The following is a 190,884-nucleotide window of genomic DNA, read 5'->3' as shown; positions in this document are numbered from 1 at the left end:
GATAACGCATTTTACATCTTGGGATGGTTTACAAAGTGATGAGTTTAATAGACCTGGAATTCTGTCGTCGAATGGTTATCTATACTTTGGCGGGACAAATGGACTCGATCGGTTTTACCCTAATATCATAGAAAAATCGTTGTTTGTTAGACCGCCTAGAGTTGTAGGATTAAATGTTGCAAACAAAAAGATTAGCATTGAAGAAGGTGGAATTCTAGAAAAGTCAATGCTCGCAACTAGTAAAGTGGAACTAGGATACGATCAAACCCCATTTTCTTTTGAGTTTACTAGCCCTCAATATGTTAAACCAAGTGAAATAGAATTCAGGTATCGACTTTTGGGACTCGATGATAAATGGATTACAGCTGTACCGTCAGTTCGACAAGCTACCTATACCAACATAAACAGCGGTACTTATAAATTTGAACTTCAAGTAAGGGATATTCGCGGTAGTTGGAACGGGAAAGTAACAAATATAGAAGTCTTTATTGCGCCTGCTTGGTGGGCGACGCCCCTAGCAAAAAGTATGTATAGCATTTTTGTAATTTTAATGTTGGCTTTAGTGTCACTCTTTTATTGGAAAAAACAACAAAAAGAAAAAAAGGTACAGCAGGCAATTAAAGAAAATGAAGAGCGCTTGAAGTTGAGTTTATGGGGAAGCGGTTACGAGTTTTGGGATTGGAATATCAACTCTGGGGAAGTTTCACGCTCAGACGAATTTAGAAAAATACAAATTGACTGTAGTAAAATGTCTAAAAGTCTTAATGAGCTAGCAAGTTATATTCATCCTGATGATTTAGAGTTTGTGAGAGAAAAATTAACTAATCATATCGCTGGAAATACTAAACATTTTGATACTTGCTATCGAATAGTTGATGCTAAAAGAGGATGGCGGTGGATTCAAGATAGAGGCAAGGTTGTAGCGTTTAATAATGATGGTTCGGCGCTTAGAATGTCGGGTACTCAACGAGACATCACAAATATTCGAGAGAGGGATGCACAATTCGAGATGCTAGGGCAGGCATTTAAAAGCACGTCAGACGGTGTATGGATTAGAGATCATGAGTGGCGTTTGGTTGAGTGTAATCCTGCGTATGAAAGAATTACAGGTTTTTCACTTAGCGAAAAAAGAAATGAAGTTCTTTGGTTTCCTGAAATTCAGGAGCAACCAGAAAATTTATTACAACGTATTAGAATGAGCATTGATGAGAAAGGTAATTGGCAAGGTGAGGCTTGGTCTGAAAGGAAGAATAACGATCCTTTCCCACAAAAGCTAAGCATTGACACGTTACATGATGAGAAGGGAAATATCAGGTACTATGTTGGTGTTTTCTCCGACATCACTTTCCACAAAAGAACAGAGGAAGAATTTAGAAAGTTAGCGAATTATGACTCCTTAACTGGCTTACCAAACAGGGCTTGTCTATATGATCGACTGAATCAAACGATAGAAAAAACTAAGCGGGATCAAGGCAGGTTCGCATTATTTCTAATTGACGTAGACAACTTCAAACGTATTAACGATTCTTTAGGCCACAGTGTTGGAGATATTCTGATCCGCCAGGTCGCCTCTCGGCTAGTTAACTGTAACAAAGAAGGAGATACTGTTGCGAGAATTGGCGGCGATGAATTTGTCATCGTTATGGAAAATGTTCGGACTTCAACTTCAATTGCTGCGTTCTCTGAACTATTACTGAAAGAATTAAACCAACCTATATTTGTTCGAGGGCAAAAGTTAAAACTGAACTTTTCTGTAGGAGTAACATTAGCTCCCGATGATGCAATTATTGCAGAGCGTTTAATTCGCAATGCAGACACTGCGATGTATGAAGCAAAAAAATCAGTTGAAAATTCTTACAGGTTTTATTCTGTGGAATTTAACGAAAGAGCCAGGAAACGTCTGATACTTGAAAATGCGCTGAGAAAATCCATTGATGATGAAACGATAGAGTTATTTTACCAGCCTAAAGTCGATTTAAATAGTGGGCGAGTTGACGGTGTCGAAGCGTTAGCCCGGTGGACGCACAAAGAGCTAGGATTTATTAGTCCGGCTGAGTTTATTCCGCTTGCTGAAGAAACTGGTTTAATAATTCCTCTGGGAGCTCAAATATTAAAGCAAGCTATTAAGCAGACAAAAAAGTGGGTGGATGAAAATGTTATGAGAGGGAGGACCTCTATTAATTTGTCTGCACACCAATTCTGGAATCGTAATCTTGCCTCCGAAATTTCTCGTTTACTACAAGAAGAGAACTTAGATGCAAAGTACATAGAACTTGAAATTACGGAAAGTGCATGTATGCAAGATATGGAAGAAACTAAATCACAAATGACTGTGCTGAGAGAATTAGGAATGAGTTTAGCTCTTGATGATTTTGGCACTGGTTACTCTTCGTTAGCACAATTAAAAGCTTTGCCTTTTGATACTTTAAAGGTTGATAAGAGCTTCGTCGATAATATTGAGTTAGATCACCAAGACGCGAAAGTCGTAAAAGCGATAATAGATATCGCTAAGACAATGGAAATGAATGTCGTTATTGAAGGCGTAGAGTCAAAGTTACAATGTGAATACTTATGGAAAAACCGAGCTTATATAGTACAAGGATTCTATTTTAGTCGCCCAGTAAAAGCTAATTTAATGCCCGAACTCTTTCGGAAAACTTGGCATAAGGAAGAATATATTGGAAAACTAATTTCTAATGTCACTCCTCTAGCATGATTATTAAACGTAAGAGATAAGTATCCTCTATTTATTGGTTGTGCGTCGCAACATTTAAATTCTCATCAATATATATTACACAACTTGTACGTTTATCGAACCGTTGTGAGTATGAAAACTCGAGTCGCAAGTGTGTGTATGCTCGCATTATTAATGAGTATCATTGTTCGCTGGCCGAGATTTTGCATATATACGCTAGATCTAAGTAATCCTAAATTTTTATTGTTTAAATACAATCGGATTTAATGCGAGTGTTGTTCTGGTATCTGTCTCGGGTTGCTTCTAGAAGTGGTTACATGATGATTTTTAATCAATAATTCGTAAACACAAAAAATAATAGATTGCGATAATCAGATTTCAAAAACGCGAACTTTATCTCAACTTTGTTCGCAAGAAATCTCTTAGTAATGAAACTGAATTAGTTTATTAGTGTTGTTTAATTAATATTTATTTTGAAGGTAGGTAATACATGTCTAAATCCTTAGTAATTTTATTTGTTATGAGTATCTTTTTTTCTGTTGTTGCAAAAGGAATTACAAATTCACAGGGATTAAACGGATTGAATTTAACTGAAAATGATTCAATGGTGATGACGAACCATTTAGATCTAGAAAAGAAATCGAAAATTTATAAAAGCTCAACTATAGGAGTATATTTGAGTTTTAGTCCGCGTCAGTTGAGTGTTTTAAACGAAGTGTTGGATGGTGGGCGATTGGAGGTTGTTAATTGGAATAGCCAAAGAAAATTAACCCAACAGCTTGGATTAGGTTCTCGTCAAATGGCACGAAATAACGGTGTTGACCCACAGCAGTTGATAGCGAGAAATAACGGTGTTGACCCGCAGCAGTTGATAGCGAGAAATAACGGCGTTGACCCACAGCAGTTGATAGCGAGAAATAACGGTGTTGACCCGCAGCAGTTGATAGCGAGAAATAACGGTGTTGACCCGCAGCAGTTGATAGCGAGAAATAACGGCGTTGACCCACAGCAGTTGATAGCACGAAATAACGGCGTTGACCCGCAGCAGTTGATAGCGAGAAATAATGGCGTTGACCCGCAGCAGTTGATAGCACGAAACAACGGTGTTGACCCGCAGCAGTTGATAGCGAGAAATAATGGCGTTGACCCGCAGCAGTTGATAGCACGAAACAACGGTGTTGACCCGCAGCAGTTGATAGCGAGAAATAACGGCGTTGACCCGCAGCAGTTGATAGCACGAAATAACGGCGTTGACCCGCAGCAGTTGATAGCACGAAATAGCGGCGTTGACCCGCAGCAGTTGATAGCACGAAATAACGGCGTTGACCCGCAGCAGTTGATAGCACGAAATAGCGGCGTTGACCCGCAGCAGTTGATAGCACGAAATAGCGGCGTTGACCCACAGCAGTTGATAGCGAGAAATAGCGGCGTTGACCCGCAATTGATAGCCTTCGTTAGTGAAATTTTGGATATTGTTAAAAACTATGGTTTAGATCAACAAAATAGTGAATTTGAAAAAGCTGCTCGCTTAGGCAAAGGTAACGATCCAGCCGCCAAAATAGCTCGTCTAGGCAATGGAAACGATCCAGCCGCCAAAATAGCTCGTCTAGGCAATGGAAACGATCCAGCCGCCAAAATAGCTCGTCTAGGCAATGGAAACGATCCAGCCGCCAAAATCGCTCGCCTGGGTAATGGAAACGATCCAGCTGCCAAAATAGCTCGCCTAGGAAAAGGTAACGATCCAGCTGCCAAAATAGCCCGTCTAGGAAAAGGTAACGATCCAGCTGCCAAAATAGCCCGTCTAGGAAAAGGTAACGATCCAGCTGCCAAAATCGCTCGCCTAGGAAACGGAAACGATCCGACCGCCAAAATCGCTCGCCTAGGCAACGGAAACGACCCAAAATCAATCGCAGCATAAAACCGATCTATTTCCACTTCGCAAAGTTAACCACTTTTTAGCAATAACCTTCACTTTTCAACACTCCCTCAGTTTACAGTATCTACTATCTCATTGAATTTAAAGAGCTTATTTTCTGGCTTGTTTCTTGTATAGGTTTAAATTAGCGCGTCTATTCGCATCAACCTGAGGGGAACAAATGTCGATTATTTTTAATATTCTATGGATTATATTGGGTGGCTTCTTTGTTTTTTGTGGCTACTTTTTTGGAGGAATTGTTCTTTGTATGACTGTTGTTGGAATTCCTTGGGGTATCCAGTGTTTTAAATTGGCCATTCTCGCCTTATTTCCATTCGGCTCAGAAGTGACAAGTCGTTTTCCGGAAAGCTACCCAACTAGCGGATTGAATATCATACTCAATATAATCTGGTTGATTTTTGGTGGCCTCTGGGTTGTGTTCAATCATTTGATTTGGGGAATTTTACTTTGTTTATCGATTATCGGTATTCCATTCGGTATTCAGCACTTCAAGCTAATGAAATTAGGCTTTACACCTTTTGGGCGTCATATCGTTGATTATTAGTCCACAAAGCCCTTGTTAATTGTTAAGCCAACCGGTGGTTTTACCTTTATTCATCGTGTTGGCTTTCTTCCCTTCTAATGCTGTAGAATTGCTCTCTAATTAATCTGACCATTATCCAATTCTCAAACTTATTAAAGAGCAAATTCCATGAGTAAACCGTTTTTACTGCACTTGCAAGATCAAATTAACGAATTGCACGAAGCTGGCTTGTACAAAGATGAAAGGGTAATTGATTCTCAGCAACAGGCTGATATTCATGTGACCAGCGGCGAAGATGTAATTAACTTTTGCGCCAACAATTATCTTGGGTTAGCGAATAGCGAAGCGCTCATTGAAGCCGGTCAAAAAGCCCTTGAGCAATGGGGATATGGTCTTGCTTCCGTACGTTTTATCTGCGGAACTCAGGCAGTTCACAAGCAACTAGAAAGCCGCATCAGCCAGTTCCTGGGAATGGAAGACACTATTCTCTATTCATCTTGTTTTGATGCCAATGGTGGTTTATTCGAAACTATTCTGGCGAATGAAGATGCCATTATCTCTGACTCGCTTAACCACGCTTCTATTATCGATGGCGTTCGCTTGTCCAAAGCGAAGCGATTCCGTTACGCAAACAACGACATGGCTGATCTGGAAAAACAGTTAATTGCAGCTAACGAAGCCGGGGCAAGATACAAATTGATTGCCACTGATGGCGTTTTCTCAATGGACGGTTACCTGGCCAATCTTGAGGCTATTTGTGATCTCGCTGATAAATACGATGCGATGGTAATGGTGGATGATTCTCATGCGGTTGGTTTCATCGGCGAAAACGGCCGCGGTACTCATGAACACTGTGGTGTAATGGATCGGGTCGACATCATAACTGGAACATTAGGAAAAGCACTAGGCGGTGCTTCCGGTGGATATACTTCCGGTAAGAAAGAAATTGTTGAGTGGTTACGTCAGCGCTCACGTCCTTATTTATTCTCCAATACACTTGCACCTGTGATCGCTGCTGCATCAATCAAAGTTCTTGATTTGCTAGAAAGTGGCAATGAGCTGCGAGCCAAATTGGTTGCCAATGCGAATTATTTTAGAGAAAAAATGACAGCTCTTGGCTTTGATTTGCTACCTGGTGAACACCCGATTATTCCTGTGATGTTAGGTGATGCCGGATTAGCCAAAAAATTCGCTGATGAAATGCTCGCCGAAGGGATCTATGTTGTCGGTTTCTCATTCCCTGTTGTACCTAAAGGTCAGGCGAGAATTCGCACGCAAATGTCCGCAGCACATAACTTTGAGCATATCGACAAGGCTGTAGACGCTTTCGAAAAAGTTGGTAAAAAATTAGGCGTTATTTAATTGAATTGCACTGTCGTCAATGGCGGCAGTTACTTAGTATTAAGAGAATTTTTCAATGAAAACATTAGCAAAAAGTTACCCAAAAGAAGGTATCTGGATGGAGCAGGCCGAACGGCCTCAGGTTGGTCACAATGATGTGCTAATCAAAATTAAAAAAACAGCTATTTGTGGAACCGATGTCCATATCTATAATTGGGACGAGTGGTCTCAAAATACGATTCCGGTACCCATGACTGTTGGTCATGAGTTTGTTGGCGTCATTGAAGAAGTCGGCCAGGAAGTACAGGGATTTAACATTGGTGACAGGGTTTCCGGAGAAGGTCATATTACTTGTGGCTATTGTCGTAATTGCCGTGCCGGCCGTCGCCATTTATGTCGTAACACCTATGGCGTTGGTGTAGATCGCCCCGGAGCGTTCGCCGAATACTTGTCTATTCCGGCGGTTAATGCTTTTAAATTGCCCGATGACATTTCCGATGATATGGCGTCAATTTTTGATCCTTTTGGGAACGCTGTTCACACTGCACTTTCTTTTGACCTGGTTGGCGAAGATGTTTTGATCACTGGTGCCGGTCCAATCGGCATTATGGCGGCAGCCGTTTGCCGTCATGTTGGGGCCCGTCATGTTGTCATTACAGATGTGAATGAATATCGGTTGGATCTGGCTAAACAATTGGGTGCAACCAAAGCGGTTAATGTGGTTGATGAAGACTTAGAACAAGTCATGTCTGAACTTGGAATGACCGAAGGTTTTGACGTTGGCCTGGAAATGTCTGGCGTGCCTTCGGCTGTCAAATCGATGCTCAAAGTGATGAACAATGGCGGTAAAATAGCCATGCTGGGCATTCCCCCATCGGATATGGCTGTTGACTGGAACCAGGTAATTTTTAAAGGCCTACACATCAAAGGAATCTACGGTCGTGAGATGTTCGAAACCTGGTACAAAATGGTCTCGTTACTTCAGTCAGGGCTTGATATCTCACCCATTATTACGCACCAGTTTAAAGTTGACGAATTTCAGAAAGGCTTTGATATTATGCGGTCGGGTCAGTCTGGTAAGGTCATTTTAGAATGGTAGATTTGGATTTATCCAGAGAAAATATTGTCGTTAGCAGTCGATAATCATAGTGAGCCAAAAATTGGCGCGCCAGCCAACATCAGCCGGATATATTAACTACTGGAAAACGTATTGTGTAAATAACACGTTTTCTACAATATTCCGGCCAACTTCATCTTGAATAACTTCCGCTATTCGCTGTGTCGCTTGTTGCCGTAAACTTTCTCTCTGGGTGAGATCCTCAATCGTTTTCTTATCCTGTCGGTTAAAAAAATCAATCAAGGCATCTTGCATTAAAGGCAGGTGAAGGTCGATCAGATCAAAATCGTCTTGACCACGCACCACTATCTGAACCTGAACAACAATGTATCCAATTTTTCTTCCAGTTGATTGATAAAAAGTCAAAATGTTTGGGGCTATTTGATAATACATGAGGGGAAGTTTGTTTTCTTCCGGCTCTTCGGTGGCGGTTTCTTCGGCGGATTTTGCTGTCATTGAAAACAGCAGAGAGCATAGTAAAATCAGTGATCTCAGTTTTCTTATCATAATGTTAATAAAATGTCGTCAGTTTAAAATATTCAATCTGCCAATATTTGGGGGCCACTTAGAATTGTCCATCCCAATTTATCGGTGGTACTTAACTAATATAGCACAGTCATCAACTGACAGAGTTTTTTGAAACTGGTTGAATGAAAGGTGAGCAAAACTCCAGTAAAGTTGAATAAATATCCTACTGTAGCAAAAGGTTATTACAGTAAGGGATTATTACAGTAAAGGCGGGGTTGACGGCTTGTTTTGTGAGTAGTTGTTAATTCTGATGGTCGAGTTAAATCTCAACCATCTCAAAATCTTCCTTGCCTACACCGCAATCCGGGCACAGCCAGTCTTCTGGCACATCTTCCCAGCGAGTCCCAGGTTGGATGCCATCTTCCGGCCAGCCTTTTTCTTCGTCGTAAATCCAGCCACAAACAATACATTCCCACTTTTTCATAAAATCGCTCAATATTCGAAGGGTAAAAATAAACCAAGGCGCATTTATAAAGATTTTTTAACCAAACTGCAAGAAAGTCATTTTTTTGACGAATTTGGAGTGGAAATGCGCCAAAATGGTGGCGGTTTTTCAGAACTGGCGTAAATCAGCTACTTTGGTTCGCCGTTAAAATATAAATTTGTCTGGAGTAATTAACGCCACTAGTAGTGAAAAAATGTCATTATCGAGTCGCTATTTGGTATAATCTCAAGCAATTTACTTATTGTTCAGCAGCGCATTTGAATCCAGAAATTTTCGAATTATTGTCAGACCGAGGTAGCCTTACTGATCGGTTTAAGCAAGTGATGGGGGTAACCCCCCGCTTAACCCGGCTCAACCAGGGGCGCCAGCTCGCGTCATGGAAAGAGCGACAGATGCTTGACATTCGGCCTCGCGAATGGGCGCTGGTCAGAGAGATTAAAATGGGAAAGGGAGAGCAAAACTGGTTGTTCGCCCGCACTATTGTTCCTATGCAAACCTTGGCAGGGCCTGCTCGCAGAATTGCTTTTCTGAACCACGCGCCAATCGGGAAAATTTTATTTGGTCGAAACGGTGCCGCCAGAACGAGCCTGGAAGTACAGCTAACAACACAGATACCTCAAACTGTGGCTGAAATGGGGATTGTTACTCATTTTCCGCTTTGGCAACGATGTTCTATTTTTCGTTTTTCTTCCGGTCCTTTAATGGTTACCGAGTTATTTTTGCCGGATTGTCCTATCTACTCTGGTGACAATCAGCAACACTGTGATTTTAAGAAGGATAAAATCGATTTAATATCTCGTTCTATGAATGTCGCCTCCGCTGATAGCGAGCAGGCAAAACGCGACGGACTAGAAAATAAAACGGTGATAAATAACGCCTCGGAAAATACCCTTTCAAAAAATAGTTCATCAACTCAAAATACTCTCCATCGAAACCGCACAGGCCCTGATTATGCAGCCTAACAAGCAACCACCCAAAATTACCTTTTGGGGTACTTTTGCCGATATGTTGAGAGACTTTTGGCAAGTGCTTGCGAAGCTTAAACCGTCACCATATTGGCAAAAACGTTTCATTCAATATAGTTTGCTGATGCGGGTGGACAGACCCATTGGGACTTTATTGTTGTTGTGGCCAACCTTGTGGGCTCTCTGGTTAGCCAGTGATGGTGTTCCCAGCTTATCTTTAATTGTGATTTTTTCTGTGGGTGTCTTTTTGACGCGTTCAGCCGGTTGCGTCATCAATGACTATGCTGATCGAAATTTTGATGGCAAAGTTGAGCGAACTAAAACGCGCCCGTTAGCGACCGGACTTGTGTCAGAAAAAGAAGCACTGATTTTATTTACAGTATTATCTTTATTTGCGTTTAGCCTGGTATTACTACTGAATGCTTACTCAATTTTTCTTTCGATAATTGCCATTGTAATCGCGACTATTTACCCTTTCATGAAACGAATCACCTATTTTCCACAAGTGGTTTTAGGTGCAGCTTTTTCCATGTCGATTCCAATGGCTTTTGCGGCTACTAACAACGAAGTGACACAAAGCGCGTGGTTACTCTATGTGGCTAATTTATTGTGGGTATTAGCTTATGATACGCTTTATGGAATGGTTGATAAGAAGGATGATTTGAAAGTTGGCATTAAATCGACTGCGATATTATTTGGAGAAGCTGACTTACAGATTATCGCAATTATTCAGGGCTTTTTTCTGTTCGGAATGATTTTGGTCGGTGCCAAGTTTGAACTTAACTTCTGGTATTATTTGAGTGTTATCGGCGCTGCTGGTTTTATCGCATGGCAGTTATATATTTGTAAAAAACGTGAAAGAGAAAAATGTTTTATCGCGTTTTTAAATAATAATTGGGTCGGCGCCTGTATTTTTTGTGGTATTCTGTTGTCTAAGTCTTTTTAAAGACGTTACCAAAAATAATAAACTACGTTGAAAAAATATTGAATGGTAAGTAATTTTAATTCGTTTTACTGACAGTCGATTAGAATCGATATAATTAAATAACAAGAAATCATTCCCAAAAAAGTTTATAGAGATTGAATAAGTTCAGTAATCCATGAGAAGGTTTTCTTGATGTCGATGAAAATACTTGTAGCAGAAGATGATTTTGCAAACCAGAAAGTTGCTTCGCTATTTTTGAAGAAGCTTGGTTATGAAGTCGATATCGCCGAGAACGGTCGTCAAGCATTTGAGCTTGCAACCGGCAATCCCTATGCATTGGTTTTTATGGATTGTCAGATGCCTGTTATGGATGGATTTGAAGCCACTCGAAAAATTCGTCACCAGCAAGGCCCCAATCAAAAAATACCAATCATTGCGCTGACGGCAAATGTTGTTTGCGGTGTCAACGGTGATTGTATCGACGCAGGTATGAATGATATTTTAAATAAGCCCGTTCAATTGGAAAATATGAAGCAAATCATCGAGCAGTGGATTGATGTTGATGCTGCCGATTAACTGATTTAACCATCCTTTCGCTTTCCATTTAATGAGCTATTTTATCTCATCTCTTTTAAACAGGCTGATGTCTGATGATATTTCTATTGGCAGTCCGATGGTAAATAAAGCTGGCTCATATTTTCACTTTCACATTCCCATTCATATTTACCGCCAGTAGTAATATCAGGTGTCAAAATTAACTGATTACCTGTGACTGGTTCTGGGTTATTAAAAGTAATCGACAAAACGCCATTGGCTTCAAGTTGAATAAAATAGTACTCACCTTTCATCTTTGAACTTGAAATTTTTGCCTGTTCGAAATTAGCCGGCCAATAGCCCGTTTCCACTGCATATTCAACGATTGCTTCTTTCGTTGTTGAGGCGTGTTGGTATGCGTCAACAACTTGCGCCTTGACGTTGTACATGTGATAAGCCGGGATTGCGACGGCTGCAATAATACCGCCTACCGGAATGGCCAATACTAATACCACGACGCCAAAAATAGCACCGATTGACATGCCTGGTGGCGGCGAATCGTTGACCAGAGTAATTTGATTGGGGCCAAAATTACTATTAACAACAACAGTTCCTGCAACCATGTCGTGGAGCGCCTGTTTTCGACGACTAAATGCCGCCATCAGATAGCCAATAGTAAAAGTGAAACTCGAAATCACACCCGATAGCTGTCTGCCGGCTGCATGACCAAAACTAAGTCCGTGGCCATTAAGATCGGTTACCTTGATGCCGAGCATTCGTTTTCCGAAAGTTGCCTGAGCTGAAGAACTTTCACAGAGTGAAAAGTACATCCACCAACCTAAATAGTAGAGCGCGTTGATCATCAGGGCGAATTCTAAATTTTCAGGGATAGTAACATTCATACCGAAAACAAAAATCAGCAAGACGAAAATAATAAAGCCATAAATGATCGCATCAAGAATGTACGCGAAAAAACGCTTCCAGAATCCGGCGTAAAGAAATTCGCCGGCCATAGGGGGGGCTGTTTTTTGTGTTGCCGGCGGTTCATAAGGTGTTTCCTGAGGTTGGGCGTTCAGTGCTGAGCCGCAGTTTAGACAGAACCGTGCATTCATCTGGTTCGGTGTTTTACAGGATGGGCAAGGTAAATTAGCTGAGTTGATCGAGTTCATATTTGTATCGATTATCTGGTCCTGGTAAAAAACTAGGCTTTAACGGCATCTCTGTCAAGTGTTAAGCGTTTTTCGGACACCTATACTATTTAAAGCGCAGTGCAGAAAAGAAGTGAAATTAAAATGCCATTATTCACCACAAGTTTGCCACATTCTGTTTTCTTTTATAACTCATCTATCATTTAGATTAAAAGGCTTCGATTTTAGGAGCGGAAAAATGAAGACATTATTCTCGAATAAGTATATCTGGTTGTTCATTATTATTGTCGGGCTACAGATACCACTTTCAATGATTGAATTACAAATAGAAGACAGAACGATCCAACGAGACATTGCAAAACAGTCAGTGAGGCAAAGCTGGACTGGCGAACAAGAGATTTTGGCGAGCTTACTGGTGATCCCTTACCAGGAAAAGGTTGAAATCGATCAACTGAATAGTCAGTCTGAAAGCAAAAAAAGGCGGTATCAATGGGTTAATCGAAGATTGTACATTACACCTGATAAGTTGATTGTTGAATCGAAGCTTGATAATCAAACTCTCGCAAGAGGGATTTACAAAGTGCCAGTTTATACTGCAAGTTTAAAGGTACAAGCCGATTATCAGCTCACGAAATTTCACCAGTTAAAAAAGCGAGACACGGTCAGGTTACAACAGGCTTCATTTATGAGTATTGGCGTTAAAGATAGTCGAGGCTTAATCGGGGTACCAGAAATGATGCTTTCAGGTAAAAAGCTACAGGTTGAGCCGGGGACGCAATTACCATTTTACGACAGCGGTTTTAATGCCGTTATTCCGTTGGATAAATTGCAATCTAAGACACTTTCTTTTGATAGCAGCATTAAGCTTAACGGAATGGAACAATTGTCGTTTTTGACCGCTGGACGCGTCAATAGTGTAAACGTAAAGTCTGACTGGCCCCATCCTAATTTCGATGGCGCTTTTTTACCGGTATCACGCCAAGTTTCAGCAACTGGTTACTCGGCAAAATGGGAAACGGGCGTTTTCTCTACCAATATTGATTCTGCATTGCAAAGTTGTTACCAGAATAATTGTAACTCACTACACAGTAGCGCGTATGGCGTAAGACATATTCAATCGGTTGATATTTATCTACAGAGTTTGCGCTCAGTCAAGTATGGTTTGTTAGTAATACTGGCAACTTTTTGTATATTTGCTTTGTATGAAATAATTTCCCAAAAAATTTCCATTCACCCCATTTCTTATTTTTTAACTGGGACCGCGTTAGCAATTTTCTTTTTGTTGTTGATTGCGTTGTCTGAACATATGGTGTTTGCTCTAGCTTATTGGATATCTTGTCTGGCTTGTTCGGGGTTGATTGCTTTTTATGTAACACATCAAAGTCAATCATGGCGTCAGGGAGTTTCGCTAATGGCAATTCTCAATGGTTTATACCTGATATTATTTTTTATTATTCGTTCCGAAGATCACGCACTATTATCAGGCAGCTTGTTGCTATTTTTCTTGTTAGCGGCGGTGATGCATGTGACACGAAAGTTGGACTGGTATCAAGTATTAAAAGTTACCTAAGGTGATAACTATAGCTGAGTTAATATAGAGCGCTGTAAATAGCGCTCTAATTGTAATCTTAACTGGTTAACTTAAGGATTTAGTGTGACTTGTGATAGCTTTTCTGTAATCAAGGATTCGGCTTTTGAAAAATCGATATCGGATATATCTGAAACACTTTCCGTTAGCTGGCAAAGAATTTGTTCCTGGATTTCTCCTCTTTGTTGAGCCTCAGCGTAAGGTAAACGATGGAACATTACCAACGAGTAGCGGGGACAAAAATATTCGGGATATCGTTTTTCTAACTCAAATGCTAGCGCGCTGCGTAATAAAAATTTCTCGTCTCTGACTGAGTCTCTCATGGTGATGTAATTTTCAATGGCCATGTCAGCAATTGCATCTCCATTGGGTTTTCTTAAACGGTCTGTTTCGCTGAATACGTTTTGCCAATCTGAACCCCACTTTTCAATTTGTGCGTCAAATTCAGAAACATCTTCAAAGCCGCAGTTCATGCCCTGGCCATGAAAAGGCACTACAGCGTGCGCTGCGTCGCCGATAAGTAAGGCTTTGTCCTGATAATGCCAGGGAGTGCATCTCACTGTTGCAAGATTACCAGTTGGATTATCGAAGTAATCTTGGGTGATGTTGGGGAGTAGAGGAACGGCATCGGGAAAGTGGCTATTAAAAAACTTGAGAAGTTTTTCTTCAGTATTGATTTCTTTGAAGCTAATATCGCCTTCGTTAGGCATAAATAATGTCACAGTAAAACTACAATCCATATTGGGTAATGCAATGAGCATGTAGCCGCCGCGAGGCCATACGTGTAAGGCGTTAGGATCCATTTGGAAATCGCCATTCAATGCTGGAATGCAAAGCTCCTTATAACTGTGCCCTAAGGGCTCTACACGGTTGCTTGTGGAATTGACCTTGTGAATGGCGTCACGTACGGCAGATGCACTCCCGTCGGTGCCGATAACCCGCTCAAAAGGATGTTGATATTCTTCGCCGGTTAACTCGTTCTTAATCAAAAGTAAGTTCTTTTCGAAGTCGACATCGAGACAGCGATGGTTAAAGTGAATGGTGACATTACCTTTCTCTTCCGCTGCATCCATGCAGAGCTTATTTAAATCTGCCCTGGATACAGAATAAATCACTTCTTCAGCGCGTTGACCGTAGGGCTGTAAGTTTTGTTCGCCATTCAGACTGTGAATCATACGGCCTTTCATTGGAGTGACCATCTTATTGACCTGGTTCATCAAACCTACTTGCTGGAGCGGATAAATTCCGCGGTTGGCAAGCGCCAGGTTAATTGAACGACCTGCGGAAATATTATCCTTACGCATGTCCGGCCGTCGCTCGAAAACCTCGACCTGATAGCCTCGCTTCGCCAAAAATACGGCGCATAAACTACCGACAAGACCTGCGCCGATCAAAGTGATTTTTTGTTGTTGAGACATTGTGGTTCTCCGTAAAGCAAATTTTTACTTCAGCTCCAAAAACTATCGTCGAGTAGCGTTTTGAAGATCTGTTCGACTATTGTTTATTGTTGTAGGCTTTGTTTCAGAATATGCACAAAACGATAACAATCTTCAAAAGTGTTATATAGTGGAACCGGCGCGATTCGAATAACATTTGGATATCGCCAGTCTCCGGTAACTCCGGCGGCTTCGATTCTTTCGAAAACAGTTTTGCCGTCAAGACCATGAGTATCGACTGTTAAACTCAGCTGGCAGCCATACGCACCATCTTCAGTCGGGGTTAATATTTTGATGTCGTCGCCTAGTTCTTCAGTTAACAAAAAGCGCAAATAATCAGTCAGAGTTTTCGACTTCTTTGCGAGTTCAGAAATGCCGCCTGCTTGTTCAATAGTATCGAGTGATGCGCGAATGGCGGCCAGTGATAATATCGGTGGATTTGACAACTGCCAAGCTTCGGTACTTTCCATTGGGTCGAAAGTGTTTTCCATTTTAAAACGCGTAGACTGGTTGTGTCCCCACCAACCGGCAAAACGAGGTAGATCTTTATTCTTATGGTGTTTTTGATGAACAAAGCACCCTGCCACTGAGCCTGGTCCTGAGTTTAGATATTTGTAACTGCACCAGCAGGCAAAGTCGACATTCCAGTCATGTAGTTTCATTGGGATGTTGCCTGCAGCATGAGCAAGATCAAACCCCACGTAACAGCCTTTGTCTTGACCTGCTTGAGTGATTGCTGCCATATCGAATACCTGGCCGGTATAGTATTGAACGCCCGGTAACATGATCAGAGCAATTGATTCGCCTTCTTGTTCAATCAGCTTAAGAATATCTTCTGGCCGAATGGCTTCTTCCCCTTCTCGCGGTTTAATGAGTAACATTGATTCTTGTGGATCGAATCCATGGTATTTTATTTGAGACTCAACCGCATAATGGTCAGAAGGGAAGGCGTGATCTTCAATGAGTATTTTATGGCGGGTTGGAGTGGGGCGATAAAAACTCACCATCATAAAATGCAAATTAGCGGTTAACGAATTCATCGCGACCACTTCTTTGGTATTTGCGCCAACCAGGTTTGCGAAACCTTGTGAGAGAAATTCGTGATACGGCATCCACGGAAAATCTCCTGAAAAATGGCCTTTTACTGCATATTTTTGCCATTGTGATAGTTCGTAGTTTAAATATTTTTCTGTTCTTTTCGGTTGTAATCCTAAGGAGTTACCGCAAAGATAAATTTCATCATTTCCATCAGACTGCTGAGGAATATGAAACTCATTGCGCATCTGATGTAGCGGATCTTTTTGATCGAGCTTTTGCGCAAATTCTAGGTTGTTTTCAAATTGCATGAGTGTCTCTTTGTATTTGTCTTCAGTTATTTTTAACGAGCTTAAATAAAACTGGCCTTGAAGGTACTGCGTCGGTTTCTATTTGCGGAATCTGTAAGCTACACAGATAACAACCATCGGCAACTTCATCATTGACAAAAATCATCTCGGTGATTGTTTTACTGAGCAGTGATTCGGAAGATAGATTTTTATCGTCGAGCGCTACATTCCAGAAAATTCTGTGATTGCTGAGTTTTCCATCGTCATACATTTTATCTACTGATGGAAAGTCAACCATCAGGTGTTGTACTTTTCTTTCAACAATATATTGCATCGCGTCGTTAGTTAGATAAACGGGGTAGCGATCAATATTGTAGACAGCGGTTTCTTTATCGGCGCTATTGGGTAAAGTTCTGATCGCTAATCCGGTTAACTGTTCTGTGTGGTAATTATCGAGTTTCGCGGCGAGTTGTTCGCGAGTGATGACGAGGTTATTCTCATCAAAATTCGGAATATAGTTATCACTCACGGTCTTTGCGGTTTGTGGTTCGATGGAAACCAAAATCGCTGGAAAAATACTATTTTCAAGCGCTCGATAAACTGGTACAGGTTGATTGACAATATGCGCTACAGACTCAGTATGGGTGCCATTGCAGTGGGGAATAATCGTTAGTTGATTCACATTACAACTACCGCCGCGCGAAGTATCACCGATAAAGCCATCGCCTTCTAAAACCTTGCTCGTGCACCCCGGCGCGCCAAAGTGGCTAGGCTGCTCACCATTGGGTAACAAAGTTATCGCGATACTTTTGGGTTGGCTTAGGTCAGCCTGATAATTTCGCTGGTTAATTGAGAGCTGTATTTTCATTGAATTACTAATAGCCTTTTATTTCTGTTTACTTTATTACCTGCCAGTTACTCATCTTTTTCGACGCGCTTTTTTACAGGCCAAACCTTGCCGCTTCCAGTCCTAACCATTCGATGGCGGTTCCATGCAACAGTCGTTTGCGAACTGTTTCGTCAGCGATGGTTTCGTTTATCAACTTGCCTGGAGAAAGCTCGCCTAGTGGAAAAGGATAGTCGGTTCCAAGGGCGAGTCGTTCCGGCCCCATTAGATCAATCAGATAGTTCAGCATTTTCGGATCATGGACCAGTGTATCCAGGTAAAAGCGATCGAGATATTCTCGAGGGTTTACATTATTATCGACCGCGACCAGGTCGGGGCGGCAATTAAAACCGTGCTCAATCCTGCCGATGGTTGAGGGAAAAGAACCACCACCGTGAGCAAAAGCAACTTTCAGTTTTGGTAATTTTTCGAATACACCACCGAAAATCATTGAGCACATCGCAAGCGAAGTTTCGGCTGGCATACCGACTAACCAGGGAAGCCAATAGTCTTTCATTTGTTCTTTGCCCATCATGTCCCAGGGATGAACAAAAATCGCCGCGTCGAGATCTTGGGCAGCGGCAAAAACGTCGAAAAGTTCGGGCGCGTTCAAATTCCATTGGTTAACATGAGAACCAATTTGAACACCGCTTAAACCGAGATCATTGACACAGCGCTCCAGTTCTTTGATGGCTAAATCTGGAGACTGTAGCGGAATAGTGCCAAGACCTGCGAAGCGACTAGGATGTTCGTCACAAATTCCGGCGATATGATCGTTTAGTAACTTGGAGATATCGAGGGCATCGAGTGGTTTTGCCCAGTAGCTGAACATGACCGGAACCGTTGACAAAACTTGAACATGGACACCATGCTGTTCACATTCAGTCATGCGGACTTTCGGGTCCCAGCAATTGGATTCTATTTCTCGAAAAAAATGAGAATCTTTCATCATGCGCGCACAACCGCATCGATGATGGTCCAGATGAATCCATCCACCATAGCCATACTTTTCTTTTAAGTCAGGCCATTTTTCAGGCAATATGTGAGTGTGAATATCAATGGTTAACATAGCGGTTCCTTATGTTTATTCTTTTCCTGACTGTTGCTTGTCGAAGTCATATTTATTGTGAGGCATAACATCGCCGCATTTATCACATGTGCGTAGCTCTTCGCTGGATAAAAAACGATTGAAAGCGCCGCCGAAATCTTTCTCAATGTCAGTGAGCGGAAAATACTCTTCATAAAGTTTGTGATTGCATTGTTCACAAAACCACATCAATCCGTCGGTTTCCTCTGGACGGCGAACTTGTTCGACAACTAATCCTATCGAGTTTTCAAAACGCACAGGAGAGTGGGGAACTTTAGGCGGTAGCAAAAAGACTTCGCCTGCTTTTATCGGGTAATCGACAACTTGATTATTTTGCTGAGTTCTTAGCAGCATTTCGCCTTCGAGTTGATAGAAAAACTCTGGGCCTTCGTTGTAGTGAAAGTCTTTGCGACCATTAGGTCCTCCGACAACCATAATAATCATATCGCCTTCTCGGTAAACTTCTTTATTACAAACTGGCGGCAGCAGTTTGTCGCGGTTTTCGTCAATCCACTTCTGGAAATTAATGACTTGCATTGGGGCACTCATTGTTTAGTTTCCTTTAGTTTGTGTGTGATAACCTATTGCCGTTCTCATTGGTCAATAGTGGCGATACACTTGAGCTCGATTGCAATCGGTGTTGGTAGACAATTAATTTCCACCGTTGTACGACAGGGTTGATTATCTGCAAAGTATTCTGCGTAAATCTTGTTGTAAGTCTTAAAGTCATCAGCCATGTTGGTCAGAAAAACGGTGACATCTACCAGGTTCATCCAGCTGGAGCCCGATTCTTCGAGAATTGTTTTTACGTTGTTAAATACGCTGCGGCACTGGGTTTCAATGTCGTAGTCTTTGATTGAACCGTCTGGGTTTAGAGTCACCCCTGGAATATCTAAAGTTCCCGCTTGTCTAGGACCAACACCGGAAAGAAACAATAAATCGTTAACTTTTCTGGCGTGAGGGTATAAACCAACAGGTTTGGGGGCTTTTTCAGTACTAAATTTCGATTGTTCATTAACCATCATGGGTTCCCTTTTTCTTTGATGTAGCATCTCAGGCGGCATAACATGTATTTCGATGCTACAGCTAACTGATTGTATTAACTAAGTTTCTGGTTGTTGTTTGGTTTGTTCTCAGACGATATTTTCAAATTGCCCAACAGGCTGAGGTCATAAAGCTGAGAAAAGGGTATTTGCTGTTTGAAATCGGGTCTATTCCTATAAACTACCTGATTGAGAATAGCATAAATGTCAGCAATGGGCTGAATGCCCCACCGGTGGTGGTGTTAGTTTAAGATAAACTTGCAGCCGCGCTGGCTAGCGAAGATATTGAGAGAGGTTTTTTGTGTTCTGTCAAAGGTCATATTATTTATTAAAGGCCATCTGTCAAAAGGTCAAAAATGATAAATGCTTCAAATATTAGTCAGACGCCAGCTATTCTATGTTGGAATGAGTGGTTTTGTAAAGCCGAAGAAAGTGGCTTGTTAGAAATCAGCTGGGAAACTGGTCGGTAGTTAATAAATTTCGTTGTTTTGAGGGAATATACCAGGCTAGTGCACGTTGACCCTCTACGGGTAATGAATAAGCCTGGAACCGATATCTATCAGTCTGTTAAGCATTTATGTCACCAGGCTGGTAATAATTTGTCTGACACTATTTGTGTCATTTTTCGGATACCACTTAGTTGAGATATAGCGTACTATTTGATGGTTTTAACAAAAATGTCAGAGATAAGGGAATACACCATGCAGGTGTCCTCAGAATTTGAAGAGTGCCGCAAACAAGCTTTTGCGTTAGCCTATCGATTACTTAACAATCGCGATGATGCGCTTGAAGTTGTACAGTCGTCGATAGAAAAAGGTATTAATCATCCCGGCGCGCCGGCACTTGACCACCAGGAGTTCAAACCCTGGCTATTTACCGTTGTTCGTAATAAGTCAATTGATATACTGCGACATCAAAAACGTGTTCGTAAAGTTGAGCATGAAGAATATCACTCAAGCGCGCCGACTTGCACTGAGCCGGATAAATCTTTACAACAAATGCAGTTGAAAGAATCACTGGAAGAAGCTATTAATGAGTTGAATATGCAGCAAAAGGAAATTATTTTGTTGCGTGATTATCATAATTTTAGTTACGCTGATATCGCCAAAATTCTCGGAATTGCTAATGGTTCCGTGATGTCTCGTTTACATCGAGCGAGAATGGCATTAAGGGAAATACTCATCAAAAAAGGTTTTTCCCTGGGAGGTGCTCAATGAGTATTCAACAATCAGACATCAACGAAGAAAAATTTGAAAAACTATCGGGTTATCTTGATGGGGAATTAACTCAACAAGAAGCTCAGAAGGTTTCACTGTTAATTGAAACTGACTCAGAGTATCAGCAACTTTATCAAGAATTGTCGCTGATGCGGCATGAAATCCAGTCGTTGAGTTTGCAGGAGCAGGAACTGGAGCATCTAGAAAAGCTGTTTCAGGAGCCTATTGCTAAAACCACTCGAATGTTTGGTTTGGCGCTGATAGCGGTGGCTTCAGTCGCCATTGTTGGTTTTACTTTTTTTAAAATTTTTACCAATCCTGATTTAGGACTACTTGAAAAATTGTTAGTCGGCGCACTGGGAAGCGGGTCGTTATTATTACTATTTAGTGTCCTCAGACAGCGTTTGATGAATGCAAAAAAAGATAAATACGGGAAAGTAAAAATATGAGTTACGTCATACTGTCAACCACGGAATTTATTTACGGAAAGCAAATTGTTAAACATCTGGGATTGGTCAGAGGAACCAGTATTCGAGCACGTCACGTTGGTCATGATATTCTGGCGAAAATACGCAATCTTGTCGGTGGAGAGATACACGAATATACCAAGTTATTAGCAGAAAGCCGCGAGCAGGTGCTTGATCGAATTATGCAGGATGCGCGAGAACTTGGTGGTAATGCCATTGTCGGGTTGCACTTTTCAACTTCTCAAATTACCCATGGAGCAGCTGAGTTAATGGTTTATGGGACGGCTGTGCTGGTTGAAGATGCAGATGACTTGATTGATGATCGACCTGCGTGAGCTTGAGGAGTATGTCAAAACTGGTCGACTTGAGCCACACCATCGAAGACGGCATAGTGACCTACAAGGGACTACCCGCGCCAATTATTTGTGATTATCTCAGTCGAGAAGCTTCCGAAAAACATTATGAAGATGCAAGTTTCCACATTGGTAAAATTGAAATGGTCGCGAATACGGGCACTTACATTGATGCGCCATTTCATCGCTACGCAGCAGGAAAAGATATAGCAGAATTGTCCTTGTCGTCGGTTTCCAGCTTGCCTGGTGTTAAAGTCACCGTTCCTGATAATGTTAAGGCTGTAGGTCGAGAGTTTTTTGAAAGTCTTGAGTTAGCGGGAAAGGCGGTATTGGTTGAGACCGGTTGGTCGAGGCACTGGAAAAGTGACTCTTACTATGAGAACAATCCTTACCTGACAGAGGATGCTGCTGTTTTGCTAAAGGAACGAGGGGTTGCGCTGGTTGGTATCGATTCATTAAACATTGACGACACATCAACCGGCAAAAGACCGGTTCATTCAATATTACTGGGTGCCGAAATTCTGATTGTTGAGCACTTGTGTAATCTTAAGTCCATTCCTAAAGGCGAATTTAAATTTTATGCAGTGCCCGTTAAGGTTAAAGGCTTCGGAACCTTTCCAGTGAGGGCTTTCGCCGAAATTGACTGATACGAATTGAATAATAAAAATTTGAACGATAATAAGTCGAATAATAATAGGTCGAATAATAATAACTAGCCTGTTTTCAGTAGCTAACTTTTCTTTCAATAAAACCCATTCCGTCTGGGGTTAGTCCACCGGTTAGTAATTTGGTTCGCTCTAGTCTAGCCAGATCTATGACTGATATTTTGTCACCGCCTGCATGAGCGACATAAGCGTTTTGGCTTTTGTTATCGATTAAAATACCAATTGGAAACTGTAGCGGAACCTTGCTGTCGTCTGAGGCCAGTGACATTTCTTTCACCTTTTCAAGGCTGCTGGCATTAAAAATTGTTAAGGTATTCATTTTCGCGTTAGATACGAGCGCATATTTCTGGTTGGGAGAAATCTTGACTCTGATCGGAAAACCTTTTGATGGCAATGTTTTTATCACTTTTCGAGTGGCTACTTCAACGATACTCACAGTGTCATCATCGCGATTGGTCACCCAGATTTTTGAGCCATCCGATGAAATATCAATGCCTTCGGCTCCACCACCGGTCTGTATTTCTTTAATGAGTTTAAATGTTTTCAAATCAACTAAAGATAAACTGCCTGAGACAATATTTGATACAGCCGCAAAACTTTCGTCAGGCGATATGACCAACATATGTGAAACTTCTGCATTGGTTTTAGCTACGCCGGTGATTTTTCCATTGAAAGGGTTAAGTTTAACGATAGCTTTATTTCTTTCAGCAGTTACCAGGATGTGTTTATTGTCTTTAAACCATTGAATACCGTGGGGCGAAAGTAACTTGTCGTGTGTGACGGTATTAATCACTTCACCTTTGTCAATATCGATCAAACTAACACTATTCCCTTTCACGGAGTGATCGCCATAGTTAACAACTGCTGCGTACTTTTGATTGGGGCTAATGGCGACTTCGTGGGGACCAATACCGGTTCTAATTACGCGTTTAATCGAGTTGCTGGAAATATCTATGACACTTAATGTAGCCTGGCTTTTGTTACCCACCAGCAGAGTGTCGGCTTGGGTTGAGGTAGGAGCAATATTTAACATGATACTAAAAATAAGTACCTGAAGGAGTGATGGTGATTGTAGAGGTTTCATATGAGGCTGTGTTCCCCCGAAGATTCGTTTGGCTTAGTGCAAGTCAAAATAATAATAGCAATAGAATTTCAAGTGAAGAAAAATAGAAAGTAACAAATGGTGAATCAGCCAGCTTAAATCGAAGTAGGGATAATGAATTGCGTGACAGGAAAGGCGTACAAACGCCTTCCTATTATGTACAAGAATGAAGTTGAGAGAACTTCAGATCTATTTCAAGCTGTGCTCTTTTAACATGAAGCTATCGGAAAAGTGCATTTATTCGGTGCTTGAAGAGGTGTGGGTATTTAGATTTCTGGCTTTTACAACGCCGGCTCGTTTCTCGATTTCCATCTGCACTTCTTTGCGGAGTCCGAGTAAAAACATTGCTTCGGCAACAACGAAAAGAGGCCCGATTACTAGTCCCATAATATCATCGACAAAAGCGGGCTTCTTACCTTCGTAATAATGACCAATAAACTGAATTATCCAACCGACAACAAATAAGCCAATTCCCCAACCTAACCAGCTTTCAGTGGTGCCTGCAGCAAGCGATTGGCCGGCCCAGATAGAAAGGAACATCACAATAGTCATTAAAAAACCAAAGAATAAATCGAGCATCAGGTAGTAAACCACGCTAATTAAAGCGACCGCTACTGCAGGGGAAACAATTATCCCGAACAGTTCGAAACTGGGGCGAGAGAGCAGCACTGCGATGGAAACAACGATTAGCGGAATACCAACAAAATGAGTCGCAATATTGCGTGGGTCACGGTGATATTCTGCATATTTTGATAGTTGATCAATGAGCGTTTTCATTCTGTTCGCCCTCGTTTGAGTTGAAGAAATTATCCTATCTGGCTCAATTTATCAGGATATCAGGGCCAAGTCTGTCAGATAGTTGACAAAAGTTAATGTGATGATTGGTGTCACGCAGTTTATGGCAATTGCGCTTGATGTTTGAGTTGGTCCAGATCAAGGATTTCAATTTCTCCATAGGTGATCTTAATCATGCCTTTGGCTTGAAGCTCTTTGAGTATTTGATTTGTAGTTTGGCGGGATATTGATAACATCAAGCCAAGTTGTTCTTGAGAAACACTAATGACTCGTTGCGGATTTATTCCACTTTTATGTCTACCACTTATCCCGCCGTAGCCTTGTGCAATGATCACTAGACGCCGACACAATCGAGTAGCGGCGGGAAGCAATGATAAATCTTCAATTGCCTGAAAAGTTAACCGTAGTTTATGCGCAAGCAGTATGCCAAACTCCTTCCAATATTCTGGATGGCGTTCGAGCATGTCGTCCAGTTTTTCCTGGGGAATGTGAAGTACTGTCACAGCTGTTTCTGCTATAGCGTGGTGTGTACGGTTATCTCCGTCGAATAATGCTACTTCGCCAATCCAGCTGGGTGGTTCGATAAATGTGAGAATGGCTTCTTTGCCATCTTCATTTAAACCAGTAATTCGGATTGAACCGTCAACAACTGCAAATAAGCCGTTGCGTGCATCGCCCCGGGAAAATAATGTTTCTCCTGGCTCTATAGATTTCAAAACGGAAAACTGCAGCAAGTCGTGCTTCATTTGAGCCGGGATGTTATTAAACCAGCGCCCCGAATTTAACACCGCAAGATGATATTCTGAAACAGGTTGAGTGCTCACACTATCTCCAAAGTCAACGTCATTAATTGATTCTAAACAGCGCTTATAATAATACAACAGGTTATTTTGTTTGAATGGCAGTAATTGAACGTTTTATTTTTCATTTCCCTGGCTTTGGAGAGACTTATCTCATCAACATTATTCGATATAAAAGCGTTTTTCTTAAGAACAAAAAATGCTTGAGATAGATTTATTTATTGAATCGAGAGATTGAACGGACTGTCTTTATAAAGCTGTTCTATAATATTTAGAGATATTCAATTGCGGTGTTGAATTAAGAAGAATAGCCATGATTTACCGGTTAATATTCGTTTGTTGTGTTATTTTCGCTGACTTTGTTCATTCTACCGAAAAGGTTCAGGTAGTTACCGAGTTATTTCCACCGTATCAGGTGATTAATGAAAACAAAGGCGTTGATGGTTGGTCCACTGAACTGGTAAAAGCTATTTTAGCGGAAGCTAAAGTTAACTATAAAATTGATATTTTCCCCTGGCCAAGGGCTTATCGGAAAGCGACTAATAATTCATCCACGCTCATATATTCATTGTTAAGAAATAAGCAACGAGAAAATCAGTTTCTGTGGATTGCTCCACTGTGTAATATAGAAGTTTCCTTTTATAAAAATAAATATCGTCAAGATATTGAAGTTGATAGTCTGGAAGATGCGCGAAACTACGTTGTGGGCATTGGTAGAGACCAGGCTGAGTTTGAATTTTTAACTGACAACGGTTTTATTCTTGATAAAAATCTGATCGTGGCATCAAATTATAGTCAGTCGCGAAAAATGATTGAAAGAAATCGAATTGATCTGATTATTGCATCAGATAATTTTGTTGATATTTTAAGAAGCGAGACGATCAGAAGTTCCAATGAGTTGGAACTCGTTTATGCGATTAAAGAGTTGCAACAAGAGCTCTACCTGGCCGCTAACATTAATACACCTTTATCTCTGGTTTCCGAATTGCGCGGTGCCTATGAAAGAATAAAACACCGGTTTGTTAATCGTTGTGGTGGTCGACAGGGGGAAGCCCAGTAAACTAAAACCACAGAAGTTTTGAATAATTTTAGCTCACAAAAAAAGGCGAACAAGTTCGCCTTTAGTGTTTAGAGACAGTTATTTTGGTTATTCTCTATGCGCTTCCTTTAGCTTCAATTTTTGCCCAGCTGTCTCGCAAAGTAACACAGCGGTTAAAGACGAGTTGCCCGTCTTTATGCTCATAGCGATCGGCACAAAAATAACCTTCTCTTTCAAATTGAAATACATCTTCCGGTTTGGCATCTGCGAGGCTCATTTCTACGCGCGCATCTTCAAGGATTTCTAAAGAATCAGGGTTGATGGTAGTTAAAAAATCTTCTGCTGCACCAGGATTCGGCGTGTTGAACAGACGGTCGTACAAACGAACCTTAGCCTTTTTCGATTGCGCCGCCGAGACCCAGTGAATGACGCCTTTGGGTTTATATCCTTCAGGATTTTTCCCTAAAGTATCGGGGTCATAACTGCAATGTAATTCGATGATATTACCCTCAGCATCTTTGATGGCTTCATCGCAGGTGATGACGTAGGCGTTCCTTAACCGAACGCTTTTACCGGTTACCAGGCGCTTGTATTTTTTGTTCGCACTTTCGCGGAAATCAGCCTGATCGATATAAATTTCTTTAGTGAAATAAATGCTGCGGCTTCCCATTGATTCATCCTGTGGATGATTTGGGGCATTGAGTTCTTCGACTTTATCACCAGGGTAATTGGTAATCGTTATTTTGAGCGGTCGCAGTACCGCCATTGCGCGTGGTGCATTTTCACCAAGGTTTTCCCGTACCGAATTTTCCAGCAAACTCATTTCTACCGTGTGGACTTTTTTGGTAACACCGGTTCGCAACACGAAGTCTCGAATGGCTGCTGCAGGAAAGCCACGTCTACGCATGCCCGAAATGGTTGGCATTCTGGGATCATCCCACCCCTCGACATAATTACCGACAACCAACTGGTTAAGCTTACGCTTACTGGTAATCGTGTGTTCCAGATTTAAACGTGAGAACTCAATCTGTTGTGGATGGCATTCAATCGAAATATTGTCCAGTACCCAGTCGTAAAGCGGACGATGGTCTTCAAACTCTAACGTACATAATGAGTGAGTGACGCCTTCTATCGCGTCCGAAATACAGTGGGTAAAATCGTAGGTTGGGTAAATACACCACTTATCACCGGTACGAATGTGGTGTTGACGTTTAATTCGGTAAATGACCGGATCACGCATATTCATATTTGGAGAAGCCATGTCTATTTTGGCCCTTAATGCCATCGCGCCATCTTCAAAATCACCGGCCTTCATTTGTCTGAATAACGACAGGTTTTCCTCGACTGGACGGTCTCTAAATGGACTATTTTTACCCGGCTCTACTAATGTACCTCGGTAAGCGCGCATTTCGTCGGCGCTTAATTGGTCAACATAAGCCAGTCCTTTTTGAATGAGTTCTTCTGCAAAATGATATAACTGATCAAAATAATCTGCTGCATGGCGTATTTCGCCAGACCATTCAAAACCCAACCATTCTACATCGGCCGCAATTGCTTTTGCGTAGGCGGTTTCTTCTTTTGCAGGGTTAGTATCGTCAAAGCGCAAATTACACTGTCCCTGGTAATCTTGAGCAAAACCAAAATTAATACAAATTGATTTAGCGTGACCTACGTGCAAAAAGCCGTTAGGTTCAGGCGGAAAGCGGGTTTGTACCGACTGATGTTTTCCTGAGGCGAGGTCTGCATCAATAATATTACGAATAAAATTAGCCGGTTTAGTCACTTCTGTGCTCATGCGATTGAACTTCTCTTCAACTAGTCAAATAGAAAATCCCGCCGTTGTCGGCGAGCTTAAGATAGCGAAGATTCTACCTTAGATTGTGCAAAGGGCGTAGCCCAAAATAGACAAAAACGCTAATTTATCCCGAACTCAGGTTAACTTGCCCATGAATTACGATGAGGGCTCCATAAGCGATCATGATTTGAGCTGAATAATATAAAGGAAGTCCAATTAATCGGTTAACGAATCCGGCGGAAACAAATCGGTTGCGCGCTACATAAATATCAGAGACTGCAAAAATAATCGCACCCGAAGCTATCCAGTAATTATTGCTAGAAACGCCCGCGGCTGTGCCGATAATCACCATCAGAGAAATCAGTCCGAGATAAATGGAAACCAACACTCGAAACCGGCCTGTTAAGTGAGGGCTTAGCCAATGATAGGTTATCGCGGCGGCGGGTAGCGTTAACAGCGTGCTTATCAGGATTACATCTGGCTCAACCAAAAGCTTCAGAAACGCAAACCCATAAGCGATATGCGCCAGTGCGAAGGCGCCAATACCTGCCAGAAAAAATCGGCTGTTTCCCCGGGGCAACAGTAATAAGTCGCCGGCGAATGAAAACGCTAAACCAAGCAAAATCAGTGTACCGAAACTCGAGGACGAAGATAGGGAAATTGAAAATAGATTACTCGCCGCCGTGTTAGCCCAGAAAAAATAGACAAAAAGGAGAGAAGCCATCAGTTTGCTCAATCCGGAAATGAGCTGCAGCACTTTCGTGTCTGGCGTCTGCTTGTCTGAAATTTTCTTTTCTGCAAAGAGCAGCATCGTGAGGCTAATCGCCAACAACCCAAGATTAGTTGCCATTTTTATCATTCTGATTCTAATAATGAATTGAATTTAAAGGTTTTCTGTTATTTCGGCAATGAAAACTCGTTACTCATTCAAGCGACTAGAATATTTCTACGTTGAAGCCGGATAGTATTGTCTATTGGGGTCAGCTATAATTGCTGGTAGTTGTTGTAATAACCCTGAGGGGCGGTCTTTAAAGACCTGAGATGTCAGTAAGTCTTGGCTTGATTGATGAGAGCCAGATAACAGACAGACCCTTTGAACCTGATCCGGACAATACCGGCGTAGGGACAGGCAAATAGTCGTAATTCTGCAGTTGTGCTTTACCCACTATCTTTCCTTTGTACCTCGCTATCTAGATCTTCATTACAACGAATAAAGAATTCCAACTGGAAATGAATCATTATTTAGCATTTTAAGCATCAATTTTTTGCTGTAAAAATGCATCTGGAGATTTTGTGTATATGAAACAGTTTTCTTTTTCTGCAACCAGTCTGGTTGTCGCTGCAGTAACTGGAGCCGTTTTGACCACTGCTCAGCCAGCCTATGCAGATGACGTTGCAGATGATGCTAAAGACTACAATCGAATTGTTGTTACGGCAGAATTAACCGACACTAACGTCCTTGATTTGCCGGCTAGCGTGACCGTTATTGATGAAGAAACCATCGAACAAAATAACGCGCAGCACCTTGCTGACTTACTCAATTTAGCACCGAATGTTAATTTTGCCACTGGTGCATCGAGAGGACGTTTCGTGCAAATCCGGGGAATTGGTGAACGAAGCGAATTTGTTGAGCCGGTTAATTATTCTGTGGGAGTCGTTGTCGACGGTATTGATTTAACCGGCATCGCGACGGCTGCAACCACTCTGGATATTCAACAGGTTGAAATTTTGCGTGGTCCGCAGGGAACGTTATACGGTGCGAATGGATTGGCTGGCCTGATTAACCTGGTTTCAAACTCGCCGACAGATACTTTCTACAGTAAGTTAACTGCTGGTGTTGAAGAGTTTGGCGGGCGCAATTTGTCAGCGGTGGTTAGTGGCCCTGTGTCAGATAAACTGGGTTATCGATTGGCGATAGGTCATTATCAAAGCGATGGATTTATGAATAACCAATTTCTCAATCGAGATGATACCAACAATATCGATGAATCTAGTTTACGCGCTAAATTTGTTTATGAGGCCAATCAAGCGCTAACGGTAACCAGTTCAATTTTATTGGTTGATGTTGATAACGGTTATGACGCTTTTAGCCTGGATTCTAATCGAACAACATATTCCGACCAGCCAGGGAATGATCGTCAAGAAACTTCGGCTGCTTCTTTTCATTTTGACTGGCAACTGAATGAGAAATATCGCCTGGAATCCTTGATTAGTTTTGCTGATTCTGACTTAGAGTATGGCTTTGATGAAGACTGGAGTCACCCCGGCATTTGTGACAATACGCCTTGTGACTCAGCGTTATTCGGATTCGACTGGTGGTACGCCTCATTCGATAATTACACCAGAGAAAATCAGAATAACAGTATCGACTTGCGGCTTCATTCTGGCGGTGGAGAAAATGTACAACAAGGAGATGAAGTTAACTGGGTTCTTGGATTGTACTATCGCGACCAAAGCAATGATTTAAACCGAATTTATACTTTTAATCCAGCAAATTTCTCCAGCCAGTTCGACACCACAAATGTGGCGGTTTATGGTCAAGTCTCAACACCGTTTTCGCCAAAATTAACTTTGGTTTCCGGGCTCAGGTTTGAAAATCGTCAGGCTGACTATAGCGATAGCGATTTGATTTCATTTAAGCCCGACGAAGATTTATGGGGCGGTAAAGTGTCGCTGGAATATCGTTACGAATCTGGAAAAATGATATATGGTTTAATTTCCAGGGGGTATAAAGCGGGCGGTTTTAACGCTGATGGAACGATTAGCGTAGAAGAACGCGAATTTGATACCGAGTTTATGTGGAATTATGAAGCGGGGATCAAAGGAAACTGGCTGGAAGATCAACTGACTCTGCAGGCTTCCATTTTCTATCAAGATAGAGATGACATTCAAATTAAACAATCGATAGTACGTTCGCTCGCAGATGGCACAACTATTCAAGAAGGGGGGGCTTGTCCCTGTAGCTTTACGGATTTTACTGATAACGCAGCCCAGGCTGCCAGCTATGGGCTGGAAGTGGAAGCACAATGGCGTGGCTGGGATGAGTTTCAACTTTACACCACACTGGGATTATTAAAATCTGAATTTAAAAACTTCCAAAGCTTTTCACATGTTCTTGCTGATCAACAGGCGATTCCGCCGGTACCTTTTAACCTGGATGGCCGGGCTGTTGCCCATGCACCTGAACACCAACTGGTTGTCGGCCTTAATTATTTTATCAATGACAACTGGACGTTTAATTCTGAGATTCAGTCAAAAGGGGATTTTTATTTTTCTGACCGTCACGAAGAAAAGTCGGATGGATATGAAATATTAAATCTTGGTCTGGTTTACAGTCAGGATAATTGGCGCATTAATTTATTCGCTCGCAACTTAGCTGACAAAGATATTCAGACCAGAGGTTTCGGAAGTTTTGGAAACGATCCTCGAAATTTCTATGAGACCGAAGCCTATTACCAATTTGCTGCACCTCGTGTGGTTGGAGTGAGTGCTTCGTTGGAATTTGAGTAAACTGATAACGAAAAAAAACTCGAATTAATTTAAACCACCCCTAAAATGAAAGGATAAAACGATGAAAATTTCGCTTGAACTCAGTCTTTATCCACTGGATGATAATTTTCTGAATATCATCAAAGATATCGTTGAGCGGTTAAACGCGAATGAAAGCGTCACCTGTATAACGAATTCGATGAGCACTCAGATATTCGGCGAGTATGATGACGTCATGACGTTGCTTAACCAAACTGTACGCTATTCATTTGAAACTTATGGCAAACAGGTTTTTGTCGCTAAGTTTTTAAATAGCGATGTTGCTCCATGAGTCGTTAATGACTGAATTTTTTTCATTATTTTTCGAGCAGATTATCGCGACCTCCATTTGGGAATGGTGCGCAGTTATTTTGGCAATTGCTTATATATTGTTAGCAGTCAAAGAAAGTTTATGGTGCTGGCCCGCTGCATTTGTTAGCACTGCAATCTACGCGATTTTATTTTTTGATGTTAATTTGTACATGGAGTCATTACTCAACTTATATTACTTAGTGATGGCGATTTATGGCTGGTACATGTGGCGATTCAAGACTCAAGGAGAGTCGGTTAAGCCGGTTGTGAAATGGTCGTTAAAAGTTCACCTGCTGCTGATTGCAGGGATTTCTCTATTAGTTTTTGTTTCGGGTTTTTTCCTTAGCGAGTACACCAATCAGGACTTTGCATATCTTGATTCTTTTACCACCTGGTTTGCAGTGGTAACCACCTATATGGTTGCGCAAAAAGTGTTGGAAAATTGGTTGTATTGGATTGTGATTGATTCAATTTCAATATACTTGTACGTACAAAAAGGGTTTGCGCTGACCGCGGTTTTATTCTTCGGATACCTGGTTATTGCAATATTTGGCTGGTTGAAGTGGAAGCAACATTATTTGAGCTACACTGAGAGGTAAGCCTGCTAATGGTGACTTACTTATTTTGGAGACGCTCTTTTATGAATTTATTTCTTGATGAAAACAGAAGCGCCTGATTGGTGGCATTATTCAAGTTCAGCTTGGCAAAAGTTGGTGCATACGCTGTATCAAAGCAGCCAAGCTGGACCACGTAAAACAAAAACTAGTCAGACAGGTTCAGACCACTTTACTCAAGGCTCGATTAGTCCAAGCCCGTCACAACTTTACAATAAAAGAAGCTGGACACCATTAGGCGGCGGAGTTACCAATTTTAGTTATCGAGTTAAGTTTGGCGCTGATTTCTTTTTCATTCAGCTCCTTGATCAGGATAAGTTTATCCACTTGCCCAACCAATCCTTTGTTCCAGTTTGTAAGGTGATTTCTGATAATCAGAATTTGATGCCATGGTTAGCTACTTGTCTTCTGGACACTGATGAGATACGTATTTTTGAGTGGGTTGAGGCTGAGGCGACCAACGTTCGATATTTTGATGACAGAAGTTTTTGTGAACAGCTGTGTTCATTCTTGGCGAGTTTGCACAATAGTATTGATACTTTGCCAATGTTGGACATTCGCAGCCACCTGGATAACTACTACCAACTTGCTAATCAAAAGTCCCCTGAACGGCGATTTCTCCATAAAAAACTTTATTTACATGCTTTAGATAATCTGAAAAGTTTTTCGCCTTCGAACACTTGTCACAATGATTTGTCGCCCGGCAATATTCTTTGCTCGAAAACTGCTAGTTCAAATCAATTGTATGTGGTTGATTGGGAATATGCCTGCCTGAGCGATCCCTTGTTTGACCTTGCGGGAGTGAGCGTTAATTTTGAATTAGAACCGCACCAGGAAGCTAATCTTATCAAGGCGTATACCAAAAACAGACAAACCTATTTCAATTCGGAAAAGTTCTATGAAATGAAAGTTTTATACGGTCTTATTTGCGAACTTTGGTCGGTTTGAAAAAATACTTCAATATTGAAAAATTAAAGTTGTAAAAATTCGCACTTTTTTAGGCTAAACCCCCCAAATATGGACTATATTTAAAGGGTGTATCGTGGTCTGACGAGTGTGACATATGAGAAGTTCAAATTATTTACGCCAAGCAAAAAGGCGACAAAATCGCTCGGAAATTAGTGATCATCCTGGTTTTTCGCCAAATGATAAAGTTGCCGGTAAAGATTCCCTCGCTAACATTATGGATGTATCAGTAACGACTGTTGAAAGATGGATCAGAGCTGGAATGCCAGTTGAGCAAAGGGGTGACAATTTGCACGACTGGGTGTTTGATTTATCCGAAGTTAAAAATTGGCATCTTACATACAAGCACCACGAATAACTCACCTGATGAGTTTGGGATAACTTGTTTTCGCTAGCGCTATAAGTAATCCGAGTTCAAGTAACCTGAGCTCTTATCCCGAATTCAGGTTAAATCAGTATTGTTGTTAATGCAAAATATCGATTTGTAGATTGTCGATTTTGCAGACGATCAGCCGTTAAATTTTAGATAAGTATAGCCAGTGATTTAACCAATTAATTGTTGAGACTAAGAGCCGACAGCAAACTATTCTCCGGTTGGTGATTCCAGACCAACTCCAACGACTTCTCCCTCTGGTTGCTCGCCTTTCACAATGATGATTTCTACCCGGCGATTCGTCGCGCGTCCTTCAGAGGTCTGATTATCGGCAATTGGTTTGGTGTCGGCATAACCAGTGATAACAAAGCGAGTTTTTTCCAACAAACCACTCTTAAGTAGCTCGCGAGTAACTGAACCGGCGCGAGCACCAGAGAGTTCCCAGTTGGAGCGGAAATATTCATTATTAATTGGCAAGTTATCTGTATGTCCGGCAACTCGAATTTCACCTTCTGTTTCGCTGAGAATTGTCTCAATTTTATTTAAGACCGGGACAAATTGTTCCTCGATAGTATCAGAAGCTGAGGCGAAGGAGCCTTTCTCTCTGATGCGGATAACGACATAGGCGCCTTTTGCTAACAACTCAACCTGGCCGTCGATAATTTCCCGCTGCAACTCGCTGGCGATTGATTGTGCTAGTGCTTCGGCTTCGGCCTGGGCTTTGGCTAAACGAGCGGCTCTCTCTTCTTCTGTTTCACTACTCAACTGTTCACCGGTGCCCTGGTCAGATTGATCGCCTTCTCCTTTGTTAGATTGTTCTCCTTCGCCTTCATCGGGATCATCTTCGTCCGGTTCGTCAAACTCTAAAGTCTCTTTGGTCACATCAATGGTTTGCTGCATGATGGCTTCGATCACAGTAGGTTTGGGTTTGCCCGGAGAGAATTCTTGCGCGATGATGCTGGTGCCTTTCGGAATGTCTTTGACATCTACCTTGTTCTGGACACCAAACGCAAATTGCATAGAGCCGGCAATCTGCTTAAATTTGAGCACGTCCATTTCTGAAAATGAAAGTAACAATACGAAAAAGCACATCAACAGCGCCATCAAATCAGCGAAAGTTCCCATATACTGAGGGAGTCCTTCGGGAGGGCAGTCACATTCTTCTTGGTTACTCATTAATTTAATTGCTCGTTAAACGGGGTCATTGAATCGGCTCTATTGATAAAGTCGTAGGCTATGAGAACATTCTTGCATGATATTAAACTATTCTTCCGCTGAGGGGCGTTTGCTTTCTGCGAGGTAGCCATGAAGGACTTGTTCAATAACTCTCGGATTTTGGCCGGCCTGAATACCTAATAGACCATCAATCACCAGTTTTTTGGAGATTTTTTCTTCGTTATCTCGAAGATTTAGTTTATCTGCGATTGGAATGCCGACCATGTTAGCCATAATCGCTCCGTAAAGCGTGGTTAATAGAGCGACGGCCATCGCCGGGCCGATTGATTTTGGATCGTCCATATTGGAAAGCATTGCTACCAATCCGATCAAAGTGCCTATCATTCCCATGGCTGGTGCAATATCAGCCATTGATTTAAATACGCCAGCGCCATTGGCGTGCCTTTGCGACGCCATTTGAACATCCTTTTCCAAAATCGCTTGAACAACATCTCCGTCATGGCCGTCCACCAATAATCCAATGCCTTTTTTCATGAAAGGGTCACTAATGTCGGCGCCTTCCAATGCTAACAAACCACTTTTGCGAGCCATATCGGCCAATTCGACAATTTTTTCAATCAGCTCATCACAATCTGGAGACTTAAAAGTCAGTACTTTCATTCCTGACGAGGCCGCGCCCAAAAAGTCGCCCAGAGAATATTTCATCATAATGACAAAGTGAGTGCCCACCACAACGATTAATATTGAAGGAACATCGATAAAGGTCAGGACGCTGCCGCCGATGACCATTGCCATAACGACCATGGCTATTGCGCCAAGTAACCCTACCAGCGTTGCTATATCCAAATTAAAAAGCCTCTTTTATTTCAGTTGGTTGCGTTACTGTTTCAAGTCGCAACTCATCATTTTATTGTTACTTACTCAAAGGTTAGCCAAGATTTTCAACAATTCCAGTACCGTGTGTTTATTTATACGACTAATACCTTTATTCCACCAGAATTTGTTGGCCGCCATTTTAGCGTAAAGCAAGTCCCATGTTTATCAACAACTGCAGATTTCGAGAGAAGTCCGGTTTTTCTCAAAACTGTCACGCTGATAACCAATGATTGCGTGACAAAAAACGCTTAAACCGAAGCCCTGGCAGTCACTTAAACAGTCAGATAATGTTGGCTTGCCGCTCATTGACTCAATTTTGCATGTTTAATATTCCTTTCAACAGTGAAATGCGAGACAATAACGCCCCATTTTTAAACACGAGTGTATTCTGATGAGCGAACAGGCCAATGTCGCTGACAATAGCCCCGAAGCTAAAAAGAAAAGCAAAGCGGGTAAAGGCACTAAAAATGAGACTTTTGAAGACCAATTAAAGAAATTGGAAATGATTGTTGAAAACCTGGAAAAAGGGGAATTGCCGCTGGAAGAGTCTCTTTCTCAATTTGAGAAGGGAGTAAAACTCACGCGCGAATGCCAGCAATTGCTGAATCAAGCTCAACAGAAGGTTGCGATACTGACACAGGGTGATGAAGGTGAGCAGCTGCAAGAGTTTTCAAAAGATTAAGCCTTAAAACCGATATAAACGATTATCAGAAGAATTATTAAATATGCCGCATCGCCCTTTTCTTAAACTCACTCAGCAACGTGTACAAGGGCTCTTAAATGAGTTTCTTCCTAAGGAAACTCAAGCACCTCAAAGGTTACACCAGGCAATGCGCCATTCCGCTTTAAACCCGGGTAAAAGGCTGAGGCCTGCGCTTGTGTATGCGACGGGCGAAATGCTAGGTGTTGAACGCTCGCTGTTGGACATCCCTGCGCTGGCTGTTGAACTGATCCATGCTTATTCGTTAATTCATGATGATCTTCCCTGCATGGATGATGATGATTTAAGGCGAGGCATACCAACTTGTCATATTGCATTTGATGAAGCGACAGCGGTTTTGGCTGGGGATGCATTGCAAACATTAGCTTTTGAAATACTTTCCAGTGAGCCGCGTTTAAATATATCTGCGGAATCTCGTTTGCAAATGCTGACTGAGCTCACCAGGGCTAGTGGTTCTCTCGGAATGGGCGGCGGTCAGGCGATTGATCTGGAAATGACCGACAGGGAAATTGACCTTAAGACACTTGAGTCGATGCATCGTATGAAAACCGGGGCATTGATTGATGTTTCAGTTAAAATGGGATATCTCGCCAGTGATCTGCGTGACGAAGAGCTAATGGGCTTGTTAGGCGTTTACAGCCAGAGCTTAGGGTTAGCCTTTCAGATTAGAGACGACATTCTTGATATTGAAGCGGATACAGAGACTTTAGGTAAACCCCAAGGGTCTGATCAAGAAAAAAATAAGTCGACTTTCCCGGCACTGCTTGGCTTAGAAGGCGCCAAGCTTCATGCTAGCAAGTTGGTCGACAGGGCATTAGATGCCTTGCATCAGATACCCTATAACAGTGATAATCTAGCCGCGTTTGCGCAGTACATTATTCAGCGCGAGTATTAGATTAAGAAATTAAAAAAAGCTTAGTGTTGAAAGCCAAAGCTTATGAATCTGTAGATTAAGATAAAATATGTTATGTACCCCAGATAAATACCCAAATTTAGCTCATATCAATTTGCCGGAAGATCTTCGCGAACAAGCGCGAAGTGACTTACAGACAATTGTTGATGAGTTAAGAGCATTTCTAATTGAGTCTACCAGCCAATGTGGTGGACATTTTGCTGCTGGCTTGGGAACTGTCGAATTAACGGTTGCCTTACATTACTTATTCGACACTCCAATCGATAAGATTATCTGGGATGTCGGCCATCAAGCATACCCCCACAAAGTATTAACCGGACGAAAGGAAGAACTTATTTCGATCAGGCAAACCGACGGTCTTCACCCTTTCCCCAGTCGATTTGAAAGTGAGTATGACTGTTTTGGCGTTGGTCATTCCAGTACCTCGATTAGCGCGGCGTTGGGCATGGCGGTCGCTGCCAAGGCGAGTGGAGACGAAAGACGATTCGTTGCTGTCATCGGCGATGGTGCCATGACAGCGGGAATGGCCTTTGAAGCACTCAACCATGCTGCCGATTTAGATGCCAACCTGACCGTTATTCTAAACGACAACGATATGTCGATTTCAGAAAACGTAGGGGGGTTAAATAATTATCTGGCGAAGGTGCTATCCGGTAAATTTTATAGTAGCGTCAAAGAAGGCGGTAAAAAAGTTTTACAAAACATGCCGACCATTTCCGAGTGGGCCCATCGTGTCGAAGAACATATGAAAGGTATGGTATTACCTGGAACGCTTTTCGAAGAACTGGGTTTTAACTATATTGGACCTATCGATGGTCACAGCCTGCCAACATTACTGACCACAATCGGTAACATAAAAGCGTTGAAGGGGCCGCAGTTGCTTCATGTGGTGACCCGCAAAGGCAAGGGTTTTGAGCCTGCCGAAAAAGACCCGATTAAATATCATGCAGTCCCGGTTTTTAATCCTCAAGATAAAGAACTTCCACAAACCAAGAAGAAACTCACTTATTCGAATGTGTTCGGTCATTGGCTGTGTGATATGGCTGCTCAGGATGAAATGCTGATGGGGATTACACCGGCAATGCGAGAAGGTTCTGATCTCATTGCCTTTTCCAGACAATATCCTGAGCGTTATTTTGATGTGGGAATTGCTGAGCAGCATGCCGTGACATTAGCCGCAGGCATGGCGTGCGAAAATGCGAAACCCGTATGTGCTATTTACGGTTCTTTTTTACAACGGGCTTATGATCAGTTAATTCACGATGTTGCGCTACAAGATCTCGATGTTTTATTTGCGATAGATCGAGGCGGAATTGTCGGCGGTGACGGAGCAACTCATCACGGTGCGTTCGACTTAAGCTATTTACGTTGTATTCCAAACATGGTTGTCATGACGCCAAGTGATGAAAGAGAGTGTCGTTTAATGTTGTCAACCGGTTATTATCATCAGGGGCCGGCAGCTGTGCGTTATCCTCGTGGTGCAGGCGTTGGTGTTGAAGCGGGCGATGATCTGGAAACTATCGAAATTGGCAAAGCGGTCATTAGAAGAGAGGGGCGTGATACGGTGTTGCTCGCTTTTGGTAGTTTACTCCAGGTAGCGCTAGAAGTGGCCGAAGAAATTGACGCGACAGTCGTTGACATGCGTTTTGTAAAACCGCTAGATGCAGCGATGATTACCCAGATGGCTGATATGCACCAGCGCATGGTGACCCTTGAAGAGAATGTGATAGCAGGTGGAGCTGGCAGTGCGGTGGGCGAGTTTTTGAATGCCAACGGAATTAATATTTCGGTGTTGAACCTGGGGCTTCCTGATCGTTTTGTCGAACATGGTGAGCCGGTCGATCTGTTAGCCCGCTGCGGACTGGATAAGGCAGGCGTCTTAAAAGCGATTAAAGGTTAGCTATCATCCCGTCCCAGGTTAACTAATAAACCTGAATTCGGGATAAGACCAACCATCCAGCACAAGTCTTTTAGCGGCTCTCTGCGTTGAATTTGCTACTAATAGCTGGCTATTACCACGCAAACTCGCCTTGATATCCGCTAAAAGACTTGCACTGGCCGATTTTCCGCCTCGCCTTTTACTGCCTGTCTTTAACGATAGGTTAGTAATGTCTTAAAATCTAAACGTTTTCTGGCTGTTCTTATCCCGAGTTCAGGTTAATAAGCTATTCAGGGCTTTTCTTGGCCTGAATAGCTGAATCTTCAGAATTTTCACCTACTTTATCAATAGATCTTTATTGTTCTCTCTGGACGCTACGGTATTCCGGGACGTTAAGGAGAGAACACAATCCTTGTTTTGGTCAAGAACTAAGCAAATACAACGCCGCCCTCGGCTGGTGGGAGCGACGATCTCATTGATGCAGCTGGATCAAGAATGCTGACTATTGATACCTAAGTCTGCCTGCTATAAAGTGACCTCTATCTTTTTCTCACCATGGTGCGATTGACGGCTGAAACTGATTGAGAATTGGTCGAAACTAAACACTCTTGGTCGTAGAAAAACTCAAATCAAATAATAGAATGCATGATTAAATGGGCGAAATTATGAACTTAGATTTACAAAATAAAAACGCACTTGTTTGCGGTAGTTCCCAAGGTATGGGTAAAGCCATTGCTGTTCAACTGGCAAAAATGGGGGCTAATGTGACTTTGTTTGCACGTAATCTCGAAAAGCTCAATGAGGTTAAAGCTGAACTCGCCAATAATGGAACGCAGCAACATAGCGCTATTTGCGCGGATTTTAGCGACACTGCTGCGGTTGCCGGGGCGGTAGACGAGCAATTGAAAGTCGTTTCTGAATACCATATTTTAATTAATAATACCGGCGGCCCCGCGCCTGGCCCGGCGAACTCCGCCGAAAACGAACAGTTCCTGGCGGCTTTTAATCAACACTTGATTAACAATCATCAAATTTCACAGAAACTAATCTCAGGAATGAAAGCGGCTGGATTTGGTAGAATTATTAACGTGATCTCTACCAGCGTAAAGCAACCGTTGCCGAATCTTGGTGTTTCAAACACCGTGCGCGGAGCCGTTGCCAGTTGGGCTAAGACGATGGCTAACGAGCTGGGCCAATTCAATATTACAGTGAACAATGTCCTGCCGGGTGCGACAAATACGGTTCGTCTTGAAGCGATAATTAAAAACAAGGCGGCCAAAAAAGGTGTCAGTATTGAAGCCATGGAAGAGGAAGAAAAATCGATTATTCCAATGCGTCGATTTGGTGAAGCTGAAGAGTTTGCTAATGCGGTCGCGTTCTTAGCGTCACCAGCTGCGGGTTATATAACCGGCGTTAGCTTACCAGTTGATGGTGGCAGAACCAGCTGTCTTTAATTCTGCGCGAAAGATAAAGCACTTATGCGTGCTCGAGTCTGTCATCATCAATATTGTTTATTTCAGAAATAACATTTCGGGTATTAACGATGCAAAAAATCGAAAACTATATTAACGGTGAACTGGTAGCGCCGCAAAGTGGTGAGTATCTTGATAATTATGAAGCCGCCACAGGAAAAATTTATTCTCTTATTCCTCAGTCCAATCAGCAAGATCTCGAGCTAGCAGTCGAAGCAGCACAGGCCGCGCAAAAGGAATGGGCAGAAATGCCCGCTGAGCAACGCTCCAATTTACTTTTAAAACTGGCTGACGCGATTGATAGCGCGAGTGATGATTTGGCTAGAGCAGAGGCAATCGACAATGGTAAGCCGATTACTTTTGCCAAAGCGGTTGATAGTTATCGTAGTGCAGCTAACATTCGCTTTTTTGCGAATGCTGCCACCCAGTTTGCCAGTGAGTCGCACAGTATGGGAAGCGTCGGCGTTAACTACACACTGCGCGAACCAATTGGGATTGTTGGTTGCATTTCTCCGTGGAATTTACCGTTGTATTTATTTACCTGGAAAATTGCCCCGGCACTGGCGACTGGAAATTGTGTTATTGCTAAACCCTCTGAAGTAACTCCGATGACCGCATATTTATTTTCAAAACTTTGTATTGATGTTGGTATCCCGAAAGGAGTTATCAATATTTTACATGGTACCGGACCTTCGATTGGTGGGCCGATTGTTGAACATCAAAAAATTAAAGCTATCAGTTTTACTGGCGGTAGTGCAACCGGTAAACACATTGCTTCAATTGCGGCTCCGATGTTGAAAAAAACTTCGCTGGAGTTAGGCGGAAAAAATCCGACTTTAGTTTTTGCCGATTGTGATTTTGAAAGTACGGTAAGCGAAGTGGCACGCGCGGCTTTTTCAAACCAGGGACAAATCTGCTTATGTGGTTCGCGAATTTATATCGAACGGCCTATTTACGAAAAATTTAAACAGGCATTGGTAGCCAAAGTTGAGAAGCTTCGTATTGGTGATCCTTTGGATGAATCAACCCAGCACGGCGCGCTAGTTTCCAGATCGCACATGGAAAAGGTGCTGTCGTATATTGAATTGGCGCAGCAGGAAGGCGGTGATATTTTATGTGGTGGAAAACAGGTTTCTGTTCCCGGCCGATGTGAGGAAGGATATTTTGTAGCGCCGACAGTGATTGAAAATTTGCCATTGGCGTGTCGTACCAATCAGGAAGAAATTTTTGGGCCGGTTTGTACACTGCAGCCTTTTGATAGCGATGATGAAGCGATTAGTCTGGCCAATGGAACAGAGTATGGTCTGGCAACGTCTGTTTGGAGCAATAATATTAAGCGCTGTCATCGACTTTCTCGCGAGTTAGACTTTGGCATTGTCTGGCTTAATACCTGGTTGCTACGCGATTTGCGGACGCCATTTGGTGGCGTAAAATCTTCAGGCGTTGGACGCGAAGGCGGTCTGGAGGCAATGCGTTTTTTCACCGAAGCAAAAAATGTCTGCGTAAAATATTAATTTTTTCGATTGATTACCGAATTTTGAATGCCACTTATTACTAAGTGGCTTTACTTTTTTACTTCGAAAATTTTTCTGGCTTTTCTTATCCCCAACTCAGGTTAAGTAAAATTAATTTAACTGGAAAAATAAGAAAATAATTTATCTCTGTAACAAACTTTGCACTTCACGCCTCTAGATAGGTGAGGTGAGAGAAGGTTAATAAAACTCAATGCTCAACGAATTTATTTTGCTCAGTATTGCTCACATCATTGCAGTTGCTAGTCCTGGAGCTGATTTTGCTGTTGTTCTAAAAAATACGCTACGAACAGGCAAGTCGGCAGGTATGCTTACTGCAATAGGAGTCGGTTGCGGAATTTCAGTACATCTGATTTACACTTTGTTAGGGATAGCAATTATCCTGCAGCAATCAGAAACATTATTTACAATAATTAAGGCCGTTGGCGCATTCTATTTATTGTGGTTAGCGTGGCAAGCATTTCATTCTCGCGCCAAACAATCGACAACTGAGTTTGAGTTTCAACCCGTTGAAATTGGTTCATTTCAGGCATTTAGACAAGGATTTTTAACCAATGTTTTTAATCCTAAAGTCACGGTATTTTTTTTGGTTTTGTTTACCAATATTGTCAGTCCGACTACGCCGATGTTATTTCAAGGGCTCTATGGTCTTTGGCTGGTTTTGTACACCATACTCTGGTTTGTATTAGTGGCCTGGATATTCTCACGAAAAGTTGTACTAAACTGGTACGATACCCACGGTCATTATATTGATTGGGGAATGGGAATTTTTCTCACCTTTATCGCAGTAAAGCTGCTTTTTTAAAGAGGTTTTTATCAAAAGAATGCTATTTTTAATTAGTTGTTTTTAAAAAGGACTTCCTTTTATAAAAATAACAAAATCGGGAGGAATTCAGATGCTTTCACAGGAAACTCAAACGGCGCTGGCAGTTTTTTTTCAATGGGCTGCACTTTTATTTGTCATTGCCGTCGGGATCGGAGTGGCGACTATTTTAGTCGTTTATGTATTCGACCGATTACAAACAACTCATGCGGTAAAACGTAATTATCCGGTAATAGGACGATTTCGTTATTGGTTTGAGCACCTTGGTGAATTTTTCAGACAATATTTTTTCGCCATGGATCGAGAAGAGTTACCATTCAATCGGGCACAACGGAGTTGGGTTTACAGGGCTGCAAAAAACATTGATAACACAATAGCATTTGGTTCCACCCGTGATACCAGGAAGGTCGGTAATGTTCTCTTTGTTAACTGTCCTTATCCAACAATGAAAAAAGATGCGGTCTCGCCCAGGCCGGTCACTATTGGTGAAAACACTCGTCATCCATGGACAACCAGTTCGTTCTTCGGGGTCTCTGCAATGAGTTTCGGCGCTATTTCTGAGCCTGCAGTAAAAGCACTTTCTTATGGCGCGGCGAAAGCCGGAACTTGGTTGAATACTGGCGAAGGTGGCTTATCCCCTTATCACCTGAAAGGTGGTGCTGATATTGTTTTCCAAATTGGTACTGCTAAATATGGTGTCCGCGATGAGGAAGGTAATTTGAATGATGACAAGCTCAGGGAAGTGGCGGGGCACGAACAAGTCAGATTATTTGAAATTAAACTTTCTCAAGGTGCAAAACCCGGCAAAGGTGGAATATTACCGGGAGAAAAAGTGACCGAAGAAATTGCTAAAATTCGAGGTATTAGAGTAGGTGAAGATTCGATCAGTCCAAATAGACACCCTGATATTAACAGTAATGAAGATTTGATTAATATGGTGAATCATGTTCGAGAGGTCACTGGCAAACCTGTCGGGTTTAAGGCGGTGGTCGGTTCACCAGAATGGCTTGATGACTTAATGTTGTACATTAACGAGAGAGGTGCGGAATGCGCCCCGGATTTTATTACGTTAGATAGCGCTGATGGCGGCACCGGCGCAGCGCCAATGACGTTGATGGATGATATGGGGCTCACCATTCGAGAGACTTTGCCAATGTTAATCGATGCATTACATCGACATGGGCTTAGAGAGAGAATCAAAGTGTTTACTTCCGGCAAAATGGTCAATCCGGCTGATGTCGCATGGGCTTTGTGTGTCGGCGCTGACTTTTGTAATTCGGCTCGTGGTTTTATGTTTGCACTTGGCTGTATTCAGTCACTGCAATGTAATAAGAACACCTGTCCAACCGGAATTGCGACTCACGATAAAAAGCTTCAAAGAGGTTTGGTACCAAGAAACAAATCGGAAAGAGTCGCTCATTATGCCAAAAATATGATGTATGCGGTTGGCATTATCGCGCATTCTTGTGGCGTCAAAGAGCCGCGAGAATTGGGTCGGCAGCATGCGCGAGTCATCTGTGATAATGGCCTTTCCGTGGGGTTAAATGACCTGTATAAGGGAAGTTGAAGGTGTTAAGAGAAGGCCTGTTCCCTGGTTAACCTTTAAGTCTAACAACACTCGCACAATCAGAAATGGGTTATTAAAAATGCCGTTTTAGTGCGAGTTCTTTGTATCTTCAAAGTTGTCATAATCAGTTCAAAAAACAAGCGTATTTTAACCGACAATTCAGATCCGATATTTGTTTTGGTTAGGAGTACGCTTTATGAAAACGAGATTAGAATGGCTTAGCAAGCGCTTTTATGATTCGAAAAAATTCCCTTATGGCTTTTCTCGAAGTGGTGTTTTTTCAGTCACTCAAAGTGAAATATTAGAGTCTAAGGGGAACCTCCTTCAGGCATTAATTAACAACCAGGTGATCGATCCCGACGAAAAAGATTTGGCGTTTGTTAATGCGATACGACACGGTAATATTAATTTTAATTTGGAAACCCTTGTCTGGTTTAAGTACCTAAACTACCAGCGTAAAATTTTATCTGTCACCGATACATCTTTAGAAACCAGGATTACTATTGGTTCAGACCAATTATCTGAAATCGGCAACATTGAACTTCCTGTGGTGGAATGGAATGAAAATGAGTTAGCAGACAGTGAGCTTTTAGAAGCGAGTTAACTGGCTGTTAACTCATAGCGCTGAATCAATATAATTCAATCTATTATTCAACTTTTTTGCGCATATTTAATCTCACGTTGAGAATTTTATGTTGATTTCACGTCAATATCACCTTGTTTCTATTGGGCATTGAGTTTTTTTTCTATACAATAAAATCTTTAAGGTAAAGATTTCCGTCATTCTATGTATGTTCAATAAGGATAATAATCGAACTGAATAAGGAAATTCAGGAGACAATATGCGCAAACTTTCACGACTTAATGTTAAAAAGTCTTCCAAAGTAAATCAAGCTGTTCGCGCCATTCGCGGATTCAACAACATCATCCAACATCAACAAGCTACATTTTCAAACGTCATTTTTAATATCGTCGGTGATCATAATTTGATTTTAATTCACCCTGGCGCGTATTTGAATAATGTCAGCTTTAATATATATGGTGATCATCACAAAATAATTATCGGGCCTAATTGCCGTTTTAATGAACGAGGCAGTATTTGGGCAGAAGATAACAATTGCTTGATCTCTATTGGACAAAACTCGACTTTTGAAGGTGTGCATTTTTCCGCAACAGAGCCAGGGTCGAAGCTAATCATTGGTGAAGACTGTATGTTCTCATACGATATTGATGTGCGTACTGGAGATTCTCATTCCGTATTATGTAAGGCTACCGGGGCGAGAACCAATTTTGCCAAAAACATTGTATTCGGTGATCATGTGTGGGTTGCTTCCCATTGCATTTTTACCCGTGGCGCAAGTGTTTCCAGCAACTCGATTGTTGGTACAGGATCTTTGGTGAATAAAGCATTCGATGAAGAAAATGCTTTAGTTGCAGGTCGACCGGCAAAGATACTCAAACGAAACGTTGAGTGGCTAAGAGAAAGAGTTTACGATAAACAAGTAATCACTGAACTGCCATCGCAAAGGATAACCGGAGAGCAGTTAATTCGGCAGCATACTGTAAAGAAAAAGGATTTCAAACGAAAGGAATTTGTACCTGAGCAATTTATCGCTGATAACCAGATAAACAAAAAAACTGGATAAACAGGTCCTGAAAAATTATGCATAGAAAATTTGATTGTATCGTGACGCTTATTATTTGTGTCGCGACTGGTTTTTTAGGCGCTACAACGATAAGTCTTGATGCAAATGCTGAAAGTAGCAATTACGATCCTGTCACAATGGATTTAGTTGACATTGACTCTGTATATCCACCAGCATTTTTTGAACTTTTTATTCCGGTTGATAAAGATAAACTAACTGGTTTCATGCTATCGGCTAATGGCAAAGGGCCACATCCAACCATTGTGTTACTTCATGGTTTACCTGGAAACGAAAAGAACCTCGATCTAGCTCAATCGTTACGCAGAGCAGGTTTTAATATTTTATTTTTTCACTATCGAGGTTCTTGGGGGAGTGAGGGAAAATACTCATTTACTACACTGCATGAAGATGCCCTGGCTGCCTTTAAATTTCTAAAAGAAAATGCTCAGCGCTACCGAGTCGACGCGGAAAAAATTTCAGTTGTTGGACATTCTTTTGGTGGTTACGCTGCATTAAGAAGTGCAACTAACGAAAAATCATTAGCCTGTGTGACCGCTCTTTCTGCAGCAAATCCAGCAGTAATCGCGAAAAGTGAGCGGGTCAATCCAGACTCAAGACGTTATATTGGAAACTATATTGATCAATTGATTATGTTAGATAGTTTCTCAGGTGAATCTGCGGCAATGGAATTGGTCAAACACCAAAACAAGATGGACACTCGAAATTATGGTGAGAAACTTCGCGGAAAGAATGTGCTCCTCATTGTGGGGGAAGAAGATACCGTCACCCCGCCAAAGTTGCAAAAAGAAAACTACGCGCGTTACTCAAAAATAAATGGGTTGAATGTTACCGCCAAATTTATCCCCGGTGATCATGCTTTTTCAACATCACGTATTCAAATGCAACGACTTGTCGTTAACTGGATGTCAAATCACTGCCGTTAACCAATGAGTTTGAACTCATGGCATCGTTTATGCATTGAATTATTTTTACTGACCTTTTAAGTCGCTCTGCAAGTTCTCATTATCTCGATAATCTATGATTTAGAATAAAAATGTGATTTTGGTGTTTTTATCCAGAGCTTGAGCCTCACAAAATTTCATTGATAGTGCTAATGCCTCTTGCCCATTGTATTTTAAGGAAAAAATAGTCTTTTCTAAAATTTTCGGGTTTTATTTGTCCGCGTTTTCCTAATGATAAATTGTCTATTTAATGAACATTATGCTATGTTAAAAGTTGTAGTTGGTATTTTAAAAAGGAGCCTAAGAAGCCCATGTAGTTAAAATAATTAGTCATAATAGTTTCTCAATTATGGAGAAAAATGATGAAGTGTTTTTATTATCTTTCACCTACTCTAGACATTAGTAAACGTGTATCAGACGACCTACACGAAGCAGGACTTTTAGATTGGTACTTACATGTCGTCAGCAAAGATGAAGCCGGTCTAAATCAGAAGCATATCCATTCAAGTAATTATCTTGAAACATTAGACTTGTTTCGAGGAACCACAATCGGCGGAATAATTGGTTTTGTTTTGTCTTTGATTCTTATCGGTCTAGCCGTCAAATTTGAGCCATTTGGTTTTCCTCTCTCTAATACTATTTATTTTGTCATCGTCCTTTTCTTTACCTTGTTCGGTATTTGGGAAGGGGGATTGTATGGCATTGATAGTGAGAACAAGAAAATAAAACCTTTTCACGATGATATTGAAGCAGGAAAGTACCTGGTTTTAGTTTATGCGGCTAAAGAGCAGGAAGAAGCTATCAAGAAAATGATGGCGGAAAAGCATCCTGAATCAAAGTTAGTTGCAACAGATAGACATTTTGTTAATCCGTTTTCAAAGTTAAAAGTCGTGTAGTTTTGTTATTAATACGTATTTAAGTTTTAGCAACTGCGATTACTTAAAAATAAATGTTTCGAGCTTGACCCAACTCGTTTGATATCAGTGGCAGCACCATTGTTGTTTTTCTTGTCGGTGCCCCCAAGTTATTGTTCGAAATTGATTTAAATACTGGATAAAAATACTGGTCATTGTTGAGTGTCTTACCCTGTTGTTATCACACCGCGACCAATGGCTGACCAAAAAATTAAAAATCGCAGTTAGAATAACAAAGGAATGCATCGCCTATGAAGATTGCAATTGTTCTTATCATTCTGGTAGTGGGATCGGTTATTTTTCACTTTGTTAGTCCCTGGTATTTTACGCCTATTGCGTCAAACTGGGGAACAATCGACGATACCATTAACATCACTTTCTGGGTGACCGGGATCGTATTTGTCGCGGTAAATTTATTTTTAGCTTACGCCGTTATTCGCTATCAAAAAAAGAAAAATACTAAAGCGCATTACGAACCTGAAAATAAAAAACTAGAGCTTGGACTCACTGTTTTTACGACAGTGGGCGTTGCCATTATGCTGGCACCTGGTCTATTTGTATGGGCTAAGTTTATAGAGGTTCCTGAAGACGCTCATGTGGTTGAGGCTGTTGGCCAACAATGGCAGTGGACTTTTCGCTTTCCCGGTAAAGATGGTGTTTTAGGAAAAACAGAAGTTGCCCATATCACACCTGCAAATCCTTTTGGTATTAATCCGAAAGATCCCGCAGGGCGAGATGATATTTTAATTAACAGCAATGAGGTTCATCTACCGAAAGATAAACCTGTGAAAGTTGTGCTCCGTTCTAAAGATGTTTTGCACAACTTCGCCGTGCCGCAATTTAGAGTCAAAATGGACTTGGTTCCTGGGATGGTAACTTATGTCTGGTTTACGCCCATCAAGGAAGGTTCCTTCGAAATTTTATGTGAAGAATTGTGCGGGCTAGCCCATCACACCATGCGTGGCAGGGTAGTCGTTGATAGTGTTGAAGATTATCAAGCCTGGCTTAATCGCCAGCCTACTTTTGCGCAGACTTTAAAAGTCGCCGAGGGAAATCCCGAACAGGGAAAAGCTTTGTATGCTGTATGTGGTGCTTGCCACGGTCAAAATGGAGAGGGAAATCTGGCAATGAATTCACCCAATTTGACCAGCTTGCCAGAGTGGTATCTGGTCAGACAGTTAGAGTATTACAAAAAAGGGATCCGCGGTGCACATAAAGATGATCCGCTCGGTCAGCAGATGGCAGCTATGGCTGGAACCTTAGCGAACACTAAGTCAATCAGAGATGTTGCTGCGTACATTAGCACGTTTAGCGATTCTCCTGCAGACAAGACTGTTGAAGGCGATCCTTCAAGTGGTTATTCCTACTATGTTACTTGTGGAACGTGCCACGGGAAAGAAGGAGAGGGGAACTTTGGATTAAGTGCACCTCAATTAGTTGGCCAACACGATTGGTATATAAAGCGACAGCTTGAAAACTTTAAACAAGGGATTAGAGGAAAACATCCAGATGATCAATTTGGATTTCAGATGGTGTTGATGGCTAGAGTTTTACAAGACGAACAAGCTGTCGATGATTTGATTGCCTACTTGAACAGTTTGAATGATAAATAAGTTTGGATGTTCAATATCTAGCTGTTCTATAGAAGTATTGAGTTAAACATAGGAATTAAGAGTTTTAGTTGAAAGTAGAGGTAAACCGAGTGGAGTTGTCAGGTTAAATACGATTGATATCAAACGTCGATTGAATTGAAAAATAATTGGTATCAATAAATCACATAAAGACCAGAAGTTTTTATAGAAAGGGGATTATTGATGACACACATAGCAATAGCTGATCAGCCCGAGGAAGAACTTCACGAGCCGAGCAGCTTTGTGACGAAATATATCTGGAGTCAGGATCACAAAGTCATAGCCATTCAATATAGTATCACCGCAATTTTTGTTGGCTTGGTGGCATTGGTTTTATCAGGTTTGATGAGACTACAACTTGGGTTTCCAGACAGCTTTTCATTTATTGATCCAAGTGCTTATCTACAGTTTGTCACCATGCACGGAATGATCATGGTGATTTATCTGTTAACGGCCCTGTTTCTTGGTGGGTTTGGTAATTACCTGATTCCCTTGATGATAGGCGCCAGAGACATGGTATTTCCATATCTCAATATGCTGAGTTATTGGGTTTATCTACTCGCTGTGATTGTACTAATGGCAAGTTTTTTTGTGCCAGGTGGCCCCACGGGAGCAGGGTGGACGCTTTATCCTCCGCAAGCCATTCTGGAAGGAACGCCCGGCGCCGGTGGTGGAATATTATTGATGCTGATTTCTCTCGCGATTTTTATCGTGGCATTTACCATGGGCGGCCTTAACTACGTTACTACCGTATTACAAGCTAGAACAAAAGGTATGACTTTAATGAGAATGCCTTTGTCGGTTTGGGGAATTTTTATTGCGACTATCTTAGGGCTGTTGGCGTTTCCGGCTTTGTTAGTTAGCGCCATAATGATGTTGCTAGATATGACTGTCGGCACCAGCTTTTTTATGCCCGCTATTGTTTCGCTAGGTGAGCAACTGGATTACTCTGGCGGTAGCCCGATCTTATTTCAACACCTATTCTGGTTTTTCGGACACCCTGAAGTTTATATTGTGGCTTTGCCCGCATTCGGTATTGTTTCCGATGTATTGAGCGTTCACGCGAGGAAAAATATTTTTGGCTATCGAATGATGGTGTGGGCCATTGTTATTATCGGCGGCCTGAGTTTTATTGTTTGGGCCCATCACATGTATGTGAGTGGCATGAATCCTTATTTCGGATTTTTCTTTGCAACCACGACCTTGATCATTGCCGTTCCCACGGCGTTAAAAGTTTACAACTGGGTGCTCACTTTGTGGCGCGGCAATATTCACCTGACAACAGCGATGCTATTTGCAATCGGTTTTATTTTTACATTTACCCACGGCGGGTTAACCGGGTTGTTTTTAGGTAATGTGGTCATCGATTTACCTCTATCTGATACTTATTTTGTGGTGGCTCACTTTCATATGGTCATGGGGGTTTCACCGATAATGGTATTGTTTGCTGCAATCTACCACTGGTTCCCAAAAATTACCGGCAAGCATCTCCATACTGGTTTAGGGAAGGCGCACTTTTGGGTGACTTTTTTAGGTACCTATGCCATTTATCTGCCGATGCACTACCTCGGATTTTTGGGTGTTCCTCGACGCTATTACGCGATGGGAAGTACCGAATTTGTTCCTGACTCTGCACAAGATCTTAATGCGAGTATTACCGTTTCTGCATTGATTGTCGGCGTGGCGCAATTGATCTTTATTTATAATGTGATTCGGAGTTTGAGAAAAGGTGAAAAGGCAGAAAGCAATCCCTGGGGAGCAGCATCACTTGAATGGCAAACACCCGACACGCCACCTAAGCATGGTAACTGGGGACCAGCGCTGCCGGTAGTTTATCGATGGGCTTACGATTACAGTGTACCCACGGCTAAGCAAGATTTTATTCCTCAGAATATGTCCGAAGAAGAGGTTGAGAGGGTTGATGATAGCGAAACAAGCTCGACTGAAGGTGGTGAAGATGTCAAAAATATTGGTGATGAACCAGTGGGAGATAATCCATGAAGATCTTCCGCACACTTTCGGAAAAACCCTGGATACCACATCCAGCTGGCTCAGAATTTTTAGCGAAAAATTATCAAAAAGAAATTTTTATTGGTCGAACGGCGTTACGATTTTTTATTTCCGTTGTGTCGGTTATCTTCTTTTTATTTACCATTACTTTTTTAACCCGATCACAATTTCCTGATTTCCAGGCGCTAGCTGGTGAGCCCTGGCAACCGCTTTCTGATGCCAGTCACTTATGGTTGAACACTGGGGCCTTGTTAATTAGTAGTATTGCGCTCCACTGGGCACATGTTTCTGCCCGGAAAAATCAACTTAATGGTGCGATTGCGAGCGTGATGATCGGCGCTTTTTTTGCTTTGCTATTTTTGCTGGGGCAAATCCTGGTGTGGAAGCAATTAATTGAGCTGGGATATTACGTGGCATCGAATCCTGCGAATAGTTATTTTTATTTATATACCAGCGTTCATGGATTACACCTGCTAGGCGGTTTATTTGCGCTTGCTTATGTGACTTTGCAGTTAATGAAAAAAAATTCACTTGTAACTTTTAGTTCCAGTGTAAGGCTTTGCGCGGTCTATTGGCATTTTCTACTGATTTTGTGGCTATTTCTTTTTGCACTGTTAACGAGTAGCACAGATACCATTAACATCATTGCACAACTGTGCGGTTTTTAAGGAGCCGACACGATGACTAATTCGACTGAACAAGCTCCGGGCTGGAAAGGCGTTGTAAACGACTGGGCCGCTGATAAGGAGACATTCAATGTCCCCTGGGGCAAATTAATGATGTGGATTTTTTTGCTGAGCGACACTTTTATTTTCAGCATCTTTTTGACCAGTTATATGACGGTCAGAATGTCTGCGACAGCAGAGTGGCCGATGACTAGCGAAGTTTTTGCATTGACCATTGCTGGACAGCATGTTCCGCTGCTGTTGATAGCTATTATGACTTTTATATTGATTACAAGTAGCGGAACCATGGCAATGGCTGTCAATTACGCTTATCGTGGTGACCGTAAAAAAACGTTTATTTTGATGTTGGCGACTGCTGCTTTAGGCGCAACTTTTGTTGGAATGCAGGCTTTTGAGTGGAGTAAGTTAATTGAAGACGGTGTCAGACCATGGGAGAACCCGATGGGGGCCGAACAATTTGGCGCTAGCTTTTTCATGATTACAGGGTTTCATGGAATGCATGTAACTGCAGGAGTGATTTATCTGATTGTTATTGCTAACCGAGTCCGCAATGGATTTTATGAGAAAAAAGGTTATGACATTGTAGAGATTACTGGTCTGTATTGGCATTTTGTCGATTTAGTATGGGTATTTATTTTCGCATTCTTCTATCTTTGGTGAGGAGGCACTATGACAGCTACAACTGCTGAACAACAGCACCCAATTAGTGTTTATCTTAAAGTCTGGCTACTACTTTTTGTGTTGAGTGGTTTTTCATACATGGTCGACTTCTATCAGGTTCAGGGGTATTTAAGATGGACTCTGATTTTGATTTTTATGTTTTTAAAAGCAGGATTAATTATTGCTATATTTATGCATTTAGCCTGGGAAAAGCTGGCGTTGATTTATACTATTTTGCTGCCGACCATCGCAATTCTAGTGCTAATCGCGCTGATGGCTATTGAAGCAGATTATACTTTCCTGACGCGGCTTATTTATTTTAGATTTGTATAGAAAAATTTAATTATTTTTATTTGTCAGGAGTGAACTCATTTGAATATAACAAAAAAAGTGACCTTAAGTTTTCTGGTTATGGCGCTAGTTTTGTTTTCAATTAGTGCCGTCCTGTTACAAAGTCCCGAAAAAAAAGCGCCGGTGATTAATGGCGTTGTGATTCCTAAAGCAAAATCGCTTAATCAATTTTCAATGATTGATCATCGCAACAACATTTTTAACAATCAGCAACTAGAAGGTCGTTGGCACCTGGTTTCTTATGGTTATACTCACTGTCCCGATATTTGCCCCAATACCCTGAATATTCTGGCTGGCGTGGTTGAAAAGTTAGAAAGTGAAAATAAGGCAGATGATTTGAAAGTCCTTTTTTATTCCATCGATCCAAAACGGGATACCGTTTCACACCTGGCAGAATATATCCCTTTTTTTCATAAAGATTTTATTGGCTTAACCTATGTTGATGAAATGCAAGAAAGTGCGCAGGCTTTTGAGCAAAGTTTAGGGATGATTTCGGTGCTGACACCGATTGAAAACTCAGACGTCAACCCAGTTTATGAAAGTTATACCGTCAGTCACGGAGTGATGTTGTACCTGTTAAATCCCCAAGGAAACCTCCAAGCTGTATTCAAACCTGAAAAGGGTGAAGGAGGAGTTCAACACTTTACCGTGCAAAAAATTTATGCCGATTATTTGGCTGTTAGAAATTATTTTGGATGAGTCTTGATTGGAAAATAATTCTGTTCGAAATTGTCACTTCTCAAAATCGCTGTCAATTATGAATTCTGCTCATCATAAGTTATGCGGTTAATATAGTAGATTTTTTCTCCCCCTGGTAATTTCACCGATACCTCATCGTCTTGCTGCTTTTTTAATAAAGCTCTTGCTAATGGTGAATCAATAGAAATATATTCAGGTTTGTAATCAAATTCATCTGAGCCAACAAGTCGATGGTTAAACAGATTTCCTTCTTCATCTTCCAACTCCACCCAGGCGCCAAAAAATACCTGTGTCTGATTTGGTGGTAAGTGCTCGACCACCTGCATTTCCGCTGTCCGTTTTTGTAAATAGCGAATTCTGCGGTCCATTTCTCGAAGTTGTTTTTTACGGTAGATATATTCGGCGTTTTCCGATCGATCTCCTTCCGCAGCAGCGGCAGTGATAGCACGAGTGACTTCTGGCCGTTTATTTTTCCACAAATCTGCCAGTTCATTTCTTAATCGGGTTGCACCGGCTTCAGTGATCAGGTTGGAGCGTTTCATTACAAGTATAATGTCTAATATGAGTTTAGCTGTCACAGATTATAATCGAGAATTAGCCAAACTGAATAGTTCGTCAAAATATCTTGGTGGTAAAATGACATTTGTTGATACGAGAGTAGGGAAGAAAGTGTGTTAAATTATTAGTCGGTTTCGATAGAGTATCGCTATTAGTTTCGCTAGTAACTGATAATATTGTTCATTATTTGCTCGGTTCTTGGTGAGTTATCCGGGTAACTTTCTCTCAAGCAGCTGATTTTATCAAGTGATAAATACCAGAGTAACAGTATTAAAAATTATAGCTATCTCGAATTCAAACTGAGGTATGATGGCCTTTTATTTTTAGATGACTTTAGAAGAAGTGCATCCTTAACACTAAAGTCAGATTAACAATTAAATTTAGAGTATTACCGTGCAATTGAATAATCTTGATTTATGGAAAACTTCCTCATTTGTTAATGGCGAATGGGAGCAAGCTCACTCCTCATTTAAGGTAGAAAACCCCGCAAATCGACAAATCATTGCGGAAATTGATGAAGTGACGCCGGAGCAACTCGAATTAGCCGTTAATTCAGCCTATCAGGCATTAGCTAAGTGGCAGCAAAAAACTGTCGACGAGCGCGCAACACTGCTACGCCGTTGGTTTGAATTGATTATTGCTAACCAGGCAGATCTTGCCGCGATTATGACAGCAGAACAGGGAAAACCGATGCCGGAAGCTTCTGGAGAAGTTGTGTATGGTGCTAACTATATCCGCTGGTACGCGGAGGAAGCCCGTCGAATTAATGGCGATGTACTTCCCGTAAACCAGGCGGGACGGCGTGCGCTTGTACTGAAACGCCCGATCGGTGTCGTCACCGCTATTACGCCGTGGAACTTTCCCAGTTCGATGATACTAAGAAAAGCTGCTGCAGCTCTTGCCGCAGGTTGTACATTTGTGGTTAAGCCTTCAGAGTTGACGCCACTATCAGCGCTTGCTCTTGCGCAACTATCGAGTGATGCAGGTATTCCTGCTGGTGTTTTTAACGTGGTTGTTGGTAGTAATGCACAACCAATTGGCGAGATTCTTACCACTCATCCTAAAGTGGCCAAGTTTAGTTTCACCGGCTCAACCTTCGTCGGTAAAAAACTCCTTCATCAGTGTGCTTCGACGGTGAAAAAAACATCAATGGAGCTAGGTGGTAACGCACCTTATATTGCGTTTGATGATGCCGATCTTGAGGTTGCTGTTAAGGGCGCGATGGGGAGCAAGTTTCGCAATTCTGGGCAAACCTGTGTTTCCGCGAATCGTATCTTTGTGCATAAAACAATTCACGATGAATTCGTTGCCAGATTACAAGATAAAGTCGCAGAATTGAAAATCGGAGAAGGAACAAATGAAGGTATCAACATTGGCCCATTAATAGAACCCAAAGCGGTGGAGAAAGTTGAGCAACTGGTTAATCAAGCCGTGGAATCTGGCGCCGAAATCGTCTGCGGCGGCACTCGTGTGCAAGGGGAAGGTAATTTTTATCAACCTACAATTTTGACCGGCGTGTCTGCAGACATGGATATTTTTAATTGTGAGATCTTTGGCCCTGTTGCATCAATCATTCCGTTTGAAAGTGAGGAAGAAGTTGTTCGCCTTGCTAACCAGACAAATTATGGTCTTTGCTCATATGTTTTTACGCAAAACTTAAATCGAATCTGGCGCCTATCAGAGAAGCTTGAATTTGGTATGGTTGGCATTAATGAAGGTGTTTTATCGAACCCTGCTGCGCCATTTGGCGGTATTAAGGAATCTGGTATGGGACGAGAAGGCGGCCGTTGGGGAATTGAAGATTACCTTGAAACTCGGTATGTGTGCATGGGGAACATTAGTTAACCAAGACTAATTAGAAGCTGGATATAAAAGTGAGCAAAGGTATGCCTGAAACCATAGACTATTCAACATATACTTTAAGCGATCTTAGAGACGTTTTGCAGCATATTGACAAGGATGCTTACCCGGAAAGAGTTGCTGAGATAGAGGCACTTATTGCCGAGAGAAGCGATGTTAATGCTGCGATTGAAACATCAGAGTATGAAGACGAGTTTGCAAAGTATTCAACCTTTGCACCCAGGTTTGTCGCTTCTATTATCGATGGAATTATCACCAGTGTACTTTCTGCTATGCTCATGTATGTAGGCACATTGCTGACTCCTGTTATCGCAAATGAAGAAACTCTGGAAACTGTCATCAGTTATGCCGATGCAGTGCAATTTACGATTTATTCTGTTTTACTACATGGATTATTCGGGCAGACTCTCGGCAAAATGGTTGTTCGAGTGAAAGTCGTAGATGCGGTTACCGAGAAGGAAATTAATTTTCAACAGGCGATTTTAAGAGATTGTGTCCCCATTTTTACACTGGTTTTCATGTTGGTCAGTGCACTTTTTGTGACTGAAGATATGTTTATTTCTGAACAAAGCCCTCAATGGTTTGCCTACGTCCTACTCGGTTTCGGGATTAGCTATTTTATTTGGCATCTGTTGGAAATTATCACCATGTTATTTAATAAAAAGCGCAGAGCTTTGCATGATTTTATTGCAGGAACTGTCGTTGTAAATATTTAAAAGTGATTAATGTTAGTTGAGTTTCTCTCATTAAGATCTTAAAAAGATTTTCGATGTGGTATAGCTAAAAATACTGGGCGTTAATCGCCCAGCGTGACCTTAGATTAGGTTATCTTTTTAAGTAAAACCTCTTTGTTTTATGCTTCAAATTGAATCCGTGGTTTGGCGTTCTCGTCCTGATCAATTTGTGGCTGACATAACAACAGTCTTGATGATTCAATTTGTCCCTGCTCGACCACCCAGGCTTTAAATGCTTCTCCTCTTTTAGTGCTTACTTGTTTGAGTTGCTCAACGTAGTTGGGATCTTCCATATCAGGTTTAATGCCTGGTAGATCTGCCGGTATAGCAATTGCGCAGGCTTTGATTTGGGTTTCCGGTTTATCTTTTAGTAGCGCCACAAACTCTTGCATAAACTGCATATGATCCGATTGAATTTCAACTGATTGTTCAGTAAAGACCAAATCTTCAAAACGAACTTTAAGAATAAAGTCTCCTGCTATGCTGGCCACAGATAATACGTTGGCGTAAGGGATAAAAGTTTTTATCAGATATGATTCAGCAGCAGACATGATCGCTTTTTTGGTGACTTGAGCAATTAACCCGGTAACGCCGAATTCTGGTGAACTCACATCGCCCGTCAGTGGAATTTCGAGCTCCAGATTTCCCTGATCATCTTTGAGCATACCGAGTGCTGAATTCAATGGAAGTGCGGTTTGATCGGCCAGCGAATCAGGTTGCACGTCGTCAGCCGAGGATAGCTCCAGGCCACGCATTGCTAACTGAGAGTCACCTTTGATGATATCGTTGTTCACCTTCAATTTAACATCGATATCAAATTGACCGCTTAGCATTTCAAAGCCCATAGCATCTTTCATATAAGGGGAAACCTGCGGTAAAGAAAATTCTTTAATATCCGAATTAACTTCCAAGTTCATTTTTTCGGTAAAAGGTAAAATAAAACCTGAAACTGAGCCACCGGCATAAGCATCCGTTTTGAATTGGATATTAAACTTTGCCTGTTTTTCATGGTCACGACTATCAATGTCGATAACTTCAACTTTTTCAAACTTTACGTTTTGAGAAAATGCAGGCTGAATGCTTGCGTCACTAAAAGTGAATTGACTATCGGCTGATATTGCCAGTTGATTTAAACTGAAAGTGAAAGGCGGTTCTTGTCCTTCTTTGTCGACTGCAATATCTTCAGCTGGGCTATTTTCACTTGCTTCTTTAGCAACCTCTTCAGTTGATTGATTATCTGATGGCGAGTTGGGAATTACCAGGTTGGCAAGCTGCTTGTTTGCGGTGAGTGCTAGGGTGCTTACAAGTTGTTGAATATCGATAGTGTTTAACGATAAATGCTGTTCAGCCAGTTTTAAATCAGTTAGTTTAAGCTGTTTAATTGTTGCCAACGCAGGGCTCGTTGAAATGGTCTCGCTCGCTTCTGGTGATTGCGAACTTTGTTGATCGTTTTGCTCTGCTTGTTCAGCTATTTTTTGTGCCATTTTTTGTGATGCGGTGATACCGTTTAACACAATATTTTCAATAGCGACGGTTGGTTGCAAGGCACGGTCGAGTGACAGGTTCGCGGGTTTTAACTGAAATTGCTCAAAACCAAATATCAAATCTTGAGTATCAGCAGTCTTAAGTTGAGTGCCTTCGCTTTCCAGTGCGAAATCAAGCTGCACTTCCGGCTGACCTGTTTGATCGAGATTGATTTGAGCATCGGATAATGATGCTTGATACATTTCGCTGTTTAGAGAGACACCGGACACGAGCAAATCGAGCGAGTCGAATTGCAATGCCAGCTCTGGTATTTGAACGTCAGTTGTTTCACTGCTAAAACTAACTTTTTGATTAAATGAAAGATTTAACTGCCCGGAAATTGATTCTATCTGCTGTTTGATCAGGTAGGCGATTTTATTTAATTCGAAATCTTTCAACTCGAATTCAACCTGGGCGTTTCCTGTTCCTTGTTCATGCTCCAGAGCGACACTCAGATTGAGTAAAGCCGAGTCTATTTCCGCTTTCAGGTCAAGTATGGCCTTTTGGTTAAGTTCGTTTAATTTTACCTGGGTTAGTTTCAATGATTTGATTACCACCTGGTGCTTATTTCCCAGGTTATCGATGAGCAATTTAATATTTGTTAGATGAAGTTTGTCTGCAATAACGAGCCATGGAGCCGATTGAGAATCTTCTGGAGGGGAAGTTGCATCAACTTCATCTTGACTATCAGAGCTATCATTATCAGAACTCTCAACCGCTTCACCAGATTGTGGGAGACTAAACCCTGCGACGTTGAGTGCAGTATCGGTAATCGTGGTATTAATTTCGACACCATCAATTGTAAACTCCTCTATCAATAGCTCTTTCGAGATGAGAGAAAAAGTGTTGATATCTAACTCCACTGACTCGATGCTTGCCTGCACGGCTTGTAATTCAGATTGAATCAATGCGACATCTGAGACCGATACTCGCAGAAGAAAAGGGTTGAGCCGTATTGTAGAGTCATCGGTTAGTTGCAATCCAAAGCTCTGCAGTTGGTCATTAACTTGCCAGCGTGCCAATGCTGGGCTAAAGGCCCAGATAGCAAGATAGAGAGTTACAAAAATAAATGCCAGCCAAATTAAAATGCGTTTGGAAACCCTGAAAACTTGCGATTTAACTGATGATTTTTCTGTATTCATTTAACATATTGATGGTTTTTTAGTCTGGCGCCTAGTCTACCTAATTCACTCGAATTTGACTATTAAAGTTAAACAGTTTATTAATGACAAGCGGTTTTAATCGTGTCCTTAAAAAATACTAGTAGCTGGGTTAGTCACTATGAAAAAAACATTAACTTTTCTCGCAATAGCAAGCTTGATGCTGACAGCTTGTGATCAAAATAAGCCGACAGAATCGGTACAAGCTGAATCATCAGCAGCGAAGAATGAGCCGGTCAGTACAAAAGCAACTGATTCGCCTGCGCCGGAATTGACTGAGTCAGACAAAGCAAATCAGTTATTTGATGCTATTTATAAGGAAGGCGTGAACCGAAGCCCGATAACCCAAACTTACCTGGGGATTAAAACGGACTATGACAAATGGGATGATATTTCTGAAGAAAACGCGCTGAAAGAATTGCAAATAACCAAGGAAAACCTCCAGCGAATTCAAGAGATTGATACTGGAAAACTCGACCAACAAACACTGCTAAGTTATCAACTGTTCAGAAAAAACCTTGAAGAAGAAATCGATGACTTTAAATGGCGGCATCACAACTACCCGGTTAATCAAATGTATGGGATGCACTCTCAGATACCTGCTTTTTTAATTAACCAACATGCTATCAAAGATGTTAAAGAAGCAAATGATTATGTTGCTCGTCTGAATGGTGCGAACAAGCTGATAAAACAACTTATTGAGCAACTGAAAATAAGAGAGAAGAAAGGAATCATTGCGCCTAAGTTTGTATTTGAACACGTGATTCGAGATTCAAAAAATATCCTGGTTGGAGCGCCTTTTGAGCCAGGAGAAGATAGTACCTTGTGGGCTGATTTTAAGAGTAAGCTTAATCAACTTGAGCTAGATAGTAAGAAAAAAGATGAACTATTAAGTCAGGCTAAAAATGCACTATTAACTTCTATCCAGCCTGGATATAACGATTTGGTCAATTATTTAGCTAGCCTGGAAGACAAGGCAGACACGCGTGATGGTGCCTGGAAGTTTCCTGATGGAGAAGCATTTTTTAACAATGCACTAAAACGAACTACCACCACCGAGCTAACGGCAGATCAAATCCATGAGATGGGTTTAAGTGAAGTGAAACGTATTCATAATGAAATGCAGGCGATTATGAAACAGGTTAAGTTTGACGGTAGCCTGGCAGAATTTTTTAAATTTATGCGTCACGATCCACGTTTTTATTATCCAGATACCGAAGAGGGTAGAAAGCGTTACCTGAATGAAGCAATTGTGCTTATTGATGATATGAAATCACGGCTGGATGAATTATTTATTACCAAACCAAAGGCTGACCTAGAAGTTAAGCGCGTTGAAGCATTCAGAGAAAAGTCTGCGGGAAAAGCTTTTTATCAGCAGCCGGCGCCAGATGGATCGCGTCCCGGTCGCTATTACGCCAACTTATACAAAATGGAAGGAATGCCTATCTATCAAATGGCAGCCCTGGCTTATCACGAAGGGATCCCTGGTCATCATATGCAGTTTGCAATCATGCAAGAATTAGAAGATATGCCTATGTTTCGTAAGTTTGGCGGTTATACGGCATACAGCGAAGGTTGGGGACTGTATTCAGAAATGATTCCTAAGGAAATTGGTTTATATGCCGACCCTTATTCAGATTTTGGCCGTTTAGCGATGGAGTTATGGCGAGCTTGTCGTCTGGTGGTTGACACAGGAATTCACACCAAAAAGTGGACGCGGGAGCAAGGCATTGAATATTACGTTAAAAATACGCCAAATGCTGAGTCTGAAGCGGTAAAAATGGTTGAAAGACATATTGTTATGCCGTCTCAGGCAACCGCTTATAAAGTCGGTATGCTGAAAATACTGTCCTTGCGTGAAAAAGCCAAAAAAGCGATGAGCGAACAATTCGATATTAGAGAGTTTCACGATGTCGTACTTAAAAACGGCGCAGTTCCCTTGAGTGTTTTGGAAAGCCTGGTTGATGAGTACATTGCTAGTAAACCAACAGCGGGACAATCGGAGGTAAGCAAAGCTAACCAGTAGATTTAGGATAGTGAAGGTATCCTTTTTTCTCCACTGGACATATTGTTCAAACAGAATAACTTCGCGCTAGCATGTTTCGATAAGCTGTTTGTTAAGAATGAAATATTAAATGTAAACATTAGGTAAATTTATCTTGCTTAATGTTTACGTTTCTATGCCTCAAACCTTTTCCTGATTAAGCGTAATCTTAACCCTAAGCCATCAATTCATTTAAGGATTAGGAGTTAATCATGTTTACGTTACAGGCAAAATCAAGCAATTCGAAGTTTACCTATAGCCCAGTGGCTTGTGCACTTGTTGGTGTATTACTCGCTCCAGTCTCGTTGACCGTGCATGCTACACAAGAGCAGCCGGTCGAAGTTCAGCATCGAGTCAAAATACAGCCCTCTCAAAGCCTTCAGCCAGCTCAAAGTCTTCAAGCTGTGCAAGACCGAACTGTACAGAAAACTCAACTCGCCCCCAGTAACCAACCGGTTCCAGTGACTAAGCCGGCGATTCTTCCTCAAAATGATGTTATACGCCCTTCCGGACGTCCTAGAATTCAGGTCGCAATCTTGCTCGATACCAGTAGTAGTATGGATGGACTGATTGATCAAACCCGAAACCAGCTATGGCAAGTAGTGAATGAATTTTCGGCAGCCAGGCAAAATGGTATCGCACCAATTTTAGAGGTGGCTCTATTCGAATATGGCAATGATGGGCTGCCGGAAAGTAGTGGATACGTTCGAAAACTCAACCAATTCACTCAAGAGCTTGATCGCGTGTCCGAGGGATTATTTTCATTGACGACAAATGGCGGTAGCGAATATTGCGGACTTGCGATTAAAACTGCGGTCAATGGATTGCAGTGGAGTCAATCAAGCAATGATATCAAAACCATTTTTATTGCCGGTAACGAGCCTTTCACCCAAGGTCCTGTTCATTACCAGGAGGCGGTAAAACAAGCTTATCAAATGGGAATTACCGTGAATACAATCTTCGCCGGTGGACACCAACAGGGAGTAGGAATAGGTTGGCAATCAGGCGCATTGTTGGCCGGTGGTGATTACATGAGCATTGATGCTAACAGGCGTGTTGTTCATATCACTGCACCACAAGACAAGAAGATTGCCGAGCTCAACGCTAAGCTTAATCAAACCTATATTCCCTATGGAGCGAAAGGACAGGAAAGTGCTAAACGCCAAATGGAGCAGGATGCAATGAGTAGCAATATTTCAACGGGTTTACTGGCGAAAAGAGCTAAATCAAAATCCTCTTCTTTTTATAAGAATAGCAGTTGGGATCTGGTTGATGCCATAGAAGAAGGCGAGGTGCAAGAAGATGAGTTAGCCGCCATGGAAGAGGCATCCTTACCGGAACCAATGAGAGAAATGTCTGCGTCGGAGCGAAAAGAATATGTTCTTGAGCAAGCGGAGGAGCGTAAAAAAATCAAAATGGATATTGCCGAACTTGGTCGTGCGCGCGACGCTTTTGTTGCGAAGAAAAAGAGTGAGCAAGCAAACGTTGCCCCAAGCGTGAGTGACGCATTAACACAATCGATTCGTAAACAGGCAAAACAGAAAAACTTTAAATTGGAAAACGACAAACTGGCTGATAAAGCAAGCCAGAAAAGCAACTAAGCAATTGAACCTGAGCCGGTTAGAGATTGAAATTCTATTCCGGCTTGGGCGCGCGTAGTCTTGAAGTAGCTAGTGAAATCAGGGAGTAAAATCTTAGCAAGCAAGGCTACGAACTCTTCAACTTTCGTTCAAGGCGACCGCTTTGAATGGTTATTCTTATTCTAAGCTCAGGTTAAATATTAGTGGTAATTCTAAGTATCTTCTGAGATATTAAACATGCTGAATTTCTGCTTTGGAAATGCTGTTTAGAGTATCATCAGAAAATGAGATTGACGTGTGATTAAGAGTGCTGATCTTGAAATCGACCCGCGTTCCCGCCGAGTAACACGAAACGGAGAACCTGTTGAGCTTTCCTCCCTCACCTATGATTTGTTAAATGAGTTGGTTAATTGTTCTCCAGAAATTGCGAAACCGGAGCATTTGCTTTCAACGGTGTGGAAAAACAAAGTGGTTGGTGTTGAAACCTTAACTCAAAGAGTAGCGATACTGCGTAAGGCTTTAGATGAAGAAAGTCAGCAGCAAAAATATATTGAATCGGTTCGCGGCCAGGGATATCGCTGGTTGCCTCAGTTGATATACGGTGAAAACAATAAAGTACAGGAAAAAACTACAAATAATTTTTTCTCGCCAAAAGTAATGGTAGCTTTATTTATTTTGGCAACTATTTCACTGGTGGCTTACTGGTTCGCTCACTCGAAAAAAATAGAGAAAGAGCAAATACAAACACCGTCATATTCATTACAAAGCTCGTTGCAAGAAAGGCTAAGAGAAGCATGGCGCTATTATCGAAAATTTGATGCTGAGAGCAATGCTATCGGAATCAAATTGTTTCAGTCTGTGCTGAAAGAAAAGCCTGAGAATGTTTCTGCTTTAGTAGGGTTGAGTGCGGCTTATTCACAAGAATCTACCAAGTTTAATGGCCCACCCGCTGACCTGGTTAAAGGCTTAGAACTCGCGAAAAAAGCGACGCGATTGTCTCCTCAAAATGCTGAGGCCTGGTGGGCACTTGGTTTTAATTTTGATGCGAGAGGACATATTGAAGAAGCTGTAATCTATTACCAGAAAGCGTTAAAACTTGACCCGGATGATAAAGGGGTCAAGTCAAGTCTTGCCTATTTGTTGGCGATACAAGGCGACTTGGTTGGTGCGCTAAAAATGAATATAGAAGCATTTTCCAGTAATACCCATTATCGCCATCTACAAATAGCGCAGATATTGAGGCTTTTGCAGTTTAATGAGCTTGCTGAGCAATGGTATAAACGAGCAGATGAATTAAATCCCGACAGTGTCTTCGCCGCTTTCGGCCGGGCCGAACACCTTTTTACAATGGGACGCCTGGTTGAGGCAAAACAGGTCGTTGAAGCCGCAATTAATCGGGGAGTTCATCGGCCAGAGCTACCTATTTTGCTCGCGCAGATCGAGGCTCGACACCAGGACTTTAACTCGATGAAAAGCGCTTTTGAATCTGCAATTGAAATAAGTCAGCATTCATTAACGGCGCAAAGTTGGTTGTTATGGGGAGAGGGAATTAGTGGTGCTGAAACCGACTTAGATGTTGTCACCGCATTAATTTCTAAATACGAAAACATTGTTCAACAAGGGGATACCTGGCCAAACAATTTTGTAGAGCTCGCCTTGTTAGAAACTGTCAGAAAAAGACAGCAAGAAGCAATAGAGTATTTACGGCAGGCCTTTTCATCAGGCTATCTTGATATTGGAATGCTGAGACAATCTCCGGTTTTTCAGTCGCTGCATCAAAATGAAGAATTTATGCAACTGGTAGAAGCGATGCAACAGAAAATATTGGCACAGCGTGAACAAGTACTATCGGCCGAGTGGGCGCCTGAAAATTTTTTCAACCCAAAGATGAATCGCTGAGCTCAATTAAGATCGCGCTGATTTATTTTAAATAATCCTGTTATGTTGATTTTTGGCCGTCCCTGGCCAATGAGCTGATTTAGTTTAGGATGCTCGGTAAAATTGAATCCTTGAAGATTGACTGGCTTTGTTGGTGCATATAAGAGGTGTTGTAAGCTTGGCTGGTGACCAGGGCTGTCAGGTGCAGCTCGGGGACGATGAATAAATAATTTCCACCATTACCCGATGCGGCATAGGCAGTAATTTTTTTATTCTGAACTTCAAAATCAAAAATCCACCAAAGATATCCATATTCAATATTTCTGTCAGCCACAGCAACATTACGCCGGCGTAACATTTCATCGACCCAGTTTTCTTTCACTAACTGTTTCTTGTTAAATTGACCATTGTTTAACATCAACTGACCAATTTTGATCAGGTCGCGAGAACGAAATTGGACTCCACCGCCCCCCTGGATAATTCCCATCGGTGATACAGGCCATTTGACTTGTTTTATCCCCATTGGGTTAAAGAGTTTTTCTTGGGCATATTGGTCCAGCTTTTTTCCTGTTGTTCGCTCAATCGCTGAACCGATCAGGAACACACCACCTGTACAATAAGAATAGGAACGCCCATATTTTCTTTGTTCAAGTTTTGGCTGCCAGGGCGGAATACCACGTTCCGGCAAGTCTAATACAAACTGTTCCCAATCTTTCCGTAAGTACATTCTTTCTTCATTGCCCGCAGAGTATTGCTCCCAATCATTGCATTCCAGTGACGAGCTCATAGTGAGCAAATCTTTAAAGGAAATTGCCGACTTAGCAGGGAATGGGTGAGCGAAGGGTTTTTTATCTTGAAAATAGGGAAGGATTGCAGAGTCGACTGATGGTATTGCTTTATCGGCCAAAGCGATTCCAAATAAGATGGCAGTTAAAGATTTTCCTGCCGAACGAATGTCGTTGAGCGTGTCGGCACCGCCACTGTTGAAATACTTCTCGTATACTAATTGGCCTTTGTGCTGAACGAGTACGCTGGTAATTTTTTTAAATTCCTTCTTATTGATTTTTTCTTCCATTGCGACCAACTTGATTTCTCTATCGCTTTCTGAGTTGTTGTGGGGAGTCGATAGAGTGAGCTGGCTTTTGGCCGCATAACATAATAGAACGCCAAGCAAGCAATACTTGATTTGAGTTGCGAATCTAAAAGTCGTTTTCATTCAGTTGTATCTCCAGTTTAATTGATTAACCCGATTAAGCTAACAAAAGGACATCAAATTAATACTAAAGACTACAAAACGAATTCTAAAGATAAATGAAGTTGCTTAAAAATCAAATGCTTAGGCTTGTTGAGAGAACGAAAGCTAAACCTGTACTCACAACAACATTGGCGGAAAATCAACGCGCCGATTTAAAAATAGATAGTCAATGGGATTGGGGGTTAACCTAGTGAATTGGCGTGAAACTGTCATAGACAAACGGAGCTTGAGTTGATTTACAAACTTGATCCAACTAATCTGAAATAGTCGATTATCACTGGCAATGCAACTTACTTGTCGGTTACCAATTCAGTTAACAGTGGAGGTTTTATGAAATATTTTGCTTATGGCTCGAACATGTCACTTTCAAGGTTAAGACAACGGGTTCCCAGCGCTAAGCTACTCGGTGCTTATAAGTTGGCAAAACATGATCTTCGTTTTCACAAAGTCAGTAAGGATGGCTCTGGCAAATGTGATGCCTTTGACACAGGTAGTAAGGACGATTTTATTATCGGTGTTTTATTTGATATTGATGCCGGTGAAAAGCCTCAGCTGGATAAAGCCGAAGGACTAGGATACGGATATAACGAAAAAGAAGTCACAGTTGTTGATGATGGCCAAAATGTAGAAACGGCAGTGACCTACTATGCAACCAAAATTAACGACGAACTTACGCCGTACACCTGGTATAAGCACCACGTATTGGTAGGAGCCCGCGATGCTAAACTACCTGCAGATTACGTGCAAAAAATCGAAAGCATTCCGGCCATAGAAGATCCTGATACTGCCAGAGAGTCTAAGCAGATGGCTATTTATGATTAGCTGATAAGCATAGTCTGGATAACTGGCGATAACTAATTATCCAGACTGATTCGCATTTCAACCAGGTTTCTTTTAAAGCCAGCTTTTTCATAAGCTTTGATAGCGCCGGCATTCTCGCCGTAAACTTCTAATCGAATTTCATTGATACCGCGAGAGAGCGCCCATTCTTTCAATCCGTTGACAATTAGTTGATTAACGCCGCGACCGCGATGATTTGGCGAGACATACATAAATCCGAGGTAGCAGTGTTGGCTGTGGGTCAGATAAGGTTTTGACTGAACGATTTTTGCATAGCCTGAACCAATGAGTTCGTTTTGGTATTCCGCTACAAGAACTTCCACTTGATTATCATCAATCATCTTTTCAATGTCGTAGTAACTGATTTTTTCTCTTTTTAACGTTGGATCAAAAGGACGTTCGTACTCAATAATACCTTGTTCAAAAGATAGAAGCGTTGGTAAATCTGTTTGAGTTGCCTTTCTAATAATAATATCTGACATTTTGTTCCTGCATTTCTCTGTTTTCTTATTCGCTAACTAAACCAACTTCAAAGGGATGTGATTAGTTTTATCGAAAAATTGATAATTTAAAATTTAAGTTAATACATCAAGATGTAAATATTCACGCTATTTTAACAAAAAAAGCAGACCAGCTTCACAGTTTTTGAGTGTTTCGGCGCACTAGTTTACAAAGATTGTGGCATTTTTTAACAAAAAACAACCAGTGATACATAAGGCTACATTGAGGTTACAAAACGTAAAGGAAAAGGAATCTCAATATGAATATATTGACTATAAGCTTTAGTCAATTGAGCAATGCAGACTTACATGAAAAAACATCACTCCTATTTGATTTATCTTTCTTTATTTTCGATCTTTTCAGTCGTGAGCTGTGCTCAGGAAGTTGAAAGAATCGAATACACAAAAGATGACGTCAGACTTCAAAAATACAGCTGGAAAGGAGCTCTTCCTGAGAAAAATAAAGTAAAAGTTATTAATCGTTACGGAAATATAACGACTCGAAACACCAATAAACCAAATATTGAGTTAGCCGGAATTATTCAAAAAATTGGTCCGAATGCACCTAAGCCAGAAATTCAGGTGCGAGACGTTAATGGTGTAACCGAAGTTCAAGTGGTTTATAAAGATGCCACTATTGATCAATTCAATAATAGAATCGGTCGTATGGATATTGGTGTGTACGTGCCAAAAGGTGTGTCTGTAGAAATGCAAACTGATTTTGGTGACATTAAAGCAAAAAAGCATCAGTCAAACCTCATAGCGAAAACAATATCGGGAAAAATTAAATTAGCGACCAGCGGAATTATTTCTGTCAATAGTCAGTCGGGAGAAGTTGGCATTAATTTAATGAATTGGAAGCGAAGTACTTTTCGTCCTGAAAATAAAAGACGTGTATACGATATTCAATCGGGATCAGGCAATGTCAGCATATATTTTGACAGTGAAGCGAGCTTAATGGTCAAGGCAGAAGCTGGAAGCGGGATTAAAACAAAAGACGAGTTACTTCAAAACTCACTGGCACAATTTGAACATTCTGGGCAATCAGCGTTTGAATTTTTATTAGGCGACGGAGAAAGAGTGCTTAATGTTTCCAGTGGGCAAGGTGTTGTTCACTTGAACCCTGCAGGAGGAGCCGTTGAATCTGGAGCTTTAGCCGAAGCACAATCATTTGACGGTGATGTTAGAAATTTGCCTAAAGTCGAACCCTGGAAACCTGGCGATCCGGTCATTGAAATGGAAGATGGCCGTGCCGAAAAAAAGCCGAAGAAGAAACCGCCTATCCGAAACAAAACAAACGGTTAACGAACTAACCATAGCTAGCAATTTTCAACCCCCCATTATTTTAAATAAACCCATATCAGTTGGAGTCAGCGAAGATTGAGTTCCTTTGGCGACCCTGATCGATCCATGTGAGGAGGAAATAAGTAATGACAAAAAAACAAAGTAACAAAGTCAATAATGACTTCAATCCAACAAGATCAAGGAGCAGTTTGAGCATTCAGCGAGTGCTCTTATGTAGTGCTGTTTTTTGCGGTAGTACAATGATGGGGTCGTTTGTGGCTGCTCAATCAGGAGCAGCGGAAAAAGGGTTGCCAAAAAGTGCACCAGCTATTGCAGAATTAGCTGCTAAGAGAGTCGACGACCGAGTAGAAAAGCGTGTTTACAAAGGCGCCGAATTAGTTGCTGTTGCGACACCTTCGAGTTTTGACGGTGATATTCGCGACTTGCCTGCAATGAATCAGTGGGCACCAGGGGACGCCGTTAAAGTTGCTAATCCTCGGCGCATCGGTGATGTCGCTGGATTGTTACCGCCGGTTAATCGGGTCAAGAAAACACAGCAAGCGTTAGTTAACAGACAAAAAAGCAGTCGCACCTCGGTGACCGATTTACAAGTTGGCGTTAAGGTGACCGGTTTTGAATTTAACGGTGTTAATCCACCGGATCCGACAGGTGAAGTGGGCGAAAAATATTATATTCATTCAATTAACGCCAGCGGCGGTTCGGCAGTCACTATTTTTGATAAAACGAACGGTAACAAAGTTGGTGATGCGTTTACCATGAGCAGTTTGGCATCGGCCGGTGATTGTCAAAACGGTTTGGGGGATCCGATCATTGTTTATGATGAGTATGCCAAGCGTTGGTTGCTAACTGAATTTTCTCAGGAAGGGCCTAACAAACTTTGTGTTTACGTTTCAAAAACATCCGACCCCGTCACTGGTGGCTGGTATGCCTATGAGTTCGCTGCACCTACTTTTCCTGATTATCCTAAATATAGCGTTTGGGGCGGAAACTATTATGTGAGTGCTAATGAATCTGGTGGTGCAGTTTACGCATTAGACCGCGCGAAAATGTTAGCGGGCGAACCGGCGAGCATGGTTCGTAAAACGGTTCCTTCCTTAGCTGGTTTTGGATTCCAATCTATTTCGCCAGTTGATGCAGACGGTCTTAATCCACCTGCTGATGGTACGCCTGGACTTTTCATTCGACACCGTGACGACGAATTACACAACTCGGGTTCAAACAATGGTGAAAAAGATTTTCTTGAATTGTGGACTTTCACACCTGATTTTGCCAATGCAGATAACAGTAAATTAGAAGGGCCTTTCAATATTGAAATTAGCGAACTGGATTCTAATTTTACTTGTCCGGACGGATTTGGTTGTCTCACGCAAAAACCGGAAGAAGGGCAGACGCTTTCAACGCTGGACCCATTGAAAGAGGTCGTTAATTACAAACCTCAGTATCGTAACTTTAATAGTCACCAATCAATTACTGGCAGTTTTGTCACAAAACTAGAAGGCAATAATGCTGGATTACGTTGGTTTGAACTGCGAAAAACTGACGCAGACTGGACGCTACACCAAGAAGGGATTGTTCCATCCTCCGATAACAACAGTCGTTATATGTCTGGTGCAGCGATGGACGGAGACGGCAATATGGCGTTGGCTTATATGATCACTGGCGCAGAACAATTTCCGAGCATTCGTGTGACTGGACGTCGAATGGGTGATGCACTTGGTACTATTTCATCCGATGAAATTACCCTGGTGGAAGCGGATGGTTCCATCGCTACTGAACGAGATGGTGACTACAGTCACATGTCTGTTGACCCCATTGATAATTGTACTTTCTGGTATACCGCTGAGCATGGTGGCGCAGGAGCAAAATGGAAAACTGGTATCGCAAGCTTCAAATTTCCAGGGTGTACTGGCGTGGGGTCAACGGATCCCGGTTTTAGCATGAGCGCAACTAACCGCTCCCAGGAAATTTGCCGCGAAGGCGCGATGCAACCGATTGCAGTTACCGTCACCGGCTATAACAATTTTGATAAAAACGTTACTCTGAGTTACGCCGATTTGGCACAAGGTCTTTCCGGCCAGTTTTCTGTTAATCCAGTAAGCGCTGGTGCGAGTTCTAACGCGACAGTCACGGTTGCCAGTGGTACCGCTGCCGGAGATTATACTTTTTCTATCAATGGAGCAGGTGAAGGTGTTGATTCGCGCTCAGTTTCTGCCAGCGTGAAAGTGGTTGATGCCGAGCAAACTGCAACTTTAAGTTCTCCTGCCAATGGCGCAGAAAAAGTTGATGATACGCCTGAACTGGAGTGGACTTCGAGTGGTTATGTGAGAACTTATACGATTGAAATTGCGACCGATGAAGGCTTCAGTAATATTATTGCGACAGGTTCTGTTTCGAGCGGAACCAAATACCGACCTTCGAGTGCATTACCCCAGTCGACCAAAGTTTTCTGGCGGGTAAAAGCTTCAAACGCTTGTGGTGATACCTTGTCTAATGTTTTCAGTTTCACTACCGGTTCCGATAAAGATAAAGCGGAAGCATTAACCGTTAACGTGGCTAAATCGATTCAAGGCGCAGAGGGAGAGTCTGCAGATTATTATATTGATGTACCTGCTGGTGTTGAAAAGTTAACAGTGGAAACTAGCGGTGGGGAAGGTGACGTTGATCTCTACATGGGATTTGGAAGAATACCGAAAACTGCTGATGATTTAGTTTGTCGTTCTGAAAGTGATGGTATGGCCGAATCATGTGAAATTACTGATGTGAAAGAAGGCACTTATTTTATCGTGGCTTCTGCTTACGCAGCTTATAGTGGTTCGGAGTTAATTGCCAAATATGAAATTCCGAATAGCTTGCCTAATGCAGTTAATGATGAATTCACGATTAAGCAAGGAACTTCAGGCCACCAGTTTGATGTTATTGCCAATGATACTGATGCCGATGAGGGAGACACACTAACCTTAGATTCTGTCAGCTATTCTGGAACTGGCAGTGCGGCAGTTACAGACGGAAAAATCGTTTACACTCCAGCAAGTGATTTTAGTGGTACAGAAACTTTTACCTATGTGGTTAAAGATAACAAAGGCGGTACAGGTCAGGGAACGGTCACGGTTGTCGTTACACCGAACGTAGCACCACAAGCGGTCAATGATAGTGTAACCGTTAAACAAGATAGCACCAATAATCAGATAGATGTCTTGGCAAATGACACCGATGCCGATCAAGGTGACACTTTGACATTAGATTCCATTAACTACTCTGGAAGTGGAACGGCAACAATCAGTGGTGGCAAAGTTTCCTACACACCAGCGAAGGATTTTCATGGCACGGAAACCTTTACTTACACGGTGAAAGATGCAGCAGGTGCGTCGGCGCAAGGAACGGTAACTATCACTGTAGAAAAGAAACCTTCTAGTGGCAGTGGTAGTACAGGTCTATTTGCGTTGTTGATGTTACCTTTGGTTATTTTCAGAAGACGTTTCAACGCTGAAAAATAAAAGCGAATAAACTAGACGGAATTAAAACCGACCCGTTACTGGGTCGGTTTTTTTTGTGAACGCAATTTATTTTTAGATTGTAACTGTTAACTACAATTTTCTTTTGGTTGCATCGTTTAACTGGAACGCGTTGGAAGCTGGTAGAGCATGCAACCTAAATGAGTTTTCGTACTCTCTTTATTTTGCATTTGAGCTAACATTTCCAAAAGCAGTTTTTCAATTTCCCGATTGTCTTTTGATTGAATCCTGTTACTGCGTTTATTATCGATAAACTCTTTTCTTGCTTCGTTACAAGACTCAACTGTGATTGCCAAGTCTGTTCGAATAGTTCTTGAGCTTGGTGTTTTTATTGCTTGTTCAATCGGTATTAACTTTATTTTTTCTTCAGGTTCAATTCTTGTCGGCCAATATTTTAAAAGTAAGTACCCAAACACCAGTGTCAGTACAATTGTCAGAATATAAGAAGTTAAGCGCGAAAACATTTTGATTTCTCCACGTTAAGGTATGATTGGCGTTGTGACAACGGCAGTATTGTTGAGTGGCGAGGGATCGCCACCAGGACTTGATACTTCAACGGTATCGACGAGATCGGCATTGGCCGGAAAACCCGTTTGATAAGTTATTACTGCGGCCCAAAAGCGAGTAATCGCCGTTGCTCCGCCAGCAATATCGCCAAGGTTAAGATCGATTGTGGCTGTGTTAATTCCGCTGGTAGTATTCACAACTGAACCGCCGGGCGGGAGGTCTATTGGGCTCGGAAAAAATCCCATAGCGCTAACAACATTGCTGCCTGCGAGTGCTAATGAATCAGCCAGAGAAACATTAAAGGCGTCGTGAGTAGATAGGTTTTGCACGTTCACGGTATACAGAACCAGATGCAGTGCTAAGTTGTCGTTAATGTCGAAAGTAAATACTTGCGGTGACTTTTCTACCCGTAAATCAGCGCGAGTATCTCGTTCCTGAACTTGTTCGATATCAATACTGCTATGTAATAGTTCTCCATTAGCCGTCAGGTCTCCGCTGCTATAAACGCCAACCACATCTAATGGACGTGTACTACGAATTGTAATAAATCCTTCGATGTAACCCTGGGGAAAGCTGCCATCGTAAAACCGGTTACGGATTTCATCACAGTCTGTTTTTAATGATTGATTGCCTTGTAACCAATCCCACGCAATAGGAAGTACCTGTCCGGGTCGTTGTTCTTCTGGTGGAAAAGATAACGAAAGTTGTTTTTGAAATACTGTTTCTGATTGGGTTGTATTATGAATGTTTATTGTTGTTCCATAGCGCCCGCGAACAAGATCCAATCCATTGATGTCAGGTTGATCACCACAAACAAATTTCGCGGCGTATTTAAAACCGGTAGCCGGTGGGCGGAAGCCAATTTTCATAATACCTTTTCCGCGAGTTCCCACGTAAATATCAGTTCTATCGGCGGGGTCGTGATCGAAAAAAGCGTATAGCGGATGTGGAATGTGGGGACGACCCGTTTGCACGGGCGTGTGGGGATCGGTGACTAAAAGCCAAGAAGCTCCGGCATCTGTACTCACAAAAACACCGCTGTCCACTGCGCCGGCGATCATCATGTTTGGGTCAGAAGGATCAAAACTCACAAAGCTCGGTTGGACATATCTGCCTCTTGCCGCGGTTCCGAGAGTGCGAGATTTAAACTGACCGTTTCCTGACATTGCCAGGTCTAGGTTGACGTTGTTTTCCCATGTTTGTCCTGCATCATTGGAAAATACCATTTGTGGACTTGAGGCAAGTAGATTGGAAGCATAAAGGCGATTGGGGTCGTTGGGATCAACATCAAAAATGCCAATGCTGCCACTTGCTAAATTTGTGTCAATTCTCTGCCAGATTCCGGCAGGATTGGTACCGATAAAACGCCATAATTGATCGCTGTTGCCGTTACCATTACAGTTTCCCGTTTGCACGTAAAAAACAGGTTGCCCTCCGGGGGCACGTGAAGATTTTACTGCGCAAAGAAGATTTGAAGGAGGCTCTGTTGCGTTGCCCAGTTCTGTCCATATAACCGGGTCAACGGTGATGTTGTTGGTAATAAATAAACCGCCATCAGCGCCGACGCAACCGTTACTTCCTGCTGTGCAATCTCGCGTGATGGCAACATAGTCTGAAGGGCCATAGCGATCAAAATTATCAGGGAATTTAAATCCGGCAAGTAACCCGCTTTGCGGATATGAGGCGGCAGGAAGTTGGGCCCCACCTGCCATACCTTGACCACGCCGGTGAATTCGAGTTGAAGGATTTGAACCGCAACAAATTGTATAAAGAACAGTTGTGGCGGCGGCAGTATCGTCAAAGCCGTCGCAACAATTTCTGTTTACCCATGTTGGCGATGCCGCACCGCCGTCAATGGTCGCGTAGGAACCGTTGTCTTGTGCTCCAGCGTAAAGGTCTAGATTAGTAACCCCGGCAGGATTAAAACCATCCATTGCCCAAAGCCATAAAGCATGAGGCGTAACGGCTGGCTGTTCCCACTGAGGATCATGGCAGGTTGCTTCGTCGCTGAGCGTATTGTAGTAGACTCCGCCATCGCTAGAGAAAAGTGTTGGGCAATCGTTGACGCCATTTCCCGCTGGATCAAAAGCGATCGAGCCTACGTCATCGTGTCCTCCCACTGAGCGAGTAAATGGCCCAGCCCAACCAGCCGGTTGAGGCGGATTGGTTGATAAATCCAGGTTGCCCATTGGACATCTTAAACCACCGTTCGCCGGGTTACTCGTGCATCCGGCTCGATAAAGGCGAACGTCTCCGTACCAAAGATCAAAGTTATCATTGCCACGATCATTGGTCTCAACAAATGGGATCCGTCCTTGCCGACGAGAATCAGGGGTACCCAGATTTGTCCAGGTGGTGCCACCGTCATCAGATTCATAAACCCAGGCACCGCGGGTTGCGAAAATGACATCTGCTTCGTGAGGCGATGCGGCAATTGAACAACGCCCTACAGGTAATGCTCCGATTGACCAGGAGACCCCACCGTCGATCGAGCGAGCGCTGCCGATTTGCCCGCAAACATCAATGATACCGCCATGGTGAACAACAACGTCCCAGATTGTTCGGGCTAAAGCTGGCGCGAATGGGTTGCTGTAGGTCCAGCTAGCGCCGAGATTATTAGAGATCGCCAAACCGCAATTGGTGCCGATATAAACAGCGGATGGATTATCAGGATCGACAGCGATGCCGGTTGCCGAGGGTTCGCTTATCGCAGCGGCTTCTGCACAGGTGCCGCTAGCGGGTGTCGCGGTTGGGGGATTGGTCCATGTTGTGCCGCCATCGTAGCTAACATTGATACCAGCAACACTGTTGACCCGCCCATCATAAAGAGAAGAAGCGTATAGCGCAGCGCCATTTGGTGCAGATTCCACGTCAATGGTTAACATCGGAAGGTGCGCTTCCAGTCGAAACCATTGGCCACCGTTGACCTGAAAATCAGTTGTTTTATAAAGGCCGCCAAATTCGCTGGCCGCGTAGTAAATGTTAGTGTTGCCCGGCGTAGTCGCGACGCCGTTAATGCGGCCCCCGGTTGCGCCATCGGGGTCCACTGGGTCGAGTGTTGATTGGTCGGGATTGATATCAGTTATGACAATTGGCGCACCAATAACTGACATCGATACCAGCAGAAAAAATAGCGAAAATAATCTGCCCAGACTTAAGCATAAAATCGGGCGTAAAATCAGCGGGGTCATATAGAAAGTCCTCTTTTCTTTAGCGTAAGAAAAACCTCACCAAAATACTTTCTTGGGTCTTACTTGGTTGGTTTTTGTTGCTTGTCCGATACTTTGTTGTCATTCGGCCTGATTAAATCGACAGGACACACTGGCACCTCATATCTGGCTGTTTCACTGGTGCGCCATTGACCGTTGACTTTGGCGCGTATGCGCCATAAATATTCACCACCAGGATCGCCGCCGGACCAATTGAATTTTGTCGCCGCACCTTTGAGATTAGCGATGGTTTCAAATTGTTTGTTCTTCCAGCCGTTGTAATATTGCGTGATGTCTAACTTGATATCCGTTTGCTTACCTTTTAGTGTCCATTGAAAAGAGGCACTCCAGGTGCCCGGATTAATGGCACTGCAAACTCCTTCAGCCATTAAATTGTAAGCGACATCATTCGATGGTGTGTTTCGCTCTCCGGCGATAGAGAAAGTAGAGATTGCAATGCTTACGATAAACGGTGTTATTTTTTTTAACGAAAAAGTTTTATCAGCGTTTAAACGTACGACGTCTGAATTTTTGATGAGACACATTCGGTATTCTCCTTTTACCAGCGCAACGAATACTTTGTTGCTGCGTCTAAAGACTTGTGAATTTTAATCCAATTAATAATCGGTGACTGTGCAAAAAAATTTTATTTGCATCTCTAATGAAGATGAATGGCAGCGCGGAGGGAGTTATTTTATAGGCGCATAATGAACCGAATCATCTACGCTTCTTGTGGATTTCTCATTGCATCACCGCGGTATTTTTTGCGGAAAAATTAGCGAAAGAAAACAGCAAAAAGCCATTTGAGTATATCAATGAGATATTGTGCTGTCAATTTCAGCGAATTTCACCATTCGGATAAAAATAGTTATTTGAGATAAAAGTTGTTCGGCAGAGAGTTTTTATTTTTGTCTTCTACAAGTCGCCGTTTTCCCTGCCTTTAATCGGCATGAAACTTTTAATTAATTAAATGAGGTTTAAATTAATGGTAAAGTAATCTAACTCGTCAGTGATGTTATTGAAGTGGTTCAGGGTATGAGTGCAATGACAGTTGAACTCTCCAGAAAAAATCAAAATATGGCCTTTTATGTTGGGCCATGGTTAATTGAGCCTGATAAAAAAATAGTATCCAAAGACGATGAAAACATTTCTATTGAAACTCGCTTAATGGAAGTTTTGTGCTATTTGTATCAACACAAAAATCAGATTGTTAGTATTGAACAATTAATTGATAGAGTGTGGCAAGGGCGAGTTGTTGGTAATCACGCAATATACCGGGCTATTAATCAATTAAGAAAAATATTGAGGCAAGAGCAACTCGGCTATGAATGGATTGAAACCGTTCCCAGAAAAGGTTATCAACTGAATATCTCGCCAGAAGATAGTTCTGGTCGTTTATCTCTATTAAGCGGCTTTGATGCCACACACACTAATCAACTTATTAATCAAGCACAGAATCGATTAAAAGACGATGCGTTTAGTTGCGGTGTATCCAATATTGAGAGTGTTGATTCTGATAATACTGAGTCCGAAGAGCTTAAGCAGGAGAGTTCCGAGCAGGCAATTAATGTTGCTCAGTCGAAAAAAAAATATCGTTATTTGATCGGGCTAATTGGTGTGGCCTGTTTTGTCGGAGGTGTGTTAATTGGTCATCTGCTTGAGTTTTCCTCAAAGTATTTAGGGGTAAACGAATCTCTTAAAGACTCTGCCGTTGAGCAGGTTTCATTTTCTCATTCTTTGAAAAGCGACTCATCGTCAGTTGCTGTACCAAGTGAAAAAACTTATGCCTTTCAGATGTTAAACATTAAAAAATTTGATGGTGTTAAAGATTTGATGAAAATTTCGAATCTGGATGTACTCAATGTCGGTGAGTCTGATTTTGCCATCGAAGTCTGGGTAAAAACGCAAGAAGAATTTGGGGTAATTCTCGATAAAAGGGCGATGGATTTTCCTGTGACGGGGTACGAATTGATGATTTATGATGGACGGGTTTTGCTTCAGCTAGGAAGTCAAAGTAGCGGCTGGAGTAATTATTTTGATCCAGAATCGCTAAAAGTTTCTGATAACCAATGGCATCACCTGGTCGCGAATGTGAGTCGAAAAGATGAAAGCCCTGATGTTCATTTATACGTTGACGGTAAACTGGTATTAAAATCCAAACGGTACAAAGTTTCAGGCAGTCTGGATACTGAAGCAGACTTATTGATCGGCGCACACCAAAATGGTGGTTATAACTATAAGGGTCATATTCAGCAAATAACGATATACAAAAGATTTTTAACCGAGCAAGAAATTCGCAAAAATCTCCGAGAACAGGCGACTTACAAATGTAAAAGATGCCAGTTACTCAAGTAGTTTTCACGCACGAAAAATACATACACCTCCATTCGAGATTTACCTTCTTGATCTTCTCTGTATTTGATATTCGTAAAGTTCATTAGTTATTTCATTACCTGTTTTTCTTTTCATTAACTCCCATTAACTGTTCCATTAACTTTCAGTTTTCTAGTGATGATAGCATCGGAGGATTAGGGCTAACGCGGCCTGATAAAGATTCAAAATAAGCCATGAAGAGCTTTGGCTAAAGAAAGTTTGGGGGGAAGAATAAAATGAAAGCAAAGAAACTGGTTGCTGCCTGGTTGGGGATTTGTATTCTGGCGATTTGGACGTATACGATTTCGGCCGCTGAAGTTGAAACTCAGCGAGTAGATGAGTGTCGAACAATGTCGTCTTCATCAGGAGCATCTCTTTCAAGACAGGCACAACAAGATAATAACAAAGCGGCGTCACTGCCGATTGGAGGAGATTGTGATGGCGGTGGGAGCAAACCGCCGGTCACACCAAGTTCTATTTCTGTTCCAAGTTCTAACGCTAATGGGAGTTATTCGGTCAGCTGGAGTCGCTCATCTACAGCGACTCGGTACGAACTTTATGAACAAAAAAACTCGGGTGCCTGGAAAAGTGTTTACAAAGGACCGGGTGTTAGCAAGAGAATGTCCGGCAAAACCGATGGAAAGTATCGATACCGAGTACGGGCCTGTAATTTAAAAGGCTGTAGCGGTTATCGATACACTTTGACTATGACAGTCTCAATTCCGAAGCCCGGTACACCATCCTCCATTTCTCGCCCATCATCAAGCTCTACCGGTAGTTATACTGTCAGCTGGGGCGCTGCGAGCGGTTCCGTGACCAGGTACGAACTTTATGAACGAAAAAATTCAGGTTCGTGGGTGTCTGTTTATCGCGGTGGAGCGCGTTCGAAAGCTTTATCGGGAAGAGGCAATGGCAGTTACACCTATAGAGTAAGAGCATGTAACAGCTCTGGTTGTGGTGGTTATAGAACCAGCGCTAGCACATCTGTTTTACATAGGCCGGGAACACCAAGTTCTATCGCGGTTCCAACAAAAAGTAACGGCAGCACTTTTACAATTAGCTGGGGCGCATCATCGGGCACCGTCTCTCGTTACGAACTTTATGAAATGCAAGATGTAGTCGATGGACCGCCACCTTGTATTCCGGCTACGGCAACATCAGGCACAGTACAAGATCGGCTAACTGGTAAAAGCCTCGAATCAAATAAGACTGCAAGGCTTGATAAAGATAAAGTGTCTGAAGACAAAATTATCGCCCCCAGCAAAGTTTGTGAGCAGAACGGTAAGATAACTACACGCGCACCGGGCAGTTGGAGTCGAATATACAGTGGTACTGCTCGTAGTAAAGGAATCAGCGGAAAAAGCAACGGCGTTTTTAGTTATCGGGTGCGTGCTTGTAATAACTCCGGTTGTAGCAGTTATCGAACTGGCTCGAATAAAACCAAAGTAACCATTCCCGTACCTGGTTTTCCTGCTTCCATTACAGCACCAACCTCAACAAGTACATCGGGTAGCTATACGGTTTCCTGGGGTATTGCCAGTGGAAAAGTTGGTTATTACGAATTGTTTGAGCAAAAAAATGGTGGTGCGTGGAATCGAATTTACAGTGGTCCCAGCCGATCTAAATCTCTCGTGGGAAGAAACGATGCGGCGTACCGTTATCAAGTGAAAGCTTGTAATGAAACTGGTTGTGGCGGTAGCAGATATAGTAGCAGTTTTAGTGTACTGAAAAAGCCGACCATGCCGGCGTCGATCAGTGTACCGTCAACCAATACCTCCGGCAGCTATTCTGTTCATTGGGGATTTGCCCTGGGGACAGTCGCTCGTTATGAATTACAGCAAAAAAAGAACTCAGGAACATGGACTGCAGCGTATAGCGGTACTTCGACATCTCGTGCTTACTCCGGGGTTAGCGATGGAAGTTATTTGTATCGCGTAAGAGCGTGCAACAGCAGTGGCTGTAGCGGCTATCGAGCCAGTGGCGGACTCAGTGTTTTACAGTTACCAGGAAACCCCAGCTCAATTAACGTCGCTTCTACCAACGTGACAGGAAGTTATCCTGTCTCCTGGGGCGGTGCGAGTGGAACTGTCGCTCGCTATGAGCTTTATGAATATGATAATCGTGAACCCGATGATATTTGTCCACCACAGCAAAATTCTCTAACCAGAGTCGACGCAAAGGCTCAGCAAATTGAAACCGCGTTACCGATTGATGACTGTGAGTTTAGTCAGCCCAACCCGAGTACGGCGAGAACCTGGGTAAAAATTTATTCTGGTTTGTCGCTGAATAAAGTGTTGTCCGGCAAATCAAGCGGTCAGTTTAAATACCGGGTTAGAGCTTGTAACGGTACTGGTTGTAGTAGTTTTAAAAATAGTGGATTTATTACTATTGACAGGATTGGACTGATCAGTGGTTTTTCTGTTCCTGCAAATAACGTTGATGGAAAATACACTGTTTCTTGGGGGAATGCCTACAACAGCAAACGCTATGAACTCTATGAAAAAGTTGGCAGCGGAAATTGGGGACGAGTCTTCAGTGGTGTTTCTCGAAGTAAGGCCTATTCTGGCAAAACTGATGGCTCGTATAGTTATAAGGTCAGAGCTTGTAATGATAGTGGCTGTGGTAATTATGTAGGACCAAAAACTGTTGAGGTGTTATTTCCACCCGGTAAACCAACGTCGATTTCTGTTCCTGCAGATAACTCAGGTAATTACACTGTTTCTTGGGGAGCAGCCTCTGGCAGTGTGGCTAAATACGAATTGTATGAACAATCTGATGGTTCAGGATGGAGTCGAAAATATAGTGGAATAGAGCGTTCTAAAACATTTAACAAAAACAGCACAGCAGAATATTCATATAAAGTCAGAGCCTGTAATAATAGTGGTTGCAGCGATTATCGTCGAGCCACTACATACACTGCAATTATGCGTAGCTCGCCGGAAGCACCGCCGGTACCCCATGTTGAACCTGTGCCTGCAATTGATTCTTTATCAGAATCTGTCGGAAGCACATTTGGTGAGTTCAGGGTTGATGAATCAGGCGCTGCCAGCTATAGCATCCCTGTTTCTGTTCCTGCTGGAACCGCTGGAGTCGCGCCTACATTAACCCTTAACTACAACAGTCACGGCGGTAACGGTGTCATGGGCCATGGGTGGTATCTTGGTGGGTTGTCCGCGATTAGCCGTTGTCGACAAACCTACGAACAAGATAGAACTTCTAAACCTGTTAATTTGACGTCGAGTGATCGTTTTTGCCTGGATGGACAAAGACTCATGCTCCATTCGGGTAACTATGGTGCAAATGGTGCTGAATATAAAACTGAGATTGATAGCTTCGCTAAAATTGTTTCTTATGGAAATGTTGAGGGCGGGCCAGCTTATTTTAAAGTCTGGCGAAAAGACGGCTCGGTCAGTGAATATGGTCGGACAGATGATGCGCTAGTTGAGGCTAAAGGAACCGTTTATTCTGATCGAAATAAAGTTGCTGTCTGGGCGATAAATCGAATGTCCGACAGTGTCGGTAATTACATCGATTTTGAATATGAAGAAAATGACTCAACCGGCGAAAACCATATTAAGCGGATCAATTATACCGGCAAGATTGGTGCTTCAGCCCATGCGCCTTATAATTCTGTAGAGTTTGTTTATGATAATAGTCGTTCAGATAAACCGACGACTTATTTTGCTGGAGCAAAAACTCAATCGACTCGCCGACTAATTCGTATCGATAGTTATGATAAAAACCGCGCTTATCGATCTTACTTTCTCAATTACTCAATCACTGCAAGTTCGCGTCGCAGCATTCTGACATCGGTTCAGGAGTGTAGTGATAATTCGAAAAGCAGTTGCTTTCAACCGACCACTTTTTCGTGGCAATCGGCGTTGTCTGGTTTAAATGCAAGGCAGATCTCTTCTGTGCCTGATTATCTTCATGCTATTCCAACTGATGTTGATGGAAATGGTTTGCAGGATCTTATTTACTTCACACAGGACGGTACAAGATCGTCTGATTTACATATTTTATTTTCCGATGGAAAACGATTGACGCAACCGGCGACAGATAAATTCTGGGTGAGTTCGAGCGGTATGAATCTGGAACAGTTTAATGAAGCAGTTGCTGTTTCCAATGCGACGGCAAGGGCTGCTGATATTGATGGCAACGGCTTGGCTGATATTGTGTATATGGATAGAAAGTATTGGTACGCGCGCACTTCCAATCGAAAATCTCTCAGTGACAGAAAACTTCTTTTTGCTACTAACTACACGACCGCTAGCAGTAAAATTCGCGCTGCGAAATACGCATACTTTATGGACTTTAATGGCGATGGATTTACCGATGCGCTTTATCCTAATTCGGGTCAGACAAGGCTTCGTTTGAGTAGTTGGGTGACTGGTGAAGGGCAAAAACTGGGCAGTGAAAAAACACTGAGTTTTAACTTAAAAAGCCACTCTGCTGACAACGTTTCTATTTCGCGAACTTTCCTGCCTCAACCGGGTGATTTTAATGGCGATGGATATATTGATGTATTAGCCAAAGTGACAAAAAACTGGTCGGACACCGGTGGTGGGTGCCCGAATGGAAATCAGAGTAGCAATAATGCTGATCAAGAGACGCCCTCGAGTTTAACTGAAACTCGTTATATTGAACCTTGTGACGGTGGAGGAAGCACCAGTTACTCAACCATTACCTGGACGTTATTTACTTCAAATGGAGATTCAACCTTAAAAGAATTTTCTGCTATTTCCGGTGGCGACAAAATTGAGCTGGATAACATTCAGGTTGCGGATATAAATGCCGATGGTTTATCAGACGTTATTTATAAGCACAATAATACCTGGTATTACCGACTCTCTACCGGTAAAGGAATCGGTAGTCAGAAAACTATCGGTGCAATCAGCAACGAAGAACACATGAGATTGATGGATTATAACGGTGATGGATTTATTGATATCGCCTATCCCGGTAGTTCAACCTGGATGGTAAAACTTTGGGGTTATGCTGGTGGATATAATTCGACGGCGACAAATACCTATGCCAGCGTTGGTAATTTGAGCGAAGACATTAACCAGTTTATCGATATCAATGGTGATGGAATGCTCGATCATTTATTGATCGATAAAAGCGCCAATCAACACATTGTAAAACTGTCAAAAAATGCGAGCAGAGCGACTGATAAAATTACTAAGATCACTAATGGATTGGGCGCAGAAACCGAAATAAATTATCTTTCACTCACTGATCCAGATGTCTATACCAAAGAAACCAATGGTTGGGCGGTTTGCTGGTGGCGGTGCTCGCCGATAGTTGAATATGTCGCGCCACTTCAAGTTGTATCTGCGATTGGATCGAGCGCGCCACGGGCCAATGAATCTACGCCAGGTTTGGTTAACCGCAATGCAAAAAGTCATGTTACTTATCGTTATCGTGGTGCGAAGCTTCAAGGTGGCGGAAGAGGTTTACTAGGTTTTCATCAAGTTTCTTCGTTAGATGTACAAACCAAGGTGTTAACATCAACCACCTACCGACAAGATTTTCCGTTTATTGGAAGTCCGCTAGAAACGAAAGTGACCTGGTTAGGAAATAGCTATAACCACACCTCGTCTTCAGGTTTATTACTACCGCCGGTGGATTGTGGATATGACTGCACATTTCAACCGCCTTGTGTTGGAACGAGTACCGCATGTAGTCAACCTGAAATTCCAGCAGGCGCAGTTAAACTCAGTTCTGCGAAAAATACCTGGACGGGATTCGCTGGTCATAACGGTGGCTTTAGTCAACCATCGCAAAAAATCTTGCGACCACGCTTGCTAAAAACAGAAGAAATCAGTTATGCCCTGTCTGGTGAGAAAATTAAATCGGTCACGACTCAATATAATTTTGACTCTCTTGGAAACAACACCGTTTTATCTGTGGAAACCCGTGATGCAAATGGGCAGTTGGCTGCGCGTAAGGACGTACAAAATACTTATTTAAACGATACGTCGTCGTGGCACCTCGGGCGTTTGAGTTTTTCGAGAGTGACCCATTCTAAACCTGGTCATAACGATGTGATTCTGGAGTCTTCATATAGTTATGACGCTGATTCCGGTTTGCTTAAAGAGGAAGTTGTTGAACCGAATGGTAATGTTAGAGAATTACTTAGGACTGTTTATCAGTATGATGATTTTGGTAACAGGATCAAAACGACAAAATGTAGCCAGCAGGTGACTGGGTGTGGAACTAACACTCAGCAAGAGATAGGCAATCCACTTTTTGTTAATCGATATGGTGTGGAAAAATATAATAGCGATGGTCGTCATGTCGATGAAGTATACAACTCGGATAATGCTCGTACATCAAAGATTTATTCCAGAGGTCAATTTGGGCCGACTAAAGTTGAAGACTCTAGCAGCGTAATCAGCGAACTCAGCTATGACAATATGGGACAACCCTATTTCACACGGAGTAGTCTGGGGGAGTTCAGTCATACAACTTCACGGTTGTGTTCTCAAGTAGCTTGTCCTTCTCATGCTTCTTATCGAGAGAAAATCCGGCGAGGAGGAAAACCTGAACAGTGGTCCTATTACGATGTTATTGGCAGAGAGGTTAGGAGTGCCATTGAGGGGTTTGATGGGCGTCAGGTATTCGTGGATACGGAGTATGATTTATTAGGTAGAGTCAAGCGTAAAAGTGAACCTTATTATTCTGGGGATGTTATTTATTGGACGCATTTTAATTACGACATACTCGGACGACTAATTTCCACCAAACTACCCGATAATTCGTCATCGAGCGTACAGTATGCTGGTTTGGTTGTTACTTCGACTAACCAATTATCACAACAAAAAATAGAACGCATTAATGTGTTGGGAGAAGTAACTGAAGTAACAGACTCTCGCAATCACTCGATGCAGTTTAGCTATGATGTTTTAGGTAACGCTATTTTGATAAGCGATGCGAAAAATAATCTGACGCGCGTAGCCTATGATCGATTAGGAAGAAAAATATCAACTCAGGATAGCGACAAAGGGTTATGGCGTTATCAATATAACGCGGCTGGGGAAATTGTTGTTCAGCAAGATGCAAAAAATCAGAAGATTGAAAACTATTTCGATAGTGAAGCTAGGTTGATACGAAGGATAGATCGCGATAGTGATGGCATGATCAGTGCCGAGTCTACCTGGACATTTGACAGGCTAACTCACGGACTATTGTTGTCTGAAAAAACACTCACCTCTGATTACGAAAAACAATACGCCTATGATGACTTCGGGCGGTTGTTTCAACAGAGCCATATCATTGGCGGGATAAATTACGCGGAAAAAATTACTTACGATCAGTTTAATCGCCAGTTTCAATATTTTGATGTCGTTGGTGACAATGTCGCTTATCGAAATATCTATAACGAATTTGGTTACCTTAGCGAGCAACGAGAAGAGTTGAGTGGTGTCAGGTACTTTAAGATTATCACTATGAATGCGCGTGGTCAGATTACAGAGCATCGAAGTGGTAATGGTGTTTCCTCATTCCGTAGTTATGATCTTAGAACTGGGGTAACTAAAAATATCGTATCGGAAGATGGTATTCAGAATATGAGCTTTCAGTTTGACAGTTTAGGTAACTTGTTGAAGCGTGAAGATCATGGCGGCAGTAAAAGTCTTTCTGAATCTTTTACCTACGATGAACTAAATAGAGTTACTCGAGCTTCTGTTGCTGGAGGAGTGGTTCAGACATTTAATTATGATTCGATAGGCAATCTTACTTATAAGTCTGATGTTGGTAATTATACTTACGGCCAAAATGGTGCAGGGGTTCATGCAGTGACTCAGACTAATGGCGTCGGAGGAACCAAAAACTATCTTTATGATGCGAACGGAAATATGGTTTCCGGTAATGGGCGTCAACTGACTTATGGGGTTTCCGATAAGCTAATTAAAGTGACCAAAGGAGAGCATTCCTCTGAGTTTAGTTATGGTCCCCGGCGCAATCGGTTTGAAAGGCGAGATACTCAATCTGGAGCTACTATTAAGCGTCATTATGTTGGTAGTACTGAAGTTATTTATCATGATAATGGGAATGTTGAGTACAAACGCTATATTGGTACAAATACGTTCCGCCGATATCTTTACGATAACGAGAATAAACTGCTCGAAGATATTACTTATTATTTATTCAAGGATCATTTGGGATCAGTAAGCCTAGTTACGGATCAATATAAAAGTGTCGTCGATGAATTTAGTTACGATGCTTTTGGTGCTCGTCGTAATGTTTCGGATTGGAAAAAACTAACTAGTCAACAATTGGCCTCATTAACTGTTGATAGTTTGGTTACATCTCGCGGTTATACTTCCCATGAACATTTAGATGAAGTTGGGTTGGTTCATATGAATGGGAGGATATACGATGCCAAGCTGGGGCGTTTTATTCAAGCCGATCCGTTTGTTCAATCTCCCGATAATATGCAGAACTTAAATCGTTACAGTTATGTCCTAAATAACCCACTAAGCTTTACCGATCCTAGCGGCTATTTCTTTAAAGCTATAGGGCAGTTTTTTAAGCGAAGCTGGCGAACAATTTTATCGACTGCTGTTACCATTGTAGGGGTTATATTGAGCCCGTACACGGGTGGGGCATCGGTTATTCTAGCAGGGATGCTATCTGGTTATATTGCAACGGGGACAATGCAAGGGGCGGTAATTGGTGCATTTAGTTCGGCGGTGTTTATGGGAGTTGGAGTGGCATTTCAGGAAATGAGCGGGTTCGCGGCATATGTCGGAAAAACTGCTGCCCATGGAGTTGCGGGCGGGGCGATGAGTTATTTACAAGGTGGAAAATTTGGTCATGGCTTCATTAGTGCTGGGCTAACCCAATTTGCCAGCGGTGCAATAGATAGTATCAAAGGTATTGGTATAGCAGCTCGAACTGCTCGTGTGTCAGCGGCGGCAGCTGTAGGTGGTACCGCTTCTCAACTTACTGGTGGAAAGTTTTCTAATGGAGCAACTACTGCGGCTTTTAGCAGAGCGTTTAACGATGAGCTTCATTCCCGAGGAAAAAATCCTGATAGAAAAAAGAGGAGAGCAATCCGACGCGCGAAAAGAGACGCTAGAGAATTAGCTAAGGCTTTTCAGACGACTCCACAAAGAGATCAGATGGTGGAGAACTGGGTGACCAATGGTAGACCCTCCGGCCGTAACGGACTTCACGTGAAAGGTACAGAGTTCGGTAATAGCGGGACAGATAGCACCGGTATCACTAATCCTGACCAGGTTTTGGTTGGGGAGCAGGCTCCTGGCGTTTATGGTGGTACTCTGAAGCTAGTTGCTAATGTAGATGTTGCAGTTCACAGCCATGGATTAGAAATGAACACCGGATTTTCTCCGGCTGATGTCGCGAACTTCCAGGGGCTTATGGATCAGGGAGTAAGCCCTTATGTTTATACTGCCGAAAATAGTACTCTGTACTCACTTGGAAGAGTTATTGTACATCGACGACCGTTTCTTTTTATTGGGCGTGTTCGTCCAGTAGCAGTAACCCGTTCGCGTGTTGTACGTCGTTGGCCCTGAATAAAAAATAAGCTGAGTTTTGAGTTACTGATTAAATTAGGCTTAAAACTCGGCTTAGTTATTTTTATGACGGCCGACTATCACTAAAGTGAAGAAAATCCAAAATTGATGAAATGCTCATACAAACAGCAGTTTTCTAACATTCGGCAAATATTTTTCAAACGACCCTGTATTGAACGCAACTACCTTGTCTCCAGATTGAATGAGACCTCGCTCAATTGCTGGTTCAATGGCTGCGAGTGTGGCCGCGCCTTCTGGGCAAATCCAAATGCCATAATTGTGATAGATCGATTTTAGATTTTCCTTAATAGAATTTTCATCAACAGCTAACGCGGCGCCGCGACTTTTTCGGATGATATCGAGTACCTTAAAGTGGCCTACGCCACCGGGCACATTAAGGCCTGTTGCAATCGTTTCACCAGCTTCAACAATTGTAGAATCATCTTGGTTGCTATCAAATGCATTAACAACCGGCGCTGTTTTTTCTGATTGAACGGAGATAACTCTTGGGCGTTTATCGCCAATCAATCCCAAGGCTTGTAATTCGTCAAATGCTTTCCACATACCTAAAATACCTGTCCCGCCCCCGGTTGGATAAAGAACAACATCTGGCAGAGACCAAGCCTGATTAAGTCCATCATTTGGCTCCGCAAGTTCTAGTCCAAGCGTTTTCTTTCCGTCTATGCGCCAGCCGGGTTCCTGAAAAGTAGCCATATTAAAATAGCCTTGCGGCACATATTTTTCTTTCATTAACTGACCGGCTTCCTTGATGGTTCCTTTCACCAATTCTATAGTGACATTGTCGTGCATTTTAGCTAGCGCTGAAACACGACCAAGAATTGGCATTGGCGTATCATCAGGCATTATGACGACCGATTCCATATTGGCTTTCATGGCATACTCTGCCAGAGAGTCTCCAGCGTTACCTTGAGTCGGCACGACAACTTTTTTAACGCCAAACTGTTTCGCCATTGAAATCGCCATACTCATACCGCGATCTTTAAAGCTACCTGTTGGGTTCGAGCCGAAATTTTTGTGAGGTTGACCTTCATCCTTAAGAAATAAATTAAAGTGATGTTTCTTTGCTAGCGGATGTTGATGTAGCGGTATTTCAGGCGTGTACCCTTCGCCCAATGAAACGATGTTTCTTCTATCTTGTTCATTGTTGATGTCGAGCGCTAACAGGGAGCCAAATCGCCACATCGATTTGAGCTGTGGACGATACCAGCTAAATTCAGGTAATTCTTCTTTGACTTTTGCTACATCAATGATTATTTCGAGAGGCCTCCCATCTTTGGGGCAAAGGTTCATCAAGTCTGTTTTGGGATACGTTGTTGCACAGTAAGTACAACAAAGTTTTGATACGTAGCTCATGGGACGTCACTCGGATTTGTTGATGTTGAAGAGGTTGATGTTGAAGAGTCATCTGTGTTTAATAATTTAGCATAGTGGCTTGGCGAACAACCATACTGTGCTTTAAAGCACTTCGCAAAATGACTGTGAGAGGAGAAGCCAACGTCAAAGCCTGTGCTGCTTGGTGCGTGTCCCTGCTTGAGTAATTCGCAGGCCTTTTCCAATCGATATCGCTTGATATATTCCGAGCAACTCATATTCAGAATTGATTTTAGTTTCCGCAATAGCTGGCGCTCGCTCATAGCGATTTCTTTCGCGACATAGTTAATTCGTAAATCTGATGATTGATAGTTGGTGTTTAATATTCGGTTGAGCTTTTCAATAAATTGACTATCCCTTATATCTGGCTGGTTGATTGTAGTGTTTTTTTCTTCGTTTAAATGGAGTTTTTTAGATGCATCAAAAACCGTCTGGCTGAACCGTTGTCGAAGTATGTCTCTTATTTCAAGTAAGTTTTGTATACGAATTAGGAGTTCTTCGACATCGAAAGGTTTTGTCAGATATTCATCTGCTTTTTCGTGCCAGCCTTTCAAGCGGCTTTCTCGGTCTCCCTTAGCCGTGAGTAATATTATTGGAATATGGTTGGTTGCATCTTGTGCTCTTAGAGTGCTGGTTACTTGGTAGCCGTCTAATTTCGGCATCATGATATCACTGATAATAATGTCGGGTATTTCTCTGGTGGCGACCTCGACACCTTCTTTTCCATCTTTAGCGGTTAAAACCTGATAGTTAGTTTGCACGCTCTCAACGATATAGTTGCGCATATCATTATTATCTTCAATTATGAGAATTGAGTTTTGTTTGACTTGATCACTCTCTACTAATATTTCGCTTTCCGAGGAATTAATTTGATCAGTAACGCTCATTAACTCCATTGCAATAATTTCTTCATTGGAATGTTCGCTGACTTCGAGTGGGCCAACTGGGTTAATTATTGGCAGAGTTACTGTAATGGTTGTGCCCTCCCCAAGGGCACTTGTTAGATTGATTTTTCCTTGATGGGCTTCAACTAATTCTTTAGTTAGAGCAAGGCCAATTCCCGCGCCGGTTATTTGTTCGCTTTGCTCATCTAGAACCCGGTTGAAACGCTCGAATACCTGTTTTTGTTTATCTTGTGGAATTCCGATTCCAGAGTCAGTGACTGTAATTCTTAATTGTTTGTTGAGGATAACTGACTCGATAGAGATGTTTCCGCCAGGCTTGGTATATTTGATGGCGTTGGATAACATGTTGAGTACTATTTTCTCAAGCGCGTCAGGAGTAAACTCGAAATAAACTTCATCAAGTTGCTTAATTGAAAAATGAATGCCTTTTTCCTTAGCGACATCGGCGAAAGCTTCTGCGATTAGTTTTATTGTTGCCGCGAATGCCTGAGGGGATTTTTGAGTAATTGATTTTACTCTAAATGTTTCCATGTTAAGTAACTGATCGACCATGCGTAGAAGCCTGTATCCATTCCTTTGAACAACGTTTAATCGATGTGTATCTTCGTCATTTCTATTTTTTTTTAGTATTTGAGAAATCGGTCCTAAGATTAGCGTTAACGGTGTTCTGAACTCATGAGAAACATTGGCAAATTCTTCATTTTTGCGTGACAGGAGCTGTTCGACTTTGTTTTTTTCTTTTGCGAGCTCTTCTGTTCGTCTGTTAACTGACTTTTCAAGTTCTTGAGACCGCTTGGTCAGGGCTTTGGTTCGATAAGTAACAAAGGAATAAATTGCTAAAACTATTGTTAAGAAGTAAATCAGGTATGCGGTTTTGGTCATCCAGAAGGGTGGGAGGACTTTGATATTAATTTCTTTTGGTTGCGACCACAGCCCATGTTTGTTGGCTGCTTTAACCTTAAAAACGTAGTCTCCTGCTGACAGGTTGTTGTAGTTAGCGCGGCGATAACTTGCATCAGTGTAAATCCAGTCTTTGTCATAGCCTGAAAGTTGGTAAGCATATTGGTTTCTTTTCGGATCGCCGAAGTGGATGCCGGCGAATTCAAAGCCTATGATATAGTCTTTGTGCGTCAAGGTTAGGTCCGTTGTGTAGGAAATATCTTTGTCTAGTTTGAAACCGTTGTAATCTTTGCCTGGTTGTACTTCTTTGTTGAAGTAGAATAATTTTCTGATGTTTACTTTTGGCGGGTGTTTGCTGTGTTCGATATCGGATGGGTTGAAAATATTTAGTCCTTTTTTTCCGCCAAAATACATATTTTCGTCTGAGTCTATGATTGCTGAGTTAGGTTCGAAATAGTTACTTTGCAAGCCATCACTTTTGTGATAGTTGTAAATGGTATTTGTGGAAGGTGTTATGCGAGATATACCGTTATCACTTCCAACCCAAAGGTCTCCAGAAGCTGACTCCACTATTGAATAAAGTTTCTTTATTGCATGTAATTTTTCGCTATCGGTATAAGCTAAAATTAGTTTGTCGTGTATGTCAAAACCGAATAGACCTATATTTTCGATACCAATCCAGAGTCTTTCTTGACTGTCTTGGAAAATTTTCCTAATCGGCTTATCCTGCCATTTTGGCGGTAGCAAATTAGATTTTTTTAAAGTAAGAGAAGGTGTTAGTTCGAAAAGACCTTGCCAAGTCGCGACTAATACTCTTTTATTCTTTTGTTGCAAAATATTATACGCGTAAATAACATCATTATTCTCAACGTTTATCTTTGTAGGAATTGTCAACTCCTTTTTTTTATAGTAAACACCATTTACTGTTCCGATGTACAAATTTCCAGATTCGTCTTCAAAAAAATCAAATACTAAGGTATCTATCGTATTGCCAAAAATGTTGTCGATATTTGTCTGATTCTTTGCTATGTAATTAGGGCCTTGATTAGTACCTATATAGATATTTCCTGAACTATCTTCAAAGAGCTTGAATATATTATCACTAACTAGCTTTTTTCCTCGTATTGAGTTAGTTGTGTAAAGTTCGCACTTATTGTCATCGAGATTTACTTTGGCTAGACCTTTTTCTGTTCCTAACCAAGTTATATTGTTCTTTCTTTTTAAGACAGATTGGATTTTTATAGAGCGCAAACAGCTAAAACTGGACTCTCTGTTGTCGTATAGTTTAAATTCAGTTGTCTTAGGGTCTACCCAGTTCAATCCATTATTTCGAGTTCCCAACCAAATCGACCCATTGAAATCAGTCATTAGCGAAGTAATAGTATTGTCAGAAATCGAACTAGTATTACTTCTTTCGTTTTTATGATGCGACAGAGTTTTGCTATTGTTCAATACATAAACTCCGTCGTCAGCTGTACCTATCCATAAGTTATTTTTATAATCTTCGGTAATTGATTTTACTTCAATTGAATGAAGAGTATCGTGAAAACTTTCGACTTTTTTAGTTGTTTCATTGTAAACAAACAGACCTTTGTTTGTTCCTGCGAATAACCTTCCAGAAATTGACTCGTATAAAGAATATACGATGACTTTTCCCTGACCGGGAAAAGGTATATCTATAAATATATTGTTCTTTTTATCGTACTTTAACAACCCTCCATAGTATGCAATCCAAACATTTTTATTTTTTTTGGTTGTTAGAATCTTGTTAACTTGCGAAATTGTGAACTCTTTTGTTTTTCCAGAAAATGAAAGAAGGTGCTCTACTTCTCCTGTTTTTTTGTTGATTCTATCTATACCAATGTTGGTGCCTATCCATAAGGTGTTTTCATCGACATCTGAAATGGTATAAACTAAATTAGAATTAATTGTTAGAGGATTGCTTGGGTCGTGTTTAAAGTTAGTGAAATTTTTCGTTTTTGTATCGAATCTACTTAATCCATTATTTGTCCCTGTCCAGACAATACCATTGTCTTGAAGTTCTATAGAGAAAACCGTATTAGCCGCGATTGAGTTATGCGAATGTTCTTTATTTCTGAAAACTGTCGTCTCATAGCCATCAAAATTTACAAGACCATCAAATGTCGCCATCCAAATTAACCCATTTTCATCCTGAGCTATCTGAATGACTGTTTGATGGGGAAGTCCGGCATCCTCACCAATTCTACTAAATTTAACCGTTGGCTCTGCGATGCAAGTCGCAATATAAAAACAGAGAGTAAAAGCCAATGAATACTTTATAATTTTGGTTTTTAATTGGGAAGCAACGTTATTTTTTTCTAAAGATAAATGTATCAGTGAATAATATTGGAAAAGAGGTTTTTGTAATTTAAAGGGACGAACGAAGTTTGCAGGTAAATTGTTTGGGTACTTCCATAACATTACTACATTCCTATTTACTTTATTTCATAACAAATTTAGCATGCAATGGTTGTCTTTTAAACTGTTTAATTCCGTATTGTTTCTAATTGAGCTGTTGTTGCAACTGTTCTTACTCATGTGTAAGTATCAGTAGGTTAAAATTTTTTTTAAACCTGTAGTTTACGGAATCTAGATTAAGAGGAGGAGCGATCTGCTAGGCAGAAAGCTGCGCCTTAATCTTATCTGCCACCCGAAAAGAATTAGCATAAATAGTCCAGGTAGGCGTAATGCTCCCACCATTAGGCATAAAACTCCCATCAGTCACAAATAGATTATCAGTACCATGAACTCGGCAATCAGCATCTAGAGCAGAAGTTTTAGGATCGTTTCCAAAACGCAATCCACCTGCGATCAAGTTAGAGGTTGGAGAAGTAAAGGCATTGCCATAATATTCCTTAGCACCCATTTGCTTCATCACTTCCACACCTTTGTCGACGACATATTGAGCGACTTTCAGATCGTGAGGGTGAAAGCCGACTTTGACCTTGGCCACGTTTGAACCCCACTTATCTTTTTCGCTACTATCCAGGCTAACATGACAGTTATCAGTTGGTAGCCAATCGCAGAAAACTTCAAACTTAAAATCTTTCGACTGAGTAAAGTGAGATTTAATCTTCTGTTTTAACGCGCTTCCCCATACTAGATTATTGTTATCGTCCCACTTAAGGTCATTTGCTTCGGATGTGGGAGAGGGTGGATCAAACACAAAATCGATTGTCCCACCTTTAACCCGTTTATCGAAGGCGGATTTATCATCGATAAAATACCAGTCCTGAAGTGCCCTGTTAAAGAAAGGACCACGCACAGTTAACTCACTGACTTGTTGTTCGCTAAATTGCGTTAAATCAAAAATTCCGTGGCCCGTTCCGCCGGCGCAACAATGTAAATTTTTACCTATTTGTTGATGTTTATTACCAATTCCATTGGGGTGTTTTGGACCGGTTGAACTCAGCAACAATCGGCTCGACTCAATCGAATAACAAGCAATTGAAAATATCTTTGCGCGAATTTGGTGGCTGGTGCCATTTTTATCGAAATAGTCGACTGAACTTGCATTCCCTTTCTCATCGGTATTAATGTGGTAAACCTTGGCGTGGGTTATTACATCGCAATTACCCGTCTTAACCGTGTCATCCAAAAGTGCTGCACGTGAGCTACCTTTGGCGCCCGAATGACATCCATAACTACCACAGTATCCCGAGTATTCGCAGCTCCTTCGATTATTAAAAGGTTGTGACAGTACAGCCCTGGCCATTGGAAATGGATGAAAGCCTAATTGAGTGGCTGCTTTATCAAACCAGCCTGCAATTGGGTGTTCTGCTGTCGGTGGAAAAGGAAAGTCTTTTGTTGAACGGGGCTCAAGATTTGGATGTGGAATAACTTTACCGGAAACGCCAACCACCTGCTCAACTTTTGTGTAGTAGGGTTCAAGATCTTCGTAGCTAATTGGCCAGTCAACAATATTAGCGCCTTCGATAGGGCCAAACTCAGACAATAATCGAAAATCTTCGGGCTTTAATCGATGGAAATAACCACTCATGAAATTGCTGGCACCACCGACAATATTGCCGCCCCAGAATTCACTGGTCGTGTCGCTGGACCAGGAACCATCATCATTCGGTTCTTCTAGAACATGGCGTTCGTCTTCAATCTTGGAACGAAAAATACTACGTCTGGGCAGCATTTCATCTTTTTTAAAATCTTGCTCGTCAAACCAACCGCCTTTTTCGAGTACTGCAACTTTATAACCCGCTTTAGCTAATTCATATGCAATTGGGCCACCGCCAACGCCACTGCCGACAATACAAACGTCATACTCTTTAATCGTTAATGGTTTGTTTTTCATATAATGATATTTCTCATGCCAATCAAACAAAAATCGCTATTTTCAGATTTGCTATTTCCAGACTAGTCAAAATCTCGGTAGGTTTTTCCAGCAACAGGTCTTGGAAAACCTGGCTGATGTTTTAACCACTGCCACCCAATTGTGTCAGTGTTGCCGCCATAGACTGGATCAAGCAAGAGCGCCTCTGTGAGATAATAAACTAATAAAGATAGCCAGTTTTCTCCGGCTTCTGAACCTGCGATTTGTTTCAGAATTTGTTCTTGTTTCGCTGTGGTAATTTTTAGAAAACTGTCACCTTGAGTTTGCTCTGACAAATCTTCCAACCATCCAACGCCTTTCGCGAGAAATTCTGGATCGCCGTCGTCGATATTTTTTTTATCGGTCATTGCGAATTCCAAATAAGCAAGGGCATTGATATCGCGAGCGTTTGGACCATCTCCATCTTCTGGAAACAGGTGCATTTGTACGCTATCGATCACTGTTTTCTGATGCTCATTAAAAACAGAAGTTGTTTTGTTTGAGGTTGATTTTGCAACCGCTTTTTTACTTTCTGAAAGGACTGTTTCATCACTCGTTGGTACACTGGGCTTACAGGCTGCTAGTGCTGCTAAAAGTGAAGTTGTGGCGCTTGTTTTTAAAAAAGCACGTCGATTAAGCCCATTTGAAAGTGTCTCTGATAGGGCTTCGGGTTTATTGTGCTTACCAGAGCCGCGTTTTTGGTCACGGCTGGATGTTGCTGATTTTAACAAGTTTTCGCTTCCTCGCTACAATCTTGGTTGCCGGTTGCTACCTGCGTTGTGTCAGTTTGATTTGGGCCAATCAATTTGTTCCAATGTGCTAACTGGGGCTCAAGTAAATCCGGTACACCGTCTCGATGTTGAATGATGCCGTTAATATCAATAATAAACTCAGTGGGAGTGCCCCAAACACCGTAAAGATCAGTCACTTTTTTACCGTGATCGAAGGCCAGCGGGTAGTTAATCTCAAATCTTTTTTGAAATACCAAAGATTTTTCGACAGAATCTTTTAGCCCAGTGTTGACTGAGATGATTTTTATTTCGTCGGTTAAATCGTTTTGCGCGGCTTTGAGTTTAGGGATTTTTTTCATGCAGTAGGTGCACCAGGTATTCCAGAACACCAAGTACACGGCTTGCTTGCCACGATAGTCGCTTAGCTTAAATTGAGTTCCGTCCATCTGCGTAATGGTGAAATCTGGAGCAATTTGTCCTTCACCGGGCTCGTCGTCTTCAGCAAGTGCGACAGAACTGGTTAAGCTCACCATCAGTATCGCTATCAAGTACTGCTTCAATAATTTCACTATTTCACCCATCCTATTCTATTGATTACCTGGTTTTGACCATTATCTGAGCGCTAAAGCCTTAAAGGCTTTTGACGCTAGCAGTCGATTTGTTACTTAAAGACCGGGTTTTACGGGGAATTGTTACAAGCCTACTAGAAATAGCGGCTTTTGTCAGAGCAACTTATCGTATTTGTGGTCTGTTTTACCGAATTTAAGGATTTCAGTTATCGAATTAATTGAACTTAAATTGTGTCATTGGAGTTTCCTGAAGGCGAGGCCGTCTCTGGGGTTGGACGTATTAGTCGCTTCAGTTGTTTGGCTTGAGTGGAACACCAGTGTAAAATGTTGAATTCACCCTAGTCTGAGAGAAATTAGCTTGTCGCAGATCAGCCGCAGCACGGTCATTCAAAGCAAGACCTCCCTGAAAAAATACAATACTTTTAATGTTGAGGCTTGTGCAGAGCACTTTATTAAAGTTGATTCTGTCGCACAGTTGATGGAGCAACTGCCTGTTATTCAAAAGTTTTCTCAGAGATTGGTATTAGGAGGTGGAAGCAATATTCTATTTGTTGGTGATTATCCCGGATTAATTATTTTTCCCCAGATATTTGGAATAGATATTGTTAAGGAAGATAACGATAGTGTCCGAGTTTCTGTCGGTGCCTCGGAGAATTGGCACCAGTTTGTGCTGAACATGACAAAAAAAGGCTGGTTTGGACTAGAAAACCTGGCGTTGATTCCCGGTACTGTAGGGGCCTCTCCTGTACAAAATATTGGTGCTTACGGCGTTGAAGTCAAGCAACTGATTTATCGAGTTGAGTATGTTGACCTTGATACTGGTGAACTGAAAACGCTAAACAATGAGGAATGTCAGTTTGCTTATCGTGATAGCTTGTTTAAGCGCGCAGGGCAAGGGCGTTTCCTGGTGACACGAGTAGAGTTTGATCTCCAAAAACATCCACAGCTTCATTTAAGTTATCAGCCGCTAGCTGAGTTTTTTAACGGCAAATCAGGTGTGTCCCCTCAGAATGTCTTAGACAGGGTTTGTGAAATAAGACAAGCTAAATTGCCTGACCCAGAGCAAATACCCAATGCCGGTAGCTTTTTTAAAAACCCGGTTGTTTCTCACTCCGAATTTAGTCAGATCAAAGAAAAATTTCCCAAAGTTGTTTCTTACCCGACTGATAATGGGATCAAGCTAGCTGCTGGTTGGTTAATCGATAAAGCTGGATATCGGGGGATGCGTCAGGGAAACGTCGGAGTGCATTCGGCCCAGGCTTTGGTATTGGTTAACTACTCTGAGAGTAATGGTGCAAAACTCTGGCAATTGGCAGAGAAAATACAAGCAGATATCTACCAGCTTTACGGTGTATCGCTAGAGCCAGAAGTGAGAGTTGAGGGAGAGCTGAATGATATTTAAGTATAGTTTCGTCGACTCAACGATATTGGTTGAAAACCAGGCAAAACTCAGTTTATACAAAAATTAGATTATTTATGAGTAACCGAACCATTTTGAGAACTGAGACTTTGTTGAGGCGTCTATCCGATGGCAAGTTCCATTCCGGAGAATCTCTTGCCAACGAGTTAGAAATTTCCAGAACAGCTGTCTGGAAGCTTATCCAGAAAATAGAGAGCTGGCAGGTAGAAATATACTCGGTGCGTGGTCGAGGATACCAAATACCCGGCGGACTCGATTTGCTTGACCAGCCTAGCCTGCAAACTCATATCGAGCAGAATAATGTGTTGTTTAAAAAGGTAATAGTCTTATCTTCAATTGATTCAACCGCAGACTTTTTAGCCAGGGATTGGAAAAAGCTAGCTGGAGTTGGCAGAGTATGTATCGCTGAGCACCAGTCTGCAGGCCGTGGCAGAAAAGGCCGTCCCTGGATTTCTCCATTTGGTGCTAACTTATATTTCTCTGTAGGGGTTGAATTGCCATTGGGTTTAAGTGCATTAGGCGGCCTAAGTTTGGCCGTGGGAATTAGCCTTTGCCGCACACTAAATCGTTTCGCTGATAACCAGGTGAAAATAAAATGGCCAAACGATTTGTTAGTGGACGATAAAAAATTAGCAGGTATTTTAGTTGAAGCAAGTGGCGATACTACTGACAACAGTTTTCTTAACATTGGTGTTGGTATTAATTGGAATATGCAGCTAGACCAAGGGGAAGCGATTGATCAACCTTGGGTCAATTTGAAAGACTATGTGCCAGATACGCTATCGAGAAATCAAATTCTAGAATCGATTTTAATCGAATTAGATAAAGCGCTGAGAGAGTATTTGCAAGGGGGATTTACCAAAATCGTTGATGCATGGCCCGAGTTAAGTGCCATGTACCGAAGAGCCGTGACCATTCATTTGCCTAAAGGGCTCGTACAAGGTAAAGAAGTTGGTATTGAATCAAATGGGGCGCTAAGACTAGAAACTGAGAATGGTATTCAAATATTCCATTCGGGTGAAGTGAGCTTGAGGAAACGCAACGAGGCGAAACATTGATACTTTTAATTGATTGGGGAAATACCAATCTGAAAACAATCTGTTTGGAAACTACAGATCTGGAAACAACCGGTCTGGAAAAGTTCTGTCGAGATTCGTTACTGGAAAATGAACCTCGGGTTTATGGCTCATTAGCTGAGTTCAAAGAGAACTTTTCCCTCTCGCCTCAGCAAGTTTTGGTCGCATCTGTGCGAAGCGATGAAGATAATGAGCGGCTGAAACAGTTTCTATCGACACTTAGTGATGAGATTTTTTTCGCGAAAACTAGCCACAAAGCCTGTGGGGTTTCTTGCGCTTATGATAAGCCTGAATTTTTAGGAGTTGATCGATGGTTGGCGATACTGGCTGCCGAAGCGATAGCCGATCCGGTTGCAGTCATTGACATTGGCTCCGCAATTACGCTGGATGTTGTTAGTAACAAGAGACACCTCGGCGGCCATATTATTCCGGGAAAGCGTTTGATGCTAGAGAGTTTAAAATCGACAGGAAAGGTAAGGCCAGACTCTCAAATCGTCGAAGATGAGCAGTATTTAGGACAGTCAACCGGGGATTGTGTTCGTTTAGGTATTGATGCAGTGGTTAGTGGATATTTAAGCAATATCATGGATAAGGTAAGTAAGGATTATCAGATTGAGCGGTGGTTTTTTGCTGGTGGCGGTGGTGCGCATTGGTATCAAAAGCTAGCAAATAACGAGCGGCGTTTTGAGCTTCGCCCGTTAATTGTATTTGAGGGGTTACTGAGACTTTACCTGGATTCAAAACCAAAAACTTAACGGTTATCCTATAGCTTAATTTTATCCCAATCCAGATAAAGTTTTTTGCTATTCCTTAATAATATTGATAGTGTAACCGCTAAATTCTTCGACGTCAGGTTCAATAAAAATAATGTAGTTTTCATTAGCGTCTAGAGTCATCGGCGCTGATTGATAGAGCAAGCGCTCGCTGCCATTGTCATCCTCAGTCGTAATGTAAATTTGATATTCCTGTTGTACCAGAGATAGCTTTTTGGGTTCTGCAAAATCGACAGATTTAATGTAGTTATCGGTCGAGTTTATTGTTTCATCATTCTCTACAAAATAAATGTCAATTGTGTCTTCCTCTGAGGCCAAATTGACAACTGTCAGCGAGTTTTCATAAGCGAGGGGCCTGGTATGTTGGCTGAATGCGATGCCTTGAGCTTGAGCGTCACTGTCAGTATATAGAACGACTGTTTTGCTTTCGCCTTCATTTAAGTTGAGTAAGAGGTTTCTCAACACATAGTTTTCCGCCTGGCCTGTAATAGTTGTGTTGATGGTATAGGTGCCTTTATCAATCAGTAACTCATTTGATAACTGACCTGATTCTAAATTTTCAACCATTGGCTCGGAATTGGTGTTGTCCAGGTAAATATCGACTGCAGATATGCCCTGATTGCTGTTGTAAAACTGAATTTCTGTTTCAGCATCTATGTCCAGATAACTGGATATTACTGAACCTGAGGTAATGCGGTCGACAGCCAGGTTGCTTGGGCCAAAGTTATCCCTAATTACCAACATAAAAGTTTCCAGATAGTTAAGGTAAATCGTGCTCGTTTGAAAAATAACTTCACTCGATCCTGGTTCTGTTAAATAGAGAATATATTCTTCCTGAGGTTTCAAAATCTTGTCTGAAAATGATTGGTTATTTACCGTCGCAACTAACTGCGCTTGAGAAAAATCTTCATCAGCTAACGAAAGGTAAACATCATAACCGCTACTATTAGTGGCGAAATTGCCGATGTAGAGTTCAAATTGTTCGTCACCCTCATCGTCGTCATCGAGCGCTAAATCTTCTAAAGTGGAAGTATCATAATTAAATTCAATGATTTCTGGTTGATCTATGTCTCCAGTTAAAATAAAAACTGACATAGTTTCGTTTTGCAAGTCGATTGTCTCTTGAATTACTTCAATTTCGTCTCCACCTATATCATCTCTGGTGACTGATAGTTCATAGTCGTCAGAGGTTAACGCATAGGTGACCGACACTTTTGAAAAGTCGACGATACTGTAGCTGGTTTCGTCTAAGTAGATTCTGCTGGAGCTAGAATTAGGCGAGGCATTGTAAAATTTAAAATAAGCATTTGAGTCAGTTGAACTGTCATCTGAGCTGGAGTCACATGCTGTTAATAGGGTGATCAAAAAGAATAGGGTGAGTTTTTGGGCTAACTTTGACATAAAATCCCTCGTTGTTTCCGAGTTGTGGATTTCGCAATTAATGCTTCTCAGCTCTGTTGGGTAAAAAGTCGACAAAAACACCGAAAACAGAGAAATTCTGCAGACGATTGGTAAAATTCAATCGAATTGATGATTTTTTGACGTTTTAAACCTTTGAAGCTGATCTGTCGTTAATTGGAATCCATGATAAATAGGTTTTGTGTATGCCCGGGCTTTGGCTATGACTGAGTGACTGGGAATGAGTTTTGTAAATTGCTGTAAAGCTGTGTAAAGAAAGCTTGAGAGGGTTTGTAAAGGGTTACCGTTCAACTGGTAGAATATCTTAAAAATCAATTAGTTGGCTTATTTTGTTAAAAAAAACGAAAAAAACTGGAAAAACCCATTGATCATTTATCAATAACTATTTAGAATTCGCGTCCCTGCTTGAGCTGAGAAGCTCGAAATGGTCTGAAAAAGCCGACTTAGCTCAGATGGTAGAGCAACTGACTTGTAATCAGTAGGTCGAGAGTTCGAGTCCCTCAGTCGGCACCAGAATTTTGAAATAGTATGGTCACTTTAGAACATTCTATTACCTTGCTGGAAAATTCAATTAATTGATTAATGAATTTCCAGCAATGAAGTTTAAGAGCTTGAATTTTAGTAGGAAATAGCTTGCAATTTATTTCCTGGCTTGTCAGAATTCGCCAGCTCTTAAGATAGCAAGTTAATTCGCTATCGAGTAACAATTTGGGAGGGGTTCCCGAGTGGTCAAAGGGATCAGACTGTAAATCTGACGCGTAAGCTTCGGTGGTTCAAATCCACCCCCCTCCACCAAATATATAAGTGCTACTTAATTGTTGTTTGTCGTAAGAGATTGTGGTTTGTAAATTAACAAATCAGATAAAGCGGGTATGGTTCAATGGTAGAACCTCAGCCTTCCAAGCTGATGATGCGGGTTCGATTCCCGCTACCCGCTCCAGTTCGAACAAACCGCCGATATGGCTCAGTTGGTAGAGCGCACCCTTGGTAAGGGTGAGGTCACCAGTTCGACTCTGGTTATCGGCACCATTTATATAACCCGGAACAATTCCAAGTTGTTCCGGGTTTAGCTATGTTTAGGCGTTTGTACCTGACTGCGCTGAATTGAAATTGTAATTTGCTTAAACTCTTTTGGAGGCATTTATGTCTAAGGAAAAATTTGAACGAACCAAACCCCATGTGAACGTAGGAACAATTGGCCACGTTGACCATGGAAAAACAACATTGACAGCGGCGATGTGTACGGTGTTGTCAGCGGCATTCGGTGGAGAGCAAAAAGCATTCGACGAAATCGATAATGCACCAGAAGAGAAAGAGCGTGGTATCACGATAGCGACCTCACACGTAGAGTATGAAACAGAAGGTCGTCACTACGCACACGTAGACTGCCCAGGCCATGCTGACTATGTTAAAAACATGATTACCGGTGCAGCTCAAATGGACGGTGCGATTCTGGTTTGTTCAGCAGCAGATGGCCCGATGCCACAAACGCGTGAGCATATCCTTCTTTCTCGTCAGGTTGGTGTACCAAAGATTGTTGTTTTCTTAAACAAATGCGACATGGTTGATGACGAAGAGTTGTTAGAGCTAGTTGAAATGGAAGTGCGTGAGTTGTTAGACGCTTACGAATTCCCAGGTGACGACACGCCAATCATCAAAGGTTCAGCGTTGAAAGCGTTGGAAGGCGATGAAGGTGATTTAGGTAAAGGTGCTATCCTTGAGTTAGCTGCAGCACTAGATTCATACATTCCAGAGCCAGAGCGTGACATCGATAAAGATTTCATCATGCCGATTGAAGATGTTTTCTCAATCTCAGGTCGTGGAACGGTAGTAACCGGTCGTATCGAGCGTGGAATTGTGACAGTTGGTGAAGAAATTGAAATTGTTGGTATCAAAGAGACTACCAAAACAACTGTAACAGGCGTTGAAATGTTCCGTAAGCTACTTGACGAAGGTCGAGCGGGCGACAATGTAGGAATTCTGTTACGTGGAACGAAGCGTGATGAAGTAGAGCGTGGTCAGGTATTAGCGAAGCCAGGTTCAATTACGCCGCACACTAAGTTCGAAGCAGAAGTTTATATCTTAAGCAAAGATGAAGGTGGTCGTCATACGCCATTCTTCAAAGGCTACCGTCCACAGTTCTACTTCCGTACTACGGATGTGACAGGTGCTTGTGAGTTACCGGAAGGTGTTGAAATGGTCATGCCAGGTGACAACATCAAGATGGTCATCGAGTTGATTGCACCGATTGCGATGGACGACGGTTTACGTTTTGCTATCCGTGAAGGTGGCCGAACTGTTGGTGCCGGTGTGGTTGCTAAGATCATTGCTTAATTAAGTAACAAAGAGTTGTTTAGCGATATCACTTGATATCGCTTTTATTGCAGGCCAGTGGCTCAATTGGTAGAGCAGCGGTCTCCAAAACCGCAGGTTGGGGGTTCGAGTCCCTCCTGGCCTGCCACTGCAATAAGACAATATATTAAAATCAGACTATTTGGTTAATTATTCATGACTGTACAAGAACAAGCCCCAACATCGTCTTTCGATGCAATTAAATGGATACTGGCAGTAGTTGCCCTTGCTGGCGCTGTGTATGCTAATCACTATTTAGTTGATGGTTCTGTTCTCATACGAGTTGGCGTTATTATCGCACTTGTTGCGATAGGCTTAGGAATTGGATTCAGTACCACGAAAGGAAAAACTGGATTAGCTTTTGCCAAAGAGTCTAGAATTGAAGCACGTAAAGTTGTATGGCCATCACGCAATGAAACTGTACAAACTACACTGATTATCATTGTAGCTGTAACCATTGTTTCATTACTTCTTTGGGGTATCGACGCACTCATCGTACAGCTTATAAATTTCTTAACCGTTCGAGGGTAATTCAATGTCACTTAAGTGGTACGTTGTACAAGCATACTCGGGGTATGAGAGCAAAGTGCGAAACCTTCTTGAGGAACGTGTCAAACTGCATGGACTAGAAGAAAAGTTCGGGCAAATTTTGGTGCCAACCGAAGAAGTTGTCGAAATGCGTGCTGGTCAAAAGCGAAAAAGCGAAAGAAAATTTTTCCCTGGTTATGTCCTCGTTGAAATGGAGATGGGAGACGATAGCTGGCATTTGGTGAGAGAAACACCAAGAGTATTAGGCTTTATCGGCGGAACAAGTGATCGCCCTGCGCCTATTAGTCAAAAAGAAGCTGATGCAATTTTAAACAGATTACAAGAATCTACAGATAAGCCTAAGCCAAAAACACTGTTTGAAGCTGGCGAGGCTGTTCGAGTAATTGATGGGCCATTTGCCGACTTTAATGCGGTTGTTGAGCAAGTCAATTACGAAAAGAGCAGACTACACGTATCCGTAATGATATTTGGTCGCTCGACCCCAGTTGAACTGGATTTTAGTCAAGTAGAGAAAGGGTAAAGACTCTAATTAAAAATTGAGTCAAACAGATTATGTGAAACAACCATAGCCAGTGAGCTAGCTGTGGGTGTTTTTTTTACGTTAAAGAAAGGGGAGCTTGAAAAATAGCCAATTGGTAATTTTCGGGCGTTTGAACCCAACATGAGGTGAAACATGGCAAAAAAAGTTGATGCTTACATCAAGCTTCAAATCGGTGCCGGTATGGCAAATCCTAGTCCACCAGTTGGTCCTGCTTTAGGTCAACATGGTGTCAACATTATGGAATTCTGTAAAGCATTTAATGCTGCTACAGATAAAGTTGAGAAAGGATTACCGATCCCTGTTGTTATTACAGTATACAGTGATCGAAGCTTCACGTTTGTGACAAAAACTCCACCAGCGGCTGTTCTTATCATGAAAGCTATTGGTGTTAAAAAAGGAAGTGGTCGTCCAAACACTGAAAAAGTCGGAAAAATCACTCGTGTTCAATTAGAAGAAATTGCGAACACAAAAGAGCCTGATTTAACAGCTGCTGATTTAGACGCTGCCGTCAGAACTTTGGCTGGTACTGCTCGCTCAATGGGCGTGGATGTGGAGGGTTAATCAATGGCTAAACTAACAAAACGTCAAAAGCTTATTAACGAAAAAGTTGATAAAACTAAGGTCTACACATTAGATGAAGCAATTTCCATCTTAAAAGAAGTTTCATCTGTAAAATTCAATGAGTCTTTAGATGCTGCAGTTAACCTTGGTGTCGATCCACGTAAATCTGACCAAGTCGTTCGTGGTGCAACAGTTCTTCCAAATGGAACTGGTAAAGATGTTCGAGTCGCTGTTTTCACTCAAGGCGCAAATGCTGATGCGGCAAAAGAAGCCGGCGCAGATGTCGTTGGTATGGACGATTTAGCTGATGAGGTTAAGAAAGGCAACTTGGATTTCGACGTTGTTATCGCTAGCCCAGATGCAATGCGTGTTGTTGGCCAATTAGGTCAAATTTTAGGACCGCGTGGTCTCATGCCGAATCCTAAAGTTGGTACTGTGACACCTGATGTTGCTACAGCCGTTAAAAATGCAAAGGCTGGCCAGGTTCAATACCGCACAGATAAAGGTGGGATTGTTCACGCCAATATCGGGAAGCTTAGCTTTGATAACAAAGCGCTAACCGAAAACTTGAGCACTTTGATCGCTGCACTTAAAAAAGGCAAGCCTGCATCAGCTAAAGGCACTTTTTTCAAGAAATTATCAGTCAGTTCTACTATGGGGCCTGGCTTAACAGTTGATATTGCAACTGTTGAAACAAAGGATTAGTTCATATAAATAGGTTAACTTAATCTATTTTGGAGCTAGGGTATTTGGATTAATAAAAATTTTTCAAGTTAGTACAACTCGTTAAGTTTCAAAGTTAATTCAAATACCGTCATAGACCGTAGGTGAAAATCTTTGCTGTTGTATACCTTAATGAGGTAGTTGTAAGGATGGTCTTAAAAACAGCCTGCGCAGACGGTGGTACCCGACTCAGTTTTCTGGGCGGTTCACCGTTTACACTGGAGTAACTTGTTTTACTCTTTTTTGTAAATCCTCTGACCTTAGGGTTAGACCTTTTGGAGGTGAACAACGTGGCACTTGGACTTCAAGGTAAAAAGGCGATAGTTGAAGAAGTAAATGAAATTGCTTCGAATGCTTTATCTGCCGTACTTGCTGAGTACCGTGGCATGACAGTCGGTGAAATGACTGAGCTACGTGTTAAAGCCCGTGAGAGTGGTGTCTACCTACGTGTAGTTAGAAACACTCTGGCCAAACGCGCTGTTGAAAATACAGAGTTCGCTTGCCTGAATGACGCCTTGGTTGGCCAGGTTATTTGTGCGTTTTCGCTCGAAGAACCAGGCGCAGCGGCTAGACTTGTTCGTGATTTTGCGAAAGATTGCGACAAACTAGCAACAACGGCAATTGCTGTTGGCGGTACCTTGCATGGTGCTGAACAACTTGAAGCTGTTGCTAAGCTACCAACCAAAGACGAAGCTATTGCTTCTTTGATGAGTGTAATGAATGGACCAGTAACGAAACTGGCACGTACATTGAACGAATTCCCATCGCGAATTACTCGAGTGATCAATGCGGTGAAAGAACAGAAGCAGGCAGCGTAATTTTTCGACAATACGTTTATTGCGAAATATTCATATTTTTAATTTTAATATTTTTATCCAGGAGAATGAGTAATGGCTCTTTCTAAAGACGATATCTTAAATGCAATTGCTGAAATGTCAGTAATGGAAGTTGTTGAACTTGTTGAAGCAATGGAAGAAAAGTTCGGCGTAACTGCAGCGGCTGCTGCAGCTGTTGTTGCTGGTCCAGCTGCTGATGCACCTGCTGCTGCAGAGCAAACAGAGTTTGACGTAGTTATGACTAGCTTCGGTGACAACAAAGTTGCTGTTATCAAAGCGGTTCGTGGAATTACAGGTCTAGGCCTTAAAGAAGCAAAAGCTGCTGTTGAAGGTGCTCCAACACCTGTTAAAGAAGCAGTTTCTAAAGACGAAGCTGAAGACGTTAAGAAGCAGCTTGAAGAAGCCGGTGCTACAGTAGAAATCAAGTAATTGATTTCTGCTTTAACGCAAGCTTAATTAATCCGGCTGGAGGCAATTATGTCTCCGGCCGTTTTGCCGTTTTTAAAAGCGATGTTTTAAACACTTTTTGATACGGGCCTGGAACAAAATTATCCATATTTTGAGAATGAAATCAGGTTTGTGGTAAGTGTTAAAGAAAAGATTAGTCGTAGTGAGTTTATACAAGCATCAATAGTCAGTTCCGCCGTATCAAGAATTGATTATAACGCATGAATGAAAGCTAACTGAGGAGCCCAGATGGCATATTCATATACTGAGAAAAAACGAATCCGTAAGGATTTTGGTCTTAATAAAAGAGTTTTAGATGTACCTTATCTGCTTGCAATACAGCTAGATTCTTATCGCTCTTTTTTGAACAAAGATGATATTGTCGACTCTGGCTTAGAGAAGGCATTTAAATCTGTATTCCCGATTACCAGTTACTCTGGCTCCGCTGCGCTGGAGTATATTAGCTATTCATTGGGTGAGCCGGTTTTTGACGTAAAAGAATGTCAAATTCGCAGCGTTACTTATTCAGCTTCGCTGAAAGTAAAAATTCGCTTAGTAATCTACGACAAAGAAAGTAAAAATAAAAATATCAAAGAAGTCCGTGAACAAGAAGTATATATGGGCGAAATGCCATTGATGACTGAGAACGGAACTTTTGTTATTAATGGAACTGAGCGTGTCATTGTTTCTCAGCTACATAGAAGTCCTGGTGTTTTCTTTGACTCAGATAAAGGTAAAACTCATTCATCTGGCAAATTGTTATATAACGCGCGCGTTATTCCATACCGAGGTTCTTGGTTAGATTTTGAGTTTGACCCAAAAGACTGTTTGTTTGTCCGAATAGACCGACGTCGTAAACTGCCTGCAACCATTTTGCTAAGAGCATTGGGTTACACTACGCCAGAAATGATCGACATGTTTTACGACACAGATAGTATTGAAATTGATGCAGAAGGAATTTTTACGCTCGACCTTATTCCTGAGCGTCTGCGAGGTGAAACAGCAAACTTCGATATTAAAGGTAAGCGTGGCAAAGTTATTGTTGAAGCAGGACGCCGTGTTACTGTTCGACATATTAAAGAGCTTGATAAAGCCGGCATTTCTCAAATAGAAATTCCTGCCGATTTTCTTATTGGCAAGGCTATGGCCAAAGAAATCATCGATGAAGAAACAGGCGAAGTATTTGTCGAAGCTAATGCTGAAATTACAGAAGAATTGATCACCAAGCTAACGGAAGCCGGTGTTAAGCAATTTGAAACGCTTTACACCAATGATCTAGATTGTGGTCCTTATATATCTGACACTTTGCGGGTCGATCCAACTAACAGCGCTTTAGAGGCTTTAATTGAAATCTATCGAATGATGCGACCGGGCGAGCCACCAACGAAGGAATCAGCCGAAGCGTTATTTGAAAATCTTTTCTTTACTGATGATCGCTATGACCTTTCAAGAGTCGGACGTATGAAGTTTAACCGACGTGTTGGAAGAGGTGATGATGAAGGTGAAGGAACGCTTTCTAAGCAAGATGTTATCGATGTCGTTAATACCTTATTAGATATTCGAAATGGTAAAGGCGACGTTGACGATATTGACCATTTGGGTAATCGTCGAATCAGAAGTGTTGGCGAAATGGCAGAAAACCAATTCCGTGTTGGCTTAGTTCGTGTAGAGCGTGCTGTTAAAGAGCGATTAAGCATGGCTGAAGCGGATAACTTAATGCCTCAAGATTTGATCAATGCAAAACCTGTATCTGCTGCTATTAAAGAATTCTTTGGCTCAAGCCAGCTGTCACAGTTTATGGATCAGAATAACCCATTATCAGAAATTACCCATAAGCGTCGTGTTTCTGCATTAGGACCTGGCGGGTTAACTCGTGAACGAGCTGGATTTGAGGTTCGTGACGTACATCCAACCCACTATGGTCGTGTTTGCCCGATTGAAACGCCGGAGGGGCCAAACATCGGATTGATCAACTCGCTGGCTTGTTATGCTCGTACCAATGATTACGGATTTTTAGAAACTCCATATCGTCGCGTAGAAAATGGCCAGGCGACCGATCAAATTGATTATCTTTCAGCTATTGATGAAGGAAATTTCTACATTGCACAGGCTAATGTGACTTTAGATTCGTCAGGCAAAATGACTGATGACCTGATTTCTTGTCGTTTTAAGGGCGAGTTTACACTGACAACATCTGATAACGTGCAATATATGGACGTTTCTCCACAGCAAATTGTATCTGTTGCGGCTTCAATGATTCCATTCTTGGAGCATGATGATGCTAACCGTGCATTGATGGGCTCGAACATGCAACGACAAGCCGTCCCAACTTTACGTGCTGACAAGCCATTAGTTGGAACAGGTATGGAGAGAACTGTTGCGGTCGATTCAGGGGTAACAGTTGCTGCCAGCCGTGGTGGTGTTATCGAGTTTGTTGATGCCAGCCGTATTGTTGTTAGAGTCAACGATGACGAAACAATTGGTGGTGAAGCCGGGGTTGATATTTACAACCTGACGAAATATACCCGTTCAAACCAAAACACTTGTATTAACCAGCGACCAATCGTCAATGTCGGCGATAAAATTGGCCGTGGTGATGTTCTCGCTGACGGTCCATCTACTGATTTAGGTGAGCTGGCATTGGGTCAGAATATGAAAATCGCATTTATGCCTTGGAATGGCTATAACTTCGAGGATTCAATTCTGATTTCTGAGAATGTTGTAAAAGAAGACCGATTTACTAGTATTCATATTCAAGAGCTTACTTGTATCGCTCGAGACACTAAACTTGGAGCGGAAGAAATTACTGCGGATATTCCAAATGTAGGTGAGAGTGCACTAGCTAAACTTGATGAGTCCGGTATTGTTTATGTCGGTGCTGAAGTTAAAGCGGGCGATATACTTGTCGGTAAAGTAACACCAAAAGGGGAGACGCAATTAACGCCGGAAGAAAAACTTCTGCGTGCTATTTTTGGTGAAAAAGCTAGCGATGTTAAAGATACTTCATTGCGCGTATCTTCAGGAACAGTTGGTACAGTTATTGATGTTCAAGTTTTCACTCGCGATGGTGTTGATAAAGATGCCCGTGCACTTGATATCGAAGCAAGTGAAATTGCTCGAGTAAGAAAAGACTTAAATGACGAACTTGCTATTTTGAAAGGTAACATTCAAGGTCGAGCATTTAAGATCTTAAACGGTGCGGTAGCTGAAAAAGGTCCTGAGAGATTAAAGAAGGGAACTACTATCACTGAAGAATATCTAGAAGAAATTGGTGCAAATCAATGGTTAGATATTCAGCTTCGTGATGAAAAACTACAGACTCAAATAGAAGCTCTGGCTGCAAACTTAGAAGAGCAAAAGAAAGAGTACGATAAGAAGTTAGAAATCAAGCGCGTTAAGATTACTCAAGGTGATGATTTAGCGCCTGGCGTATTGAAAGTTGTAAAAGTTTACATGGCAGTTAAACGTCGTATTCAACCAGGCGATAAAATGGCGGGACGTCACGGAAACAAAGGGGTTATCTCTAATATAGTTCCGGTTGAAGATATGCCTTATCTAGAAAATGGTGAGCCTGTGGATATTGTTCTTAACCCACTTGGGGTTCCGTCTCGAATGAACATCGGGCAGATTCTTGAGACTCACCTTGGTTGGGCTGCTAAAGGACTAGGAAGAAAAATTAACGACATGCTTGAAGAGCATCAGGACGTCGTCAGGATGCGTGAACTTCTTGACAAAATTTATAACCACCGCGATGAGCCGACGGTTGATCTTGATTCGCTCAGCGATCAAGAAGTCATGAATATGGCTAACAATCTTAAAGGCGGAGTTCCAATGGGGACACCGGTATTTGATGGTGCAAAAGAGTCTGAAATCAAGCATTTATTAGAAGTAGCAGATCAAAACCGATCAGGACAATCCTGGTTGTTTGATGGCCGTACTGGTGAAAGATTTGAGCGTCCGGTAACCGTTGGTTACATGTATATGCTGAAACTGAACCACTTGGTTGATGACAAAATGCATGCTCGTTCTACCGGCTCTTACAGCTTGGTTACTCAACAGCCGCTAGGTGGTAAAGCGCAATTTGGTGGACAGCGTTTCGGAGAGATGGAAGTATGGGCACTCGAAGCATATGGTGCTACATACACACTTCAAGAGATGCTTACTGTTAAGTCGGACGATGTTAATGGTCGTACGCGGATGTACAAAAATATTGTTGATGGTGATCATCGTATGGATCCAGGGATGCCTGAATCTTTCAATGTATTAGTTAAAGAAATTCGTTCTCTTGGTATTAATATCGAGTTGGAACAAGAAGGCTAAATACAAATGCGAAACTGCTTGCGTTCTCTATTGGTGAGAGAAACGCAAGCGATTAACCATCAGTTTTTTACCACTCCGGGAGGAGAATAAGTTGAAAGATTTATTAAACTTTATAAAACAGCAGAATCAAACTGAAGAATTCGATGCGATTCGCATTGGTTTAGCTTCACCAGAAATGATCCGCTCATGGTCGTTTGGTGAAGTTAAGAAGCCGGAAACCATTAACTATCGTACGTTTAAACCGGAAAGAGACGGTTTATTCTGTGCCAAGATTTTTGGACCAGTCAAAGACTACGAATGTCTTTGTGGTAAATATAAAAGACTTAAGCATCGTGGTGTTATTTGTGAAAAGTGTGGTGTAGAAGTCGCGCTGGCGAAAGTTCGTCGAGAAAGAATGGGTCACATTGACTTAGCGTGTCCGGTTGCTCATATCTGGTTCTTGAAATCATTACCGTCTCGTATCGGTTTAATGCTGGATATGACGCTTAGAGACATCGAGCGAGTGCTTTATTTTGAAGCATTTGTTGTTACAGAGCCTGGAATGACAACACTTGAGCGTGGTCAGTTGCTGAGTGAAGAATCTTATCTCGACGCGCTAGAAGAGTTTGGCGATGAGTTTGAAGCAAAAATGGGCGCAGAAGCGGTCATGACGTTGCTAATTGAGCTTGATACTGAAGAGGAAGCAAGAGCTATTCGTGATGAAATTCCGAATACCAATTCAGAAACCAAGCTGAAAAAATTCACCAAGCGCCTGAAATTACTGGAAGCTTTCATTGAGTCCGGCAATAAGCCAGAGTGGATGATTATGACAGTATTGCCTGTTCTTCCACCTGATTTACGTCCATTAGTTCCATTGGATGGTGGCCGTTTTGCAACATCTGATTTGAATGACTTGTACCGACGTGTTATCAACCGTAATAATCGACTTAAGCGTTTATTGGATCTTAATGCACCTGATATCATCGTGCGTAACGAAAAAAGAATGTTACAAGAAGCGGTTGATGCATTGTTAGATAATGGTCGCCGCGGTCGAGCAATCACTGGTTCTAACAAACGTCCTTTGAAATCATTAGCAGATATGATTAAAGGTAAGCAAGGACGTTTCCGTCAAAACCTGTTAGGAAAGCGTGTTGATTATTCTGGCCGTTCGGTTATTGTTGTTGGCCCTACTTTACGACTACACCAATGCGGTTTGCCGAAAAAAATGGCATTGGAACTATTTAAGCCATTTATTTTTGGAAAGCTCGAATTAAGAGGTCTCGCAACGACAATTAAAGCAGCCAAGAAAATGGTTGAAAGAGAAGAACCTGTCGTTTGGGATATCCTGGAAGAAGTCATTCGTGAACACCCTGTGCTTCTAAACCGAGCGCCAACACTTCACAGACTTGGTATTCAAGCGTTTGAACCTGTATTAATCGAAGGTAAAGCGATTCAGTTACACCCATTAGTGTGTGTTGCTTATAACGCTGACTTCGATGGTGACCAAATGGCGGTCCACGTCCCACTAACGATTGAAGCTCAGTTAGAGTCTCGCTCGTTAATGATGGCGACTAACAATGTATTGTCACCTGCAAACGGTGAGCCGATTATTGTTCCAACTCAAGACGTTGTACTCGGGCTTTACTACCTTACTCGCGAAAAAATAAATGATCGAGGCGAAGGTATGGTGTTTGCTGATACAGCCGAAGCATTGCGTGCTTATCGAAACGGCGAGACTGCGTTACATGCTAAAGTGAAAGTTCGACTGTCAGAGACGACTGTTGATGAAAATGGTGAAAGAAAAGAAACCACTTCTTTAGTAGAAACCACGGTTGGTCGTGCCCTACTTTCAGAGATTGTTCCGAAAGGTCTACCGTTTAAGTTAGTTAATCAAAAGATGACGAAGAAAGCGATTTCTAACTTGGTTAACCAGGCATATCGTCGTCTAGGTCTTAAAGAAACAGTTATCTTTGCTGACCACTTGATGTATACCGGATTTAACTATGCAACACTTTCCGGTGCGTCCGTTGGAATTGATGACATGGTCATCCCAGAGCAAAAGAAAACGATTATTGATAGCTCTGAACAAGAAGTTCGGGAAATTGAAGCTCAGTTTGCTTCAGGTCTGGTAACCCAGGGCGAAAGATACAACAAAGTTGTTGATATCTGGTCTCACACCAATGAACAAGTTGCCAAGGCAATGATGGACAACCTCAGCTTTGAGGATGTTGTTAACGCTGAAGGCGAAACTGTTCAACAAGAGTCGTTCAACTCAATTTATATGATGGCCGACTCTGGTGCTCGTGGTAGCGCGGCTCAGATTAGACAGCTTGCTGGTATGCGTGGTTTGATGGCAAAGCCGGATGGCTCAATTATTGAGAGTCCGATTAAAGCGAACTTCCGTGAAGGTCTAACAGTACTTGAATACTTTATTTCTACTCACGGTGCTCGTAAAGGTTTGGCTGATACCGCACTTAAAACAGCAAACTCAGGTTACCTGACACGTCGATTGGTTGATGTTGCACAAGATTTGGTTATCACTGAACTAGATTGTGGAACTGAAAAAGGATTAACCATGACACCATTGATTGAAGGTGGTGATGTTGTTGAGCCATTGCGCGAACGAGTACTTGGTCGTGTAAATGCTGATCATATATATAAGCCTGGTACTGACGATGTTCTTTGTGAAGCAGGAACTTTATTAGACGAAGGTTGGGTTGAAATCCTTGAACAAAATAGTGTTGACCAAGTTGTAGTTCGCTCTGTAATTACCTGTGAAACTCGCCATGGTGTTTGTGCTCAGTGTTACGGTCGTGATTTGGCCCGTGGACATCGTGTTAACATCGGTGAGTCTGTTGGTGTTATCGCTGCCCAATCGATTGGTGAGCCAGGTACCCAGCTGACTATGCGTACTTTCCATATCGGTGGTGCTGCATCTCGTGCGAGTGCGGAAAATAATGTTCAGATCAAGAACGACGGTACTTTGAAGCTACACAATGCGAAATATGTAACCAGAGACGACAGTAAATTGGTTATTGTTTCGCGTTCAACCGAGTTAACGCTTTTAGATGAGTTTGGTCGAGAGCGTGAAAGATATAAAGTGCCATATGGTTCTGTACTAGAACTCAATGATGGTGACAAAGTTAATGGTGGCGATATTGTTGCCAACTGGGACCCTCATACGCATCCAATCATTACCGAGATTGCCGGTACAATCAAAATGGTTGACTTGATTGAAGGTGTTAACATGACTCGCCAAACGGACGAGTTAACAGGGTTGAGTTCTTTGGTTATTACTGAATCAAAGCGTACAGGTACTAAGTCTAACGACTTACGCCCGATGATTAAGCTTTATGATAGTAAAGGTAAAGAGCTGCTGATCCCAGGTACAACAATGCCTGCGCAGTATATCCTACCAGTAAATGCGATTGTTAATATTGAAGATGGTTCGCAAGTTGGTGTAGGTACGGCGATTGCTCGTATTCCTCAAGAAGGTTCGAAAACTGGAGATATTACCGGTGGTCTTCCACGAGTGGCAGACTTGTTCGAAGCGCGTAAACCGAAAGAGCCTGCAATACTGGCAGAAATATCTGGAACAGTTAGCTTTGGTAAAGAAACCAAAGGTAAGCGACGTCTGGTGATTACACCACCTGAAGGCGATGCATACGAAGAGTTAATCCACAAATGGCGTCACTTCAACGTGTTTGAAGGTGAAAAAGTAGAAAAGGGTGAGGTTGTGTCTGACGGCGCAGATAACCCACATGATATTTTACGTCTTAAAGGGGTTAGCCCATTAGCAAACTACATCGCAAACGAAGTACAAGATGTATACCGTTTGCAGGGTGTAAAAATTAATGACAAGCACATTGAGAGTATTGTTCGTCAAATGTTGCGCAAAGTCATTATTACGAATCCAGGCGACAGTTTATTACTCAAAGGCGAGCAGATGGAATATGTGCGCGTACTTGAGGTGAATGATAAGCTGGAATCAGAAGGTAAAGAGTTAGTTCAATTTGAGCGAGTGCTGATGGGTATCACCAAAGCATCTCTTGCAACAGAATCGTTTGTTTCTGCCGCATCGTTCCAGGAGACTACTCGAGTACTGACTGAAGCTGCTGTAAGTGGTAAGAAAGATCGATTATCCGGCCTTAAAGAGAACGTGATTGTCGGTCGCTTGATTCCTGCCGGTACCGGCTTGAGTTACCACGAAGAGCGTCGCAAGCGATTGGCCGGTGAGTTTGACTTTGAAGTCGATGAGTCGGTATCTGCTGAAGAAGCAGAAAAGGCGTTAAGTGATGCTTTAAGCTCAACCGATTTAGGTGGAGAAGAAGCGTAAATAAGTAGTGACCACTGATCATTTTTTATGCAAAAGGATTGGTGGTCATCTTGACATCTTAGATACTGGCAATTACAATGCCGCTCCCTGAAATACGGGTTGAGCATTTTGCCCGTAAACTAGGGTGTAATAATTAACGTAAAAGTTTAATGTAAAAGCTGGAGTTATTGTAAACAATGTCAACTATTAATCAGTTGGTTCGCAAGCCGCGTAAAAAAGTGGTTCAAAAGAGTAACGTACCTGCGCTTGAAGCTAATCCTCAAAAGCGTGGTGTTTGTACTCGTGTTTACACTACCACCCCTAAAAAGCCAAATTCAGCACTACGTAAAGTTGCTCGTGTTCGTTTAACAAACGGCTACGAAGTGACTTCATACATCGGTGGTGAAGGTCACAATCTTCAAGAGCATAGCGTTGTTATGATCCGTGGTGGTCGTGTTAAAGACTTACCTGGTGTTCGTTATCACTGTGTTCGTGGAAATCTTGACTTGGCAGGTGTGAAAGATCGTAAACAAGGCCGCTCCAAGTACGGTGCTAAGCGACCAAAGTAAGCGTTTATCGCTTATTAATCGGAATCGATAATTTATTCAATAAGTTGTTCGATTCAAAAATACTGACATTCAGCTAGTTCACAGTGTTCTCCCAAACTTGCAACGGGTTTGGGTTAATAACTGGGTTGAGTGTTAACAGACATCCCTTTAGTGATGTGAGTAAGGTCCGGGCACAGTTCTGGATAAACCTGAAGAAACACATAGGAAAATATATTATGCCTAGAAGACGCGTAGTCGCCAAACGTGAGATCTTGCCAGATCCTAAGTTTGGAAGTGAGCTATTAGCTAAATTCATTAACGTATTAATGGTTGATGGTAAGAAATCTGTAGCAGAAAAAATTGTTTACAGTGCATTAGATATCATCAAAGAAAAGAAAAACATTGAAGATGCGTTACCAGTTTTTGAGGAAGGTTTGGACAAGATTAAGCCTTTGGTAGAAGTTAAATCACGCCGAGTGGGTGGTTCTACTTATCAGGTTCCTGTCGAAGTTCGTCCTTCTCGCCAAACCGCGCTTGCAATGCGTTGGTTGGTTGAAGGTTCACGTAAGCGTGGTGAAAAGTCTATGGACGCTCGCCTTGCTGGTGAATTACTAGATGCAATTGAGAACCGCGGTTCTTGTGTTAAGAAACGTGAAGACGTTCACCGTATGGCTGAAGCAAATAAAGCATTTGCTCACTACCGTTGGTAAGATTGTCTCATATTCGACTTAACTATTTGATTAGAAGAAATAAGAGTCTCCCGAGGGAATATTAATGGCACGAACTACTCCTATTAATCTCTATCGCAACATCGGTATAGTCGCGCATGTGGATGCTGGTAAAACCACAACCACTGAGCGCGTATTATTCTATACTGGTTTGTCGCATAAGATTGGTGAGGTTCATGATGGCGCAGCCACTATGGACTGGATGGAGCAAGAACAAGAGCGTGGCATTACCATCACTTCAGCGGCAACCACAACCTTTTGGCGTGGAATGCAACGTCAATATGAAAATCACCGCATCAACATAATTGATACGCCTGGACACGTTGACTTCACGATTGAAGTAGAGCGTTCCCTGCGTGTACTAGATGGTGCGGTAGTTGTTTTCTGTGCTTCTTCCGGTGTTGAGCCACAGTCAGAAACTGTTTGGCGCCAGGCTAACAAATACCAAGTTCCACGCATGGTGTTTGTTAACAAAATGGACCGAGCAGGCGCCGATTTTTTAAGGGTTGTTGAGCAAATTGAAAATCGCCTTGGTTCGACCCCGGTTCCTATTCAATTACCTATTGGTTCTGAAGAAGAATTCACCGGCGTTGTCGACCTGATTAAAATGAAAGCGATTTATTGGAATGAAGCAGATAGAGGCATGACCTTTGAATATGCTGAAATTCCAGCAAATATGCTTTCCGACTGTGAAGAGTGGCGGGAAAAGTTGGTTGAAGCAGCAGCTGAAGCCAATGACGAATTGATGGATAAATACCTCGAAGAAGGAGATTTATCCGAGCAAGAAATTAAAGCCGGACTGCGTTTACGAACTTTATCTAATGAGATCGTCGTTGCTACCTGCGGAAGTGCTTTTAAAAATAAGGGCGTGCAGGCGGTATTGGACGCGGTAATTGATTTCATGCCGGCACCAATTGATATTCCACCTATTACCGGTGTATTGGAGGATGGTGAAACTGAAGCTTCTCGCCCACCTGAGGATGATGGTCCCTTTGCCGCATTAGCGTTCAAAATTGCGACTGATCCCTTTGTTGGCACTCTAACATTCTTCCGCGTGTATTCTGGCGTTTTAAGAACAGGCGATCAGATATACAACTCCGTTAAAGGTAAGAAAGAACGAGTTGGTAGAATTGTGCAAATGCACTCCAATTCTCGAGAAGAAGTTAAAGAAGTCTATGCTGGTGATATTGCTGCCGCAATCGGTGTTAAAGAAGTTACAACTGGTGATACCTTTTGTGACCCAAACAAAAAGATTGTGCTTGAGCGGATGGAATTTCCCGAGCCGGTTATTTCGGTTGCTGTTGAGCCAAGAACAAAACCAGACCAGGAAAAAATGGGGATTGCGCTCGGTAAGTTAGCGCAAGAAGACCCGTCTTTTCGTGTGGAAACTGATGAAGAGTCAGGACAAACCATTATTTCTGGTATGGGTGAACTTCATCTCGACATAATTGTTGACCGTATGAAGCGTGAGTTTAAAGTCGATGCAAACATCGGTAAGCCTCAGGTCGCCTATCGTGAGACTATCCGAAAATCTGTTGAGGCTGAAGGTAAGTTTGTTCGACAATCCGGCGGGCGTGGACAATATGGACATGTTTGGCTAAAAATTGAGCCTAAAGCATCGGGCGAAGGATATGAATTTGTTAATGAGATCGTTGGGGGGGTTGTTCCTAGAGAATACATTCCAGCCGTTGACAAAGGTGCGCAAGAGCAGATGCAACAAGGAGTTTTTTCCGGTTATCCAATGGTTGACGTTAAAGTCACTTTGTTCGACGGTTCGTTTCACGACGTAGACTCCAACGAAATGGCATTCAAAATTGCTGGCTCGATGGGGTTCAGACAAGGTGCGCTGGAAGCAGATCCTATTCTACTTGAGCCAATTATGGCTGTAGAAGTAGTGACCCCGGAAGATTATATGGGTGATGTCATGGGAGACCTTAATCGTCGCCGTGGCTTGGTACAGGGAATGGATGACAATCCATCAGGAAAAGTAATTCGAGCAGAAGTACCACTTGGAGAAATGTTTGGCTATGCCACCGATTTGCGTAGCGCAACTCAGGGCCGTGCTAGTTATTCAATGGAATTTGCAAAGTATGCAGAAGCGCCTGCGAGCGTTTCAGAAGCGATGCGATTTTAATTATTAATATTTGTTTTATTTTATCATTTTAGTATTAACATTAATTCAACGAGGAAAAGGTAATGTCAAAAGAAAAATTTGAACGAACCAAACCCCATGTGAACGTAGGAACAATTGGCCACGTTGACCATGGAAAAACAACATTGACAGCGGCGATGTGTACGGTGTTGTCAGCGGCATTCGGTGGAGAGCAAAAAGCATTCGACGAAATCGATAATGCACCAGAAGAGAAAGAGCGTGGTATCACGATAGCGACCTCACACGTAGAGTATGAAACAGAAGGTCGTCACTACGCACACGTAGACTGCCCAGGCCATGCTGACTATGTTAAAAACATGATTACCGGTGCAGCTCAAATGGACGGTGCGATTCTGGTTTGTTCAGCAGCAGATGGCCCGATGCCACAAACGCGTGAGCATATCCTTCTTTCTCGTCAGGTTGGTGTACCAAAGATTGTTGTTTTCTTAAACAAATGCGACATGGTTGATGACGAAGAGTTGTTAGAGCTAGTTGAAATGGAAGTGCGTGAGTTGTTAGACGCTTACGAATTCCCAGGTGACGACACGCCAATCATCAAAGGTTCAGCGTTGAAAGCGTTGGAAGGCGATGAAGGTGATTTAGGTAAAGGTGCTATCCTTGAGTTAGCTGCAGCACTAGATTCATACATTCCAGAGCCAGAGCGTGACATCGATAAAGATTTCATCATGCCGATTGAAGATGTTTTCTCAATCTCAGGTCGTGGAACGGTAGTAACCGGTCGTATCGAGCGTGGAATTGTGACAGTTGGTGAAGAAATTGAAATTGTTGGTATCAAAGAGACTACCAAAACAACTGTAACAGGCGTTGAAATGTTCCGTAAGCTACTTGACGAAGGTCGAGCGGGCGACAATGTAGGAATTCTGTTACGTGGAACGAAGCGTGATGAAGTAGAGCGTGGTCAGGTATTAGCGAAGCCAGGTTCAATTACGCCGCACACTAAGTTCGAAGCAGAAGTTTATATCTTAAGCAAAGATGAAGGTGGTCGTCATACGCCATTCTTCAAAGGCTACCGTCCACAGTTCTACTTCCGTACTACGGATGTGACAGGTGCTTGTGAGTTACCGGAAGGTGTTGAAATGGTCATGCCAGGTGACAACATCAAGATGGTCATCGAGTTGATTGCACCGATTGCGATGGACGACGGTTTACGTTTTGCTATCCGTGAAGGTGGCCGAACTGTTGGTGCCGGTGTGGTTGCTAAGATCATTGCTTAATTAAGCAAAATCTTGTCCGAAAAAGGCGCTTTAGGGCGCCTTTTTTGTGCATGCGATATTTTTCTATTGCTTTAAAATAATATTGATTATCGAGTCATTTTCTTCACAAAAACTACGACAAATAGTGCCAGTGTAAAACTACCCAAAAATGCCTCAAGTGCTGCAAGCGCTCGGGCAACGCCGATTGGCGCAAGATCGCCGTAGCCAAGTGTCGTAAAGGTCACAACGCTAAAGTAAAGTGCAGTAAAGTATATTTTAATGTTCTCCCAAAAACTCATACTCGGATCAAATGCCAATGATTCACCACTAAATGAAAGACCTGAGAAAAAATACAAAGTCGCGAAGAGTACGATAACAATCAGCGAGAAAGCGATAACTTTTAGTGGACGTTCACCATAACCACAGAAGATATCGACCAATCTAGAAATGATTCTTTTAAATGAATACTTGGGGAGTTGCCTACGTCGCATAACCATTTCTTTCTGGAAAAAGTGCCCGGCAAATTCAAATAGTCCCTGATGCTCGGCGGTTTGCCTGAGATTGCGATATATCTCTTCTGCTTGCTGATAAAGATCGATTTGGTTGTCGCGGCTTTTTGCCCTTTTTGCCTGGGTTTCTTGAGGTATTTGCTTACCCCAGTTCACGTGCTCTATTCTGGCACCTTTTAGATTCACGCCTAACAGGTTGCATCCTTCGAGATTTGCGTAATGCAAATTTGCGTTGGCAAGGTTAGCTTTCATTAGCGAGCTGCCAGAAAGATCGAGCATGAACAAGTGTGCGTTTTCCAGGTTGGCGCGGTAGAGATCCGAGTTAATCAACTGAAAACCATTTTTGGAGGTTCTGTTGACCAGGTTAATTTCAGACAGATTTTCTCTAGCTAAAGAAAAACCATCCATCGGAATTCTGGTGTTAGCCCTGGTTTCTAATTGAGCTTTTATACTACTTATTGGTTCTCTGGCCGGATTTTGCCAAATTTTATCATCTGAAAAATCTGTACTTTTAATCTCGTCAGAAGTCGACATTCTGCTATCCTGCCTTGGATTAAGAACGGTAGATAATTTAAGAATAGCAGAGTTTTTTCTTTATTTTCTAATACGCTTTAGGAACTCTGAATAAGCGGGGTGACGTAGCAGGTGGAAATACGACTAGTGTTTAGTCGCATTTCCTTGCAAACTTTTATGTGATTTTAGATCGAGCTCAGAAAAGCGGAACTGATTTAAACAAAATTCACATTTAACTGAAATTTGTCCTTTTGTTTCCAATATTTCATTAATTTCTTCTTCAGGGAGTAAGCTGAGAGAGTTGAGCATTTTCTGTTGACTGCAACCACAAGTAAATTTCACCGGATCGACGGTAAGGCCGCGCACACTTTCCTGATGAAATAGGCGATGTAATAAAATATCGCTATCTACCGACAGGCACTCTTCTTTTGTCAGTGTAGATGCCAGATAAACAAGATGCTCAAAGGAATCTTGACTTAACATATCAGGCAGAGCCTGTAGCATTAGCCCAAATACTTGCTCTTCATCATTGAACAACCAAATTCGAGTTTCTAATTGTTCCGATTGATTAAAATAGTTCTCAACGCATTCTGCCAGGTTTTTTCCGTTCAAAGGGACAATTCCCTGGTAACGCTTACCTTTTAAAGGCTCGATTGTGATTGTCATCTGCCCGCCTTCAGTTAAGTCGGCGAAGGTTGAGTTTGAATAATCTGCTTGTTGGTCAAAACGGACCAGCCCACGAAATCCTAATTTATGGGTCGTCTGTACGACTAACATTTTCAATTGCCGGTTTGTCTGCAGCTGGATTGAAATTTTTCCTTCAAACTTCAGTGTCGTTGCTAATAAAACATTAACCGCCGCGGCCTGTTGTAGCAGCGTCGCGAGAATCGTTGGATAGGGGTGATCCTTTAACATTCGCTCGCACGAATCATTAAGTTTTACCAGTTCGCCACGGATCCCATGAGTATCAAAAATAAAACGGTGGATTTTGTCTGACATTTTAAAAAGCGAATATAAAGAGAATAGGAGTAATTATACCCGTGCCGGGCGCTGTCGCCAAAAAGAGTAATGAAAAATGAGATAATAGTCGGCAAACAAAGGCTAAAATCTAAAAGAGGGCGCAGGCAGCGCCCATAAAAGCATCCAACAAAGTATAAATCTAAGCGGCTTTGCTATTGGTGCTCTCGAAAATTTTGTCAGCTGAAGAAGCAATGAAACCCTTGAAGAGTTCACCATTTGCCATTGGGTGGCGCAATGCGAACTCGTAAAAACAACTCGGGATTGTTTTGCTAATATCGCTAAACTTCACTTCAACAGAGTTAGCCATGGTGGAAGACTGCTCAAGAAACGATTCTGGTGTTCCCTTAACTTCTCCACCCGAAACATTCAAAGCGAACCCATTATCTTTCACAAACTGATTAACTTGTTGAATTGATTGAAATTGAGTTAGGTCGTTAATCGAAACTGTAAAGTGATTCGGACGATAGCCAAAGGCCGCGACCCAGGCTGCGTATTCACTTTCTTCCAGCAAGCGCTCATAAACCTCTGAAGATACTGACCATGGACGGCCCGAATAAAGGAAGCTTTGAGCCTTTACGCTGTTTAAGTCAACTTGAGAAGCTAACTGTTTGATCAAGGTTTGCGCTTCATCGGAGAATTCTTCTATTTTCAGTTCGCTGATGAAAACAAGCGGCATAGAAGGATGAGCGTAATGTTTGGCTCGTAACTTTTTCTTTTCGAAGTTGTAAGATTCTACTTCTTTATAGCCGGCTTCGATCAGAGGTGAAGCAATATCTTCAACGCGTAAACCAGGCAACCCAAAGGTTCTGAAGGCAACATGGTCATTTACCACGGTATCTTTTTGATTAAACAGGTTGAAAATCTTCAATGCATCAGGGTTTAAAGCCAGATAGTCATTCCACATATTTTCGAAGATTTGCTCGATTGATTGAGTGGGCGTATTCATCAATGTGTCCATTAAAAAAACAAGTACTAGAAATTGGCCGCCACTATAGCTATTTTTTTGCTAAAGGAATAATATTGTTTCCGTATATTTGATATAGGAAAACCTTATGGATTTGCGTGAGTTACGCTATTTCGAGTCAACCTACGAATTAGAGAGTATCAGTGCTGCCGCCAAGCACTGTTTTGTGTCTCAACCGTCAATTTCAGCCGCTATTCAGAACTTGGAACATTACCTTGGTGAAGCTCTGTTCGTGCGTCATACCCGCGGTGTCACACCAACGGATGCAGGTCATCGCTTATACCCGCTTTCGCAACAGCTGACCGGCCAGGCACGCTCGATTAAACAACTATTTCAAAAAAAGGCTGCTATTCAGCCTTTTCGTTTAGGCGTAGTACCTGCGCTTGGTGCGTCCAGAATGAGTCATTTGATCAAAGAAATTATCGACTCAGTTGATGGGCTGGAGCTGACATTGGTTGATGCAGAAAAGCGATCATGCGAAGCAAGAATTATCTCCTCGAACATGGTGAAGCCCGGCGAATTATTTTTGCCTTTTTGGAGAGATGAATTCCTCATGGCTTTACCACCGGGTCACTCTCTCAGTTATCAATCAGAGTTGTCATTTGAGGACCTTGACGGGCTTAATTTTATCTTGAGGAGTCCTAGTTTAGTCACGCGAACCTTAATGCGTTCACTGGAGCCCCATGATATCAAAATGAATATTCGAGCACGGATCCGCACTGTTGAGTATGCGGTGGAACTGGTTGCAGCCGGAGTTGGCGCCGCGATTGTTCCTGATCACCCCAGTTTTTATAATACTCAGCAACTTCCTCTGTTGAAAGTAAAGGGAATGCAGTTTGACCGAGTGATTGGGTTGGCTTATTCGAGAGAGTCGAAAGTTGATAAAGTACTCGCTTCGATCATTAATATTTGTAAGGTTAACAGAATTGATCAGTTTGACTTTTCAGAGTTTGAAGTTAAAAAATAACCCCGGATGTTTTCACAACCGGGGTTATTCGAAAAGTTAGCCGTTTTAGAAAACTATTTCTTTTCGTTACGTGCCTTAACTTCTTCAATGACCGTTTCAGCAACGCTGTTTGGACATGGCAAGTAGTGAGAGAATTCCATTGAGAATTGACCACGACCTGAAGTCATTGTACGTAAGTGACCGATATAACCGAACATTTCTGCTAATGGCACATCAGCTTTAATGCGAACACCAGTAACACCAGCTTCTTGAGACTTGATCATGCCACGACGACGATTCAGGTCACCAATAACATCACCAACGTGATCTTCTGGTGTAAATACGTCAACTTTCATGATTGGCTCAATTAATTGAGGTCCAGCTTTTGGAATTGATTGACGGAATGCGCCTTTTGCTGCGATTTCGAATGCAACTGCTGATGAGTCAACTGCGTGGAAACCACCGTCAAATAATTCAACTTCCAGATCTAATACTGGGAAGCCAGCTAAGACACCTTCGTCCAACATGCTTTTGAAGCCTTTCTCAACTGCTGGCCAGAATTCACGAGGAACATTACCACCAACAACTGTTGACTCAAATTTGAAGCCAGTTCCTGGCTCGCCCGGCTTGATACGGTAATCGATTTTACCGAATTGACCAGAACCACCAGATTGTTTCTTGTGCGTGTAGCTATCTTCGATCGCTTGAGTAATTGTCTCACGGTAAGCCACTTGAGGTTTACCAACTTCTAACTCAACGCCGTAGGTACGCTTCAAGATATCAACTTTGATATCTAAGTGAAGTTCACCCATACCCTTAAGGATGGTTTCACCAGTTTCTTCGTCTGATTCAACAACAAATGAAGGATCTTCTGCAACCATTTTACCGATCGCGATTCCCATTTTTTCAGAGCCGCCTTTATCTTTCGGCTTAACCGCGATAGAGATAACTGGATCAGGGAAAACCATTGGCTCAAGTGTACATGGATGATCAGTGGCACATAACGTATGACCTGTCTGAACATTTTTCATACCAACTACGGCGATAATGTCGCCAGCTTGTGCGCTATTCAACTCGGTACGCTCGTCGGCATGCATTTCAACCATACGGCCAATACGTTCTGTTTTTCCTGTATAGGAATTTAAAACTGTATCACCTTTATTTAACATACCAGAGTAGATACGGATAAAGGTTAACGCGCCAAAACGGTCATCCATTATTTTGAAAGCTAATGCGCGAAGTGGCTCGTCTGTAGAAACAGTTGCAACTTCACCTGTTTCGTTACCTTCTTCGTCAGTTAACGGCTGCGGTTTAACTTCTGTAGGAGAAGGCAAATAGTCAACAACAGCGTCAAGGACATTTTGAACGCCTTTGTTTTTGAACGCAGAACCACAGTATGTTGGGAAGAATGCTAATTCGTTAGTTCCTTTACGAATACAACGCTTAATATCTTCGAGTGAAGGCTCTTCACCTTCAAGATATGCTTCCATCAAATCATCGTCTTGCTCAACTGCAGTTTCGATAAGCATTTCTCGGTATTCAGCAGCTTTCTCTACAAGATCGGCTGGAATATCCTGAATTTCAAAGTTTTCAGGAAGTCCTGAATCGTCCCATACGTAAGCTTTTTGGGTTAATACATCAACAACACCAACAAAGTCGTCTTCAGTACCTATAGGAAGCGTCATTACCAACGGGTTAGCGCCAAGTACATCTTCAACCTGCTTAACAACTCGGTAGAAGTCTGCGCCCATACGGTCTAGTTTATTGACGAAGATGATACGAGCAACTTCTGACTCGTTTGCATAGCGCCAGTTCGTTTCTGATTGCGGCTCAACACCACCAGAACCACAAAATACACCAACACCACCGTCAAGTACTTTCAATGAACGGTAAACTTCAACGGTGAAGTCAACGTGTCCAGGAGTATCGATGATGTTCATTCGGTGATCTTTCCAGAAACAAGTTGTCGCAGCTGACTGGATAGTGATACCGCGCTCGGCTTCCTGTTCCATGAAGTCGGTAGTTGATTCACCGTCATGTACTTCACCGGTTTTGTGGATTTTTCCGGTCAATTTCAAAATACGCTCAGTTGTGGTGGTTTTACCAGCGTCAACGTGAGCGAAAATGCCTATGTTCCTGTATTTAGATAAATCAGCCATTGTTCTACTCTTAAAAGTTAAAAAATAAACCTGTATTCGGGGCGCTATTCGCGAAAGGCGCGCATTATACACTAGTTAATAGTCTGGGGCTATTTGGATCTTGCATAAAAATTAAACAAATTTTAGTCCGCTTTTGACGGGACTTCCAAAATAAGAAAACGAATGATGAAAAGTGCCAGGTAAAGTTGTGCTAATGAGTTGAAATTCTTGATGAATTCACAATTTCAGGTGGCTTAAAGTAGTTTGAAATACTTATTCAATTCAATAAGTTAAATGACTATTCGTCAACTCTGGAAAACTGATTTGTTAGTATGCTCAGTCAGGTTTATCAGCGTTATTGAAGTTATTGTTTTTCAGCATCAGGATTATAATCATGAATGTTTTTAAATCGATGGATCAGGCGACGCTGTTTTTTATCTGGACGACCTGAAGTCGCTGGTGCCGATAATTTGCGCATCTGAGCGATTTCTTCTCGTTTTTTCACGCTATCTTTGGTCTCTTCATAGAGGGTTTGGGCAACTTTCGCCGGACCTCTTTTATCTGACAGTTCTTTAATAACCACAGTTTTTTCGTCGAAACCCTGACGGAGCTTTACTGTTTCTCCTATCTGAACGATTTTTCCGGGTTTAGGTTTCTGATTTTGATAGTGAACTTTACCACCTTCTATGGCCGCCTTCGCAATTGCGCGAGTTTTATAAAATCGACAAGCCCACAGCCATTTATCGAGACGTACTTTGCTTTCTTGCAACTGAATTTTACTTTCCTGTGACATATTCCCAACCGTTTGGTAAAAAGTTACAAACCTACTGATTTATTTGTTATTCTTTGACCCCTTTTAAAAGGGCAGGGCGTTTATAGCGCTGAAAATAATAATTTTACCCGTTTGTTGGTAAAAACTCGAAGTTTTACGCTATTTTAGCAGTGATTATGTGTGATTCTTCGCAGTGACATCGGTTAAACTGGTTTTGTCGGCCGAACTTCTGATTATTAGCTAAGTCCGTATTATTAAAATTAGCTTAATTTAAGTTTTTACTGTGAACTTCAGAAGTATAAGCATACCGCAGATTGTTAATACGTAGAATACAAACGCGCAGTGTTAGTGATTTCCCGCAAGAGCGTAATTGTATGCGAAGTAGCCGCAACGCGATAATTCACCGGGTTTAGTGTACATGTGTGTTGTTTCAATAAAAACAACCAATTTAAATATTGAGTAGAATGAATTTTTCTAATTTAAAATCAACAGCTTGGTTTAAAAACTTTGACAACTGGTTGCCTTTGGTCCAATGGGGCGGAGGAATTCTGGTTGTGTATATACTGAGCAAGATTTTCTGGGTGTGGGTAGCCTATTTTATGGCTCCGAGCGAATTCGGACCGGTGAAAGTGACGCCAGTGGCTAGTGTGAAGAGTGGCAACAAAATTGATGTCAATAAGTTAGTTGGTATGGAGTTGTTTGGTAGTGTAGTTAAGGAAGCACCAAAAACCGAGGTTGTAGAGCAGGTAGAAGAAACCAAACTGAACTTAAAGCTGCGCGGTATTTATGCTGCAGATAGCAAAGATAAGGCAAATGCCATTATCGAGGATGGTAGAGGGAAACAGGCTGTTTACTTCGTGAATGAAAAGCTGGAAGTGAGTGGTCGGGTCTATTTACGCCAGGTATTTATGGACAAAGTTATTTTAGAAACAAATGGAAGAAAAGAAGCATTGACGCTGGAGACAACTGAACTGGTTAACACTGTCATTAAAAAATCTGAAGAATCTCGAAAACCTGCCAGTAAAAAAGCGAAAGTTGAAGATAAGCGCAGTAATCAAAGAATTAGCCGTCAACTTAATGAATATCGAAACAAGTTTCAGAGTGACCCGACAAGTGTTTCCGATGTCATTAGTGGAAGACCCCATTTTGTTAACGGTGAGCTACGTGGGTTCAAGGTTTCCCCCGGCAGAGATAAAAGGTTATTCCAAGAGTTAGGGCTTAGACGAGGCGATGTTGTCAGGTCAATCAATGGCGTTGCATTAGACAACATGCAGGATGCCATGTCATTAATGAATGATGTTCAATCTATTGAGGATTTGAATGTTGAGATAGAGCGTAACGGCGAGACGCTCAGTTTACTATTGAATTTAAATTAGAAAGTAGGATTTTAAAGTGCGTTTAGCAATTCGAAATAAAACCGAAAATACCAAGTCAAAACGACTCTTAAAAACGATATGGCTGGTTTTGGGAATGGTGTTTATATCCCCTGCTGTATTTGCAGCCAAGGCGACTCTTAATTTGAAAGACACCGATATTCAGGTTTTTATCGAGAGTGTAAGTCGAATTACAGGGAAAACTTTTATCATCGATCCGCGTGTTAAAAATAAGAAAGTAACCGTTATTTCTCAACACGAGATGGATGAGGATGAAATTTTTGCACTTTTTCTCAGTGTACTAAAAGTTCATCAATTTTCTGCCGTAGAAACTAATGGTGTTTATAAAATTGAACAGTTACAAGCTGCCAAGCAAGACTCAGTACCTGTTTATGTTGAAGGTGGAAAAAGATTCACAGGCGATCAGCTGGTCACTCGTGTCATCAAAGTTGATAATGTGGATGTTGGTCAGTTGGTTCCTCTATTAAGAACGCTTATTTCCACTCAGGGTCACATGGCTCAATATAAACCAACTAATGTAATGGTTATCCATGATACTGCTGCTAACCTTGAAAGAATTGTAAAAATCATTCGTCAAATAGATAAAGAAAGTAATGAAGAAATAGAAGTTGTTCCACTCCAACATGCTTCCGCAACTGAAATTGTTCGTATATTAGAAAGTCTCGAAAAGCAAAGTGGGCAGTCAAAAGCGCCGACTTCCAATAAACCACGTTTTGTCGCTGATGAGAGAACTAATAGCATATTATTAAGCGCAGATAGCAAAGCGTCTTTGCGCTTAAAAGTATTGATTGCTCGCTTAGATTCAGAGATAAGTAACAACGGAAACACTAATGTTATTTATCTAAAGTATGCAAACGCAGAAGAGTTAGCTACATTGCTTGAAGGGGTTGGTGAGTCAATTGAAAAAGAAGAAGGTAAAGATAATCGCAAGTCTCGCCGCGGCAACGATAAAGCTTATTCAATTAAAGCCCACGCTGAGACAAACTCACTAGTGATTACCGCAGCGCCGGATATTATGCGCTCATTTGAATCTGTCATTGCTCAGTTAGATTTGCGCCGTAAACAGGTTCATGTTGAAGCGGTTATTGTTGAAATTTCTGATACAAAAGTAAAAGAGTTAGGGGTGCAATGGGTAACTCAGGCGGGACTCATTAACTTCTCGAATAGCTCACCATCAATTGCACAAGTGGGCGGAGGAGTCATTGCAAACCAAGGGTTAGACGCTCAAGGCTCTACTGTAACCACAACTGCGCCGGACGGAACAACTACCACAACTACACCAGGCTCTACCGGCGGCGATAATGGTGCTGCGTTAGCGCAAGTTTTAGCAGGAACCACCGGGGCGCTTTTTGGTTTTACCGATGACAAATCGTGGGCAGGTCTGGTGAAAGCCTTGGCTACTGATATTGACTCAAATGTTCTCTCGACACCGTTTATTACCACGCTTGATAATGAAGAAGCGGTGATTAGTATCGGACAGGAAATACCAATTTTGACCGGCTCAACACTTGGCGGCAATAATGCTAATCCATTTCAGACGGTTGAACGAAAAGACGTTGGTATTAAGTTAAAAATAACACCACAGATCAACGAAGGAGATGCGGTTAGACTAATCATCGAGCAAGAAGTTTCCAGTGTTGCCGGTGCTACCGGAACCGACATCGCGGTGAATAAAAGCACGATAAAAACAGCTGTGCTTGCTAACAACGAGCAAGTCATCGTTCTTGGTGGTTTAATTGACGATAACATTCAGGAAAGCGCCCAAAAAGTGCCGGTGCTAGGTGACTTGCCTATTATTGGAAACTTGTTCTCTTCTCGTGCTACGACTAAGTCCAAACGAAACCTGATGGTGTTTATCCGACCGAAAATTATTAGCGATGTTGCGGGCTTTGAAAAAATTAGTTCTCGTAAATATAACTATATGCGTGCCCAGCAAATTGACTGGCAGCAACGTGGTATCTCGTTAATGCCTTCCACTGAATCAACGCTGCTGCCTAAATGGAACGAAGAGTTAGCGTTGCCACCTTCATTTGAGGAAACACTCAAAAAACATGATTTGGAGATGGAGCTTGAGAAGGTAGAAGAAAACGAGTCTCAGGATTAGGAGGGGCTATGTCTGTCAGTGAATTCATACAGCAAGACAACGTCGAGCCCGTTTCTGCTGAAGATAAAGATAGTGTTGATGTAGAGCAAGATGCTAGCCCTGATGTCATTTCGCATAATAAACTACCTTTTACTTTTGCAAAACGCCAGGGAATAGTTTTCAAATTGCCCGAAGATGGTGCTGATTTACAATCATTAAGCACGATTCATGCGGTGGTAAAAAAAGACGCTTCTCTAATCGCAATTGCTGAAGCGCGTCGTTTTGCCGGTAGAAAAATTCAGTTTACCGAAGTTGATGAAGACGGTTTTGAAGCGATTCTTTCTGAGGTTTATCAGGATAACTCTGGGGAAGCCATGGCCGCCATGGAAGATATCGGCGATGATATGGACTTGTTTCGTCTGGCAGAAGAAATGCCGGAGACAGAGGATTTGCTCGAAGCCGATGATGATGCGCCTATCATAAAATTAATTAATGCGTTGTTGACTGAAGCGATCAAGGTTAATGCGTCTGATATTCATGTTGAGACATTTGAAAATGACCTTAAAGTTCGGTTTCGTGTCGATGGCGTATTGCGTGAAGTTTTAAGTCCGAGTAAAAAATTAGCACCACTTTTAGTATCGCGAATTAAAGTTATGGCGAAATTAGACATCGCCGAAAAGCGAGTTCCACAGGACGGGCGAATCGCATTAAAAATTGCCAATCGAGGTGTTGATGTTCGTGTGTCGACTATTCCATCTAGTCATGGCGAACGTGTTGTATTACGTCTGTTAGATAAACAAGCAGGACGACTTGATTTTAGTCATTTGGGAATGCCTTCAGACTTGATGGAAAAAATGAGTGAGATTCTCCACAAGCCTCACGGCATCATATTGGTGACCGGACCGACAGGTTCTGGTAAAACAACCACACTATATGCTGGTTTAACGCTTCTTAATCATGCCTCCAGAAATATATTAACGGTTGAAGATCCAATAGAGTATTTGTTAGATGGCATTGGACAAACTCAGGTTAACAGTAAAGTTGATATGACCTTTGCACGCGGCCTTCGTGCAATTTTGCGTCAAGATCCAGATGTAGTTATGGTTGGTGAGATTCGAGATTTAGAAACCGCGCAAATTGCTGTTCAGGCAAGTTTGACAGGGCATCTCGTGTTATCCACGTTGCATACTAATACTGCGTCTGGTGCTGTGACTCGTTTGCAAGACATGGGTATCGAGCCCTTTTTATTATCATCAAGTTTGCTTGGCGTACTTGCTCAAAGACTGGTTAGAACCCTTTGTCCAACCTGTCGAAGAAAAGCGCCTGCCAATGCAAAAGAATGCGAATTGATGAATTTTGATGTCGACAATCCCCCCGATATATACCACGCAGAAGGTTGTGTTGAGTGTAACAATTCCGGTTATCGGGGCAGACAGGGTATTTTTGAGTTGCTATTAGTTGACGAAGATGTTCGTGACAAAATTCATAACGGTGCTAGTGAAATCGAGATTGAGCGCTATGCCAGAGAGAATAACTTTAGTATTCGTGAAGATGGTAAAAATAGAGTTCTCGAAGGTATGACTACCATTGAAGAAGTGTTGCGCGTGACACGTGAAGATTAAGGTGGTGAGTTAATATGGCCGCATTTGAATATGTTGCACTTGACCAGTCAGGTAAACAGAAAAAAGGAATTATGGAAGGGGATACTCCCCGCCAAATTCGTCAGCTTTTACGTGACAAGCAACTCATCCCACTTGAAGTTGAAAGTGTCACTAACACTAAAAAAACAAAAGCGTCTCAAGGACAATCCGGTTTCTTTAAAACCAAAATTAGTGCCACTGACTTAGCGCTAATTACGCGTCAGATCGCGACTTTGGTACGTGCTGCAATCCCAGTAGAAGAAACTGTTAAAGCTGTTGCCGAACAGTGTGAAAAACCTAAGCAACGAAGTATGCTAATGGGGATTCGATCGCGAGTGGTTGAAGGCCATTCTTTGGCTGATGCGCTGAGTGAGTATCCGGCAGTGTTTTCTGATCTATATCGTTCGATGGTGGCCGCAGGAGAAAAATCAGGCCATCTGGATTTGGTTTTGGAGCGATTAGCTGACTACACCGAGTCTCGTCAGGAGCTACAGTCTAAAATTTCGGGGGCCTTAGTCTATCCAATTATTTTGTCTATCGTGAGTGTGGCGATAGTCTCATTTTTACTTGGCTATGTTGTTCCGGAGATCACCAAAAGTTTTGTAAAGTCAGGACAAGAATTACCTGGATTAACTCAGGCACTCTTGTCGATGAGTGAGTTTGTTCAGAGTTGGGGAGTGGTCACGGTAATTGTAATTTTTGCTCTATTTAGTGCATTTAAATACGCATTAACTAAACCGAAACTTAAATTAGCCTGGGACCGCTGGAAAATTAAAGCCTGGGTCCTTGGAAAAGTTATCAGAGGGATGAATGCCGCTCGTTTTGCACGCACCTTGGCGATACTCAATCAAAGTAGTGTACCTTTGTTGGAAGGGATGAAAATAGCTGGAGAGGTTATGACCAATGAAGAACTCAAATCTGCCGTTAGAGAGGCAACGGTTAGAGTTCGAGAAGGCGCCGGTTTAAAAGTTTCTTTGCAGCAATGTGGATACTTTCCACCGATGATGCTGCATATGATCGCCAGTGGGGAAAATTCGGGCGAATTAGAACAGATGTTAGATAGGGCTGCGGACAATCAGGAAAGACAATTCGATAACATGGTAAGTACTATGATGGATATGATCGGGCCGGTGATGATTTTGGTAATGGGATCTTTTGTATTTACCATTGTACTGGCAATTATGCTTCCGGTATTCGCACTCAATGAAGCATTAACTTAATTTGAAATTATTAAAAATGGAAAGAGGTTCGTGATGAATAAACAGTCTGGATTTTCGCTACTTGAAATACTGGTTGCAATGGCAATCATGGCAATTTTAGGTGGCATTATGGTTACTCAGTTCATGGGAAAAACCGAAGAAGCTAATTTGCTCAGAATTAAGGGCGACATTCAAGCCGTTAAGTCTGCGTTGATTCAGTATAACGCTGATAATTTTTTGTTGCCCACTACTGAGCAAGGGCTAGAGGCTTTAGTGCAAAAGCCGTCTTCACCACCGACGCCAAAAAATTACCCTCGTCGCGGCTATCTCGATCAGTTAGCTGAAGATCCGTGGGGCAATCCATATCAATATGCTTACCCTGGTGAGTTTGGTGAATACGATATTTATTCTCTAGGAGCAGATGGCGAAGAAGGCGGCGAAGGATTAGCGACTGATATTGGCAACTGGAATATTGAAGAAGTGATTAAGTCTTTGAAAGACCAGGAATAGCCTCTTAATCGTGTCAATTATTGGCAAAGTGTTTGTCAGTAATAATTTAAACAGGATCTCCTACAGAAAGTATTATGTGCCGACAAGATTTTTCAAAATTTAAGATTAAGAATTCAAATGGATTCAGTCTTCTTGAAATTCTTGTTGGTATGGCAATTGTCGCCGTTTTAGTTGCGGTGGCTATTCCTCGGTTTGGAAACCAGGGAGACAAAATTGCCCGCGAGCAAGCAACACGATTGTTAGCTGCAGTCGACATGGTCCGAGATTTAGCAGTTATTCAAGATAAGGAATATGGATTATCAATCGATGACAAAGGCTATAAGTTTCTGGTTTTAAAAGACGATGATGAAGAAAGGCCGCCAGAATGGGTTGTGATTGAAGATATTGAAGAACTGGCTGCTTACGAATTTCCAGAAGAAGTTGAAGTCAATGTCGCAATTGACGGTGAGAATATTTTTGAGGAAGCTGAAGACGAGGTGAATATCTTCGAAGAGGAAGTTGATATTTTCGAAGACGAGGATGAAAAAGAAAAAGTCGATCCACCTCAAGTTTATTTTCTATCAACCGGCGAACAAAACCAGTTTACCCTCGCGATTGCTTCTGCTGAATATTATCAGGATGACGACGAGCCAGTATTTTTCAGAATTAAAGGCGAATTAACCGGTGTGCTGGCCTATCAGGGACCGTTACCTGGTGATCTATTTAGCGATATTGAACGCGACTATAGCGATTATCTGGAAGAAGAATAATGAGTTATTCAGGCAATAGAAATAACGGTTATTCATCGCGTGGTTTTACGCTGCTTGAAGTTCTAATTGCTATGGTGATTTTTGGAATGACGGTCACCATGTTGTTAAGCAGTATGAACAGCCAAAACCGATCTCACGTGGACATCAGCCAGCGTGTAGTCGCTCATTGGGTAGCAATGAATAAAATGGCCGAAGTTCGAATCGAAGGCAAGTGGCCTAGTATTGGAGTCACCCGAGGCGATATGGAAATGCGCAATCACAAATGGTACTGGCTACAAACGGTAAGCAAAACAACAGAAGCACAATTAAGGCAAGTTGAAATCGAGGTCAGGTTAGAGGAGTCTGATGAAATTCCAACAACCAGGTTTGTTGGATTCATTGCGCAGAAGGAAGAAAAAACACGTGAGTAATGTTTCTGCAAAAAGCTCAGGATTTACGCTAATCGAAATATTAGTAGCGATGGCCATTATGGCATTGATTAGTGTGGGTGCATTAACGATTTTGAACAGAGCCACAGAATCAAAGCGGAATATCACAGAAAATGGTGACAGGCTTAACAGCGTGCAAAGGGCATTTCTATTTTTGTCCAACGACATCCAACAAATTACGACTCGGACAGTGCGGGATGAGTTTGGTGACCCTTTAGCCAGTATGAAAAGCGATTTGCAATCTTCGACTCCTTATGTGCGATTAACTCGACTAGGTCGAAGAAATCCAGCACAGCTGCCGCGATCAAATCTGGAGCATTTGATTTACACAGTTGAAGATAAAGTTTTAATCAGAACCAGTTTTAGCTATGCCGATGGTGTACCGGTTGATTTAGCCTTGAAAAGACCGTTATTAGATAAAGTTGAGACAATGAGTTTATCATTTTATGACGGTGAAGAATGGCATGACTATTGGCCACTGTCGGAAGATGGTGGAGAAAAAGCGGATCAGACATTACCGGTTGCCGTTAAACTAAATCTGGAGCTTACTGACTATGGCGAAATAGAGCGGCTTTACGCTATTTCAGATAAAGCCTCAAAGTCAGATGGTGGGCAAAGATGAGTCGCTGGTGTCGTACCAAACTGTTTAAACTCGGTAGCCAATTGTTGAACAACCGATTGTCGAGAAACGGGTTTACCAGAAAAACTAAACTACCTAAGTTTGGTCAGCGTCAAAAGGGAACTGTATTAATTACTGTCGTATTAATTGCTGCGTTTGTCATTGTGTTGGTGGTTGAAGCGTCGAAAACGATAACTTACCAAAAACAACTAAGTAGTAATTTGATAAACCGCGACCAAGCTTATTCGTATCTATTGGGTATGGAGGAGTTAGCGAAAATCTGGCTTAAAAAAGCGTTTGAGAATACAAAGGAAGAAACCGTGCACCTAAATCAACCCTGGGCGCAAGATGATATAACCTTCCCTTTGGATGGTGGCGGCATGACCGCGTCAATCAGAGATATGCAGAGCTGTTTTAACCTGAACACAATTGCCGTTGCGAGTACTGGCGGTGAGCGTGGCGGCAATGACCCGAATGCTCGAGGCGGCGGAAATAATCCGGGGGGAAATAACCCGGGAGGTAATACCCGTGGTGGTGGGAATAACACCGGCGGTGGTTTCAACTCGGCAACCGGTGCAGCTAACGAAACGCCAGGACAAAAAATCCTCGGCCAGCTGATTCGAAAGGTAAATGATAAAACGGAAATAAGTGGTGATGCGTTGGCTACTGCAGTAAGAGACTGGATCGACGAAGATACGATTGAAGCCGGTCCCGATGGGGCGGAAGATGCTTATTATCAAGCGTTAGAATTTCCTTATCGCACAGCCAATGGGCTTATTGCCCATGAAAGTGAATTGCGAGGAATCAAAGATTTTAGTCAGCCACTTTATAATTTGTTAAGGCCTCACATTTGTGTACTACCTGATAAGGATATTAACCAGATTAATGTGAACACCATTACCGCCGAGTCAGCTGCACTTTTATTTGCGGTAATTGATGCTGGCGCTACTAATAGTCGGAGTATTACCTTGGCCGATGTTAGTAGTGCAATCTCTAACAGACCTGAAGAAGGTTACGAGAAAGTTGATGATTTTCTTAATGAATTTGGCGAAAAGAAAAATGATATCGGCGAATCTGCACGAGGCATGCTTGAGGTTAAAAGTAGCTATTTTCAAATGAGTGCTAAAGCTGAGATCGGAAAAACAAGAGTTGCGATGAAAACTCTGTTCAAGAAAGATGATGAAAATAATTTTAAAGTGGTTTCACGATATTTTGGCCGCGAATAGTGAGTAAGAAAGTATGAGCAAGTTAACAATTTTTTGGGGTGATAAAACTAGTGAAAGTTTTTACTGGTTAGCTGATGACGCTCAAAGCGATTCGTCAAGTCCTGTCCTAATGTTAGAAAGTCAAACAATACTTAAAGCTGACTTGGCCTGTTTAGCTGATATTGCCAAGGGAAAAATGGTGCAGCTTGTTTTGTCTTCGAATGATATCCACTTTAATTCGGTACAAATGCCCAACAAAGCGCAGCGCCACATTCGAAAGGCCGTGCCTTATCTGTTGGAAGAGCAGGTGGCTGAGCCTATCGATGATTTGTTTATCGCGATTGGAGAACGCCAAAAAGATGGTTCGATTCCGGTGAGAGGTATCGCGCTTGACTATTTTGAAGACTTGATTCAACAGTTCAAAGACGCAGAAATAAAAGTTGGACAAGTTCGAACTGATCTTGATTTGTTAGAGAGACCAGAAACTGGATTTCACCTGGTAATGATAGAAGAGCAGCTACTTATCATTGATGATAAAGGTTTGCGCTGGGGCTGTGACATTGATGATTTTTCCTGGTTAGTTCAGAAGTATCTAGAAGAAGATAGTGAAGATGAGTCAATGCCGATAGCAATACCATTAGTGGTGGTGGCTGAAGACGAAGAGAAATCCCAGTTATTTGAACAGCAACTTCCAGTAGGTCGCTTCGCGCCACAAGTCCAAATCGTTGAATCAGTGCAGGAATATTTGTCAAATTCCAGTCAGCAACCTCTAAGCCTTTTGCAAGGCGAATATGAGCCCAAAGCTGAAAGCTCTCCGTTACAAAATATGTTATGGAAAGTTGCCACCATTGCTGGAATTGTTTTGTCGGCGCATATTCTTTATCAAGGTTCGCAGTGGTTCGCTTTAGAAGCGCAAAAAAGTAACTTAGCAAAAGAAAGAACCGTGCTGTGGAAACAAGCATTTCCTGGTAGAAAAGTACCGGCGAACCCAGATAAATCGTTACGAAGTTATCTGAATTCATTAGAAGGTGGAGATGGCGAAAACTCTTTTCTCGCGCTGTTACAGTCCTCTACCGACAAAATTGGCGATTTACAAAAAATTTACCCGACAAACATCAGTTATGATGCGTCACGTAACGAGCTGAGAATGGATTTGATCGCGAAAGATCTACCTATTCTCAATCAATATCGCGATGATTTGAAACAAGGCGGACACGAAGTTGATATGTCCTCGGCGACACAGCGCGGTGACGGTTATGCCAGTCGCTTAATTATTCGGAGATAGAAATGGAACAGTTAAAACAGTGGTTCGAAGGGCTGGAAAATAACGAGCAAAAAATAGTGCTGGCCGCGGCTGCTTTTGTCAGTCTTATGCTACTTATTTTTGTCGTACTAAAACCGCTTAATGACAAGGTTTCCAGTTTAGAGAGGCAAGTTGAAAGTCGTGAATCTTCCGTTGCAAAGTGGAAGCAAGCGATGCCAAAAATATTGGCTACGCGAGGGCAGGCCAGTGGCAATCGATCCAACCAGGCGCTTAGTTCTGTTGTGACCTCATCAACTCGTCGATTTAATTTGAAGGTTGCCAGGGTTCAAGAGAAAGGGAGTGACGAAATGCAAGTATGGTTTGATAATATTGTATTTAATGATTTTGTTCGTTGGAGCGCAGAGTTACAAAATCGTTATCAAGTCAAAATCGCTTCAGTTAATATCAGAAGCAAAGATCGCGATGGACTTAGCAGCATCGATGTAAAAATTCGTCGTGGATAACTTGGAATAATAATGAAGAAAAAAATATTTGTACTGACTGGTTTGTTTATTTTATTTGTTTTTATGCAAGCGCCAGCTAGTTTGATAGAAAACTTTTTACCCCAAAATAACAAGGTTACTGTCGCTGGTTTAAGTGGCAGTCTTTGGTCGGGAGAAATTGCCACGGTCAACACGCCTGAACTTTCTCTAAAAAACGTAGAGTATTCAATTAATCCGCTGGCTTTATTTCTTGCGAAACTCTCGCTCAATCTTGATATTTCAGATAGAGATGTCGACGGAAGTCTTAATCTCAAAGCCGGCAGTAATTACCAGGAATCCATCGAGTTGAGTGATGTTAATTTAAATATATCTGCGTCAACGTTTGAGCAGTTTGTGTCTGTTAGAGGCGTTAAATTATCTGGTGATGTTTCGTCTAGCGACCTCGATGTAATATTGGAAAATAAGAGACCGACGAACATTAATGGACGAGCAAGCTGGCGAAAAGCTGCTGTGGTTTTTGGCGGAAAAACCTGGAATTTAGGTGACTTTGTTGTTGAATTGTCAACTGATGAAGCGAAGAAAACAATCGTCGGAAATTTACAAAAAACAAAAAATGAGCTTGGCCTGGAAGGTAAAGTCACTTTGCTTCCTGATGGCATGTTAGAATTTGTTGGTAGCATTTCCACTAAAATAGACCAAAGTCTATATAACACTGTTGCTTTGTTTAATAACGGTAAACCCGCGAATGACCGTTTGCCTATTAAATTTAAACAAAGAGTCTTAAGATAAGAGCTTTAAGATAAGACTCTTAAGGTGACACTAGAAAATAATTCATGATGTAAGGAAAAACATTGGAGCCAAAAATTAATTGGAGCGAGATAGATACTGTTTTATTAGATATGGACGGTACTATTTTGGACTTGGGGTTTGACAATTATTTTTGGTTAGAACTTTTACCAAAAGTTTATGCTGAAAAAAATCAGCTGACCCTTGAACAAAGTAAAACATTTCTTGCGGAAAGTTATGGTGCAATTGAAGGCAAGCTGCAATGGTATTGCCTCGACTTTTGGAGCGAGAGACTGCAGCTCGATATTCCGGAACTCAAAAAATCTGTTAAGGAGAGAGTTGCCTTCAGACCCGGCGCTGTAGAGTTTTTACAATTTTTAGTCGATGAGGAAAAGTCAGTCTACCTGGTTACCAATGCTCACCCAAAAAGCCTGGAAATAAAATTGCTAAACGCCAGCTTCCATCAATATTTTTGTGATTTGCATAGTTCTCACGAATTTGGTTATCCAAAAGAAGAGCAAGAATATTGGCGGATGCTAAAGGATAAATATCAATTTAACCCTCAAAGAGCTTTGTTTGTTGATGACAATGTCAGGATATTAAAATCTGCGCGACAATTTGGAATAAAACACTTGTTGGGCATCAAGCAGCCAGATCTTAGTCAGGGAGAAATCGATTGTTCTCCATTTCAATCAATCGGTGATTTTACAAAGATTATTCAAAATGCCTGAAAAGCCACAAATTAAAGCGCGCAAACAAGTGGCGCGTACAAGACTGTTTTGCGTGGAGGAGCTGGAACTAGAGTTCTCTAACGGCGAAAAAAGAATTTATGAAAGAATGGTTTCTGGTGGTTCTGGCGCTGTGATGATTGTTCCGGTAACCGAACGTAATGAACTTGTATTAATTCGCGAATATTCGGCTGGTACTGATGATTATCAGCTCGCTTTTCCAAAAGGGTTAATGGATGATGGAGAAAGCGTATTCGAAGCTGCAAACCGAGAATTGAAAGAAGAAATTGGTTTCGGCGCGCGTCAGTTACAACAACTTAAGAGTATGACACTGGCGCCGGGGTATTTTACCCACAAAATGAACCTGGTTTTAGCGCAGTCCTTATATCCGGAAAAACTTGAAGGGGATGAGCCTGAACCTTTGGAAGTGGTGTACTGGCCAATTAGTAAAATTGATGGGCTAATTGAGCAAGCCGACTTTACCGAAGCACGCTCTATCGCGGCTTTATTAATGGTTGAACGATATTTTAAAAAAGGCTAATGGAAATGCAGCAACTGAATTATTCTTTGAGCACCATACTTGAGCAAGTCATCATTACTTCCAAAAAAGCGGGTCAAGCGATAATGGAAGTCTACAATAGCGATGATTTTGATGTGCAGATAAAAGGCGATGAATCACCATTAACCAAAGCTGATTTAGCGGCGCACAACGCCATCATTTCAGATTTGGAAAGCAAGTTTCCAGATATCCCTTGCTTGTCAGAAGAGAGCACAGGAATTACCTTTGAACAAAGACAGTCCTGGCCTTACTGTTTTGTTATCGATCCTTTAGATGGCACCAAAGAGTTTATCGCGCGTAATGATGAGTTTACGGTTAACATCGCATTGGTCGTTGCGGGCAAACCCGTGTTAGGTGTTATTTATGCCCCGGTGCTCGACACAGTTTACTACGCTGCCAAGGAGCTCGGCGCCCATAAGCAGGTCGGTAATGAAAAAGCCGACAAAATTTCAGTCCGAACATTGCCGGAAAAAGAAGGTAACAAGCACTTTACCGTGGTTGCTAGCCGACGTCATGGGCTTGATAAGGTTGAAACGCTTTGTCAAAACTTTGCCAGCTTTGATCTGACAAGCCGCGGTAGCTCGCTTAAAATGTGTTTGGTTGCTGAAGGTTCTGCTGATATTTATCCGAGACTTGCACCCACATCTGAATGGGATACCGCGGCGGCACAAGCTATTGTAGAACAAGCAGGTGGCCAATTGCTTAAACTCGATTTTACAGAATTGACCTATAATCAAAAAGAGTCGTTGTTAAATCCGTATTTTCTTGTATTAGGCGATCCTGAATTCAATTGGAAGGGCGAGCTTGTTATCCCGGAGTGAGAAACTTAATTTAGCTCCGATTTAGTCTGAGCTCTTTTATTGCCGAGCTCAGGCTGGAATATTATGTTTACGCCAAAAATCTGTTGCCCCGTCCAGAATTGACTTCGGCGCTTCAACTTGCGGATAGTGCCCAACATCTTGTAACTCTACGACGTCAGCATTGGCGATCAGTTGTTTGTAGCGAGTAACCATATGCTTTCCTGAAATCGGATCTTCCAGGCCATTAATAAATCGAATTGGGCATGTGGAATTTTGTAATGCGCCTAGCCATCTACTTCTGAAAACAGTACGTTCCTTCATATACCTGATCAACCGTGGTATTGCGGCGACACCGTTGTTGTGGTTCATCAATTCCCAAAAACCACTTAAAATATCTTCCGGGATTGACTGGTGGCAAATATGATTAAAATTCTTTTTAAATTTTTTGTAAGTTGTTAAACGAGCGATTATTTTTCCTAAGGGCGTCATCAACAATTTTTGCAGAAGAATAGGTTTGGCCGTTTCCGGAAAAAGCCCGCCATTAAGTAGAAGCACTGATCGAACCGTTTCCCTTTCGTTATCCAGATCTCTCGCAAGGAGTTCCTGAGCTACTGTGTCTCCATAGTCATGGGCCAGAATATGATAATCAGACAGGTTTTCTCTTGCTAGAAAAAACTCAAACAGATCCGCTTGATATTTTGTGGTGTAATCAAATCCTTCCGGCTTGTCAGAAAAACCGAACCCAATCATATCCATTGTAAATAAATGGAAATGTTTGCTTAGTTCAGGCCAAAGGAAATGCCAGTCCCAACTTGAGGTTGGAAAACCATGAATTAACAATAATTTAGGTTTTTCCCTGTTGCCGCTTTTGCAGAAAAAAATATTATTTCCCTCATATTGAAAATACTCTCCTTGTTGATGCCATTTTTCAACTGAAATCATTGTCATTCCTAATTTTGGCTACTGGGTTGAAATTAATGTAGCGCACTATTTAACCTCAGCTGCGCATAAGAAGAGCCAGCCAATACAGCGCTTTGAGCGGTTTTCTTCGTTGAGCTTGTTTTTAATAGCTTGCTATTACTGCACAAACTCGCCTCGCTAACCACTCAAATCGCTGCACTGGCTTCACATTGAGTGACCCAATTATCCTTAAGACTTGTTTTTTTGGTGTTAATGCATATCAATACTGACTTTCAATGACTCTTCTTATGCGCAGCTGAGGTTATTTATTAAGCGCAATTTTATAGTTATCAAACAGTATAGCGTCTTTTTACCTATTGGAATTGAAGGGGCATTTTGTGAAGACAATAAAAAGCCCGGCATTGACCGGGCTGATTGGTTACTAATCTGAATTAGTGGCGCCAGTGATGCATTTCCTGTTTCATTTCTAACGCTTTTGCAGTCGCTTCAGGCAAAGATTGCAACTGGAGTGTTTCGAAGAAAAATGGCTTACGTTTGTGCCCATTTTTTCGTCCGATTTCATTCATGGTTTTAGTATCAAAAAGACGGCCATTAATCATGGTGTAAGCCACTTTTTCCGATTCACGAATGTTATTTAACACGTCACCGTCGATAATAATCATATCGGCTAATTTTCCGACTTCAATACTACCGATATCTTTATCCATTCCTAGATATTTGGCGCCGTCGATTGTTGCTCCTCGAAGCGCTTCCCAAGGCGTGAAACCACCTTGATTCATCATCCAGATTTCCCAGTGGGCCGCAAGTCCTTCACGCTGCCCATGAGCACCAATTACAACTGGAACACCTTGATTGTTGAGTGCCTTGGCCGATTTAGCGACATTGAAGTGATTGTAGTGCGAGTCTGGCGCGGTGGTACGTCGAATAGACTTGGGCTCTACAAAGTACCTTGGCGAGTAACGCATCAACTGATCATTTTTCCAAACATTGGTGCGATCATACCAGTAAGTTTCACCGGAAAGACCACCGTAAGCCACGCCAAAGGTCGGTGAATAACCCACATCAGTCTGAGACCAGAGTTGTTTTACATCATCATAAATGTTTGCAATTGGCAACGCGTGTTCGATACCTGTGTGTCCGTCAACAATCATGGTCATATTATGATAGAACTTGGCACCGCCCTCAGGCACAACCATTATGCCGAGTTCTTTACCGGCGGCAATGACTTGTTGCTTTTGATCTCGACGGGGCTGGTTATAGCTTTTTACCGAAATTGCACCCACATCTTTTAAGCGCTGAACGTGAAATTTTGCGTCTTCAAGGCTGTCAATATTGGCTGTATAGCCTGGTGCTTTTGCGCCATAAAGTATCGTTCCAGTTGAGTAGATTCGTGGACCGACAGTAATGCCAGAGCGCTGCATTTCGCTGGCAGAGAAAATTTCCGTAGTGTCATTTGAAGGATCATGAACCGTTGTTACACCGAAGGCGAGTGACGAATAGCTCATCCAGTTTTGTTGCGGTGTAATTTCGTTGCTGGCTTGTCCGCCGTGTGCGTGAACATCGATCATTCCTGGGGTGATCGTTTTTCCTGTGACGTCAATGACTTCTGCGCTCTTTGGAATCGATACTTGATCTTTTGAGCCGACCGCTTTAATTCGATTAGAGTCAACCAACACGACACCATTTTTAATGACTTCTTGCTGGCTGCCGGCATCACGCATAGTTACTATGTCTGCGCCAACAAGTGCAATCATTCCTTTGGGCTTGTCTGCTTTGGTTTTAAACGAAAGGTTGATTCCTTCGGTAACTGGTTCTGGAAGTTTCTCAGGACTACCAGCGAAATGCGCAAAAGCATCTTTCAACTCTCGTGAATATAATGTCGCTCCAAGTGCCCAGTTGAGTTGCTTACTATCTGCAGACCAATGAAGAAATTCACCACTACGTTTTGATACTTGTTTAACTGGCATTGATTTGCTTTTAGAAGTAATCGTTTCAGATTTTCCGGTCAAAACAAAGGGGGCAATATATGCGTTGAATTGTTGGGCAAATGCCACCCAATTACCGTCTGGAGAAACTCTGAATTCAGTGATATCCATGCCATTCAGGTGTTCTCTTTCTTCTTTGCCGTCAAGATCAATACTCATTAACTTTCCTTTGGCTCCCCAACCAAAAGAAGAATAAAAAATTCTTTTGCCGTCGGCAGAAAAATGAGGGTTAACGCCACTATCATGGACTCGACGCATTTCATTGCCTTTTACGTCAGCAATATATAGTCCTGGTTCCATTGAATATTCTGGTGAAGTCAGGTAACCGCCGGTAAAACGTCGGAAGACAACATTTTTACCATCATTGGAAAAAGCTGGTTCAATGTAATGACCAGGTTCCGACGTGATAGTCTTTCCGCGACCGCCGCGACTGGATACAACTTTAACGCTACCCAGCTTTTTATCATTCCAGGTAACGTATGCTATTTTTTTTCCGTCACGTGAAAAGATAGGATAAAACTCGAAGTCGTCCTTTTGTTTGGTTAATCTTTTACGCTTGCCTGATTTGACATCACGAATATAAATTTTACCGAGTGCCTGGTAAGCAATTTTGTCGCCCTTAGGTGACATTTGTGCCCAACGGATCATTTTGACATCAAACTCATCGGGGGCAACGTCAACGGCAAATCGTACTGCTGGCGTAATCTTTTTCTCTACTTCTACTTCAAATGGAATTTCGGCAACCTTTCGGCTTTCTACATTAACCTTTCGAATTTTTCCGCCTGCCCACAGGACAATTGATTGATTATCGGGGGTCCAATCAAATTGTGTGGTATTGCCATGGGAGCCATTGGTTTCCTGAAGGTCACGATCAAGCTGGGCATAGACTGGTTTATCAATACCTGTCTTCAAATCTTTGACAAATAAAACAGTTTTGGTGTCAACCCGTCGTACATAGGCCAGATATTTTCCATCGCTAGACGGCGTTGGTGCGATTGCACCACCTGAGCCACTGACTAGAGTGATTTCCTCGCCGGTTTCTCGGTCCAGTCGTCTAATGGTAAAAATTTGCGTGGTGGGGTTCTTGTTATACTGCCAGACTGTGCCAGCGGTCGAATCCATTGAAAAATAAACATAACGACCGTCGGGAGAAAAGGCTGGTTCTGCGATGTTTTTCTGAGCTTTGTCGCCGCCAATTCGTTTTTTCAGTTGATAACCACTACCACCGCTTTTGTGATAAAGCCATATTTCGCCGGCGGCAATACTACGGGCTGATACGAAACCTCGCTTAGTAGCGATGTAGTTTCCGTCTGGAGACCAATTCGGAGTGTGGACCAGATTTCGCTTTTCTTTACTAATTTGCTTAACATTTGTGCCGTCAGCATCCATTATCCATAAATTGTCCCCACCATCTCTATCGCTGATAAAGGCTATTTGCTTTCCGTCGGGGCTAAAGCGAGGCTGCATATTCCAAGCCATTCCTTCAGTAATCGCTCTGGCTTTACCACCTTTAGCTGGAATGGCATAGATGTCGCCGAGCATGTCGAACACCACTGTCTTTCCATCAGGGCTAATATCTACGTTGCTCCAGGTAGATTGGTTGGTTTTGATCTTGATTGTCTTTTCCTCACCCGGAGGATTATTGACGTCCCATTTCTCTTCTTTATCTTTTTTGTCTTTGTTTTCGCTGGTGCTGACTACTGGTTTTTCTGTCTTTTTGACTTCTTCTGCGTAGATCGCGGAAGTATTGAGCAAAAAGCCGGTAATCGCCGCCGATATGCAGGTGGTGATTAATTTCATGGTTTTCTCCCGTGGAAATAGATGCCTGAAGTTTCGTTGTTATAATTTTTTCGAGTGCTAGCCTATAGAATCAAGAAGAAAAGGTAAAGCGCAGAGTTGTTTCAAACTTTGACTAATAATGATACGGTTTACCAAGGTAAAAGTAATAATGAAAAAGAGTTAATTAATTGTTTTTATTGTAATTTATGGCTTTTTGGAGAGGAGATGCTGGTTTGTTCTTGAGATATTCGCGGCTGGTATTCATGTTAGTCAACCTGATAATTCTGTCAGTTTCAGCACAAGAAGTCGCACAAGCCAACAAAATGCGCGGTGGAGGCACCCTTAGTCTTGCTTCAGTAGAAAAGCGATTTAATGCTTTTCTTGCTGCTGGAAAACATGATGAAGCAGTTGCTTTTGCGAAGCGATTTGCCGTTCAAAAACGAGTGAGTGATTCTTATCGACAAGACGTTTTTTTGCTATTAACGATGGAGGCATTAGAAAACGGTCATAACGCCGAATATGAAGAATATATCGAATTAGCAAAAGAAGTTGATGTGAGTTTTGGGCACTATCTTAACATGATACATTTTTTTGAAAAATCCGATAGCTCGACGAGTCTTGATAGCTTTATCTGGTTGGCAACCAATCATCATTCAAAACTCAATAACATTAATAGCCAGTTTATTTTTCAAATTTTCAGAACCTTAAAAAGCGATCCAGAAAAGCAATTTAGATTTTTAAAAAGTTTATTTTCATTTGGATACCAGTCAGAAAGATTACCAGAATACTCTTCATTTTTTTATGTTGAGCTTGCCAGACTTTATTTGGAAAAAAATGAAGTCTCTCAGGCCGAAAACGTTGCAGATACTTTTATTAATCAATTTTCTGATAATATTTTAATTTGGCACGACAGACAGTTTGAGAAACTTTGGCGATTTCAATTTCAAAAGGGAAACTTTGACCCAGCGAAAGCCATCGCAAAATATATTATAAGAGTTGAGCAAGCGTTAGAAAACACCAGCGAACTAACCTGGGACGAATGGATCAGAGGGAGTCGAGTTTTAGTCGAAAAATACCTTAGTCTGGGGAAGACAGAGCAGGCGATTAATATTGCGACCAATGCGCTGGAACAGATCCCTGAGGAGTATAAAGAAAATGATTCCGCCTTATGGCTAACCCAGGCATTGATATCTGCGTACGAACAAGCCGGCGAGTGGGATAGTGCCAGACGAACTTCGCAAAATTTACTCCAGATCAATGTCGAGTCTAACTCGATAATGATTAATTTTATTATTAACTATTCCGGCCTTTTGTGGCGTTCAAACTACTCAAATGAAGCGCTCGTGGTGGCGGATAAAATATTAACGAAATACAAAAAGTTTGCAAATAGTTATGGGTTGTACATTGCCCGGGCAGTAAAAGCTTGCGTACTAACGGAATTGAATCGAAATAAGGAAGCGAAACAAATTTTTGATGAAATGAAGCAAGTTGCTGAGAACAACTATGTTGCGACGATTGAAGCTGGTTTGTGCACCAAGGATTACGATAGTGTTGCCCAAATAATAATACAGCGATTAAATGAACCAGATGAGAGAAAATATGTATTGGCTTCATTCAGCACTTATTTGGTTAATGGACTTTCACAAAAGGAATTCAAATTTTACCAGGCCTATCAAAAGCTACTCGACAGAGAAGATATCAAGAAACAGGTTCGTCGTTATGGAAGAGTGAAAAAGTGGTCTTTGCCAGCCAGTTATTGGCTCAAAATGTTCTAGTGGCGGTGCACTCATTATTAATTAATAGAACACTGTTTTATTACCAGTCATAGTTTTTATTTCCCGTTACTTTATTATTTTTTATTTCTCGCTTCTTCATTCGAAGAAGGATCTTTCAGAAATTTAACTACTCGATTTGAGATTTAAGTCAAAAAAAACACTATTTATTGTGCGCAAAATAAACAATTATTGCATGCAAAGATAAAAGTGTGGTATTTCTGATTGTGCCTGAGCTGGTGGTACTGGCGACAAAAAGTACGACTCATCAAATTAAGATCCGGTAGGAGGGAGCTGAGATGGTGAGGTTTTGGTTAGTTTTATTTGATTCGAAACTAGCCAGGGATTATCCAAAATATAAATAGCTTAATCGATCATTATTAAGCGACATAAAAAATTTAAATAAGGTACACAAGATGAAATTCAACAAGAAAAATATCATGCTAAGTATTTCGGCGGCGTGGTTGGGAGTCAGCACTTTGTCGTTAGCTGGTCCTGCACCTCAGTCAGGAATTGTGAAAAACACCCATAGTCATCATGCGAACCATTTAACTGTAAGCGCGCCAGTTGAACCAAAGCCAGATGCGTTAAAGCATTCTGAGAAATTTTTAGCGCACAACCACAGCGCAAAGACGCTTTCGAATAAACACTCGACGTTATCTTCGCTAGTCGCGCCGGCCGCAGCAGCGGCGTGCGATATGGATGGATACGCAACTAAAACCGGCCAGGCTTTAGTTGATCATATTCTTACTCAAGAAGAAAGCTGTATTAATGATCTCTATACTGGAAATGCAACCAGCTTTGCTGCTTTTCAACCGGCGAAAATGATCACGGTCGCTAATGCGACAGCTAGTTTGGCGAGTTCATATTCTGCTACATCAGGTCCAAACAATATTAACAGTTTGTATTATTTTCTTAGAACCGGCTACTACATCGAGTTCTACTTTCCTGACGATGTTGGTCCATACGGAAATGATGTGCAAAGTGCAGTGCGATCATCACTCGATAATCTCGTTAACAACGCAGACTTTTATGCAAATTCTGATCAACATGGAAAAAATATTCAGGCAGCAATTATTCTGATTGATAGCGCTGGTGAAAATGCGCGCTATTTGCCGGTTGTCAAAGAGTGGTTAACTCGATGGAATTCAAGTTATGCCAGTTCCTGGAATATGCGCTCATCAGTTAACGGCATTTTTACCGTGCTGTTTAGAGGACATAATATTGATGATTTTAAAAGTGCGACCAGTAACGACACTCAACTGATGCAAAAGCTAGGTAGTTTTGCTCGCTCTGACTGGATGCTCGACTCTGACGCCTTGTATTTACAAGAAAATGCGGCGGGAGAGTTAGCGCGTTTTCTTCAACACGATACCGCTCCTGTTTATCAAACTGTTAAAACTGAAGTGCAAGGGATACTCGACCGCTACAGTATGAATGGCAACGGCAAGAGTGTCTGGATTAGAGCGGCAACTGTCGTTGATTATTGGGGCAAGTGCGCTGAATTTAATATTTGCGGATTTAAAGAACAATTAGAAGCTCAGGTGCTTTCACTCACTCATACCTGTAGCAGTTCTCTCAAAATGCGTGCTGAAGAAATCACGGCCGCGCAATTTAACGAGTCATGTGGGATCCTGGCAGATCAAGAAGTCTTTTTTCATCAAATGCTGGTAACCAATAATAACCCGGTAGCTGACGATTTAAATACTGATTTAGAAATGGTCATTTTTAACAATAGCGACAGCTACTCAACTCACGCCGGCCTTTTCTTCGGAATTGATACGAACAATGGTGGCATGTACCTGGAAGGTGACCCGTCTAAAGCCGATAATCAAGCGAGATTTATTGCTTATGAAGCTGAGTGGTTATTACCTGATTTTCATATCTGGAACCTGACTCATGAATATGTCCACTATCTCGATGGCCGATTTAATCTGAAAGGTGATTTTGGCGATGCAAGAACGAGCACCCATAAAACGGTGTGGTGGATAGAAGGATTAGCAGAATATATTTCTCAAAAAAATCTCAATGATGCGGCAATTACATTAGCGCGTACCAAAGAATATTCTTTGAGCGAAATTTTTTCAAACGATTATAACAGTGGTCAAGATAGAGTTTATCGTTGGGGATATTTAGCGGTTCGATTTATGTTTGAAAAGCACCCGAACGAAGTTAATCAAATCTTAAGTTATTTCCGCGCCGGTAATTATGACGCTTACTTAAATTATATTAATAGTAGTATTGGTACTGCCTACAACAGTGAATGGAATGCATGGTTAGATGTCGTTGAAAGTACCACGGAAGGCCCGACTCCTCCGGGTGGCTCAAATCCACAAACTGAGTTGGTGAATGGCCAAACCGTGAGTGGTTTAGCGACACCTGCTGACAACGGTGATCTTGAATTCTTTATTGATGTTCCAGCGGATGCTACCGATCTTAAAGTCGAAATTTCCGGTGGTAGCGGTGATGCCGATCTATACGTTAAAGTGGGCTCTATGCCAACTGATAGTAGTTATGATTGCCGTCCATACAAAGGAGGCAACAACGAATTGTGTGAAGAAGCGACTCCACAATCTGGTCGTTGGTACGTTCGTCTTAAAGCTTACAGTGCTTACAGTGGAGTCAACTTAACTGCCTCGTTCTCCGAAGACGGCGGAAGTAATCCTGGCATAACTGAACTGGCAAAAGGGCAAGCAGAAACAAACTTAACCACAACGAGTAATGGCGATGAACTCATGTTCTTCATTGATGTACCGGCCAATGCGTCAGACTTAAGTTTTAAAATTTCTGGTGGTAGTGGAGACGCTGATCTTTACGTTAGACAAGGTAGCGAGCCGACCGATAGTGCTTACGATTGTCGGCCATATATCGGTGGAAATAACGAAACTTGTGATATTGCCAGTCCTCAGGAAGGTCGTTGGTATGTGAGAGTAAAAGCTTACTCTGCATACTCAGGTGTTTCGCTTGTGGCAGATTATACTGCTGCTACAGGTGGTTTTGACGCTTGTACTAACTCGTCTACCGTTAATCAAGGTAATGTAGAAGATGGCTCTGCGGTTTGCGTTGCGGCGCGCTCAGGTACTTCTTATTTCTATACCTATGTCAATGCGGGTACTTCAAGTCTGGTTGTTGAGTTAAGTGGTGGCACCGGCAACGGCGATCTTTACGGAAATTTTGCTACCTGGGCGACGTCCAGTGACTACCAATTTTCGTCGACACAGTCGGGCAACAGTGAAACTATGACAATGACAAATCCTCCGACCGGTTGGGTATATTTTTCTGTGGTCGCTAATCCCGAGCATGGTGACACCAGTTTGAGAGTGACTCATCAGTGAGCGTATAAAAAAAATAAATCGATAAAACTTTAAACGGGGCATATTGCCCCGTCTTTTTACCTGATAAATGGAAAACTTCGCTTTTACCTCGACAAGGATCGTAAGATGCCGCTAGTCTATACTTATGCTATGTTGATTCAGCTATAGTTTTTAAATTGTGCGAGTTGAAAAGGAAAAATAATGAGTGGAATAGTCGAACTAGATGTACTGCTAAAAAATATGGATCCACAACTTAGTGAAGAAGAGTTTGTATTTTGTTGTATTGCTTTACAAGACTGTGAAAAATCCTTCTCTCAAAATGTTGCAGATATTGATCCAATTGGTATTTTTAGAGAAGAGGAAGGGACGACCTTAGTACTCTCGCGAAAAAAGGCAGATGAAAATAATTTGAGTTATGAAGCTGTTTTTAAGCAAATAACTTTGCGCGTTCATTCGAGTTTAGAAGCCGTTGGGTTGACTGCTGCAGTTGCTACCGCGTTAACTAAAGCTGATATTAGCGCAAATGTTATTGCAGCCTATCACCATGATCATATTTTTGTTCCTGCGAACAAAGCAGATAAAGCGCTAAAGGCATTAATGGAAATTTAAGCGCTAATAAAACCAATTCCAAAGATCAGTGCAAATATGGGTACAAAAAACAATAAAAATGATAAAAGGGTACAGAATATCGAACGTCCAATCGAAAATTTATGAACTTCCGAAACAAACACGATATAGATAATAAACGCAAAAACTGACAGAAGCGTTTCCACAACGACACTTCCCCAATAAGCGAGATTGAGAATTTCATTTTCCATAAAGGGTTCAACGGATTGTGAAAATAAATCTTTGCCGACAAAAACAATATGAGAAAGGGCAATGATTAAGCCCACTATCGCTGGAATTGACGACCAGGCTGACGCTGTTCTCAGCTCGTCGCTAGTGCCGGAGCCACCAAGCCATTTTCCAGAAATTGATTGTAGCCAGGCGAATACATAGAGTGACAATATACCAAAAATGGCACCACCAATAACAGCTGCGATAATAATTGAAACAAAGGCTTCAGAATCTGCAGAGCCTTTAGAAATGGCCCTGTTAAGATTAGTGTGAATGCCGGATAAGACCGCAAAAAGTATCACAAATTTTTCAGGATGAACTTTAAGTACGTACCTGATAGTTCTTCTCGGGTGTAACCAGACGGATATCAGAGGATTAAGTTGTTCTACTGGCTCATCCGTTTTAAGAAGAGTGCTATTAGTCGCTGGAGATTGATAAGGGTTAGACATTGAATATTACTTATCTCGAGTTCAGGTAATCGAATTTTTACTGACGGAAAGAAAAAACGGGACTTCTAAAGTCCCGTTTTATTGTCGCTATTTACTCACTTAAGCGAACAGATCAGAACAAGTATCACGCTCTTCTTGAAGTTCTTTTTCAGACTCTTTCATTTTCTGAACGATAAAATCACTGTTCTCTAAACCGGTAACAATTGTCCAGTCGCCGTCTTTACAAGTGACAGGATAGGAGTAAATCAAACCTTCTTCGATTCCGTAAGAACCGTCGGAGAAAACCGCCATAGAAACCCAATCACCTTCTTCAGTACCAAGTACCCAGCTGTTCATGTGATCAATAACGCCATTGGCTGCAGACGCTGCAGAAGATGAACCACGTGCGGAAATAACTTCGGCGCCACGTTTCGCGACTTTAGGCATGAAGGCTTCGTTTGCCCAGGCAGTATCAACCATACCGGCAGCGGCTTCACCGTCTACTGAAGTGTGAGCGATATCTGGAACCTGCGTAGTCGAGTGGTTACCCCAGATAGTCATTTTTTTGATGCCGTTCATTGCTTTACCGGTTTTCTCGGCCAATTGGTAAATGGCACGATTGTGGTCAAGGCGAGTAAGCGCAGTAATGTTGCGTGGATTCAGATTCGGTGCATTTTTCATTAAAATGTAGGCGTTGGTATTGGCTGGGTTACCAACTACACAGATTTTAATTGCAGGATTTGCTACGTCATTGATGATTTTGCCAAGGGTGCTAAAGATTTTACCGTTATCTTTCAGCAAGTCAGCTCTTTCCATGCCCGGTCCACGAGGTTTAGCTCCTACCATTAAGCCATAGTCTGCATCTTTGAAGGCAACTGCTGCGTCGTCTGTGCAAACAACGTCATGCAATAATGGAAATGCACAATCGTTAAGCTCCATTTTTACCGCTTCAAGCACCTTAAGCGCCGGCGTGATTTCAAGCAATTGCAATATGACTGGCTGGTCTTTACCTAACATTTCGCCAGATGCGATACGAAAAAGAAGTGAGTAACAAATTTGACCGGCGGCCCCGGTCACTGCAACGCGTACAGGTTGTTTCATCTGAAATATCCTCAATTTATCGATGACAGTTTTTTACTGTGGAAGATTGCTGTGCATAAAACAGTAGCGTGAATACACATAGTTTAGTTAAGTGGGCGCGATTTTATCACATTAGTTAATGGTTACCTACTATACAAAAGGTGGAAGTGAACAAAGCTCATTGGAGAGCGTTTTACCGCTGATAAAGTGGCCAAAACGCCCAATTCTCGGTGCGCACATGAAATGGTCAGGTAGTGGCCTTGAAAAGTGGCTAAGGGTTAATTGGAACTTTTTGCGATTGGGTGTATCCTATGGGTAGAGTTATTACTGGTGTTTCTTTCAATATTTCAAAATGTCGAATCGTAAATCAAAGCTCATTTCAGTGATGTTGGTGCTATTGTCCTTTGTTGGTCAAGTAGTCGCGTCAAAGGCAGTACATTGCCGTATGGAATTGGCCGGGAATGTTATGATGAATTCAATGCATGATGTTGAAAGCGACCCAAGCTCAATTAATGGCTCTCGAACAGAACTGGCTCAAAAAGAGCACGTTCACAACGATCATATGCACAACGATCATATGAACAATGAGCATACCCAAGCTCATGCTCAGCCAGACCATAAGACGATGGACCACCAGTCTCATTCAATGACAGCAGAGTCTCAACCAATGGATTGTTGTCAACTGAGCGGAGATTGTTCTATGGGAGCTTGCGCGACAGCTTTTCTAATAGCTGACGTTGGATTTGATTATGGTTCTTTGCCTTCTCAGAAAGTTTTTCAATCACTTTATCTGATTGTTAATCCGTCGATCACTACCCACTTTCGTCCCCCAATTTTGGCCTGACATAGGATCAGTGTGTCCAAAATTTGATGGGGAATGTATTGAGCTTCAATAGCCTTCCCTGATTTTTATTGCTGTTTCAGCAGAGCTATACCTGGTTTTATTGCTTTATTTCAAAGATTGGTTCTCCAGATTTTTTATCTCAATCTTTCGGATAAAGCCCTATTGGTATTTGCTTCTCGGGAGTTTTTAGATGATAAGTGTGAGTAAATGTCTGAATTGCGGGGTAAAGTCTCCGGCCGCTTTTAAGTTCAGAATGGGGTTGCTGCTGGTTTTAGTGAGCGCAACAATTTTGATGAATTCCTCGGCGTTGAAGGCTCAGGCCAAAAAACAGTCGGGCCGAATGTTAACGCTTGAAATGGCAATTTTGCAGGCTCAGGAAAAAGATCTCTGGATAACCGGGAATCTCCACGCCCAAAAAGCTGTCATGTCGCAAAGTGTTGTTGCTGGGACACTGCCAGATCCAAAACTGTCTGTTTCTATGGCGAATTTGCCGGTGGACAGTTTTGATTTTAGCCAGGAAGCAATGACCCAGTTTAAGTTGGGTTTTAGTCAAAAGCTGCCGCAAGGTGACACCTTGCAATTAAAACAAAAACAACTACAACAATTGAGTAGCCAGTTTCCCTACCAACGCCAGGCACGCAAAGCCGAGCTCGCGTTGATCGTAAGCCAGTTATGGCTTGAGACCTATAAAGCGGAAAAGAGCATTGCGCTGATCGAAAAAAATCGTTCTCTATTTGAACAGTTGGCCGATGTTGCTCAGGCCAGTTATTCATCTGCGGTTGGTAAAACCAGACAGCAAGATATTGTTCGTGCGCAACTGGAGCTAATACGTCTTGAAGATCGCCTGACCCAGCTAAAACAGCACAAGGAGGTTCACTGGCAAAAATTATCGGAATGGTTGAGCAATGAATTTGTTAGTCAGTTTAGTTTCAACAACGTGAACCGAAAGAGCAGAGGCAACATTGAGATTGCCAAACAACCGCCCGACATCAAACTGAACAACCGGAAAGTAACAAGTTTAGATTGGAGTCAGCAGCAACTGACTGAATTATTGTCCGGTCATCCCTCAATATTAACGTTGGAGAAAAAAATAGAAACATCTGCTATTGGCGTTGAATTAGCGCGACAGAAATATAAACCTTCGTGGGAATTTAGTGCAAGCTATGGTTACCGCGAGGATGATTTGCTGGGTAATGATCGTGCCGATTTGTTTTCCATTGGTGTTAGCTTTGAATTGCCATTGTTCACTGATAATCGTCAAGATAAACAAGTAGAAACGGCGATAGAGAATACATCCGCAGTGAAAACGGAAAAGTGGCTAAAGCTGCGAAAAATGCTGGCAGAGTTTGAGTCGACGAGAAGTGAATTATTGCGACTTAGTCAGCGACAGACGCTTTATCGCAATCAGTTGATCCCTCAAATGCACCAACAGGCAGAAGCTTCGCTGACTGCTTATACCAACGATGATGGCGATTTTGCCGAAGTGGTTAGAGCCAGGATCGCGCAGTTAAATGCGGAAATTGACGAGTTGGCTATTGATGTTATGCGGCAACAAGCAGTCGCAAAAATTAATTATTTTTTGGTGGGCTCTCGGCGTCTTGAATCAGTGGCCGGTTATCTCACAAACACATACTCTACAGGAGCTTCACAATGATTCGGTTAAATAAAAAAGCGGTACTGTTTATCGGAGTCATTTTAGGTGCCGTCTTAATGATGGCCATATTGAAAGTTGTTAATTCTTCCTTAGGAGGGATGACTCATGATCCGCAAACAAAATCAGAAAATGGCTCAGTAGAGAACACCATGGAAGAAAAGCCTCTTTACTGGGTTGCGCCAATGGATGCCAATTATAAAAGAGATAAGCCCGGCAAGTCTCCGATGGGAATGGATTTGATCCCCGTTTATGCAGAAGATTCTTCTTCCAATGAAAGCGGACCAGGAGCGATAAAAATTAGTCCGGAAGTTGTCAATAATCTGGGCGTGAGAACTTCCCTGGTGGTGAAGAAAGCTCTGCAGGCAGAAATTAACACGGTTGGGTATGTTCAGTACGACGAAAATTTATTAGTTCATATTCATCCTAGAGTTGAAGGCTGGATTGAAAAACTTTATCTAAAGGCTGAGGGCGATCCGGTCAAAAAAGGTCAGCCTCTTTACGAAATTTATTCCCCGGCGCTGGTCAACGCGCAAGAAGAATTACTCCTGGCGATTGAAAGAAAAAATAGGCGTTTGATTCGGGCTGCAGAAGAACGACTCGCCGCGCTGCAAATACCGAGTTCAGTCATTGAGCGATTGAGGAAAAACAGGCAGGTTTTACAACATATTACTTTTTTCGCACCGCAAAACGGTGTTGTTGATAATCTGAATATTCGGCAAGGTTTTTTTGTCAAACCGGGGACGACGTTAATGTCTATCGGCGCACTTGAACAAGTGTGGGTGGAGGCGGAAATTTTTGAACGACAAGCGCCGCTGGTTAAAACTGGAACTCCGGTGACAATGAGCCTGGATTATTTGCCAGGGCAGGATTGGCATGGAAAAGTTGATTACATTTATCCAACGCTGGATGCAACAACTCGAACTGTCAAAGTGCGATTGAGATTCGAGAATCGCAATAATTTGCTCAAGCCGAACATGTTTGCACAAGTGACTATTCATGCACAAAGTGAAACCGAAACCGTCGTTGTACCTAAGGAAGCCGTAATTCGTACCGGTAGTCAAGACCGGGTGGTACTAGCCTTAGAAAATGGTCGCTTTAAATCCATAGCTGTTAAAATCGGCATACAAGATCAACGTCATATGGAAATTCTTAGTGGTGTAAAAGCTGGCGAAAAGGTAGTGACTTCTGCGCAATTCTTAATTGATTCTGAGTCGAGCAAGTCGTCTGATTTTAAGCGAATGCAACCAATGAATAGCGACGAACAAACAATGGTAATGTCCGCTACCGTTGATGGAAAAATAAATACCATCGACGTAGAGAAACGCGTTGTTAACATTAGCCGTGGTCCAATTGAGAAATGGGGAAGAGCTGCAACAACAATGGATTTTTCCGTCGATAATTCAATTGACCTGTCTCAATTAAGTGAGAACGCTGTTGTTCGTTTTACATTTGAGATTAGAGACGGCAGTTTTATTATTATTGAATTAGATAAAACGACTTCTCAAAACGAGTCCTACGAGGAAAATCATTCTGCGCGTAACTCTTCTAAACATAGTTTCCATAAATATTTCAGTGGACTAAACAAGGTTCAATCTGTCGAACATGATGTCACTAAGGAGTTTTCTTCATGATTGAGTCGATAATTCGTTGGTCTGTTGCGAATCGTTTTTTCGTCTTACTGACCACTTTAATTTTAGTTGGCGTGGGTGGATACTCACTGAAAAATACACCTGTTGACGCTATTCCCGATTTGTCTGATGTGCAGGTTATTATCAAGACTTCCTATCCAGGCCAGGCACCACAAGTGGTTGAAGATCAGGTAACTTACCCACTTACCACGGCGATGTTATCGGTGCCCGGTGCAGTGACTGTTCGCGGCTATTCTTTTTTCGGTGACTCTTATGTTTATGTGATTTTCGATGAAAGCACCGATCTTTATTGGGCGCGAAGTCGAGTGTTGGAATACCTCAGTCAAGTGGCACCGACTATGCCTGATGCAGCGAAACCTCAATTGGGACCCGACGCCTCTGGTGTTGGCTGGATTTATCTTTACGCACTGGTTGATAAAACTGGTAAACACGATCTGAGCCAGTTACGAAGTTTGCAAGATTGGTTTTTAAAATATGAACTGCAAACTGTTGCAGGTGTATCGGAAGTGACTGCGCTTGGTGGCATGGTAAAACAATATCAAGTCAAAGTTAATCCTGATAAATTGCGCGCCTTTAGTATTCCGTTAGCCCATATTCAGATGGCAATCAAAAGAGCCAATCAAGAAATTGGCGCGTCGGTTGTCGAGATGGCTGAAGCGGAATATATGGTGCGCACTAACGGCTATTTAAAAAGCGAAGTTGATTTGGGTAATGTCCCCTTAGGCGTTAATCAAAACGGTACACCGTTACTACTCAAAGATGTAGCTGATATTTCTATCGGACCACAAATGCGACGAGGTATTGCGGAACTGAATGGTGAAGGTGAAGTGGTTGGCGGCATTGTCGTGATGCGCTTCGGTGAAAATGCGCAAAAGGTGATTGATGGCGTTAAAGCAAAACTGGAAGATTTGAAACAAGGTTTACCAGAAGGTGTCGAAGTGATCACCGTTTATGATAGAAGTGGACTTATCGAAAGAGCAGTCGAAAACTTATGGTTTAAATTACTCGAAGAATTCGCCGTTGTGGCCCTGGTTTGTATCATTTTCTTATTTCATGTTCGTTCTTCGTTGGTCGCGATTTTTAGTTTACCGGTAGGAATTTTAACGGCTTTCATTGTCATGCACCTGCAGGGGCTTAACGCGAATATTATGTCGCTTGGTGGCATTGCGATAGCAATCGGGGCGATGATTGATGGTGCGATTGTAATGATTGAAAATATGCACAAGCACATGGAAAAAACGCCAATTACCAAAGAAAATCGTTGGCAGGTAGTGGTTGAGTCTGCCGTCGAAGTCGGGCCGGCGTTATTCTTTAGTTTACTCATTATTACAGTTAGCTTTGTTCCTGTGTTTACACTAGAGGCGCAGGAAGGGCGAATGTTTTCTCCCCTTGCTTTTACCAAAACCTATGCGATGGCTGCGTCTGCAGCGTTGGCAGTGACATTGGTTCCAGTATTAATGGGCTATTTCATCCGTGGCAAAGTGCGCTCAGAAAAAGACAATCCGCTTAATCGAATTCTAATCGCGGGTTACATGCCCATTTTGAAAAAAGTATTACGATATCCTAAAACGGTGCTGGTATTAGCATTAATGATTTCTATCTCGGTACTTTGGCCGCTGGATAAAATTGGCAGTGAATTTATTCCTCCACTGGATGAAGGCGATCTAATGTATATGCCGACAACCTATCCTGGAATTTCAATTGGAAAAGCGCGCGAGTTATTACAGCAAACTGACAAACTGATTCGAACGGTTCCCGAAGTTGAAAATGTTTTTGGAAAAGTAGGGCGAGCTGAAACTGCAACTGACCCGGCACCGCTGACCATGATAGAAACTTTTATTCAACTGAAACCCCGTGAGCAATGGCGGGAAGGTTTAACGACTAAAGGATTGATTAAAGAATTAGATTCGTTGGTAAAATTGCCTGGAGTCACGAACGCGTGGGTTATGCCAATTAAAACGCGTATCGACATGTTAGCGACAGGTATTAAGACGCCTGTTGGAATTAAGGTCGCTGGGCCAGACTTGTCAAAAATACAGGAAATTGGTCAGCAGTTAGAATCTATTTTGAAAGATGCACCCGGTACGGCTTCAGTTTATTCAGAAAGAGTGGCTGGCGGCCGCTACATTAAAGTTGATATCAAACGTGAAAAAGCAGCGCGTTATGGACTGAATATTGCCGATGTTCAACAGGTGGTAGCCACTGCAATCGGCGGTGTGAATGTGACGAAAACGGTTGAGGGATTGGAACGATATCCAGTGAATATTCGCTATCCTCAGGACTATCGCAATTCTCCAGAGCAACTGTCTCTGTTGCCGATTGTTACGCCGAGGGGGCAAAGGATTTCGTTATCTGATGTTGCCAATATTTTTATTGAAGACGGCCCACCCGGGATCAAAAGTGAAAACGCACGAACTAACGGCTGGACCTTTATTGATATTGAAGGCGTGGATGTTGGAAGCTACGTGGTTGAAGCGCAAAAGTTGGTGAAGGAAAAACTGGATTTACCGCCTGGTTATTCGCTAAATTGGTCTGGACAATATGAGTATATGTTGCGCGCTAAGGAAAAACTGACCTACGTCGTACCGCTGACTTTGGCGATAATTGTGGTTTTATTGTTTATGAATTTCCGAAATTTTACGGAAGTAATGATTATCATGGGAACTTTGCCGTTAGCGCTTGTGGGTAGTGTCTGGTTAATGTATTGGCAAGGTTTTAACTTCTCGGTTGCTGTAGGGGTCGGTTTTATTGCACTTGCCGGGGTGGCCGTTGAAATCGGCGTCATTATGTTGGTTTATCTTAACCAGGCGTATCAATCTATGTTAGAAGAGTGTCGGCAAAACGGGCGGCCACTTGAAGCGGATAAAATTCTATCGGTTGTACTCCACGGTGCCGGCATGCGAGTGAGACCTGTAATGATGACGGCCGCGGCGATCATTGTGGGGTTACTACCGATCCTTTATGGTGATGGTACTGGCTCTGAAGTGATGAGTCGAATTGCGGCGCCAATGGTTGGTGGTATGATAAGTGCCGTTATACTAACATTAGTAGTGTTGCCGGCGGTTTATTATCTATGGCGGCGTTATAATGTTCAGCAAAGCCTGATAAAAAACTAAAACCGGCAAGTAATAAATTGAAAAATAAGAAGTAAATATATGAGTGACTCGGTACAAACGATCTCCCTGCTCAATTTGGCTTTTACCCTGATCCCGGTTTTTGTGGTGATAGCCATCCTTGTCAAATGGTCCATCGGCGCGGGAAAGGGATTGTACGCGCTTTCGAGAATGTTAGTTCAACTGCTAATAGTCGGCTATTTTTTAACATTTATCTTTGAGTCTGATAGTGCATGGCTGGTTGTCGCGATTCTGGCTGTTATGGTTTTTTCATCCAGCTGGATTGCACTGGGTACTGTTAAGGAACAACGATTGGCACTTTATAAAAAAGCACTTGTTTCCATCATTATTGGTGGCGGGACAACCTTGTTTGTTGTTACTCAAGGAGTGCTCGAAATTGAACAATGGTATGCGCCGCGTTATGTTGTTCCAATCGCGGGCATGATTTTTGCGAACTCGATGAATAGTGTGAGTTTGGCTGCAGAAAGAATGCAATCTGAAATCAGTCGTGGCGCTGATTATAAAACCGCTCGCAATATTGCTTTTCAGGCGTCGTTGATCCCAATTACCAACTCGTTATTCGCAGTCGGCCTGGTTTCTTTGCCCGGAATGATGACGGGGCAAATTTTATCTGGTGTATCACCGTTAATTGCAGTTCGATATCAAATTATGGTGATGTGTATGATTTTTGGTTCGGCGGGAATTTCTGCGGCGTGTTTTCTTGTTGTTACCCGGGCAAATTTCTTAGCCAGGTCGAAAAGTTAATGGTTGGTCTAAAGGAACGAGAAAGTTTACAAAGAGTTAAGCATTACTAAGGGCCTGCCGGGTTTCGGCTATTCTCTGTTTTGCGTCGGCAACGAATTGCAAACTGCGCTCCGGGGAAAGCTGGGCTTCCAGGTGAAGTTTGATAAAGGCAGGTAGTTGGTTAATTCTTGGTGGTGGTTTTAGTTGAGGCTGACCTAAATAAGTGTGAAGTTTGGCAATTAAAATTAAGTCGGTCAGGTTCACTTCAGGCTGCTCATTACACTTCCAGTTATCACGATTTTTTGCCACATTAATAAATTTTTGTTGAAGCCCCCAGTGTTTCAAAATTGCGCTGCCGACGTTAGCTGCATAGCGATCAAACAGGAACAGCATAGCTTGATCATCGTCGATTAACTCCGGGTACTTGGCTGCCTTGTCGATCAGCGGCAAGCAACCGATATCCTGGATGAGACCTGCCAGTATCGCTTCGTCGGGATCAAAGGATTCAGAAATGTGCTCAGCAATGACATTCGCAACTGCGGCGGTGTAGGTGCTATTTTGCCAGATTTTTTCTAACCATTTTGCTGCATTTTTATTTTTGACACTGAATAAAGCTCTGATCGCGTAAGTCATTGCGATATTGCGAGTATTCTGTAATCCCAATCGTCCAATGGCTAGACCGACATTTTTAATTTCGGCCGCTCCACGATACAAGGGGGAATTAGATATTTGTAGCAAGTAGCCACAAAAAGCCAGATCAGTTTCGGCCATTTTCCCTAGTTTGCCAATATCTACATCAGGATCGGCGGCAGTTTTTTTTATCTTCAGACAAACCTCTGGTAGTGCTGGTAGTTTCACATTACCTGCAGCCAGGTCTTTATGGATTTGTATAAGAATGCTTTTTCGGCTCATTGAAACTCTAGTTAAATAAAAATAATTCGTCTTGAATTTTGCCCGACGGTGCTCAGATGTATTATCTCAATTGTAGTTGTTAAGTGGGGAAATTGCTGTAAGTTATGCGCTTGATTGTAAGGAGGCGATGTTGACCACTTGAGAATCAACTAACCGGAGAGAGTTCAATTATTGGCTGCCGGTTACTGACTGACAATTTCTTGCGTTTGAATTCCTTCCCCCAGACGACACGCTTTTGTTCTTAATCTGATTAGTGCACTGCCGCCGATACATTTCCAGCGAATTTTACTATTCGCGATAAAGGGTTCTAGCAGAATTGACTGGTTAGCCAGTAAGCTTTCCCCGTCACCAAACTGAAGAGTGATTGCATTACCGGTGACGCGCATGTCAAGTGAGATAGTTGATTGCGTGTTAGTAAGGTCTGTAAATGATAAAGAGTGGGTTTGAGAAATTGCCGGTAAGGTCCCGGAAGATTGAAATTCTTGCTCTAACTTTTCAGCATTATTAGCGAAAGTTTTTATTGCTAGTTCGAAAAGCTGGTGGTCATGGCGTTCTGGATCTGAATAAATTGCATAGAATAATCCGGCGATAATCGAAGCAACTAATAGGATGGCGATAGTAAAAGTTTTGGCCATATTCTCTCCGCAAGTTTCATCTGATTTTATCTCGATATTCCAGGTCTGATTTTGGTTCATGCGCCAGGTCAGATAATTCATCATACGATAATTAGCCAGAATTAAACAACTTTTATGCCACATTCTGCCGCTTGTTAGATAGATTTTAATCCTCAAAATCGGCTAACATTACCATCAAAGAATTTTCGAATTATGAACTTTGGAGCATTGCGTGCCTCTTTTGAAGTCATTGTTGTGTTTTAAAGGCTATGATAATGGTCGGCGTTTCCTGCTGATTAATCTGGCTTGTTACCTGTTATTAATTTTATTTAGTTCAGTGTTGGCTCAAGCGCCTGTTTTGCTTGTGCTCCTGCTGCTTGTTTGCACGCCGGTAATGCTTGCCTCGTCGATGAGACGGATTCATGATGCCGGATTCGCGACACCCTTCGCCGCCGGACCGGTGATTGTGTTTTGGGTGTGCGTGTTTGGCATTGCTTATATTAATCATGGGGCCAGTTGGACATTGTTAATTCTGGCGGTGTTAGTCACGTTGGCAATGACAACTATTAGCAACGCCAGAGTCAGGAGAGAGCGTAGTTATGTTTGGGGTTATTCCGGGCCGATAAATCTTTCTGACTCAGTTGATACTCCGCAACCTCAGCACTTTCAGCAACAACGAATTGAGCCAACAATTACCGGCGGTAGTAGTGAGTTAAATACGCATGTTGACGGAGCTGGTCAGGTAGAAACCGGCGCGTCAGGCAGCGTAGAAAACCACCAATATGAAGAACCGGCCGGGCGTGCAGCACAGGTCAGTTGGGAGCAACAACTAAATCAATGGTTTATCGCTAACAAGCAATTTACTATTGTCGGTTCTATTGTGATTTCACTCGTTGTGGTCGTCGGTATCGTTTTGTCACTATTTGATGAAGAAGTGCCGCTCCAAACTGTTGCAGAGCAACCGGTTGTTGAAGCCCCTAAAGAACGCTTAAATAAAATAGAAATGCCAGATAATTTCTGGATTATGCTAGATAAGAATGACGCTTTAACTATTGCCTGGCAAGGTGATTTTAAAACAGACGGTGAGCTTTGGTCTGCGATAACCGGTAAGGGCGATAAGGATTGTTTTGAAATTAGTTTTAATAACCGTGATAAATTTCGAAGCATGAAAGTCACGGTAAAAAATGGGGGAGATTATTATGCTGACTTTTCTCCTGTGGATACGCAAAATGCTATCAAAGCAATCGCACTACGCGACAAATTTAAGTTATGCGGCTATGAGTTCTCTCTTAAGGGAACTCAGGCTCGATTAATGAATAATAAAAAATACTCTGTTTACTTCGAAGAGTAGTTTTTTGATTTGCATGGCTAGGGCGTGTTTACCTTTCGTTCTTTGAGATTGCCGAGGTCATTTTTTTGTTCAGCAAGGCGAAAGATGAGCCATGTAGCCATTCTACAGGTTCAGCTTTTAACGCTGCTGGGCGAAAAAATGGCCCGGCCCTTCGGGTTGTGGCTAAAATTTCGCCACTCTGCGTCGTTTGTCGCTCATTTAGAATAACTAAACCACGCTCCGCTCTTCGGGATGCCGAACCACTTGATTGGCAAAATTTTAGCCGCAACAATTTCAAAGAACGAAAGGTAAACACGCCCTAGCTAACTTAGTCCAACTCTCCGGTCAGACAGGATTATGGACTAAGTAAAGCTAGCTTTTGTTGTTGCATGTCTTTTTGAATGTATTCTATGAGCTGTTCAAATCTGGTTTCCTGGTTGATTTTTCGAAAAGCGTTGTTGTTAAGAATGTCCAGCTGCCAGATGAATCTGAAGCCTTTATTAACTGACTTTTCCAGCATCTCTAAAGCACCATTGTTATCGCCTTGAATGGCGAGTAATTCTGCTTCTATTAAATAATCCCTTGCCTTTAGTTGGTCGCGGTGCCGCCGCTGATAGGAAAGGTTTACGGTTTCCATTTGATTCATGAGCGCTAGGTATTCATCGTTCTTATTCAGCATTTTGAGTATGTTGGCATAACTCAGTAAGCTTCTGAGCCTTAACTTTTTAGGAAATGCACCTTTACTGATACTGAGTTCAGGAGAGTCTTTAAAGCGTCTGACTTCTGGGCTATATGTCAGCAAAAACTGCTCAGCCTCCAGCGGTTTGTTAAGCCATAAAAGCTGGTTGGTCACAATGCGGATCAGCAGCTCACGTGAACCATGAGAAAAACGGACATTGTCTTCGTCAAAAATAGATTTTGCAGCCTCCATAGCCTCTGCTTCTCTGCCATGATTCAGATAATATAGCGACTCGATTAACGCGCCGAAAGCATTAATCATTGTGGATTTTTGATGATTTAAAATGGCGAGATCTTCTTGTGGAGCAAGTGTCCCGAGTGTGAGGTAGCCCAGTTGCATAAAATATAAGAGCTCAGGATCATTTCTATCCATTTTTGCGGCGGTTTCTAATACTTTAATACCTTGCTGAATATTGCCTCGCTGGTTCATATAAAGCTGTGCAATCCGCCATAAGTGATTGGGATTTCTTGGATTGATTTCCGAAGCTCTTTGTATTGACTCTAGTGCTTCAGTGATTCTTCCTCGTTTAACCAGGTAGTGCCCATACATCAACCTGATGGTATCGTTAAAAGGATCTTCTTTTATCGCTTCATAAAATAAGTGTTCTGAGTTACTTTTATTGTTGGCGTATAAAACCATGGCTAATTGCGCTTTCGATTCAGAGTCATTGGGCGAAAGTTCCAGGGCTTTTCTAAACAGCGCTGCGCAATTTTCTGGTTCGTTTTCAAAGAATGAATGTTTTGCCAATACAGAATAAATACGACCATTTTTAGGAGACAGCCTTTTTGCTTCATCAAGGTGTGCTTTGGCTTGGTCACGCAACCCACTATCATTGCTTGCGCCTGTTTCCAATAAAAGTAGTTTTGCAAAGGCCAGTTCGGTCAAAGCGTTAGCAAATCCCGGCTCTATTTCTAATGCTGTACTAAAAAATTCAACAGATTGTTCAAGTGCTTGGTGAGTATTGATCTTTACTGCGTCCAGCCCCTTAAGATAGAGAAGGTATGCTTGAGTATTGAGTTGCGGAATTGATTTTGGCCTAAGTTGATCGGCTTTGTTACTCAATTCGGGCAATAAGGCGCTGACGATGGAGCGGCTGATTTCGTCTTGAATATTAAAAATATTGTTGAGTTCTCTCTGGTAGGTTTTTGACCATAACTGATACCCATTATTGGCATCGATGAGTTGAGCTGTGACTCTCAGTATCTGTCCATCTAAGCGGACACTACCTTCAACCACTGCGCCGACATTGAGTGCTTTTCCAATTTCTGGAACGCTGAGAGATTTATTTTTTAGTGAATAGGCCGAAGTACGAGCGGTTACTTTCAAACCTTTTACTCTGGCGAGCTGATTCATTAATTCATCACTGATACCGTTTGAGAAATAGGTTTGATCGCCCTCAATGCTTAAGTCATCGAACGGCATAACGGCAATCGCGTTAAAAGGCAGAATGCTTTTGCTTTGCGGAGCTGGAGAGTTTGCCTGAGAATTTTTGTGAGAAGGGAATTCTATTAGTTTTACCAAAAGTAAGCTAATAGAAGCAACCAGAACGATGACTGAACCCCAGGTTTTTATTGAGAATTTTGAGTTTGGTTGAGCTGTTTGAAAACTGTTCTCTTCAGATTCGATGGGTAATTCGTCAGGCTTACCAGATAAATCGGGAGTGACATCACTTTCGTCTGAGAAACTTCGAACCTGGGCTAATAGTCGGTAGCCGCGTTTAGGAATCGTTTCAATAAAAGCGGGTTGCTGCCGGTTGTCTCCAAAAGCTTTTCTGAGCTGGCTGAGAGCATAATAAATTGAGTCATTGTTAACTGCGGTGTCTCGCCATACTTTATCGAGTATATCCTGTGTCGTAACCACTTCACCATTAGCTTCGGCTAGCAAAACAAGCAAGTCCATTTCTTTAGGGCGAATTGTTACTTGTTTATCGCCGGCACTAAGTCTCACCAGGTCGGGCTCAACCAGCCAGTCGGCAATCCAGAATACATTACTTTTATTGCTCATTAATCGAAACTCATTAATCGATAGTAATAGTTGCTTTTAGACTAGTAATATTTATTTCTTGGGTTCAGACAAAAACCAATTCTCAGGCTTTTCAGAATAATACCTCATACATCAAAGGGTTAAATAGAACTCAGAGTTATTTCAGGTAAATATCAGGACTTTATCGGTTTGAATTCAGTTCTTTATTTTTCATTCTCGTTAAACTTTTTCCATGACAACGATGAATACCTTTTATTACCGCCGCTTTGTCGAGAGGTTGCAAATCGTGTTCTCGAAGTCTCTCTGATCAGGAGAGTATATATGAAAATTTCAAGGTGCTTAGCCAAAAAATCGAATTGTACAGTCAAAAATTGTATCAAAACGTCACTCGTCAGTTTGTTTTTATTGAGTGCTCAATTTAGCTTTTCGAATCCAGCGATTGAATCAGCGAATCAATCAACAGAAAAAGTTAAACAAGTGGGAAACAGTGTGGATAGTTATAAACCGCAAACTCTGATTTCCAGTCAAAAGGCAAAAAGAATAGTCAGGCGTTTTTTGTTTAGCAGAGGTTATTCCAAACAAATTGCACCAGGTGGTGCACAGATACGCGAAATTGTGTCTGATGGTCCTTATTGGAAGGTGTTAGTCGGTTTGCGCAAAAACTCGGCAACAAGTGTCGAAAAACATCTACTGTACGTTAGCAAGCAGACCGGTTTGCTCAGTGAAGTTCGTCCTGTCAGTCAGGAAAGGCTTGTTGATTCAACTAAGAAGTTGAGGTTAAAGAATTATAAGAAATGACTCCATGGTCATTGGTTGGCTAGTGGTAGCCAGTTTTTACTGGTTATTCACTAGCATTTTTTATTTCAAAGAGCGCGGCCATAACATAACGGCAACATGCCCTGGTATGAAAGGAGTTGGTAACTAACGGAATTAGCAATGAACAGAAAAACAGGAGACTTTAATAAAAGAGTAATTGACCTTAGACTCTGCTCAAATCTTCTTTGCTTTTAACCCACCGCGTACAAAGCGCTTCGGCTAGCTTAGGGGAGTTTTCCATAAGATCGTTTGCGCAAAAGTAAACATCGGGCAAGAGATCGCTGTCACGAATAATATCGGCAAATTGATAGGCAATTGCGCCGGTTTGGCGGGTTCCCAGAACTTCGCCCGGGCCACGCAATTCAAGATCTTTTTCTGCAATAACAAATCCATCATTGGTTTCGCGCATAACCTTAAGGCGTTGTTTGGCATTTTGCGAAAGCGGTCCATGGTACATCAGTAAGCAATGACTTTCTTTTTCGCCTCGACCGACGCGGCCTCGCAGTTGGTGTAATTGCGAAAGACCTAATCTTTCAGGATTTTCAATAACCATTAAGCTAGCGTTGGGAACATCAACACCAACTTCAATTACAGTAGTCGCGACCAAAAGATCTGTTTTTCCAGCTTTAAAATCGTTCATGACTTGTTGCTTAAGGTCATTTTTCATTCGGCCGTGAATAAGTGCTACTTTTAGTTCTGGAAGCCGCTCGATAAGTTGTTGGTGTGTCGCTTCTGCGGCCTGGCACTGGAGTTCTTCTGATTCGTCGATTAATGTACAAACCCAGTAAATTTGTCGATGGTCATTAAGACAAGCTTGCTTAACCCGTTCGATCACCTGGTCGCGTTTTTCACTGCCGACTACTGCAGTTGTGACGGGCTTTCTGCCCGGTGGTAGTTCGTCAATGACCGAAAGATCCAGATCGGCGTATGCTGTCTGAGTTAAGGTACGCGGTATTGGTGTCGCTGTCATGACTAGCTGATGTGGTCGGTATTTTCCCTGATTTGCCTGCAAGCTTTTTTCTAACAGGGTTTTTCGTTGTTCAACCCCAAATCGGTGTTGTTCATCAATGACAACTAATGCCAGTTGATTAAATTGAACTTGATCCTGAAATAATGCGTGTGTGCCAATGATAATTTTGGAGTCACCGCTTGCGATGTTTTCTAATGCCGTTCTTTTTAAAGGGGCAGACATTTTACTGGTTAATAAAGTGACATTAATGTCAAATGATCGAAACCAGTTCTCGAAAGATTTGAAGTGCTGCTCCGCGAGAATTTCCGTTGGTGCCATGAGTATTGCTTGATAGTTAGCGCTAACAACGGTCAGCATATTAAGTGCTGCAACCAGTGTTTTGCCTGATCCAACATCACCTTGGACCAAGCGCATCATGGGATGTTTTTTCTCAAGATCAGATTGAATTTCGCTAATGACCTGGTTTTGTGCGTTGGTCAGTTCGAATGGCAGAGAGCGTCTAAACTCTCCATCCTTAGCCTTGTTTTGCCGAAAAGAAATGGCATTGTGGGCTTGAGTCTTTAATTTTATTTTTTGTAGTGAAATATGCTGCGCAACCAATTCTTCAAAAGCGAGTCTTTTGATTAAAGGATGTTCCCCCGACTCCAGTGCCGCCAGCGAAATATCCAGCGGGGGTTGATGAAGCATCATTAGTGCGTCGGCCAGCGGCGGAAAATCGAGTTTTTCCAACCACTGCTGCGGGATAAGTTCAGTGACATTTGAGCGTTTTAGTTGAGATAGTGCTTGACGTATTGCTGAAGTAAAAGTGCGTTGTTGCAGCCCTTCTGTTGTTGGGTAAACGGCTTGTAATCCTTCCTGAAGCTTTGGAATTGCGCTGTCTTTTAAATAAGTCAGCTCAGGGTGAATCATGCCAAAGTTTTTTCCGGTATGACTCACTTGACCGTAGCACTGTATGTATTGTCCTCTCACAAATTGCTTTTTCTGGGCCATTGAAAAATAAAACAACCTGATATCAAGAATGCCGGTACCATCTGAAATTTTGCATACCAGCGAGCGACGCTTGCCGAATACGATATCAGAGGCTTCAATCATGCCGCAGACTTGTGCTGTCTGTCCTTGCTGCAAACTGGCAATGGGGTGAATTCTACTGCGGTCCTGGTACCTTAGCGGCAGGTGAAACAGCAAATCTTCCAGCGAGCATATGGACAGTCGGTTTAACTTTTCAGCGACTTTAGGGCCCACGCCTTTCAGGCTGCTAACTGGAATTGTGGCAAGCTTTGTCTGCAAGAGGTGATTCCGTTGTTAGCGCTCTAACTTCAAAGGGAGTAGATCAACTTGAGCTGCCAGGGCTTGTTGTAATGACTCAGCAATGACTTTGACAGCCTCTTTACGCGGAAAACTTGAACGCCATGCTAAAACAATGCGTCTTTTAGGCACTGGTTCGGCAAAGGGTCTTGAGTCTAAACCCGGGTAGTCGGTTTGTTTGGCTAATGCGGTAACAGGCATCACCGTTATGCCTAGCTTCATTGCAACCATGTGGCGAATTGTTTCTAAAGAACTGCCAACGACCCAATCATCGACGCTACTTGTTGGTGAGCTGCAAGTCGGGCATGCGGCGATTACTTGATCACGAAAACAGTTGCCTTTACCCAGCATTAGTAGATCTTTGCTGGGCACATCGTTGACTTTTATTTCAGGCATTTCGCCAAACGGGTGGCCTTCATAAAAAAGCGGCATAAAATCTTCATCATAGATTTCAAGGGTTTCTATGGCCGGATCTGAGAAAGGTAATGCAAGAACTGCGATATCGATTTCAGCTTTGAGTAGCTTTTTTCGCAGGTTTTCAGTGTAGTCTTCGTCAATGTGCAAAGGCATTTCCGGGAAATGCTGGCGAATGTAAGGGATAAGTGAGGGAAACAGGTAGGGTCCAATAGTAAAAATTGCGCCAATTTTTAAAACACCTTCCAGGGGATTTTTTTGCACCGTTTTCAAATAAGTCAGCTTTTCTGCCTCTTCGATGACCTTTTGGGCTTGCTGAACCACGGTTTCTCCTTCAGGAGTCACCTCAACCTGGCGTTTGCCCCGCTGGAATATGGTTATTCCAAGTTCTTCTTCCAGTTTTCTGATTGCGATGCTCAAACTGGGCTGACTGACATGGCAAGAGTCTGCCGCTTTACTAAAGTGCTGTGTTTGAGCGACAGCGACAACATATCTCAATTCGTTAAGAGTCATAGTTGATTTATAGAGTTAGTGTTTTTTGATATGATAAAACTATAATGGACTTACTGCAATCTCTAAATTCAATTGTTTTTTGCCAGAAGAAAACCAGCTAATTTTTATTTATTTAAAATTGAATAAATCTTTTAATTTCTTGTTATTTCCGTAGCGTAAACTCATTATCAAATAAAAATATTTCATTTAGAAATATTCGATTTTTGCGATGACAATCTAGCCCAATTCTAGTTCCATAATTTTTGTGAATAAAATATTTTGCCGATATAAATTCAATAATTATTCAATAATTTTTTTCAATCTAAAAATCATAAAATTAATTTTTGTTCATCATCTAAATTATTAATTGAGGATTTTGAATTGTGCGTAATTTAGCCTATTTATAGCGATTTATTAAAAAACTGTTGATATGTTAATCAAAATTTTAGCTGAAATTTTTATTGCAAATTGAAATGAATTTTTTCCACATCGGCTTTTGTGAATAGTAATTTCTATTTAGGTAAAGCTTTATTCAATGATTACTCAATGTAAATTCAATATGTTTGAACTTGTTAGACCAAGATATATTTAGTTTTATATAGCTTGCTTGGATTCAGTAAATAAAAAAAGAAAAGCATAAACATAATAAATAAAAGTAGTCGAGTTATGACAGGCAAATAACAAATCTCACATTAGGGATTTAACTCAACTGAAGTCTCATGAGGAAAAAAAATGAAAGTACATAATTACTCACCAATTTCAAAAGCAGTACGTTCAAGTATTGCTGCACTTGGAATTGCTATTCTCGCTGTTCCGGGAGTACAAGCAGCGGAAGAAAGTGAAGACGATCAAAAAATTGTAATAACAGGTAGTCGAATTAAAAGAATCGATGCACAAGGCGCGTCACCTGTTGTTGTTATCACTAGAGAAGATATGGATAACCAAGGTTATTCAACCTTACAAGATGCATTGGACTCTTTGGCACAAAACACTGGTGGTTCAGTAGACCAAAGTTTCACATTCGGGTTTGTACCTGGTGCATCATCAGTTAACTTGCGTGGCTTCGGTAACGGTCGCTCATTGACCTTGATCGATGGCAAGCGAATTCCCATTTATCCAGTAGCGAATTCTGGAACCAGTAACTTTGTTGATTTATCAGCGATTCCGGCATCAATGATAGAAAGGGTTGAAATTTTGACCGATGGTGCATCGGCTATTTACGGATCTGATGCAATTTCTGGTGTAATCAATGTTATCACCCGAAAAGATTTTGAAGGAACCGAAGTTTCTGTACGCTTAGGCGATACGTCTGACGGCGGCTATCAAAATGAACGTGTTTCTGTTGTTGCTGGCGCAACTAGCGGTAAAACAACTGTGAACGTTATAGCAGAATATCAACATAACGATGAACTGGCGGCAAGCCAGCGAGATTATGCTGCTTCAGATCTTGCTAACCCAAGAGGTGTGTTAAGTTCTGGTGGTGCAAGTTTCCAAGCTGTTAACCCTGACTTTTCAACTGAAACTATCGCCTACCCACTTTGTGGTGATCCAAATGATCCACTAGGTAGCAGATTGGTTAATACCGGAATTCCTGGTGATTTCTGCCGCTACAACCGAACTCAGCATCGCCAATTGTTCCCTGAGAATGAGCGCGCAGCCTTGTCGGTAAGAGTCGATAGAGAATTCACGCCAGACTTGAGTGGATATGTTCGTGCAGGTTTCTCGACTTATGAAACTCGAACAAATCTTGAGCCAAACTACTACAATGCGTGGTGGGGCGGACAGCAGCCAGGAAGTAACTTGACAACTGTTGCTCCTTCAGCGGCGGGTACAGTGTTAGCTGGTACTGATTTTGGATTTTTAGCAGATGGTTCTCCAGATTATATTTGGGGTCTTGTTCCTGCTGGTTCCGCTAACAACCCAACAACTGGAACTGCAAATGAGCGTGATGGTTTCTTCCGTCGTCGTTTATTTGAGTTTGGAGACAGAACTGGTCAACTTCGTAATGATGGCGTTAATGTCCTGATTGGTCTTGAAGGAAGTTTCGGTGATGCAATGTACGATTGGGAAGCTTCTATTAGTTACAATAAAATTCGTTTTACTAATAAACGACGTAACATTATTAGCTCATCGTTCAACAATGCTGTGACCAACGGGTTGGATTTATTCCAGATTATTCCGCAGTCAGTGATTGATAGCGTTAGTTTTGATTCACTTCGTGAAGCAGAATCTGACAACTTCAGTGCGGACTTCCAGATTTCTGGCGAGCTACCTTTTGAGCTAAGTGGCGGTAATGCCCAGTTCGCGGTGTTCTCAGATTTTCAGCGTGAAAGTTTCTTTAATACAGCTGATCCAATTTCACTAGCTGGTGATGCCTTTGATGGTAGTTCAGCTGGCGCGGGTGAGAGAGATCATACCGGCATAGGTTTTGAGATTGCGTTACCTGTGACGGATCAATTAGAAGTTGATATTGCTGTAAGACATGATAACTACGATGATGCGTCTGAAACAGGAAGCGCAGTAAGTCCTCGTATCGCTGTTACTTATCGACCAATTGAAGAGTTGATGCTGCGTTTCACCGCCGGTGAAAGTTTCCGTGCCCCTGATATGCAACGTTTATTTGGCGCGACGACTTCAGCATTCCAAACTGTAAATGATCCTAACTTCTGTTTAGATCCAAATAATCCTGGTGTAAGAATTCCAATTGCTAACGCATTCTGTTCTACCGCAGCGGCAGCAGTCTGGAGAGAACAATCTGTTCCATTGACAACTGGATCTAACATTGCGCTACAAGAAGAAGAAGGTGAAAACTATAACTTCGGAATTGTTTGGCAAGCAACGGATGATCTCGATTTCAGCATGGATATTTACAATATCAGACTTGAGGAAATTGTTAATACACCAACTCCTCAATTCATTATTGATAGCTGTGATCAAAACGGGATTTTCTGTGAGAACATTTCACGTAACCCACAAGGTGTTTTGGCAAATATCGCCGCAACAGCTCGTAACTTGTCATTCCAGGAAATTCTGGGCGCTGACTTTACAGTAAACTATAAGTTGACTACGGAACAAGCTGGTGAATTTAAGTTCAAGGGTGAGTTGGCTTACGTTGATTCATTTGAAACTCAGTTCAATGAAACCTCTCCTGTAGTTGAAAATACGGGTATCGCGACTCAACCTGACTATCGTTTCAACCTGACGGTTGATTGGACTAGAGATAACTGGGGAGCGACGGTTCGTTATGTTTGGGTAGATGAAATGTGCGGCGTTAATGGTGTTAACTGTACTGCTGATGAGTTTATCGATACTTATGCATTAACTAATATCAGTGGTCGATATGATTTCGGCGACGCGGGCAGAGTAAGCCTTGGTATTAACAACGTGTTTAACGAAGACCCAGCAGAAGATCCGACCAATAATAACTGGCCTTGGTTCTTCAACAATGGTGGTTATTCTAACCCGATTGGCAGAGAGTACTCAGTTACTTACACTGTTTCTTTCTAACTTCTTAAGTTAGTCAGTTAGCCATTTAAAAGCCTCATCTTTGATGGGGCTTTTTTTATTTCATTTATTAAGTGATCGACATTTGTAAAAGTAATCAGGTATTGAGGTGTTACTATTATGATTAATAGAAATTACAGTAGAAAGCGATGATATCAATACTAGAATACAACCCTGATTGGCCTGATATGTTTGATGAAGAGAGACGCTTTATAGGCTCCTTACTCGAAGATTTCATTCACGGAACCATTGAACATGTTGGAAGTACAGCTGTTAAAGGGCTGGCTGCAAAACCTGTTATTGATATCATGGTAGGTGTAAAAACTCTTGAATCTTCAAAAAAAGCGATACAAATAATGGAAGTCAATGGCTATTGTTATCATCCCTACAAAGGCGATGTAATGCATTGGTTTTGTAAGCCATCCCCCGAAATCAGGACGCACCACCTTCATCTTGTTCCTTTTGAAAGTAAATTGTGGTTTGAGAGATTGGCATTTCGCGACTACTTGCGTTCTCATCCCATCGTTGCCCAAGAATATGCAGCCTTAAAACGTCAGCTTGCGAGAGAATCTAATGGCGATAGAGAAAAATACACGCGAGAAAAAACATCGTTTATCTGTGACGTTTTAAAGCTGGTATCTGCAAATAATTAGGGTAGCTTAGCTTAACGCCCTTTACAGACGAAGCCTTATTTGATTGGAATGATTTTCTTATATTGATATTTGATAAATCGTTGAGTGAATCAAAGTCTGTAGGAGAGCTCTTCACGCGGGTAGTTTGTAGTTAAGCTAAGTCGAAAAGACATTCTATTGACAGCAGCGGCCTAGAGTCCAGAGTGTTTCATCAAAGCAACAAAAAAGCCGATTAACATTCGCTAACCGGCTTTTTGTACGTTTCTTAAAAACGCTTAACCTAAGTGATTATTCTCCGAAAGCATAATCAAACTGCAAGCTATATTCGCGACCATAACCGTCATACTGACCTGTTTGGTAGTATGGGTAGGTGTTGAATGTAGAATCTTGCTGAGGATTTTCATCCAGTAAGTTCTTAACAAATAAACCTACTTTCAAATCATCAGTTGCTTGATAGGCAACAGAAAGGTTATAGGTTGTAACTTCACAACATCTGTCTGTTTCTGCCCAGTTTGGAACAGAACCAGTGTAGTGAGCAAACAATGTTGTGCTCCAGTCATCGATTTTCCAGTTAGCAGACACATTAACCTGACTTCTGAAGTCAAAGAACTGTTTGTGGTGACGTCTGTCACGAACTTCGTCGCCGGCAAACTGCTGGTCTTCGTCAGAATCAGTAATGTTGTAGTTCACTCTGAATGCAAAATCACCGATTGAGTCAGTAACAAGTCTGTAGTTATAAGCGACATCAAAACCTGAAGTTTCACGAAGTGCAGCGTTAATAGGGCCAGTAACAATTGAGTCAATGAACTCTTGTGTAATTGTGCCGTTAGCTGTATTTCGTGTGATTAAACTTAGTACATTTTGACATTCTGCAGAATTAATATCGACAGAGTTACCACCTGTTGTTACACCAAGTCGGCAATCAGCCTCAACTTCTAACAAACTTGCTCTGCTTCGATCACGTACCGCGTTTTCAAGCTTAATTTGGTAGTAATCAACTGTTAGACTCATGTCATCGGTAAAGTCAAAAACAAAACCGATAGTTGCTGATTCGCCTTCTTCCTCTTCAAGGAAAGTTGAACCCTGGCGAGCACCTTCAATGTTGTAGGTTCCGTCTAAACCAACACCATCTACACTTGCATTGAGTGTACAAAGGTTGTAATCGAGATTTCCGTTAGGTAGTGTGATTTCAGCTAATTGATCACGACGACATAAATATTGGTCTGTCACGTTTGCGAAGTAACCACTCGGTGCAGCGTATACGTAATGCATGTCTGGCGCGCGGAAACTGGTTGAATAACTTCCTCTGATTAATAGGCTTTCAATCGGACGATACTCTAACCCAATATTAAAAGTTGTGGCGTCGTCAACATTGGTCTCGTCGTCATATTTATCCCAGCGAGCTGCAAAGGTGGCTTGCAAATCTTCAGTTAAAGGAACTTTAAATTCAGCGCCAAGTGCATATCGGTCACGCTCACCGCCACCGCCTGTTCCGGTAAATCCGAACCATTCGCCGTTGATTAATTTTGGATCAAGATTAATTTCATATTCTTGAGTTGCTGCTTCAACGACTAACGCTAAACCGGCAGAACCCGCAGGCATTTCGAAAATATCTTCGTTGGTTAATACCAATGTTGTCGAGACATTTTTAGAGTCCGCTGTGGTTTTGTCGATACCAGTAATAGAATCATATTCTGCGGTGGTTAGCGGTTGATAAAGTCTGGATATGTCAGCGTTGAATACGTTCCATGTTCCTTGGCCGAAGTTTGCTGTTCCTTGTTGCGCACCTAAAAAGAAAGCATCTGCAGTGGCAGCATCAATCAAACGACGTTTTCTTGTTAAGTCGTATTGTGAAATGCTTAAAGAAGCTTCGTAGTCAAACCCACCAAAAAATTCACCATTAGCACCAATGGTAATGTCAATTGCTGTTTCTGAAAATCTATTATCGTTATTCGATGTTTCTTCAGGTGTAATAAGCCTTTGCCAGTATTCTGGTCGACCACCTATTCCTGCTAAATCGGGAGAAGCGGAATTTAGGAAGTAGTTATCTCCGATACCTGATTCGCCAGAATAAGCCCAATAGGTAGTTCCTGTATTAAATTCGGTTCTTGAGTCGGTTACCACCATAGTCGCGAATAACTCGTGAGAAGAGTTTAATTCGTATGATAAATTTAAGTAGCCTGTTACGTTGTCTTTCGCGTTACGGATACTACTAAAACCTATGTCATAAGCGGTCCCACAGAAATTACCCGCGCCTGGTCGTGTTGAATACTCGATAGTGCCGTTTGCTAAATGTGAAAGTGTGTCACAAGTTGCTTGGCCTGGGTCAATATATCGAGAGCCATCACCATCAATATCAAATGGATCTAGAACGAGAAACGAGCGAGAGTTTACTGGAGTTGATATACCATTGATCACATCAGGATTGTCAAGAATAGAGTCCATATAGTCTCTGTCACTTGCCATTATTGGTTCACGATTAAACAACTCTAGTCCGTATACCATATTTAGTTTGTCAGTTTGATGTCCACCAACAAGTTGGAATCTGTAGCTTTCGCCACCACCATCGGAGGTATCTCCGAAGCGTGCTGTAGCATGCAGACCATCGACTTCGTCTTTCAATATGATGTTAAATACGCCTGCTATTGCATCTGAACCGTAGATTGCTGAAGCGCCTGATGATAGAACCTCAATTCTTTCGATCATAACTGAAGGGATATTAGCAACATTGACGATGTTACTTTGACCGTTAAATGGAAGAGGGTAATCTGCCATTCTTCTACCGTTAACCAACGTCAGCGTTCTACCTGCGCCGAAGGAGCGAAGGTTTAGAGAGTCAGCGCCCTGTGTGAAAGTACCGCCGTCTTGAGCTCCTTGATTGGAACCATTAACTTGAGTCAGTGCTTTTAAAGCTTCAAATGCCGTTGTAAAACCATTGGCTTCAATTTCTTCGGCAGTAATGATGTGAACCGGTGCTGCGCCTTCAACATCAGTTCTGCTTAAACGTGATCCTGTAACGATAATCTTGTTATCGTCACTTGCGGCTTCATCTTCTTCTGCAGCTTGGATGGATGCGACATTAAATGCCATCATTCCAGCCGCCGCATAAAGTGCACTTTTTAGTGCATACGACAAAGGCTTTATTTTGAATAATTTCTTCTTCATTGATTGATTTACCCTAATTTAAGAGGTTGTTATCTTTTTATTTGGGAACAGACAGGCAAGTAAAAATTGCTCGTAATTTCCGCAGGCGGTATCAAAGCAAAAAAACAACTAATTGAATATTGAACCGGTGTTGAAAAATTATTGAATTTTGGTTTTGAGATAATTTATGTGATTTTTTGAACAAAAAGTAAACTTATCTAGGGGGGTCAAGGTAAATATTGCATATAAAAATTATTGAATTAAATTTTAAATTTTTGATCTTTTTTTGTTAATAAATGACTGAAACATTTTTAAATATTTACGCAATATATTTTCAATTTAAATTCAACCGGGGTCCTATTGTTTATCAGGGTGGAAAAGTGGTTTCATAGAGGGGTAGCATTATTGCTACATCCCTGGTTGTAAACCCTCTATGATCTGCCGATCCGAGGGTTTTTTTTTATTCAGAATTCCATGTCAAAGTATTTATTCATACCCCAGTATTTTTCTTAAACCCGGCGCAGCAAATTCGACCATTTGTTTTTGCGTTTCAGGTAGTTCATTAGGAATATCAAATTTTTTCCCAGATAGATTCTCTCTCGCAGTACCGCTTTGTTTTCTGTCGGAACCTACTTTTATTCGCTCTTTCCAATCAGGAGGAAGCTCTCCCATTTCACAGGCATCGAATAAACCCTGAAAATAGTCCTTAGCTTGCGGGGAGTCCAGATTTTTTAGATGCTGAATAATATCTTCAAATTTTACCAGCTCAGTATGAGTCCCCAACCAGGAGACTGCGTTATGTGTATAAATTTCCTGCAGCGTCGGTGCTTTCTGGTAAATTCCAAAAATCATCATGTTCAGTACTTGTTCTACTGATATTTTGCCACTCTTCAAATGCTCCAGATTACCTTGAAATGTATCTGACAGAAAAAATCTCGCTCGGGCCAAAACCCAACTGTAGGGATCGCGGACGATGATGAGTTGTTTGACCTGATGAGTTGCTGTAGCTGAGTCGTCTGAAAAAAGTAAATGTCCCCAACTTAAATAGGGGTTTTGTGTTGAAAATGCAGCCAGATGTTGATTTAAGACTGGAATCTGAATAAATGTCTGGTGATATTGCTGCGAAACAGGAACAAACATTCTAAAAATATTTCTGATGAGGTGTGTACCACACTTAGGGACCGAATTAAGAAAAACGGGGTGTTTAAGCGGCTTTTGTTCATAATTCTGATTTAGTTCATTGAGGTTGTCTTGTTTTGCGACGATTCTAGGCATGAGCTCCCCTAACATTAATTACTAATCTTGCGGTGTGATTAAACTAGGCTAAGCCTATAGAAAATAAAGGTATAAATCGAGGATTAATAAGGCTGAATCTAAAGCCTGACCGTTTTCGAGCATGACTGGAGTAACTGAAAAACGGCTATTTCACATATCAGATGTTGTATAAAATTGGGTGTAAGTTAAAGAAATTGAAGGGATTTTTGCGTAGTGAGCACATGCAGCGTTGTGACGCCACACATGCTGTAGCTTTCGAGCTAACCGATGATAATTCCTTAGCCGATTGTGTATCTTACTTCAATCTTGGAATTATCAATTTGATTGTAGCTCTGGTTAAACACATCCAAACCTTGAGTGGGCGTTATGCTCTGCATCGCCGAATCGGCGCTAAATACATCGTTTTCCTTTTGCAAGATATAGCCTTTCTTGGGCAGAGTGATGATTTTTGCAGGGATGTTGTAACTTTTGAGTATTCTGCGCAGATGGCAGATAGCATGAGTTAGTCCCTGTTCGCCTGTATAGTTATTGCCTCGCCAGATATCTTTGACTAGAGACTCTCTCAGCACCAATTTATTCGGTTGCCTGGTGAGCTCGATTAATACTAACCAAAGTTTACTGCGTAACCGAACAAAGCCGTGTTTGGTTTGTAATGTCTGGGTTTCCGGATCTAATAAACATTCACAAAAGCGAATTGCTGTCTGGTTCAAATCCCTGGGCTCTATAGCATTCATATCAATTATTCTCTGTTATCAGAATAAGCGGATGGTAAGTTCGCAAGTATCTACGAACTTGTTCGTATTAAACAACGAATGACTTCGTAATTCAAGACTATTTTAGGTGCAATTAGCCTTTGAATGTTTTTCCAAATGTTTCAAATTATTTTTCGTCCACTTAATTAGTCGAGAAAATTTAAAATGTATTGTTCTAACTTGTTAACAATTTCTATGAGTGTGGGACAATTTTCCCACTTAAGGGAGGTTTGACTTTATTTGCTGCTTTTTTAAGAAGTTCTAATCTCCGCAAGAGTTTTTTTTTGCGAAAAAAACTAGGTTTTTGAAAAAGTTACAGAAATAGTATTTCGTTTTTTAATAGTTTTGCCAAAATGTCGTTGGCCATAAAAATAGGTTTTTTGTTGGAGTAATTCAATAAATATTCAATGCCGAAAGGCTTGTTTGAAATACCCTAATCTAGTTTTATGGAAATGCAATATTTTTCAACATTTTTCAATATTGCTAATTAGTATGTTTCTTTCACAAGTAGGGGTAGTTCAAAAAGTTATATACCATGTTGTATATCTGTGATTGAGATAAAAAATTGCCTAACAAACACAATAAACAGCTCATAAAATGAGCTAAAAATTTGATGGGAGTAAGACTATGTTAGTGAGTAATAAGCATAGCAAGCTGTCTAAAGCAATTCGCTTTGCGCTTGTTTGCGGTACCCTAAGTAGTGCTTCTTTTGCGGCGAATACATTTGCTGCTGAAACAGAGGCTGAAGAAGACGAGGAATCTCAAAAAATTGTAATAACAGGTTCCAGAATTAAAAGAAGTAACCTGATGACTGCTTCGCCAGTCACAACTGTTGGATCAGAAGACTTTACCATTCGTGGTATTACCAAAGTAGAAGACCTACTGAACGAACTTCCCCAGGTATTCCCCGGTCAAGTATCAGGAACCGCTAACGGTGCTGTTGGTACTGCGACTGTAGATTTAAGATTCTTGGGAGCTCAAAGAACTTTAACTTTAATCGACGGCCGACGTTTACCAACGGGTTCTCCGAAGGTTGATGGCGCGGGCGCTGATATTAACCAAATCCCTGCTGCGCTGATTGAGCGTGTTGAGTTGTTAACGGGTGGATCATCAGCAACTTACGGTTCTGATGCGATTGCCGGTGTAATCAACTTCATTATGAAAAGGGACTTTGAAGGCGTTTCTGTTGATTATCAATACAGCTTTTATCAACATGACAACGACAATAGCATGATTCAAAACCTGGTAACGACTTCAGGATTTGAAACGGCTGACGGCAGCGTTTCTGACGGTGATACCCATGACTTTTCTATTTTGATTGGTGCAAACAGCGCTAACGGAAAAGGCAATGTAACCGCTTATGCAACAATTCGAGACATTGAGGCGATTACTCAAGATTCTCGTGATTACAGTAGCTGTGCGCTAGATTTGGATGCCAATAACAACTTGGAATGTGCCGGTTCGAGTACGATTCCTAATACCCGTGTAACCGATTTTGCGGGCGGTTTTGACTTCCAGGTTGCTGGAACTGATTTCGTTCCGTTTAACTCACTTTATAACTATGGACCTTTGAACCACTTTCAACGGCCTGATCAACGTCGAACTGCTGGTGTTTTCGCACATTATGAAATTAGCGATGATGCTGAAATGTACGCCGAGTTCAACTTTATGGACGATAAAAGTAATGCACAGATCGCACCATCAGGTGCTTTTTTCGTTACTAATACGATTCCATGTTCTAACCCGTTTTTGTCAGCACAACAATTTCAACAATTGTGTGGCCAATTTGGTTTGACCGCCGCAGATGTTCAAACTGCTTACGTCGGCCGAAGAAATGTTGAAGGTGGACCGAGAAATCACGACCTGAGACATACTTCATATCGTGGCTTGGTTGGTGTTAAAGGCGATATCAACGAAAGTTGGAGCTATGACGCCTTCACCAGTTATTCAACTGTTGTGATGAGTGAAGTTTACAACAACGATTTATCAACCACTAAAATTATCAGAGCGCTGAACGCGACTACCGATGCTAATGGCAACATCGTTTGTCAATCGGTTATCGACGGTAGCGATCCAAACTGTGTTCCATGGAACGTATTTGAAACCGGCGCTGTAACTGACGCAATGGTTAACTACCTGGTATTGCCTTTGTTTGCTACCGGTGAAACTGAGTCTAAGCAAACTGTCGCTTTCTTGAGTGGAGACCTAACTGATGCCGGTGTGGTCATGCCTGGTGCTTCTGATGGAGCTAGCATCGTTGTAGGTCTTGAGTATCGAGAAGATACATTGGACTATAACCCTGACCAAGGATTTATCTCTGGTGATGGTGCTGGACAAGGTGGGCCAACTTCTGTTGTTAGCGGTAAGTTAGATGTTAACGAAGTCTTTTCTGAATTCAGCTTACCAATTGTTGAAGACAGTGACTTTGCAAATTACATCACCGTTGACTTAGGTTATCGTTATTCAGATTACTCAACCGGTAAGACGACAGACACCTATAAAGTCGCGTTAGACTGGGAAGTGAATGACAGCTTGAAGTTCAGAGCAAGTTTCCAGAGCGCGACTCGTCACGCAAACATTCGTGAGTTATTTGAGCCGATTGGAATTGGTCTTTTCAATATGGACGAAGATCCATGTGCCGGCGCGACTCCAACCTACACTGCAGAACAGTGTGCTAGAACTGGGGTTACGGCAGATCGCTACGGAACTATCGCTGATAGTCCTGCGGGTCAGTACAATGGTTTAGAAGGTGGTAACCCTGATCTTGAGCCGGAAGAATCTGAAACCACTTCATTTGGTGTGGTATTTCAGCCGATGGAAGGTTTAGACGTTGCTTTAGACTATTTCAAAATCGATGTTCAAGATGCGATCGACACTATTCCAGCTGAGTTTATCCTGGAGAAGTGTGCTATCGATAATCTACCAGAGTTCTGTGCAATGATTAATCGTGGTCCTGCACAAACCTTGTGGGTTGGTCAAGATAACATTATTCAGAATAACCTGAATATCGGTTTCCTTGAAACTGAAGGGATTGACTTTGACGTTTCTTACGAATTTGAAATGGGTGAAAATGGTAAGTTGAACTTCAACTTATTAGGAACACATCTATTAGCATTTGATAAGAAACCAACGCCTGTATCTGACGTTATTGAGTGTGCCGGTTTCTGGGATCGAAATGCGTGTGAAAATCCACGACCTGAGTGGCGCTGGAATTTAGTGACTACCTGGGTAACGCCATGGGATATGAGCATTACAGGAACGCTTCGTTACTTCGGTGAAGTTGACGAGCTTAACAACGGCCCAACCGATCTAGATGCAGAAACTTATCTGGATGTGGGTGCAACCTGGGATGTGATGGATAGCACAACATTAAGATTTGGTATCAAAAACTTACTTGATGAAGAGCCACCTATCATTCCTAACGCACCATCTGGTGTCGGTAATGGTAATGCTTTCCCTGGGTCATACGACATTCTGGGACGCTATATCTTTGCTGGTGTAACTTACCGACTGTAAGTTGTTAGTTAGTAATAAGGAAAACCAGCCTTCGGGCTGGTTTTTTTATTGCTTCAATTTTGTCATACTCAATAGCCTTGATTTAGCTTAGTTGAAATTTGGCTTGCGCCATAAATAGATAAGTAGCCGCAGTTTGCTATTAAAATCTTTCAGGTTGACTAAAATGCAATATTCAGAATTTATCGAGCAACTCGATCAAGCAAAAAGACTGGCAAACCAAGGTCAGTATGATGCTGCAGAGTCTATTTACATTAGATTGCTTGAGCTGAAAGAACACCAGGAACAGGTTTTACAATTACAAGTTGAGCTCTTTCTCAATTCAAATCAAAACCAAAAAGCCATTCAGTGCCTCAGCGCGTTGGTTAAACTTAAGCCAGCTGAATTATTTTACTGTGATAGTCTGGCCAATGTACTACTAAGATTCAACCGGATCGATGACGCGATAAATTGCTATAAAAACTATTTAAAGTGCAATCCCGATAACGCAGATACCTACTTTAATTTAGCTATCATACTGAAGCAAAAAGGTGAGCTTTATGAGGCTGTGAACGCCTACCAACAAGCCTTGAAAAACAATATTAGTCAGCCAGAAGAGGTTTACAACAATATTGGTGTCATTTATTCAGAAATGAGAAAAAAACAGGAAGCAAAAGATTGTTTTGAAACGGCACTAAAAACTAATGGTAATTATCTTTCGGCGAAATTTAATCTAGCAGGATTACTCGAAGAGCAAGGACATAAAGAGAATGCGGTGGCACTTTACGAAGAAGTGCTTAAACAAGATCCTGGATATTTGAATGCTCTGGTCAGAATGAGTAACGCCCTGAGAATTTCTCGAGCGGATGATCCAATCATTAAAAAATTAAAACGCGCTTCAAGAAAAATCAACGTCGATCCATTAACACAAGAAGGTTTGATGTTTTCTCTTGGTAAAGTACATGATGATTGTGGTCAATATGATGACGCCATTCATTATTATCATCGTGCGAATGAATTGAGCCGAAAACGAGTACCTCAGTATAAACATCAAAATCATGAAGTTTATCTTAGTGATTTGATGAAAACATTTTCGAGCGACTGGTTTGTTAGCCGAAACTCTGCGGAAAATGGTAAGGTGGTTTTTATATGTGGCATGTTCCGTTCAGGTTCCACTTTAGCGGAACAAATTCTTGCCGGACATTCAAAAATTACCGCGGGTGGTGAGTTATCGTATTTTCCAGAACTAACTGAAAACCGGTTGTCGCCTTTTCCCAGTTCGGTTGAAAAAATATCTGAAAATGATTTGGCAACATTGGCCCAGGAATATCGAGAACATTGCAATGCCCGTTTTCCTGATGCTGAACTATTAACTGACAAACGACCGGACAATTTTCAGTATTTAGGTTTGATCAAAAAGCTATTTCCAGAGGCAAAAATTATTCACACTGTCCGCAACAAACTTGATAATTGTTTGTCGATTTATTTTCAACAATTGTCAGAGCAGTTTCGTTATGCAAACTCATTAAGCGATATCAATCACTATTATACTCAATACCAACGATTGATGGACCATTGGAAAACTTTTTTTCATCATGATATTTACGATCTGAATTATGAAGAGTTAGTGAGTAAACCAGAAGAAACCGTGAGAAGCTTGCTTGATTTTTGTGGATTGGAGTGGGAATCTGGCTGTCTAGATTTTCATCAGCGGAACAACCAGGTTAAAACAGCCAGTTTGTGGCAGGTGCGGGAACCTTTATATACGAGATCGAGTGAACGATGGCGTCACTATGAAAAGCATCTTGAGAGTATCACACCGTAAGTTTATTAGATTAATTGGAAACACTGAGATAATTTATGACTGAAAACGCCGGGTCACTGGGTTGGGATAGCTACTGGTTGGACACTATAGAAAATGGTGCCTATCAGTCTGGTAGTGAATTACAAAAAACACTTGCGACAACCTGGAATCGTTTTTTTACCGAACAATTTTCGGTAAAGCCAGAGCAATTTAATTTGCTCGATATTGCTTGCGGCAATGGTGTTGTTACTGCAAACGCCATTGAAATAGCAACTAACCTGGATACTAATGTCAATTTTTATTGCGCGGATTTTAGTGAAGGCGCAATTAGCGCGATTAAATCACAATGGCCGACGGTGAACGCGAGTGTAGCGGATGCGCGCGAGCTTGCTTTTAACGATAAGCAATTTGATATTATTGTGAGTCAATTTGGAATTGAATATGCTGGCATTCAGGGAATAAAAGAAGCTGTCAGAGTTTTATCTGATTGTGGGATTTTAATGTTTGTAATGCATTTAAAGGGAAGTGGAATTTATCAAGAATGTAAAAATAATTTGAATATTATTAATGAATTTAAGGCTACAGAAGTTGTTCCATTAGCAAGAAATGCATTTGCAGCTGGATATGCTATTGTTAACCAAACAGGTTCTCAAAGAGATTTTCAGAACGCAGATATTTTGTTGGCACCTGCGGTTGAAGCGACCAAAAAACTTCTTGCGCCTGCGTCTAACACGACAGTCGGAAAAACTCTGGTGAAAATATTTCAGGATATTGGTCAGATGTATGGCAAGATGGAGCAATATTCCAGTGCCGACGTATTAAGTTGGTTTGACCGGGTCTCTGATGAATTAGATGCTTATGCAGAGCGACAAAACGCCATGTTAAGTGCTGCAATTACCGATTTAGATATTGCTAATATAACGGAGTTTCTTAATTCCAGTAGTGTTATCATCGACCTTTTTGAGCCCTTGCCTGGGCAAAGTGGGCAATCGATTGGGCAAATTTTATGTTGTCGTAAAAATTAGCGTCAATAGTTCGCTTGAGTCAATGGCTATTTTCTGATTACATAAGACCTTGAGGTTAAATGGAGAATTTAACTAATTTGTGGAGATTGGAATCCATCGACATTTCCAAAACTAATACCTGCACAGAGCAAAAAAATTTGTTATCGTATGCGCTCCGGGGCTATCAATATCGAATTTATTATTGATAATGTACAAAAAAATAGAACTAACGCAAAAACCTAGCAAATCATACAAAAAAACAAAGAAATTGCCTTTAATTGTTGGGGTAGCCTTTAGTTGTGTGATGCTTTCTGGTGCGTTATCGGCACAGGAAACGCCCAAAAATACAGAAAAAGACGATAAAAAAATCGTTGTCACCGGCACTCGCATAAAAAAAATAGACATTAACAATCTTTCACCAATTCTTTCTATCAGCCGCGAAGATATTGATAAACAAGGGTACGCCACTGTCAAAGATGTTATTGACGGGCTGACTCAAAACACGGGTGGAACTTTTGATAATTCTGCCACTTTTGGGTTTTCTCCCGGCGCATCATCGGTAAATTTACGCGGTATTGGGTTTGGCCACACGCTGGTGTTGGTTGATGGCAGAAGACTACCTATTTATCCAATAGGTATAGGCGGAACGAGCAACTTTGTTGATTTATCGTCGATTCCTATGGCCTTTGTTGAACGTATTGACGTATTAACCGATGGCGCGTCAGCTGTGTATGGCTCTGATGCGGTATCTGGTGTTATTAATATTATTACCCGTAAGGACATTGAAGGGATTGCCATGAATTATCGATTTGGCGATACCAGTGACGAAGGGTATGAAAATCATCGCTTCAATTTATTAACCGGCGCCAGAAATGGTGATACCCAAATCGACCTGATCCTTGATTTCTGGCGTCAAAAAGCCTTGTGGGCGTCCCAACGGGATTATGCAGCAAGCGATGTGTCCAATCCTCGCGGAGAATATAGCGGCGGTGGAGCGACATTTTACGGGCTAGATAGCGGTCAAACCTATCAACATCCGGATTGTGGAACGCCCAATGATCCATTGGGCGGGCTAGGCGTCCCCAATGTTGAGTTTAGCTTTTTTGAGCAGGGTGAAATCTGGTGTGGTTTTGACCGGTCAGCTTTTCGACAATTAATTGCGCCGCAAGATAGAAGCTCGCTAATGAGTCGACTGACTTACGAAGTGAGTCCTGAATTATCCTTCTTCGGCCGAATTGGTTTTTCAAATACGCAGACTGATGTACAACTTGAGCCGAACTTTTATGGTGGCGCTGTTTTTAATGGATTTGGCTCTGCAGTTGCGAACAATGGCGCAATTTTGCCACCGGGTGCCATTAATAATCCAACCACAGGAACGGCTTTCGAAGAGTCTGGAGTATTTGTCCGCAGGCTAATCGAGTTTGGCCCGCGCCAAATTGATATTGATAACAATGCTTATAACTTACTGGGTGGTTTGCAAGGTAGTTTTGGCGGTGGGCAATATGATTGGGAATTTGGTGTTTCCTATAATAAAACCGATTTAGACATCGATTCGAACAACATATTATTGAGCGCGCTCAATAGCGCCGTGGATAATGGCCTGGATTTGTTTCAACCGATTCCACAATCGACGGTCAATGCTCTAACTTTTACTGCAAACCGAAACTCCTATTCGTCAAACAGAGCGATTGATTTCTCGATTTCTGGTGATCTCGATATCGGTTTTGAAGCCGGCCCAATTCAATTTGCAGTTGCCGCTGAGAAGATCAAAGAAGAATACAGTGATCAGCCAGATCCGCTGGTTGCGCAAGGAGATGCATTTGATGGCAGTAGTTCAGGCCGAGGTGAAAGGAAGCATTTAGGCGTCGGCGGTGAATTAAGCTTCCCATTTAGTGACAATTTCGAACTGGATATTGCACTACGATGGGATGATTATGACGATGCATCAAGTGTTGATAGTGCATTTAGTCCAAGGGTTGCCATGGGCTATCGTCCAACGGACACAATTTTGACTCGCTTTTCCTGGGGGAAAAGCTTTCGAGCACCTGATATGCAACGTTTGTTCGGCGGCGCGACCAGGGCATTTGTCGATATCGTAGACCCGGAGTTTCAGATCGATAGTAATGGTGTCTTTTGTCCTGATCCCGATGCTGATCCAACTTGTAATCCTGCGCTAGTTCAATCGGTTCGGGTGACAACCTTGTCTAATATCGATCTGAACGAGGAAGAGGGTAGCAACGTTAACCTGGGGATTGTCTGGGAGCCAAATGAAGATTTGTCCGTTAGTCTGGACTACTTTCAAATAAAGCTTGATGAAGTGGTTGCGGCGCCTTCCGCTCAATGGATAGTCGCGGTTTGTTCTGAATTTGATGTGTTGTGTGAGTTTGTTAATCGGGATGCAATGGGAACTTTGAGTGGCGGCGGCGCATCGATTACAACACAAGCGATTAACTTTGCAGAACAAGATACCGATGGTGTTGATTTGTCCTTCAACTATGATTGGAGCAATCAAGCAGGAAAATGGTCCGCCTCACTGAATACTACCTGGGTGAGCAATTTCAAAACGAGATTTACACGAGATTCTGCTAAAGTTGAGCGAGTCGGTCTTGGTGAGTTACCGGAATATCGAATCAATTTAATGTTTGACTGGCGCTATCAAAACTGGGGCGCAACATTCAGAGTCAATTATATTGATGAGTTGGTAGGGCAGTTTTGCGCAGCCTGCGATGATGATGATTATATCGACTCTTGGACAACTTTTAGTTTAAATACCCGCTATTCATACTCTGAGTACACAAGAATACGTTTTGGAATCAATAACTTAACGAACGAAGAGCCACCTCAGGATCCCACTCAGGTTAACTGGCCATGGTTTTTCAATGGTGGCGGATATTACAATCCGATAGGGCGAGAGTTCTATTTACAACTTGATACCAGTCTTTGATTCAAATTCCAACGTCTACTTTTGGTCTTAAAAGCGGTGAGATCCTCAGCTGTGACGAAATAGCAAATCTCACATTTCTCCCTGATTT

The 190,884-nt window shown here is 42.0% G+C and carries 141 protein-coding genes, 5 tRNA genes and 1 riboswitch; of the genes, 100 read left to right on the top strand and 46 right to left on the bottom strand.

What is annotated here, in order from left to right; genetic code table 11:
* The 5 genes from FLL46_RS20805 to tdh form a co-directional block, all read left to right on the top strand.
* The coding region (locus FLL46_RS20805; protein ID WP_142933281.1) for an EAL domain-containing protein at positions 1 to 2,716 on the top strand (2,716 nt) is incomplete at its 5' end.
* A gap of 655 nt (positions 2,717 to 3,371) precedes the next feature.
* Positions 3,372 to 4,613 (top strand): hypothetical protein, encoded by a 1,242-nt coding sequence (locus FLL46_RS20800; protein WP_142933279.1) that lies wholly within the window; start codon positions 3,372 to 3,374, stop codon positions 4,611 to 4,613.
* A 178-nt stretch (positions 4,614 to 4,791) separates the two neighbouring features.
* A complete protein-coding gene (locus FLL46_RS20795; RefSeq protein WP_142933277.1) occupies positions 4,792 to 5,175 on the top strand; it encodes a YccF domain-containing protein in 384 nt (127 codons plus the stop codon).
* Positions 5,176 to 5,322: 147 nt separating this feature from the next.
* Positions 5,323 to 6,516, top strand: a complete 1,194-nt coding sequence (locus FLL46_RS20790) for a glycine C-acetyltransferase (RefSeq protein ID WP_142933275.1) — start codon at positions 5,323 to 5,325, stop codon at positions 6,514 to 6,516.
* A 55-nt stretch (positions 6,517 to 6,571) separates the two neighbouring features.
* Positions 6,572 to 7,594: an L-threonine 3-dehydrogenase gene (gene tdh / locus FLL46_RS20785; protein WP_142933274.1), complete on the top strand. Its 1,023-nt coding sequence runs from the start codon at positions 6,572 to 6,574 to the stop codon at positions 7,592 to 7,594.
* 96 nt (positions 7,595 to 7,690) lie between these two features.
* On the opposite strand, the gene FLL46_RS20780 is transcribed toward tdh, so the two are convergent.
* Together FLL46_RS20780 and FLL46_RS20775 are read right to left on the bottom strand one after the other, a co-directional pair.
* The gene (locus tag FLL46_RS20780) at positions 7,691 to 8,068 is read right to left on the bottom strand and encodes a flagellar basal body-associated FliL family protein (RefSeq protein ID WP_168204269.1); all 378 of its coding nucleotides are present in this window, start codon (positions 8,066 to 8,068) and stop codon (positions 7,691 to 7,693) included.
* Between the two features lie 331 nt (positions 8,069 to 8,399).
* Positions 8,400 to 8,564: a rubredoxin gene (locus FLL46_RS20775; protein WP_142933270.1), complete on the bottom strand. Its 165-nt coding sequence runs from the start codon at positions 8,562 to 8,564 to the stop codon at positions 8,400 to 8,402.
* A gap of 278 nt (positions 8,565 to 8,842) precedes the next feature.
* Here FLL46_RS20775 and FLL46_RS20770 point away from each other — a divergent pair, with 278 nt between their 5' ends.
* The 3 genes from FLL46_RS20770 (at position 8,843) to FLL46_RS20760 (ending at position 11,051) form a co-directional block, all read left to right on the top strand.
* Positions 8,843 to 9,547, top strand: coding sequence for a chorismate--pyruvate lyase family protein (locus FLL46_RS20770; RefSeq protein ID WP_168204268.1), 705 nt, complete (start codon positions 8,843 to 8,845; stop codon positions 9,545 to 9,547).
* Positions 9,537 to 10,496 carry a 4-hydroxybenzoate octaprenyltransferase gene (ubiA, locus tag FLL46_RS20765; RefSeq protein WP_246119364.1) on the top strand — a complete coding sequence of 320 codons (960 nt, stop codon included), beginning with the start codon at positions 9,537 to 9,539 and terminating at the stop codon, positions 10,494 to 10,496. Before FLL46_RS20770 ends, ubiA begins: the two co-directional genes overlap by 11 nt.
* A gap of 177 nt (positions 10,497 to 10,673) precedes the next feature.
* Positions 10,674 to 11,051, top strand: a complete 378-nt coding sequence (locus FLL46_RS20760; protein ID WP_168204267.1) for a response regulator — start codon at positions 10,674 to 10,676, stop codon at positions 11,049 to 11,051.
* Between the two features lie 83 nt (positions 11,052 to 11,134).
* Here FLL46_RS20760 and FLL46_RS20755 read toward each other — a convergent pair whose 3' ends face one another.
* Positions 11,135 to 12,178 carry an RDD family protein gene (locus FLL46_RS20755; RefSeq protein WP_142933264.1) on the bottom strand — a complete coding sequence of 348 codons (1,044 nt, stop codon included), beginning with the start codon at positions 12,176 to 12,178 and terminating at the stop codon, positions 11,135 to 11,137.
* Positions 12,179 to 12,395: 217 nt separating this feature from the next.
* On the opposite strand from FLL46_RS20755, the gene creD reads away from it, so the two are divergent.
* Positions 12,396 to 13,727 (top strand): cell envelope integrity protein CreD, encoded by a 1,332-nt coding sequence (creD, locus tag FLL46_RS20750; protein WP_142933262.1) that lies wholly within the window; start codon positions 12,396 to 12,398, stop codon positions 13,725 to 13,727.
* 71 nt (positions 13,728 to 13,798) lie between these two features.
* On the opposite strand, the gene FLL46_RS20745 is transcribed toward creD, so the two are convergent.
* From FLL46_RS20745 to FLL46_RS20720, 6 genes are all read right to left on the bottom strand, one after another.
* Positions 13,799 to 15,163: an FAD-dependent oxidoreductase gene (locus FLL46_RS20745; RefSeq protein ID WP_142933261.1), complete on the bottom strand. Its 1,365-nt coding sequence runs from the start codon at positions 15,161 to 15,163 to the stop codon at positions 13,799 to 13,801.
* 83 nt (positions 15,164 to 15,246) lie between these two features.
* Complete coding sequence (gene kynU, locus FLL46_RS20740) at positions 15,247 to 16,527, bottom strand: kynureninase (RefSeq protein WP_142933260.1); 1,281 nt, start codon at positions 16,525 to 16,527, stop codon at positions 15,247 to 15,249.
* A gap of 22 nt (positions 16,528 to 16,549) precedes the next feature.
* Positions 16,550 to 17,374 carry a cyclase family protein gene (locus tag FLL46_RS20735; protein WP_142933259.1) on the bottom strand — a complete coding sequence of 275 codons (825 nt, stop codon included), beginning with the start codon at positions 17,372 to 17,374 and terminating at the stop codon, positions 16,550 to 16,552.
* 73 nt (positions 17,375 to 17,447) lie between these two features.
* On the bottom strand, positions 17,448 to 18,461 hold the full coding sequence (locus FLL46_RS20730) for an amidohydrolase family protein (RefSeq protein WP_142933258.1): 1,014 nt from the start codon (positions 18,459 to 18,461) through the stop codon (positions 17,448 to 17,450).
* A 15-nt stretch (positions 18,462 to 18,476) separates the two neighbouring features.
* The gene (locus FLL46_RS20725; protein WP_210418771.1) at positions 18,477 to 19,028 is read right to left on the bottom strand and encodes a 3-hydroxyanthranilate 3,4-dioxygenase; all 552 of its coding nucleotides are present in this window, start codon (positions 19,026 to 19,028) and stop codon (positions 18,477 to 18,479) included.
* A gap of 44 nt (positions 19,029 to 19,072) precedes the next feature.
* Positions 19,073 to 19,504, bottom strand: coding sequence for a RidA family protein (locus FLL46_RS20720; protein ID WP_246119363.1), 432 nt, complete (start codon positions 19,502 to 19,504; stop codon positions 19,073 to 19,075).
* A gap of 695 nt (positions 19,505 to 20,199) precedes the next feature.
* Here FLL46_RS20720 and FLL46_RS20715 point away from each other — a divergent pair.
* From FLL46_RS20715 to FLL46_RS20700, 4 genes are read left to right on the top strand one after another with little or no spacing between them, the layout of a single operon-like run.
* Positions 20,200 to 20,739, top strand: a complete 540-nt coding sequence (locus tag FLL46_RS20715; protein WP_168204266.1) for an RNA polymerase sigma factor — start codon at positions 20,200 to 20,202, stop codon at positions 20,737 to 20,739.
* On the top strand, positions 20,736 to 21,188 hold the full coding sequence (locus FLL46_RS20710; protein ID WP_142933256.1) for an anti-sigma factor family protein: 453 nt from the start codon (positions 20,736 to 20,738) through the stop codon (positions 21,186 to 21,188). Before FLL46_RS20715 ends, FLL46_RS20710 begins: the two co-directional genes overlap by 4 nt.
* The gene (locus FLL46_RS20705; RefSeq protein ID WP_142933255.1) at positions 21,185 to 21,541 is read left to right on the top strand and encodes a YbjQ family protein; all 357 of its coding nucleotides are present in this window, start codon (positions 21,185 to 21,187) and stop codon (positions 21,539 to 21,541) included. Before FLL46_RS20710 ends, FLL46_RS20705 begins: the two co-directional genes overlap by 4 nt.
* Positions 21,542 to 21,552: 11 nt before the next feature.
* A complete protein-coding gene (locus tag FLL46_RS20700; protein WP_142933254.1) occupies positions 21,553 to 22,206 on the top strand; it encodes a cyclase family protein in 654 nt (217 codons plus the stop codon).
* A gap of 76 nt (positions 22,207 to 22,282) precedes the next feature.
* On the opposite strand, the gene FLL46_RS20695 is transcribed toward FLL46_RS20700, so the two are convergent.
* The 3 genes from FLL46_RS20695 to FLL46_RS20685 all read right to left on the bottom strand — a co-directional run bounded on the left by FLL46_RS20695 (position 22,283) and on the right by FLL46_RS20685 (position 24,945).
* Positions 22,283 to 23,308 carry a YncE family protein gene (locus tag FLL46_RS20695; RefSeq protein ID WP_142933253.1) on the bottom strand — a complete coding sequence of 342 codons (1,026 nt, stop codon included), beginning with the start codon at positions 23,306 to 23,308 and terminating at the stop codon, positions 22,283 to 22,285.
* 255 nt (positions 23,309 to 23,563) lie between these two features.
* Positions 23,564 to 24,103, bottom strand: coding sequence for an Mpo1 family 2-hydroxy fatty acid dioxygenase (locus FLL46_RS20690; protein WP_142933252.1), 540 nt, complete (start codon positions 24,101 to 24,103; stop codon positions 23,564 to 23,566).
* Positions 24,104 to 24,222: 119 nt separating this feature from the next.
* Complete coding sequence (locus tag FLL46_RS20685) at positions 24,223 to 24,945, bottom strand: Crp/Fnr family transcriptional regulator (RefSeq protein ID WP_246119362.1); 723 nt, start codon at positions 24,943 to 24,945, stop codon at positions 24,223 to 24,225.
* Positions 24,946 to 25,234: 289 nt separating this feature from the next.
* Between FLL46_RS20685 and FLL46_RS20680 the strand changes: the two genes are divergently transcribed.
* Entirely contained in the window at positions 25,235 to 25,981 is a 747-nt protein-coding gene (locus FLL46_RS20680) for a substrate-binding periplasmic protein (protein WP_142933251.1), read from the top strand.
* A gap of 94 nt (positions 25,982 to 26,075) precedes the next feature.
* Here the strand turns inward: FLL46_RS20680 and FLL46_RS20675 are convergent, their stop codons facing one another.
* Both FLL46_RS20675 and FLL46_RS20670 read right to left on the bottom strand, forming a co-directional pair.
* Positions 26,076 to 27,755: a glutamine--tRNA ligase/YqeY domain fusion protein gene (locus FLL46_RS20675; protein ID WP_142933250.1), complete on the bottom strand. Its 1,680-nt coding sequence runs from the start codon at positions 27,753 to 27,755 to the stop codon at positions 26,076 to 26,078.
* Positions 27,756 to 27,879: 124 nt separating this feature from the next.
* Positions 27,880 to 28,605: a lysoplasmalogenase gene (locus FLL46_RS20670; protein WP_168204265.1), complete on the bottom strand. Its 726-nt coding sequence runs from the start codon at positions 28,603 to 28,605 to the stop codon at positions 27,880 to 27,882.
* Positions 28,606 to 28,762: 157 nt separating this feature from the next.
* Positions 28,763 to 28,898, top strand: a riboswitch (TPP riboswitch).
* A gap of 156 nt (positions 28,899 to 29,054) precedes the next feature.
* Here FLL46_RS20670 and FLL46_RS20665 point away from each other — a divergent pair.
* The 5 genes from FLL46_RS20665 to FLL46_RS20645 all read left to right on the top strand — a co-directional run bounded on the left by FLL46_RS20665 (position 29,055) and on the right by FLL46_RS20645 (position 33,533).
* Positions 29,055 to 31,265, top strand: coding sequence for a TonB-dependent receptor (locus tag FLL46_RS20665; RefSeq protein ID WP_142933248.1), 2,211 nt, complete (start codon positions 29,055 to 29,057; stop codon positions 31,263 to 31,265).
* Positions 31,266 to 31,326: 61 nt separating this feature from the next.
* Positions 31,327 to 31,575: a YkoF family thiamine/hydroxymethylpyrimidine-binding protein gene (locus FLL46_RS20660; protein ID WP_142933247.1), complete on the top strand. Its 249-nt coding sequence runs from the start codon at positions 31,327 to 31,329 to the stop codon at positions 31,573 to 31,575.
* Between the two features lie 7 nt (positions 31,576 to 31,582).
* The gene (pnuC, locus tag FLL46_RS20655; protein WP_142933246.1) at positions 31,583 to 32,194 is read left to right on the top strand and encodes a nicotinamide riboside transporter PnuC; all 612 of its coding nucleotides are present in this window, start codon (positions 31,583 to 31,585) and stop codon (positions 32,192 to 32,194) included.
* 57 nt (positions 32,195 to 32,251) lie between these two features.
* On the top strand, positions 32,252 to 33,157 hold the full coding sequence (locus FLL46_RS20650; RefSeq protein ID WP_142933245.1) for a phosphotransferase: 906 nt from the start codon (positions 32,252 to 32,254) through the stop codon (positions 33,155 to 33,157).
* A gap of 115 nt (positions 33,158 to 33,272) precedes the next feature.
* Positions 33,273 to 33,533, top strand: a complete 261-nt coding sequence (locus tag FLL46_RS20645; RefSeq protein ID WP_142933244.1) for a terminase small subunit — start codon at positions 33,273 to 33,275, stop codon at positions 33,531 to 33,533.
* Positions 33,534 to 33,758: 225 nt separating this feature from the next.
* On the opposite strand, the gene FLL46_RS20640 is transcribed toward FLL46_RS20645, so the two are convergent.
* Complete coding sequence (locus FLL46_RS20640) at positions 33,759 to 34,724, bottom strand: flagellar motor protein MotB (RefSeq protein WP_142933243.1); 966 nt, start codon at positions 34,722 to 34,724, stop codon at positions 33,759 to 33,761.
* A gap of 87 nt (positions 34,725 to 34,811) precedes the next feature.
* Positions 34,812 to 35,570, bottom strand: coding sequence for a flagellar motor protein PomA (gene pomA / locus FLL46_RS20635; RefSeq protein WP_142933242.1), 759 nt, complete (start codon positions 35,568 to 35,570; stop codon positions 34,812 to 34,814).
* Positions 35,571 to 35,991: 421 nt separating this feature from the next.
* Between pomA and FLL46_RS27885 the strand changes: the two genes are divergently transcribed.
* The 17 genes from FLL46_RS27885 to FLL46_RS20550 all read left to right on the top strand — a co-directional run bounded on the left by FLL46_RS27885 (position 35,992) and on the right by FLL46_RS20550 (position 54,066).
* The gene (locus FLL46_RS27885; protein WP_142933241.1) at positions 35,992 to 36,282 is read left to right on the top strand and encodes an exodeoxyribonuclease VII small subunit; all 291 of its coding nucleotides are present in this window, start codon (positions 35,992 to 35,994) and stop codon (positions 36,280 to 36,282) included.
* Positions 36,283 to 36,325: 43 nt separating this feature from the next.
* On the top strand, positions 36,326 to 37,216 hold the full coding sequence (ispA, locus tag FLL46_RS20625; RefSeq protein WP_142933240.1) for a (2E,6E)-farnesyl diphosphate synthase: 891 nt from the start codon (positions 36,326 to 36,328) through the stop codon (positions 37,214 to 37,216).
* A gap of 67 nt (positions 37,217 to 37,283) precedes the next feature.
* The gene (gene dxs / locus FLL46_RS20620; protein ID WP_142933239.1) at positions 37,284 to 39,134 is read left to right on the top strand and encodes a 1-deoxy-D-xylulose-5-phosphate synthase; all 1,851 of its coding nucleotides are present in this window, start codon (positions 37,284 to 37,286) and stop codon (positions 39,132 to 39,134) included.
* A gap of 644 nt (positions 39,135 to 39,778) precedes the next feature.
* Positions 39,779 to 40,567 (top strand): SDR family oxidoreductase, encoded by a 789-nt coding sequence (locus FLL46_RS20615; RefSeq protein ID WP_168204264.1) that lies wholly within the window; start codon positions 39,779 to 39,781, stop codon positions 40,565 to 40,567.
* An 89-nt stretch (positions 40,568 to 40,656) separates the two neighbouring features.
* Complete coding sequence (locus tag FLL46_RS20610) at positions 40,657 to 42,099, top strand: aldehyde dehydrogenase (protein WP_142933238.1); 1,443 nt, start codon at positions 40,657 to 40,659, stop codon at positions 42,097 to 42,099.
* A 211-nt stretch (positions 42,100 to 42,310) separates the two neighbouring features.
* The gene (locus FLL46_RS20605; protein WP_142933237.1) at positions 42,311 to 42,922 is read left to right on the top strand and encodes a LysE family translocator; all 612 of its coding nucleotides are present in this window, start codon (positions 42,311 to 42,313) and stop codon (positions 42,920 to 42,922) included.
* A 91-nt stretch (positions 42,923 to 43,013) separates the two neighbouring features.
* Complete coding sequence (locus FLL46_RS20600) at positions 43,014 to 44,507, top strand: FMN-binding glutamate synthase family protein (RefSeq protein WP_142933236.1); 1,494 nt, start codon at positions 43,014 to 43,016, stop codon at positions 44,505 to 44,507.
* A 196-nt stretch (positions 44,508 to 44,703) separates the two neighbouring features.
* Positions 44,704 to 45,111 carry a DUF413 domain-containing protein gene (maoP, locus tag FLL46_RS20595; protein ID WP_142933235.1) on the top strand — a complete coding sequence of 136 codons (408 nt, stop codon included), beginning with the start codon at positions 44,704 to 44,706 and terminating at the stop codon, positions 45,109 to 45,111.
* A gap of 238 nt (positions 45,112 to 45,349) precedes the next feature.
* A complete protein-coding gene (locus FLL46_RS20590; RefSeq protein WP_142933234.1) occupies positions 45,350 to 46,153 on the top strand; it encodes an acyltransferase in 804 nt (267 codons plus the stop codon).
* A 17-nt stretch (positions 46,154 to 46,170) separates the two neighbouring features.
* Complete coding sequence (locus FLL46_RS20585) at positions 46,171 to 47,097, top strand: alpha/beta hydrolase family protein (protein WP_142933233.1); 927 nt, start codon at positions 46,171 to 46,173, stop codon at positions 47,095 to 47,097.
* A gap of 377 nt (positions 47,098 to 47,474) precedes the next feature.
* Complete coding sequence (locus FLL46_RS20580; protein WP_142933232.1) at positions 47,475 to 48,011, top strand: hypothetical protein; 537 nt, start codon at positions 47,475 to 47,477, stop codon at positions 48,009 to 48,011.
* A 269-nt stretch (positions 48,012 to 48,280) separates the two neighbouring features.
* On the top strand, positions 48,281 to 49,642 hold the full coding sequence (locus tag FLL46_RS20575; RefSeq protein ID WP_142933231.1) for a c-type cytochrome: 1,362 nt from the start codon (positions 48,281 to 48,283) through the stop codon (positions 49,640 to 49,642).
* Between the two features lie 201 nt (positions 49,643 to 49,843).
* The gene (locus tag FLL46_RS20570) at positions 49,844 to 51,661 is read left to right on the top strand and encodes a cytochrome c oxidase subunit I (RefSeq protein WP_142933230.1); all 1,818 of its coding nucleotides are present in this window, start codon (positions 49,844 to 49,846) and stop codon (positions 51,659 to 51,661) included.
* Positions 51,658 to 52,338: a cytochrome c oxidase subunit 3 gene (locus tag FLL46_RS20565; protein ID WP_210418770.1), complete on the top strand. Its 681-nt coding sequence runs from the start codon at positions 51,658 to 51,660 to the stop codon at positions 52,336 to 52,338. The genes FLL46_RS20570 and FLL46_RS20565 overlap by 4 nt, the downstream gene beginning before the upstream one ends.
* A gap of 12 nt (positions 52,339 to 52,350) precedes the next feature.
* Positions 52,351 to 53,016, top strand: a complete 666-nt coding sequence (locus tag FLL46_RS20560) for a heme-copper oxidase subunit III family protein (RefSeq protein ID WP_142933229.1) — start codon at positions 52,351 to 52,353, stop codon at positions 53,014 to 53,016.
* A gap of 9 nt (positions 53,017 to 53,025) precedes the next feature.
* Positions 53,026 to 53,349 (top strand): cytochrome C oxidase subunit IV family protein, encoded by a 324-nt coding sequence (locus FLL46_RS20555; RefSeq protein WP_142933228.1) that lies wholly within the window; start codon positions 53,026 to 53,028, stop codon positions 53,347 to 53,349.
* A 39-nt stretch (positions 53,350 to 53,388) separates the two neighbouring features.
* A complete protein-coding gene (locus tag FLL46_RS20550; protein WP_142933227.1) occupies positions 53,389 to 54,066 on the top strand; it encodes an SCO family protein in 678 nt (225 codons plus the stop codon).
* Positions 54,067 to 54,122: 56 nt separating this feature from the next.
* Here the strand turns inward: FLL46_RS20550 and greB are convergent, their stop codons facing one another.
* Entirely contained in the window at positions 54,123 to 54,608 is a 486-nt protein-coding gene (gene greB, locus FLL46_RS20545; RefSeq protein WP_142933226.1) for a transcription elongation factor GreB, read from the bottom strand.
* Positions 54,609 to 55,017: 409 nt separating this feature from the next.
* Between greB and FLL46_RS20540 the strand changes: the two genes are divergently transcribed.
* Positions 55,018 to 56,469: an NAD-dependent succinate-semialdehyde dehydrogenase gene (locus FLL46_RS20540; RefSeq protein ID WP_210418769.1), complete on the top strand. Its 1,452-nt coding sequence runs from the start codon at positions 55,018 to 55,020 to the stop codon at positions 56,467 to 56,469.
* 29 nt (positions 56,470 to 56,498) lie between these two features.
* A complete protein-coding gene (locus tag FLL46_RS20535; RefSeq protein ID WP_168204263.1) occupies positions 56,499 to 57,200 on the top strand; it encodes an RDD family protein in 702 nt (233 codons plus the stop codon).
* Positions 57,201 to 57,337: 137 nt separating this feature from the next.
* On the opposite strand, the gene FLL46_RS20530 is transcribed toward FLL46_RS20535, so the two are convergent.
* Positions 57,338 to 59,884 (bottom strand): DUF748 domain-containing protein, encoded by a 2,547-nt coding sequence (locus tag FLL46_RS20530; protein WP_142933223.1) that lies wholly within the window; start codon positions 59,882 to 59,884, stop codon positions 57,338 to 57,340.
* Between the two features lie 139 nt (positions 59,885 to 60,023).
* On the opposite strand from FLL46_RS20530, the gene FLL46_RS20525 reads away from it, so the two are divergent.
* The 3 genes from FLL46_RS20525 to FLL46_RS20515 all read left to right on the top strand — a co-directional run bounded on the left by FLL46_RS20525 (position 60,024) and on the right by FLL46_RS20515 (position 65,425).
* Positions 60,024 to 61,928 (top strand): DUF885 domain-containing protein, encoded by a 1,905-nt coding sequence (locus FLL46_RS20525; protein ID WP_142933222.1) that lies wholly within the window; start codon positions 60,024 to 60,026, stop codon positions 61,926 to 61,928.
* Between the two features lie 230 nt (positions 61,929 to 62,158).
* The gene (locus tag FLL46_RS20520; protein WP_142933221.1) at positions 62,159 to 63,547 is read left to right on the top strand and encodes a VWA domain-containing protein; all 1,389 of its coding nucleotides are present in this window, start codon (positions 62,159 to 62,161) and stop codon (positions 63,545 to 63,547) included.
* A gap of 276 nt (positions 63,548 to 63,823) precedes the next feature.
* Positions 63,824 to 65,425 (top strand): winged helix-turn-helix domain-containing protein, encoded by a 1,602-nt coding sequence (locus FLL46_RS20515; RefSeq protein ID WP_142933220.1) that lies wholly within the window; start codon positions 63,824 to 63,826, stop codon positions 65,423 to 65,425.
* A gap of 79 nt (positions 65,426 to 65,504) precedes the next feature.
* Here the strand turns inward: FLL46_RS20515 and FLL46_RS20510 are convergent, their stop codons facing one another.
* Complete coding sequence (locus tag FLL46_RS20510) at positions 65,505 to 66,620, bottom strand: serine hydrolase domain-containing protein (RefSeq protein ID WP_142933219.1); 1,116 nt, start codon at positions 66,618 to 66,620, stop codon at positions 65,505 to 65,507.
* 95 nt (positions 66,621 to 66,715) lie between these two features.
* Here FLL46_RS20510 and FLL46_RS27880 point away from each other — a divergent pair, with 95 nt between their 5' ends.
* Together FLL46_RS27880 and FLL46_RS20505 are read left to right on the top strand one after the other, a co-directional pair.
* A complete protein-coding gene (locus tag FLL46_RS27880; RefSeq protein WP_281281993.1) occupies positions 66,716 to 66,850 on the top strand; it encodes a hypothetical protein in 135 nt (44 codons plus the stop codon).
* A 139-nt stretch (positions 66,851 to 66,989) separates the two neighbouring features.
* Positions 66,990 to 67,481, top strand: a complete 492-nt coding sequence (locus FLL46_RS20505) for a gamma-glutamylcyclotransferase family protein (protein ID WP_142933218.1) — start codon at positions 66,990 to 66,992, stop codon at positions 67,479 to 67,481.
* Between the two features lie 32 nt (positions 67,482 to 67,513).
* On the opposite strand, the gene FLL46_RS20500 is transcribed toward FLL46_RS20505, so the two are convergent.
* Positions 67,514 to 67,981: a GNAT family N-acetyltransferase gene (locus FLL46_RS20500; RefSeq protein WP_142933217.1), complete on the bottom strand. Its 468-nt coding sequence runs from the start codon at positions 67,979 to 67,981 to the stop codon at positions 67,514 to 67,516.
* Positions 67,982 to 68,308: 327 nt separating this feature from the next.
* On the opposite strand from FLL46_RS20500, the gene FLL46_RS20495 reads away from it, so the two are divergent.
* Positions 68,309 to 69,304, top strand: a complete 996-nt coding sequence (locus tag FLL46_RS20495) for a DUF4097 family beta strand repeat-containing protein (protein WP_142933216.1) — start codon at positions 68,309 to 68,311, stop codon at positions 69,302 to 69,304.
* Between the two features lie 125 nt (positions 69,305 to 69,429).
* The gene (locus FLL46_RS20490; protein WP_142933215.1) at positions 69,430 to 72,798 is read left to right on the top strand and encodes an Ig-like domain-containing protein; all 3,369 of its coding nucleotides are present in this window, start codon (positions 69,430 to 69,432) and stop codon (positions 72,796 to 72,798) included.
* A 116-nt stretch (positions 72,799 to 72,914) separates the two neighbouring features.
* Here the strand turns inward: FLL46_RS20490 and FLL46_RS20485 are convergent, their stop codons facing one another.
* The 3 genes from FLL46_RS20485 to FLL46_RS20475 are packed head-to-tail and all read right to left on the bottom strand — an operon-like array spanning position 72,915 to position 77,077.
* Positions 72,915 to 73,280, bottom strand: a complete 366-nt coding sequence (locus FLL46_RS20485; protein WP_142933214.1) for a hypothetical protein — start codon at positions 73,278 to 73,280, stop codon at positions 72,915 to 72,917.
* Between the two features lie 15 nt (positions 73,281 to 73,295).
* Positions 73,296 to 76,514: a DUF11 domain-containing protein gene (locus FLL46_RS20480; protein WP_142933213.1), complete on the bottom strand. Its 3,219-nt coding sequence runs from the start codon at positions 76,512 to 76,514 to the stop codon at positions 73,296 to 73,298.
* 59 nt (positions 76,515 to 76,573) lie between these two features.
* Positions 76,574 to 77,077: a hypothetical protein gene (locus FLL46_RS20475; protein WP_142933212.1), complete on the bottom strand. Its 504-nt coding sequence runs from the start codon at positions 77,075 to 77,077 to the stop codon at positions 76,574 to 76,576.
* A gap of 490 nt (positions 77,078 to 77,567) precedes the next feature.
* Here FLL46_RS20475 and FLL46_RS20470 point away from each other — a divergent pair, with 490 nt between their 5' ends.
* Positions 77,568 to 78,887, top strand: coding sequence for a LamG-like jellyroll fold domain-containing protein (locus FLL46_RS20470; RefSeq protein ID WP_142933211.1), 1,320 nt, complete (start codon positions 77,568 to 77,570; stop codon positions 78,885 to 78,887).
* Positions 78,888 to 79,141: 254 nt separating this feature from the next.
* On the top strand, positions 79,142 to 88,447 hold the full coding sequence (locus FLL46_RS20465) for an RHS repeat-associated core domain-containing protein (protein WP_142933210.1): 9,306 nt from the start codon (positions 79,142 to 79,144) through the stop codon (positions 88,445 to 88,447).
* A gap of 117 nt (positions 88,448 to 88,564) precedes the next feature.
* On the opposite strand, the gene FLL46_RS20460 is transcribed toward FLL46_RS20465, so the two are convergent.
* The 5 genes from FLL46_RS20460 to FLL46_RS20440 form a co-directional block, all read right to left on the bottom strand.
* Positions 88,565 to 89,821: a threonine synthase gene (locus FLL46_RS20460; protein ID WP_142933209.1), complete on the bottom strand. Its 1,257-nt coding sequence runs from the start codon at positions 89,819 to 89,821 to the stop codon at positions 88,565 to 88,567.
* The gene (locus FLL46_RS20455) at positions 89,818 to 94,086 is read right to left on the bottom strand and encodes a hybrid sensor histidine kinase/response regulator transcription factor (RefSeq protein WP_142933208.1); all 4,269 of its coding nucleotides are present in this window, start codon (positions 94,084 to 94,086) and stop codon (positions 89,818 to 89,820) included. Before FLL46_RS20455 ends, FLL46_RS20460 begins: the two co-directional genes overlap by 4 nt.
* Positions 94,087 to 94,279: 193 nt before the next feature.
* Positions 94,280 to 95,971, bottom strand: a complete 1,692-nt coding sequence (locus FLL46_RS20450) for a GMC family oxidoreductase (protein WP_142933207.1) — start codon at positions 95,969 to 95,971, stop codon at positions 94,280 to 94,282.
* Between the two features lie 62 nt (positions 95,972 to 96,033).
* A complete protein-coding gene (locus tag FLL46_RS20445; protein ID WP_142933206.1) occupies positions 96,034 to 96,720 on the bottom strand; it encodes a gluconate 2-dehydrogenase subunit 3 family protein in 687 nt (228 codons plus the stop codon).
* Complete coding sequence (locus FLL46_RS20440; RefSeq protein WP_168204262.1) at positions 96,714 to 97,289, bottom strand: peroxiredoxin family protein; 576 nt, start codon at positions 97,287 to 97,289, stop codon at positions 96,714 to 96,716. The genes FLL46_RS20445 and FLL46_RS20440 overlap by 7 nt, the downstream gene beginning before the upstream one ends.
* 358 nt (positions 97,290 to 97,647) lie before the next feature.
* Here FLL46_RS20440 and murB point away from each other — a divergent pair, with 358 nt between their 5' ends.
* The 3 genes from murB (at position 97,648) to FLL46_RS20425 (ending at position 100,540) form a co-directional block, all read left to right on the top strand.
* Entirely contained in the window at positions 97,648 to 98,691 is a 1,044-nt protein-coding gene (murB, locus tag FLL46_RS20435; protein ID WP_210418768.1) for a UDP-N-acetylmuramate dehydrogenase, read from the top strand.
* Positions 98,692 to 98,765: 74 nt separating this feature from the next.
* Positions 98,766 to 99,767 carry a bifunctional biotin--[acetyl-CoA-carboxylase] ligase/biotin operon repressor BirA gene (gene birA, locus FLL46_RS20430; protein WP_142933204.1) on the top strand — a complete coding sequence of 334 codons (1,002 nt, stop codon included), beginning with the start codon at positions 98,766 to 98,768 and terminating at the stop codon, positions 99,765 to 99,767.
* A complete protein-coding gene (locus tag FLL46_RS20425; RefSeq protein ID WP_142933203.1) occupies positions 99,764 to 100,540 on the top strand; it encodes a type III pantothenate kinase in 777 nt (258 codons plus the stop codon). Before birA ends, FLL46_RS20425 begins: the two co-directional genes overlap by 4 nt.
* A gap of 48 nt (positions 100,541 to 100,588) precedes the next feature.
* Here FLL46_RS20425 and FLL46_RS20420 read toward each other — a convergent pair whose 3' ends face one another.
* Positions 100,589 to 101,959 (bottom strand): DUF4397 domain-containing protein, encoded by a 1,371-nt coding sequence (locus tag FLL46_RS20420; protein ID WP_142933202.1) that lies wholly within the window; start codon positions 101,957 to 101,959, stop codon positions 100,589 to 100,591.
* A 455-nt stretch (positions 101,960 to 102,414) separates the two neighbouring features.
* On the opposite strand from FLL46_RS20420, the gene FLL46_RS20415 reads away from it, so the two are divergent.
* The 18 genes from FLL46_RS20415 to tuf (FLL46_RS20330) all read left to right on the top strand — a co-directional run bounded on the left by FLL46_RS20415 (position 102,415) and on the right by tuf (FLL46_RS20330) (position 121,263).
* Positions 102,415 to 102,490, top strand: a tRNA-Thr gene (locus tag FLL46_RS20415).
* Positions 102,491 to 102,688: 198 nt separating this feature from the next.
* Positions 102,689 to 102,772: transfer RNA gene (locus tag FLL46_RS20410), tRNA-Tyr, on the top strand.
* 71 nt (positions 102,773 to 102,843) lie between these two features.
* Positions 102,844 to 102,917, top strand: a tRNA-Gly gene (locus FLL46_RS20405).
* 13 nt (positions 102,918 to 102,930) lie between these two features.
* Positions 102,931 to 103,006, top strand: a tRNA-Thr gene (locus tag FLL46_RS20400).
* 114 nt (positions 103,007 to 103,120) lie between these two features.
* Positions 103,121 to 104,311, top strand: coding sequence for an elongation factor Tu (gene tuf, locus FLL46_RS20395; protein WP_142933190.1), 1,191 nt, complete (start codon positions 103,121 to 103,123; stop codon positions 104,309 to 104,311).
* Between the two features lie 51 nt (positions 104,312 to 104,362).
* Positions 104,363 to 104,438 (top strand) — tRNA-Trp (locus tag FLL46_RS20390).
* Positions 104,439 to 104,485: 47 nt separating this feature from the next.
* On the top strand, positions 104,486 to 104,860 hold the full coding sequence (gene secE, locus FLL46_RS20385) for a preprotein translocase subunit SecE (protein WP_142933201.1): 375 nt from the start codon (positions 104,486 to 104,488) through the stop codon (positions 104,858 to 104,860).
* A 4-nt stretch (positions 104,861 to 104,864) separates the two neighbouring features.
* Positions 104,865 to 105,398: a transcription termination/antitermination protein NusG gene (nusG, locus tag FLL46_RS20380; RefSeq protein WP_142933200.1), complete on the top strand. Its 534-nt coding sequence runs from the start codon at positions 104,865 to 104,867 to the stop codon at positions 105,396 to 105,398.
* Positions 105,399 to 105,551: 153 nt separating this feature from the next.
* Complete coding sequence (gene rplK, locus FLL46_RS20375) at positions 105,552 to 105,980, top strand: 50S ribosomal protein L11 (RefSeq protein ID WP_142933199.1); 429 nt, start codon at positions 105,552 to 105,554, stop codon at positions 105,978 to 105,980.
* Positions 105,981 to 105,983: 3 nt separating this feature from the next.
* Positions 105,984 to 106,685 carry a 50S ribosomal protein L1 gene (rplA, locus tag FLL46_RS20370; RefSeq protein ID WP_142933198.1) on the top strand — a complete coding sequence of 234 codons (702 nt, stop codon included), beginning with the start codon at positions 105,984 to 105,986 and terminating at the stop codon, positions 106,683 to 106,685.
* A gap of 308 nt (positions 106,686 to 106,993) precedes the next feature.
* Entirely contained in the window at positions 106,994 to 107,521 is a 528-nt protein-coding gene (rplJ, locus tag FLL46_RS20365) for a 50S ribosomal protein L10 (RefSeq protein WP_142933197.1), read from the top strand.
* 72 nt (positions 107,522 to 107,593) lie between these two features.
* A complete protein-coding gene (rplL, locus tag FLL46_RS20360; RefSeq protein WP_142933196.1) occupies positions 107,594 to 107,968 on the top strand; it encodes a 50S ribosomal protein L7/L12 in 375 nt (124 codons plus the stop codon).
* A 267-nt stretch (positions 107,969 to 108,235) separates the two neighbouring features.
* Entirely contained in the window at positions 108,236 to 112,306 is a 4,071-nt protein-coding gene (gene rpoB, locus FLL46_RS20355) for a DNA-directed RNA polymerase subunit beta (protein ID WP_142933195.1), read from the top strand.
* Between the two features lie 91 nt (positions 112,307 to 112,397).
* Entirely contained in the window at positions 112,398 to 116,621 is a 4,224-nt protein-coding gene (gene rpoC / locus FLL46_RS20350) for a DNA-directed RNA polymerase subunit beta' (RefSeq protein ID WP_142933194.1), read from the top strand.
* Between the two features lie 176 nt (positions 116,622 to 116,797).
* Positions 116,798 to 117,169, top strand: a complete 372-nt coding sequence (gene rpsL, locus FLL46_RS20345; RefSeq protein WP_142933193.1) for a 30S ribosomal protein S12 — start codon at positions 116,798 to 116,800, stop codon at positions 117,167 to 117,169.
* A 215-nt stretch (positions 117,170 to 117,384) separates the two neighbouring features.
* Positions 117,385 to 117,858, top strand: coding sequence for a 30S ribosomal protein S7 (gene rpsG / locus FLL46_RS20340; protein ID WP_142933192.1), 474 nt, complete (start codon positions 117,385 to 117,387; stop codon positions 117,856 to 117,858).
* Positions 117,859 to 117,922: 64 nt separating this feature from the next.
* Entirely contained in the window at positions 117,923 to 120,010 is a 2,088-nt protein-coding gene (gene fusA, locus FLL46_RS20335; RefSeq protein WP_142933191.1) for an elongation factor G, read from the top strand.
* A 62-nt stretch (positions 120,011 to 120,072) separates the two neighbouring features.
* Complete coding sequence (tuf, locus tag FLL46_RS20330; protein ID WP_142933190.1) at positions 120,073 to 121,263, top strand: elongation factor Tu; 1,191 nt, start codon at positions 120,073 to 120,075, stop codon at positions 121,261 to 121,263.
* An 86-nt stretch (positions 121,264 to 121,349) separates the two neighbouring features.
* Here tuf (FLL46_RS20330) and FLL46_RS20325 read toward each other — a convergent pair whose 3' ends face one another.
* The 3 genes from FLL46_RS20325 to FLL46_RS20315 form a co-directional block, all read right to left on the bottom strand.
* A complete protein-coding gene (locus FLL46_RS20325) occupies positions 121,350 to 122,285 on the bottom strand; it encodes an ion channel (RefSeq protein ID WP_142933189.1) in 936 nt (311 codons plus the stop codon).
* A gap of 123 nt (positions 122,286 to 122,408) precedes the next feature.
* Positions 122,409 to 123,263 carry an Hsp33 family molecular chaperone HslO gene (hslO, locus tag FLL46_RS20320; RefSeq protein ID WP_142933188.1) on the bottom strand — a complete coding sequence of 285 codons (855 nt, stop codon included), beginning with the start codon at positions 123,261 to 123,263 and terminating at the stop codon, positions 122,409 to 122,411.
* Between the two features lie 160 nt (positions 123,264 to 123,423).
* Positions 123,424 to 124,230 (bottom strand): DUF1338 domain-containing protein, encoded by an 807-nt coding sequence (locus FLL46_RS20315; protein ID WP_142933187.1) that lies wholly within the window; start codon positions 124,228 to 124,230, stop codon positions 123,424 to 123,426.
* Positions 124,231 to 124,336: 106 nt separating this feature from the next.
* Between FLL46_RS20315 and FLL46_RS20310 the strand changes: the two genes are divergently transcribed.
* Positions 124,337 to 125,215, top strand: coding sequence for a LysR family transcriptional regulator (locus tag FLL46_RS20310; protein ID WP_142933186.1), 879 nt, complete (start codon positions 124,337 to 124,339; stop codon positions 125,213 to 125,215).
* Between the two features lie 53 nt (positions 125,216 to 125,268).
* Here FLL46_RS20310 and fusA (FLL46_RS20305) read toward each other — a convergent pair whose 3' ends face one another.
* A complete protein-coding gene (fusA, locus tag FLL46_RS20305) occupies positions 125,269 to 127,353 on the bottom strand; it encodes an elongation factor G (RefSeq protein WP_142933185.1) in 2,085 nt (694 codons plus the stop codon).
* 343 nt (positions 127,354 to 127,696) lie between these two features.
* Positions 127,697 to 128,125 (bottom strand): ribosome-associated heat shock protein Hsp15, encoded by a 429-nt coding sequence (gene hslR / locus FLL46_RS20300; protein ID WP_142933184.1) that lies wholly within the window; start codon positions 128,123 to 128,125, stop codon positions 127,697 to 127,699.
* A gap of 533 nt (positions 128,126 to 128,658) precedes the next feature.
* Here hslR and gspC point away from each other — a divergent pair.
* The 15 genes from gspC (at position 128,659) to cysQ (ending at position 142,571) form a co-directional block, all read left to right on the top strand.
* Positions 128,659 to 129,480, top strand: a complete 822-nt coding sequence (gspC, locus tag FLL46_RS20295) for a type II secretion system protein GspC (RefSeq protein ID WP_168204261.1) — start codon at positions 128,659 to 128,661, stop codon at positions 129,478 to 129,480.
* A gap of 16 nt (positions 129,481 to 129,496) precedes the next feature.
* The gene (gene gspD / locus FLL46_RS20290; protein WP_246119361.1) at positions 129,497 to 131,602 is read left to right on the top strand and encodes a type II secretion system secretin GspD; all 2,106 of its coding nucleotides are present in this window, start codon (positions 129,497 to 129,499) and stop codon (positions 131,600 to 131,602) included.
* A gap of 8 nt (positions 131,603 to 131,610) precedes the next feature.
* Positions 131,611 to 133,203, top strand: a complete 1,593-nt coding sequence (gene gspE / locus FLL46_RS20285) for a type II secretion system ATPase GspE (protein WP_142933182.1) — start codon at positions 131,611 to 131,613, stop codon at positions 133,201 to 133,203.
* A 14-nt stretch (positions 133,204 to 133,217) separates the two neighbouring features.
* Entirely contained in the window at positions 133,218 to 134,441 is a 1,224-nt protein-coding gene (gene gspF, locus FLL46_RS20280) for a type II secretion system inner membrane protein GspF (protein WP_142933181.1), read from the top strand.
* 33 nt (positions 134,442 to 134,474) lie between these two features.
* Positions 134,475 to 134,930, top strand: a complete 456-nt coding sequence (gene gspG, locus FLL46_RS20275; protein ID WP_142933180.1) for a type II secretion system major pseudopilin GspG — start codon at positions 134,475 to 134,477, stop codon at positions 134,928 to 134,930.
* 74 nt (positions 134,931 to 135,004) lie between these two features.
* Complete coding sequence (locus FLL46_RS20270; protein ID WP_142933179.1) at positions 135,005 to 135,679, top strand: prepilin-type N-terminal cleavage/methylation domain-containing protein; 675 nt, start codon at positions 135,005 to 135,007, stop codon at positions 135,677 to 135,679.
* The gene (gene gspI, locus FLL46_RS20265; protein ID WP_142933178.1) at positions 135,679 to 136,089 is read left to right on the top strand and encodes a type II secretion system minor pseudopilin GspI; all 411 of its coding nucleotides are present in this window, start codon (positions 135,679 to 135,681) and stop codon (positions 136,087 to 136,089) included. Before FLL46_RS20270 ends, gspI begins: the two co-directional genes overlap by 1 nt.
* Positions 136,025 to 136,729, top strand: coding sequence for a type II secretion system minor pseudopilin GspJ (gene gspJ / locus FLL46_RS20260; RefSeq protein WP_142933177.1), 705 nt, complete (start codon positions 136,025 to 136,027; stop codon positions 136,727 to 136,729). Before gspI ends, gspJ begins: the two co-directional genes overlap by 65 nt.
* Positions 136,726 to 137,952 (top strand): type II secretion system minor pseudopilin GspK, encoded by a 1,227-nt coding sequence (gene gspK, locus FLL46_RS20255; protein WP_142933176.1) that lies wholly within the window; start codon positions 136,726 to 136,728, stop codon positions 137,950 to 137,952. The genes gspJ and gspK overlap by 4 nt, the downstream gene beginning before the upstream one ends.
* 13 nt (positions 137,953 to 137,965) lie before the next feature.
* Positions 137,966 to 139,216 (top strand): type II secretion system protein GspL, encoded by a 1,251-nt coding sequence (gene gspL, locus FLL46_RS20250; RefSeq protein WP_142933175.1) that lies wholly within the window; start codon positions 137,966 to 137,968, stop codon positions 139,214 to 139,216.
* Between the two features lie 2 nt (positions 139,217 to 139,218).
* Positions 139,219 to 139,698, top strand: a complete 480-nt coding sequence (gene gspM / locus FLL46_RS20245) for a type II secretion system protein GspM (protein WP_142933174.1) — start codon at positions 139,219 to 139,221, stop codon at positions 139,696 to 139,698.
* A 12-nt stretch (positions 139,699 to 139,710) separates the two neighbouring features.
* Positions 139,711 to 140,466, top strand: coding sequence for a type II secretion system protein N (locus tag FLL46_RS20240; protein ID WP_142933173.1), 756 nt, complete (start codon positions 139,711 to 139,713; stop codon positions 140,464 to 140,466).
* A 62-nt stretch (positions 140,467 to 140,528) separates the two neighbouring features.
* Positions 140,529 to 141,194, top strand: a complete 666-nt coding sequence (yrfG, locus tag FLL46_RS20235; protein WP_142933172.1) for a GMP/IMP nucleotidase — start codon at positions 140,529 to 140,531, stop codon at positions 141,192 to 141,194.
* Positions 141,187 to 141,732, top strand: coding sequence for an ADP compounds hydrolase NudE (nudE, locus tag FLL46_RS20230; RefSeq protein ID WP_142933171.1), 546 nt, complete (start codon positions 141,187 to 141,189; stop codon positions 141,730 to 141,732). The genes yrfG and nudE overlap by 8 nt, the downstream gene beginning before the upstream one ends.
* 5 nt (positions 141,733 to 141,737) lie before the next feature.
* Complete coding sequence (gene cysQ, locus FLL46_RS20225; protein ID WP_210418767.1) at positions 141,738 to 142,571, top strand: 3'(2'),5'-bisphosphate nucleotidase CysQ; 834 nt, start codon at positions 141,738 to 141,740, stop codon at positions 142,569 to 142,571.
* A gap of 48 nt (positions 142,572 to 142,619) precedes the next feature.
* On the opposite strand, the gene FLL46_RS20220 is transcribed toward cysQ, so the two are convergent.
* Together FLL46_RS20220 and FLL46_RS20215 are read right to left on the bottom strand one after the other, a co-directional pair.
* Complete coding sequence (locus FLL46_RS20220; protein WP_142933169.1) at positions 142,620 to 143,492, bottom strand: alpha/beta fold hydrolase; 873 nt, start codon at positions 143,490 to 143,492, stop codon at positions 142,620 to 142,622.
* A 410-nt stretch (positions 143,493 to 143,902) separates the two neighbouring features.
* Positions 143,903 to 147,256: an amidohydrolase family protein gene (locus FLL46_RS20215; RefSeq protein ID WP_142933168.1), complete on the bottom strand. Its 3,354-nt coding sequence runs from the start codon at positions 147,254 to 147,256 to the stop codon at positions 143,903 to 143,905.
* 212 nt (positions 147,257 to 147,468) lie between these two features.
* Here FLL46_RS20215 and FLL46_RS20210 point away from each other — a divergent pair, with 212 nt between their 5' ends.
* From FLL46_RS20210 to FLL46_RS20200, 3 genes are all read left to right on the top strand, one after another.
* On the top strand, positions 147,469 to 149,010 hold the full coding sequence (locus tag FLL46_RS20210; protein WP_142933167.1) for a tetratricopeptide repeat protein: 1,542 nt from the start codon (positions 147,469 to 147,471) through the stop codon (positions 149,008 to 149,010).
* A 413-nt stretch (positions 149,011 to 149,423) separates the two neighbouring features.
* Positions 149,424 to 152,342 carry a M9 family metallopeptidase gene (locus FLL46_RS20205; protein ID WP_142933166.1) on the top strand — a complete coding sequence of 973 codons (2,919 nt, stop codon included), beginning with the start codon at positions 149,424 to 149,426 and terminating at the stop codon, positions 152,340 to 152,342.
* Positions 152,343 to 152,522: 180 nt separating this feature from the next.
* On the top strand, positions 152,523 to 152,930 hold the full coding sequence (locus FLL46_RS20200; RefSeq protein ID WP_142933165.1) for an ACT domain-containing protein: 408 nt from the start codon (positions 152,523 to 152,525) through the stop codon (positions 152,928 to 152,930).
* On the opposite strand, the gene FLL46_RS20195 is transcribed toward FLL46_RS20200, so the two are convergent.
* A complete protein-coding gene (locus tag FLL46_RS20195) occupies positions 152,927 to 153,607 on the bottom strand; it encodes a Yip1 family protein (protein ID WP_142933164.1) in 681 nt (226 codons plus the stop codon). The genes FLL46_RS20200 and FLL46_RS20195 overlap by 4 nt on opposite strands.
* Before the next feature lie 99 nt (positions 153,608 to 153,706).
* Complete coding sequence (locus FLL46_RS20190; protein ID WP_142933163.1) at positions 153,707 to 154,687, bottom strand: malate dehydrogenase; 981 nt, start codon at positions 154,685 to 154,687, stop codon at positions 153,707 to 153,709.
* Positions 154,688 to 155,018: 331 nt separating this feature from the next.
* Between FLL46_RS20190 and FLL46_RS20185 the strand changes: the two genes are divergently transcribed.
* From FLL46_RS20185 to FLL46_RS20165, 5 genes are all read left to right on the top strand, one after another.
* The gene (locus tag FLL46_RS20185) at positions 155,019 to 155,510 is read left to right on the top strand and encodes a hypothetical protein (protein WP_142933162.1); all 492 of its coding nucleotides are present in this window, start codon (positions 155,019 to 155,021) and stop codon (positions 155,508 to 155,510) included.
* A gap of 190 nt (positions 155,511 to 155,700) precedes the next feature.
* Entirely contained in the window at positions 155,701 to 157,164 is a 1,464-nt protein-coding gene (locus tag FLL46_RS20180; RefSeq protein WP_142933161.1) for a TolC family protein, read from the top strand.
* Positions 157,161 to 158,795 (top strand): efflux RND transporter periplasmic adaptor subunit, encoded by a 1,635-nt coding sequence (locus FLL46_RS20175; RefSeq protein WP_246119360.1) that lies wholly within the window; start codon positions 157,161 to 157,163, stop codon positions 158,793 to 158,795. Before FLL46_RS20180 ends, FLL46_RS20175 begins: the two co-directional genes overlap by 4 nt.
* On the top strand, positions 158,792 to 161,929 hold the full coding sequence (locus tag FLL46_RS20170; protein ID WP_142933160.1) for an efflux RND transporter permease subunit: 3,138 nt from the start codon (positions 158,792 to 158,794) through the stop codon (positions 161,927 to 161,929). The genes FLL46_RS20175 and FLL46_RS20170 overlap by 4 nt, the downstream gene beginning before the upstream one ends.
* A gap of 39 nt (positions 161,930 to 161,968) precedes the next feature.
* On the top strand, positions 161,969 to 162,691 hold the full coding sequence (locus tag FLL46_RS20165) for an ABC transporter permease (protein ID WP_142933159.1): 723 nt from the start codon (positions 161,969 to 161,971) through the stop codon (positions 162,689 to 162,691).
* A 36-nt stretch (positions 162,692 to 162,727) separates the two neighbouring features.
* On the opposite strand, the gene FLL46_RS20160 is transcribed toward FLL46_RS20165, so the two are convergent.
* On the bottom strand, positions 162,728 to 163,582 hold the full coding sequence (locus tag FLL46_RS20160; RefSeq protein ID WP_142933158.1) for an HDOD domain-containing protein: 855 nt from the start codon (positions 163,580 to 163,582) through the stop codon (positions 162,728 to 162,730).
* Between the two features lie 182 nt (positions 163,583 to 163,764).
* Positions 163,765 to 164,340 (bottom strand): pilin, encoded by a 576-nt coding sequence (locus FLL46_RS20155; RefSeq protein ID WP_142933157.1) that lies wholly within the window; start codon positions 164,338 to 164,340, stop codon positions 163,765 to 163,767.
* An 88-nt stretch (positions 164,341 to 164,428) separates the two neighbouring features.
* Between FLL46_RS20155 and FLL46_RS20150 the strand changes: the two genes are divergently transcribed.
* On the top strand, positions 164,429 to 165,547 hold the full coding sequence (locus FLL46_RS20150) for a hypothetical protein (protein WP_142933156.1): 1,119 nt from the start codon (positions 164,429 to 164,431) through the stop codon (positions 165,545 to 165,547).
* 334 nt (positions 165,548 to 165,881) lie between these two features.
* Here the strand turns inward: FLL46_RS20150 and FLL46_RS20145 are convergent, their stop codons facing one another.
* The gene (locus FLL46_RS20145) at positions 165,882 to 168,269 is read right to left on the bottom strand and encodes a winged helix-turn-helix domain-containing protein (RefSeq protein WP_142933155.1); all 2,388 of its coding nucleotides are present in this window, start codon (positions 168,267 to 168,269) and stop codon (positions 165,882 to 165,884) included.
* Positions 168,270 to 168,569: 300 nt separating this feature from the next.
* Here FLL46_RS20145 and FLL46_RS20140 point away from each other — a divergent pair, with 300 nt between their 5' ends.
* Positions 168,570 to 169,046 (top strand): hypothetical protein, encoded by a 477-nt coding sequence (locus FLL46_RS20140; protein WP_142933154.1) that lies wholly within the window; start codon positions 168,570 to 168,572, stop codon positions 169,044 to 169,046.
* Between the two features lie 181 nt (positions 169,047 to 169,227).
* Here FLL46_RS20140 and recG read toward each other — a convergent pair whose 3' ends face one another.
* On the bottom strand, positions 169,228 to 171,321 hold the full coding sequence (recG, locus tag FLL46_RS20135) for an ATP-dependent DNA helicase RecG (RefSeq protein WP_142933153.1): 2,094 nt from the start codon (positions 171,319 to 171,321) through the stop codon (positions 169,228 to 169,230).
* Positions 171,322 to 171,336: 15 nt separating this feature from the next.
* Positions 171,337 to 172,266, bottom strand: coding sequence for a hydrogen peroxide-inducible genes activator (locus tag FLL46_RS20130; RefSeq protein ID WP_142933152.1), 930 nt, complete (start codon positions 172,264 to 172,266; stop codon positions 171,337 to 171,339).
* 711 nt (positions 172,267 to 172,977) lie between these two features.
* Here FLL46_RS20130 and FLL46_RS20125 point away from each other — a divergent pair.
* Together FLL46_RS20125 and FLL46_RS20120 are read left to right on the top strand one after the other, a co-directional pair.
* A complete protein-coding gene (locus tag FLL46_RS20125; protein WP_142933151.1) occupies positions 172,978 to 175,752 on the top strand; it encodes a TonB-dependent receptor plug domain-containing protein in 2,775 nt (924 codons plus the stop codon).
* 146 nt (positions 175,753 to 175,898) lie between these two features.
* Positions 175,899 to 176,402 carry a GrpB family protein gene (locus FLL46_RS20120; RefSeq protein ID WP_142933150.1) on the top strand — a complete coding sequence of 168 codons (504 nt, stop codon included), beginning with the start codon at positions 175,899 to 175,901 and terminating at the stop codon, positions 176,400 to 176,402.
* 267 nt (positions 176,403 to 176,669) lie between these two features.
* On the opposite strand, the gene FLL46_RS20115 is transcribed toward FLL46_RS20120, so the two are convergent.
* The 3 genes from FLL46_RS20115 to FLL46_RS20105 all read right to left on the bottom strand — a co-directional run bounded on the left by FLL46_RS20115 (position 176,670) and on the right by FLL46_RS20105 (position 181,534).
* Positions 176,670 to 179,546, bottom strand: a complete 2,877-nt coding sequence (locus tag FLL46_RS20115; RefSeq protein ID WP_142933149.1) for a TonB-dependent receptor plug domain-containing protein — start codon at positions 179,544 to 179,546, stop codon at positions 176,670 to 176,672.
* 465 nt (positions 179,547 to 180,011) lie between these two features.
* On the bottom strand, positions 180,012 to 180,800 hold the full coding sequence (locus tag FLL46_RS20110; RefSeq protein WP_142933148.1) for a hypothetical protein: 789 nt from the start codon (positions 180,798 to 180,800) through the stop codon (positions 180,012 to 180,014).
* Positions 180,801 to 181,078: 278 nt separating this feature from the next.
* A complete protein-coding gene (locus tag FLL46_RS20105) occupies positions 181,079 to 181,534 on the bottom strand; it encodes a winged helix-turn-helix domain-containing protein (protein ID WP_142933147.1) in 456 nt (151 codons plus the stop codon).
* A gap of 645 nt (positions 181,535 to 182,179) precedes the next feature.
* Here FLL46_RS20105 and FLL46_RS20100 point away from each other — a divergent pair.
* The 4 genes from FLL46_RS20100 (at position 182,180) to FLL46_RS20085 (ending at position 190,796) form a co-directional block, all read left to right on the top strand.
* Entirely contained in the window at positions 182,180 to 185,068 is a 2,889-nt protein-coding gene (locus FLL46_RS20100; protein WP_142933146.1) for a TonB-dependent receptor domain-containing protein, read from the top strand.
* A 163-nt stretch (positions 185,069 to 185,231) separates the two neighbouring features.
* A complete protein-coding gene (locus FLL46_RS20095; RefSeq protein ID WP_142933145.1) occupies positions 185,232 to 186,869 on the top strand; it encodes a tetratricopeptide repeat-containing sulfotransferase family protein in 1,638 nt (545 codons plus the stop codon).
* Positions 186,870 to 186,904: 35 nt separating this feature from the next.
* Positions 186,905 to 187,873, top strand: coding sequence for a class I SAM-dependent methyltransferase (locus tag FLL46_RS20090; protein WP_142933144.1), 969 nt, complete (start codon positions 186,905 to 186,907; stop codon positions 187,871 to 187,873).
* A gap of 283 nt (positions 187,874 to 188,156) precedes the next feature.
* Positions 188,157 to 190,796: a TonB-dependent receptor gene (locus tag FLL46_RS20085; protein WP_246119365.1), complete on the top strand. Its 2,640-nt coding sequence runs from the start codon at positions 188,157 to 188,159 to the stop codon at positions 190,794 to 190,796.
* The last annotated feature ends 88 nt before the right edge of the window (positions 190,797 to 190,884 follow it).

It is taken from the genome of Aliikangiella coralliicola, from assembly GCF_007004725.1.
GTDB classification, from domain to species: domain Bacteria; phylum Pseudomonadota; class Gammaproteobacteria; order Enterobacterales; family Kangiellaceae; genus Aliikangiella; species Aliikangiella coralliicola.
This window is presented reverse-complemented; position numbering and strand designations above follow the sequence as displayed.

What these genes read in the sequence shown, in the direction of transcription:
- FLL46_RS20795 (WP_142933277.1), top strand. Translation starts at nt 4,792, where the DNA reads ATGTCGATTATTTTTAATATTCTATGGATTATATTGGGTGGCTTCTTT.
- FLL46_RS20790 (WP_142933275.1), top strand. Translation starts at nt 5,323, where the DNA reads ATGAGTAAACCGTTTTTACTGCACTTGCAAGATCAAATTAACGAATTG.
- tdh (WP_142933274.1), top strand. Translation starts at nt 6,572, where the DNA reads ATGAAAACATTAGCAAAAAGTTACCCAAAAGAAGGTATCTGGATGGAG.
- FLL46_RS20780 (WP_168204269.1), bottom strand. Translation starts at nt 8,068, where the DNA reads ATGACAGCAAAATCCGCCGAAGAAACCGCCACCGAAGAGCCGGAAGAA.
- FLL46_RS20775 (WP_142933270.1), bottom strand. Translation starts at nt 8,564, where the DNA reads ATGAAAAAGTGGGAATGTATTGTTTGTGGCTGGATTTACGACGAAGAA.
- ubiA (WP_246119364.1), top strand. Translation starts at nt 9,537, where the DNA reads ATGCAGCCTAACAAGCAACCACCCAAAATTACCTTTTGGGGTACTTTT.
- FLL46_RS20760 (WP_168204267.1), top strand. Translation starts at nt 10,674, where the DNA reads ATGAAAATACTTGTAGCAGAAGATGATTTTGCAAACCAGAAAGTTGCT.
- FLL46_RS20755 (WP_142933264.1), bottom strand. Translation starts at nt 12,178, where the DNA reads ATGAACTCGATCAACTCAGCTAATTTACCTTGCCCATCCTGTAAAACA.
- creD (WP_142933262.1), top strand. Translation starts at nt 12,396, where the DNA reads ATGAAGACATTATTCTCGAATAAGTATATCTGGTTGTTCATTATTATT.
- FLL46_RS20745 (WP_142933261.1), bottom strand. Translation starts at nt 15,163, where the DNA reads ATGTCTCAACAACAAAAAATCACTTTGATCGGCGCAGGTCTTGTCGGT.
- kynU (WP_142933260.1), bottom strand. Translation starts at nt 16,527, where the DNA reads ATGCAATTTGAAAACAACCTAGAATTTGCGCAAAAGCTCGATCAAAAA.
- FLL46_RS20735 (WP_142933259.1), bottom strand. Translation starts at nt 17,374, where the DNA reads ATGAAAATACAGCTCTCAATTAACCAGCGAAATTATCAGGCTGACCTA.
- FLL46_RS20730 (WP_142933258.1), bottom strand. Translation starts at nt 18,461, where the DNA reads ATGTTAACCATTGATATTCACACTCACATATTGCCTGAAAAATGGCCT.
- FLL46_RS20725 (WP_210418771.1), bottom strand. Translation starts at nt 19,028, where the DNA reads ATGAGTGCCCCAATGCAAGTCATTAATTTCCAGAAGTGGATTGACGAA.
- FLL46_RS20720 (WP_246119363.1), bottom strand. Translation starts at nt 19,504, where the DNA reads ATGATGGTTAATGAACAATCGAAATTTAGTACTGAAAAAGCCCCCAAA.
- FLL46_RS20715 (WP_168204266.1), top strand. Translation starts at nt 20,200, where the DNA reads ATGTCAGAGATAAGGGAATACACCATGCAGGTGTCCTCAGAATTTGAA.
- FLL46_RS20710 (WP_142933256.1), top strand. Translation starts at nt 20,736, where the DNA reads ATGAGTATTCAACAATCAGACATCAACGAAGAAAAATTTGAAAAACTA.
- FLL46_RS20705 (WP_142933255.1), top strand. Translation starts at nt 21,185, where the DNA reads ATGAGTTACGTCATACTGTCAACCACGGAATTTATTTACGGAAAGCAA.
- FLL46_RS20700 (WP_142933254.1), top strand. Translation starts at nt 21,553, where the DNA reads ATGTCAAAACTGGTCGACTTGAGCCACACCATCGAAGACGGCATAGTG.
- FLL46_RS20695 (WP_142933253.1), bottom strand. Translation starts at nt 23,308, where the DNA reads ATGAAACCTCTACAATCACCATCACTCCTTCAGGTACTTATTTTTAGT.
- FLL46_RS20690 (WP_142933252.1), bottom strand. Translation starts at nt 24,103, where the DNA reads ATGAAAACGCTCATTGATCAACTATCAAAATATGCAGAATATCACCGT.
- FLL46_RS20680 (WP_142933251.1), top strand. Translation starts at nt 25,235, where the DNA reads ATGATTTACCGGTTAATATTCGTTTGTTGTGTTATTTTCGCTGACTTT.
- FLL46_RS20675 (WP_142933250.1), bottom strand. Translation starts at nt 27,755, where the DNA reads ATGAGCACAGAAGTGACTAAACCGGCTAATTTTATTCGTAATATTATT.
- FLL46_RS20670 (WP_168204265.1), bottom strand. Translation starts at nt 28,605, where the DNA reads ATGGCAACTAATCTTGGGTTGTTGGCGATTAGCCTCACGATGCTGCTC.
- FLL46_RS20665 (WP_142933248.1), top strand. Translation starts at nt 29,055, where the DNA reads ATGAAACAGTTTTCTTTTTCTGCAACCAGTCTGGTTGTCGCTGCAGTA.
- FLL46_RS20660 (WP_142933247.1), top strand. Translation starts at nt 31,327, where the DNA reads ATGAAAATTTCGCTTGAACTCAGTCTTTATCCACTGGATGATAATTTT.
- pnuC (WP_142933246.1), top strand. Translation starts at nt 31,583, where the DNA reads ATGACTGAATTTTTTTCATTATTTTTCGAGCAGATTATCGCGACCTCC.
- FLL46_RS20650 (WP_142933245.1), top strand. Translation starts at nt 32,252, where the DNA reads ATGAAAACAGAAGCGCCTGATTGGTGGCATTATTCAAGTTCAGCTTGG.
- FLL46_RS20645 (WP_142933244.1), top strand. Translation starts at nt 33,273, where the DNA reads ATGAGAAGTTCAAATTATTTACGCCAAGCAAAAAGGCGACAAAATCGC.
- FLL46_RS20640 (WP_142933243.1), bottom strand. Translation starts at nt 34,724, where the DNA reads ATGAGTAACCAAGAAGAATGTGACTGCCCTCCCGAAGGACTCCCTCAG.
- FLL46_RS27885 (WP_142933241.1), top strand. Translation starts at nt 35,992, where the DNA reads ATGAGCGAACAGGCCAATGTCGCTGACAATAGCCCCGAAGCTAAAAAG.
- ispA (WP_142933240.1), top strand. Translation starts at nt 36,326, where the DNA reads ATGCCGCATCGCCCTTTTCTTAAACTCACTCAGCAACGTGTACAAGGG.
- dxs (WP_142933239.1), top strand. Translation starts at nt 37,284, where the DNA reads ATGTTATGTACCCCAGATAAATACCCAAATTTAGCTCATATCAATTTG.
- FLL46_RS20615 (WP_168204264.1), top strand. Translation starts at nt 39,779, where the DNA reads ATGAACTTAGATTTACAAAATAAAAACGCACTTGTTTGCGGTAGTTCC.
- FLL46_RS20610 (WP_142933238.1), top strand. Translation starts at nt 40,657, where the DNA reads ATGCAAAAAATCGAAAACTATATTAACGGTGAACTGGTAGCGCCGCAA.
- FLL46_RS20605 (WP_142933237.1), top strand. Translation starts at nt 42,311, where the DNA reads ATGCTCAACGAATTTATTTTGCTCAGTATTGCTCACATCATTGCAGTT.
- FLL46_RS20600 (WP_142933236.1), top strand. Translation starts at nt 43,014, where the DNA reads ATGCTTTCACAGGAAACTCAAACGGCGCTGGCAGTTTTTTTTCAATGG.
- maoP (WP_142933235.1), top strand. Translation starts at nt 44,704, where the DNA reads ATGAAAACGAGATTAGAATGGCTTAGCAAGCGCTTTTATGATTCGAAA.
- FLL46_RS20590 (WP_142933234.1), top strand. Translation starts at nt 45,350, where the DNA reads ATGCGCAAACTTTCACGACTTAATGTTAAAAAGTCTTCCAAAGTAAAT.
- FLL46_RS20585 (WP_142933233.1), top strand. Translation starts at nt 46,171, where the DNA reads ATGCATAGAAAATTTGATTGTATCGTGACGCTTATTATTTGTGTCGCG.
- FLL46_RS20580 (WP_142933232.1), top strand. Translation starts at nt 47,475, where the DNA reads ATGATGAAGTGTTTTTATTATCTTTCACCTACTCTAGACATTAGTAAA.
- FLL46_RS20575 (WP_142933231.1), top strand. Translation starts at nt 48,281, where the DNA reads ATGAAGATTGCAATTGTTCTTATCATTCTGGTAGTGGGATCGGTTATT.
- FLL46_RS20570 (WP_142933230.1), top strand. Translation starts at nt 49,844, where the DNA reads ATGACACACATAGCAATAGCTGATCAGCCCGAGGAAGAACTTCACGAG.
- FLL46_RS20565 (WP_210418770.1), top strand. Translation starts at nt 51,658, where the DNA reads ATGAAGATCTTCCGCACACTTTCGGAAAAACCCTGGATACCACATCCA.
- FLL46_RS20560 (WP_142933229.1), top strand. Translation starts at nt 52,351, where the DNA reads ATGACTAATTCGACTGAACAAGCTCCGGGCTGGAAAGGCGTTGTAAAC.
- FLL46_RS20555 (WP_142933228.1), top strand. Translation starts at nt 53,026, where the DNA reads ATGACAGCTACAACTGCTGAACAACAGCACCCAATTAGTGTTTATCTT.
- greB (WP_142933226.1), bottom strand. Translation starts at nt 54,608, where the DNA reads ATGAAACGCTCCAACCTGATCACTGAAGCCGGTGCAACCCGATTAAGA.
- FLL46_RS20530 (WP_142933223.1), bottom strand. Translation starts at nt 59,884, where the DNA reads ATGAATACAGAAAAATCATCAGTTAAATCGCAAGTTTTCAGGGTTTCC.
- FLL46_RS20525 (WP_142933222.1), top strand. Translation starts at nt 60,024, where the DNA reads ATGAAAAAAACATTAACTTTTCTCGCAATAGCAAGCTTGATGCTGACA.
- FLL46_RS20520 (WP_142933221.1), top strand. Translation starts at nt 62,159, where the DNA reads ATGTTTACGTTACAGGCAAAATCAAGCAATTCGAAGTTTACCTATAGC.
- FLL46_RS20510 (WP_142933219.1), bottom strand. Translation starts at nt 66,620, where the DNA reads ATGAAAACGACTTTTAGATTCGCAACTCAAATCAAGTATTGCTTGCTT.
- FLL46_RS27880 (WP_281281993.1), top strand. Translation starts at nt 66,716, where the DNA reads ATGAAGTTGCTTAAAAATCAAATGCTTAGGCTTGTTGAGAGAACGAAA.
- FLL46_RS20505 (WP_142933218.1), top strand. Translation starts at nt 66,990, where the DNA reads ATGAAATATTTTGCTTATGGCTCGAACATGTCACTTTCAAGGTTAAGA.
- FLL46_RS20500 (WP_142933217.1), bottom strand. Translation starts at nt 67,981, where the DNA reads ATGTCAGATATTATTATTAGAAAGGCAACTCAAACAGATTTACCAACG.
- FLL46_RS20495 (WP_142933216.1), top strand. Translation starts at nt 68,309, where the DNA reads ATGAAAAAACATCACTCCTATTTGATTTATCTTTCTTTATTTTCGATC.
- FLL46_RS20490 (WP_142933215.1), top strand. Translation starts at nt 69,430, where the DNA reads ATGACAAAAAAACAAAGTAACAAAGTCAATAATGACTTCAATCCAACA.
- FLL46_RS20485 (WP_142933214.1), bottom strand. Translation starts at nt 73,280, where the DNA reads ATGTTTTCGCGCTTAACTTCTTATATTCTGACAATTGTACTGACACTG.
- FLL46_RS20480 (WP_142933213.1), bottom strand. Translation starts at nt 76,514, where the DNA reads ATGACCCCGCTGATTTTACGCCCGATTTTATGCTTAAGTCTGGGCAGA.
- FLL46_RS20475 (WP_142933212.1), bottom strand. Translation starts at nt 77,077, where the DNA reads ATGTGTCTCATCAAAAATTCAGACGTCGTACGTTTAAACGCTGATAAA.
- FLL46_RS20470 (WP_142933211.1), top strand. Translation starts at nt 77,568, where the DNA reads ATGAGTGCAATGACAGTTGAACTCTCCAGAAAAAATCAAAATATGGCC.
- FLL46_RS20465 (WP_142933210.1), top strand. Translation starts at nt 79,142, where the DNA reads ATGAAAGCAAAGAAACTGGTTGCTGCCTGGTTGGGGATTTGTATTCTG.
- FLL46_RS20460 (WP_142933209.1), bottom strand. Translation starts at nt 89,821, where the DNA reads ATGAGCTACGTATCAAAACTTTGTTGTACTTACTGTGCAACAACGTAT.
- FLL46_RS20455 (WP_142933208.1), bottom strand. Translation starts at nt 94,086, where the DNA reads ATGTTATGGAAGTACCCAAACAATTTACCTGCAAACTTCGTTCGTCCC.
- FLL46_RS20450 (WP_142933207.1), bottom strand. Translation starts at nt 95,971, where the DNA reads ATGAAAAACAAACCATTAACGATTAAAGAGTATGACGTTTGTATTGTC.
- birA (WP_142933204.1), top strand. Translation starts at nt 98,766, where the DNA reads ATGAGTAACCGAACCATTTTGAGAACTGAGACTTTGTTGAGGCGTCTA.
- FLL46_RS20420 (WP_142933202.1), bottom strand. Translation starts at nt 101,959, where the DNA reads ATGTCAAAGTTAGCCCAAAAACTCACCCTATTCTTTTTGATCACCCTA.
- tuf (WP_142933190.1), top strand. Translation starts at nt 103,121, where the DNA reads ATGTCTAAGGAAAAATTTGAACGAACCAAACCCCATGTGAACGTAGGA.
- secE (WP_142933201.1), top strand. Translation starts at nt 104,486, where the DNA reads ATGACTGTACAAGAACAAGCCCCAACATCGTCTTTCGATGCAATTAAA.
- nusG (WP_142933200.1), top strand. Translation starts at nt 104,865, where the DNA reads ATGTCACTTAAGTGGTACGTTGTACAAGCATACTCGGGGTATGAGAGC.
- rplK (WP_142933199.1), top strand. Translation starts at nt 105,552, where the DNA reads ATGGCAAAAAAAGTTGATGCTTACATCAAGCTTCAAATCGGTGCCGGT.
- rplA (WP_142933198.1), top strand. Translation starts at nt 105,984, where the DNA reads ATGGCTAAACTAACAAAACGTCAAAAGCTTATTAACGAAAAAGTTGAT.
- rplL (WP_142933196.1), top strand. Translation starts at nt 107,594, where the DNA reads ATGGCTCTTTCTAAAGACGATATCTTAAATGCAATTGCTGAAATGTCA.
- rpoB (WP_142933195.1), top strand. Translation starts at nt 108,236, where the DNA reads ATGGCATATTCATATACTGAGAAAAAACGAATCCGTAAGGATTTTGGT.
- rpsL (WP_142933193.1), top strand. Translation starts at nt 116,798, where the DNA reads ATGTCAACTATTAATCAGTTGGTTCGCAAGCCGCGTAAAAAAGTGGTT.
- rpsG (WP_142933192.1), top strand. Translation starts at nt 117,385, where the DNA reads ATGCCTAGAAGACGCGTAGTCGCCAAACGTGAGATCTTGCCAGATCCT.
- fusA (WP_142933191.1), top strand. Translation starts at nt 117,923, where the DNA reads ATGGCACGAACTACTCCTATTAATCTCTATCGCAACATCGGTATAGTC.
- tuf (WP_142933190.1), top strand. Translation starts at nt 120,073, where the DNA reads ATGTCAAAAGAAAAATTTGAACGAACCAAACCCCATGTGAACGTAGGA.
- FLL46_RS20325 (WP_142933189.1), bottom strand. Translation starts at nt 122,285, where the DNA reads ATGTCGACTTCTGACGAGATTAAAAGTACAGATTTTTCAGATGATAAA.
- hslO (WP_142933188.1), bottom strand. Translation starts at nt 123,263, where the DNA reads ATGTCAGACAAAATCCACCGTTTTATTTTTGATACTCATGGGATCCGT.
- FLL46_RS20315 (WP_142933187.1), bottom strand. Translation starts at nt 124,230, where the DNA reads ATGAATACGCCCACTCAATCAATCGAGCAAATCTTCGAAAATATGTGG.
- FLL46_RS20310 (WP_142933186.1), top strand. Translation starts at nt 124,337, where the DNA reads ATGGATTTGCGTGAGTTACGCTATTTCGAGTCAACCTACGAATTAGAG.
- fusA (WP_142933185.1), bottom strand. Translation starts at nt 127,353, where the DNA reads ATGGCTGATTTATCTAAATACAGGAACATAGGCATTTTCGCTCACGTT.
- hslR (WP_142933184.1), bottom strand. Translation starts at nt 128,125, where the DNA reads ATGTCACAGGAAAGTAAAATTCAGTTGCAAGAAAGCAAAGTACGTCTC.
- gspE (WP_142933182.1), top strand. Translation starts at nt 131,611, where the DNA reads ATGTCTGTCAGTGAATTCATACAGCAAGACAACGTCGAGCCCGTTTCT.
- gspF (WP_142933181.1), top strand. Translation starts at nt 133,218, where the DNA reads ATGGCCGCATTTGAATATGTTGCACTTGACCAGTCAGGTAAACAGAAA.
- gspG (WP_142933180.1), top strand. Translation starts at nt 134,475, where the DNA reads ATGAATAAACAGTCTGGATTTTCGCTACTTGAAATACTGGTTGCAATG.
- FLL46_RS20270 (WP_142933179.1), top strand. Translation starts at nt 135,005, where the DNA reads ATGTGCCGACAAGATTTTTCAAAATTTAAGATTAAGAATTCAAATGGA.
- gspI (WP_142933178.1), top strand. Translation starts at nt 135,679, where the DNA reads ATGAGTTATTCAGGCAATAGAAATAACGGTTATTCATCGCGTGGTTTT.
- gspJ (WP_142933177.1), top strand. Translation starts at nt 136,025, where the DNA reads ATGAAATTCCAACAACCAGGTTTGTTGGATTCATTGCGCAGAAGGAAG.
- gspK (WP_142933176.1), top strand. Translation starts at nt 136,726, where the DNA reads ATGAGTCGCTGGTGTCGTACCAAACTGTTTAAACTCGGTAGCCAATTG.
- gspL (WP_142933175.1), top strand. Translation starts at nt 137,966, where the DNA reads ATGAGCAAGTTAACAATTTTTTGGGGTGATAAAACTAGTGAAAGTTTT.
- gspM (WP_142933174.1), top strand. Translation starts at nt 139,219, where the DNA reads ATGGAACAGTTAAAACAGTGGTTCGAAGGGCTGGAAAATAACGAGCAA.
- FLL46_RS20240 (WP_142933173.1), top strand. Translation starts at nt 139,711, where the DNA reads ATGAAGAAAAAAATATTTGTACTGACTGGTTTGTTTATTTTATTTGTT.
- nudE (WP_142933171.1), top strand. Translation starts at nt 141,187, where the DNA reads ATGCCTGAAAAGCCACAAATTAAAGCGCGCAAACAAGTGGCGCGTACA.
- cysQ (WP_210418767.1), top strand. Translation starts at nt 141,738, where the DNA reads ATGCAGCAACTGAATTATTCTTTGAGCACCATACTTGAGCAAGTCATC.
- FLL46_RS20220 (WP_142933169.1), bottom strand. Translation starts at nt 143,492, where the DNA reads ATGATTTCAGTTGAAAAATGGCATCAACAAGGAGAGTATTTTCAATAT.
- FLL46_RS20215 (WP_142933168.1), bottom strand. Translation starts at nt 147,256, where the DNA reads ATGAAATTAATCACCACCTGCATATCGGCGGCGATTACCGGCTTTTTG.
- FLL46_RS20205 (WP_142933166.1), top strand. Translation starts at nt 149,424, where the DNA reads ATGAAATTCAACAAGAAAAATATCATGCTAAGTATTTCGGCGGCGTGG.
- FLL46_RS20200 (WP_142933165.1), top strand. Translation starts at nt 152,523, where the DNA reads ATGAGTGGAATAGTCGAACTAGATGTACTGCTAAAAAATATGGATCCA.
- FLL46_RS20195 (WP_142933164.1), bottom strand. Translation starts at nt 153,607, where the DNA reads ATGTCTAACCCTTATCAATCTCCAGCGACTAATAGCACTCTTCTTAAA.
- FLL46_RS20190 (WP_142933163.1), bottom strand. Translation starts at nt 154,687, where the DNA reads ATGAAACAACCTGTACGCGTTGCAGTGACCGGGGCCGCCGGTCAAATT.
- FLL46_RS20185 (WP_142933162.1), top strand. Translation starts at nt 155,019, where the DNA reads ATGTCGAATCGTAAATCAAAGCTCATTTCAGTGATGTTGGTGCTATTG.
- FLL46_RS20180 (WP_142933161.1), top strand. Translation starts at nt 155,701, where the DNA reads ATGATAAGTGTGAGTAAATGTCTGAATTGCGGGGTAAAGTCTCCGGCC.
- FLL46_RS20175 (WP_246119360.1), top strand. Translation starts at nt 157,161, where the DNA reads ATGATTCGGTTAAATAAAAAAGCGGTACTGTTTATCGGAGTCATTTTA.
- FLL46_RS20170 (WP_142933160.1), top strand. Translation starts at nt 158,792, where the DNA reads ATGATTGAGTCGATAATTCGTTGGTCTGTTGCGAATCGTTTTTTCGTC.
- FLL46_RS20165 (WP_142933159.1), top strand. Translation starts at nt 161,969, where the DNA reads ATGAGTGACTCGGTACAAACGATCTCCCTGCTCAATTTGGCTTTTACC.
- FLL46_RS20160 (WP_142933158.1), bottom strand. Translation starts at nt 163,582, where the DNA reads ATGAGCCGAAAAAGCATTCTTATACAAATCCATAAAGACCTGGCTGCA.
- FLL46_RS20155 (WP_142933157.1), bottom strand. Translation starts at nt 164,340, where the DNA reads ATGTGGCATAAAAGTTGTTTAATTCTGGCTAATTATCGTATGATGAAT.
- FLL46_RS20145 (WP_142933155.1), bottom strand. Translation starts at nt 168,269, where the DNA reads ATGAGCAATAAAAGTAATGTATTCTGGATTGCCGACTGGCTGGTTGAG.
- FLL46_RS20140 (WP_142933154.1), top strand. Translation starts at nt 168,570, where the DNA reads ATGAAAATTTCAAGGTGCTTAGCCAAAAAATCGAATTGTACAGTCAAA.
- FLL46_RS20130 (WP_142933152.1), bottom strand. Translation starts at nt 172,266, where the DNA reads ATGACTCTTAACGAATTGAGATATGTTGTCGCTGTCGCTCAAACACAG.
- FLL46_RS20125 (WP_142933151.1), top strand. Translation starts at nt 172,978, where the DNA reads ATGAAAGTACATAATTACTCACCAATTTCAAAAGCAGTACGTTCAAGT.
- FLL46_RS20120 (WP_142933150.1), top strand. Translation starts at nt 175,899, where the DNA reads ATGATATCAATACTAGAATACAACCCTGATTGGCCTGATATGTTTGAT.
- FLL46_RS20115 (WP_142933149.1), bottom strand. Translation starts at nt 179,546, where the DNA reads ATGAAGAAGAAATTATTCAAAATAAAGCCTTTGTCGTATGCACTAAAA.
- FLL46_RS20110 (WP_142933148.1), bottom strand. Translation starts at nt 180,800, where the DNA reads ATGCCTAGAATCGTCGCAAAACAAGACAACCTCAATGAACTAAATCAG.
- FLL46_RS20105 (WP_142933147.1), bottom strand. Translation starts at nt 181,534, where the DNA reads ATGAATGCTATAGAGCCCAGGGATTTGAACCAGACAGCAATTCGCTTT.
- FLL46_RS20100 (WP_142933146.1), top strand. Translation starts at nt 182,180, where the DNA reads ATGTTAGTGAGTAATAAGCATAGCAAGCTGTCTAAAGCAATTCGCTTT.
- FLL46_RS20095 (WP_142933145.1), top strand. Translation starts at nt 185,232, where the DNA reads ATGCAATATTCAGAATTTATCGAGCAACTCGATCAAGCAAAAAGACTG.
- FLL46_RS20090 (WP_142933144.1), top strand. Translation starts at nt 186,905, where the DNA reads ATGACTGAAAACGCCGGGTCACTGGGTTGGGATAGCTACTGGTTGGAC.
- FLL46_RS20085 (WP_246119365.1), top strand. Translation starts at nt 188,157, where the DNA reads ATGCTTTCTGGTGCGTTATCGGCACAGGAAACGCCCAAAAATACAGAA.